This window comes from Steroidobacter cummioxidans (genome assembly GCF_003104955.1).
In genome coordinates, this window is the sequence record NZ_LSRW01000009.1 from 1 (window position 1) to 197,752 (window position 197,752).

Here is a 197,752-nt window from a genome sequence, read left to right on the forward strand (position 1 = left end):
GCAGCGTCAGATGTGTATAAGAGACAGGATCAGTTACTTACCAGATCCCACCGAACCCTTTGCCGAGCCATCCGCTGACATTCTCGGGCGCATTCGCCGCGAGGGCGCGCATCCTACCACAACAATCGGCAGATGCAGCTACTCTGTGCTGGAAGGCCGCAAAATTCTTTGCCCCGCCCGCCACCAGCCCGCGCGCGCCACGCACCCTCGCGAGTGCGTCGCCACGCCCGTGTCGACCCAGTGAGCGCAATCGCTCGCATCGNATNGATGATGGCGAACGCACCGACGGTGCGCACGCGCGCGAGTGTCGACGATCTGTACAAATGAATCGCCAGCAGCGACTGGCGAATTTTCCGACAGCATCACAGCACAGCGATTGATTGCGATGACTGTCGTTCTGCCTCATCATTCACCGGCTTTTTTGCACGAGTATCGCTGAGGGAAGTTTATGGCTGCGCGGGTGAGCGCCTCGAAGGCAAATAAGAAAACGGAAGTGCAGTCGCACAAGCATGAATTACGAACCGAGGTTCAGGAATTCAAGCGGCGGCGGATTCTGGAGCAATCACGTGAGTTGTTTTTTGCACAGGGCTATGAAGCGACCACTCTCGACACGATCGCTGCCGAGCTGAAAGTCACCAAGCCTTTCTTATATTCGTACTTTCGGAACAAGAGCGAGATCCTCAACGCCATTTGTGAGATTGGCATCCGCTCGCCGCTCGGCGCGCTCGACGAGGCTCTGGCAACCAAGCTGCCGCCTGGAGAAAAACTGCGATTGGCGATCGAGCGCGTGACTTCGGCGGTGCTGCTGAATCAGCAGTGCATCGTGGTATATCGGCGCGAGGAAATGAATCTCGAGCCCGAGGAATGGCAGGTGCTGACCGACCTGAAGCTGGAATTCGATCGCAAGCTGTCCGCGTTGCTGATGGAAGGCGCGAAGCGCGGCGAATTCACATTCGACGATCCCGATTTCACCTCGCTGTCGATCGGCGGCCTGCTCACCTGGGCGGCGCTGTGGTGGCGACCGATGGGCCGCTGGTCACAGACCGATGTGGTCATGCATATGATCCGGAACGTGGAGCGCATGGTCGGCCGCAAGACTCGCCCCGCCGGCGCGATGTGACTGTCATACCAGCAGACAACGCCGGGCACGCCGACTGAGTCACGTCCGCGGATTCAGTTTTGTTCGCTGATGTAACGCGTCGGCGCGGCGCCGAACGCCTTGCGAAACATTGCCGTGAAGGCGCTTGGACTGTTGTAGCCAACATCGAAGGCCACCGCCGTCACCGGCTCGCCGGTTGCCAGCCGTGACATCGCTTCCATCAACCGCACGTGCTGGCGCCAGGTAGCAAAGCTCATCAGCGTTTCGCGACGAAACATTCTTGTGAACGTGCGACGCCCCATGCCTGCGATGCGCGCCCAATCATCCAATGTATCTGCATGCGCCGGATCTTCGAGGATCGCGCGACACACCTTCAGCAAACGCGGATCCTGAGGCATCGAAATATCCAACGGAATGCTCGGCGCGCTCGCGATCTCATCCAGGATCAGTCTCATCACGCGACCATCGCGACCTGCTTCGTCGTATTCGACAGGCATGCGCACAGCGGCGATGATCAGTTCACGCAGCAGATCGGACACTTCGAAGACGCGGCACGCTGCGGGCAGATCGCCTCGCGCGCGCTCATCGATATAGAGGGTGCGCACCGACACGTGGCCACGACAGGTCATCTCATGCGCCACACCGCTGGGAATCCACAGCGCACGCTGTGGCGGCAAAATATAACTGGCGTGGTCGGTGGTCACCGAAGCCACGCCGGAAATCGAGTACATCACCTGCGCGCGTTTGTGCGAATGTCGCGGCTGCACCGTGCCCGCTTCGTATTCGTCAGCCACCGCGGCGACTGGGCGGGGCACATCCTGATAGTCAATGCTTTGCGTGCTGCGCGGGACCTCACCAGGCGTTCCGTTATTGGAGGCCGCCCCACGATCGAGTGGGCCTTCAGCAGCGCCGCGGCGCTGGCCCGGACGAGATGAATGCTGCTCCATCGGCGACGGCACACCAATAGCTGACTGGTACCTTGCGCTAGCAGTGATACCACAAAATCGACCGGGTAGACATTACGCAAGCACGGAGCTCGAGCATTGCCAGACCCAACCAACACTGTCATCTGCGCGCGCGGTGCCGTCCTCGATCCCGACATTCGCCAGTTCGTTGCCAGAATGAGTGCACCCTTCGCCAGTCACCCTGATTTCAACGGCTTATCTTTTCCAGAAATGCGACGCGCCTGCGAGCGAGTTCGAGCACCCTGGGCGGCGCGCGCCCGATCATGGCGCAGAGAATCGAGCACACGATCTCAACACCGCCGGGCGACGTGCGCGTGCGCATCCACAACCCGTCAGTGCGCGCAGAAAAGCGGGCACTCATCTATTTGCATGGCGGTGGTTGGACCACATTCAGCATCGATACCCATGATCGCTTGGTGCGCGAGTACGCAGATCGAGGCGACAGCGTCGTCATCGGCGTCGACTACGCGCTATCGCCGAAGTGAAATTTCCCGTGGCCCCAACAAATCGCTGCGGTAGTGCGGTGGACTCGTCAGCACAGTGCGGCACCGGGCATTCACCGCGATCGGATGGCTGTGGGTGGTGATTCGGCTGGCGGCAATCTCGCGATCACGCCTGCATTGAGCTTACGAGATGAAGGCGACGTGGCGGCAAACTGCCGCCAGCGTTCATAGTCATTCCCGAATGTGACATGCCCACCGAACAGAACTGGCGGCTCGCCAGACAACTCGAGCAAGCCGGCGTGAAAGTCACAAATGCCTACCGGCGGGCAGACTCCTCCAGCAGCTGCGCGACCGTCTTCAAGACGGCCATGGCGCGGAATGGCTTGCGAAGGAAGCTGTTGTAGTCGGTGCAGGTCTCGCGCACCGCCGCTTCTTCCAGGGAGCTCATCATGATGATGGGAATCTTGGCGAACGACGCGTTGTTACGAATCGCCGCCAGCGTCTGGGTGCCGTCCATGATGGGCATCATGTAGTCGAGCATGATGAGATCGGGCGTGAGCTCGCTCAGGCGCGCCAGGGCCTGCTTGCCGTTGATCGCGGTGGCGACGCGATACCCCTCGTCTTCGAGGATGGACTGCAGCACCTCGGCGACGCCGAACTCATCATCGACGACTAGCACGGTTTGCATGCCTATGCCTTACCGCGACGTCGAGCGGCGGCGCGTCGTCCTTTAGCTTGCTTCTTTGGGCGGCTCGGCGCGGCAACGGCGTCGGGACGCTCCGTGCCAAATCCAGACAGGACGCCTTCGGCAGTCTTGAAGCTATCGACGAACCGCAGGCCCTGGTCTCCGATCTCGAACTCGCGCAGCTTGGGATCGAAGCCGCCACCACGCACCTTCATGATCGAGATCAGGCGGCGCAGGCGGCCCTGATACTCCGAGTAGCGCAGCAGGATCATGTTCTCGGTGACGGCGGAAATGCCGGTGGCCGGCACCAGCAGCTCCGGTCCGATCAGATTCTGAGTTTCCATGGCGCAGACCGTGGTGACGCCCAGGCTGCGCAACTCATTGGCCACGGCGGCGAAGAACGGTGTGAGCCGCTCGTGCGTCTCCGCGGTGCCGGCGAACCCGCCCCAGCCGTCGATGAACAGGCGCTTGACCTTGCGACGGCGGACCGCGTCGATCAGCTCGTTGCCCAGCGCATCCAGGATGCGCTCGAACGGCGGCCGCCACAGAACCTCCAGATGACCTGCCGCGACTTTCGACTTCAAGTCGATGCCGATGAGCCGCGCGTTGGCAACCAGCCGTTCTGGCGACTCGTAGAAGCCAAAATGCAGGCCGGGCTCGGCCTTGCTCGAGCCCTGCAGGAATGCCGTGCCAAGCGTGGTCTTGCCCGAGCCCGAGGGCCCCAGCACCAGCGTCGATGAATCGGCGATCAGTCCCCCGCCGGTCATCTCATCCAGCTGCGCAATGCCGGTAGAGATCCTGTCGCCGTCGGCGATGCCGGTATTGCGCAGAAAACGCGACTCCGGCCGTGGGTGCACAACCAGTCCGTCGTCGGTGATCTGAAAAGGATGCCGGCCGCGCAAGCTGGCGGAGCCACGGAACTTGCGCACCTCCAGCTCGCGCTGGCGGCGTTTTCCGTAGGGCACGTCTTCGAGCGTAATCAGACCATCCACCATGGTGTGTTCCGGGTGGTACTCACCCCTGCGACCATTTGTCAGGAGCAGCGTGCAACACCCAGCGGTGGCGGCGTGTGCCTGCAACTCATGGATGAACTTCCGGAACTCCCGATCCGAGGTGCTGGTTTCCTCGACCGCGATCAAGCCATCGAGAATCAGAATGCTGGCCTCATGAGCGCGCATTTCCCGGCGCAACAGATCCATCATTCCCTTCAGCCCGTTCTCCTCCAGCACGCGGAATGCACTGATGTAGTACACGTACTTCGGGATCAGGTGCGCGTCGTAAAAACTCATCTGCTCCAGATGCTGGAGCATGCGCGCATGATTTTCGGCGAGCAGGGTGACGAACAGCGCGCGCTTGCCCTGGCGGGCGTTCTGAAAGCAGATCTGATTGGCGAGAATCGTTTTGCCGGCACCCGGAGTGCCGCGCACGATGTAAACGGCGCCTTCGAAAAAGCCGCCCTTGAGCACCTCATCCAGTCCGGGCACGCCGGTGGCGATGCGCTCCAAGCCGGGCTCATGACTGAGTTCTTTGTTGTTCACGTGACCGCGTTAGCCCTCGTAGTCCAAGCGTATCCTTACGCGATTTTAGCGTGAGCCATCACGTCGCGTGGCAGTCTTACAATGAATGTCGAGCCGCTGCCTGGCTCGCTTTGCAGCGCCATGCTGCCGCCTTGGGCCTGCACCAGCCTGCTCGACAGCCACAACCCGATGCCGAAGCCGCCGCTGCGCGGTGCGCCGGAAGCTCGCTGGAAGCGCTGAAAAATTCGCTCGCGATCGGCGGGCGCGATGCCGATGCCGTGATCGATTACGCGCAATTCCACCCACTCCGGATCGCTCTCCAGCTCGACTCGCACTGGCTTGCCGTCGCCGTAGCGAATCGCATTGGACACGAGGTTGTCCAGAATCTGCTCAGTGGCCAAGTGATCCCAAGTCCCATCGACGGGACCGGCCAGGTCGCAGCCCAAGGTCGAGCCCGCATGGCCGGCCAGTTGCTCGTACTTGCGAATGCAGGCTCGCACCAGCTCACATAAGTCGAACGCGGTCGGCTCGAGTCGCACGTCCTCGGCGTTCAGGCGAGTGATCTCCAGCAGCGTAGTTGCCCTACGCACATAGTGATCGACCGCGACTTCCAGTGTCTCCAGTCCCTGGAGCAGCGCCGGCGAGGCCCGCTCACGCCGCGCACGCGACAACAGTAGCTGCACCTGCCCGACGATGGGCGTCATCGGGTTGCGCAGTTCGTGAGCAGCGATGGCGATGAACTCATCCCGGGCTGCAATCGCCGCGCGCAACTCCTCGATGAGGCGCTCCTGATCAGCGGTGGGCGATGGAGTGGTCATCCCATCTGTTTGTCCTGGTAAAACGTGCGCGGGATTATAGGCAGGCAGTCTTGCAGCGCGCGCAGATTTATCGAGTCAGATAATTTCCGACACACACATAGGTTAAGCTCGCGAACCCACACGGCTGTATATGAGAATCCGGCCGTATCCCCGATAGAGAGTGAGTGACGATGTGTTTTCGGCGACTGTGGCTACACGCCAGTCGCACCGTCTGGTGCCTGCTTGTATTCATTGCTCCATTGAGCACGGTCGCAGCCGAAACTCACGCTGGCTGCGAGCAACAGTTCGCCCCTCGCAGCGGCGAACCCGGTAAGGACGTGATGTGGGTCGCGACCATCGACGAGGTGGTCACGGCCATGCTGCGCGTGGCCGGCGTCACGAACCGGGATCGAGTCATCGATCTGGGCTCGGGCGATGGCAAGATTCCGATCGCTGCCGCCAAGCAGTTCGGCGCCAGTGCGCTGGGCATCGAATACAACCCGCAGCTGGTTCAGCTCGCCGAATGTCACGCGCGCGTCGAGCAGGTCACCGATAAGGCGCAGTTCCAGCAAGGCGACATATTCCAGATCGATTTCAGCGACGCGACCGTGCTGACGCTGTATCTCGGCCCCACCATCAATCTCAAGCTGCGCCCGACCATATTGAACATGCGACCGGGCACGCGCGTCGTGTCCAACAACTTCGACATGGGCGAATGGCGTCCGGATGAAGTGCTCGAATCCGACGTCGGCAATACCCGCGCCTTGCTCTGGATCGTGCCGGCACAGATTGCGGGCGAATGGCGCTTCACGGAGGTCGGCGGCACGACCAGCTTCGATGTCGAGCTTCGGCAAAGCTTTCAATTCATCGAGGCCTTGGCCGCGCGCGGCGAGCGACTGGGCGTGCGTGAAGGCCGCCTGGAAGGCAATCGAGTGGAGCTCGTGGTGCTGGAGCACCAGCCCGTGAGGCTGATCGGCGAAGTGAGCGGCGAGCGGATTCTCGTCGCTGAAGTGAAAGACAGCAGCGTCGTCCGCCGCTACATCGGCACGCGTCGGTGAGCTACTGCTCCGGTAAGGTTGGCGATGTTTGTATCCCTACGAACCGCGGCGAGAGCAGTTGACCTCGCAACAGTTCCGCCCGACGCTTTTTTCGAAAAACGGACGCGTAAGCGCGACTGGGCATTGAGCTGCACGACCGAGCCGTCGGCAAGCGCCAGGATGAGGACGCGCGCGGCGAGAGGGCCTGCGCTGATCAGCGCTGCGCATGGCGCGCTCGACTTGTAACAGATTGTTACAGGTAAAGGGGATGGCGGAGAGTGAGGGATTCGAACCCTCGATGGGCTTTTGACCCATACACCCTTAGCAGGGGTGCGCCTTCGACCACTCGGCCAACTCTCCGGCGCCTGCCTGGGCAAGACGCCCAGGTCAGTGAAGGCCGGCAAGAATACTGGCCGAGGCCCGTCAGGTAAAGGGTCGGACGAAGAACGCGCCCACAGCGTTCAAAGCGACCCTCGCGGGAGTGGCGGGCCACCCCGCGATTGAGCTACTGCGCGAAGATCTCAGGAACCCGCGCCGGTGATCGGACGCTTCGCTGCGCCGCCGCCTGCCGCCTGTTCCTCGCGCTTGATGCGCTCGTAGATCTCTTCACGATGTACGGCAACCTCTTTTGGCGCGTTCACGCCCACACGCACCTGGTTACCTTTGACGCCTAAGACGGTCACTGTGATGTCGTTACCTATCATCACGGTCTCACCGACGCGCCTTGTCAGAATCAACATGGTTCGCTCCTTGCTGTCAGCCGAACGATCAAGTTGCGTTTGCCGGCGGTGGAATCACCGCCCTCCCACAGCGCGCGCACTTTTCATTCGAAATCGAGAGTAGGTCAGCTGCTCGGGTAATGGGGATCGGGATTTCCCTGAATATCGAAATTACCCTCACAAGAAAGACAATATATTTTTTAGTATGTTCGCACTATTCAATTATCGGCGCACCCGAATTTTCCCCAGTATCGAAAAAAACTACTTCGTGGGCATTCGGTTCGACCGACATAATGCGGGCAGCTAAGCAAAGAACTCAGTACACCAGCTTCCTTGCGGGCCTGCAGTTCGCGCAATCACTGTTGACAGTTTCAGGCTGACTTTGCCGTTATTTTGGACTCGATCCAGGAAACGACTGCAGCCAGGGCATCATCCAGCTTCGCCGGATCATTGCCGCCCGCTTGCGCCATGTCAGCGCGACCACCACCGCGACCGCCCACCTGTTGCGCTACGAAGTTGACCAAATCGCCGGCTTTCACCCGCGACGTCTGATCCGCCGTCACACCCGCGATCAGCACGACCTTGTTCGCGTCGTCCACCGACGCAAGCACAATGGCCGCTGAGCTCAACTTGTTCTTCAGCTGATCCACGGCATCGCGCAAGGCTGGCGCATCCGCGCCATCGACTCGCGTAGCGACGACCTTCAAACCGCCGACATCGACCGCGGAGCTCGTCAGGTCGTTGCCTTGTCCACTGGCGAGCTTGGACTTGAGCGCGGCCACTTCCTTTTCCAGCTTGCGGCTGCGATCCAGCAGCTGTCGGACTTTGTCCTCGACATCGTCGCGGCCCGCTTTCACCAGCGAGGCCACATCGCGTAGCACACGATCGGTCTGCGAAATCCATTCGTACGCGCCCTGTCCCGTGACAGCTTCTATGCGCCGAATGCCCGCAGCCACACCGCCTTCGCTGACGATCTTGAACAAGCCGATGTCGCCAGCACGGCTTACATGGGTGCCGCCGCACAGCTCGGTGGAAAATCCGCCAAAGCTCAGCACACGCACTTCATCCTCATACTTCTCGCCGAACAGAGCCATTGCCCCTGAGGCCACTGCCGCGTCGTAGGGCATCAACTTGGTCTCGGCGGGCGCATTCGCACGGATTTCCACGTTCACCAGCGCTTCGATCGTCTTCAACTCTTCCGGCGTGACTGCCGCGAAGTGCGCGAAGTCGAAGCGCAGACGGTCGGGCGCGACCAACGAGCCCTTCTGTGTCACATGCGCGCCCAGCACTTTGCGTAAGGCTGCGTGCAACAAATGCGTGGCCGAGTGATTGGCCATCGTCGCGCGACGACGCTCTCCGTCCACGCGAGCTTCGATACGAGCACCGACACGCAACTCGCCTTCTGTTACGCGGCCCACATGCGCAAATGCGCTGCCGATTTTTTGGGTATCGACAACTTCGAACGCAACATTAGGACCGGTCAAGACGCCTGTGTCACCCACCTGGCCGCCGCTTTCGGCGTAGAAAGGCGTGTGATCGAGAATCACCTGACCTTGCTCACCCGCACGCAGCACGTCGACGCGTTCTTTGCCTCGAAGCAACGTGACGACAGTGCCCGCATCGACCAGGTTGTCGTAGCCGCTGAAGTTGGTCTTGTCGTCCAGCGACACGCCGGCGCGCAAATCGACGCCGAATTTGCTGGCAGCCTTGCTGGTGTCGCGCTGGACCTGCATGGCCTGCTCGAAGCCGGCCTCGTCGATCGTGAGGCCACGCTCGCGCGCGATGTCCGCGGTGAGATCCGACGGGAAACCAAAGGTGTCGTACAGCCGGAACACCGTTTCGCCCGGAATTTCCTTTTTGCCGCCAAGTCCGGCGATTGCCTGATCCAGCAACACCATGCCCTGCGACAACGTCTCGGCGAAGCGCTCCTCTTCCTGCTTCAACACGCGCTCGATCTGCGCTCGTTGAGTGCGCAGCTCGGGATATGCATCGCCCATTTCCTTTTCGAGCGCGCCCATCAGGGTGTAGAAGAACGGCTGCGTCTGGCCGAGCTTATAACCGTGACGAATCGCACGGCGAATGATGCGACGGAGCACATAGCCGCGACCTTCGTTCGACGGGAACACGCCATCGGCCACGAGGAATGAACATGCGCGAATATGATCGGCGATGACGCGCAGCGAGCTCGCAGACAAATCCTTGGTGCGGGTCGCCTCTGCGGCCGCCTCGATCAGATTGACGAACAGATCGATCTCATAGTTCGAGTGCACGCCCTGCATGACGGCAGCGGTGCGCTCGAGGCCCATGCCGGTATCGACCGAAGGCTTCGGCAGCGGCGTGAGCTGACCGTCGGCCGAGCGATCGAACTGCATGAACACCAGATTCCAGATCTCGATCCAACGATCGCCATCGGCGTCCGGCGAGCCCGGCGGACCGCCCGGCACATCGGCGCCGTGATCGTAGAAAATCTCCGAGCACGGACCGCACGGGCCGGTTTCGCCCATCTGCCAGAAGTTGTCCGAGCCGCCACCCGGCTTGTCGCCGATGCGCACGATGCGCTCCGCGGCCACGCCGACTTCTTTGTTCCAGATGTCATAGGCTTCGTCATCGGTGTGATACACAGTGACCATCAGGCGCCGCGGATCGATGCCGAGATACTGCTTGCCCGTTACGAAATCCCACGCGAAGCGGATGGCGTCGCGCTTGAAGTAATCGCCGAAGCTGAAGTTACCGAGCATCTCGAAGAAGGTGTGATGCCGGGCCGTGTAGCCGACATTCTCGAGATCGTTGTGCTTGCCGCCGGCGCGCACGCAGCGCTGGGAGCTGACCGCGCGGCTGTAGTTGCGCTTGTCCTTGCCTAAAAATACATCCTTGAACTGCACCATACCGGCGTTGGTGAACAGCAGGGTCGGGTCGTTGCCCGGCACCAACGAGCTGGACGCCACGATCTGGTGGCCACGCTCACGGAAAAAGTTGAGGAACAGCGCGCGAAGGTCGGCGCTCGACAGGCGCTTGGCAGTCATGAGGAACCGTCAGGGGTGATCCGGATCGCATCCTCCGCCCGGATCACTGTCCTTTTCCGGCTCGATGTCCAACACATCATCGAGATGGGGATCGAACTTCAGGGCGGCGCGGATTTGATCGCTGTTAAAACCGCGATATTGAAGGAACCGCGCCTGCTTTGCACGCTCGCTCGGGGTTTTAGGCAGGGCTACACCGAACTTGCGGCGCCGGACCTCGGCCGCCAGTCCGTTCCAATCCTGCTCGCCGCCAGCAATTTCCTGCTGGATCTGCGAGTCCGTAATGCCCTGCTGACGCAGCTGCGCCCGGATTCGCACTGGCCCCTGGCCGCGCCGGGCATGGTGGTGGACATAATTCGTGGCGAAGCGCTCGTCCGAGAGCCACTTTTTCTTGCCCAGCTTGTCGAGCACGCTGGCGATGCTGCTTTCGGGATAGCCCTTCGCCGCCAGCTTGCGCTTCAACTCCTCGGTGGAATGCTCACGACGCGATAACAAGCGCACCGCGGCAATCTCGACTTCCTTGTCCTGCTTCTTGGCGCGCTCGGCCCGCTCTTCAGGAGTTAGCGCCTCATCGTCGACCGCGGGCAGCCCCGCGGCCTCGAATAGTTCGCGCGTGCGACTGGTCTTAGACCGCCTCACCCTTCACTGCCTTGGTATCCGGCAACAGCTTTTCGCGAATCTTGCCTTCGATCTCGCGAGCGATCTCGGGATGCGTCTGCAGGAAGGTGCGGGCGTTCTCCTTACCCTGACCGATGCGCTCGCCGTTGTAGCTGTACCAGGAGCCCGACTTCTCGACCAAGCCCTGCAACACGCCGATATCGATGATCTCGCCGTTACGCGAAATGCCCTGGCCGTACATGATTTCGAACTCAGCCTCGCGGAACGGCGGCGCGACCTTGTTCTTGACCACTTTGACGCGCGTCTGGTTGCCGACCACTTCCTCGCCACTCTTGATGGCGCCGATGCGGCGGATGTCGAGGCGCACCGACGAATAGAACTTGAGCGCATTGCCGCCGGTGGTGGTCTCGGGGTTACCGAACATCACGCCGATCTTCATACGGATCTGGTTGATGAAAATGACGATGGTGTTGGAGCGCTTGATATTACCGGTGAGCTTGCGCAGCGCCTGCGACATCAGGCGGGCCTGCAAGCCGACGTGCGTGTCCCCCATTTCGCCTTCGATTTCGGCCTTCGGCGTCAGCGCCGCGACCGAGTCGACCACGATCACGTCGACCGCGCTGGAGCGCACCAGCATATCCGTGATTTCCAGAGCCTGCTCGCCGGTGTCCGGCTGCGACACCAACAGTTCCTGCACGTTCACACCGAGCTTCTCGGCGTACACCGGATCGAGCGCGTGTTCCGCGTCGACGAAGGCCGCCGTGCCGCCGGCGCGCTGAGCTTCGGCGATGACCTGCAGAGTCAGCGTGGTTTTACCTGAGGATTCCGGACCGTAGATCTCGATGACTCGGCCGCGGGGCAGTCCGCCCACGCCGAGCGCGATATCCAGGCCCAGCGAGCCAGTGGACACCGCTTCCACATCGTAAGTGGCGCTGGCGTCGCCCAGACGCATCACCGAGCCCTTGCCGAACTGCTTCTCGATCTGGCCAAGCGCGGCGACTAGCGCCTTCTTACGATTTTCTTCCATCGGAGGACCTGTCGATAGATTGGATGTTGATTAGTGGCCTGCAGCTGCGGCGCCAGTATTCACCTACTGAACGCTCGAAACTGGGGAATATCTGTATATTTGCACAGTTATTCGCGCTCCGCCACTGTCGGCGCCGGTGTAGGCGTCATTGTAACGATCAGCGCAGCGGCCAGCGCTCCAGGATCGAGTACTGCGAGCCGCTGGCATCGGAAACCGATTCGACCAGCACGAACTCGTTCACCTGCTGGCGCAATGTTTTGATTTTCTGGGGTTGCAGGCTGCGGGGCAGGTCGCGGGCCAGCGTGATGTGCGGGATATAGGGGCGTTCATCCAGTTGCTTCAGCTGGCTGCTCAGACTGGCGCGCAGGCCTGCTGCCAAGGCAATCGCGCTGGCCGGCGGTCTCGACGTGGTGAGACACAGCACTCGGCGGCCCCACGATTCGATGCCATCGAAATCCAGCGCAAATGCCGCACTGCCGGCCCAGCCCTCGCCGGCTTGCTGAATGACCGCAAAACGCTGGTTCGGAATCTGGCCGAGAAATAACAGGGTGACGTGGAAATTCCGTGGCGATATCAGCCGTCCGCCACTCGCTCGGGCCGCAGGAAGGGTGGCTGCTTCGAGCTCTGCGCGAAACTCACCACCCGGCCACAGCGCGAAGAACAACCGCTGCTGGGCAGGACGGCCCACCGCCGACCTCAGGGCTTCCGCTGCAGCTGACTCAACTCGCGCAGAACTCGCGCCACGGACTGACGGCGAATTGCCTCACGGTCTCCGGTGAATGTCTCCAGCGCAACCCGGGTCTCTATTTCATGCCCCTCTTTCCAGGCCCAGCCAAACCACACCGTCCCGATCGGTTTGCCCGGCTGCGCGCCCGCAGGGCCGGCGATACCCGTCACCGCCAGCGCTATGTGACCGCCAAGCGTTTCCAGCGCGCCGATCGCCATTTCTCGAGCCGTCGCCTCGCTGACCGCTCCATGTGACGCGAGCGTCGAGGGCCGCACTCCGAGCAAGGATTGCTTCAGCGTGTTGCTATACGCCACCACGCCGCCGTCGTACCACGCCGAACTGCCCGCAATATCGGTCAACAGCTTGGCGACCCAGCCGCCGGTGCACGATTCCGCCGTCACCAGGCGCCGCTCGGCGTCCAGCAGGTCCGCGCCGGCCTGGGTGGCGAGGCGCTTCAAATCGTCATCGCTGTTCATGCCATGCATGCTTCAGGGTCCTGGGGATGAACGTCAAGCTGGGCATATCCGGATTCGCACAGGCACAATTCCGTCCTTTGTCGCCCGGGCTTGGGCCACTGTCGGCTCGAGACCTGATCTGCCTTCCATAGCGTCATAGAGAGTTAGTCACTTAAGCGATGTCCGCCGCCCTGGAATCCCACACCCCGTCCATGCAGCAATACCTGCGCCTCAAAGCGCAGTATCCGAACGAGCTGCTGTTCTATCGCATGGGCGACTTCTACGAGTTGTTCTTCGACGATGCCAAACGGGCCGCGCGCCTGTTGGACATCACCCTGACCGCGCGCGGGCAATCGGGCGGGCAGCCAATTCCCATGGCCGGCGTGCCGTATCACAGCGCCGAGTCCTATCTTGCGCGACTGGTGCGCAAAGGCGAGTCCGTCGCCATTTGCGAACAGATCGGCGATCCAGCGAAATCGAAGGGGCCGGTCGAGCGTGCAGTGGTGCGCGTCGTCACACCGGGCACGGTCACCGATGACGCCTTCCTCGATGCGCGCAAGGACAATCTGCTCGCGTCGCTGTATCGCGAAGGTCAGCGCTTCGGCCTCGCGTGGCTGGAGTTGTCGAGCGGTCGCTTCAGTGTGATGGAAGCGGCCGGCGACGAAGGCCTCGCCGCCGAGATCGAGCGTCTGCGACCGGCCGAGCTGCTCGTGCCCGAATCGGGGGCGCCCGCGGGCATCACGACACACGTGCGCGAGCGCCCGCTGTGGCACTTCGATTTGGAAACATGCACGCGGATGCTGTGCGAGCAATTTTCGACGCGTGATCTTTCCGGCTTCGGTTGCGCCGAATACTCGCTCGCGATTCGCGCGGCGGGAACATTGCTTCAATACGTTCGCGACACGCAAAAGGCTGCACTGCCGCACCTGCGCGGCCTGCGCACCGAAGAACGCAGCGAAGCCGTGCTGCTCGACGCTGCCACTCGTCGCAATCTCGAACTGGATGTGAGTTTGACGAACCGGCCTGAATGCACCGTGTCGGCTGTGCTCGATCAAACCGCGACGGCGATGGGCGGTCGCGAATTGCGCCGGTGGCTCAATCGGCCGCTGCGTGATCGCGGTGCTGTTGAATTGCGGCTGCAGGCGATTTCGACATTGATCGATCGCGCGCTGTACACGCAGTTGCACGATCTGCTCAATCACGTGGGCGACATCGAGCGCGGCCTTGCCCGTGTCGCGCTGAAAAGCGCGCGCCCTCGGGATCTGGCGCAGCTGCGTGATGCGCTCGGACGTTTGCCTGAATTGCAGCAGCTGCTGGCGAACATCGACTCTCCGCTCCTGCGTGAGTTCGCTTCGCAGGCGGGCACCTATCCCGACCTCCACGACGTGCTCACACGAGCCATCGTTGAATCGCCGCCGCCCATCCTGCGCGAAGGCGGCGTGATCGCTCAGGGCTACGACGCCGAGCTCGATGAGCTCAAGCTCATCAGCGAGCATAGCGATCAATATCTGGTGCAACTCGAAGCGCGCGAACGCGAGCGTAGCGGCATCGCGAACCTGCGACTCGGCTACAACCGGGTCTCGGGCTACTACATCGAGATCAACCGCAGCTTCGCCGACAAGGTGCCCACTGATTATCACCGTCGTCAGACGGTGAAGAACGCCGAGCGTTACATCACGCCAGAGCTGAAAGAGTTCGAAGACAAGGTGCTCGGCGCGCGCGACCGGGCGCTGGCTCGTGAGAAACAACTTTATGACGCGCTGCTCGATGTGCTGATCGCCAAGCTCGCCGAGCTGCAAGGCTCCGCCGCGGCGCTCGCAGCACTCGACGTGCTATCGAACCTGGCCGAGCGCGCAGTGAACTTGCGTTACGCGCAGCCGGAGCTTTCCGACGATCCGGTGATTCAGATCACCGAGGGCCGTCACCCCGTCGTCGAGCGCTTCATCGATCAACCGTTCGTGCCCAACGATCTGCGTTTGAACACCGATCGGCGCATGCAGGTAATCACCGGCCCGAACATGGGCGGTAAGTCGACCTTCATGCGCCAGACCGCGCTGATCGTCATCCTCGCTCGCATCGGCAGCTATGTCCCCGCCACCGCGGCGCGCATCGGACCGATCGATCGTGTGTTCACTCGCATCGGCGCCTCGGACGATCTCGCCGGCGGCCGCTCGACCTTCATGGTGGAGATGACGGAAGCGGCAAACATTCTGAATAACGCGACCAACAACAGCCTGGTGTTGATGGATGAGATCGGTCGCGGCACGAGTACGTACGACGGCCTGTCTCTCGCGTGGGCGTGCGCGAACCACATCGCTCGTAGCGTGCGTGCATTCACGCTGTTCGCGACGCACTACTTCGAGCTCACATCGCTCGCGCAGGACTTGGACAATGTCGCGAACGTGCACCTCGATGCGACCGAGCACGGCGAGAAGCTCATCTTCCTGCACACGGTGAAGGAGGGTCCGGCGAATCAAAGCTACGGTCTGCAGGTTGCAGCGCTGGCCGGCGTGCCGCCCAAAGTTATCGGCGCCGCGCGCAAATATCTGCACGAGCTGGAGCGCCGCTCGGCAGCCGCGCAAGGAGTGAAGCCGCAGGGCGAATTGTTGCTGGAGTTCCCCGACGACGAGGAAGAGGAGGAACACCAAGCCGTCGCTGCCCTACGCAGCGTCGATCCAGACTCGATGACACCTCGCGAAGCGCTCGACGCGCTGTACAGGCTGAAGAAGCTGGCCGCGGAAAAATGAGTCAGTAACACCGGGCGGCGATGCGCAACGCGCTCGCCGCCGTCAGCGGCGAAACACGCCGGTTCGCAAGAACCAACCCGCCTGTTCCGCCACTTCCGCCGAGAACAGCATTCCCGTGTGCGACGTCGACAAGGTGATGTGATCTTTCGCGCCTGGCAGCAGGGTCTCTTCCACGAGCACCGTGCCGTCATGATCCGCGTTCAGATCGGCAAACAATCGCCCCAGTCCCAACCCCATCGAGCCCGCGACTACACCAACGTCGCGATGCCCACGCCACTCGCGCGGCGCGACCTCGACACACTCCGCATTCACCGCCGCGCCGAGAATCGCTTTACCAAATGGAAGAATACGCGCGACCCCCTGCGCTGCCCTCGATCCTTGCAGCGGCGTGCCCAGCAACACTGCTCGTCCCGGCGGCAAATCGTCAGTAAGTTGTAACGCACGCAGGATCACGAGACCGCCGAGGCTGTGACCGACGAAATGCAGCTCCGGCACCTCCTGCGCTTGCGCAAAATCCACCAGGGCGCGCACGTGATCGTTCATCGTCCCGGTGAGCGACGGATAGGAAAACGCGACGGCGCGAAACTGCCCGTCCGCTTCGAGCCGGTGCTTCAGCACTCGCAGCTCGAAGCCCGACATCCACAATCCATGGACCAGCACGACGGTGGCCGGCTGAATCCGTTGCTGCGAATCGTTACTCAAGTCGCCATTGCCCTTGACAGCGGTGACAGCTATGGTCGCAGCGTGCGCCGATGGGACGCAATAGAAAACTCATGACTCGATCAGGACATTGGGGGACATGATGCGGACAGCGAAGATGCTGACGATGGGGTGCGTGCTGCTCGGCATGTCATCCGCGTTCGCGCAATCCCAGGCGCCGCCCGCACCTCCCACCGTCCCGGCTGGCGACTGGATCGAGTTGTTCAACGGTCGCGACCTCACCGGCTGGACCCCGAAAATCTCCAAACATGCACTCGGCGAGAATTTTGCCGATACGTTCCGGGTAGAGCGCGGCCTGCTGCAGGTTCGTTACGACAAATATCGGAGCTTCGACAGCCAGTTCGGCCATCTGTTCTACCAGACGCCGTACAGCTACTACCGCCTGGTGGTCGAGTACCGCTTCGTCGGCGAGCAGGCCAAGGGCAATCCCGGCGCCTGGGCATTTCGTAACAGCGGCATGATGATCCACTCGCAGGATCCGAAGACCATGACGCGAGATCAGGACTTCCCGATTTCCATCGAAGCGCAGCTGCTCGGTGGCAAGAGCGACGGTAGCGCGCGCCCGACCCTGAATGTCTGCACGCCGGGCACCGAGATCGTGGTCGATGGCAGCTTGTATCCCGAGCATTGCCTGAACTCGGGCTCGCGCACCTACGACGGCGATCAATGGGTACGCGTCGAGTTGCTGGTGCTCGGCGCCGGCCAGATCACTCACCTCATCGATGGTCAGAAGGCGCTCGAATATGCCCTGCCGCAATTCGGCGGCGGTGTCGTACACAACCATGATCCGGCCGCGCAGCCCACCGGCAAGCTGATCGAAGGCGGCTATATTTCCTTGCAGAGCGAGTCGCATCCCATCGACTTTCGCAAGATCTCACTGCTCAACCTGGCCGGTTGCATGGACCCCAAAGCCGGCAACTACCGTGCTTACTACGTGAAATCTGAGCCGGCGACGTGTCAATATGCGCGCCCGGCCGCCACTCCCTGAACCCCTTTTCGAGCGCTGACAGCCATGTCCAAACCCCTTCGTGCGGCAGTAATTGGAACCGGTTTCATCGGCAGAGTTCATGTACGTTCTGCACGGCTCGCCGGCGCGGAGGTCGTGGGTGTCGCCGCCTCTTCGCCACAGCGCTCGGCCGAGGCGGCGAAGTCGATGGATGTTCCCCGCGGCTTTGCGTCCGGGCTCGAAGCGGCACGAGACAAGGACGTGGATGTCATTCACATCTGCACGCCCAACTCGCTGCACATGGAAGTCGCGAAAGCGGCGCTTGAAGCCGGTAAGCACGTCGTCTGTGAGAAGCCGCTCGCCACGTCGTTGCAGGATGCTCGGGTATTGGCCGATCTCGCGAAAAGCAAAGGCCTCGTCGGCACGGTGCCGTTCATCAATCGCTATCACCCGATGGTGCGCGAAGCCCGCGCACGCGTGCAGCGCGATGAAACCGGCAAGCTGTATTTGATTCAAGGCTCGTATTTGCAGGACTGGCTCATGCAGGCCGGCGATTCAAACTGGCGCGTCGACGCGACTGCGGGCGGCAAGTCACGCGCGTTCGCGGATATCGGCTCGCATCTTTGTGACGTGCTCGAATGGATCACAGGCGAGCGCTTCACCTCACTGATCGCCACGCTCGGCACGCCGATTGCGCAACGCTCGGCGGCTGCGAGTCGCGTCGCGTTTCAAGCCAGCGGCGAAGTGAAGGAAACAAAGGCCGTCGACACCGAAGACGTCGCGTGCCTGATCCTGCGCACCGATCGCGGCACGCTCGCGACACTGACGGTCAGCCAGGTCTCGGCGGGCCGTAAGAATCGCTTGTGGTTCGAGCTCGACGGCGCACAGCAGAGCGTCATGTTCGATCTGGAGAGCCCCGAGCAACTGTGGATCGGCCGACGCGAAGGCACGACTTTGCTGATGCGCGATCCATCGCAGTATTCGCCCGAGCAGCAACGGCTCGCCTGGCTGCCCGCCGGCCACGCGCAGGGCTGGGGCGATTGTTTCGAAGCCTTCGTGCGCGATTCGTATGCCGCGATTCGCGGCCAGTCGCACACCGGACTGCCGACGTTCGCCGACGGCGCGCGCTCCATGAGCATCGTGGAAGCCGTCTTGCGCTCCTCCGCCAACAATCAATGGACCGCCATCAACGATTAGGAGAGAACCTTCATGATCACACGTCGCCGCTTTCTCGAGGGCAGCTCGCTTGCTGCATTGGCCGCCATGAGTGGAGTCAGAAGTTTCGCGGCCGGCGCCGGCACCGGTCCGCTGGGCCGCCCGATCGGATTGCAGCTCTACACAGTGCGCGACGTCGCGGCCAAAGATCTGGCCGGCACGCTCGCGAAGCTGCAGGCGATCGGCTATCGCGAAGTGGAGACCGCCGGTTTCTACGGCAAATCCGGTAAGGAAATGCGCAAGATCCTCGCCGACCACGGCATGACCGCGCCTTCCGCCCACTCCAGCATGGGCGATATCCAGAAGGACATGCAGAAGCTGGTCGACGGCGCGGCCGAAGTCGGCGCGCAATACTTCGTCTGCGCCTTCCCCTCGCTGCCCGGGAACAAGCCGGCGTCCGCGGCCATTGCCAAGGAAATCACGCTGGATGACTGGAAGTGGAATGCCGAGCAGCTGAACAAGCTGGGCGAGGTTGCGAAAAAAGCCGGGCTGCAGGCCGGTTATCACAATCACAACATGGAATTCCGCTCGTTCAACGGCGTGACCGCGTTCGATCACCTGCTGCAGTTGACCGATCCGAAGCTGGTTACCATCGAGCTGGATCTGGGCTGGGTGGTCACGGCCGGGCTCGATCCCGCCAGGTTTCTGAAACAGCACGCCGATCGTGTTTCGTTGCTGCACGTAAAGGACGTGCGCAAGGACGCGGTCACCGCAGTGGACGAGGTCAAGGCCCAGACCGTCGAGATCGGTCGCGGCAAGATCGACTGGAAGGGCGTATTCGCCGCCTGCGATCCGCAGCGCCTGAAACACTATTTCGTCGAGCAGGAGAACTTCACCGGCCCGACAGTCGATGCGGTGCGCACCAGCTTCGAGTACCTGAGCGCGCTCAAGTCGTAACGAGCAAAGGAGCCTTCTCATGTTCAATGAATTCAGTCGTGGCGCGCGCGCCGCGTCCTGGGGCGCGGTGCTTGCCGCCACGTGCGCCATGACAGCAAGCGCGGACACCGGTTCGAAGTCAGAGTGGAAGCCGTTGTTCAACGGCAAGAACCTCGACGGCTGGAAACATGTCGGCCCGGGCGAGTTCGTGGTGGAGAACGGCGCGCTCAAGACCGTCGGCGGCATGGGCCTGCTGTATTACACGGGCGAGAAGATCGGCAACGCAGTGATTCGCGTCGTGTACAAGGCACCGGATGACAACGGCGGCGGCAATTCCGGCGTGTTCATTCGCATTCCCGAACAGCCCACGGAACCATGGATGCCGGTGAACAAAGGCTATGAAGTGCAGATCGACGACAGCGACGACGATTGGCATCGCACCGGCGTGTTGTATTCCTTCACCAAGACGCTGGCACAGCCCAAGACCGGCGAATGGAACACGATGGAAATCACCATCGAGGACGAGCGTACCGTCGTTACCGTGAACGGCACCAAAGTCACCGACTTCAAGGAAGGCTCACCGGTCCCCGAGAAGAAAGCGAAACACGAGCCGGATCGCGGCAAGCGCGCGGCCAGCGGTTACATCGGGCTGCAGAACCACAACGATGTGGATGTCGTGTACTTCAAGGAAGTGAGCGTCAGGAAGCTCAAATAACAGCGGACCCGCAAGCGCCGCTGCCTGTGTTTGACAGGCAGCGCGAGTTTCTGCAACCTTCGCGATGTAACCCGTTACAAATTCGAACTCCTAACAGTGGGACCGCGACCTGACGCCGTGTCGGCAGCCACGGCGAACCGGTCACAAAGGGGGGCTCTTGAATCCGATCACTACCCGGCTCAGCGTCATGATGTTCCTCCAGTTCTTCATCTGGGGAGGCTGGTTCGTCACGTTGGGCACCTTCCTCGGTGCGGCCTTCTCTGCATCCGGCGGCCAGATCGGGCAGGCATTCTCGACTCAGAGCTGGGGCGCGATCATTGCGCCGTTCATCATCGGTTTGATCGCCGACCGCTTCTTCAATGCAGAGCGCATCCTGGGCGTACTCCACCTCATCGGCGCGCTGCTGATGTACCTGATGTACAGCTCCAGCAGCTTCGCAGCGTTCTATCCCTATGTGCTCGGCTACATGATCATCTACATGCCGACGCTGGCGCTGGTGAACTCTGTGTCGTTCCGTCAGCTGACCGATCCCGCTGCCCAATTCGGCAAGATCCGCGTATGGGGAACGATTGGCTGGATTGCTGCTGGCCTGTTCATCAGCACGATCGGCTGGGATGCGCAGCAAGCCGTCGCAGCCGACGCGCTACGCAATACGTTCCTCCTGTGCAGCATCGTCTCGCTCATCTTGGGCGTGTACAGCTTCACGCTGCCCGCCACGCCGCCGGTCCGCGTCGCGTCCCAAAGCGTGGTATCGCAGGCTCTGGGGCTGGACGCCCTGCGCTTGCTCAAGGACCGGAATTTCGCGGTGTTCTTTCTGTCATCGGTCCTGATCTGCATTCCTCTGGCGTTCTACTACCAGAACACCAACCTGTTCCTCGCTGAAATCGGCGTGACCAACCCGACCGGCAAAATGACCGTCGGTCAGATGTCCGAAGTGTTGTTCATGCTCCTGCTGCCGGTGTTTCTCAATCGCTATGGCATCAAGAAGACATTGCTCATCGGCATGGCCGCTTGGGTACTGCGCTATGTGCTATTCGCTTTCGGTGCGCAGGATTCGGCACTGGTGCTGCTGATCGGCGGCATTGCTTTGCATGGCGTCTGTTACGATTTCTTCTTCGTCTCCGGGCAGATCTACACCGACTCGAAAGCTGGCGAACAATACAAGAGCTCTGCACAGGGACTGATCACGCTGGCAACGTACGGCGTCGGCATGCTGGCCGGCTTCAAGGTGGCCGGCATGATCTACGATCAGTATGCCCTGACGGGCGGACATGACTGGAAGGCCATCTGGCTGATCCCGGCGGCGCTGGCTGCAGGCGTGTTTGCGTTGTTCGCGCTCGCCTTCAAATCCGAGTCGATTCAGCGCAGCGGCGCGGTCGACGAGATCATCGAAAACAACCCAGCGCACAAGCGCCCGCTGGCCGAGCCATAATGACGCTCAGCCAACAGTTCACCAGCGGAATATCCAGTGTCCTCCAGTCGCGCCACTTCGATCCGTCAGGTCGCCCGTCAGGCCGGCGTGTCGATTGCCACCGTCTCCCGCGCTTTGACGACGCCGGACAAGGTTTCTGACAAAACGCTCAAGAAAGTGCTCGCCCAGGTCGAGCGCAGCCGTTACAAGCCCAACCTGCTGGCGCGCAATTTCCGCAGTAAACGCGCCTTTTCGATCGTGGTGCTGGTGCCGAACATCGCCAACCCGTTCTTCGCGGAAATCATTCGCGGCATCGAGCAGGTCGCGCAACAGCACGGCTACGCGGTGTTGCTGGGGGACACTGAGGGTCGCGAAGATCGCGAGGCTTACTACGTCGGCCTGGTCGAAACGCGTCAGGCGGATGGCTTGATCCAACTGCACCCGCGCTTGCCCAAAGCAGCGCGCGGCGCGAATGGCACGCTCGATATCCCACTGGTCAATGCCTGCGAATACATCGAGGACGCACCCTGCCCGCGCGTCGGCATCGACAATGCCGCGGCGGCTCGTGAAATGACGTCGTATCTGCTGGGTCTGGGCCATCGCCGCATTGGTGTGGTTCTCGGCCCGGATTCGAGCCCGCTCACCAGCGATCGCTTGCGGGGTTACAAGCTCGCGCTGCGCTCGGCAAAAATTTCAGCGGACGACACGTTGATCGCGCAAGGCGACTTTACGATGAGCTCCGGCAAGGCCGCCGCGGAGCAGTTGTTCAATACCCAACGGCCACCGACGGCGATCTTTTGTTTCAACGATGAGATGGCGCTGGGTGCGATCCGCTTTCTCAAGAGCACCGGTCGCCGCGTGCCGCAGGACGTGTCTGTGGTCGGCTTCGACGACATCGAATTCGCCAGCTTCTGCGATCCGCCGCTCACCACGATCGAACAGCCGACGCGCGAGATCGGTAATAAAGCCATGTCGCTGCTGTTCGACATGCTGAACGGCAGCAAACCCGAACCGACAATGCACACGCTGCCGATCAAGCTGATCGTGCGGGACAGCGCGGCGCCGCCGCCGAAACGATAAACCAACTTCAGACCGACCCAGGGCTCACCAAGGGAGGTAGGCCATGCCGCTGATCGACACTGCAGGTTTACAGAAGGAGTACGACGTCATCGTGGTCGGCTCCGGAGCCGCTGGCGGACAGACGGCATACACGCTGACGCTGGACGGCGCGAAAGTGCTGATGCTCGAAGCGGGCCGCAACTACGTGCCCGAGATCGAGACGCCGATGTTTCATACGCCGGACCAGGCGCCGCTGCGCGGCACCTCGACGCTCGATAAGGAATTTGGCTTCTACGATGCGACCGTCGATGGTGGCTGGCAAATTCCCGGCGAGCCCTACTCGAGCGCATTGCCCGACGCAGATAGAGCTTTCTGGTGGTGGCGTGCGCGCATGCTCGGCGGCCGCACCAACCATTGGGGCCGCATTTCACTACGCAACGGCCCGTATGACTTCAAACCGAAGACTCGCGACGGACTCGGCTTCGATTGGCCGATTTCGTATGAAGATGTCGCGCCGTACTACGATAAGGTCGAAATGCTGGTCGGCATCTATGGCGACAATAACAATCTCGAGAATACGCCCGACTCACCCGCCGGTTGTTTGTTACCTCCGCCCAAGGCGCGCGCCGGCGAAGCGCTGATTCAGAAGCATGCGAAGAAAACCGGCGTGCCTGTCATTCCCGTGCATCGCGCGGTGCTGACTCAGCAACTGGACTTCAAGCGCATCCCCGCCCTGCTTCATCCCGGCAATCCTCGCGCGCAGCAAATCGTCGCGGACAGCATGCGCAGCCGCGCGCCGTGCTTCTGGGCGACGGGCTGCGGACGCGGCTGCTCGATCAAAGCCAACTATCAATCGACGACGGTGCACCTGCCACCTGCCATGGCGACGGGCAATCTGGACATTCTTCCCAACGCGATGGTGCGTGAAGTGGAGATGGGGAAGAACGGTCGCGCAACGGGCGTCGTCTTCATCGACAAGACCACGGGCAAGGAAGTGCGCGCCAAGGGCCGGATCATCGTGCTCGCGGCCAGCGCCTGTGAGTCTGTGCGCATCCTACTAAACTCGAAGTCCGCGCAGTTCCCGCAAGGTCTCGCGAACTCCAGCGGCAAGGTCGGCAAATATTTGATGGACACGGTCGGCGCCAGCGTAAGCGGCCAGATACCGTTGCTCGAGGACGTGCCGCCACACAACGAGGACGGCGCCGGCGGCATGCATGTGTATGCGCCGTGGTGGCTCTACAAAGAACAACACGCGGGCAAGCTCGACTTCGCCCGCGGATATCACATCGAAATCGGCGCGGGCCGCGATATGCCCAGCTTCGGCGGTGCATCGGGCCTCGCCAACTACGTCGGCGGCTACGGCAAGAAGTTCAAGCAGGATATGCGGCGCTACTACGGCTCGTTCGTCAGCCTGGTGTGTCGCGGCGAGATGATCCCCAACGAGGACTCGTACTGCGAGATCGATCCGAGCAAGAAGGACCAGTACGGCATTCCAACGCTGCGCTTCCACTGGAAGTGGTCCGAGCACGAGAAGCGCCAGGCCGTCCACTCGCACAAGGCGTTTACCGAGATCATCCAGAACATGGGCGGGCGCGTGACCAGCAAGCAGGATCTGCTCCCCGGCGGCTTCATCATTCACGAAGTCGGCGGCGCCATCATGGGCAGCGATCCGAAGTCCTCGGTCGTGAACCAATGGGGTCAGACTTGGGATGTGAAGAACCTGTTCCTCACCGACGGCGCCCCCTTCCCTTCCAACGCCGACAAGAACCCGACCTTGACCATCATGGCGCTCGCCTGGCGCAGCGCCGACTACATGCTGTCCGCCCTGAAGCGCAAGGAGCTGTGACATGGAAACGAGCAACGATTCGATTCGTGTCGATCGGCGTACCGCTCTGAAGTGGGTGCTCGCCGCGAGCGCCGCTCTGCAACTGCCTGCCGGCGCCGCTCTGGCGCAGGGAACGGCAAAGAGCGCTGCCGGTTACGGCAAGGACCCGAACCTGCTGAAGATCTATCAGGTCGGCGAACTGTGGCCGCTGACGCTCAACGAACATCAGCGGGCAACGGCGACGGTGCTGAGTGACCTCATTATTCCTGCCGACGACGAGTCACCGGCGGCCTCGAAACTTGGCGTCGTCGACTTCATCGACGAGTGGATCAGCGCGCCGTATCCGAACAATCAGAGCGACAAGCCGGTCGTCGTGCAGGGACTGGCGTGGCTCGATCAAGAGGCGCAACGCCGCTTCAAGAGCAATTTCTCCGCGCTGATGGAGAAGGAGCTCGTCGCCATCTGTGACGACATTAGCGCGTCGAAACCGGCGGCGCAGTACGAACAGGCTGCGAAGTTTTTCGCGCGCTATCGCGCCCTCACCGCCGGCGGGTATTACACGACGCCGGTGGGGATGAAGGACCTGAGATACGTTGGAAATGTGGCGATGACGACGTACGACGGGCCACCGCCAGAGGTGCTGAAGAAGCTCGGACTGGCATAGGCGCAAAACACCCGCCGATCCACTGTGCGTTCACTGTGCACGCGCCGGCTTCGCGTGCACATTAACGATACGTCGGCTGTGCATGAAATTGTCTCGCCCACACGTCCCCGCTCGGTTCTGCGCTCGGCACGACTGAAATCGATCGTGATCCGCTCGCCACGCGCATTGAAATTTTCAGCTCAGCCTTGGCATGCATTCTGCTTTCACCCGCGGGACAACGAATTCCACGGGAGATGCGACAGTGGCAATGAACGCCATCCTGCAACGGATCATGAAACCAGGCGCGGGCTCGGTGCTGGCTTTGCTCGCGCTGAACACACTCGCCGCGGAGCCTCGCTTTGATCATCTGGTGCGACTGACGCCAGAGAGCTCTGTCGTTGGCAATTTCCCCGCGCAAAAGCGACCGATCCTGACCATCAAATCGGGCGAGACCGTGAAGCTCGAAACCGGCGGCGGCAATCGCTGGGGCGAGCAGGAACCGCATCAGTGGCTGCCAGAGAACGGCATTCAGCTCGACGCGGAAAGTACCCGCGCCATCGGCGAGATCGATCGTGTCGTCAAGGAAACGAAACGTTACGCCGGCATCGAAAACGGCCACCTGCTGGTCGGTCCCGTGGCAATCGACGGCGCGATGCCCGGTGACGTGCTCGAAGTGCGCATTCTCTCGGTGGTACCCCGCATCCCCTACGGCACGGTCAGTCAGCGACCAGGCGCTGGAGGTATCCCTGACAGCGTGCCGGAACCGTTCACGAAGGTGGTACCGCTGGATCTGCGCAAGAACGTAGGCCGGTTCGACGACGGCATCGAAGTGCCGCTCGGGCCCTTCATGGGCGTGATGGCAACGTTGCCGCCGGCGCAAGACGGTTCGAATCGTCGCAGCGGACCGCCGGGAATGTTTGGCGGCAACCTGGATTGCAAGGAGCTGGTCACGGGCTCCACGTTGTTTCTGCCGATCTACCACCCGGGAGCCCTGTTCTACACGGGCGACTCGCATGCCGCGCAAGGCGATGGCGAAGTCACCGTCAACGCGATCGAAACCGCCAACACCGCGGTGCTCCAGTTCATCCTGCACAAGGACCGGACGTTGCTGGCGCCGCGGGCCGAGACGCCGACGCACTACATCGCTTTCGGACTCGACTCCGATCTGGACAACGCCATGACCATGGCGATCAAGGAAACTAACGCCTATCTGGCCGATCTGCGCGGCCTGGATTTCAAGAATGCGTTCGCGCTATCGAGCATCGCCGTCGACTTCCGCGTGACGCAGGTGGTCGATGGCACGAAGGGCATTCACGCAATGATTCCCAAGCGCCTCTTTACCCGCGGCGTGCCGGCTTACTGGTACCGGCCATGATCGTGAAAGCACCTTCGTTTGTTTACGCATTCGCGCTGTCGCTAACTCTAGTGGGCCCAGCTGAAGCAGCCACGCCCGGCAAGTTTCACGTGGAAGAGGCAACGATCGCGGATGTCCACGCCGCGATCCGGTCGGGAGCAGCGAGTTGTCAGAGCATCGTGCAGGCTTACATTGATCGTGCCCGCGCGTACAACGGCGTCTGTACCAAGCTGGTGACTGCTGATGGCGCCCGAGTGCGGCCCGCAAAAGGTTACGTGCGAAACGGCGCAGCGCTCGTATTCCCGACTACGACGGTCAAGGCATCGTCCCTCTTCCCCGGTCTCGATCAATATAAGGGACTGCCGCTCGACTACGGTCGCATGGAACCGACCGTGTCCGATCCCAGCGCGATGGCGCAGATGGGCATGCGCGTGGGCATACCAAACGCGGGACAGATCAACGCGCTCGAGACGCTCAACATTCGCGGCGAGCGTTCGGTCACGTGCAAAGGCGCATTCGATGCGCCCCCATCCACCGGCCCGCTCTCCGCCGCAGCCCCTGCCGTATGTGAGGAGTTTCGCAAACAGCCGGATGCGCTGGAGCGGGCAGCAGAGCTCGACGCGCGATACGGTGCGAATCCCGATCTCGCCGTGCTGCCGATGTACTGTGTCACCGCGACCTTCAAGGATCCGTACGACACCAAAGACATGCGCACCACGGCCAACAGCGATGTGAATTTCGCCATGGACGTGCCGCCGTTCGATGCCACGATCGTGGCGCAATTGCGCGCGAAAGGCGCCATCATCTTCGCCAAGTCCAACGCTCATGAGTTCAATGCCGGTCCTGGCAATCCGGGTGGGCCGTCGCAGACGAGAACCAACTGGGTAGCCGGCGGACAGCAAGTCAGCGCCTGGAGCGGTCAGGCGTGCAATCCCTATGACACTGAGCGCGTGCCACGCGGATCGAGCGGTGGATCCGGCGCCGCCGTCAGCGCGAACCTGGCGATGGTCGGCATCTGCGAGCAGTCGTCCGCTTCGTGCCAAGGCCCCGCCTCTCGCAATGGCATCGCGATGTTGCTGCCGACGAAGGGACTGATGCCGGACAATGGCGGTATCACCAATCAATGGTTCCACGACCGACCGGGCATCCATGCACGAACGCTGACGGACGCCGCACGCGTGCTCGATGCCATCAAAGACCCCAAGACCGGCTACTACGATTCGCGGGATCTGTTTACCGCGAGCGCTCCGGCAATCGCCGCCGATCAGCCCTTTGCGAGCTTCGCAGTTCCAGACACTACGCTGAAACAATCCGCCCGGCCGCTCGGGGCGATGCGCATTGCCATCCTGCGTGAACACATGGTCAAGAGCACGCGCAATCACGAGGCAATCTCCGATCGCATCGATGCGGAAATCAAGCGCGTGTTGCGCGACCAGCTCGGAGCGGATCTCGTAGAGACGGTCGCGCCCGGTTATCCCGACGATCCGGATATTCCCAATCTGAAGTACACGTTCGCCGATGCGCTCTCCGAGATCCTGCCGCGGCTGATGCCGGAAATCTTTGTCNNTCCCCGTCGCAACAGCGCTGGCGAGCTGGTCTTCGCGGTGCCTGGCTACGATGTGACGTCGTCCGATTATTTGCTCAAGCTGAGCCGGCGCGAGGCGCCGCTGACCGACAAGGTGAACATCACGAATTTCCAATCGTTCGGTGCATTACCTTGCAGCACCACGCTGTGCACGAACGTGGCTTTCGACATCGACCGATATCTCGCCGCCAGAGCAGATGCGCGCATCACAAATTGGGCGGCTTGGGTCGGGAACGCGAAGTTCCGCGAGGATGAATCGCGAGCCGGTGCTGAGAACTGGCGGGTCTGGAAAGGGCAGCAGGAAGGCAAAGGCGATGCGCTGGCGCGCAGCTACATCGGTCGGCTGGCGCTACAGAAGGTCATGCTCGAAAACGGCATAGATGCTTTCGTGCATCCAGAAAACACCGTGCCCACGCCGAAGATCCAGGGGCCTAACGTCGGCGCGATCAGCCTCGAGGGCATTACACCTTTCTTTCAGATTCCGCGCATCGTCGTGCCAGCCGGTACCAACGACGTGATCTATGAGCCGAAGTTCGCCTTGAACGAAGCCAAGACCGATTACGTCTCGGTGTTGCCCGAGGAGACGAAACCGACCCGGCTGCCGCATCCCATGCCGATTGCGATGACATTCTTCGCAGGCCAGGGTTCGGAGCCCACGCTGATTCGGATCGGGACTGCGTATGAGGCCGCCACTCACCATAGGTTCGCGCCGCCCGCTTTCGGCCCGGTAGCGAAGCGCTGAGCGATGAGTCTGTCACGCAGTCGGTGCGCAAGCCTGTGCGGGCGCGAGCGGACCAGAGGCAGGCACCTCTTGTTCAATCCAGTGAAGCGCGTCATCGAGGTCTCGCATCAGCTTGTCGCGAGCATCGCTGAACCCGTGGTCCTCCGATTCGATCGGGTAGAGGCGCAGCGTAGGCGTATCCGCGCCGAGCAGCTGGCGTGATTCGGCTGCGGGCACATAAGAGTCATTGGTCGACTGGATGACCGCGAGCGGCGCCGAGCCGAGGAACTTCAACGCCGGATAAAGTTGAATTCGATCCTGGTCATCGACCTTGACGCCCAGTTCGCGTTCGCTTTCGGACGCTTGCAGGTAATCGGCTTCGCGGGTCAGCGCGATTGCTACCGCGCCTTTGACGTCGTCGCGCAGCTCTGGGTGCACAGCCGTGAACGCAACCGCGGAAGCGCCTCGCGAGAATCCGACCATGACGATCGGCGTCGAATCGGGCAGGCCAAGATGTTGCTTGGCCTGCCCGTACAGCGCCTTGAGCCCTTGCGCGGCGCGCCCGGTACTAACTCTGTCCGAGTCATCGATTCCCCGAAGGGCTTCGGGCGCGCTGAAGCCCGCCAGCGTATAACCCTCGTCGGCAAGGTGTGTGAACACCGCGCGACTCGTACCAAACCAACCGTCATCGCCGGTGACGAAGATGACGAGGTACCCGGGATGCCGAGCCTGCGCGGGACAAACGTAGGTTGCGTGAAGATCGCGCAAGGCCGTGTGAACCGGCTGCACTGCCACTGTGTACTCGCCAGGCTTCGATGCAATCCGGGCGCCAGAGGCAGCACATCCAGCCAAAGCGACCAAGCATGCTGCAGCGAAGAGTGGTCTCGCACGCATTGCCCGGAGCGTACGCCTCGGCTTTGCAAGAGGGGATAGGCCTTCTCCCCTCATGCGGAGTGGCGTATGTCCCATCATGAATGCCGAGGCCTATCCTCGTACCGGTCTACTTGACCCGATAGATTGCACAGAGCTTGTTGCCGTCCGGGTCACGCACATAGGCCAGATGCATCGGACCCAACACGTTGTCGCGCAGGCCCGGCGGATCTTCGATCGAAGTCCCGCCATGTGCTACTGCTACGTCATGAAACTCTCGAACGTGCTCCGGCGAATTGCACTTGAAACCAATGGTGCCACCATTTGCAAATGTCGCTTTTTCTCCGTTGATCGGCTCGCTGATACAAAACGTGCTGCCGTTATGCCGGTAGAAGAGTCGCATGTGGCCAGTGGCCGCCTTGCTTTGCACTTTTTTGCAACTTTGGCTCGCCTGCACCGAGCGTCTTTGAGCAACAGCGTCGTAAGTAAAAGCGCTTTCGAGCGCTCGATGTCGTTCGAGCCGATCATGATGTGATTGAACATTCTGTTTACTCTCGATTCTGGGTTAAGACCTGAGCGGTCTTGCGCTCCACCATGATACGCAATTCTTCGAACGAAGAGATGCCCTGGCTCAGTACATCCGAGTTGCGCTGCCGCCATCCACTGGCAGAACGATACCGTTGACGTAGCTCGCCGCATCCGAACACAGCCACGTAATCGCGTTAGCGGTTTCCTCGGCTTGCCCCAATCGTTTCATGCTCGAGTGACGCTCCACCAGCGCCTGATACCTCTCCGCCGCGCCCGGCCGGTTGGGATCGACCATCTCGGATCGCGTGAAACCGGGCGCCACCGCGTTGATGCGAATCGACAACTGACCATAGTCGGCGGCGGCCGATCGGGTGAGACCGACCACGCCATGTTTGCTGGCCGAGTAAGGACCATGGCCGATGTCGCTTGGCTTGAGCCCATAGATCGACGCAATGTTGACGATTGCACCGCCGCCATTGGCGAGCAGCGCGGGAATCTGGTACTTCATGCACAACCAGACGCCCTTCAAGTTGCTACCCATGACCTCGTCCCATTGCGCCTCCGTGACATCGGCGATCGGTGTGAAGCGCGGGCCGGCGATGCCGGCATTGTTCACCGCATAGTCCAGGTGGCCGAACTTCTCAACGGCGGCTTGCACCATGCGCTCCACGTCAGCGGCGCTACTCACGTCGGTCGGCACGAACAGCGCTTCACTGCCTGAAGCGACGATTCGCTCCACCACCCGGGCGCTTTGCTCGGCGCGCCGAGCTGCAATCACGACCTTGGCTCCGCCTTGAGCGAACTTCAGCGCCGTGGCCTCGCCCAGTCCGGAACTGCCACCGGTCACCAGTGCGACCTTGCCTGCGAATATTCCCACCTGCATCTCCCTCGGCTCCGGTTAATGATCTGGCCCCATTTTAGGGCGCCTTGGATAGGACGATCGACCCCAAACACGGAAGACGAGATGAAACGGCGCTCGGAATCATGCGCTGGGCTCGGGCGCCGGCGGTCGCGAGGTGGCCTCCTGATAGCTCTGCGCAAACTTGGAGTAATGAAGGGCCCAGTAGACGAGAAGTCCTATGGCCGGGTCGAACAAGGCTAGCACCGCCCACCACGCGGGACGGATTCCGAGAAAGAGCCATTCGCGCTCTTTCGCATCCCGATAGACATAGCGGCCAATGAGCAAACCAAATGCGTAGTAGACGACCCACCAGCCAACCGGCCAGATCATGGAAAGCCAGGGAAAGCCCTCCGAAACCTTTCCCGTTTCGTGTCTGGTCGCCATCGACGCGCGCTCGATGCATTGCGCATGCTCTCCGGCATCCGTGACAGCGCCACAAATGAAGTTGGCAATGGATGACTCCGCTGCATGCGCCCCAACGCTGAACGACAGGCATGCAATCAGAAAAAAGATGCGCATCAATTCTCCCCGCCTCCACGCATGAACCTCAAGTGCAGCCCTCGGCCGGCTGCCTCGCTCTGCGCTGCAGATTGATTCCAAGTACAGTGCCCGCTGCAAGAGCGCAGCCGAGCACGAGCCACCCAAAAAAGACTTGAGCATCCAGCGGACTCACCAACCCATCCGGGAGCATCAGCACCAAGACCAGCCACAAAGCCAAACCCATCGCCTCTTCAAGCAGGAGAACTGCCAACGCGTGGGCAAACGGCCTGTACGACTGACCCGCGACAAGGTGAGTGAATATCGCCACTGAAACCAGGAACGCTATCGCATTAAAGCCAAGCATCACTGCGAACGACGACGGTGAACAACAAAAGCCCTCAATAAAGGCGATTGCAGAGCTCGCAAACAAAAGTGCGCCTGCGTACTTGCCTATCTTGCGCCAGTTCATTGTTCCTTCCTCTTGCGCCTGACGCCCGTGCTCATACGGGTGAGCCTTTGCCACTCATTCGGTGTTACCTACGAATACGGTGGAACTACGGACTTCAGGAGCTAACGCTGCGTCGACGATCGCCTCGGCAAACTCTTCGACCGTGGGAAGCGAACCCGCCTGGGCCCTGCGGGACTCGATCGTGCCCTTGTCGATTCTCTCCAATAGCTTCGGAGTAATCGTGCCTTCGATCATGTCGCCACTAACGACAACGAAGCCGATGCCGCGATCAGAAAATTCCGGAGCCCGAGCACGCAGCGCCTGCTCGCCTGCGAACTTGCTTGCTGCAACGGGCTCATACGGGCCGCCGATCGGCCTTTCGCCGTGAAAGTGGGCCATATGGCTCGTCACAAACACGATGCGACCGCCCCTTGGCATCAGGGGCAAGGCGGCATCGACGAGTTTGACCTGAGCCGTCAGGTTGAGCTGCATGGCGTAATCGGCGGGCTTCCCCTTCTCCAGACCGCCACTCGCATTCAGTACGAGAATATCCAGGCGCCCGTATTCCTGCCTCAAGGCTGCCATCATCGAAGCGATATCACCGCCGTCAGTCATGTCGGCTTGGATCAGCACCGCCCTCCGACCCAAGTTGCGGATGCTCGCAACAACGTCTTCTGCCCGAGAGCCCTTGCTACGGTAATTGATTGCGATGTTCGCTCCCCGGCTCGCGAGAATTCTGGCGACGCTTGCGCCGATGCCCCGCGACGCGCCCGTAACCAACGCGACCGGCTCATTGAGGTCATCCATCAGTACGTGGTCTCCTTATTAGGTTGTGCGGCCGAGCTCGATCGCCAAGCGGTTGCGTCAAGACTCGTTGCCGAGCACCCATCATCGTCTTCCTTCGTCACCTAACGCCATGCTTCCATCGCGGGCGCCGCCAAGGAGCGCACATTCCACTGGAAGCTCGGGCGCCGATGGACCACCAGGAACAATCTGAGCTAACGCTGCGCTTCACGCCCTTGTTGGGCGGCAGATTTTCGGGACGCACGATCCGAGTACTCATACGCGCGGTGCTCATCAATGCCGCGCGATTGCTCAGCAAACAGCGAATGCTCTACCGGATCAAGGAAGAACTCTGGCCGACTCGTCGTTCCAATCAACTGAATGGCGACCGTAAGCCCGACGGTGCTTTCATGAAACGGCAAAGCATTTGCCAGCGTACCGGGCAGCCGAGGCGCCTCGGACTGATCCGGATCGTCCCACAGATCGTAGATGCGACCAAACACATCCTCGGACACTTCCGCCCACACCCCCAGAGCGTAGTCCTGATTTCTCTTCGCGACCTTGAGAGGCACAAGGCCACGGATAAAGAATCGCTCATCGTCCAGGACCACGATATCTGAGCTGATTCTGCAACGTGACTGTCGGTCTTGCTCGGGAAGCGCGAAAACGTCGTCCGGCAATTTAAATGCAAGCTCAATCGCGGCGCCCGCATGCGGCTTGCCACAGGATTCACAAATTACTTCGTCAGCCATTCCTTCACCCCAACGGCCCGTTATGTTGCTCTTGCATTCGCCGCTTCGAACTGCAACAGAAAGGACGCAGGATCAAGCGCGAAGTGCGCTGCCTCGGACTCTGCAGCCGCACGCAATAGCGGCTGCACAGCCAATGGCAAGACGTTCCTGGTTCCTGGCACAAGGATGGCAAGTCCCAGCTCCCGAGCGATGTTAACGACCTCTCGAAAGAGAGTCATATTCGGTTTTCGGAGATCGAAGCGCACCCGAATGGACTCTACACATCCTTCACTGCGCCACAACTGAATGTCATCTGTCTCCACGTTGCCCCAAAGCGTGAGGCCCGAGTGCCACGACTTACTCTTGCCCAGGACTCTACCCAGCACTCGCTCAAGCTGCGCATCGTCATACTGCCGCCATGCCAGAGCTGGATCGAAGCCTTCCGCCTCTTCGAATAGAGAATCCACGTCCCCGCCGGAGTTGATCCAGCTCTGCGGTACGAACGCTACGTTGAACTGCCAGACCGCCACTACAACTTCCTATCCAACATGACATCGCCGCTATGTCGCGAGCAACAGCGCTTCACCTTGCGAGTGGGCACGCGCAGCGCGTGGACTCCATTCGCTTGTTAGTGGTGCTTGGCTGCACTGCTTGCTTCCGCCCTGAACCTGGCAAGCGCTTCACGGAACCATATCGCGCTTTGCACTTGAGCCTGATCTCCACATTTGACCAGATATGGCTTCCCGCTGGCACTGCTTTCCGAAGCTGCGCGTTCGATGAATGCTTCTGCAGTGGGGACGAGATTCTTTCGGAGCAAGTACTCGTACTTGCGATTCAGATGCTCCACGGCACGAGACGCGTCATACCACGAGCCATTGCGGTTGAACTGACACCCTGATGCCGCGAGATGGCTGATCAGATGAGAAATCTCTTCCCTAGCCATGGGATTCGACTCCTGAACCGTTGCCAGCAGCGGCGCGCTGAGCGTCAGAAACAAGATGAGAGACTTCAATCCCAACACCCCTAACGCTCGTGTTAAGGGCGCGCGTATCGCGCGCATCGGCCTCAACGCTTCCACAATCTCCTCCGACAAGAAAAGCATGAAACGACGACCACGCTGGCGACGGCTGAGAGAGCCACTCGCACCCATGGACACGGTCACACTGGTTAGAGTCGTCGATCGCTCATGGGGCTAACGCCCTGCATCTGGCTGAACGTAGTACGCACTGGCAATCGCCACGGTGTACCGGTCATAGGCCAACGGCAGAGAGGAGCTGCGGCATTCGGAACAAGAAACCTTAAAATTTCGCGTTTGACCGGGCTCGATTGAGCCATCAAGGTGGCTCGAACACTTGTCCACAAAGGTTCCGCCCTTGTCGAATAGCTCAACCAGGAGCTCCACGGACTGCCAGGTATCCTGCCCTATGTTCTCAATGCTACCGATGAAAGCTGCATTCGCCTCATGCCCCTGCGGTCGATGTTCTTTTACGAGAAGCCCGCATCGGCCGTGTACTTCTTAAACGCGGGTAGCGAGCCATTAATGTCTTCGCGGAACTCCGCAGATTGCTCTGCGAACTTCCTCGCTTCCCACGTTCCGTATGCGAAGAATAGCAAGCCCAGCGAAACCGCGAAGCCGAGGCCAACCAGAAATCCGTGGACGACCTTCAAGAGAGCTGCTTTAAGCATCGACATGGACTCCTTTCTCACTATTAGCCGAACGCCGCCGCTCAGGCGCGCAAGTTTTCTGCGTCGCCTGGAGCGGCTTGTTGGGCCCTAGACAGAACAGTGCCATACCCAACGATAGTCGCGCCTTCGCGCAGCGTGAAGGTTGCGCCAGGTACAACACCTTCATACAGAACATTGGGCTCGTGGTAGTACATCAGAGCCATTGTGACCTCCACCGTGTCGCCCGGCTCAATCTTCAGATACTCGTTCATGAGCACGACACCCTGGTATCTCTCCACGATGGCGTTCCCTTCCAATTTCGCCTTCCGTTGATCCGAAGGACCAATAACGATATGCGGCCTGTATCCGCGCCACAGCGTGTTTCGTCCACGATCGAGCTCCGGCAGCAGAGTTAGCAACGCTCGGACTGTGGGGACCTCCTTCATAAGGCCCAACGCCCCAGCTGAGCTGGGCGCGCACCGCGCGCGAACTCCAGTGATGGGATGGACTCCCCCCGATCTTTCGGCATCATTGTGCCAGCTGGCGTCATGTGGTGTGAGTGTCAGCGCAACCAGGAGGAGCCCGAGATGAATGCTACAACCGTAGCCATTGACCTGGCAAAGAACGTCTTCCAGTTGGCCTACGCCGACGCAAATTGGAAGATTGTCTCCACCGCGCGCCTCACCCGATCTCAGTTCCAGCGCTGTTTCCAAAACAGCAGCATCTCGCTGGTCATCATGGAAGCGTGCGGCTGCGCCCATTACTGGGCTCGGCAGATACAGGCACAGGGCATCGAAGTGCGCCTGCTGCCACCTCGCTATGTTCGCGCCTATGTCAAACGCAACAAGACCGATGCGGCCGATGCCGCCGCTCTGCTGGAGGCGGCGCGCTGCGCCGATATTCAACCCGTCCGGATCAAGTCCGTCGAGCAACAGGCACTGCAAAGCCTTCACCGTACTCGTTCGCTGTGGATGACCACACGGACGGCCAGGATCAATGCACTGAGGGGCTTCTGCCGCGAGTTCGGCATTGACATCGCGCAGGGTGCACGGCTCGGCCTGGAACAGATCGCTCGAGCACTCGCCGATCCGAACTCATTGCTACCTGAGCTCTTGCGCACCAGCATGCGTTCGATGATCGATGAGCTCCGTTTGCTCGAAGTGCGCATCAACCAATTGGAGAAGCAGCTCGGTGAACTCGCTCGTCAGTCCGCCACTTGCACGACCCTATTATCAATCCCCGGCGTTGGATTGCTCACGGCCACCGCCATGGTTGCAGCGACCAGCGGAGAGGTCAGTCACTTCAAAGATGCCCGTCATTTCGCCGCTTGGTTTGGGCTGACGCCGAAGGAACATTCCTCCGGCCAAACCCGCCGCATCGGCCGCATCTCTAAGCGCGGTGATCGCTACGTCCGCATGCTGCTCACTCATGGTGCCCGCGCCGTGCTCAACGCCGCCAATCTCGCCACCAGGATGCAGCGGCCCGTCGACCCGCTACGCCGCTGGGCTTTACAGATCCAACAACGCAGCAATCACAACAAGGCCGTGTGCGCGCTTGCCAACAAGCTTGCCCGCATCTGTTACGCAGTGCTGCGAGATCACGAGCCCTACGGCGTAGCTCGTCTCGACCACAAACTGCAGCAATCGACTTTTGCGATGCCGACCTGATCTACCCCCGCCTCATGCTTGCCCAAGAGACTCATCGCCCAACATGGCTCACAGGACCGCGTCCGCACCGCGCGATGCCGATAACATCTTCGGCAGCTTGCCTGCCGTTCGCAGCGATTGGCACCGCGGTGTTGCAGATTTCCATCTCGGCACGGGACATACAGTTCCCACTTCAGATGCCGGATATACGACTGCAAGCGAACTCCTGTCCGCCAATCATCGGTCAGTCTCTACTTGCGGGGGGAGTCCATATACGATTTGTTAGGTCGCATAGCCGTCAAACGAAGCGAAGCCGCGAGCCTGGTGGAATGTCGATCTTGTGAAGCCCGCACAACATATAGGCCTCCTTCTCGATGGGGGCGGCGACGCAGCGATTGCGAATTCGTTGCCATGGACTGCAATCTAACGATGACGATGAGCCGCGCGGCTAACTGACCCAGAACAAAGGCGCATACGCTTCACCGCGTCGGCTCCATTGTTTTGTTAGAACGCACACGCGCGAGATACGACCGAACGACTAACACTCCTGAGACCAGACCGCACAGCACTAGGCTCGTCAGATACGAGAAGACCTGCCAGCCGTTTGTCAAAGTAGCTCCGGTGCCGATGGCCAGCGCCAGAAGAAGACCAGCTGCTGTGCTACCTGCCACACCGACGACAACGAAAAGAGCCGCCGCGCGAAGCGCCACAGGGGCACTCAAGAACGACCGCGCGATCAGGTATGACACAAACATACCAAAGCCCAAACCCACCACGAGAATCGCGAGAGAAAACAGAGGCCCCATAGCGTTCTAACGCCGCCGCTGTGCCGCGATCAACGGCGCTTCGCTGCTGCGAGCCGGAACCAGCGGCTGTTATGTAATGCGCTCAATACGTCAGGTACTCCCGCGCCTGCCTGGCAATATCCTCTACCTCTCGCGCTTGGCGTGAACCAGAGTCCATATACGTCGAATATGCAATTCCGCACCGGATCTCGACCTGGGCGGCCGAGCGTGACGGAATCTTCTCGCGCGGAAGAACGCGCGGGGCGTGAAGCGCGCCTCAACGCGCGAGGCGCACACACAACGCCGGGCGCGCTTCGCGCGCACCAGCGCCAAAACTACGGGCCTTAGCCCTCCGCCTTCACCGGCAGCTTCACCCGAATATGCAGCTCCTTCAGCTGCTCTTCGGACACGCCAGTCGGCGCACTCGTCATCAAGTCCGCCGCCGTCTGCGTCTTCGGGAATGCAATGACGTCACGAATGGAATCCGTGCCCGCCATGAACATCACGATGCGGTCCAAGCCGAACGCGATACCACCATGCGGCGGCGTCCCGAACTTGAGCGCCTCGAGCAGGAAGCCGAACTTGATCTGCGCCTCTTCCGGCGAGATGCCGAGCAGGTCGAACACCGTCGACTGCATCTCCTGCCGGTGAATACGCACCGAGCCGCCGCCGATCTCCGAGCCGTTGAGCACCATGTCGTAACCCTTCGACAGAGCATTCTTCGGATCGGCACGCAGCGCCGCCGCGTCTTCGATACGAGGCGCAGTGAATGGGTGATGGAGAGCGACCCAGCGCTTCGCATCCGGATCCCATTCGAACATCGGGAAGTCGACCACCCACAGCGGGTGCCAGCCGGTCTTGGCGAGCTTCAGATCGTGGCCGACCTTGATACGCAGCGCGCCGATGGCGTCGTTCACGACCTTCGCCGTGTCCGCGCCGAAGAAAATCAGATCGCCGTCCTGCGCACCGGTGCGCGACAGGATGCCGCTCACTGCGTCGTCGCTCAGGAACTTCAGGATCGGCGACTGCAAGCCATCGCGGCCCTTCGCCTTCTCGTTCACCTTCACGTAGGCGAGACCCTTCGCGCCGTAGCGTCCGACGAACGTCGTGTAATCGTCGATCTCTTTGCGTGACAGCTTCGTGCCACCTTCCGGCACACGCAGCGCTGCCACACGGCCGTCGGGGTTCGACGCCGGGCCGGAGAACACTTTGAACTCGCAACCCTTCACCAGATCGGCAACGTCGACGAGCTCCAGCGGAATACGCAGGTCGGGCTTGTCGGACGCATAACGACGCATCGCTTCGGCGTACGTCATGCGCGGGAACGGGTTGGGCAGATCGTCGCCGAGCACGGTCTTGAAGATGGAGCGGATCAGTGCCTCCATCAGTTGCATGATCTGTTCTTCGCTCAGGAACGACGTCTCGATATCGAGCTGAGTGAATTCTGGCTGACGCTCGGCGCGCAGGTCCTCGTCGCGGAAGCAGCGGACGATCTGATAGTAACGATCGTAGCCCGCCATCATCAGCAGCTGCTTGAACAGCTGCGGCGACTGAGGCAGCGCGAAGAACTGACCGGGATGCGTGCGGCTCGGCACGAGATAGTCACGCGCGCCTTCCGGGGTCGCCTTCGTGAGCATCGGCGTTTCAATGTCGATGAAGCCGTTGCTGTCGAGGTAGTCGCGCATGGCGCGGGTCACCTGGTGACGCAGGCGGATGCGCTTCTGCATCACGTCGCGACGCAGGTCGAGATAGCGATACTTCAGACGAATCTCTTCGTTGACCGGCTCGTCGTGATGGAACGGCGGGGTCTCGGAGCGGCTCAGGATCTCCAGCTCTTGGGCCAGCAGTTCGACCTGACCGGAGGCGAGGTTGGCGTTGGCGGTGCCGCCCGGGCGGGCGCGGACCAGGCCCTTGATGCGGATGCAGAACTCGCTGCGCAGACGCTCGGCGTCGGCGAACACGCCCTTGGCATCGGGGTCGAACACGATCTGCAACAGACCTTCGCGGTCGCGCAGGTCGACGAAAATCACGCCGCCGTGGTCACGCCGGCGGTGCACCCAGCCAGCGACGCTGACTTCCTTGCCGATGAGGGACTCGTTGACCTGGCCGCAATAATGGGAGCGCATGGAAAAGGCTCGGGACGTAGGGAGCGCGGGATGTTACGGAGGCCCCCGGGGCGGCGCAAGGCGAGGCCTTGGCGAGGCTTCCTCGACCTGCCAGGGTGGCCAAAATCCTGCGAGACACCCGATTATAATTGATTTAGCATCCACCCCATTAAATCTAATCGATATAGAACCTGGATAATCGATTTGGCATGGTACGTACCGATTCTAATCAGGAGCCCGTCGCCATCGGCCAGGAGTGGCTCCGCCGGGAACTAAGCCTGGACGTGCCGGCTCCGGCCGTCGAGAGTTACATCATTCAGGGCGCCAGGCGCACGGCCGTGCACGGGGCACGCACGTGTGAGTTTTTCCCTCGGCACTATGCCGTGGACGCGACTCTCGCCTCGCATCTGCGCTTCGCACTGCGTCACGAGCCTATCGATCTTGGTGTCCTCGTGGCTGCGCTCAAGACGATGCAGCCGGCCGAGATCGAAACCTGGGTTCGAGCCGAGCCCACCGGCGCGTACAGTCGGCGCGCTTGGTTCTTCTATGAAACCTTCACCGGCAGAACACTGGATCTCGAAGATGCTCGCAACGGCAACTACGTCGACGCCTTGGACTCTGCACGCCACGTAGTGGCAGACGGTCGCAAAAGCCCACGTCACCGCGTTATCGACAACTTACTAGGAACTTCGGGTCTTTGTCCGATGGTGCGCCGGACTGCTCGACTGTCGGCTCAGATGGGTACTCGCATCGATGAAGAGGCACGCGCGCTCATCCAGAGTTACGACCCCGTGACGCTGTCGCGCGCGGTCAATTACCTTTACACGAAGGAGACTCGATCGTCGTTCGCCATAGAAGGCGAAACGCCGAGCAGCAGCCGAACGGAACGATTCGTTGCCGCACTCAAAGCCGCGCCTACGTTCACACTCAACAAAGAATCGCTGATTCAACTGCAAGGACAAATCGTCGACCCGCGTTATGCCGCGCACGATTGGCGCAGCTTCCAGAACTTTGTTGGCAACACGGTCAGCGGCTATCGAGAAGAGGTTCATTTCATCTGCCCTCGTCCGCAAGACGTGGCGGGACTCATGAATGCGTGGCTCGCCATGATGACGAGATTGGAGCAGGGCTCGGTCGATCCAGTCATCGCGGCTGCCATCAGCGCGTTTGCATTCGTCTTCGTACACCCATTTGCAGACGGCAACGGCCGAATCCACCGCTTCCTGATGCATCACGCGCTCGCCAAGCGAGCGTACAGCCCCGCCGGGGTGATCTTTCCCATTTCGGCGGCAATCTTGCGGGATCGCCGCAGCTACGATCAGGTACTGGAGACGTTTTCGAAGCCGCTCGGCGAATTCATCGACTGGCACTGGACGCCTGAGCAGGAGATCGCGATCGGCAACGAGACAGCCGATCTTTATCGCTACTTCGACGCCACGCTGTTTGCCGAGTATCTCTACGACAGGGTGGCCGATACGGTTCGACGCGATCTGAAGGAAGAATTGGGATTCGTTGCAGTCTTCGATCGTGCCTTTATCGCCGTGCGTGAGATCGTCGACATGCCCGACCGGCGTGCATCGCTGTTCGTGCGACTGTGCATGCAAAACGGTGGGCGACTGTCAGCTGCGAAACGTTCTCAGTTTCCAGAATTGAGCGATCCTGAAGTCACACAACTCGAAGCGCAGGTGCAAGGCGCTATTTCCGCAGAAGCGGCCGCACACTCCTGAGCAAAGCGTTCGTCACCGTCCAGTAAGGCGGTGAGGCAGCCGTGAATCCTGCGTATCGACATTGACCGCTTGCTCGACGCTCAACTCGATTGAGCGCCCAAGCGGCAACCCATCCACAAAGATGGGCTGCCGGGGCTCGACTACCGCCGCTTGGCCTTTTTCTTGGCCGGTGCAGCCTTCTTCGGCGCCGGGCGCTTGGCCGGAGCTTTGGCGGCCGACTTCTTGCCCTTGGCTGGTGCAGCCTTGGCCGCGGCTTTCTTGCCGCCGCCGGTGCTCACTTCGGCCTTGGCGGGCTTCTTTTCCGGCTTGTCGGCCTTGGCTTCAGCCTTGGTGTCGGAGGAGGACTTGTCCTCAGCCTTTTCGGCCGGCTCGTCGCGGTCGGCGAGATTGCGCTTGTCTTCACCCTCGGACTTGAAGTCGGTCTCGTACCAGCCGGCGCCCTTGAGGCGGAATACCGGTGCGGAGATCAGTTTCTTCAGCGTCGACTTTTTGCAGCTTGGGCATTTGCGCAGCGGCTCATCGGAAATCTTCTGCAAGGTCTCGACGTAGAACTTGCAGTTGCTGCATTCGTATTCGTAAAACGGCATGGTTATTCTCGGTCACAAACCGGGGCCAACTCGGCGTCGCCGCATCATAGTGGGCGACGCCGATTCTTCAAGTTGTTGGCAATAGAAAATCAGCCCCGCGAAAACGCCAGCTCGCCATCCTTGACCGTGACGCGCACCTTGGAGCCGGGGCCGAACTCGCCCTTGAGGATGCGCTGGGCCAGTGGGTTTTCCAGCTGCTGCTGAATGGCGCGTTTCAACGGGCGGGCACCGTACACCGGATCGAAGCCGGCTTCGGCCAGCCGGTCGGTAGCTGCCTCGTCGAGATGCAGTTCGATATCCCGCTCGGCCAGCCGGCGCCGCAGATAGGCCAGCTGGATATCCACGATGGACCGCAGCTGAGCTCGGCCCAGCGGATGAAACACCACGATGTCGTCGACGCGGTTGATGAACTCGGGGCGGAAATGCTGTTGCACGATCTCCAGCACGGCCTCCTTCATCTTGGGGTAGTTCGCCTCGCCGGCCAGCTCCTGAATGACATTCGAGCCCAAGTTCGAGGTCATTATGATGACGGTGTTACGGAAGTCGACCGTGCGCCCCTGGCCATCGGTGAGGCGGCCGTCGTCCAGCACTTGTAACAGCACGTTGAACACATCCGGATGGGCCTTTTCGACCTCGTCCAGCAACAGCACGGAGTACGGCCGGCGACGCACGGCCTCGGTCAAATAGCCGCCCTCTTCATAACCGACGTAGCCCGGAGGCGCGCCGATCAGGCGGGCCACGGAATGTTTCTCCATGAACTCCGACATGTCGATGCGGACCATCGCGTCTTCCGTGTCGAACAGGAACTCCGCGAGCGCCTTGCTCAGCTCGGTCTTACCGACACCGGTCGGACCGAGGAACAGGAAGGAACCATTGGGCCGGTTCGGATCGGACAAGCCGGCGCGTGAGCGACGAATCGCATCCGACACGGCGGTAACGGCCTCGCGCTGGCCGATGACACGCTTGCCCAACTGCTCTTCCATGCGCAGCAGCTTTTCCTTTTCGCCTTCGAGCATCTTGGAGATGGGGATGCCGGTCCACTTGGACACGACTTCGGCGATCTCCTCGTCGGTCACTTTGTTACGCAGCAGCTTCTTCTGATCGGCCTGCTGCTCAGCCGCCGTGGCCGCGGCGAGACGACGCTCCAATTCGGGAATGCGGCCGTACGCCAGCTCCGACATGCGCGCCAGATCCTGTGCGCGTCGCGCCGTTTCCAATTCGGTCTTGGTGCGCTCCAGCTCCTCCTTGATGCCGGCGGCGCTTTGCACCGAGGCTTTCTCGGCCTTCCACACCTCTTCCAGGTCGGAATATTCCTTTTCGAGCCCGCCCAGCTGCTCGTCCAACGCCTTGAGGCGCTTCTTGGAAGCGTCGTCGGTTTCTTTCTTCAGGGCCTCGCGCTCGATCTTCAGCTGGATGATGCGACGCTCGAGTCGATCCATGGCCTCGGGCTTGGAATCGATCTCCATGCGAATGCGCGCACCTGCCTCGTCGATCAGGTCGATGGCCTTGTCGGGCAGCTGACGATCCGTGATGTAACGGTGCGAGAGCGTGGCCGCCGCTACGATCGCCGGGTCGGTGATTTCCACGCCGTGGTGAACTTCGTAACGTTCCTTCAAGCCGCGCAGGATGGCGATGGTGTCTTCCACCGAAGGCTCGTTCACCAGCACTTTCTGGAAACGACGCTCGAGCGCGGCGTCCTTCTCGATGTACTTGCGATACTCATCGAGCGTCGTCGCGCCCACGCAATGCAGCTCGCCACGAGCGAGCGCGGGCTTGAGCATGTTGCCGGCGTCCATTGCGCCCTCGGCCTTGCCGGCGCCGACCATGGTGTGCAGCTCGTCGATGAACAGGATGACGCGGCCTTCCTGTTTCGCGAGATCGTTGAGCACGGCCTTGAGCCGCTCTTCGAACTCGCCACGGAATTTCGCGCCTGCGATCAGCGCGCCCATGTCGAGCGCGAGGATGCGCTTGTTACGCAGCCCTTCGGGCACTTCGCCATTGACGATGCGCTGCGCGAGACCTTCGACAATGGCGGTCTTACCGACGCCAGGCTCGCCGATCAGCACTGGGTTGTTCTTGGTACGACGCTGCAAGACCTGCACGGTGCGGCGGATCTCATCATCACGGCCGATGACCGGATCGAGCTTGCCCTGCTCGGCGCGCTCGGTCAGATCGACGGTGTATTTTTCGAGCGCCTGACGGCTCTCTTCGGCGTTGGCGTCGTTGACCTTCTCGCCGCCCCGCAGCTCGTCGATGGCCTGCTCGATCGAGCCTTTCACGGCGCCGGCGTTCCGCAGCACCGTGCTGATCTGGCCCTTGTCGTCGAGCGCCGCGAGCACGAAGAGCTCGCTGGAAATGAACTGGTCGCCGCGCTTCTGCGCCAGCTTATCCATCACATTGAGCAGGCGGCCGAGCTCGTTGGAGACGTGTACTTCGCCGGACGTGCCCTCGACCTTGGGCAGCTTGTCGAGAGTTTCGCCGAGCTGCGAGCGCAGCAGATTGACCTTGACGCCGGCCTTGTCGAGCAAGTGCCGGACGGTGCCGCCTTGCTGGTCGAGCAGCGCGACCAGTAAGTGCGCCGGCTCGATGTACTGGTTGTCGCGCCCCACGGCCAACGACTGGGCATCGGCCAGGGCCTGCTGGAATTTGCTGGTGAATTTATCCATTCGCATATGAGCTTTCCCCGGCGCACCGAAGCAATCGGCGCCATTTACCTTGGCAGCGATCTGGGACCAAGGTAGGAGAATTCAACTGAGTTCCCCGCCCGGGAACCCGGAATTGTCCTGGCTCAGCTACGGGTCAGTGCGCCAGACTGTGGCTTACGGAGATCACCGCCACACCGAGCACGATATATACCAGCTGCCAGACGCCCGAACCGGGGTCCACCTTGCGGTGAAGACCGGGGATTAGGTCCGCGACCGCAATGTAAAGAAAGCTCGATGCCGCCAGGGCGATGGCGTACGGGAGCGCCCCCTGAACCTGCGCCAGCGCGAAATAGGCCGCCACGCCGCCGATCACGGAGGTCACGCTGGTCAGCAGATTGAGTGTCAGAGCGCGCAAGGGCCGCATGCCGCCATTCAGCAGAATCGCCAGATCACCGACTTCCTGTGGGATCTCGTGGGCACACACAGCGATGGCGGTGACGATGCCTAGATGCACGTCGGTCATGAAGGCCGCGGCTATCAGCACGCCGTCGAGGACGTTGTGAAAACCGTCGCCGATCAGGATGAGCATGGCCGATGCCTGGTCGCGCCGCTGATCGTGATTGTGGGCGTGATTGTGATTGTGGCCGTGCCCATGAGCATGCGCGTGCGGTTCGGGGCTCACATGAACCTCGCACACGTCGGCATGGCAGTGCCGCCACAGCACCATCTTTTCCAGCACGAAGAACAGCAGCAGACCGCCGAGCAGGGCCAGACCGATTTCGTGCGTCTTGGTAACGCCCGCCGATTCGATGGCATGCGGTAGCAGGCCGAGCAGCGCGGCGGCGAGCAAGGCGCCGGTCGCAAAGCTCACCAGATGCGGCAGAACACGCGTGCGTACCCGGTCCGGCACGACCAGGAATACCGAGGCCGTCAGCGCGCTCAGAAAGCCGCCGAGGGTAGTAAACAAAATGATCCAGCCGAGCAGATGCATGATTACAGGATTCGCAGCCCGGCCGCTTGCCAGTCTCGGCGCAGCAGACTCGCGAGCTGAAGGGTGATGTTGGTTATGCCGGGCAGGTTAGCACGCGTGTCAAGCGGGCCCGGCCGCCGGCCCTTCGAGCCAGACCAGCGTAGCCATACGGCCAGTGCGGCTCTCCCGGCGGTAGGAAAAGAAACGTTTGTTATCGGCGAAGCATTCGAAGCCGCCGCCGTAGACGGCAGTGACACCGAGCCGCGCCAGCTCGTTGCGCGCCAATTGATACAAGTCAGCCTGCCATCGGCCGCGTTCGTTGCGCTGGAATGCCGTCGCGTTGTCGGCGCCCAGCTTTAGAAATGCCTCGCGCACTTCGTCGCCGACTTCGAACGCCGCTTGTTCGATGGCGGGACCGAGCCAGGCCATCAGCTGCGATGGAGGAACGCCGAGTGACTTGATCGTCGCGCCCAGCACGCCGCCGGCCAAACCACGCCAGCCAGCATGAGCGGCGCCGACTCGCGAGCCAGTGCGGTCGCAGAACAGGACAGGCAAACAATCGGCGGTCATGACGACGCAAACGGCGCCGGCGCCGCGAGCAACGGAGGCATCAGCGGTCAGGGGCGCGGGCGGCGTTGCGCGCTCGGCGCTCACATCGACGACGTCGATGCCATGAACCTGATTCAACCACATCGGCTCGGCGGGCACTCCAAGCGCCGCCTTGAGCCGCTGCCGATTCTCCGCAACCGCCGCCGGCTCATCCCCGACGTGCAAGCCTAGATTCAGGCTGGAAAACGCGCCCTCGCTGGCACCGCCCGAACGCAGCGTCGCCGCCGCTTTCACAGTCGGCGGTGCGGGCCAGTCGGGAGTAATCCAGTCGACCATGGGTTTAGCGCTTCTTGGTAGCGGCGGCGGCCGTATCGCGAGCGAGCACGCCCAGCAATTCTTGAATATCAGCCGGCAGCGCCGCCTCATTCACGATCGGCTTACCGCTGACCGGGTGCTCGAACGCGAGCCGGGCCGCGTGCAGCGCCTGGCGTTTGAAGCCACGCAGCGCCTCGATCAATTCCGGTGAGGCACCCTTCGGCAGCAGCATGCGACCGCCATACACCTTGTCGCCTACCAATGGATAGTGGACGTGCATCATGTGCACGCGGATCTGATGCGTGCGGCCCGATTCCAGCTTCAACCGCACATGGGTGTGACCGCGAAAGCGCGTCACGACACGATAGTGAGTCACCGCCTCGCGACCGTCCTGGCGCACGGCCATCTTCAAACGATCGACTGGATGACGGCCGATCGGCGCATCGACCACGCCACCGCCGGTCATCACGCCGACGCACACCGCCTCGTACTCACGCTCCACTTCGCGAGCCTCGATCGCTCGCACCAGCGCCGTATGCGCCTCGACCGTACGCGCCACGACCATGAGGCCGCTGGTGTCTTTGTCGAGTCGATGCACGATGCCGGCCCGCGGGACTAGCGATAGCTTGGAGTCGAAGTGCAGCAGGGCATTCTGCAAGGTGCCGGCCGCGTTGCCCGCGCCGGGATGGACGACCAGCCCGGCCGGCTTGTTGATCACCAGCACATGCTTGTCCTGGTGGACGATGTTCAGGTTGATCTGCTCAGGCTCGACGCTCACCTGATCCGGCAGCGTGGCATTGATTTCGACGCTCTCCCCGCCCAGCACCTTGTCCTTGGGCCGCAGCTGGACGCCGTTCACCCGGACCTGGCCGGCGTCGATCCACTCCTTGATTCGGGTGCGGGAATAGCCCTCGAGCAACTCGGTGAGCACCTGGTCCAGGCGCTGGCCGGCGTGCTCGAAGGGGATGGTCAATTGGTGGTGGACTGCTTCGGACATCTTGGGAGGAACTGTGGCTATACTCGCGCCCTCTAACGGGGACGCCTTTGGGGATGGTTCCCAGGCACGAGTACTAGAATCGCTTGCAAAGGGCCTGAATTCTCGCATGCGGATCATCTTCTTGACCACGGCGGCGCTGCTGGCGCTGAGCCTCACCGGGTGCGGCAACAAGCCCCGCGAGCAGATCGGCAATGCCGACAAGCTCTATGAACTGGCCAAAAAGGCCTCCGATAACGGCAATTATCGCGACGCCACGCGGTATTACGAGCAGCTGGAGGCCCGTTTCCCGTTCACCAACGCGGCTCGCCAGGGCCAGCTGGACCTGATGTACGCCTACTACAAGAATCGCGAGCCGGAGGCGGCCATCGACCAGGCGGACCAGTTCATCCGCGAGAACCCGGCCCACCCGCGGGTCGACTACGCCTACTACATCAAGGGCCTGGTGCAGTTCGAGCGCAATCCGAACTTCCTGGAGCGCTGGTTCAACGCCGACCTGTCGCAGCGCCCGCCGATCGACGCACGTAAGTCGTTCCAGTCGTTCCAGACGCTGGTGCAGCGGTTCCCGAACAGCGAATACGCCGAGGATGCCCGCAAGCGCATGATCTTCCTGCGCAACCGTCTCGCCTCGTACGAGGTTTATGTCGCCGGCCACTACCTGGAGCGCGGTGCCTATGTGGGCGCGATCAATCGCGCCAAGTACGCCATCGAGAACTACGACGGCTCACCGCAGATCCGCCAGGCGCTGCAGATCATGGCCGAGTCGTATCGCCGCCTGGGGATGGCCGATCTGGCGGCCGACACCGACAAGGTGATGGCCGAGAACTATGCGCAAGTGAACGAGCAGCAGGTCGAGCCGGAGCAGCAGAAGAAACATTGGTGGAAGTTCTGGTAGCTCGTCCCCGCTAGTCTCCGATCGAATGTCGCCGAGCGAATTCGGCGAACGCCTCCCGCCGATTTCCGCGTGCGCGCGCCGCTTATGGCGCGCCTCATCAGGTGTGACGAAGCCGTCGCATCGCTCCAGTCTCGCTTTCCACTCGCACGCGCCCAGGGTTTTTCCCTAATCCCCTGCAGCCACCCCTCGTAGACAAGTCAAAAGGAGCCAAAACCGTACTCAAGTCGCAGTGCACCTTAAGTGCGCGTACTACAAACGCGCCGTCAAAAAAAACACTGCGGACGATCGGTCAATGACGAACAAGACGCTGCGCCTGGCGCCTCACGCTTTCACGTTCCTGCTTTCCAGTCTGCCGTTGCTTGCACAAGCGCAGACACCGCCCAACGCCGGTCAGATCTTGAATGAACAACAGCGCCTGCAACAGCAGCGCTTGAATCGATTGCCCAGCGAAGACGTGCCTGCTGAGCGTCGGGCGCTACGCGATGTCGGCGGAACGCGCGTCACAGTCAAAGAAATTGTGTTCTCGGGCGAAGCGCGCATTGCCAGTCGTGACGAGCTTCACAAAGTCGTCGCCGATGCGGTCGGCCAATCGCTCGGCTTCGATGAGTTGCAGAGCCTGACCGATCGAGTCAGCACTTACCTGCGCGGCAAAGGTTATCCGCTGGTCGGCGCGTATCTGCCGGCGCAGGACGTGACCAACGGCCGCATCGAGATCGCCATCGTCGAAGGGCGCATTCAACAAGGGGCCAACGGCGTCGTGATCCGACCGGACTCCTCGGTGCGCATGAGTCAGTCGCGATTGCGCGCCATTGCCGAACGAGCGGTCGAGCCTGGTCAACCGGTGCGTCAACGCGATCTGGAACGTGCGGTGCTGCTGATCAACGACCTGCCGGGCATTGCAGCGCGCGGCGCGCTGGAGCGTGGTAATGAAGCGGGCACCAGCCGTCTCGCGCTCACCGTGGCCGAGCAGGGAATGCTCACTGGCGGCACCTCGATCGATACGTACGGCAATCGCTATAACGGCTCGGAACGAATCAATGCGCGCGTTGGCTTGAACGATCCGCTGCGCATCGGCGATCAGGCCGGCTTGAGTCTCACCAAGTCAGAAGGACTCGGCAGCGTGAGCGCCGATTACAGTTTGCCAGTGGGCTCGAGCGGCTTGCGCATGGGCGTGGCTTACACCGCGCTGGAATATGAAGTGAAAGAAGAGCTGCGTCAGCTCGACGCCGAAGGCGAGGCGCAGACCGCCTCGATCAACGCCAGCTATCCGTTCATTCGCAGCCGTTCGACCAACCTATGGGGCACGGCGGTCTACAACTACCGATCGCTGACCGACGAAATCATGGGCGTCACCATTCGCGACAAGCGCATCAACAGCGGCAGCGTGTCCTTGACGGGCTCGCATCAGGACCGCTTCGGCGGTGCTGGCATCACTCAGGCATCGCTGGCGCTCACCTCGGGCGATCTCGATCTGTCGCGTGTCGCCTTCGACAAGGAGGCCGATGCATTGACCGCGCGCAGCGATGGCAGCTTCTCAAAAGTCGGTTATGGCCTGGCACGCTTGCAGCGCGTGACCGATCGCGTCTCGCTGTTCGGCGCCATCAACGGCCAGATCACCAACCACAACCTCGACTCCTCGGAACGTTTCATTCTCGGCGGCCCCACGGGTGTGCGCGCGTATCCCGTCGGCGAAGGCAGCGGCGACAGCGGTTGGGTCAGCACGCTCGAGCTTCGTTACGACGTGCCTTTCTCCAGCAACTGGGGCGAGCTGCAACTGGTCGGCTTCGCCGATCACGGCGAAACCAAGTTGTATGAAAAACCGTGGACCGGCGCCGTCTACAACATGGATAGCAGGAACAGCTATGGCCTGTCGGGCGCTGGCGTCGGCTTCAACCTGACCGCGCAGGGGCGCTACAGCGTGCGCTTCTCCTACGCCGCGGCGATTGGCGACAACCCCGGCCGCAGCGTCACCGGCAAGAACGCCGATGGGCGCGCCCAGGACGGCCAGTTCTGGCTGCAGGGCTCGATGCAGCTGTAAGCATCGCCACGCCCTCCATTCCACGTTGCTAACTAACAAACGCGCGGCCTGAGCCGCGCAAAAGAAATCGAGAGACACGATCATGAAGCGTCCTTCCCTCAACCACGTGTATCGCCTGGTCTGGAACGAGCGTCTCAATGCCTGGGTGGCCGTCGCCGAACACGTCAAAGCTCGCGGCAAGCGAGCCAGCGGCGCGTTGTCGTTGGCCGTGCTGATGGCGTTGGGTCTCGCGCCTGCCACGCACGCCGCGGACAACACAGCCTTACCTACCAACGGTCAGATCGTCGCCGGCCAGGGCTCGATCCACCAGCAAGGCAACACGCTCACGCTCAATCAGAACAGCAATCGCCTGATCGCGCAGTGGGACACGTTCAACATCGGCAAGGATGCGAGCGTCGTCTTCAATCAGGCCAGCTCGAACAGCGTCGCGTTGAACCGCATCCTCGACTCGAACCCCAGCGAAATCTTCGGCTCGCTGAGCGCGAACGGCCAGGTGTATCTGGTCAACCCAAGTGGCATCGTGTTCGGCCGCGGCGCGCAAGTGAACGTCGGCGGACTGGTCGCTTCCAGCTTGAATATCAGCAACGAGGATTTCCTCGCCGGCAATCTGAAGTTCAGCGGCAGCGACACCAGCGGCGCTGTCATCAACCAGGGCTCGATATCGGCGGCACAGGGCGGCGTCGCGGCTTTGCTCGCGCCGCAAGTGACAAATGGAGGCAGCATCACCGCCAACGGTGGCAGCGCGTTGCTCGCGGCCGGCAGCGGCGTGAGCTTGGATTTCGTCGGCGACGGGTTGATCAGTTACAACATCGACGCCGGCACCACGCGCGCGCTCGTTCAGAACGGCGGCTTGGTTCAGGCGGACGGCGGTCTCGCCGTGCTGACGGCGAAGGCGGCGGACGCGGTCAATCAGGCCGTCGTGAACAACACCGGTACGGTGCGGGCGCAAACTCTTGCCTCGCGCGAGGGTCGCATCCTGCTGCTGTCCGATATGGAACATGGCACGACCATCAACAACGGTACGTTGGATGCGTCGGCCGCTGGCAGCGGTGATGGCGGCTTCATCGAAACATCCGCGGGTAACGTGAGCATCGGCGAGAACTCGTTGATCGACACGCGCGCCGCGCACGGCGAGGTCGGCGAATGGTTGCTCGATCCCAGCGACATCATCATCGCCGCGAGCGGCGGCACCATGACCGGTGCCACGTTGGCTGCACAGCTCAATTCCACGAACGTCACGCTCGACACCAGTGCCGGCAGCGGCGGCAACGGCGACATTTTCATCAATGACGCCGTGACCTCCACCGGCAGCTACGTCACTGGCGGCGTCGGCAGCGGCCGCACGCTGACTTTGCGGGCCACTCGCAACATCGAAATCAACAACACGATCAGCGGCAACCCGTATCCGTTGAGCGTGGTGCTGCGCGCCTCGGGCGATGTGAGTTTCGGCAGCAGCGGTGTCGTCAACACCAATGGCGGCAACTTCGTGGTCGGCATCGCGCCCACCGCGATCGGCAACATGGCCACGGCAAGCGGCACCAACTTCAGCATGAGCAACGGCAGCTATGTCAGCGTCGGCTCAGGCTCGCTCGACATCAACGTCACCGGCTCCATCCAGCTCGCGGCCAACAGCCTGCGCACCAGCGGCAGCACCTATCGCTATCTGAACAGCGGCTATACCGACTATATCCAGAGCAGTTACATGCGGCTGCTGGCTGGCACCGGCATCACCACGATCAACACCGATGCTGCCGTGGCCGACATCACCGGCATGACGTATGTCACGCTGCAGTCCGCTTCGATCGGCACTGCGCTCGCCCCGATCAAGATCGGCCGCACTTCGCTCGGCCATTCGCTGACCGTCAACAACAGCTCGGGCAATTCGTATGCGAACGTGTTGAACGCGAACGCCTCACACGGCTTCAGCACTGTCTCGGTCAATATCGGTAGCCAGCTCAATAGCACGCAGCAGCTCCTGCTGGGCGGCGACCTGGACGGTCACGGCCACATCCTGATGAACACTGACGGTAGCGGCGTACTCAGCCTGCTGGATGACGATATCGATACCGCGGGCACGCGCTCGAACATCTCCATCTCAGCCGGCAACATCACGTTCGACAACAACTCGGTGGACGTCGGCAGTCGCTCCTTCTCCGCAACCGCCACCACGATGGCCGGCAGCGGCAACGACGGCAACGCCGACGTGATCGGCGGCACGCTGTCCTTCTACGGCACCGAGCTTGGCAGCACCACCCACCGCCTCGAAGTCGCCGGCGGCGGCATCAGCGGCGGCGCCAACACGCTCAACTACAGCAACTCCGGCGGCAATACCTATGTGACCTCGGTGGATGACAGCTTCCAGAACGTCTACATGACGAACGTGAAGACCATCGGCACGCATTCGGTACTGTTCGATACTGACCACATCGACTACACCACCGACGGCACCGGCGTGTTGGTGCCGAGGATCAGCGTCAACAGCGGCGCCGACGTGAGCGGCGGCAATCGTTTCATCAGCTTCGCCACCAATAGCGGTGACATCCGCTTCGACACCGACTCGGTGAACACCGGCAGCGGCACGCTGCAGGCAGTGATCAACGCCGGCAATCCCGACGGTGCCAGCGGCGACGTGATTCATGCCGTCAACGCCAAGGACGGGCAGGCCGAGATCACTACCGGCAATGCAGAATTCATCATCTACCGCAGCGGTACTGGCCGCATCGCCGACATAGAGCTCGCGCAGGGCGCGGGCGCCAGCAACAACTCGCTGAGCGTCTCCACCTACGCCGGCAACGTCGATCTCACTGAGCTCGACTCGCATCACTTCAAGTCGTTGTCGGTGACGTTGAATGGCTCGCAGGCGAACGGCCAGAACGTCGCGATCGATCTGAACGGCGCCGACGATTTGAATTTCACCGACGGCGCCAGCCGCCTGGTGCTCGATGACACCAAAGTGGCGCTGAGCGATTTCGACCGCAACTGGCAGCTGAGCGCCGGCAACCGCAACGTACAGATCGACAGCACGGCACTCGGCAGCGGCAACTACAACATTTACGCCAACAACCTCTACTTGAATGGCGACGTGCTGACCGACGGCGGCAACATTACGTTGAACGCGGCGAGCAACAACATCTATTTGATGAACTCGGTGCGCATCGACAGCAATGCCGACGATGTCGCCAACAGCACCAGCACCGGTGCGGCGGGCAACATCTCGCTGACCGGTAACATTTCTTCGTCCAACGGCGCGGGTCGCATACTCACTGTCGACTCCAGCTCGACCAGCCAGGCCGGCGGCACGATCTACATGAACGGCAACCTCGGTAACACCGGCGGCAGCTATCTCAGCGGCGCTTCGTTCACCACCAAGGGCAGCCAGGACAATAACGACGGCTCGCTGACCTTTACCAGCAGTTCCTTCCTGCTTGACGGTAACTTCTCCGCCATCGGCAACACCAATTTCAGCGGCACGTTCCTCGACGTGGTCATCGACACCGAGCAAGGCAACGACGGCGATGCCGGCGACATCAGCTTCGGCGGCATGGGGCTGACCGGCTCGCAGTACAGCGGCTATACATTTAACGCGAGCACGACGGCTGCAGGTCGCAATGGCGGCAACGTCGATCTGGACACGCTCAACCACGGCACGTTCAGCGCCAAGACACTCGTGGTCAACACTACCGGAAGCAGCGGCGGCGCCACGGGCAATATCGATCTGCCTGCGGTCAGCACGGCCGGCACGTACTACAACGGCACGACCACCAACCAGTCCTACACCGGCAACGTCATCACTTTGCATGGCAACCTGAGCACCAACGGCGGCAACGTCACGTTAGCGGGCGATACGCAGCTGGCGGAAAGCGTGACGATCAGAACTTCGATCGCCAATCCGTCGACGGCAGCGGGCTCGGTGAGTTTCACCGGCACCGGCGTCTCGGCGACCGCGCCGGGCAAGGACCTGACGATCAACACCAGCACCTCGACGTCGAGTGCTTATAACGCCGGCGCAGTCACGCTACGCACCGGCAGCTCCGGCGGCGCCACGATCAACAATCTGTCCGTCGAGACGCGCGCGCTCGGCACTGGAGGCAGCAGCGCCGACATCACGTTGGCCACCGGGATCCAGACCGGCGGCAATCAGACCTTCGCGGCTCGCAATGTCAGCGCCAGCGGCGATCTTACGTCGCCCGGCGCCATCTCCATCACCAACGCCGGCAACCAGACGTTCAGCTTGGCAGGTACTGTCACAGCCGATTCGCTGCTGCTGCGGGGCGGGACATTCACGCTCGCCAATGCCGCCAATCAGATCAATACGCTCGCGGCACAAAGCGGCGCACTCACTTACGCCAACAGCGGCGCACTGACGATCGGCTCGATCGGCGGCATCTCTGGCATCACCAGCTCCGGCCAGGTGAATATTTCCACCGGCAGCGGCGACCTGAGGTTGGCCAATAGTGTCAGCAGCACCAACACCGGCGCTTCGGCCGTCGTGTTGAACGCGGGCTCGAGCGCCTCGGCGGGTACTGCCGCGGGAGGAAACATCCTCGTCAACAACGGCGTCACCGTCGTCACCGGCACGGGCGGCCGCGCCACGCTGTACAGCGGCGACATCGACGGCAGCACCGGTTTGACGAACCTGGTGGGATTCGGGTCCGGCAACTTCCGTTACAACAGCGACGAGTCGGCTTCGGGCTACACCAAGGCATTGGGCGCCGGCGTGTACGCCATCTATCGCGAGCAGCCGACGGTCTCCGTCGATGTGGACGATGCAACGGCGGTGTATGGCGGCGCGCCGACACTCACCACCACCATCGTCAGCGGTCGCAACGGCGATGCCAGCACCAACTTCACCTATGCGATCGGCGGCGCGCAGTCGACTTCGGGCAACTACATCGTCGGCACGCACTCGATCGCGGCGACCTCATCTTCCGGCGCCGCAGAGCTGGGCTATAACGTGAGCACCATGACTGGTGGCACGTTGACGATTACGCCGAAGGAGCTAACGGTGTCCGGTCTCACCGCAGACCGCGCCTACGACGGCACGACCAACGCATCGCTCAATTCGAGCGGCGCATCGGTCAGCGGCCTGCTCGGAGGTGACCTGGTTGGACAGGACTACAGCAGTGTCGCCGGTGCATTCGACGATAAGAACGTGGGCACCGGCAAGCACGTCACGATCAACGGCATCACACTCACTGGCGCAGATGCCGCGAACTACACCGTGACGAGCAGCGGCACCGGCAACATCAGCGCGCGAGTGCTGAATGTCGGCTTCACTGGCGTCAACCGGGTCTACGACGGCACGACGAGCGCAAGCGTCGTTTCGAACGATGACCGCGTTGGCACCGATGCACTGACGATCAACCAGACCGCGAGCTTCGGCGACAAGAACGTCGGCACCGGCAAGCTCATCGATGTTTCCAACGTCACGCTGAGCGGTGCCGACGCCGGCAACTACGTGCTGGGCTCGGCCAGCGGCACGGCGACGGGCGACATCGCCGCGCGCACGCTGAACGTCGGCTTCACCGGCGCCAATCGTGTCTATGACGGCACGACTGCCATGACGGTTACGTCGAGCGACGATCGCGTCGCCGGCGACGATCTGGCGATCGACCAGTCTGCCGTGCTTGCCGACAAGAACGTCGGCACCGGCAAGATCGTGAATATTTCCAATGTCACAGTCAGCGGTGCGGACGCCAGCAACTACGTGCTCGGCTCCACTTCGGGCACTGCGACAGCCGACATCGCTGCGCGTACGCTGATTCTCGGCTACACGGGCGACGGCAAGAAGTTCGATGGCACACCACGCGCTGGCGTCAGCGTCAGTGACAATCGCGTCGCTGGAGATTCGCTGGGCTTCGATGTGAACGCGCACTACACCGACTTCACCGTCGGCGACAATCGCGAAGTGCTGATCAATGGCGTCACGCTCAGTGGCGCGGATGCCGGCAACTATGTGATTGCCAACCCGACCGGCAGCACCACGGCGAACATCGAGCCGGGCTCGATCTCCAACGACATCCTGGCCAGCATCACCAGCCCGCAATCGACCTCAAACGGCACGAGCAGCAGCAGCGAGATCTACGCCAGGAATATCTCGATCGGCGCGGGGGCCGGCAGCGGCTCGCTGATCCAGAATGCCAGCCACATCATCACTGACAATCGGGTCATCACCATCGAGGGCGGCTTCACTCTGGATCTGGGCAAGAGCTTGCACAATGTGTCCCTCTCGAAGTTCCCAACCCACTCGACGCTGAGCATCGGCGATGTGCCTGCGAAGATCGAGGAGCGCAGCGGCGCCCTGCCGCTGTTCGAGGCGCGTAACTCGACCGTGCGGTTGAACGGTGCCGTGGAGATCATCGACAGCGGCAACTCCTTGTCCGTGAGCAACTCGTCAAGCGGTAGTGCGGCGAGCATCGATCTCAACCAGACCTTCGGACCCACCGCCTCCGGCAAGGTCAAGCTGCCTGGCGGCCAGGAGCTCACCCTGGAGACGGCCATCCACTCCAACCAGGTGCTGTCGATCCTCGTGCCCAAGGACGCACCGTTTGTCGATTACAACGACCTCGCGGTGATCGGCGTCGCGATGGCCGTGCAGCAACTGGATGTGAAGCCGAGGGATCTGAAAGCCATCGTAATCAAGAAGCGCTGACCTGGTGGGCAGTCCCGGCGCGTGCCATGCGCGCCGGGACTTGGGGCTTGCATGTAAAAATCCGCGCGAGCTGTGGCAGGATTCGGCGCCGTTTTGCGTAGCACCTGACATGGACCAGGAACTCCAGGAGAGGGCCCGATGACGAGAGCATATGGACGCTGTACTGCTGCAGCTATCGCATTGGTGGTTGCCGCCTGCTCGCAGGGCGGCAGCGATGCGGGCGAGATATCACACGCGCCAGACGGCGCAAGCGCGGCTACCGGCGGATTGTGCAAACTGCTGAGCCGCGATGAGATCGCCGCGGCGGTGGGCTCGCCGGTCGCTGACGGGAATGTCGCCGGCCCGCTGGGCAGCGGGTGCCAATGGGAACTCGCCAACGAGCGCAGCGTGATGATCCAGGTCGTGCCACGCGATTACTGGGAGGATGGCACCAATGCACCCGGTAGCGAAGCGCTCGCAGACATCGGCGAGAAAGCTTTCGTTGGCCCCTGGCTCGATGATCAGCGAGCCGGTGCGCTGACACTCAATGGCGCCGTTTACGTTATCAGCCCCAGTCGCGATGCTTCCGTGACCTTGCTACGGCAGGTCGCCACTCGAGTTCCGCCTCAATGATCTGCGCAGCCGAGCCAACGCGTCGAGCAGAAGATCAGACCTTGGTCTTGTAGCCCGACGTGATCGGATAGCGCCAGTCGCGACCGAACGCCCGGTCGCTGATTCTCACGCCCGGGGGCGCCTGGCGCCGTTTGTATTCGTTGCGCTTCACCATCTCGAGCACCCGCCCGACCGTGGCGCGGTCGAAGCCGCGCGCGGCGATCTCATCGACCGACAGATTGTCTTCGATGAACAGTTCGAGAATGACATCCAGCACGTCGTATTCGGGCAGCGAATCCGAATCTTTTTGATCGTGGCGCAACTCCGCTGACGGCGGCCGCTCGATCACCCGCTCCGGGATCACGCGGCCGATGGAGTTGCGGTACTTCGCCAATCGATACACCAGCATCTTGCTGCAATCTTTGATCGGCGCGAAGCCGCCGGCCATATCGCCGTACAACGTCGCATAACCCACGGCCATTTCGCTCTTGTTGCCGGTGGTGAGCACCATGCGGCCGGTTTTGTTCGAAATCGCCATCAGCAACAGGCCGCGGCTGCGCGCTTGAATGTTTTCTTCGGTGGTGTCCGGCTGGCGACCCGCGAACACATCTTTGAGCGCATCGAGTGCCGTGGCAAACATGCCTTCGATGGAGATTACGTCGTAGCGAACATTCAGGATCTTCGCTTCTTCTGCGGCGTCATCGAGACTCCACTGCGAGGTATAGCGCGACGGCATCATCACCGCGCTGACGCGCTCGGCACCGAGCGCATCGACGGCGATGGCCAAGGTCAGCGCTGAATCGATGCCGCCGGAAAGGCCCAGCACGATGCCTGGGAAACGATGTTTGCTGACGTAGTCGCGCACGCCGAGCACGAGGGCGTTGTACACGCTCGCCTCTTCTGACAACGGCGGTTCGACATGAGCCGGGCGCGGCTCCACTTTACCGTCGACCAGATCCACATCGACGGCAAACAATCCTTCGACGAACGGAGCGATGCGTTGCACGACCTCGCCCTGTGCATTCATCACGAACGAGCCGCCGTCGAAAACCAGCTCATCCTGGCCGCCGAGCAAATTCACATAGACGACTGGCAAGCCGGTGTCTTTCACGCGCGCCCGCACCACCTCTTCGCGACGCTCCTGATAGCGCAGCGAATACGGCGAGCCATTGACGACGACGATGAGTTGCGCCCCGTCCGCTTTAGCAGCGCGTGCGGGATTCGGTTCCCAGATGTCTTCGCAGATCAGCAACGCAACGCGAATGCCCTTGAGCTCGAAGATGCAGCTGTCGCGACCGGGTTTGAAGTAGCGCTTCTCGTCGAACACGCTGTAGTTCGGCAGCTCCTGCTTGCGATAGTTGGCGACCGTTGCGCCATCGCGAAGCACTACCGCCGCGTTATAGATGTCTTGCTCGGCGTACTCGGGATAGCCGGCAACGACGGTGATGCCGCTGGTCTCGTCGCGCACGCGTGCCAACGCAGAACTCACCTGCCGGCGCAGACCGTTGTGAAACAACAGGTCCTCGGGCGGATAGCCGCAGAGGCTCAGCTCAGGAAATAACACCAGATCGGCGTGCAACTCGTCGCGAGCCTGCGCAGAAGTATCGATCAGTCGCTGGGCATTGCCGGCGACATCACCAACGAACAGGTTGAGTTGGGCCAGCGCGATACGAAGGGAGGCGGACATGGCCTAATGATAGCGCTTGCGGGACGAACAATCGGCGAACGGGGGTCGACGACGAGGGGCTCACGGCGGCAGCGAGCCGCCGTGAGCCTGGTTGCTTACTTCTTGCGAGCCGGCTTGGCGGCCTTCTTGGCCAGCGCCTTGCCCTTGGCAGCAGCGACCTTCTTGGCCGGAGCCTTGCCCTTGGCGACAGGAGCCTTCTTCGCCGGTGCCTTCTTGGCGGCCGGACCCTTCTTGGCCGCGGCGGCAGCCTTCACCGGCTTCTTCGCGGCGACCTTGGACTTGGCTGCGGACTTCTTGGCGGCCGCGCCAGCCTTGGCAGCAGGCTTCTTCGCCGCGGGAGCAGCCTTCTTGGACGGCAGCGACACGACCTTGGCCTTCTTACCACCCTTGGCGAGCTGCTCGATGATGGCCTTGCCCAGATCGGCCGGGCTCTTCACGGTGCGCACGCCAGCGCGCTCGAGCGCGGCGAACTTGTCGGCCGCTGTGCCCTTGCCGCCGGAGACGATGGCGCCGGCGTGGCCCATGCGCTTGCCCGGAGGCGCCGTGACACCGGCGATGTACGACACGACCGGCTTGGAGACATTCTCGCGAATGAATTCAGCGGCCGCCTCTTCATCGGCACCGCCGATTTCGCCGACCATGATGATGCCTTCGGTCTTCGGGTCTTCTTCGAAGCGCGCCAGCACGTCGATGAAGTTCATGCCGCGCACCGGATCGCCGCCGATGCCGACGCAGGTGCTCTGGCCGAGCTTGGCATTGGTGGTCTGGAACACGGCTTCATAGGTCAGCGTGCCGGAGCGCGACACGATGCCGATCTTGCCCGGCTTGTGAATGAAGCCCGGCATGATGCCGATCTTGCACTCGCCCGGGGTGATGATGCCGGGGCAGTTCGGGCCGATCAGCAGGCTGCCGTAGGAAGCCAGCGAGGCCTTCACCTTCACCATGTCGTTCACCGGAATGCCTTCGGTGATGCACACGATGAGCTCGATGCCGGCGTCGGCCGCTTCGATGATCGCGTCGGCCGCGAACGGCGCCGGCACGTAGATCATGCTGACGGTCGCGCCGGTTTCTTTCACGGCTTCACGCGCGGTGTCGAACACCGGCAGGTTGAGGTGCTGTTCGCCACCGCGGCCCGGCGTCACGCCGCCGACCAGTTTGGTGCCGTAAGCAATACATTGCTCGGAATGGAACGTGCCTTGCTTGCCAGTGAAACCTTGGCAAATAACGCGCGTGTTCTTGTTTACGAGAATAGACATGGTAGTGCTGGTATCTGTTATCGGTTGAACGTAAGCGCGCGCCTTAGCCCTTGGCGGCGGCGACCACTTTCTTGGCCGCGTCGGTGAGATCGGCAGCCGGCGTGATCGCCAGGCCGCTGTCGGCCAGGATCTTGCGGCCCAGCTCGGCATTCGTGCCTTCGATGCGCACGACCACCGGCACCTGCACCCCCACGTCCTTCACAGCGTGGATGATGCCTTCGGCGATCATGTCGCAGCGGACGATGCCGCCGAAAATGTTCACCAGAATGGCTTCAACGTTCTTGTTCGAGAGAATCAGCTTGAACGCTTCGGTGACGCGCTCACGAGTCGCGCCGCCACCCACGTCGAGGAAGTTGGCCGGCGAGCCGCCATGCAGCTGCACCAGGTCCATCGTCGCCATGGCGAGGCCGGCGCCGTTCACCATGCACGCGATATTGCCGTCGAGCGACACGTAGTTCAGCTCGTGCTCGGCGGCGGCGCTCTCCATCGCATCTTCCTGGCTGGAATCGCGCCACTTGGCGAGATCCTTGTGACGGAACAGCGCGTTGTCCTCGATGTTGATCTTGGCGTCGAGCGCCACCAGCTTGCCTTCGCCGGTCACGATCAGCGGATTGACCTCGAGCAGGGCGCAGTCCTTTTCCAGGTACAGCTTGTACAGTGCCTGCGCGATCTTGCTGAACTCGGCGATCTGGTCGCCTTCCAGCTCCAGGCCATAGGCGATCGCACGACTGTGCGACGGCATCAGGCCGGTGGCGGGATTGATGTTCACGCGGGTGATCTTTTCCGGCGTGTGCTCGGCGACTTCTTCGATGTCCATGCCGCCAGCGGCGGAAGCGATGAACGCGATGTGGCCTTTATCGCGATTGAGCACCAGGCTGAGATACAGCTCGCGCGCGATCTTCGAGCCCTGCTCAACGTACACCTGACGGATCGGCAGGCCTTCCGGGCCGGTCTGATGCGTGACCAGGCGCTGGCCGATCATGGCCTCGGCGGCTTTGTCGGCGGCTTCAGGCGAATCGACCAGCTTGACGCCGCCGGCCTTGCCGCGGCCGCCAGCGTGAACCTGTGCCTTGACGACCCATTTCGATCCGCCAAGCTTGCGGGCGGCCTCGGCGGCTTCACTGCCGGTAGCGGCCACCAGGCCTTTGGGGACCGGAATGCCGTAACTGGCGAACAACTCTTTCGACTGGTATTCGTGCAGGTTCATGGGGCTCGTGGGTGCGGCGGGGTTAAAATTGCGACGGTCAAAATAACGACAGTCAAAGGTCGCGTATTCTGGAGGAATTCGGCCTGGATGCAAAGGCGCGATCAGCAAGAAATGTCCTCGGAGCCCTCATTGAAAATCGCCGAGCCGCCGCTGGAACAGCTTCCAGCGCAGCCCGCACCCGCATTACCCTGGGGCTCGTCGGCCGAACTGGCCTGGCGAGTGCTGGCGCTCGTCAACCTGTTTCGCCTGCTGATTCCGCTGCTGCTGATGGTGCTGTACTGGACGCTCGAGCCGCGCCTGGTCGGGCAAGCCAATTCGCAGCTGTTTTTCTTCACCAGCGTCGCGTACTTCCTGTTCGCCTCGCTGTCGATTCCGACGCTCAAGCGGCGCTGGCCCGACCGCCAGGTGCAGACCTCGTTCAATGTCGGCGTGGACGTGCTGGCGATTTCGTTGCTCACGTACTCCAGCGGCGGCATGAACAGCGGCCTCGGCGCATTGCTGGTGCTGCCTATTGGTGCGGCGAGCTTTGTCGTCGGACAGCGACTGGCGTTGATGTTCGCGGCGGTCGCGGCGCTCGCCCTTTTATTACAGCAGGCTTTCACGACGCTCGCAGCGCGCAGCGATCCAGCGGATTTCGCATCGGCGGGCATCGTCGGCGCGCTGATGTTCATCGTCACGCTGGGCGTCGGGCCGCTCGCGCGCAGCTTGCGGGAAAGCGAAGAGCGCGTGCGCCAGCGCGAGGTGGACGTCGCCAACCTCGCTGAGCTGAATCAGTTCATCGTGCAGCACCTGCGCGAGAGTATTCTGGTCGTGGACGACCACGATACAATTCGCCTCATCAACGAATCTGCGGCGTCCATGTTGCACGGGAACCCGGTAACAGCAGGCGCACCGCTCGGCGAAGTCTCGCCGCGATTGTTGTATTTGCTCGATACCTGGCGCCGCCACACCTACGACTGGCAGATGAGCTCGCTGTCCCTGTTGACTTCGGACGGCAGCAGCCTGGTGCAACCGCATTTCGTGTCACTGCGCAGCGGTGGCGGCGGCGGACCCACACTGATTTTCCTCGAGGATACGACGCTGATCGCCGAGCGAGTTCAGCAATCCAAGCTGGCCGCGCTCGGCCGGCTCAGCGCCAGCATCGCGCACGAAATCCGCAACCCCGTCGGTGCGATGAGTCACGCTGCGCAATTGCTCGCCGAAGCACCGCAACTGACAGCCCAAGAGCGCCGCTTGACGGACATCATCACCAAGAACGGCGAGCGGGTCAGCATGATCATCAACAACGTCCTGCAACTGTCACGCAGGGACTCGACCCGTCAGGAGCGCATCGAGCTGAACGGCTGGCTGGAAGACTTCGTCGGCGAATTCCGGCAAACCGCGCAAGTGGACGCCAGCAAGCTGTACATCACCACCTCGACGCCCGAGCTCGAAGTGCGCATCGATCCCTCGCATCTGCATCAACTTATGTGGAATCTGTGCGAGAACGCACTGAAGTACGGCCGCAAATTCGATTCCAATGACGCGATCGAGATCCGGACCGGCCGCATGGCGACCTCGGAGCGACCGATGCTGGAGGTGCTGGATCGCGGCCCCGGCATCTCGGCGACCGACGCAGAACGAATTTTCGAGCCGTTTTTCACGGCCGGTAAAGGGGGCACGGGTCTCGGACTGTTCATTGCCAGGGAGATGGCCCAATGCAACCGCGCCGTGCTGATTTATGAGGCTCGTGCCGGCGGTGGTAGTATTTTCCGTCTCGTGTTCGCCGATCCTCAACGTTGGGAAACACAGTGAAGAAGCCCCGCGCGCTCGTCGTGGACGACGAGCCGGATATCCGCGAGCTGCTGAGTATCACGCTCGAACGCATGAATCTCGACGTGACCGCGGCCGACACGATTGCCGCAGCCACGCGTGAGCTGCGCGCCAATCCTTTCGATCTTTGCCTGACCGACATGCGCCTGCCGGATGGCGACGGGCTGAGCCTGGTCGAATGGATCCAGACGCATAAGCCGCAAACGCCAGTGGCCGTCATCACCGCGCATGGCAATGTCGAAACCGCAGTGCGCGCGCTCAAGCTCGGCGCCTTCGATTTCATTTCCAAGCCCCTCGACGTCGCTGCGCTACGCAAGCTCATCACCGCCACGCTCAAACTGGGCGAGAACATCGAGAGCACGGTTCAGCTGCCACAGGTGAAGCTGCTCGGTCGCTCGCGTGCAATGGAGCAACTGCGCGAAATGATCGAGCGCGTCGCGCGCAGCCAGGCACCTGTGCACATCTACGGCGAATCGGGCACGGGTAAAGAACTGGTCGCACATCTGATTCACGAGGCGGGTCCGCGTCGCGAAGGGCCCTTTGTGCCCGTGAACTGCGGCGCCATCCCCACCGAACTGATGGAGAGCGAGCTGTTCGGCCATCGCAAAGGCAGCTTCACCGGCGCCGTTGCGGACAAGCAGGGCCTGATTCAGTCCGCCGAGGGCGGTACTTTGTTCCTCGACGAAATCGCGGATCTGCCGCTGCACATGCAGGTGAAGCTGCTACGCGTGATTCAGGAAAAAACCGTCCGGCCGGTCGGTGAGTCGCGCGAGCAGCCCATCGACGTGCGCATCTTGTCGGCAACTCACAAGAATCTTGCCGCGCAAGTCGCGGAAGCAAAATTCCGTGAAGACCTGTTCTATCGCGTGAACGTCATCGAGATCCGCGTGCCGCCGCTGCGTGAGCGCCTGGAAGACATCGACGAGCTGGTCGATTCCATCGTCACGCGGCTCGGGCGGCAGATTGGCAATCGCTCGTTACGCGCTACCGAAGCGGCGTCCAGGGCGCTGCGGGAATATCACTTTCCCGGCAATGTGCGTGAGCTGGAGAACGTACTGGAGCGCGCCGCGACGCTGTGCGTGAACGGCGTGATCGATGCTGGCGATCTGCAATTGCGGCCGAAGGTCACCAACAACGAAGTCCCGATCCCCAACAGCGTCGCACCCGGTGAACGACTCGGTGACGCGCTCGAAGACATCGAGCGTGATGCGATCGTCCGCGCGTTGGAGCAGACGCGCTACAACAAAACCAAGGCGGCACAGCTGCTCGGCATGACCTTTCGCTCGCTGCGGTATCGGATCAAGAAGCTCGGGATCGAGTGAGGGCGGCCGCACCCGCGGCCCCGACAAGGCGTCGCCAGTTTCCCGTGTCTCCCCTGAACGTCGGCATCTGACGCAATTGGTCACTTTGCGCCCCGGCGTGCCCGAGTCAGGCCGAAACGGCAATCTGACGTAACGCCCCAACACCCGCTTCATCCTTTGTAGTAACAGCAACTTACGAGACCGGCGCATCGCTGGCACAGCCTTTGCTTTGGTACTCTCGCTGGCGAAATTAGCCGCTGTTGTTTCGAACCCACTGTCTGGAGACTTTTACATGATTAAGCAGGTCCAAAAGGGCTTCACCCTGATCGAATTGATGATCGTGGTTGCGATCATCGGCATCCTGGCGGCTATCGCCATCCCGGCTTATCAGGACTACACGATTCGTTCGCAGGCCACTGAAGGCTTGAACCTCGCCAGCGCCGTGAAGGCGAGCGTTGCCGAGTACTACGCCGACAAGGGCGAATGGCCGACCGCACTGGTTGGTAACGCCGCCGGTCAGCTGGGCTACACCAACAACCCGAGCGGCAAATATGTCGCGAGCGTGACGATCAACAACCCCGGCACGATCCGTATCACTTACGGCCTCCAGGCGAACGCGAACCTGACAGCCACTCCCATCCTGGACCTGCGTCCGCGGCTGAGCGCCAACGGCGACGTGATTTGGGTTTGTGGCCGCGCCACGGCACCGGCTGGCGTGACAGACCCGACCGTTCCGTCGGCTGCCGACGGCACCTCGGTGCTGGCGAAGTACCTGCCCTCGAACTGCCGCACCTAATAGCGCTGTCTAGAGTGCATGAAAGCCCCTCCTCGGAGGGGCTTTCTTTATTTCGGACTGGGCAAAAAACTCACTGTGCGTGTGAGCCCGGTCACGCTGAAAAGCCGCTTCGATATGCGAGCATTGCCATGGATTTGACAATTTGCACGGCCCCCGGCTTAGGGTAAAACTACCCGTCATTTTTTCGCACTCCCACACCCATGGCTGACAACGTCGCACCCGCTTTGAATGCGCAGCGCCTGGCACTCCAGGGCCTGCCGCTGCGGTTGATTCAGGACGGTCTGATCGACGAACAGACCATGGCGCAGGCGCTGACAAGCGCCAAGGAAAGCGACAGCAATCTGGTCTCGCACCTGGTCAGCAAAGGCATTGCCGATGCGAAAGAGATTGCCATTGCCGCGGCCCAGGAATTCGGCGTGCCGCTGCTCGACCTGGACGCCGTTCAGCTCGACCTCGACGTAGTCAAGCTGGTCTCCGACAAGCTTCTTGCCAAACACCGCGTGCTGCCGCTGCTAAAGCGCGGCAAGCGACTGTTCGTCGCAGTCTCCGATCCCACCAATCTGCACGCACTGGACGAGATCAAATTCCAGACCGGCCTGTCCATCGAAGCAGTGGTGGTCGAAGAGGACAAGCTGCAGAAGATCGCCAACAAGACCATGGAACAGGTCGATACTCAGATGCCGGCGCTGTCTGATGACGACCTGGATCTCGAGAATCTCGAAGTCACCGGCGGCGACGAAGACGACAACGGCGCAGCCGCGAGTCGCGACGATGTGGAAGACGCCCCCATCGTGCGCTTCGTCAACAAGGTGCTGCTCGACGCGATCAAGCGCGGCGCCTCCGACATTCACTTCGAGCCGTACGAAAAGTCCTATCGCATTCGTTTGCGTCTCGACGGCTTCTTGAAAGAGATCGCCGCCCCGCCCGTGCAACTGGCGGTGAAGCTGGCAGCGCGTATCAAAGTCATGTCGCGTCTGGACATCGCGGAACGTCGCATCCCGCAGGACGGCCGCATCAAGATGCGCATCTCGAAGAATCGCGCCATCGACTTCCGCGTGAGCACCTGCCCCACGCTGTTCGGCGAAAAGATCGTCGCGCGTATTCTCGATCCTTCCAGCGCCATGCTCGGCATCGATGCGCTTGGCTACGAAGAGGCCCAGCGCGATCTGTATTTGAAGACGCTGGCGCAGCCGCACGGCATGATTCTGGTCACCGGGCCGACCGGTAGCGGCAAGACGGTATCGCTGTACACCGGCTTGAATATCCTCAACAAAGAGGACACGAACATTTCCACCGCCGAAGATCCGGCGGAAATCAACTTGCCTGGCGTCAACCAGGTCAACGTCAATCCCAAAGTCGGTTTGACATTTGCCTCGGCGCTGCGCGCCTTCCTGCGCCAGGACCCGGACGTGATCATGGTCGGCGAAATCCGAGACCTGGAGACCGCCGAAATAGCGATCAAGGCCGCACAGACCGGCCACTTGGTTCTGTCCACCTTGCACACCAACGACGCACCGAAGACGTTGACCCGTCTGATCGACATGGGCGTGAAGCCCTACGCGATCGCGACCTCAGTGTCGCTGATCATCGCGCAACGCCTCGCGCGCCGGTTGTGCAACAACTGCAAGGCGCCCATGGAAATGCCGCCCGAAGCCCTGCTCAAAGAAGGCTTTACGCAGGAAGAGATCGACGAAGGCATCAAGATCTTCAAGCCGGTTGGCTGCGGATCGTGCACCGACGGTTACAAAGGTCGTACCGGCTTGTATCAAGTTATGCCGGTGTCCGAAGAGATTCAGCGCATCATCCTGCAGGATGGCAATGCGGTGGACATTGCCGAGCAGTCGGCCAAGGAAGGTATCTGGGATCTGCGTAAGTCGGGCCTTGCGAAAGTGAAGGCCGGCATTACCAGCCTGGAAGAAGTCAATCAATGCACGGTCGAGTGACCGCGCTTACTTGAACAGTCATCGAGCAAGGACCTAGACAATGGCCCAAGCAGCATCCAGCCAGCAGTTCCCCTACGTCTGGGAAGGCACGGACAAGAAAGGCAAGCGCATCAAAGGAAAGATGCTCGCGGTGTCCGAAGCCGCGGTCAAAGCCGATCTGCGTCGTCAAGGCGTGCTCGCGAAGAGCGTGCGCAAGGAAATGCAGCTGTTCAAGAGCGGCAAGAAAGTCGATGCCGCCGACATTGCACTGTTCGCCCGCCAGCTCGCCACGATGCTGCAAGCGGGTATTCCGATGGTGCAGTGTTTCGACATCATCGGTAATGGCCACGATAAACCGTCGGTACAGAAACTGGTGCTGGCGATCAAGGCCGATATCGAGTCGGGCACCTCGCTGCACGAAGCCCTGAGCAAGCATCCGCTGTACTTCGACGACCTGTTTGTAAATCTGGTGGAGGCCGGCGAACAGGCCGGTGCGCTGGAAACACTGCTCGACAAGATCGCCACGTACAAAGAGAAGACCGAGGCGCTGAAGAAAAAGATCAAGAAGGCACTGTTCTATCCTGCGGCGGTGCTTGCGGTGGCCGTAATCGTCACCGTCATCCTGCTGATCTTCGTGATTCCACAGTTCGAGTCCCTGTTTAAAGGCTTCGGCGCCGATCTGCCCGCGTTCACGCAGATGGTCATCAACATGTCGAAGTTCGTGCAGGAGAGCGGTATCTACATAGCTCTGGTGGCCGGCGGCGTGGGTTATGCGTTCTTCTATTTCAAGAAGCGCTCTCGCCCGATGCGTCGCACCCTCGATCGCATGCTGCTCAAGGCTCCAGTCGTAGGACCGATCATGGAAAAGGCCGCAATCGCGCGCTACGCCCGCACGCTCGCGACCATGTTCGCTGCCGGCGTGCCGCTGGTCGAAGCGTTGACTTCCGTCGCCGGCGCGACCGGTAACATCGTCTTCGAGGAAGCCACGCTGAGGATTCGCGACGAGGTCTCGACGGGTCAGCGCCTGCAACGCTCGATGGAATCCACCGGCCTGTTCCCCAACATGGTGATTCAGATGATCGCGGTCGGTGAAGAATCCGGCTCGCTCGACGCCATGGCCGGCAAGGTCGCGGACTTCTATGAAGCCGACGTGGACGCGGCGGTGGATGCGATGAGCAGCTTGCTCGAGCCGCTCATCATGGCCATCCTCGGCGTACTGGTCGGCGGCCTGGTCATTGCGATGTATCTGCCGATCTTCAAACTCGGCGCGGTGGTGTAACCTCCGTCTGCGACCTCAATAACAAACAAGCGCCGCGCCCTCCGATGACGAGTGGCGCGGCGTTTTTTTAACGACCATGCAAGACCTGCTGGGCTCCCTGCTCTACCTCCTGACCTCCTCACCGACTGCGTGGACCGTGTCGATGCTGGTGCTCGGCCTGCTGATCGGCAGCTTCCTCAACGTTGTCATTCATCGCCTGCCCCTCATGAAGGAGCGGGAATGGCGGGAGCAGGCTCGGGATATTCTCGGCCCGGACATCTACGATCCGCCACGAACCGAAGCGGATAAGCCTCAGCCGTATAACCTCGTCGTTCCTCGCTCTGCCTGCCCGAAGTGCGGCGCGCAGATCACGGCGCTGCAGAACATTCCGATCATCAGTTACCTGTTCTTGCGCGGTGCCTGCGCCAACTGCAAGACCAGGATTCCGATTCGCTATCCGGTGGTCGAGTTCGTCACTGGCGTGCTATCGGCGGCGGTGGCGTGGAAGTTCGGCTTCACCTGGTACTGCGGGGCGGCGCTCGTGCTCACCTGGGCACTGGTCGCACTGACCGTGATCGACCTCGACCGCATGCTGCTGCTCGACGACATCACGCTCCCCTTGCTCTGGCTGGGCCTGCTGATGAGCGTCGTGCCGACGCTGCCTGAGTTCGGCCTGCCCGTCGATGCGCACTCCAGCATCCTTGGCGCGGCGGCCGGCTACATGAGCCTCTGGACCGTCAACAAGGCCTACAAGCTGATCGCCAAGCAGGACGGCATGGGCTACGGCGACTTCAAGCTGTTTGCCGCGTTCGGTGCTTGGTTCGGCTGGCAAAAGCTGCTGCTCATCATTCTGATGTCCGCGTTCACCGGCGCAGCGGTCGGCATCGCACTGATGATCTTCCAGGGCCGCGACAAACGGATCCCAATCCCCTTCGGCCCCTTCCTTGCTGCCGCCGGCTGGATCGCGCTGATGTGGGGCGACCGACTGATGAGCTTGTACTGGCACCGCGCCAGCTGAATTAGCTCACAACTCCTGAAGAGGCGCATTGCCCGGTGCTCGCTGGCCTCCTACACTGGCCGCGATGAATCCGAGTGCTGAAAAGACTTTTCGACCCCTGTTGATAGGGCTGACTGGCGGCATCGCCAGCGGCAAGAGCGCCGTCGCGGAGCTGTTCGTGCAGCTTGGCGCACCGGTGTTCGATACCGATCAGATCGCACGCGACGTGGTCGAGCCGGGCACTCCGACGCTGGCCAGGCTGGTCGCGGAATTTGGCAGTGAAATCCTGGATGCGAACGGCCGCCTCGATCGCGCCCGCATGCGCACGCGAGTGTTTGCCGATCCCGCGCAACGCAAGCAGCTCGAAGCGATTACGCATCCGGCGATTCGAGAAGAATTGGCTCAGCGCGCGCAGCGCGCCGAAGGCCCTTATCAAATTCACGTCATCCCGTTGCTCATCGAAAGCGGCCGCGCCGACTTATACGATCGCGTCTTGCTGGTCGACACCAGCGAGGAAGCGCAGCTGGAACGTTTGTTGGCCCGCGACGGATCCAGCCCGGAACAAGCTCGACAGATTCTCGCCGCGCAGGCGTCTCGGGAAGACCGACTGGATGCTGCCGATGACGTCATCGTCAACACCGGCACCTTGCAGGATCTGCAGCAGTTCGTGCAGACCCTGCATCGCAACTACACGATACTGTCCGAGCGCATCAACGCTCAGAACTTGTAAACGACCTGCGCGCTGACGATATCGACGGCCGACTTCTGGTTGCCGATCAAGAAGCCTCGCGCAGCCGCATTGCCGTCATCCTGGCGCAACGGCACATCGTTGGCGAACAAGTGCGCATAGCCCATGTCGACGACCCACGCGTCACTCAGATTCCATTGCGCACCGATGGCGATCCAGGTGCGCTCCGAATCAGGCAGGCGCGCAGTACGCGTGCTGTCCGGAACGTTCGTCCCGTCGTAGGCCACACCTCCGCGCAACTTCCACTGATCGTTGAGCTGATACGTCGCGCCCACTGCGTAACGCCACGTGTCTTTCCAACGCTCCGGTGTCACCGACAGGACTTCGCCGGTGTCGCGCACGATGCGCAACTCTTGAATGCTGCTCCAGCCCGTCCAGGCGACATCGGCCATCAATTCGATCTTGCCCATGCGGTGATAAAACGAAGCGGTCGCGATGTCGGGCAGCTTCAGCTCTACGCTGGCCGGACCGGTCGCCAGCGCCGCGCCCGGCGCAGATGCTGCCGCGATAATGCCAGCGCCGATCAGATTCGATGACGTCGGCGCAGTGAATCGCACCGAACCTTCAACCGTGTAATCGATCGTTGAGCGATACGACAATCCCACGCGCGTGTCGTCGGAGAATTCGAACAGCACGCCGGCGTTGAATCCCCAGGCGTCGTCATCACCGCGCACTGCAGTGTGACCTTCGAGACCGGCGTTAGCTCTAATCAGATCCGGCACGAGCAGGGCGGGCACCTGGCCGGCGGCTACCAGGTTTTGCAAACCCTGCGCAACGACCGCGGTGTAGTTCACCGAGTTGGTCAGCTCGGCCTGAATGCGCTGATAGTTCGCGCCAATACCGAAGCTCAACTGCTTGTTCACGCGCCAGGACAACGCCGGATTGAAGTTATAAGTCTTGATCTCGTTGTTCAGCGCCTGGAAGCGGCCCATCCAGCCGTTGCCGTACTCCAGCTGCAAACCGAACGGCGCATTGATGCCGAAACCGAAAGCGAACTGATCGTTTATCGGCAGCGCGAAATAAGCGGCAGGTACCGCGTTCCAACTACCGGCATCGCCGCCTTCATCCCCCAGCGGCTGCCCGAGTGCGGCTTGGGAGTTTTCGTTGTGGAATGTGGAGCTGATTCGCACGCCGCTCGCCACCACGAGCACTTGCATATCGGTGAGCTTCGACATGCCGGCAGGATTGTAGAAAATCGTAGTAGCGTCGTCGGCGGCCGCCGTCGTTCCAGAGAAGGCAGTACCGAGCCTGCTCGCACTTTGTTCGAGCAATGCGAAGCCTGACGCGAACGCACTGCCAGACGCACAACACAGAAGCATGCCCACCGGCAATACGTACCGGCGACCTGCCAACGCGCGATTCACCGCAGACCCGATTTGTTTGTTCATGATGACGACCAGCAAATTTCAATGACATCTGCAACAGAATTCAACGCACGCTTGAAAGGAGAGTTCCGCGTTGCGACCTACGGAGCAATATCTCGAACAGTGCGAATGTGATGACGGCACCTGAAATGGCCGAGAATCGTTGCAGGACATGGCCCGCATACGAATTGGTATTTCCGGATGGCGCTATACGCCGTGGCGCGGGGTGTTTTATCCGAAGGATCTCGCTCAGCGCCTGGAACTGCACTACGCCTCGCGCGTGCTGCCGACGATCGAGATCAACGGCTCCTTCTATTCGTTGCAGTATCCGGCGAGTTACCAAAGCTGGCACGACGAAACCCCGGCGGATTTCGTGTTCGCGGTCAAAGGACCACGCTTCATCACGCACATGAAAAAACTTCGCGATGTGGAGACACCGCTCGCGAATTTCTTCGCCTCGGGCGTATTCAACCTGCGCCGCAAGCTCGGGCCCATACTCTGGCAATTTCCGCCCAACTTCAGATTTGACCGGCAAAAGCTCACAACATTCTTCGAGTTGTTGCCGCGCGATACCGCAGCGGCATTGAAGCTGGCGCGCCGCCGTGATTTCCGAATGACCGGACGATCGAGACTGGCGATCGATGCGCAGCGACCGCTACGACACGCGATGGAGATTCGCCATGAGAGCTTCTGCGACGCCTCGTTCATCGATCTGCTTCGCGAGCACAATGTCGCACTGGTGATCGCGGAAACAGCGCAGCGGTTTCCAATGATGCACGACATCACCGCCGACTTCGTGTACATGCGCCTGCACGGCGACAAGACGCTCTATCAGAGCGGCTACAGCGATCGGGCCCTGGACAAGTGGGCCAAGCGAATCGAGGCCTGGCATCGCGGCGGCGAGCTGCCAAGCACCCAGAAGATCACCAAGCACAAGCCACCGACGTCGAAGCCACGGGACGTCTATTGTTATTTCGACAATACCGATGTGAAGTTGCGCGCCCCTGTGGATGCACAGACGCTGATCAGAAAGCTGCGATTGTGATTCCTATTTCGCAGTGACCCAGCGACGTTCGATCCAGCCGAACACCCATTGGACGAGCAACGCGAGCAGTGCCGCGGGCACCGCGCCTTCCAGAATCAACTTGGTGTCATCGAGCCGGATGCCCGTAAGAATGGGTTGACCATAGCCGCCCGCACCGATCAGCGCGCCGAGCGTCGCCGTGCCCACATTGATCACAGCAGCCGTTCTCACGCCAGCAAGCATCGAGCGCGCTGCGAGCGGCAACTCGACGTAGCGCAACCTCGCGATGCGCGGCAGGCCAAGCGCTTCAGCAGACTCGCGCAGATCGCGTGGAATATCGGCCAACCCAGTGTGCGTGTTTCTCAGAATCGGCAGCACGCTGTACAAGAACAGGGCGACAATGGCTGGCGCATAACCGATGCCGAGCCACGGGATCAGGAACACCAACAACGCCAGCGCTGGCAATGTTTGCAGGATATCGGCAATCGCAAACACCACCCGTCCGACACCACGACGATAGAACGCGATGATGCCCAATGGCACCGCGACGACCACCGCCAAGCCGAGCGAGATGCCCACCATGGCCAAGTGCTCGCGCGTTCGCTGCCAGATGCGAGCGAAGCGTGACTGCACTTTCGCTTCCGCACTCACATGCAATTGATCGCGCAGAAAGCTTGCCGCGATCTGCGCCTCGGGCTCGCGATCCAGTGCAGCGCGCGCATTCATCTTGGTCATGGTCATTTCATTGATTTGCCCGCCGAGACGATTCAACGAGCCTCGGATCGCGTCGGGCACGTCATTGCGACACAGGATGATGGCGTCATAGACGGGGAAGAACCTGGCATCGTCGATGAGCGTAATCAGATCATAGTGGACGATCTCCGCATCCGTGGAATACAGATCGGTGACGTCCAGCGAGCGCGACTCGATCCCGCGATAGGCAAGATCATGCGACAGGCCGCGAACATCCTGTTGAGGCAACCGGTAGCGAGCGCGAATGCCTGGCCAGCCATCCGCCCGCTCCATGAACTCGTTGCTGAAGCCAAACCGCAGCGTCGGATGATTGGCCAGCTGCGACATGCGCGTGAGGCCCAGCTCGGCCGCTCGATCGCGCCGCATGCCGAGCACGTAGGTGTTGTTGAAGCCCAGCGATTCCGACGTCCAGATCGACTGCCTAGCCAACACCTCGCGCAGTTCAGTATCGCTGCTGATGTTCTGGTTCGAGAAGATCTCGGTGCGAAGCGTCCCGGTATATTCGGGATAGCATTGGATATCGCCGCGGATCAGCGCGCTCCACAGCACCCGCGTGCCGCCGAGCTGACGTCGATGCTCGGCGTCGAAGCCGGCCTCCTCCGTCAGCTGAGTGGCGATCTCGCCGAGAATCACTGACTCGGTAAATGCCTTGGAGCCGATAACGGTCGTTGCCGCGAGCGTCGCTGAACTGAAGCTCAGCGCGACCATCGCCAACATTACACCAAGGCAGCGCAAGTCAGGCATCGAGCGCCTCTGCATGTAGACCCCGCTGCGCTTTCACGAAGTCACTGACGAACTGCTCGGCGGGCGCGTCGATGAGATCTCGATAGCTGCCCCGCTGCACGATCTTGCCGTCACGCATCAGCACGATGTTCTGCGAAAAGAACGCCGCTTCCGCCATGTCATGGGTCACCAGCAGCACCGATTTCTTCAGGCGCTGAAACAAACGGCGCAGATCCTCCTGCAAGCCATGCCGCACCATGGGATCGAGCGCGCCCAGCGGCTCATCGAGCAGCAGTACGGCGGGATCGAGCATCAATGCGCGCATCAGGCTGATGCGCTGACGCTGGCCGCCAGAGAGGTCGTTGGGGAAACGATCCAGTGCGTCGCGAGGCAACTGCACGAGCTCGGCCAGCTCGGCGACTCGCCCCGCAATCCATTGCCGGTCGCGCTTCAGGAAACGAGCGGCCAACGTCACGTTGTCCACCGCGCTCAAATGCGGGAACAGACCGCCGGACTGGATCACGTAACCAATGCGATGCCGAATCTCCAGCAGGTTGTCCGGAGCCAGCGCGCGATCGGTCACGAAAACCGTGCCCTGCTGCGGCCAGACCAGTCCGGCAGCGAGCTTGAGCAGCGTCGACTTGCCGCAGCCGCTGGGCCCGATCAGCGCGACGGTCTCGCCCGGCTCGACCCGCAGGCTGACATCGTTCACCGCGACCGCATGGTCATAGCGGTGAGTGACATGCTCGAAGGCGATGGCGCAGCTCATGAGCACGGAAGCTTAAAGCAAACCTCGCATCCCTCCCACCCAGCAGTCCAAATCACCACCGCCCAGCCAGTGCCGGCGCTGGCTGATTGCATCGGCGCTGTCCGAGGTGGACACTCATGACCATGGCCGATATTCCAAGCATTGCCGCGTCCGTCCCCTCGTTGAAGCAGCACCTGGAGGCGCACCGCTACATCTGCTCCGATCAGATCGCCACTGCGGTGTATCTCGCTTATCACCTGCGCAAGCCCGTGCTGATCGAAGGCCCACCCGGCGTTGGCAAGACCGAGCTTGCCAAGACCACGGCCGAGATGTTCGAGCTGCCGCTGATCCGCCTGCAGTGCTACGAAGGGCTGGACGAAGCCAAGGCGCTGTACGAGTGGAAGTACGGCAAGCAGCTGCTCTATACCCAAGTGCTCAAGCAGACGCTCGATGAAGTTCTGCAAGGCGCGAAAGGCTTTGCCGAGTCCGTGAAGCGGCTGCATGAGTTCGGCGATATCTTTTTCTCCGAGGAGTTCCTGGAAGCTCGGCCGCTGCTGAAGGCGCTGCGCGAAGAGCGCGGCTGCGTGCTGCTCATCGACGAGGTGGACAAGTCCGATCACGAGTTCGAGTCGCTGCTGCTGGAACTCCTGTCGGACTACCAGGTTTCGATTCCGGAGATCGGCACGGTAAAGGCGCGGCACACACCGCCGCTCGTGTTCCTGACCAGCAACAACACGCGCGAGATCTCCGACGCGCTCAAGCGCCGCTGCCTGCATTTGTACATTCCGTTTCCGGACATCGCGTTGGAACAGCGCATCGTCAACGCCCGAGTTCCGGAGATCGCTCCGCACCTGCGTGAGCAACTGGTTCGATTCATTCACGATCTGCGCGAGCTGGACCTGAAGAAAGTGCCCTCGATCAGTGAGACCATCGACTGGGCGCGCACGCTGCTGCTGCTGCACGCAGATCGGCTCGACTCAGAGCTGGTGCGTAACACCATGAACGTGATCCTGAAGTTCCAGGAAGACATCGAGAGCGTGCAGCCCGAATTGCGCAACCTGACCGACAAGGCGGCCCGTTCCTGACGAAAGCATCACGTCATGGACCAGTTGCTCACCAATTTCATTCGGGCGCTGCGCAACGCCGATGTCCGTATCTCCACGGCGGAAACGCTCGACGCGTTCAGCACCGTGCATTTGGTGGGCTATCGCGACCGCCAGCTGTTGAAAGACAGCCTCGCGCTCGTGCTGCCCAAGACGCCAGACGAGAAAGCGGCATTCGACACGTGCTTCGATCAGTTCTTCTCGTTCAGGGAGCGCTCGCCGCTGCCGACATCGGACGCGCTCACAGACGACGGCGCCAGCGAGACGACCGATGCTGACGGCGCTCAGCCGGGAAATGCCGATGCCGGCGGCAGCGGCGATTCGCAGGGCAAACGCACGGGGCGCGGCCAAGGCCCAAGCACTGCGACGCAATCCGTTCGCGAAAGTGCCGACAGCGCCGAATCGCTCGATAGCGGGGAGATGTCCGCTGCTCAATCCGCGCTCGGTCAGCTGCTCACGCGAGCGAACACAATCGAGATCAACATAGCCATCAGCGCGGCTGGCCAGCAAGTCAACGTGCATCAGATCGAGCTGTTCACGCAGAAAGGCGTGTACACCCGACGCATTCTCGAGGCGATGGGCCACGCCGAGCTACAGCAGGAAATATTCACGCTGACGACGAGCGACGCCATTCCCGATCGCCGGTTGGCGCAGGATCTCGGACGACGACGCGATTGGTTGCGTGAGCGAGTGCGTGACCATGTCGAACATCAGTTTCTGTTGCACGCCGATGTCACCGGCCGACGACTGCGTGAGAGCCTGCTTCGCAACCTGCGACTTTCGACGCTTGAACAGCGCCACCACCGCCTGCTTCAGGATCTCGTGCAGCGGATGGCGAGAAAGCTCGTTGCCGCCTACTCGCGCCGACGCAAGGTGTTTCGTCGCGGCCAACTGCACGTGCCACGCACCCTTCGACGGAATCTGAAATACGACGACGCGATCTTCGACCTGCAGTGGAAGTCAGTGAAGACGGACCAGCCCAAGGTCTTCGCGATCTGCGACGTCAGCGGCTCGGTCGCGAACTACGCGCGCTTCATGCTGATGTTTCTTTACAGCCTGGAGGAAGTGCTGCCGAAGGTACGCTCGTTCGCCTTCTCGTCCGATCTCGGCGAAGTCTCCGATCTGTTCGCCCGCAACAACATCGACGACGCGATCGCGCTGGCGCTGCGTCAGTACGGCAGCGGCTCGACCGATTACGGCCAGGCCCTGGCCGATTTCCGCAAGCTCTGCCTCGATGAAATCGACAAGCGCTCCACGGTCATCATGCTCGGTGACGCGCGCAATAACTACAGCGACACGCGCACCGACGTTCTCAAGGAAATTTACGACCGCGCACGGCGCGTGATCTGGCTCAATCCCGAGGCCCGATCGATGTGGAACACCGGCGACTCGGAGATGCGCCACTACTCGCCCTACTGTCATCAAGTGGACGAATGCGGCACGTTGACACAACTCGAGCGCGTCGTGAGCCGGCTGCTGCATTCACAGCGGTAAGAAGGGGACAGATAGATCCGTCCCCTCTTTGAGGATCAGCTGGTCTTGTTCTGCTGCTTCACGACGCTGGTGGCCATCGCGATCATCGAAGAGATGTCGCTCAGCGTCGCCGGCACGATCAGCGTGCTCGACGCCTCGTCCGCCAGCCGGCCGAACTGCTTCACGTACTCTTCGGCGACCCGCAGCTGCATGGCTTCCATACCGCCCTGACCCGCCAGCGCGATACCAACGCGCTTCAAACCTTCGGCAGTTGCAGTGGCAACGGCAAGAATGGCTTCAGCCTGACCCTGCGCCTCATTGATCTGCTGCTGCTTCTTCGCCTCGGATTCCTTGATGACGCGCTGTTTCTCGCCTTCCGCCTGGTTGATCTTGGCGTCGCGATCGCCTTCCGACGTAAGCACCACGGCGCGCTTCTCTCGCTCGGCGCGCATCTGCTTTTCCATCGCGTGCAGCACGTCCTTGGGCGGGTTGATGTTCTTGATCTCGTAGCGCAGGACCTTGACGCCCCACGCAGCCGACGCATGATCCAGCTCGCTGACCACATTGGCATTGATCGTGGCGCGCGCTTCGAACGTGCGATCGAGATCGATCTTGCCGATCTCACTGCGCAGCGTAGTCTGCGCCAGCTGGATGATGGCAAACCTGTAGTTGGTGATGCCATACGAGGCGCTGCGCGCATCGAGCACCTGCATGTACAACACGCCGTCGACGCCGACCTGCACGTTGTCCTTGGTGATACACACCTGCTCGGGAATATCGAGCGCCTCTTCCTTGAGCGTATGTTTGTAGGCGATACGCTCGACGAACGGCACCAGGATATGAAAGCCCGCCTGAATGGTCCGGCTATAACGACCGAGCGTTTCGACCACGAACGCGCTCTGCTGAGGCACGACGATGGCGGTCTTCATCAGGACGATGAACACCAGCACAAGGATGGCCAGCACCACATACATGGTTGCGCTCACGGGAACCTCCGGGTTTTGTGACTAAAGAAAGGCAGACGCGTCAGGCACTCGCGCGCACCAGCAGAACCAGGCCGTCGACGCGTGCGATCACCGCCTCGCGACCGGCTTCGATCGTCGTTTCATCGACGTTGCGCGCAGTCCAGGAAGAGCCGCGATAGTCGACGCGGCAGGTTTGTGACGGCTCCAGTCGCACCGGCACCGTGACGTGGTCACCGACGGTCAAGCGCTCTTCGACCTGGCCGGTGCGGTTGCGCACGATGTCATACGCACGCTTGCGGAAAGTGACCATCGAAACGACGGCGAGCACGGACAGCGACAGCCATTGCGCCCAATCCGGCAAATTTACGCCAGTGAGGCCGAGGAAGCCGATGATGGCGGCGGAGATGCCGAAGAACACCAGGTAGAACTGCGCGTCGAGCACGAACATCTCGAACGCGAGCGAGATCGCGGCGACGATCATCCAGGCCCACCAAGCCATGACGCTCCTCCTTTGCAGCTCGTGCAGATCTTACCAGGGACTGAGCGACGCGCCGGCATCCTCACCGGCAGTGAACCGCGATTGGCCGAGAGAATCCCGCCCTAGACCGGCGGGGAAAAGAAAAGCCCCGCCGAAGCGGGGCTTTTCGAGGATCGAATCGATCCGGTCGCGAGACCGGGTCGATTACATATCCATACCGCCCATGCCACCCATGCCGCCGGGCGCGCCGTGAGCGTGATCAGCCTCTTCCTTCGGGGCTTCGGCGATCATCACTTCGGTCGTCAGCAGCAGGCCGGCCACGGAAGCGGCGTTCTGCAGGGCCAGACGCGTCACCTTGGTCGGATCCAGGATGCCCAGGTCGAGCATGTCGCCGTAATCGCCGGAAGCGGCGTTGTAGCCGAACGTGCCCTTGCCTTCCTTCACCTTCGCCAGCACCACAGCGGCGTCTTCACCCGCGTTGGTGACGATCTGACGCAGCGGCTCTTCGATCGAGCGCGACAGGATGCGGATGCCGAAGGCCTGATCTTCGTTCTTGCCTTCCAGCTTCTCGACAGCCTTCTGCGCACGGATCAGCGCCACGCCACCGCCGGGAACCACGCCTTCTTCAACGGCGGCGCGGGTGGCATGCAGCGCGTCTTCGACGCGAGCCTTCTTTTCCTTCATTTCGATCTCGGTGGCAGCGCCGACCTTGATCACGGCAACGCCGCCAGACAGCTTGGCAACGCGCTCCTGCAGCTTCTCCTTGTCGTAGTCCGAAGTGGCTTCTTCGATCTGACGACGGATCTGCTCGACGCGAGCCTTGATGTCGCTGTTCTTGCCCTTGCCGTCGATGATGGTGCTGTTTTCCTTCTCCACCACGATCTTCTTGGCTTCGCCCATGTCGTTCAGGGTCGCCTTCTCCAGCGACAGACCGACTTCGTCGGAGATCACGGTGCCACCGGTCAGCACTGCGATATCCTGCAGCATGGCCTTGCGGCGATCGCCGAAGCCCGGGGCCTTCACAGCGGCAACCTTGACGATGCCACGGATGGTGTTCACGACCAGGGTCGCCAGCGCTTCGCCTTCGACATCTTCAGCGACGATCAGCAGCGGACGGCCAGCCTTCGCGATGCCTTCCAGCAGCGGCAGCATTTCGCGGACGTTGGAGATCTTCTTTTCGTACAGCAGGATGTACGGGTTGTCGAGCTCGGCAGTCTGGTTCTGCTGGTTGTTGATGAAGTACGGCGACAGGTAGCCGCGGTCGAACTGCATGCCTTCGACGACATCCAGCTCGTTCTGCAGGCCCGAGCCTTCTTCGACGGTGATCACGCCTTCCTTACCGACCTTCTCCATGGCGTCGGCAATGGTCTTGCCGATCGACTCGTCGGAGTTCGCGGAGATCGTGCCGACCTGCGCGATGGCCTTCTGATCCTTGCAGGGCTTGGAGAGCTTCTTCAGCTCTTCCACAGCAGCGGCGACGCCAGCGTCGATGCCGCGCTTGAGGTCCATCGGGTTGGCGCCGGCGGCAACGGCCTTCAGGCCTTCGCGCACGATCGCCTGGGCCAGCACGGTGGCGGTGGTGGTGCCGTCGCCAGCCTCGTCAGAGGTGTTGGAAGCGACTTCCTTCACCATCTGCGCGCCCATGTTCTCGAACTTGTCCTTGAGCTCGATTTCCTTCGCGACCGACACGCCGTCCTTGGTGACGGTGGGGGCGCCGAAGCTCTTCTCGAGCACCGCGTTGCGGCCCTTGGGGCCGAGCGTGGCTTTGACCGCGTTCGCCAGGATGTTCACACCCTTGAGCATGCGCGCGCGCGCGTCATCGCTGAAACGTACTTCTTTAGCTGCCATGTGAGTTCAACCTCTAATTCGGAAATTCTTGGGAGGGAGCGATCGATTACTTCTCGATCACGGCCATGACGTCTTCTTCACGCATGACCAGCAGCTCCTCGCCGTCGACCTTCACTTCGGTGCCGCTGTACTTGCCGAACAGAATGTTGTCGCCAACCTTCACGTCCAGGGCGCGCACTTCGCCGTTCTCCAGGATCTTGCCCTTGCCGACGGCAACGACCTTGCCCTTGATCGGCTTCTCGGTGGCCGAGTCCGGAATCACGATACCGCCGGGGGAGGTACGCTCCTCTTCCAGGCGCTTGATGATCACGCGATCGTGCAGGGGGCGAATCTTCAGTTTGTCAGCCATAGCTCAAACCTCGGCAAAGCTAGTTTGCGAATGGATTGATGTGGAAAAGTCGGTTGTTCGAAATCTTGGGGGCGGAACGCCACGGCTGAGCCGTTAGCACTCACCCCAGGCGGGTGCTAATAATAGGCAGCGAAAGGGATATTTCAAGTCGAATTTGGCGCTCGTGATGACCCCCATGTAACCCGCAGGGCACTGCCATCCGAGCCTGCAATTGGCTATGCTGCGCGCCGCGTCACGCGAGTGTAACCCCATGACCGAGCAAGTGATTGTGGCTCTTTCGACCTGCCCGGACGAGGCCACCGCCAGGCGTCTGGCCGAGGCTTTGGTGGGCGAGCGATTGGCAACCTGTGTGAATCGGGTGGCGGGCGTGGCCTCGACCTACTTCTGGGACGGCCGTCTCCAGGACGACGCCGAGATTCTGTTAATCATCAAAACCACGGCGGGGCGGCTGGCGCAGCTGGAGGCACGATTGCAGGCCCTGCACCCTTACGAATTGCCGGAGCTGCTGGTCCTGCCGGTGCTGGGCGGGAACGAACGCTATCTGCAGTGGGTCCGAACCGGCGTGGGCGAAAACACCGAAGGCGAATAACTTGAACATCGACAGGCATCGATCTGGATGGATGAGCTGGCTCGCAGCGGCGGCACTGGCCTGGCTCGCGCTCGCCCAACCTGCTCTGGCGAAGGATGACTTCCTGCCGCCCCAGCAGGCCTATCGGTACACGATCGACGCCGCCGGCGATCGCATCGTGGTCCGCTGGCAAGTCGCGCCGGGCTACTACCTCTATAAAAAGAAGATGGGCGTGGCCTCGACCATGGCGACCGTGCAGCTCGCCGAACCCGAGTGGCCCAAGGGTGAGGACCACACCGATGACTATTTCGGCACGCAGGAAATCTATCGTGGCAGCGTCGACGTGCCGGTCGCATTCACGGTCCACGGCGCCGAGCGGCCCAAGAAACTCGCCCTCGAATTGAAGCTGCAAGGCTGCGCCGATGCCGGCCTGTGCTATCCGCCGCAGCGCTGGAAAACCGAGATCGATCTGCCGGCGGCCGCAACCGTAGCCAAGAGCGCGGGCGGCGCTGGATTGAGCTCGCTGTTCAAATCGAAGTCGCCCGGCGGCAATAAACAAGATGACTTCCTGCCGCCCGACGAAGCGTTTCGTTTCGGCGCTGGCATGGAGCAGCCGGACTCGGTAGCACTGACGTGGATCATCGCCGAGAACTACTACCTTTACAGAGATCGCATCCAGGTCACGACCGACACGCCGAACGTGACGCTGGGCAAGCTGCAGCTGCCCAAGGGCGATCCGAAACACGACGAGTACTTCGGCGACACCGAGGTCTATCACGAAGTCCTCGAAGCCTCGCTGCCGATTGCGCGCCCAGCCGGCTCGGGCGGCACCTTGAATCTGAAAGTGACGTATCAGGGCTGCGCCGAGGATGGGATTTGTTACAACCCCATCACCAAGAATGTTTCTTTGGAGCTGCCGCCGTCGGATCGGGCGACGACACTGAATGCTGCGTCATCGCCGCAAGCACCAGTCGCTGAGCAGGATCGCCTCGCCTCGCTGATCCGCGACGGTAACTTGCTGGCTGTGCTCGCCACATTCTTCGGCCTCGGCGTGTTGTTGTCGTTTACCCCGTGTGTGCTGCCGATGATCCCGATTCTCTCCGGCATCATCGTGGGGCAAGGCGGCACTGTGACACCCACTCGCGGCTTCTCGCTTGCGTTCACCTATGTGCAGGGCATGGCGCTGACCTATGCCGCGGCCGGCGCAGCGTTCGTGCTCGCATTCAAGCAAGCACCGCAGGCGTTCTTCCAGCAGCCGTGGATCATCACGCTGATGACCTTGCTGTTCGTCGTGCTGGCGCTGGCGATGTTCGGCGCCTTCACGCTGCAGCTGCCGAGCGCGCTGCAGACCAAGCTGACCAATGTCAGCAATGAGCAGAGGTCGGGAACATACGTCGGCACGTTCATAATGGGCGCACTGTCGGCGCTGGTCGTCACTGCTTGTGTCGCACCGGCCATCATCGCGGCGCTCTCTGTCATCAGTCAGACGGGCCAGATCGCACGTGGCGCCGGCGCCTTGTACGCAACCGGCTTGGGCATGGGCGTGCCGCTGCTGATCGTCGGCGCATCCGCCGGCTCATTGCTGCCGAAAGTGGGACCCTGGATGGACACGGTGAAATCCCTGTTCGGCGTGCTGTTCCTCGGGGTCGCGGTTTATCTCGTTTCGCCGCTGCTGCCCGAAGCTGCCGTGATGCTGCTGTGGTCGCTACTCGCGGTAGTGTCCGGCTTCTGGGTGTTCTCCCTCAAAGCGCGCGATGGTGGTCCGGCCGCCGCGCCGCTGCGAGCACTGGGCCTGATTGCAGTGGTTTACGGCATCCTGTTACTGATCGGCGCGGCCTCGGGCAGCAAGGATCCGCTGAAACCGCTGGATCGACTGGCCGCGGGCGGTGGCGCAAGCACGCAAGAACACGAGCTTGCCTTCCAGCGCATCAAATCCGTTGCCGATCTGGAAAACGCCGTCGCCGCCGCAACCGCCGCGGGCCGGCCGGTAATGCTGGATTTCTATGCAGACTGGTGCGTGTCGTGCAAGGAGATGGAGAAGTACACCTTCCCCGATCCCGGCGTGCAATCGCTGCTGGCCAACGCTGTGCTGTTGCAGGCTGATGTGACCGCCAACGACGATGCGGACCGCGCCTTGATGAACCGCTTCGAGATCTTCGGCCCGCCGACCATCGCGTTCTACGGCGCCGATGGAGTCGAACGTAAGGACTTCCGGCTGGTAGGATTCGTGCCCGCCGAGCGCTTCCGCGAACACGTGAAAGCTGCATTCGGCAGCTGAGCGGCGAGAGCCGCGCCTAATCGAGACAGCTGATATGAAACCCATTGGATACGTTGTGGTCGCCCTCGTCGCGGCGGCCGCGGGCTTCGGCATCTATCAATTCGCGCTCGCGCCTCGCGCGAATGTCGAACAGCCAATGAGCGCCAACGAAGCGGCGCCCATCGACTCCGACGCGACTGAAGACGATGCGCTCCCCGAAATCCTCCCCGACTTCACGCTCGCCAATCTCGAAGGCCAGCCCCAGTCCATCCGCAGCTGGCAGGGCAAGTCGATGATCGTCAATTTCTGGGCGACCTGGTGCGCGCCCTGCCGCCGTGAGATTCCGCTGCTGAATAAGATTCAGGCGGAGCACGGCCCGGAAGGCTTCCAGATCGTCGGCGTCGCCGTGGATTTCCGCGACGACGTGCTGAAGTACGCCAAGGAGATCGGCATCGACTATCCGCTGCTGATCGGCGAGGAAGACGGGCTCGATGCGGTCACCAAGTTTGGCCGCGGCTCGCTGGGATTTCCCTTCACGGTATTTACCGACAACCAGCAGCGCCTGGTGCTGTTCCACCTCGGCGAGATCCATCCGGAGCAGGCCGAAATCATGCTGGCCACGGTCCGCAGGGTGAACAGCGGCGAATTGACGCCGGCTGCGGCCCGCGCCGTTGCAGCCAAGCAACTGCAAGAATTGCCGCCCGCCAAAGAGTAAAGCTAGCCGACACCACTGAATCGGCTATGATGCCTGCCCGGTTTTTCCGGCTCGCACGCAGTCAAGCGTGTTTTTCCGGCGTTTGAGCCGAACCAACGCGATCGTCACGCTGTTGCAGATTTGCCCACGAGACGGCCGGAACTGGCCGCGATCGTGGTGCAATCGTGGCGCAGATCATCGCCAAATTGCTCCCAATCTGGTTAAACTCGCCGCCATCTTCGGTAAAGTGAATCCGGCGCGCCCATTCCTGCATGGCTCATCTGCTACTCCTCAATGGTCCCAATCTCAACCTGCTCGGCACGCGCGAGCCGGGGACGTATGGGTCTGTGACGCTGGAGCAGATCGTCAACCGGGCGAGCCAGCTGGCTGCGGAATCCGGCCACCACCTGTCGGCGTTCCAGAGCAATGCCGAGGCCGAGCTGATCAGCCGCATTCATGAGGCGCCGGGCTCGCACGTCGCCTGCATCATCTTCAATCCCGCGGCCTTCACGCACACCAGCGTGGCGCTGCGCGATGCGTTGCTGGGCGTGAAGATTCCTTTCATCGAAGTGCATCTGAGCAACGTGCATGCGCGGGAGCCTTTCCGCCATCACTCTTATTTCTCCGATATCGCCATCGGCACGATTACGGGACTGGGTGCTTTCGGGTACGAGCTGGCGCTGCGCGCGGCGGCCAACTACCTGGCACTCCCTCGTAAGTAACATCTGGCATTTTTCGCACTCTTTCCGCGCTCCCGCAGGAAAAGAACAAGAGGATCCGTATGGATATTCGTAAGGTCAAAAAACTCATCGAGCTGCTCGAGGAATCCGGCATCGCCGAGATCGAGATCAGTGAGGGCGAGGAGTCGGTGCGCATCAGCCGCTATCCGCAAGGCGGCGCGCCCGCGCCGGTCGTGCACTATGCAGCTCCGCCGGTTGCCGCACCCGTTGCCGCTGCCCCCGTCATTGCCGCAGCTCCTGCTGCCGCGCCTGCTCCGAGCAAGGCCGATCACACCGTGACGGCGCCGATGGTCGGCACCTACTATTCCGCCGCCTCGCCGGGCGCGAAGCCCTTCGTCGACATCGGCACCGAGGTCAACGTCGGCGACACTCTCTGCATCATCGAAGCCATGAAGATGATGAATCAGATCGAGTCCGACAAGTCCGGCCGCGTCACGGCCGTGCTGGTGAAGAATGGCGATCCGGTCGAATTCGGCCAGCCCCTGTTCATTATCGAATAACCCCAACGCGTGCCGGGCGCGCTGCGCGCCCGCACAGCCGTAGCAAACATCAAACATGCTGGAAAAAGTAGTCATTGCCAATCGCGGCGAGATCGCGCTAAGGATTTTGCGCGCCTGCCGTGAGCTCGGCATCAAGACCGTCGCTGTGCATTCCACAGCCGACTTCAATCAAAAGCACGTGCTGCTCGCGGATGAGTCGGTGTGCATCGGCCCACCGGCATCCAAAGAGAGCTATCTGAACATGCCGGCGATCATCAGCGCCGCGGAAGTGACCGACTCGGTCGCGATCCATCCCGGCTACGGCTTCCTGTCCGAGAACGCGGACTTCGCCGAGCGCGTGGAAAAGAGCGGTTTCATTTTCGTCGGCCCCAAGCCCGAAGTGATTCGCATGATGGGCGACAAAGTGTCGGCCATCCGCGTGATGAAAGCGGCCGGCGTGCCTTGCGTGCCCGGCTCGGGCGGCCCGCTCGGCAGCGATGCCGATGAAAACTTCCGGATCGCCCGCGAGCTCGGTTATCCCGTCATCATCAAGGCTTCCGGCGGCGGCGGTGGCCGCGGCATGCGCGTCGTGCACAGCGATGCAACGTTGATCAACGCGATCAACGTGACCCAGGCCGAAGCGTTGGCCGCGTTCGGCAACGCCGAGGTCTACATGGAGAAGTTCCTCGAGAAGCCGCGTCACATCGAGATCCAGGTGCTCGCCGACAACTACGGCAACGTGGTGCATCTGGGCGAGCGCGACTGCTCGCTGCAACGTCGCCATCAGAAAGTGATCGAAGAGGCCCCCGCGCCCGGCATCACGCCGAAACAGCGCAAGGCCATCGGCGATCGCTGCGTCGCTGCCTGTCGCGAAGTCGGTTATCGCGGCGCCGGCACGTTGGAGTTCCTGTATCAGGATGGCGAGTTCTATTTCATCGAAATGAACACGCGCGTGCAGGTGGAGCATCCGGTGACCGAAATGATCACCGGCATCGACATCGTGAAAGCGCAGCTGCGCGTCGCCTCGGGCGAGCGCCTGCCCTGGACGCAGAACGACATCCAGTTCCGCGGCCACGCCATCGAGTGCCGCATCAACGCCGAAGATCCGAAGGGCTTCATTCCCTCGCCGGGTCCGGTGAAGTTGTTCCACGCGCCGGGCGGCCCGGGCATCCGCGTCGACAGCCATTTGTACAGTGGTTACACCGTGCCGCCGTACTACGATTCGATGATCGGCAAGGTCATCGCGTACGGCGAGGATCGCGACACCGCGATCGCCCGCATGAAGAACGCGCTGTCGGAAATGGTCATCGAAGGCATCAAGACCAACATCCCGCTGCACCAGGAAATCTTCAACCACGCGGCCTTCAAGGCCGGCGGTTTGGATATTCATTACCTGGAACGTCGTCTCGGAATCAAATAATCGGCCATGCCTTTTCTGCAGCTCATCCTTCCGATCGGCGCAGCCGACCCTGCGCCGTACGAGGATGCGCTGCTGGCGGCCGGCGCCTCCTCCATCACCCTCGAAGACGAGGGTGATGATCCCGTTCTCGAACCGCTGCCCGGAACGACGCCGCTGTGGCCACGCGTGCGCGTGAAGGCCTTGTTCGAAGGCGACGCGGATCGCGACGAGATCTTGCGAATTCTGGATAGCGAGCTGAGCGGCGCGCTGCGGGAGCCCTTGAGCCGCATCGCTTTCGAAACACTTGCGGATCGCGCGTGGGAGCGCGAATGGCTGAAAGATTTCAAGCCCATGCGTTTCGGCCAGCGGCTGTGGATCTGCCCGGGCGGCCAGCAACCCGATCCGGAACAACTGCGCTCCAGCCCATCGCCCGTACTGATCGAACTGGATCCCGGCCTCGCGTTCGGCACCGGCACGCACCCCACCACGGCGCTGTGTCTGGAATGGCTGGACACGGCCGAAGTCGCCGGCGCGCGAGTCATCGATTTCGGCTGCGGCTCGGGAATTCTCGCGATCGCTGCGGCCAAGCTCGGTGCGGCCGAGGTCCTTGCGATCGACATCGATCCGCAAGCGCTGCTGGCGACTCACGACAATGCTGAACGCAACGGTGTCGCGCCTCTCATTAGCGCCCGCCTGGTCGACAGCAAGGCTGAATCGCACGAGGCGCCCGCCGACATTTTGCTCGCCAATATCCTGGCCGGGCCTTTGGCAAGCCTTGCAGCCGTTTTCGCAGGCCGGGTCCGCGCCGGCGGCCGGCTGGTAATGTCAGGAATTCTGCGGAATCAGGCGGAAGCGGTGGCAAGCACGTATGCGCCGTGGTTTGATATCGCCCCTGTCGTCGTCCGAGACGACTGGGTGCGCCTCGACGGCGTGCGCCGCCCGACCCCACCGCCGCAGATTCCGTGATGATCCGAGCATGCTGACTCAGTGTCCCAGCTGCCAGACGACATTTCGCGTCACGAGCGAGATTCTCCGTGTCGCGCACGGTCAAGTGCGCTGTGGCCGCTGTCAGACGCAGTTCGACGCGCTCGAGCGCCTGATCGAAGAAACCGACGACGGCGCGATCGAAAGCGGTCAGTTCATGCGCCCGCCGCGCGCCATCCCGCAGCCACCGCCGCCGCCCGGGCAGATTGAAGTCGAGGAGCCGGTCGAGCACGAGGACATCACGCTCGAAGGCCGCCACATCGAAATCAGCGGCGTGTACGAGGCCATCGACGAGAGCGGCCAGGGCCAGCCGCAGATTCGCGAGGAAGTGATCGAGGAATGGGTGGAGCTCGAACAGGACGATGCCACCATCGACGGCGACGTCGATTCCGGCAAGGTCCCCGAGCCCGAAGTCCTCGATATGCGGGAAGAATATTCCAGCGTCGCCGATGAGGATGCCGCCCTCGAAGCCGCCGCGGCCGAGATCGAGGCCGAGCGTGCCGCTGCAAAATCTGGTCAATGGGCACGACGCGAGCCTCAGCCTCAGCCGCAGGCAAACTTCACGAACACTCGTGTACGTCCGCCCGCGGGCACGCGAACCCGGCGCAATCCGCGCGCAATCACAGTTGACGAATCGTCAGCACCGGTCGACTTCGATTTTCCCACGCAGCAGCAACGCGCCGAGACCCCGTCGCCGCTCTGGACCCTCGTCGCCGTGCCGCTGGTTCTGCTGTTGCTCGTGCAAGTTGTACATCACTACCGCGCCACTCTGGCACGTCATCCGCAAATCGGTGCGCCCTTGCAGAGCATGTATGGCGCGCTCGGCCTGACGTTGCGGCCTGATTGGAACTTGCATGCTTATGAGGTGCGTCAATGGGGCGTGATTGCCGACCCGTCCGCGCCAGGCACCCTGAAGGTGCGCGCCAGCGTGAAAAATCTCGCCGACTTTCCTCAGCCCTACCCGTTGCTGAAGCTGGTGCTCGAGGACCGCTGGGGCGATCAGGTGCGCGCGCGCGAGTTCGACCCCTCGGAATATCTGGATCCCACCACTGCGCCGAATCGCATGCTCGCGCCCGCTCAACAGAGCAACGCCAGTATCGCCATCGTCGATCCTGGCCCGGACGCTGAGGGCTTCCGTTTCGACGTCTGCCTGCGTGGCGCCAAAGGCCCGGTCTGCGCCACTGACGTGCCGGGCAAGCTGTAATGCGCATCGGCCGTTACGAACTGGTCAACAACCTCGCGCTCGCGCCCATGGCGGGTGTGACCGATCTGCCGTTCCGATTGTTGTGTCGACGCATGGGAGCGGGCATTGCCGCTGGAGAAATGCTGACTTGCGATGTGCGTTTATGGCACACCGAGAAGTCGCGCCGGCGCATGGATCACAGTGGCGAGCCCGAGCCGCGCGTCGTGCAGATCGCCGGCGGCGATCCGCAGATGATGGCCGAGGCCGCGCAACGTAACGTCGACGCCGGCGCGCAAATCATCGATATCAATATGGGCTGCCCGGCCAAGAAAGTTTGCAATAAGGCGGCAGGCTCGGCGCTGATGCGCGACGAGCCGCTCGTGCAGGCGATTCTCGAAGCGGTTGTCAAGGCAGTGAACGTGCCCGTGACATTGAAAATGCGCACCGGCTGGGATCCCGAGCATCGCAATGGCCTCACGATCGCGCGCATGGCTGAAGCCAGCGGCGTGCAGGCGCTGGCGATTCATGGCCGTACGCGAACCTGTATGTATCGGGGCGACGCTGAGTACGAAACCATCCGCGCCATTAAGCAGAATGTGTCTATTCCGATTTTCGCCAATGGTGACATCGACTCAGCAGCGAAAGCGAAGCACGTACTTGAACAGACGGGCGTAGATGGCTTGATGATCGGGCGCAGCGCACAAGGTCGCCCGTGGATCTTTAGTGAAATTCTCGCCGTGCTGAACGGAGAATTTTTCGTCGCGCCTTCCATCGCGGAAGTCCGTGATATCATGCTCGCTCACTTGCGCGATCTGCATGCTTTCTACGGGGAGGAGGCGGGAGTCCGGGTCGCGCGTAAGCACATCGATTGGTATGCGAAGAGTCGCGCGTCTGCGCCGGCTTTACGACAAGCCGTGATGCAGGCGACTGACGCGACGACACAAATCGATCGCGTCCAGGCGTATTTCAATGCGCTCGAAGAAGCGCCGGAAGAGAGTCTGTCAAGCGCGGCCTGAGTTGGTCGCGCGCCAGCGAGGCACGCGACGTGGACGAATTTTTGATTGCAGAGAATTTTGGCGGAGAGGCCATGGCCCCCAGAAAAAAAACCAGAGCTCGCCGAGAGCCGCTGGCACGACCCGCGACGCGGGCGATGCCGTTGAGAACGATGACGGCGGAGGCGCTCGATTCCTATTTCGCGACCTTGAACGGCCACAAGCCCGGTCAGCTGTACGATCTGGTGCTGCGTGAAGTGGAAGAGCCGCTGTTCAAAGCCGTGCTCGACTATGCGGAAGGCAATCAGAGCCGCGCCGCCGATATTCTCGGCATCAATCGCGGCACTTTGCGTAAGAAGTTGAAGACCTACGGTCTGGCAAATTGAGAGAGATCGACAGCCCATGTCCTCTGTTCCGTCTTCTGCTGGTGTGCGTCGCGCGCTGCTGAGTGTTTCGAATAAAGATGGCCTGGTTGAATTCGCGCAGGCTTTACAACGTCGCGGCGTAGCGATTCTCTCGACCGGCGGCACGGCCAGCCTGCTCGAGAAGCATGGTGTAGCGGTGACGCAAGTTTCGTCGCACACCGGCTTTCCCGAAATCATGGATGGGCGGGTCAAGACGCTGCATCCAAAAATTCATGGCGGCCTGCTCGGTCGCCGTGACATCGACGACGAAGTCATGCGCACGCATGGCATCGAGCCCATCGATCTGGTCGTGGTGAATTTGTATCCGTTCGCGGCGACCATCGCGAAGCCCGATTGCACTTATGAAGATGCGATCGAGAACATCGATATCGGCGGCCCGGCGATGGTGCGCGCCGCTGCCAAGAATCACGATCGTGTGACAGTGATCGTCGATCCGCTCGATTACGCCGCGGTCCTCGATGAACTGAACGCCGCCAATGGCGTGGTCTCCGAACAAACACGCAAGCGTCTCGCCGCCAAGGCGTATGCGCACACCGCGAGCTACGACGCTGCCGTCGCCAGTTATTTGACTCGTGTCACCCAGCCCGAGCAGGGTGCGAAGACCGAATATCCCGAATCCCTGTCACTGCAGTTCGGCAAGCGTATGGATCTTCGCTACGGCGAGAATCCGCATCAATCGGCGGCGTTCTACGCTGTCGCCGATGCGCCCGGCGCCAGCATCGGCACCGCCAAGCAACTGCAGGGCAAGCAACTCTCGTACAACAACATCGCTGATGGCGACACTGCATTCGAGTGCGTGCGTCAGTTCGATGAGCCGGCGTGTGTAATCGTGAAACACGCAAATCCGTGCGGCGTCGCTGTCGCCGGCGACACACTCGCTGCTTACGATCGTGCGTTTCGCACCGACCCCACGTCGGCATTCGGCGGCATCATCGCGTTCAATCGCCCGCTCAACGCGAACACCGCGCGCGCCATCGTTGAACGTCAATTCGTCGAGCTGATCATCGCTCCCGAAGTCGATGCGGAAGCGTTGGAAATTTGCGCACGCAAAGAAAATGTCCGCGTGCTTACGACCAGCGGCCTTGCGCCGACCGGCATCCGTCACGAATATCGCAGCGTGAACGGCGGCTTGCTCGTCCAGACGCGCGACGAAGGTCGCGTCAGCCGGAGCGATTTGCGCGTCGTCACCAAGCTGGTGCCGACGGATGAGCAGTTTGCCGATCTGCTGTTCGCCTGGCAGGTGTGCAAGTACGTCAAGTCCAACGCCATTGTTTATGTGAAGGACCGCATGACTCTCGGCGTCGGCGCGGGCCAGATGAGCCGGGTCGTGTCGAGCCGCATCGCGGCGATGAAGGCGAAGGACGAAGGCCTGGAAGTCAAAGGCGCGGTGATGGCGTCGGACGCGTTCTTCCCGTTCCGCGATGGCCTCGATGTCGCCGCCGAACTCGGCATCAAAGCCGTGATCCAGCCGGGCGGCTCGATGCGTGACAATGAAGTCATTGCCGCAGCCAACGAACATGGCATGGCCATGGTGCTGACCGGCATGCGACATTTCAGACACTGACGACATCGATGTCGTCCGCCGCAGTCGCGAACGATGCCGGCGCATCTTCGCGACGCGTGCGATCTCCCTTGTGCCGCGACTGAGTAAGTTATGCGCGTATTAATCCTTGGTTCCGGTGGTCGCGAACACGCATTCGCGTGGAAGGTCGCGAACACTCCGCGCATCAGCGCTGTATTCGTCGCACCGGGCAACGCCGGCACCGCGCTCGAACCGGGCGTGAAGAATGTCGATATCGCCGCCGACGATGTTCCCAAGCTGATCGAGTTCGCCAAACGCGAACAGATCGATCTCACCATCGTCGGCCCCGAAGCGCCGCTCGTCATCGGCGTCACTGACGCGTTCGAAGCGGCTGGGCTGCGCTGCTTCGGTCCTCGCCAGCTCGCCGCACGCCTGGAAGGCTCGAAGGCGTTCACCAAGGAATTCCTGCGTCGTCACCGGATTCCGACGGCAGCGTATGCCACTTTCACCAAGGCCAATTTCGACGCCGCCTGGGTGCGGGCGCAGCGTGCGCCGCTCGTGGTCAAAGCTGACGGCCTGGCTGCCGGCAAAGGCGTAATCATCTGCGCTACGCAGGAAGAAGCGGTCGCCAGCGCGCAAGCCATGTTCGACGGACAGTTCGGCGCGGCAGGCAACACTGTCGTCATCGAAGAATTTCTCGAAGGCGAGGAAGCCAGCTTCATCGCCATTGTCAGCGGCAAGCACATTCTGCCGCTGGCCACGTCGCAGGATCACAAGCGTCGCGACGATGGCGACCAAGGCCCGAACACTGGCGGCATGGGCGCGTACTCCCCTGCTCCGGTGGTGACCGATGAGCTGCACGCTCGCATCATGCGTGAAGTGATGCAGCCGACGGCTGATGGTTTGATCAGCGATGGCACGCCGTACATCGGCTTTCTTTACGCCGGCATCATGATTGCGCCGGATGACACACCGAACGTGCTCGAGTTCAACTGTCGCTTCGGCGATCCGGAGACACAGCCGATCATGTCGCGACTGACGTCCGATCTCACTGCGCTTTGTGAAGCTGCGCTCGATGGCCGGCTCGATCAAGTGCAAGCCGAGTGGGATCCGCGTGCGGCGCTTGGCGTGGTGCTGGCAGCCGGAGGTTATCCGGACTCCGTGCGCAAGGGCGATGAGATTCATGGCCTCGCAGAAGCCGCGGCGCTGCCGGGCAAAGTGTTTCATGCGGGCACGTCGCTGAGCGACGGCAAAGTTGTGACGAATGGCGGTCGCGTATTGTGCGCGGTCGGGCTCGGCAACACCGTGAGCGACGCGCAGCAGGCCGCCTATGCCTTGTGCGACAAGATCAGCTGGAACGGCGTGCAGTATCGCCGCGATATCGGCTATCGAGCCGTGCAGAGAGAGACGGTCAAGCGCTGATTATTCGGACGGTTCGTGCGGCGTGATCTCGATCACGCTGCGTTCCTCGGGCTGTGCTTCCGGCTCAGCCTCCAATATCACTTGTATCTTCTGACTCGACGACACCGGAAAGTCGCGCATCAATCTTTCAGCAAAAGTTTCTGTCTGACCGAGCTGCTGCAGCTCCGCGTGGGGAATGGTCAGCCACAGGCCGGTGGGGTCGCTCTCCAGTTGCCAGCCGCCGTGGTCCGCGCTCATGGCCGACGGCCGCACGCTGACTCGAAACGAACGATGACGCGGCAAAGAAACGATCAGATCGACCGAGCGACCGGAGCCGAGCGTCGCCAGCTCAGCGCGACTGATCTGACAATACAGCGCCTGTCCGGAGAATCGCACGTCCATGATCGTATCCTCGATCAGTCGTCGTCGATGATGATGACGGCCGCGCTGCTGCGCTCGCCCAGCGACACGCCCTCCTGGTCGACCTGCAGCTCGACCAGGAACAATTCGGTCGCTTCTTTGATCGAGTCCTGCACCAGCGGAATGATGATGCTCGCTTCGCGCGCGCCGGCCGGAATGCGCTCGACACCTGGGCCGACGGCCGCAAAATCGGAGCCCATTTCCGCGGAGTTACTGCGCAGATTCCAGGTGAAGGTCACGTCATGTCGCGTCGAGCCGGTGCGGCGGACGGTCAAGCGCACCGAGCCGTCACCTTCCGATGTGACATAGGTGTCCTTGTCGAATTGAACGACCACCGGACGCGCCGCGCCGGCTGATGCCGACGAGCCAGCCACCGGCGCGCTGGACCCCGCCGCACTGGGCGAAGGTTGTTCCGATTGAGTACGCGATGTTTGCTGTCTCGCACCTCGCTCAGGAGCCTGCTCTCCGCTCGTTGACCGATCCGGTGTTGCCGAGGGTCGCGGTAGCTCGGGAAGTGGCACCGGAACAGCCGCCGCTGTCTGCCGTTGCACCGGTGACAACGGCTCGACGCTGGGCGGCGTGACCGTCGCACTGGGCTGCGATCCGACGGTATCGCTCGCATCTTTGTCTTTTTCAACGAGACCACTACCGCCAACCGCTTCACTCTGCCGGTCGCGATCGGCGATGGGCGGCATTACGGGCAACACGTTGGCCAGATTCTTCGGCAGCAACCCGTACTGCCAAACTGCGTAAGCACCGCCTGCCATGAGCAGAGCGAGCGTGACTGCAAACGCCGCTCGACGCCAACGCACCAATGACGAATCGGGAACGGCCAATTCGGAGGGAGGCCCCAACCGGGTCGGTGCTTCGCCGCAGCCCAATCCCGCGAGCAACTCGACCACATCGATGCGCCGTTCGCCGCGAGTCCACAGCAGCGCACGTTGCAACGCCTGCTGCTGCTTGCCCGGTAGCCCCGGGATGCGTTGTGGCGCACGACCATGCGCCCGTGCCAGCGGTGCAGATCGGCCGCCAAAAGGATGTCGCCCGGAGAGCAGCTCATACGCAACGCAAGCGAGGCTGTACACATCGTCGCTCGGGTGCGGATCGCTGCCATTCACCCGTTCGACGCTCGCATAGGCCGGCGCGGCGCTCGGGCCATCATGCAGCCCGGAAGCCGTGTGCAATTCGAGCGGCCGTTCGCGCGCGAAGCCGAAGTCGAGCACGCGCACTTCGCCCGTCGTCGTAATCATGATGTTGCGAGGCTTGAGGTCCGCATGCACCACATTGCGGCGATGAGCGTGAGCCAGCGCCGCACCGACACTGCTGATGATGCCCAGCGCATAGTCTCGCGCCATGGGTTGACCATCCAGCCGCTTCAGAATGTCCGCAAGCAGCTCGCCTTCGAGCAGCTCCATGACGATGAAATAAACACTACCGTCGCGGTCCAGGTCGAACACGCTGACGACATTGGGATGCGACAGCGACTGCGCCTCGTGAAACTCGCGCTCCAGCTGCGCCAGCTCATCGGGACGGTCCTGATAGTTGAGCTTGAGCACTTTGACCGCCACGCAGCGCGACGACGGATCGAGATGCGTGCGATGCCGATCGACCGCCTTGTAAACGGTACCCGTGCTGCCGCGGCCGAGAATCGAGGTCAGCTCATATCGATCGCGCAGCACATCGCTGGTCAGTCCGGGCGGCGGCACCGGCGACGGTCGCATCGGGCGCTCGCGCTCGCTGGCTGGGCCGTGCACGTGCACGCCAGGGGCTGGCTCTTGCTTGCGCTCTCTCGCCAGCACCGTCTCATCGTCCGTCATCCTCAATGGCGGCGGCGGCCGGGTCAGCGGTTCTTCGAGCTCGCGGCGAAAGGCCGTCGCCTCTTCATCGCCCCGTCGCAGCAGCGAGGGGTCGACGAACGCCGGCTCGGAATTGATCGAGTCGGGATCGCGCTCAGCCATCAATTTGCGCCAGCGCGAGCCGGTGGTATCGATGGTGACGTCGGTGGTGTCGTGATTGTCCTGACCGCCGTCCGCCTTGCTCTCGGTCTGATTGGCGACGCCGAACACCAGCTGCGCAATGTCGGTCTTCAGCGAACGGGCCAGGGCCACATCGATCCGGCCGCGACGCTGGTATTGATCCAGCAGCGCCAGCGCATCCCAGGGCGCGTCGGGATTGCTGCGACACACCGACAAGAACTGGGCTTGCATGTCCGCACGGTCGCACCGGCCGGAGATGTAATCATCCAGCCAGCTGGCGAGCACCGCACGGGCGTTCTCGCCCTGCTCTCCAAGGTCCTTGTCGATGGACAGACTCATCACCGTTTGCAGTATTGCCCCAATTTCGTTCGAACGTCGCAAAGTGAGCGTCGCCTGTGGTTAGGCGATCCGTCGGCCATTTCGTTCGCACCGCCGGCCAGCGGCTCAATGTATCGGGGTTATTGGCTGAACGACACCTGTCGCCCCGCTCCGACCCTCGGTTGTGGCCCGCTTCAGCTGGAATGGCAGCCGCCGCTAGCGTTACAGCACATCGAGTGCCTTTTCCATTCGGTAATCGTCCATGACGAAGCCACCGCCAATGTCCATGACCAGATCCGCGGCAATGCGAAAGCCTAACTTTTGATAGGCCTGCACTGCCGGATTGCCCTTGTTGACGGTCAGCCACAACAAAGCGAGCCCGCGCCGCCGGGCGAGCTCCTCAATGAACTCCATGCAGCGGCGCCCGGTTCCCGAGCCACGGGCGGCATGGTGCAGGTAAAACTTACTGAGAAACATCCCTCTTCCGGGCTGCTCCTCCACGGCGCAATACCCGATGTCGAGCCACTGGCCAGTATCGTCCTGGCGTTGCACCAGGAAGTATTCGTAGCCCTGGTCGATCTGGGTTTGCATGGCCGGGACATTTTGGAACTTGGCGACCATGTAATCGACCTGCGGCCGGCCGATCAAGGGTACGTAATATTCGTACCAGATCTGGTGCGCCAGCGCGGCCACGGTCGCAACCTGCTCAGGGCGCGTAACCGGGACGAAATTCAGGCGGGGGACGGGCTGGGGCGTGGCAGCTGCGCTCATCGCCCCATACTAGCCCAACTCCTCCCGCAGCCGGCCCTCATCCAGCGCCCCACACCACTTGGCGACCACGATGGTGGCCACACCGTTGCCGATCAGGTTGGTCAGCGCCCGGGCCTCGGACATGAACCGGTCGATACCCAGGATCAGCGCCAGCGCGGTCACCGGCAGCGTGCCCAGCGCCGACAGGGTTGCGGCCAGCACGATGAAGCCGCTGCCGGTCACGCCGGCGGCGCCCTTGGAGGTCAGCAGCAGCACGCCGAGCAGCGTCAGCTGGTCCATCAGCGACAGCGGCACGTTGGTCGCCTGAGCGATGAACACCGCCGCCATGGTCAGGTAGATGGACGTGCCGTCGAGGTTGAATGAATAGCCGGTCGGGATGACCAGGCCGACCACCTGTTTTTCGACGCCCGCCTGCTGCATCTTGCCCATCATCCGTGGCAGCACCGACTCGCTCGAGGAGGTGCCCAGCACGATGAACAGCTCCTCGCGGATGTAGCGTATGAAACGCGCCACGCTGAAGCCGTGCAGCTTCGAGATCGCGCCGAGCACGAAAAAGATGAAGAGCAGACAGGTCGCGTAGAAGCAGGCCATCAGCTTGCCCAGCGACGCCAGCGACTCCAACCCGTATTGACCGATGGTGAATGCCATCGCGCCGAATGCACCGATCGGAGCCAGCCGCATGATCATGTTGACGATGCGGAACATCACCGCAGCGAACCGATCGATGAACTCGAACACGGAGCGCGCACGCTCGCCGACGGTATGCAAGGCAAAGCCGAACAGCACCGAGAACAACAACACCTGCAGGATGTCGCCCTTGGCAAACGCATCGACGATGGTGGTGGGAATCACGTTCAGCAGGAAGTCGGTGACGCTCTGCTGCTCGGCAGCCTTGGCGTACGTTTCCACCGACTTCGCATCCAGGTGCGAAACGTCGACGTTCATGCCGGCACCCGGCTGCACCACATTGACGATCACCAGCCCGACCACCAGCGCGATGGTGCTGACCACCTCGAAGTACAGCAGCGCCAGTGCACCGGTCCTGCCGACCGCCTTCATGTTCTCCATGCCGGCGATGCCGGTCACCACGGTGCAGAAGATGATGGGCGCAATCATCATCTTGATGAGCTTGATGAAGCCGTCGCCAAGCGGCTTGAACTTGGTGGCGGCCTCCGGAAAGTAGTGACCGAGAGTCACACCGATCGCGATGGCGATCAGAACCTGGACGTAGAGCGAGCTGTACCAGCGGGTCGGCGCCGCTGGCGAGGCATGAGCTTCAGTAACCATTCCGATCCGCGCTAGTTGTTGTAAGAAGAAGCGTGGACCAGTCTACATGAGCCTGCGATTACGCGGTCCCGGGACTACTGTTGACCCAAATTTGACCACCGTGCGGATCCAGACGCACCAGCAGGGCGAGCGAGCGATTGAACTCCTTGCACTCCACCGGCAGGCGCGCATCCGCGAAGTAGGCCTTGGCGAGGTCGATCACCGTCGCAGCCGGACCTTGCATCCCCGGCACCTCCGGCGTGTGCCCGAAGATGCTCACGCGCCAGCTCTGCTTGCGCGCACCGGCCGAGCGCAGCTCCTTGCAAAAACGATCCATCAGCAACAGGTCGGAGCTGAGCGTGTTATCGGTGAGATCGAGAGGCTGATCGTTGGCGACCGCCACGTAGCGCAGATGCAGAAGGCCGCCAGCCGGCTGCGTGTCGTCATAGACGCAAACAGCCAACGCGCCACGCAGCTCGCAAGCGAGCAACATGGATTCATTGGAAACGCGGAACGCATCGGGCTGGACCACGAGTTCTGGCGGCGGCTGGATCATGCGGGGAGCGATGATGCCGGGGCCGCGCTGCGTAAAGTTGTGCAGTCGATCACGGAATTACGTGAAGCGACGAGCACTGACACCTTTGCGCCAAATTTTGTCCCTGGCTGTCATTCTTTGGCGACGGGCGTCTTGGCCACCCCGCCGCTCTTGTCCACTTCCAGGTGCGTGGGCCGCGCGCCACCGAAACTCAGCGAATTGGTGGCGAGAATGACTTCACGCAGAAAATAGATCAGGCCCAGCGCGAGGCACGCCAGCGCGATGACGAAGGTGATCGCAATCGGTGCATCCAGATTGATGCTCAGCGACGAGCTGATGAACAGCGCCGCGACCACCAGCGACACCAGAAAGCCGCAGGTCACCGACAGGCCAATGGCACGATTGATCAACGTCGCCCGCTTGGACAGCACTCGCAGCAGCTTGTGGTATTCCTCCGCCTGCTCCGGGCTCGCATGCACCAGCCGATCTTCCATGGTGCGCGCCCGATCGATGATGCGACCGACGCGGGTCGCGAGCGCGTTCAACGTGGTGCCGACACCCGCCAGAAGAAACACGGGCGCCACGGCCAATTGAATGACCTGCGCCAGGTTGGCTATATGCGGAGCGGTGCTGAGCATGCGGACCTCGGTAACTTGTCCGAGAAGATACCAGCCGTTCGCCCGAGACTGCTAGGCGGTTGCAACGCCTATTGCAACCTTCCGCGCCACCGTCGCATCCAACCCTCACGAACGCGCAACGGAGGAAGTATGCAAAACAAATGGGTGGCCCTGGCAACCATGACCCTGCTGCTGGCGAGCCCACTGCTGTGGGCCGACGGCCAGAATATTTCGAAGATCAACGGCTCGATTCGCGTCGAGAGCGGCCGGCAGGTGGGCTCGGTCGAAACCGTCAATGGCTCGATCCGACTGGAGGATTCGGTGCAGGCCGGCGACATCGAGACCGTCAGCGGCTCGATCGATATCGGTCGCGATGCCACGGTCGGCGACATCGAGACTGTCAACGGCGGCGTCACCCTGGGACGCAACACCAAGGCCGACTCGATTCAAGTGGTCAACGGCCGGCTGCGCCTGGACGAGCAGGTCGAAGTCCGCGGCAATGTCACGAACGTAAACGGCGGCATCACGCTCGCCAAGGGCGCTCGAATCGGCGGCCATCTCGAGAACGTGAATGGCAACATCGAGGTGCAAGGGGCCACGATCGGCGCTGGCATCAGGACCACGACTGGCGACATCGAGATCGGCTCGGGCTCGCGCGTCGACGGCGGCATTCACGTCGCCAAGCCCAACAGCGTCGGCATCTTCTCGAACAAGCGCAAGCCCAGGATCACGATCGGCCCGGATGCAGTGGTCAATGGCACGCTGAAATTCGACCGCGAAGTCGAGCTGCGCATCAGCGATCGCGCCACCGTCGGCAAGATCGTCGGCGCGACTCCCATCAAAGAGTAATGTAGTAAACGCGTCCGTCGCGCAACTCGCGGCGGACGCGCCCCGCGTGCACCAGATATTCCAGATGCGCCAGCGCCTCGCCGATCGCCAGAAACAAATGCATGTCCTTCAGCTCACGCCGAAACATGAAAGGCAGCACGTCCATCGCCACCTTGGGCTCGACACACAGCGCCGCAAGTTTGTCGAGCTGCTCCAGATGATGGCCAGTGAGATCGTCAACCCGCTGCCGCAGTCCGCGAAAAGGCACGCCATGCGCTGGCAAGACCAGCGTGTCTTCTGACAGCGCCCGCAGCCGCTGTAGCGACGACAGATATGAGCCCAGTGGATTGGGATCGGCGGTGTGGAACATGAAGCTGATGTTCGAGGAAATCGTCGGCAGCACCTGATCGCCACTGATCAGCACGCGCGCCGCGGGATTGGACAGACACAAGTGACCTTCGGCATGGCCATCGGTCTGTAACGCGGTCCACTCACCCGCGCCCCAGCGAATCACTTCTTCGTCCGCGATGAACCGCTCGACATTCGGCATGCCGCTGGTCATGCGGGCGAACCGATCGGGACGAAACATCGCCCGGATCAGCACCGAATCCGTCACGCCATGCGACTGAAAAAATTGCTCGGCCGCACTGAACTGCGCCTGGCCCTCGCCGCCCCACATCGCGCGCGCCAGCTCGGACGTCCGCCGCGACATGAGCACGGGCACGCCCAATCGTTCCTGCAGCCACTTGGCCAGGCCGATATGATCCGGATGGATGTGAGTAATGAATACAGCGCGCAGCGGTCGCTGCGAGAAATACTCACGCTCGATCAACTCCCACGCATCCTTGCCGATTGCTGCTGCCATCCCCGTGTCGACCACGACGCAACCGTCGTCCGTCTCCACCAACCACACGTTGATGTGATTCAAATCCAGCGGCAATGGGATGCGCCCCCAGCGTACGCCGGGTGCGATGGTCACGCTTTGGCCGGCCGCTGGTGCAGGCGTGTCGACATACTGCAGACGGCGGGGCGCCGAGGGAAATGCCTCGCCTTCCGCGGTCACAGCCGGCGTGACGGAAGTATTGGCAGGATCGGAGACAGTCATCCCGCGTATCATGCGGCCTCTTGGCCGAAAGAGGAAATTCCACCATGCGACTTCGCCCGAGCGCCCTGGCTCGCACCGCCCTGCTCGTTGCCCTCGCCTCGCTGTCAATCTCACTGCCGGCTCACGCGGCGCCCCGGGACGCGAAGGAAAAAGCGCTGATCGGTCATGTGACTGCCAACGAGTCCGCCAACATCGAGCTGCTCGAGCAGATCGTCAACGTGAACAGCGGCACCATGAATTTCGCGGGTATCCGCCAGGTCGCCGACATGCTTCGGCCGCGTTTCGAGGCGCTCGGATTCAAAGTCACCTGGGTCGATGGCACGCCGTTTGGCCGCGCTGGCCATCTGATTGCAACTCGCCCGGGCCGCGGCAAGCACGTCCTGCTGATCGGTCACCTCGACACCGTGTTCGAGCCCAATCATCCGTTTCAGCGCTGGCAACGCGTCGATCAGAACATCGCCCGCGGTCCCGGCGCGGCGGATATGAAGGGCGGCATCATCGTCAGCCTCGCGGCATTGGAAGCGCTGCGCTCGCAGAAGCTGCTCGATTCATTGCAGTTCACGGTGGTCCTGCATGGCGATGAAGAGGATTCCGGGCGGCCGCTGAATCTTGCACGCCACGACATCATCGAAGCCGCCAAAGCAGCGGATATCGCGATCGGTTTGGAAAACGCCGCCGACAATCCGAAAACCGCGGTGACCGCACGCCGCAGCTCGACTGGCTGGGTTGTAAGAGTGAAAGCGAAGAGCTCGCACTCCTCGCAAATCTTCTCCGATGACGTAGGCGCAGGCGCGGCGTATGAGCTGGGCCGCATTCTCAATGGGTTCTATCAGGAGGTGCGCGGCGAAGAGTTCGTCACGTTCAATCCCGGCCTGATCGCCAGCAGCACGCAGGTCGACTTCAACAAACAACCGCTCGGCGCCACGCTGTCCGGCAAGAACAACATTGTCGCGCCGGTAGCCATCGCCTCCGGCGATTTGCGCACGCTCACTGTGCAGCAGCTCGAAGACACGCGCGCCAAGATGCGACGGGTCGTCGCCGCGAGCTTGCCGCACACCTCGGCTGAGATCGAGTTCACCGACAACTATCCCCCCATGGCCCCGACGGACGGCAATCGCAAGCTGCTCTCGATGTACGACGGCGTCAGCAAAGATCTCGGCTTCGGCCCCGTGACCGAAGTAAACCCACGCAACGCCGGTGCCGCCGATATTTCCTTCGCAGCCGATCACGTCGACATGGCCCTCGATGGCCTCGGCCTTCTCGGCGGCGGCTCCCACACCCCCGACGAGTTCGCCGACCTGCGCACGTATCAGATTCAGACGCAGCGACTGGCAGTGTTGTTGTATCGGCTGGGGAAGAAGTAAACCTGCCGAGAATATCCCTTCTAACAATGAACAAACGCGCGCTAACAAGGATAAGCGCGCGAAATCTGTAATAGCGACCATCTGCTTCTCGCCGATCCTTGCTCAGCAAGGCCTTGATCGAGAAGCACGCATGACGCAATTATCGGACGGTTACTCGGCGTTGCTCGCCGAGCTCAAGCAGCGCATTCGCAGTACGCGCCTGCGTGCAATGGTGTCGGTCAACAGGGAACTGAACCTCCTCTATTGGAGCATCGGGCGCGACATCCGCTCGCGACAGCGCGCGGCAAAATGGGGCGCGAAAGTGATCACGCGGCTCGCCGCGGATCTGCGCCGCGCATTCCCCGATATGACCGGTATTTCTGCACGTAACCTGAAATATATGCGGGCTTTTGCCGAAGCCTGGCCCAACCAGGAATTAGTGCAACAGGTTGCTGCCCAATTGCCGTGGGGTCATAACACCCTTTTGCTGCAGTCCGTCAAATCAGCACCCGAGCGCGAATGGTACGCGCGACAGGCTATCGAAAACGGCTGGAGTCGCAGCGTCCTTACTCACCAAATCGAAAGCAAATTATTCGCGCGGCAAGGGCATGCTCTAACCAACTTCACACGTACCTTGCCGGCTGCGCAGTCAGAGCTGGCTCAACAGCTCATCAAAGACCCTTACAGCTTCGATTTTCTCGCCTTGAAGCCGGACATGCTGGAGCGAGATCTGCAGCGCGGCCTGATCGACCATCTGCGAGCGTTGATATTGGAACTCGGCAAGGGATTCGCATTCGTGGGCAGTCAATACCCTCTAACGATCGGCGATCAGGACTACTTCATAGACCTCCTGTTCTACCACCTGCGGCTGCGCTGTTTCGTCGTCATCGAGCTGAAGGTCGAAGGATTCAAGCCCGAGTTCGCGGGCAAGATGAACTTCTACTTGTCCGCTGTCGACGACCTACTGCGCCATCCCGGCGATCAACCCTCCATTGGCATCATCCTCTGCAAGGGTCGGAATGAGATTGTCGTGGAGTACGCGTTGCGCGACTCGAGTAAACCGATGGGAGTCGCTCAGTATCGATTCTCCGCGGCGTTGCCTAAACGCCTGAAGCGAGACCTGCCAACCGCTGAAGATCTGGGGCAGGAGTTTCGATCGATGGTGGAGCATTCGCTGCGGGGCTGCGGGGGCCGCAGAATAGCGAGGACCAAGCAGGGAAATTGAATCTGCGCCGCCTGGTTTCCGCGACCACGCCTCAGGCGCTGTTCATCAGCTGTTCCATCGGCAGCATGTCCGGCGACGGGCGGCGGGAGGCGGCGAGCAGGTCGACGATGCGGTCGTCGCTACGGAGCACGAAGCTGTTGCCGGCCTGCTGTTTCGCATATTTCTTCACGTGCGCGAGCAGATGAGCGACGGCATCGGCACTGGTCGCTCCGATGGTCTCCGAGTCCAGCGCGGCGACTGACAAGGTCAACAAGGGATACTTGCGCGGGCGGCCGTCGCGATCGGTGGCGGTGATGGAACGGGCCGCAGCGTGCTCGGGCGAATAGAAATTCGCGACTGTCTCGCTGAAGCGATTCAGCACATTGACCACTCGCTCACGCCAGTCAGCCGACCGCATCACGACCAGGAAGTCGTCGCCGCCCACATGGCCGACGAAATCCAGCCGCGCCGAAAAATGAGACTTGAGCAGCCCGGCCAGGTGCAGAATCACCTGATCGCCGTGTGCATAGCCATACACATCGTTGTAGGGCTTGAACGAATCCAGATCGAAGTACGCGACGATGAATCGTTTGCGCACTTCGATGAGCTTGTCGATGCTGCTGCGTACGGCGGCGTTACCCGGCAACAGCGTCAGCGGATTGGAATGTTTCGCCGATTGCAGCTGCTGTTCGGTGATCAGGCGTAGCACGTCGATGGTCTGGCCCAGACCGTGGTAGCGCCCGTCCTTCGTGATGACGAATTCTTCGGTGAGCCGCGGCCGGCTCTTCTGGGTCACCAGACGGCTCACCTGCTCCAGGCGCAGCTGACTGTCGATCAGCAGCGTCGGCGACTCCATCACCGCCGTGACCGGCTTCTTGTTGAAGATCTCCGGATGCAACGGCTTGGCGAGCAGGTCGAACAGGCGCTCACGCCGCACCACGCCGAGCGGCCGGCCTTCCTGCACGACCGGGAACGTCAACTGCTCGGGATTGTCACGAAACAAATCGGCCACTTCGGTGACGCGCATGTCCGGCGGCACCGGCGGCACATACGTCGAGATGTGCTCAGCCAGCAGCGCCGTGTAGGTAACAATGGAGCGATCCAGCGAGTCCAGCTGCTGCAGCGCCGCCACCGGCGTGGTGCTGGGGCGGCCAAACAGATGACCTTGCAGGCGATCCAGGCCGAGATCCACCAGCTCACGGCATTCACGCTCGGTCTCGACCCCTTCGGCGATGACTCGACAGCCCATGGCCCGCCCCATGTCGAGCATGGAGCGCACGAACTCCAGCTTGGTGGCGTCGGCATCGATGCCGGTGACGAAATAACGATCGATCTTCACGTAGTCGGGCTTCAGCTCCGACCAGGTGCGCAGACCCGACGAGCCAGCGCCGAGATCGTCGATGGCAATGGCGCAGCCCACTTCGCGCAGCCGGTGCATGGCCGAGCGCAGGCGGTCGTAGTCTTCCAGCAGACTTTCCTCGGTCAGCTCGATGACACAACGATCCATCCGCATGCCGAGGTTGCTCGCCAGGTCGACGAAGCGTTGGGCAAAATTTGGATGCTCGTAGATGGTGTCGGGAGAGACATTGATGAACAGCTGGCCCGACACGCGTGCCGCAACGAAACGCTTGAAGGCGTTTTGCATGCACAGGAAGTCGAGCTCGACCTTGAGGCCGGCGCGACGGGCAGCCTCGAAAAGATTCTGGGGAGCGTGCAGCCAGCTGTCGGACGGGCCGCGGGTCAGCGCCTCATAGCCGCAAATGCCCCGCGAGCGCGGGTCGACGATGGGCTGAAACAGGGTCGTGACACGCCCCTCGCGCACGAGTTCCGCGAGTTCCAGCGCCGATGCATCCAATCGGCGCAATCGTAGCGTCGGCGAGTCGGGACGTGGATCGGACATGCGCGCTGTGCGCCGGATCGGCCGGCTTGCCCCTCGATTCCAGAGATCCTGGGAGTTGACGCAAGTTAAATAGGTCGCCGAGCCGCGAACAGAGAACGGTTTCGCATCGATGGCATGACGCCATCGCGGCCTACACGTAACGAAGTGAAATTTGTGACGGAGCGCACATCCGTCCACCGACCTCGGCCGTCCCTCCCGGACGGGAGGGCGGTACCGATGCTCGGTCAACGAGTCTTCAACGCTTCATCGCGTCAAAGAATTCGCCATTGGTCTTGGTGTCCTTCATCTTGTCGATGAGGAACTCGATTGCCGCCAGCTCGTCCATCGGGTGCAGCAGCTTGCGCAGGATCCAGATCTTCTGCAGCTCTTCGGCCGAGGTGATCAACTCCTCGCGGCGGGTGCCGGAGCGATTGATATTCACGGCAGGGAACACGCGTTTTTCCGACACGCGCCGATCCAGATGGATTTCGGAGTTACCGGTGCCCTTGAACTCTTCGTAGATCACGTCGTCCATGCGCGAGCCGGTATCGATCAGCGCGGTGGCGAGAATGGTCAGGGAGCCACCCTCTTCGATGTTGCGGGCGGCACCGAAGAAGCGCTTCGGTCGCTGCAAGGCGTTCGCATCGACACCACCGGTGAGCACCTTGCCGGAGCTCGGCACCACGGTGTTGTAGGCACGGGCCAGACGCGTAATGGAGTCCAGCAGGATCACCACGTCGCGCTTGTGCTCGACCAGACGCTTGGCCTTCTCGATCACCATTTCGGCGACCTGCACGTGACGCGTGGCCGGCTCGTCGAAGGTCGACGACACCACCTCGCCGCGCACCGTGCGCGCCATTTCGGTCACCTCTTCCGGACGCTCATCGATCAGCAACACGATCAGATAGACGTCGGGATGATTGGAGGTGATGGAGCTGGCGATGTTCTGCAGCAGCATCGTCTTACCCGCTTTGGGCGGGGAGATGATCAGGCCGCGCTGACCTTTGCCGATCGGCGCCACCAGATCGATGATGCGCGCGGTCAGGTCCTCGCTCGAGCCGTTGCCGCGCTCCAGCTTGAAGCGCTTGGTCGGATGCAGCGGCGTCAGGTTCTCGAACAGCACCTTGTGCTTGGCGCCTTCGGGCGAGTCGAAATTGATCTCGCCGACCTTGAGCAGCGCGAAGTAGCGCTCACCGTCCTTGGGCGGACGGATCAGGCCGGAGATGGAGTCGCCGGTGCGCAGGTTGAAGCGGCGGATCTGGCTGGGGCTGACGTAGATGTCGTCGGGCCCGGCGAGATAGGAGCTGTCGGCGGAGCGCAGGAAGCCGAAGCCGTCCTGCAGGATTTCCAGCACGCCGTCGCCGTAGATGTCCTCGCCGCTGCGGGCATGCGCCTTGAGGATGGAGAAGATGATGTCCTGCTTGCGCGACCGGGCCAGGTTCTCCAGCCCCATCTTCTGCGCAATCTCCACCAGCTCCGGCACCGGCTTCAGCTTCAGCTGAGTCAGGTTCATCGACTGGCGGGAGGCCGCCAGCTCGGCTGGGGAAATTACACCGACGTCATCGCCGTCGAACGCGTCGTCCGCCGGCAAGTCGTCGTGCTGCGGCCCTTCCCCGCGATGATCGCCGTTGTTGCCGCCGCGGTTGCCGCGATTGCCGCGGTTGCCGTCGTTGCCGCGATTGGAGCGGCCGCCGCCGCCGCCACCTTTATTGCCCGGGCGGTTCCGGGCCTGATTGCCGAGATAGCCTCTCACAGTTTGCTGTCCAGAAATGCGGCCAGGTCTGATTTACGGAGGGCTCCCACCTTCTGGCCTTCGACCTGACCGTTTTTGAAGAGAATCAGGGTGGGAATGCCGCGCACGTTGAACCGTTGCGGCGTCTTGGGGTTGTCGTCGATGTTGAGCTTGGCGATCGTGACCTTCTCTTTATATTCGGTCGCGATCTCGTTCAGCATGGGCGCGATCATCTTGCAGGGTCCGCACCACTCCGCCCAGAAGTCCAGCAGGACCGGGCCTTTGGCCTTGACGACGTCCTCTTCGAAGCTGGCGTCGGTGACATGCACAATCGTCTCGCTGCTCACCAGAAACTCTCCTGGAATGGCTGTGGTGATGGATGGAATGGACCGGATATTGTGGGATTTGAAGCGACTCAAACCTTCGGTTCGGTCATGCGTGTGAATGTGGGCGGCGCGCGCCGTATGGGTCGGCGGAAATGACCGGGTGACTTGGGCGTGTCCGGTCGGGCACAATGCAAGGGCCTACTGACTTGATTGCCTTGGGCCGATCTCCATACGAAGGCCGCGTGAATGCTTGCGAAAAACCTGTGTGAGCGGTGCTCGTGCTCGATGTAAGCCAGTCTGCTAAAGCTAAAGCCAGTTACTCGCGATATCCGGTCGAGTGTCCGCTTGAGTATCCCCCTGAGCACCCTCATGAGTATCGAATGAGATACTCCAACAAGGGTTACATCGTCGAGGGGCTTGGAGCCAGTGCTCCGTTCGGGGCAGGTGCGGATGAGTCCGCTTCGTTGAGGCTTATTAAAACCGGGCGCCTGCCAATTTGCAAGCGCCCTCCGCGTCAATTCAAACAGGTAATCCATATCGAATGGCTGATTCCCACTTAACCGAGCTGTCCTTCTCGAGTCTGCATCTGCCGGAAGCTCTGCAGAAAGGTCTGGCCGACGCCTCATTCGAGCGTTGCACGCCCATCCAGGCACAAACCCTGCCGCAGGCTCTCGCCGGGCTCGACGTGGCCGGCCAAGCGCAAACAGGAACGGGAAAAACCGCAGCTTTTCTAGTGGCGATGTACGCGCGCCTGATGCGCGAACCTGCACCGCCCTCGCGCAGCTTGAACGCACCGCGGGCTTTGATCATCGCCCCAACGCGCGAGCTTGCCGTCCAGATCCATCGCGACGCCGAGGTGCTCGGCTCGCACACGGGTCTGCAACTCGGACTCGCCTTCGGCGGCGTCGACTACGAAAAGCAGAGGCATCACCTGGAGCAGGGCGTCGACATCCTGATGGGCACGCCCGGCCGCATCATCGACTTCGTCAAGCAAAAAGTAATCGATCTGCGCTCGGTGCAGGTGCTGGTGCTGGACGAGGCCGATCGCATGTTCGATCTCGGCTTCATCAGCGATATCCGCTACATATTGAGGCGGCTGCCCGATCCTCAAGCCCGCCTCAACATGTTGTTCTCGGCGACGCTTTCACATCGCGTGCTCGAGCTTGCGTACGAGCACATGAACGAGCCGACGCTGGTGCGCATCGAGCCGGACAAAATGACGGTAGATCGCGTCCGTCAGGTGATCTATTACCCCTCGAACGATGAGAAGCCGCGCTTGCTGGTCGGCTTGCTCAAACACATGGATCCGCGACGCAGTATGGTGTTCGTCAACACGCGGCGCGCGGCCGAAGAAATCGAGGGGCTGCTGCGTAGCAATGACATCAACGCCGAAGCGATTTCCGGCGACGTGCCTCAACGCAAGCGCTTACGAATGCTTCGTGATTTTCATGAGGGCACGCTCGCGGTTCTCATCGGCACCGACGTCGCTTCGCGCGGCTTGCACATTCCCGATGTGAGTCACGTATTCAACTACGATCTGCCGCAGGATCCCGAAGACTACGTTCACCGCATCGGGCGCACCGCGCGCGCCGGCACCGAAGGCGATGCGATCAGCTTCGGCTGCGAGGAGTACGTGATTTCCCTTCCGGACATCGAGGCGTACATCGGCCGCAAGCTGCCAGTTGCGGCGGTTGCAACCGACATGCTTCCTGAGATCGTCGCGCCTGCCCGGCTCCCAAGACGTCATTTCGGCGGCGGCGGTGGCGGTCGCGGCAAGCCCGGTCGTGGTGGCAGCAGCGGCGGTAGTCGCGGCGGTCGTGGCGATCGTCGTCGTAGCGGTGGTGGTGGCGGTCATTCATCGCCTCGCCCGCCTGCGACAGAAGTGCCCGCGACTGCTGTATCCGCCGAAGCCGAAGTCAGCGCGAACGGAACCAACGGCGAAAGCGCGCACGAGGCGCCGCCGAGAAAGAAGCGGCGCCGCCGTCGTAGCAAACGTTCGAACAGCCCCAATCCGGGCAGCCCGCCGGCGCCAGAAGCGACCTGATCGTCGAGCGAGTAAGGGACGGCGAGCTGAGCCTGGTTATCTGGCAGGCTCGCCGAGCAGATGACTCACGGCTTCAACCGACATGAACTCGCTGACGTCTCTCTTATCCATCCCGGAGTCCGGCTTCGAGATCGCAAAAATGTGCGCAATGCCGTGCTTCTGCGCGGCGCGCAGCACCGAATGACTGTCATCGACGAATAGCGTGCGCCGCGGATCGAAATTCAGCGCCGCTTCGAGCTGCTGCCAGAACGCCGGGTGCTCCTTCGGCACGCCGAAGCTGTGCGAGCTGAACACCACATCGAAGTAGTTCAGCAGACCCGTCTGGGTCGCCTTCACTTTCAATGAATCCAGATGCGCGTTGGTTACCAACGCGACGCGCACGCTCTTGTCTCGTAAAGCGCGCAGGAATTCCTCCGCGCCCGGCAGAAATCTCACGTGCTCGCGCACTTCACGCTTCATCCCGGCGATATCCAACGACAGCGCGCGGGTCCAGAAATCCGTGCAGTACCAGTCCAGCGTACCCTGCCGATCCGCGAACATCGGGCGCAATGCCTCACGCGCCTCAGCCAGCGTCAGCCCGTGCTTGGCGGCGTAGCGCTCCGGAACCAGATCCAGCCAGAAATAATTGTCAAATCGCAGGTCCAGCAGCGTGCCGTCCATGTCCAGTAACACGGTATCGATAGCCTGCCACTGCGGCAGGGTAGCCACGGACCGGGCTGCGGAAATCATGGACGAGCTCAAGCGAAATTCTCGGTTCGTGGCGAGGGCGGGTGGCCGTATGATAGGCCAACCTGGGAAGCAAGCTTGAGTTGCGCAATGTCGGGGGTCGAAGGTTAATGGAATTGGGCTGGGGCACACTGGTGCTGATCGTGATGGCTGCTGCGGCCGTGTGGTTCCTGCAGGAGAGCCTGGCGGTCCGTGAGCGTGCCAACGCTGCGGCCATGGAGGCTTGCCAGCGCCTGAGCCTGAAACTCCTGGATGGCACTGTCGCATTCGCGCGACTGTCATTCGTGCGCGAGCAGGGTCAGCTGGCCATCCGCAGAACGTACGTGTTCGATTACACCGCCAACAGTATCGAGCGGCGTCAAGGATTCGTCATATTGCTCGGTCGGCGCGTCGAGTCAGTGGGTTACGCACCCGGCGAGGAACGGCGCAGCCAGCCGCCGGCGCCCACGGTATCGCTCTCCGCGACGTTCAATCCGCCGCCGCCCGCTGAACCTCCGGCGCCCAATCCCGCCGAAAGCGCGCAGGTTTTTGATCTCGCCGACTGGCGTGCCCGCCGGCGCGGGACCGAACAACAGCAAACGCCCTCACAGCGGCGCACGGGCGCGACCGACCATGGCAACGGTCAGGATCACCATCACTAGTGCGCACTTGCGCTAAAGTACGCGCCGATGAGCGAAGCGGAAAACAACGTCGAGACTGAAACTTTCCGTCGCCTGGAGCGGCTGCGGGAGTTACGCATCGAGCATCGCGACCTGGATGACGTCATCCACCGGTTGCAGATGGACCTTTACGTCAACGAAGTGCAACTGCGGCGGCTCAAGAAACGAAAGCTGATGCTGAAGGACCAGATCGCTCGCTTGGAAAGCGAGCTGATCCCCGACCTCAACGCCTGATCCCTTAACTCATGCAGGAATTGCTGCATAACGCAGGCCTGGCTCTGGAGGCCCTGCTCACTCCTACATCGCTTCTGCAACTGGCAGCGATCGCCATTGCCGTGCTGGTGGCCTGGTGGTTTGGCCGGCAGGTGCGCAATACCGAGCGCGGCAAGCTCGCGCTGGTGCAAACCGGCTTTCAGGCGCGCCTGACCGAAGCGCTGATGATCACCAGCCCGCACCTGGCGGCGCTGGTGTTGATCGCAGCGTTCGGCGGCGTCCTGCACGCGCTCAAGGCCGACAGCAAGCTGGTCGATCTGGCGATCACGCTGTCCGGTCTGCTGCTGCTGATTCGCTTTGCCGTCTATGTGGTGCGCGTGTCGCTCGGCAACCGCACCAAGGGTTGGGGCAACATCATCACCTTCGTGATCTGGGGCCTGCTGGCGCTGCACGTGCTGGGCTGGTTCGATCCGCTGGTGCAGGCGTTCGACAGCGTCGGCATCAACGCCGGCAACCGGCGCATCACGCTATGGTCGGTGATCAAGATCCTGTTCACCGTCGGCGCGTTCATCCTGATTGCAGTATGGATCGCGCGCTGGTTCGAGCGGCGTCTCATGTCCATGCAGGGCCTCGCGCTCAGCATGCGTATCGGCATCGCGAAATTCGCGCAGGCATTCCTGATCGGCCTGTCGATTCTGCTGGGCCTGAATGCCGCCGGCCTGGATCTGACCACGCTGAACATTTTCACCGGCGCGATCGGTATCGGCCTGGGCTTCGGCCTGCAAGCCATCACTGCGAACTTCGTCAGCGGCTTCGTGCTGCTGATGGACCGCTCCATCAAGCCCGGCGACGTCATCAGCTTCACCGGCACAACCGGCACCAGCACCGAGGGTTTCGGCTGGGTGCAGGAGCTGCGCGGCCGTTACGTCGTCGTGCGCGATCGAGACGGCGTCGAGACCCTGGTGCCGAACCAGAATTTGATCACCAATCCAGTGATCAACTGGAGCTACACGGATCCGCGCGTTCGCCTCAAGCTGCCGGTCCGTGTGAGCTACAAGTGCGATCCGGAGAAGGCACTGGAACTGCTGCTCAAGGCGGCCGAGGATCATGCTCGCATCCTGCGCGATCCCAAGCCGGTATCGCGCATGATGGGCTTCAACGATTACGGCTTCGACCTGGAGCTGCGCTTCTGGATCGCCGATCCGCAGGAAGGCGTGAACAACGTGCGCTCCGACGTAAACCGCGCAATCTGGCGCTTGTTCAAGGCGAACGACATCATCATCCCGGTCGCCCAGCGCGAAGTCATTCTCGAAATGCGCGAGCGCGGCCCCACCGCGCGCGATGTCTGATCATGGCGCTCGACAATGACCTGGGCATTCCGGAGGAAGCCATCGACCTGCGCTTCATCCGCTCCGGTGGCCCCGGCGGCCAAAACGTCAACAAGGTTGCCACCGCAGCCCAGCTGCGTTGTGATTTGAAGCTGTGGCCCGCGTTGCCCGAGCGCGTTCGCGCTCGCCTGCATACCCTCGCGGGCCGCCGTCTCACGGCCGACGAAGTCATCGTCATCAGTGCCCAACGCTTCCGCACGCAGGAACATAACAAGCGCGATGCGTTGGAACGATTGGGCGAAATGATCGCTCAAGCTCGCATCGAGCCGCGCGTTCGCAAGGCCACCAAACCGACGCGCGCGTCAAAGGAACGACGACTCGAAGGCAAGCAGAAGCGCAGCCAGGTGAAGAAGGGACGGAAGGTCTCGCACGACTGGTAAGGCGCGCGCCCGGAGAGACCCGGCCGGCTCTCACCACAGGCTCGCGCAGCTCGATCGTTACGTAGTCGCTACGCGTTTTTATCAAATTGATCTCGCCTCCCCCGGCCGTCTAATACCCTGCCATGAGCATGCGGGCCCCAAGGCTGCACCTTGCGTCGGGATTTTCGCTGTCCTGCATCGTGCCCGTGCTCAATGAAGCGGCCGGCATCGCCAGCTTTCTGCGGCGTTTGCATCGGGTGATGATCGGCATCACGCCGCGCGTAGAGATAGTGGTGGTCAACGATGGCAGCACCGATGGCTCCGCGGCCGAGATTCTGCGCTGCGCCGATGCTTGCAGGATTCACTACATCGAACTGTCCCGCAATTTCGGCAAGGAGTTCGCGCTGCAAGCCGGCCTCGATGCCGCCGCCGGCGATTGTGTTTGTTTGATCGATGGCGACGATCAGCACCCGATGGAATTGATTCCCGAAATGGTGCAACGCTGGCGCGCCGGTATCGACATGGTTTACGCATTGCGCCGCTTCGGCCAAAGCGAGTCGTGGCCGAAAAGCATGGCGCGCTCGTTCGTGCATCGACTTCTGACGTCGCGCTCGGGGCTGGAGATCCCGGTCGGAGCCGGCGATTTCCGCGTACTGGATCGGAAGATCGTTCAGCTGTTGCGGACCATGCCCGAGCGCACGCGCTTCATGAAAGGCCTGTACGCCTGGGGTGGCTTCAGCAGCGAAGCCATTCCTTACGAACAGCAGCCACGAACTACCGGCACCAGTAAGTACACCTTCCATACGCTGTCGGATCTCGCGGCGTGCGGTATCACAGCGTTTTCCACCACGCCCCTGCGGCTGGTCTCCCTGCTGGGTCTGCTGACCGCGCTCGCCGCTGTCGTGCTCGGCCTGTGGATCGTGTTCGAAAAGATTTTCCTGGGTCAGCCGATTCCTGGCTTCGCAACCCTCGCAGCATCCATCCTGCTGCTGTCGGGAATCCAGCTGCTCGGACTGGGTATCGTTGGTGAGTACGTCGGCAGAATCTTCGATGAGGTCAAGCAACGGCCGCTGTATGTCGTCGCTCGGGAGTTGAATCGCGGAGCCTTGCTGGAGTCGGTGCAGGAAGGCACTCGGGCATGAGCCTGCAGCGCTACGCTCGCTTTGTGGTCGTTGGTGCTACAGCTGCCGCGATTCATTTCACTACGGCAACGGCCTTTGCATCGCTCGCCAGATGGCCACCGCAATGGGCGAACGTAGCGGGGTATGTAATCGCCCTGCTAGCCAGCTACCTGGGGCAATCACAGTGGACGTTCTCGCGAAAGGAGCTGAGTCTGTTCAGTTTCGCGCGCTTCACGGCGACATCTCTTAGCGGCTTCGCGCTCAACGTGATCATGTACGGCGCCCTGCTGCGCTGGACGCAACTGGACTACCGGATTGCACTACTGCTGGTGATCGGAACGGTGGCAGTCGTGACTTTTCTCGGCATGAATCATTGGGTGTTCGCCATGAGGCGCTCGAATACATGAGCGAGCCGCGGCCCGTCGTCAGCAAGCGGGTCGTGGTCTGTGCCGACGACTTCGGGTTCACCGATGTCGCGTGTGAAGCGATCATCGAGCTTGCCGCGGCGGGAGCAGTCAGCGCGGTGAGTTGCGCGGTAGACGGCGCGGCCACGCCTCGACACGCACTCGCGCTACTCGCCGTTTCATCCGACACGTCATTGGGTTTGCATTTCAATCTGACCGAGCCCGCGACGGCACCGGCGCATGCGAGACTCGACTCATGGCTGTGGCGCGCACAGGTAGTGCGCTCGATAGATACGGACCAGGTGCGTGTGGAACTGCGCCGGCAGTTGAGTCTGTTCGAATCTTTGTTTGCTCGACCTCCGGATTTCGTGGACGGCCACGAGCACGTGCACCAGTTACATGCAATCGCCCCGCTGCTGGTCGATGAGTTATCTGCGCGTTACGGCATTCGAGTCGCGGTTCGCTCGACGCTGCCGCTGCATTTCAGAGGAATCAAAGCCAGCGTGATCGCACAGCTCGGCGGCAGACAATTGAGCCAGCTCCTGCATGCACACGGCTTGACGACCAATGCGGACTTCGCCGGCGTTTACGACTTCTCCGCGCATGTCCCCTACGCCCGCCGCATGCAACAGTGGCTGATATCGATCGCCGATCGAGGCTTGATCATGTGTCATCCCGAACGGCCGACGCCCAAGCGCACCGACGCGCGCGCGCTGGAATATATTTTTTTTTGCAGCGATGCCTGGCGCCGGCTGCGACAACACTACAGCATCCGGTTGGTCCAGTTCAGCGGCACGGAATGACTATGGCAAGCCTGCCGCAGTATCAAAGAGACCGCACGCTCGGCTCGCAATTGAGCTTTCCGGCCGCGGTCGCCGCTTGCCTGATCGCCCATCTCGCACTGTGGTTCAGCTTACCGGTGCTGCTCGGCGTCGTGCTGACATCGGACAACGGCGAGGAACTGGAGTGGGCCTCACAGCTCGCATGGGGGTACCACAAGCATCCGCCCATGCCCTCGTGGATCATCCATGCATTCACGCGGGTTTTTCCGCCGACGATCACACTGACTTTCGCTCTGGGCGCGCTGCAGGTGGGGATGATGTTCGCCTTCGCCTGGCTACTCGGACGGCAACTGCTCGGCACGCGACGCGCGGCTGTGAGCCTGCTGCTCATCGCGTGCATCACGTTCTATACCGTGCGCCTGTCTTACTTCAATCACAATACGGCACTGATGGTTGCGACCGCGGCCGCCGCGTTGTGCACGTGGAACGCGCACCGGACTCGCGAGCTGCGCTGGTGGGTGGCTCTCGGTCTGTGCTGGGGACTGGGGATGCTCAGCAAGTATGCTATGGTCGTGACGATCGCGTGCAATCTCATATTTCTTTGGACGCGGCATCCCGTGAAGCCGCCCCATCTCCTCGGTCGCTGCGCGCTCGCCTCCATCATCGCCGTTGCACTGTTCGCTCCGCACTGGCTATGGGTAACTCACCACGACATGGACACCGTCCACTACGCGATGAGGTTCGTGGAAGTCGAGCACACCCTGACCGACCGGCTGCTACGGATCGTCGGTTTCACGGCAGATCAGGCACTACGCCTGGCACCGATATTCATCTGGCTGCTGATGGTGCGAGGCTTGTCATACCGCAACCGCCCTGTCATGGCGACGAATGCGGGCGACGAGCAACCTTCTGGCGATGCCGCCGCGTTCCTCGCCATTCAGGCATTCGGTCCGCTGCTCATCATGATCGCTCTGGGCGCGCTCGTGGGACTGGAACTGGGAATGCCCTGGGGCACGGCGTACTTGTGGGCCCTGCCGCTCTGGTATGTCGGTACGGCCGCCGGAACTCGCTTCGCCAGCCAGTCGAACCGCGCGCTACTGCTGGGGTTCGTCGCGATTCAGGGGCTGTCGGCAGCACAATTCGTGCTCACGAGGCCGTGAAACGCTCAGAAGCGCTCGAACTTCCCGCTACGATAAACGAACAAGCGATCGGTGAGTGAATAGGGGCCGTCGGCCGCAGTCTTCTTGGCCAGCTCGCGCAGTTTCTTCACGCCTTCCTTGTTCGCCGAGCCGGTGAACAACAGCACGTCGCGCGTCGGGATGGCGATGACGATTTCGCCGTCGACACCGAGCTTGTCACTGTTCCAGATCTCATCGAGTAACAGCAGACTCGGAACATAGTCGCTACCCGCGGTCATCATGGAAATGAGCGGGCCGTTCACCGCCTCGGGGGGTGGCAGGATGCGGCGGAGGTTTGCGATTGCCAACGCCCGCAGCTGGTCTTTTTGTACGCCCGCTTGCTGCAGATCATCGGGGCCGAAGTAACGAATGTTCTGCGGCGTGTCCTCGGCGTAGACGATGACAAGGTCCTGGTTCAGCTCCTCGATCACCTGCTTTGCCGCGGCAGCGGCGCCGCGAGCCTTGGCGGCACGTTTGATGTCTTTGGACCAGCCGCGATCCTTGATCACCGGAACGATCTGCTGCGGATTCAGTGGACCGGAGGCTTGGGCGCTCTCGGCCATGGAATGGACGTAGCGGGCGACGATCTCGGCCTGCTGCCCGGGGCTGCGCGAATATTCATTGTAAGCGTTATCGAGAAACGCCGCTGCCTGCTCGCGTCCGGCGCCTTTGACTTCTAGATGCAACGGCGCCGCCACTGTGATGACATGAGCGGGCAGCTCCACCACCAACGCTTTCCTGAATTCTTCAGTGAACTGCTCCGGTGACAACAACTCCGCGGCGGCCTGCACGCCTTGCGCCAGCAGGCAAACGATCATTCCCAGGCTTCGTTTCACGTTCGTGCCCTCCTCGCACCGTCCATCCTGCCCGCTACAGCGCCACCGCGAATCCCAAGCGCCACTGCGCATCCAGCTTGCGATTGTAGTCGAGCAGACTTTCGCCGTAGCCGTTGAAATACTGCAGCATCAGCCAGCCAGTGAGATCGCCGCCGCTCAGCTTGGACAGCGGATAGGAAAGATTCAGCTCCATGCTGCCGTAGGTGCTGCGCGTACCCTTACGCAGTGTGGTCCAGAAGTCCAGGCCACCCTTGGCACCGAAGCCGAACATCCAGTCGACATAGCCCCGATAATCGGCGATATCCGGATTTTCGTCGGCCGCGATGTAATTGTGGATCAATGGCGCCGCGAAGAAACGCAGGCTGGCAGGATCGCCGAACGTGAGCGCGGGACGCACATAGACCATATTGAAGCTGCGCGAGTCCGCGCCTTCTTTACCGTTGGACTCGTGACCGAGACCGGTCTCGACGCCGAGCCGCAACTGACCGTCGAAGAAGCGCGCCAGATCGTAGTTCGCGAAGAACAGCCGTGGCCGATAGCTCGTGTCCGTGAATGGCTTGGACAGCTCGCTGAGATCCCACAACGAGGTTTGCGAATAGGAAAGAAACAAATCGTCGATCCAGGGCCAGCGCCTGGCCAACGGGCCCTGATTGTCGAACAACTGATAGCGCAGGCTGATCTGGAATTTGGCATTCAAGCCACCATCGCCGCCTACGATGAAATAAACGGGCTCATAAACCGACACCGCCAGCGGCGGCGGCTTGTCGACCAGCGCGGTCGTATAAGTCTGTTGTGGCGGCTCGGACGGACGGACCGACTCGCTGCCTGCAACCGTATTGGTATTGCTCGTGGGCGGCAAAATTTGCAAAGCGACCGAGTTCGACGCCACTCCGGTCGGCACCAGGGTCGCGACACCTTCGACGTTCGCCGGCAACGCGCCGTGCAACTTCATCCGCGCAAAACCGCCAGAAGCCACTTCGATGCGACCTGAGCGCTCCGGTGTCATCTCGATGATGGACAGCCCGGTAGGCGTCTCGAAGCGCACGTGCACCTTCTCGGGCAGTTCCACGATCAGCGGCTGCGGATCGCTGTTCGTCAGCGTCAGATCGAGCTCCAACGGCGTGCCTGAAACGACCTGAGCATGGGGAGTGGAAAGAATGATGTCGGCGCGCGCGCTCCAGGTAGTGAGCACTGCGAGCGCGATCAACAGCTTGGAAATATTCATGTCACGGGACAAGCGCGAGCAGGCGATTGGTCGAAGCGTACCGGGCCGACATGAATCCGGCCAGCGTTGCAAAGTCAGTGTCGCTCGGTGGCGGCGCCGAGTGCGTCGGAGTCCCCTCGACAGCCAAGCTGGGAACCGCCTACGTCAACGATGCGTAACCTGCAGCACGCTGTTGCGGATCTGCTCGTGCAACACCAGCTGCGCATCATCGGCCACCGCCGGCAGCATATCCGTGTAGGTCAAGCGTCCTTCCGCATTCACGCCGAGCACATTGCGTGAGCGCAGCAGATCGATGAAGTTCTTGAACAGCGCCTTGTCGAAGAACTCCGGCGAGTTGAGCTCGTAGAGCAGCGACATCCGCTGTGCCATGAGCTGGCACTGCGATTCCAGCGCGTCCTGGCTGATGCGGCCGCTGCCATGTTTCAACAGCACGGCGATCACCAGATAGTAACGTTCGACGATCTGCACCGTGACCTGCGCCAGATTCGACAGCTGCACGGCCTCGGCCGAGCCCGTCGGCGGACGCCGCCACTGCGCGCCGGCTTCCACCGATTCGAGCAGGCCATGGTTCGCCAGATCGTCCAGCGTCTCCAGCGTGACCGCGCTGATCTCCTCTTCGGTCCAGCGCAGAAACAACTCGTCGCGCACATACGGATAGATGCGCCACATCAGACGCTGGATATCCTCAGTGCGCATGGTGCGATTGTTCAGGAAGCAGCACGCGATCAACGACGGCAGCGCCATCAAGTGCAGCACGTTGTTACGAAAATAGGTCATCAGCACGGAGTTCTCCTCCGTCATCTGCATGACATCGCCGAGCTGATTGTTTTTTGNAGCCGCTGAATCACGCCCATGCGCTCGCCATGTCGCACGATGGACGCACCATCGCTCTCGGTGACCCAGACCAGGGACGAGTAAGGCGCCTGTCGCAGCAGCGACGCATATAACTCCAGTTGCCGCGCCAGGTCGCTTTCCAGCATCGACTGCTTCGGTGTTGCGAGCAACGCGGTAGCGATCAAGTTCATCGGCGCCACGCAAGCGGCGCTATTGATGTTGGTCATGACCCGCGACGCAAGCTCGTCGACGGCCAGCGGCAGCCATGCCGGCCGCTCGCGTTTCTCGACCAGATGCCGGCTCTCCGGATCGTGACGCTTCAAGATCTCGTTGAGATGAATCGCCTCGCCAAAGCTCACATGCACCTTGCCGAATCGCTTTCGCAGCGCCGGCAACGTGCGCAGCATGGTGAAGAGGGATTCCTTCTCCTTGGGCTTGCCGAGCATCTCGTTGACGTAGGTCTTGCCCTCGATCAAGCGCTCGTAGCCGAAATACACCGGCAGGAACACGATGGGCCGTCGCGGATCGCGCAAGTAGCTGCGCAAGGTCATCGACAGCATGCCGGTCTTGGGCTGTAACAGCCGACCGGTACGGCTGCGTCCGCCCTCGATGAAATATTCGATGGAATGGCCGCGCGCCATCATCAGGCCCAGGTATTTCATGAACACCATGGTGTACAGCGCATTGCCCTTGAAACTGCGGCGCATGAAGAACGCGCCGCCCTTGCGCAGGAAGCGCCCGACGCCAGCCATATTCAAATTGATGCCAGCGGCGATGTGCGGAATCGCGTAGCCCTTGTAATAGATGACGTAGGACAACAGCAGATAGTCGATGTGACTGCGGTGACACGGCACGTAAATCACTTCGTTGCCGTCGATCACCTTCTGCAGCTGTTCGACGTGATGCAGCTCGACCCCGTCGTACAGACGCGTCCAGAACCAGCTCAGTCCTTTGGCCATGAAGGCCACGAAGATGTGCGAATAGTTGGCGGCGATCTCCCAAACATAGTCCTGCGCCAGCTTCAACGCTTCGCGCCGGGAAATCTTCTTGGAGCGCATCTCGTCGGCCATCGCGCGACGCACGGCGGCCGCACGCAGCACTTGCGTTGCCATGGTACGTCGATGCGAGAGATCGGGCCCAATCGCGGCGGCACGCTGACGTGCCAGATTGAGCCGCAGCGTTCGGGTGAGACGTCGAACAGCTCGCGCCTTGTCGGTGCCTTCGTTCACAGCCGCGCGCAACGAGACTGGCTCGCCAAACTGAACGAACAGATTGCGACCGTTCACCATCGCCGACAGCAAACGACGGAAGCGGCCGACGCGTTCCCAATTTTCGGACAGCAGAATGCGCAGCCAGGAGTCTTTGCGATTCGGCGCGCGCCCCCACAGCACGGTGACCGGGACCAGATCGATATCGAGCGTGGGGTCGTCGAACGCCGCGGCGACCAGCGAGCGCATCGACTCGGAAATACGGTAGTCGGTGCGATCGCCCCAGAAACCCGCCCGCCGTTGCAGAAACAGCACCGATTCCGACGGCAGAGGTTTCTTCAAGGCCTGCGTCGGCGCCGGCAGGCCATGCGCGGCACACACCTTTTCGAGCACGACCAGATCGGCAATCGCAGATTCGTTCAGGACATAACAGATCGGGCGCTCCCGCTGTGCATAGCGGGCACGCAAATCCTCCGGCAATACATGCGGACGCGCCCACATGGAAACGGGTGCGCGCAACAAGCTCAGCCAGAGTCGGTCGAGTCCGGAAAAATCGGCCATCGTTGGAGCGCCGCGCTATTGAGCGGTCTGGTTCTCGTTGCGATCGAGGGCGTGGTCGATCGCGTCCTTGTGCTCCTGGACCTGGCCCTCGACGGCATGCGCCTTGTCGATGGCGCCCGCCATATCCCCGAATGCCGTGTCCGCCACCGGCGGTGGCTCGGAGGATTGCTGCTCAGAACCGCAGGCGGCGAGTAACGACGCCACGAGCGCCAGCGACAGTAGGCTGCTATTCCTGCTCTTCTTGGTCATCGGGAACTCCTGTCGTCATACCCGCCACGGTTCGGTCGCGAATATTAGCAGGAGCGCCGATTCACGCGCTGGCCGTCAGCCGCTCCAGGAAATTATCCAACAGTGCGCACACTTCGGTCAGGTTGGCCGTCAGCCGGTGATCCGAATCGAGGATATGCAGCGCGCTCTTGTACTGGCGTGCATAGCGGATGCTGTTCTCCACCGGCACGATGTCGTCGTTCCAGCCGTGCACGATATCCACGGGGCAAGCCGGCGGCGCGGGCGTGTATTTTTCATAGCCCGGCATGAAGAACGCGGGCGCCAGCAGGAACAAGCCGCGCGTCAGCACCTGCGTCGAGACCGTCGTGCACACGTGCGCGCCGAGGCTGGAGCCGACCAGCAGCAACTCGCCGGGTAACTTCTTGCACACTTCGAGCAGCTTGGTGACGCGCGCGGCCGGATCGGCCATGCCGCGGTAATCCACCGACTCCACCGTCAGGCCATGTTTCTTCGCAATCTCGGCCATGGCGACGATCTTCGTGCCCCAGGGATCGCCATCCTGGCCATGCGAGAACACGATGTACTGCTGACTCACGAGTTTTCCATTGGCCACGACCGACCCCACATATGAAACTTAATTGGAGCCACCCCAGGCACAGGGATGTGCCCGCCGCCGCAGGCGGCGAGCGCAGGGGGAAAAGTCACGCCTTTTCCCCTCTGCGCCTCAGCGCGAGTGGCAGGATGCCCGAGTCGCTGTTTAATCAGAACAGCTCTCCGGGATTGTTGACTACGTCGCCCTCGGGCGTCTGTCGTTTGTTGAAATCATAGCGGGTCGGATCGGCCAGGTGCGACAGCGTCACGTTGCGCACGCTGGAGAAGATCGACTCGGTGCGACCGGGATACTGACGCTCCCACTCGCGCAGCATCTTCTTGACCTCGACCCGTTGCATGTTTTCTTGCGAGCCGCACAACGAGCACGGAATCAAGGGGAATTCCCGGGCGCGCGCATAGCGCTCGATGTCCTGCTCGGCGACGTAGGCGAGCGGCCGGATGACGATGTGACGGCCGTCTTCGGAGTGCAGCTTCGGCGGCATGGCCTTGAGCTTGCCGCCGAAGAACATGTTCAGGAACAACGTCTCGATGATGTCATCACGATGATGGCCGAGCGCGATCTTGGTGATGCCGTGGTCCGCCGCGAACCGATACAAAGCGCCACGACGCAGCCGCGAGCACAGGCCGCACATGGTCTTGCCCTCGGGAATGACGCGCTTGACGACGCTGTAGGTGTCCTGCTCGATGATATGAAACGGAACACCCAGTCCTTTCAGATACTCGGGCAGCACAGCTTCAGGAAAGCCGGGCTGTTTCTGGTCCAGGTTCACGGCGATCAGCTCGAAGTGCACCGGCGCGCTGCGCTGGAGCGACATCAGGATGTCGAGCATGGTGTAGGAATCCTTGCCGCCCGACAGGCACACCATCACCCTGTCGCCCGCCTCGATCATGCGGAAATCTTCGATGGCCTTGCCGGCGAGGCTGCGCAGCCGCGCTTGCAGGCGTTTGAAGTTGTTCGAGTAGTCAGGGACGGCGGACATGCTCAGGCTTCCAGGTATTTGCCTTCGATATAGCGCAGCCAGGCTGCGGCGGACAGCGGCCTGTTGGTGGCGTTGCGGATCAGGTCGGGCGTGCTCACGCTTGCGGCGAGCGCATGCACATTCTGCCGCAACCAGTCGAATAATCCCCCGAATTGACCCGCGGCGATCTCCTCATCGAGCTGCGGGCGCTCGGAGCGCAGACTCTCGTACAACTGGCCGGCGATCACGGCGCCGATCGCGTAGGACGGAAAATACCCGAACGAGCCCACCGCCCAATGCACGTCCTGCAGACAGCCTTCGGCATCGTTCGCGGGCCGCACCCCCAGCCGATCGCCCATGCGGGTATTCCAGGCTTCGGGCAGGTCGCGAATCTTGAGCTCGCCTTTGAGGATCTCCTGCTCCAGCTCATAGCGCAGCAGGATGTGCACCGGATAAGTCACCTCGTCGGCATCGACGCGGATCAGGCTGCGGCGAACCCGAGTCAACAGCCGATACAGATTCTCCACTTCCCACTCCGGCCCGGAGACGCCGAAAGTTTTTTCCATCAGCGGCTTCAGGTAGCGCAGGAATGGGCGGTTCCGGCAGATCAGCATCTCCAGCAGCAGCGACTGACTTTCCTGCATGGCCATGCCGCGATCGCGCCCCACCGGCTGACCGCGCCAGGCTTCGGGCAAGCCGACGTCGTACATTGCATGACCGGTCTCGTGCAGCACGCCCATCAAACCGGTCAGCGGCTCGGTGGGATTGAAGCGGGTCGTGATGCGGATGTCGCCCGGAATGCCGCCGGTGAACGGATGCTCGCTCTCGTCCAGGCGGCCGCGATCGAACGGGAAGCCCATGACCTTCATCAGCTCGTGCGCCAGGTGCCGCTGCTTGCTGGCCGCAAATCGCCCGGTGATTTCCAGCGGTGCGCGCTTGGACTGGGTGTCGATGGCATCCTGGATGAGACTCGGCAAACGCCGACCCACGGTAGTGAAAATGGCGTCGATCTCGGCCCCACTCATGCCCGGGCTGAACTCATCCAGCAAGGCGTCGTACGGATCGAGCTTGAGCGCCTTGCCGAGCAGATCGGCCTTGTTGCGCACCAGCGCGGTCACTTCCTCCAGATGCGGCGCGAATAGCGAAAAGTCGCTCTTCTGGCGCGCCTCGATCCATTTGATCTCAGCGCGCGACGTCGCTTTAGCAAGCCGCGAGACCAGGTTTTGCGGCGTGGCAATGGCATGATCGCGCTCCCGGCGCATCTCCTTGAGATTGGCCTGCTGCCAATCCTCGAGCCCCTGCAGGTTGGCCTCGGCGCGGTCGAGCAGCCGCGACACGCGCGGGGAGGTCACCAGCGAGTGGGACTCGGTCTCCAAAGCGGCGAGCTGTTCGCCGCGCAGATCCGAGCTGCCCCGAGGCATCATCACGGCGGAATCCCAGCGCAACAGGCTGGCAGCGCTGCGAAAGGCGTGCAGACGCCGGAATTCCTGCTCGAGTTGTTGATAAGGCGTCAGAGCCATGGCGCATTCCGATGACGGGGCCGCCAACCCGGCAAGCCCTCGAATCGCCATTCTAGCAACGGCCGCCGCGTCACCCGCGCCTGCGGGCCACGATGCATCAGTTAATTTTCCTAATTAATGCGACAAGCAGGTGCCGCAGTGGTGCGGCTTCCATTCCAAAAATGTATTTCTGAATTACAAAATATTTAGGGAACGGGACGTATCTGCCGTGGTCTCATACACCGTCCTCCTGCGAGAGTGGTGCAAGCCACTCTGGGACACGAGCCGGTATGTGTTGCAGCCTACCGGCTCATTTTTTTTGGGGATCGGGGCATCCTGTCGCCCCGATAGCGAGCTGGCAAAAAGGCGTGACCTTTTGCCGCTCGCCGCCGCCAAAGGCGGCGGGTACGTCCATGTACCTGGGTTCTCTTGGTTTCCCTCAGCTTGGTTCGTCGGCTTGTGTCGGCGCGGCGAGCGGCTTTGCTCCGGCCGCGGCGCGCAGCTTGTCGATCATGTGACTGATGTACTCCGGCGACTGCGTATTGCGGGCGACGAAGGCATAGATCACGGGCACGACGTACAGCGTCAACAGCAACGAGAACGTGACGCCGTAGACGACCACCGAGCCGATGGTGCTGCGGCTTTCGGCGCCGGCACCCGAAGCGACCAACAACGGCACTGCGCCGAACACCGTACACAAGCTGGTCATCAGCACCGGCCGCAGACGGATCGCGGAAGACTCGACGATCGATTCGTAGAACTCGACGCCGCGGTCGCGCAGCTGGTTGGCGAACTCCACGATCAAAATACCGTTCTTGGCCGCCAGGCCGATCAGCATGATGCAGCCGATCTGACTGTAGACGTTGATGGATCGATCCGTCAGCCACAGCCCCAGCAACGCACCCGCCACCGCCAGCGGCACGGTCATCATGATGATCAGCGGATGGCGGAAGCTTTCGAACTGCGCCGCCAGCACCAGGAACACGATCAGCAGCGCCAGCATGAACGTTATATACAACGCATCGCCGGAGCGCTTGAACTCGCGAGACTCGCCGTCGTAGTTGATCACCGCATGCGCCGGCAGCTCGGTGCGGATCAGATTCTCCATGTAACCGAGCGCCTCGCCGAGCGAATAGCCGGGCGTGAGGTTGGCGGACAGGGTGATCGAGCGCAGGCGGTCGAAGCGCTTCAGCTCGGTCGGACCGGCCGTCTCCTCGATCTGGACCAGATTCGACAGCGGCACGAGCTGGCGGGTGGTCGACGAGCGCACATAGATGTTCGTCAGATCGCTGGTGGTGGCGCGATCCGTGTCCTTGGCCTGCAGGATGACGTTGTATTGCTCGCCACGATCCAGATACGTCGTGACAATGCGCGAGCCCATCATTGTTTCCAGCGTGCGGCCCACTGCGGTCAGCGACACGCCCAGGTCACCGGCGCGGTTGCGGTCAACCATCACGCGGATCTGCGGCTTGCGCGCGTAGAAATCCGAATCGAGGTTGGTGAGCCCGGGATTCTCGGCCGCCTTGGAGAGAATGATATCGCGCCACCTGGCCAGCTCCTCATAGTCGCTGCCGCCGAGCACCACCTGCACGGGAATGCCCGAGCCGCGAATACCCAGGCCGCCGGGCATGCCGACGTTGATGCGCACGCCGACCAGATTGGCGAGCCGCTTGCGCAACCGGGCGGCGATCTCCTGCGCCGATTCCTTGCGCTCGCTCCAGTCGCTCAAATTCAAAGAGACGAAGCCCGAGCTCATGTCGGAGCCACCGAAAGACGGCGCCCGGGAATTGAAGCGACGCACGTTGCCGCGCTCCACTTCTTCCATCACCACCTCTTCCACCTGCCGCAGGTAACGATCGAGATATTGCAGGCTGGAGCCCTCCGGCGCGGTGACTCGGATGAACACGCGCTGACGATCTTCGGTGGGCGTGTATTCGGACGGCAGATCCTTGAACAAAACGAACGCAAGGCCGATCGCGAGCACACCCGAGATGACGACGATCAGCGGCGCCGCCAGTGCGCGCCGCAGGCTGAGCTCGTACATCCTCGACAACCACTGGAAGAACCGATCGACGGCATGCGCCACACGGCCGCGCACGATGCCCTTTGCGAAAATCTTCGAGCACATCATCGGCACCAGCGTCAGCGCCACCAGCGCCGAGATGCCGATGGCCGCGGCGATCGTGATACCGAACTCGCCGAACAACCGGCCGACGTTGCCGGGAATGAACGAAATGGGCAGGAACACCGCCATCAACACCAGCGTGGTGGCGATGACCGCGAAGCCGATCTCGCGACTGCCGTCCACGCAGGCCAGCAGCGGCGCATCGCCCAGCTCCATGCGTCGTACGATGTTTTCGAGCACGACGATCGCATCGTCGACCACCAGGCCGATCGCGAGCACCGCGCCGAGCAGGGTCAGCACGTTGACCGAGAATCCGGCGATCGCCATGACGATACAAGCGGAAATGATGGATACCGGAATCGTCACCGCCGGAATGATGGTGGCGCGCACCGTGCCCAGGAACAGATAAATGACCACCAGCACCAGCAACAGCGCGACGACCAGCGCGTGCTCCACCTCGTAGATCGATTTGCTGACGAAGATCGAATCGTCGATGCTGATGTCCAGCTTCAAGTCGCTCGGCAACGTCTTTTGCACCTCGGCCATTTCCACATACACGCCCTCGGAAACATCGAGCACGTTGGCGGTGGACTGAGGAACGATGCCGAGACTCACGCCCGCCTTGCCGTCGGTGCGCGCGATCGAGCGCAGATCTTCGGCCGCAACCTCGACGCTCGCGACTTCGCCGAGTCGCACCAGATAACCGTCGGCACCGCGGCCAACGACGAGTTGGCGGAAATCCTCGGGCGTGCGGAAGCCGGTATCGGTGCGCAGCGTGAACTCGCGTTCCAGCGATTCGATGCGGCCGGCGGGCAATTCGACGTTTTCCAGACGCAGCGAGTCTTCGATGTCCTGCACGGTCAGCTGGCGTGCCGCCAGGGCCTTGCGATCCAGCCACACGCGCATCGCATAGCGCCGTTCGCCGCCGATGCGAATGCTTGCAACGCCCGGCACCACCGACAGGCGATCGACCAGATAACGATCCGCATAGTCGGTCAGCTCCAGCTGGGTGCGGTTGACGCTGGTCAGCGCCAACCACATCACCGGCTCGGACGACGTATCGACTTTCGCGATCTGCGGCTGCTCGGCTTCCTCCGGCAGCTGCCGCACGACGCGCGCGACGCGATCGCGAACGTCATTGGCGGCCGACTCGATGTCGCGATCCAGCGCGAACTCGATGGTGACGCGCGAACGCTCGTCGAAACTGGACGAGCGCAACGTCTCGACACCTTCCAGGCCGGCAATCTGATTTTCGATCAGCTGAGTGATCTTCGATTCGATGACCGCAGCCGAGGCGCCTCGATACACAGTGTCGATGCTGACGATGGGCGGCTGTACGTTGGGCGTCTCGCGTACCGTGAGCCGGCTGAACGCCATCAAGCCGATGATGGTCAGCAACAAGCTCACCACCATCGCGAAGACGGGGCGGCGAACGGAGATTTCCGAAAGAATCATGTTGCGGCCTGGGAAGCAGTTGCCGAATTCGCGATCACCGGCGTGCCGTTGTGTACGTTCATCGTGCCATCGATCACGACCTCGTCCTGCTCGGTCACACCTTTGAGAATCTCGACCTCGCCCGGCCGACGACGGCCGACGGTTACTTCACGCTTCTGCGCGCGGCCCTCCTCGACGACGAACACGAAGTGCCGGCTGTCCTCCGGCACGATGGCCGTCTCGGGCAGCATCAGTGCTTTGCCCTCGGAGCGCACCAGGCGCAGGGTCATGAACATGCCCGGTCGCAGCCGGCCATCCTGGTTGTCGACGAACGCGCGCACGACGATGGCGCGCGTGGTGGGATCGACGCGCGTGTCGACGCTGTCGACGCGACCTTTGAAAGCGGCGTTCGGATAAGCGGGGGTCTGAGCCGCAACCGTCAAGCCGGGCCTCAGGCTGGAAAGAAACAGTTCCGGCACGGCGAAGTCGATCTTCACGACGCTCAGATCATCGAGCGTGGTGATGACACCTCCCGGACTCACCAGGCTGCCCAAGCTCACATTGCGCAGACCGACCCGTCCGTCGAACGGCGCGGTGATGATCCGATCCCGGAGCCGCGAGCGCGCAGCGGCGACGCGCGCCTGATTGGCCAGCATGGTCGCTTCGAGCTGATCGAGCTGCGCCGCGGACAGCGCCTGAGTCTGGAACAACTCCTGACTGCGCTTGTACTGGCTGCGGCTGTCCCGCTCGGCCGCTTCAGCAGCGGCGACATCGGCCAGCGCTTCCATATTGTCGAGCTCGACCAGCACATCGCCCTTGCGGACCTGCTTGCCTTCCTCGAAACGGATGGCGATGACCCGATCGGCGATCTTGGCGGTGATGTCGACCGATTCCTTGGCGCGCACGGTGCCGAGCGCTTCGACCTCGAGCGCGAAATCCTTGAGTTTGGGGGGAGCCGTCACGACCGGCACTTCGCGCGCGCCAGGAGCGCGTGCGCCAGCCGGACCCTGGCCCGCGCCAGAGCCAGAGCGCCCGACGTAGTACCAGGCGCCAGCGCCGAGCACGACAGCCAATGCAACCGCTACGATGCTATTGCGATTCACGAATCCGCCACGAATGTTTGCCGGGAGAGCGAACCATTCTCCCAGTTGCGGTGCGGATTGTCTCCGCAACGATCATGCGAAAATTCGTACGACTATTTGCAAACGTTGCAAAGAATCGCAAATCGGCGCGCAGGCGCCCACGAATCAGAAATCTGAACCGCGGGGCGCGCGCTGGCTGACAGAAACGTAATGTTTTAAATGGTCGGTTCAGCGTCCGACGCGTCCGGGATTCCCTCAAACAGCGGCGTCGACAGATAGCGTTCTGCGGTATCCGGCAGCATCGCCAGAATGACCGAGCCTTGCGGTGCCTTGTGCGCGACTTTCAACGCAGCCGCGACCGTGCCGCCGGCGGAAATACCACAGAAGATGCCTTCCTTCGACGCGAGCTGACGTGACGTCTGAATGGCCTCGTCATCGGTCACCGTCAGAATCTCATCGGCCACCGAGCGATTGAGCACGCCTGGCACGAAATCCGGGGTCCAGCCCTGAATCTTGTGCGGCTTGAACTCGGCACCCGCGAGCAGCGACGCCGAAGCCGGCTCGGCTGCGATGACGCGCACATCGGGGCGCGCCTTCTTGATCATTTCGCCGGCGCCGGTGAGCGTGCCGCCCGTGCCCCAGCCCGTGACCCAGAAATCGAGCCTGCGACCGGCGAAGTCGCTGAGGATTTCGGGGCCGGTGGTGTTGCGGTGATATTCCGGATTGGCCTGATTCTCGAACTGGCGCGCCAGGAACCAGCCATGCTTTTCCGACAGCTCTTTGGCTTTGCGCACCATGCCCGAGCCACGCTCGGCGGCCGGCGTGAGAATGACCTTCGCACCGAGCAGACGCATGATCTTGCGACGCTCCACCGAGAACGTTTCGGCCATGACCGCAACGAATGGATAACCCTTGGCCGCGCACACCATCGCCAGTGCAATCCCGGTGTTGCCCGAAGTGGCTTCAACGACGGTTTGGCCCGGCTTGAGCGTGCCGCGCCGCTCCGCATCCTCGATGATGGCGATGGCCAGACGATCCTTGACCGACGCCATCGGATTGAAGAACTCGCACTTGGCGTACAGCGTGACGTGCGCTGGCGCGAGCCGGTTGATTTTGACGATGGGGGTGCGGCCGATGGTGCCGAGAATGTTGTCGTAGATCATGGTGAGGAACTACTTGGTTTTGGGGAGGATCGGCAGATTGCGCGCGGTGTGAAACGGCGTCAACAACTGCTGTTTGATTGACGCCGGATCGGGGCTCCTGCCCCGCCCGGCGTGCGTCCGACAAAAGGCGCGACTTTTGTCAGTCGCTCGCCACCTGCAGTGGCGGGTACATCCATGTACCTGGGGCGGCACTATCTTTCGTCATCTCGTTCGCGTAACCAGCCGGCAATTCTGTCCGGAATCTGTCGCTGTGCCGTGCCGCTCACATAGATACCGATGTGGCCGCCCTGAAACTCGTGCGTGCTGTAGTCGCTGCTGCCGGTGAGCTCGCCCAGCGGCTTGCTGCTCGACGGCGGCACCAGATGATCCTGCATGGCATAGATGTTCAGCAGCGGCATGGTGATCTGTTTCAGATCCACCGGGCGGCCGCCCACCTGCAGCGTGCCGTTCTTCAGCCGATTCTGTTGCACGAACAGTGTCAGAAACTGGCGGAACATCTCGCCGGCCTGATCGGGGCTGTCGAAGATCCACTTTTCCATGCGCAAAAAGTTCTCCAGCGCCGCACCGCTGGTGTTGGGATCGTTGAGCTGATGCAACAGATCGACGTACTTTTGACTGTTCAGACGGAACGGCATCAGGCTCACGAACAACGCATTGAGCGCATCGCCCGAAACGTTGCCGCTGGCCGCGACCAGCGCATCCACATCCACATGTTTTGCCCACTTGGTCAGCAGGTTCTCCGGCGTGTGAAAATCCACCGGCGTCACCATCGTAATGAGATTGCGCAGCCGCTGCGGATGCAGCGCCGCGTAACACAGACTCATCGAGCCGCCCTGACAAACGCCGAGCAGATTGATCCGATCCTGCCCACTCGCCCGGCGCACGAAGTCCACACAGTGCGGCAGGTAACGCAACACATAGTCTTCCAGCGCGAGATACCGATCGGCGCCGTCGGGATAACCCCAGTCGATCAGATAAACATCGACGCCCCGCTGCAACAGACCGCGAATCAAGGAACGATCGGCCTGCAAATCCATCATGTACGGGCGATTGACCAGCGCGTAGCTGATCAGCAGCGGCGCGCGCACTCGATTCTCGGGCGCCACAACTTCCGACGGCCGATAGCGATACAACGTAACTTTGTCTTCAGTGAAGACCGCGTCTTTGGCGGAGCTGCCAATGGTGACATCGCCGGCATTCGCGAGCGCCGCGAGGCCCTGCGACATGCGGCGCATGAAATCGTTGGTGACAGCCGCAAGCGCGGCCGACCCCGGAGTGAATTCGCTCATGATCGTTCCTCGCCACGCGCGGCGGCCAACTGCGCTTCCAGCGTGGCGATACGCTCCCGCAACTCGCGCATCTGCTTATGCACCGTGTTCAATTCGGAGCGCGTCGGCAGATCGAATTGTTTCAGCGCGCGCTCCAACACGGCCTGTTGGCGCACCTTCAAGCGGATGGCGGCATTGCCGAGTTGCGCTTGCAGCTTGCAGTACGACTCGCTGTGCGCCAGCTGGGCGAACACTTTTTCTCCGCACTCCACCCACAGGTTATACAGCTCTCGATAATCCTCGATGCCCGGCGCGGCGCCCCCTTGATTCTGGCGACGCTCGCGAATTGCCACTTCCAGCATGGCCAGCGCATCGGTCTGAACCTTGGCCCACACCGTGCGCAGCTCTTGTTCCAGGTGTTGATATTCGGACTGCGCGGCCAGCAGCTCGCGCCACGCTTCGGTCTGCTCGCGGGCCAGCCCCACGGCCGGCAATCGCGAGATCAGGTCGGCAAATTGACGAGTCGCGCCCTCACCCGCCGAAGCGGCGCCCGCCCAGGTGCCTTGCCAGGCATTGAGCATCTCTTCGCCGAACTTCAGCGGGGTCTCGCCAGCGGCGGCGCCGCCTGCGCTTCGTTGCGCGAACTGCTGCCAACCCTGCATGTAAGCCTGCCCTGCTTCCAGCCAACGCATGCCGAGATCACGGTACTGATCCGAGACGCCAGCGCCGCCCGCCGCGCTTGCTGCGTCCGCGCCTGGCATGCCGGCACGACGCAATTGCTCGCGCTGCTGCTGGATCCAGGCCTGGATCCAGTCGGATCCGTCGTTTTTCGACTCGGTCATTGCCGCTTCCCGTCGCTCATCGCCAGGCATTATCAATGGTCTACCGGTCCCGCGCATCTGGCGTGGTGCAAGCGTGTTGCACCGCCAAATGGGCATCGCTACAGTAGCCCGCCCCCAGCGCCGTGGCGCGGGTCGCATTGTGTCCAACATGCCGGAGCGCGCCAAAAGCCTGTCGAGCTGAGCATGAGCGAAGAACGACTGATCAAAAAATATGCGAACCGTCGCTTGTACGACGCTGCGCAGAGTCGCCATATCACGATCGACGACATCCGCAACATGGTGATCGCCGGCACGCGCGTGAAGGTGATCGAGGACAAGACCAACGAGGACATCACGCGCCTCGTGCTGCTGCAGGTGATTGCCGATCAGGAACAATTCGGCCGCCCCATCCTTTCGACCTCATTGCTCGAATCGATGATCCGCTTCTATGGCAACTCCATGCAGGGCTACTTCAGCAGCTACCTCGAAAAGAGCGTCGAGACCTTCATCCGCCAGCAGGAAGTCATGCAGGCGCAGCTGAATCGGACCATGAGCCCGAACAATGGCGCGCCCAATCCGCTCGCCGAGCTGGCTCGACAGAACCTCGAGCTGTGGGCCAAGATGCAGGAGACGCTGCTGGCGACGTTCGCGCCGCCCCGCGACCCAGGCCGCGACACTCCAACCAACAACACCAAGAGCAAGAAGGGCGACCAGGCTCCCGAGAGCGACGCCGACGAGTCCTGACGCTCCGCCCGCGCACGCATGCCGCTGAAGATCTGTTTCGTCGCTTCGGAAATCACCCCGCTGGCCAAGACCGGTGGGCTTGCCGATGTGGCCGGCGTCTTGCCGCGTCATCTGCATGCGCTGGGTCACGATGTACGGGTGTTCATGCCGTTGTACTCGAGCATGAGCCACGGCGCCTTGCGAGACGCGCCACCGATGGCCGCAGCGCGCGACGTGTCGTTGGCGCTGGGCGCGCATCGTTATTCGTTCACGATTCTCGAATCGCGGCTGCCGAACTCCTCGGTGTCTTTGTATTTAGTGCACTGTCCGGAAGTTTACGATCGGCCCTCGATCTACACGTCGGACGTCGATGAGCATCTGCGCTTCCTGGTGCTGCAACGAGCCACGCTCGATGCCTGCCAGCGCATGCAGTTCGCGCCGGACATCCTGCACTGTAATGACTGGCACACGGCGCTCATGCCGATGATGCTCAAAAGTCTGTACGCCTGGGACAGCCTGTTCGCGGCCACGCGCTCGGTGCTGTCGATTCATAACATCGGCTATCAGGGCGTGTTCCCGGCGAGCACGACTTACGACCTCGGCGGTGACGTGAGTTATCTGTTGTCGCCCGAGACGTTGGCGGGAGGCGCATTCAATTGGCTGCGCGAAGGCGTGCGCCACGCGCATCGGGTCACGACGGTCAGCCCGACTTACGCCAAGGAAATTTGCACGCCGATCGGCGGCCACGGCCTCGATGGAGTGCTGCGCTCACGCGCCGATGGCGTCGTCGGTATTTTGAATGGCGTCGACTACAGCGACTGGAATCCCGCCACCGACCGCTATCTGAAACACCACTATTCGCCGGAGAATCTGTCGGGCAAGCGCTTCACCAAGCGCTCGCTGCTGGACTGGCTGAATCTGTCGGTGAGCGACAGCGCGCCGCTGATCGGCGTGGTCTCGCGCATGACGGTGCAGAAGGGCTTCGACTTGTTGTTCGACTCGCTGCCCCAGATTCTCGAGACGCGCGATATGAGCCTGGTCGCGCTCGGCAGCGGCGAGGCGCATTACGAGAACTTCTTCGTCCACCTGCAACAGCGCTTCCCGGACCGCGTCGTGTTCCATCGCGGCTACAACGAAGAGCTGTCACATCTGATCGAAGCGGCCAGCGACATGTTTCTGATGCCGTCGCAGTACGAGCCGTGCGGGCTGAATCAGATGTATAGCCTGAAGTACGGCACGGCCCCCATCGTCCGGCGTACCGGCGGCCTGGCGGACTCGGTACAGATGTGGGATCCGGCGACGCGCCAGGGCACCGGCATCGTGTTCAACGATTTCGATGTGCCGGCGGTGCAGTGGGCCATCCACACCGCGCTCGACTTCTTCAAGGATCAGGACGGCTGGACCCAGCTCATGCGCAACGGCATGGCCCAGGATTTCTCCTGGGATCGGCAGACCGGCGAGTACGTGCAGCTGTATCGCGACCTCACCGGGAAGTGGGACTAGTTACCTGACGACCGCGAGATTGACGCTGCCGGATTCCGAGAACGGAATCTTCTTCAGGAACCGAATGTCGGTGAGCAGCTTGCCCTCGATCGTGTAGTTCACCTGAGTGCGGCCATTGAGCCGCGACAGCAATCGGCCGACGCCACTGACGAAGTTGGTCCGCACCGTCACGTCGAAATCGGTCTCGCCATTGGCCGGCACCACGAACGGCCTGTTCAACATGCCTTCAGCAAAGCCGTCGCCTTCCAGGAACAGCTTGTAGTCCAGGCCCGTGATCGGCAGCTCGCGATTGTTGGGGTTTTCGACGTTCATGCGCACCAGGAACTGCTGATTGAAAACGTCCGCGGACGTCATCGCGACACTGACCAGCGCCAGCCGCGGCGCCTGCATCTCGGGGCGCAGGGCACTGCAGCCATTGATGCCGATGACCAGCGAGAGAATCAGCAGGCAACGGGCGAGAAGCTTGTTCATCTGTTCCCCCAAGAGCGACTTGGGGGCGGAGGATAGCAGAGGGCCGCGCCCGGATTATGTGACGCAGACCCTCGCCGCAATCCCTGCCTACGGCTGCTGCAGCCGAGCCAGCATGTCCCGCGTCACCAGCGCGACGCCTTGTTCGCTCATATAAAAGCGGCGCGCATCCTCTTCGCGATTGACGCCGATTTGAGTGCCGGGGGGCACGACGCCACCGGTATCGACGATGGCACGCTTGATGGTGCTGCCGGCGCCGACGGCCACGTCCGGGAAGATCACCGACCGCTCGATATAACTGCGCTCATTCACGCGCACATTCGAGAACAGCAGCGATTGATTCACCGTCGCGCCGGAGATGATGCAGCCGCCGGACACCATGGAGTTGATCGCCATGCCGCGCCGTCCGTCCTCATCGAGCACGAACTTCGCAGGTGGGTACTGGCGCTGGTAGGTCCAGATCGGCCATTGCTCGTCGTAGATGTTCAGCTCCGGATTGACGTGCACCAGCTCCATGTTGGCGTCATAGAACGCATCCACCGTGCCGACATCGCGCCAGTAGTGCTGCACGCGCGTTTCATTGTCCGTGAACGGATAGGCGAACACCTTCAGCGAATTCAGCGCGCCGGGAATGATGTTCTTGCCGAAGTCGTGCGAGGTGCCCGGTCGCTTGGCCTGCTCCTCGAGCAATCGATACAGCAGGCTGGCCTTGAATACATAGATGCCCATCGACCCGAGCGCCACGTGCTCGCGCCCCGGGATGCCTTCGGGCTCCTTGGGCTTCTCGGAGAACTTGGTGATCCGATAGTCCGGATCGACGCTCATGACGCCGAACGCCGTGGCCTGCTCTCGCGGCACCTCGACCACGCCAACCGTGATATCCGCGCGCTTTGCCACGTGCGACGCAAGCATCACGCCGTAGTCCATCTTGTAGATGTGATCGCCCGCCAGCACCAGGATGTGCTTGGGATTGTGCAGCTTGATGATCTGCAGGTTCTGGTACAGCGAATCGGCCGTACCGCGGTACCAGAAATCGCCCATCTGCTGTTGCGCCGGGATGATCTCGACGAACTCGCCGAACTCACCGCGCAGATAGCCCCAGCCGCGCTGGATGTGCTGAATCAGCGAATGCGACTTGTATTGGGTCATCACCTGAATGCGGCGGATGCCCGAGTTCACGCAGTTCGACAGCACGAAATCGATGATGCGGAACTTGCCGCCAAACGGCGTGGCCGGCTTGCAGCGAAAATCGGTGAGATGCTTCAGGCGCTCGCCGCGGCCGCCGGCCATGATCACCGCCAGCGTATTGCGGGTGATCCGGCTGACGTAGCGACGCGTCCTGGCCTGCGTCTCGGCGCGTCGTTGACCCAGGCCTTCCTTCGATCGAGCGGGCTCTGCTCTATCGTCCATATCACGAAATCTCGCTTCGCGTCGGGCAGTCCCGTTGGCACGGAGACCAGCCGTTGGGTTGGCCGACTTCAGTGTCGGCGACGACCGCAGCCGCTTGCCTCGCGGGCGCGGCTTCGGCATTGTGGGTTGCTCGCCATCCTCTTCCTCGAAGGACCCAGGACGGTGCGGCTCCGGCGCCACAGTTTGCCGGAACCCCGCATCCACAGTAAGCATACTGGCATGCTGCAACGGTTCTATAACGACGTCGTCCTCGCGCTCGGACATTACTGCGGCTCCTCGCACCTTGCGGGCTGGCGTCGCTGCCTGCCCGCAGTAACGATCATCTCAGGATTAACGTTGGGACTATCCTGCAAGGTCCATGCACAGTCGCCGGCGGAAGTCACTGACAACGCTAACAATGGGCCGGTGGCAGCCACCTGCCTGCCGGACGGGCGTGGCTATCTCAAGGCCAGGCTGTCGGGCGCGGTACAGGCAGAACTCGTTTGGGGCAACGAAGGCACCGAGTGCACCGGCGCCGTGCGACCCGACGGTGGTATCCGAGTACGGTTTAGTCACAAAGACGGCGCCGACGGCGGCCGTCTGGTGTTGTTGTTCGGCGTTGCCGGATTGCGCGAAGGCCAGTCGGCCCGGACGCTGCCAGTCAACGTGACTGTCATACGAGAGGGCCTGGGCGAGTTTTACAGTACCCAGGGTGATAACAAATGCACGCTCGATGAGGTACGGCAGGAGCCGCTGGTCGGTATTCCCCATCGGTCCCGTTCGTACCGCATCACCGCACGCGGCTTTTGTACACACCCCGCCCGGGCGGTGCGGGGCGAGGGTGTCATCCTGCTGTCACGCTTCGACTATGTAGGCCGGGTCGACTTCGACAGCGAGGATCAGGACGACGATGAAACACTTGCAGGCGCAGCGATGACGGCACAAAGCCGGACGGTACAGCAATGACCACAACGTTCACCCTGTCTGCCTGGCGGCGGCTCGCCCCGGCGTTTGCGATCTGCATGCTCCTGGGCGGCGAGGCCCATGGCACCGAGGCGCCCGGCGGCCAGTCGGCACCCCAAGTCACGGTCGGCGACCTGGATCGAGTCTTCGAACGCTCGACCATTCAGATCGCAACCCCGGACGCGCGCCTGCATCGCTTCAACAGCTGGCTCGCGGACGACGATCAGCGCCGGGCGCGTGGCCTCATGTTCATCCGGCAGCTGCGGCCCGACGACTCCATGCTGTTCATTTATCCGCAGCCCCAGTCGGTGGCCATGTGGATGAAGAACACCTACGTCCCGCTGGATATGCTGTTCGTCGCCGCCGACGGCAAGGTCATCAAGGTCGTCCAGAACACCGAGCCGCTGTCGCTGAAGACCATCGAATCCGGCGGTATCGTGCTGGGCGTGGTCGAGTTGCCCGCCGGCACGGCGGCGCGCCTGAAAATCACGCCCGGCGCCCAGGTCATTCACGCCGCGCTCACAGCGGCCCAGCCTTAACGAACGATGCTCGACCTTCCCGGCCATCCCATCATCGACAAGACCGCGCTGGTGGGCGGCTGTCTGCGTCTGCCTGTGCGGCTCGATGCGCAGCGGCTCGCAGCTGAGGTCGCGGCCTTACCGACGACGTTGTGGGGCTCGACCGGCGGACGCGTCGGCGTCCATCGCAACGCCGAGGCTTTGTTTCTTCGGGGGTATGCACCAGCGCAAGGAGCACTGCCGATCGAGGATCGTGAGCCGCTCGCCTTGCTGCCGTATGCGCGCGAGATCATCGAACAACTGATCCCGGCCCCACCGCAACGATGTTTGCTAGCTCGCATGCCAGGCGGGGTATCCATCGATCCGCACATCGATCGTGCGCCGTATTTCGCCAAGACGCTGCGGCTGCATTTCCCGATCGAATCGCATGAGCTCGTCTATATGATCGCGGGCGAGTTCACCTACCGCATGCAGCCCGGTGAGATCTGGGTGTTGAACAACAGCTCACCGCACGCAGTATGGAATGCGGACCCGAATCGATCGCGCACCCACATGATTTGTGACTTCCTGCCGACGCCCGCGCTGTTGGCACTCATGGCGTCGGGTGAGCGCAATCTCGGCCGGCACAACGACGCGGTCGATCAACATTTCGCCACGCACGCCGCGGGATGATCGTCACCCCTCGCTGCGTCTTCCTGCACCTGCATAAGTCCGGCGGTACATTTGTAAACGCCGGTCTCCTGCAGCACGTCGCTGGCGCCAGGCATATCGGTTATCACCTGCCCCGCTGCATGCTTCCCGCGCAGTTCACGGCATTGCCGTTGCTGGGACTGGTGAGAAATCCCTGGAGCTACTACGTCTCGTGGTACAGCTTTCAGCGCTCGCGGCCACGGCCGAATGCGTTGTTTCAAACACTGAGCGAGGGTGGCACGCTGGATTTCGCCGGGACCATTCGGAACATGCTGAATCTGGACCGCGACCCGACACTGTTGGATCGGGCGCTCGCCGCCCTGCCCGCGGCCTACATCAATCAAGGACTGAATCTGCCGAGCTTTGCGCTGGCGCCGATTCGCGGCAGCGGCCTCGGGTTCTATTCGTTTCTGTATCGATACTTGTACGGGCCGGACGTCGCAGCCGTAAAGCTGGCGCGCATGGAGCACTTGCGCGATGAAGTGCCGCCACTATTGGAATCGGCAGGTGAGCCTGTGACAGCCGCGCTGCGCGACTACATGAACACCGCGCCGGCGCTGAATACTTCGGAGCATGCGCCGCATCGCCAGCTTTACGATGCCGAACTGGCGCAACTGGTGGCCGAGCGCGATCGCTTCGTCATCGAGCGTCACGGCTACTCGTTCGAGTAGCCGCGACTCATTCCATCATTGTTTGGCCATCATTGTTTGGCCATCATTGTTTGGTCATGCGCGGCCGACGTTCCAGCGCCTTGAGCTGCAGCTCGTTGTCTGCCCGCAGCTGCTCCCATTCGCGCGCGGTCATGCATGAAGTCTTGTGACGCAGACGGGAGCCGGTTTGCGGGTCCCGGCGACACAGCAGAATCTGACCGTTCTCGTTCTTGATCTGATAGCCGGCCTTCTGCATGGCCATGATCTTGTCGGCGTCGATCTCGCCTTCCAGCGGATTTGCTTTGGCGTCGGTCGCCGCGGCGACCGGTGTCTCACTCACCGGCTTGGCGCCCGCAGGCGGCGGCGCCGGGGTTGCGGATTGCGGCGCCGCGGGCTGGGCCGGGGCGACCTGCTGTGCAAACACCTGACCCGTCGTGGCAACCGCGACGGCCAGCAACCAGACCTGACGAAGCATCATGACCGACTCTCCTTGAGCCTACTCCGAACGCAATGCTCGCAACCTATCCCACGTGGCCTGAACGGCCGGTAACACCGGCGCAATCTGCGCTTCGTTCGCGCGCCACTTGTCCGCCGAAGGCGCGGTCAATGTGTAACGGGACGGCGGCAGAGGCACAGATAAACGTTGCGCCAGCGCTGAATCTACCGGCAAACGCAGAAACTCGCATAGCTTACCGATAGTGCCGGCCGGATCGCGAAGCAAGTCATCATATTGCACGACCGCCCAGCGTTCATGGCCCAATAGTTGTAGATCGTCGAGGATCCGGGCATTGGTCTGTTGCCATTGCCACGCAGCTATCTCGGCGAGTGGGCGGCCGTTCATGCTGCGCCAGCCCGGGGGTAACAGCATCGACCAGGGGCCGTCGAAGCCTTCCAGCTTCGGATACGTACGCCACTGGCCGGAACGCCAGGCTTCCATGATGCTGCTGATGTTTTCTCGCGGATCGCGCCAGAGGAACACGAAACGCGCATCGGGAAAAATGCGATTGAAGAATGGAATCCGCAATGCATTCTTCGGCGTTTTCTCCAGGAAGCGGCGCTCACCGGGCTGCTGCAAAACCTGGCCGGCATGATCCTGTAGCCGCGACAGAATCTCCTCACGGATGTCCTCAGCAATGGCGTCCGTAGCATGTTCCGCGGTCAGACGATTCGAGTCGATGCCCGGCGTCCCCGGCCGTAGCCCCTCGATGCCCTCCACCAACCAGTGCGCCTCGCCGCCGACCGTGCATAGTTGTGAGCTCGCAGCCAATGTTTCAAACAACAGCGTGCTACCGGAACGCGGTGCCGCCATGATGAAAATGGGCGCTTCGATCTTCGGCTTGCGCACACGCAACGGCTGAATCGGCGCCGACGCGCTCACTGACTCCTGGGGCAACGAAAGCATTGCGCGTAGCACTCGCCCCTCGAGCACTTGGTGAGCCGCCACGCGATTCGTGCGCATCATCAACCCTTCCGCCAACTCGCGCGACGTGTTCCGCATGCCGTCGCGAAGACGAGTGAACTCCGGCCAACCTTCCGGCTCGTCGCCATACAACGCGTACAGCTGCCGCCAGTCTTTGCAGAATGCTTCCAACATGCCGTGGTATCGGACCAGACGTGCGCGACCGTCCGGACCATTGTCCTGAGCCACCAGCTCGGCGCGCAGATCGAGAATCAAGAAGTCCACTTCGCCCGGCGTCATTACCGCCGCAAGCTTCGCGCGCTCCAGGAGCGGCGCCATCTGACGATCCGGAATGTAGGGGACCTGCTGTATCTGCGCGGCGGGATTGTCACTTTGCGCCACCAGTTGCCAGAAGTTGGCGCTGCCCGAAGTATCGGCGACCAGATGGATGCGCTCATCGGGCGTGAAGTTCTCGACTCGATGCGAGCGCCAGTTATCGAACACCCACGCCTCGCCCGCCGCCATGTGCACGACTTGGTCGGCGCAATAGAAGCGCACTTCAGGGCGCGTCACGATGGGAATGTGCAGACGTACGCGCGTGAACCAGTGATAGTTGATGTCGGCGTGCTCGGGCACGATTGCACCGGGCGCGAGTCGCAACAAGCGTGAGCGACTCCACACGACACCCAAGCTCGCCAGAATCTGGCGAATGTATGGCGACTGCTGAAGGTGCGCCGTCGCCTGCATGCGGCCGTTGACCTCGTCGTTCTCACCGCCGTCGACGCTGATCAAGCGGGCCGCGCTATTGCCCTTGAGATCGTTGGGATGGCGCACCCATGCCTCAGCAGGCAGCGCCGCCGCTTCAGCACGCAACCGTTCCACATCGAAACGCAACGGCAAACGAAAAAACGGTCTGGGCAGACGCACGATTACGCCGCCTCCGCCGCGGTCCGGAAATCGCCCATCGCCGGCACGAGCTGCTCGATGGCAGCGCGCTCTGCTGCAGTGAGATGCGGATTCCAGATATCGAAGATCAACACGACGCGCGTGCGGTCACTGCGATTCCAGGCTTCGTGCTCATAAGTATCGTCAAAAATCACGGCACGACCTTCGCGCCATTCATGCACTTCGCCGCCGACATTCAAAGCACAGTCGGACGGCACGAGCAGCGGCAGATGCCCGACCAAGCGCGTGTTCGTCACGCCTCGATGCGGCAACAAATGCGTGCCCGCCGTGAACACCGAGAACAACACCTCCGGCCCGTGAGCGCGCACATGAGACAACGGCAGGATTTCGAGCATGCTTGCAGTCACCGGGCACGCCGCACAGTTGTCGGCGCGACGCTCGCCATGCCGGTAAAAGTAATAACCGTTCCAGCTCGGCGGGGTCTGCAACCCTCGCAGGTTCTGTTGCTCGATGGCTTCGGTCGTGAACACCCGCTCTCGCCCGGCAGCGCTCGGCAGCAGCCGCAACAACTCCTGACGAATCGCGTCGGTCTGCGCTTCGAGCTGTTCGATCCAGGGAAACAGTGCTCGATCCAGATAGGCGGCGGGCGGCAGGCCTGGGACATAGAAGAACGTCGGTTGCTGACGCGGGTCCGGGAACACCGGGGCTTCTTCCCTGAAATAGATGCGCAGGGCCTGCTCGATGCGTTCGAGCGAATCCGCGCCGAATCTTTGCCGCAACGGCTCGAGCAGCTTTGCGAAAGTCTCTTTGCGAGTCGCTCTCACCATGCGCACGGCGTGCTCCACCATCGGTCGCAACGCCGGCGCCGTGGTATCGGGACTGGTCCAGCGGCCTTGCGCCTGCGCGTCGTTGCTGGCGCGAAAATACTGGATGGCCGCCTGCTCGTTCTGGCCGGCGCGTTCCAGCGCAATCGCATAGTGCAAGCGGACGATGAACATGCCCGGCGCCAGCTTGATCGCGGCACCGTGAGCGGCAATCGCTCCCTCCACATTGTCGGACGCGTCGTGCACCCGCCCGAGGTAATGCCAGCTCAAAGCATGGTTGGGATGAGACTCGATGGCCGATTCCAGCAACTGCTGCGCGCGTGGCAGTTGCCCCCGGCGCAGAGCGATCAAGCCCAGGACATTGAGCGACTCCACATCGCCCGGCCGCAGCTGCAATGACTGGCGCGCCAGCCGCTCCGCTTCATCGAGCCGACCTTGCTGTAACAGGGTTTGGACGTCTGGTGAATTCATTCCGCGCTACTATAGCTGTCTATGAGCCACGCAGACCTGCGCCGCTACATCCGCACGTACGACCACGACCTGGAGCCGCAGCTGTGCCAGCAAATGATCGGTTCGTTCGCCGGGCTGGAGCGCTTCCAGCTGCGCAACGGCCGCGGCGTGCGTAGAGGATTGGAGGACTCGGCCTGGACCGAGCTGAATGTCAGCCGGCTGGCGGACGCCGCCTTTCAGGGCATGTTCCGCAAGCTCATCGATCGAGCGCTGGAGCGCTACAACCGCGACGTCGAGCTGGCCATTCCCATCCCCAACTCGCCGCTGTTCTCCAACCTGACCTTGAAGCGCTACCGCGCCGGGCAACAGGAGCAGTTTCAGCTGCATTTCGATTCCATCAACCATGTGGCGAATCGTTATCTGGTGCTGCTGTGGTATCTGAACGATGTCGAGCAAGGCGGTGAAACGCGTTTTCCGCAGCTGGACGTAGCCATCCCGGCGCGCGCCGGCCGCCTGCTGATGTTTCCTCCGTACTGGATGTACCAGCACGAAGGCATGCCGCCGACCTCGGGCGACAAGTACATCATTTCCACGTACCTGCTGTTCATCGATCCGAGTAATCCCACCGCTGTAGATAAGTCCGTAGCTGAGGGATGACGGGAGCGAGGTGGCGCTCGTAGGCACGCCAGCGCCCCACCGCCTTCTGATTCACCGGCTGCACGACCTGCGAGTAGCTCGGCGTGCTGATGTAGCCCTTGGCGCGCGCATGTTCGGCCGGCGCCAGCATGCCGTCGTGCCAGGGCAGCCGCAGAAACTCTGCGATCTCGCGCACGCCACGCTCGAAGTCGGCCACGAAATTCTCGTAGCGGACCTCGAGCACGTTCGGCGACAGCAAGGCCGATTGCTGATACCAGAAATCGAACGAGCGCCGATAGCCGTCGGCCAGCGTCTGCAGATCGGAGCACAGCAGGACAAAATGCGGCGCGCGGAAATGCTGCATGAAACAACTCAGCACCACGTCGCACGGGTGGCGAATGGCCAGCAGGATGGGCGCATTCGGAAACAGGCGCTTAATCACCGGCAGGCGCAACATGTTGAGCGGGTTCTTGTCGACGACACGCTGGCCGGCAGCGAATTCGATCCTGGTCGCCGCACGCTCGAAATATCGGGCGCGGATTGCCTGCAGCTGTCCGCTGCTGAGCTTGCCGAGCTGCTCGGGATAACTCACGCCCTCGGCGAGCATGTCGTCCAGCGCCGCCTGGACGATGGGCTGCTCGTCCATGGATTTCAGGAGCGGGTGCGCGTCGAGCGTTTGTTCCAGCAGTGTCGTGCCCGAGCGCGGGAAAGCCACGACGAACACGGGACTTTCTTCCAGCGACGGCGCATCCGTCGTATCCCACTGCGCTATATCCGCCGGATCGCAACTCCATTTGGTGATTTCCCAGGTCGGCGTACCCCGCGCGACCGCCGTTGGCGCGGTCAGGTCCAGATGCGCGACCTGCGACGCATGCGCTTCGGTCAACGCCGTGAATGCTTCGTCATACCGTTTCACTGCATCCAGCGACCTGGCGAGCGAAAACAAAGCGAAGTGCCGGTCGTGAAACTGCGTGACACCTTCGAGTGCGCGCCGAAACAACTGGATTGCCTGTTCGTGATCGCCCGCGCGCTGCGCGATCCGGCCTTGGGTCATCAGCAATTCCATGCCCAGCGAGGCGGCACCCGGATGACTCGCGAGCCGCTCCATCAGTCGCTGGGCTTCCGCCAAACGATTGGTGCGCTCCATGATCTGCGCGAGCGTCAGCGTCGCGTGCACGTCGAGCTCGCTGACCGCGAGTTGGCCGATCACGCGCTCGGCCCGTGCCGTATCGCCCAGATTCGTCAGGCGTTGCCCGAGATCGGCAAGCTGATGAGGCGAGAGCTGCGAGAAATCGGTCCAGCCCTGGACAGCCGCCAGCGCCTCCTCGGTCTGCATGGACTCGTAACAAGCCTTGATGTACTCGGACCGGATCAGCGCATCGCCGGGCGCGAGATCCAGGGCCTTTTTGAGCACCACGCGCGCGGATTCATAGTCGCGCCGGTCGAGGTGTGTGAGACCGACGTTGAAATAGAAATCGGCGTCCGTGCAGCCCAGCTCGGCGGCGCGCATGTAGGCATGCAGCGCCTCTTCGTACTTCCCTGCGCCTCGGCGAGCCGTTCCAAGATTCATCCAGTGTGCGCCTTCACGAGGCATTCTGCGGGTGAGATCGGCGAATACCGCCTCCGCCTCGGGATAGCGCTCCTGCGCGTGCAGGATCGCGCCCAGCAGGCCCAGCGCGTGGAGATGGCCTGGCTGCAGCCTCAGCAGCTGCCGGCACTGCGCTTCGGCCGCCGCCAGCTGATTCGCTTCGAACGACAGCGCAGCCCGCTGCAGTAATGCTTCAGTCATGGGGGACACACTACATAGAAAAAAGGCCGCGTGGCAAAGCCGCGCGGCCTTCAATCGCCGCCGCCCGCTCACGCAGGCGGCAAGCTCGATCGCTTATCAGAACTTCTGCGTCACGCCGACATACCAGCGACGACCCAGCAGGTCGTAGGTGGACACGTCGGTATTCGCGTTGGTCACGTTGTTCTGGAACATGATCGGCGGCTGCTTGTCGCCCAGGTTGATGCCACCGACCTGGATCTTCGTGTCGGTCGGGAACGTGTAACCCACGGTCGCATCGATGTAGGTCATCGAACCGATGCTCATCGGCGGCTCATCCGTCAAACCGCCATCCGGGCCGACGATCTTCAGGCTGTGGATATAACGCAGCGACAGCAGGCCGTCGAAGCCGCCCATCGCCCAACCCACACCCATCAGACCACGCCACTTGGCGTAGTTGCCGAACTGCCGATCGAACGTGCCGGCGATCTCCACCGGCGTGGCGCCCGGCGAAGGCGTGTTCTGGTAGCTGTTGATCCTGGTCATGTCCAACGAGATGTTGAACGAGCCCACCGGCGTATCGCGCAGCGCGTACTTCACGCCGAAATCGATACCGTCGGTCTTCAGCTTACCGAGATTGGTGATCGGCTCGACGAAGACCTGGTGCAGGCCCGCGTTGTTGCTGGTCAGCGGGTAACGATACTGCAGGCCGCAGAACGCCGGGTTGCCGGTCTGCACGCACTGATCGCTGGCAAAGTTCGGATCCAGGGCCGTGATCAGATCCTCGATCTTGTACTGCCAGTAGTCCACCGACAGCGACAGGCCCGGGGCGAAGCTCGGGTCGAAGACCGCGCCGAACGTGACGACGTCGCCAGTCTCCGGCTTCAGGTCGCGGCTGCCGACGATCAAGCCGGTGATCTGGCTGTTCGGCTGTTCGAACGGTTCCACATAGTTCGGATCGGTGTCGGGCAGATCCGGCGTATGCAGCGGCACGCCCTGGCAGGCCAGCGCCAGATTCGGATTGGCATTGATAGCCGCCTGAGTCAGGCCCGTGCAAGGATCATTGAACGTTGGCGAGTCCTGCGTCGGCGCCTTCGACAAGTCCAGGAGGGTGGGGGCGCGGAACACCTGCGCGTACGAGCCACGGATCATCAGGTCGGAGGTCGGACGATATTCGACCTTGAACTGCGCGTTGGTGGTGTCACCGATGGAGTCCATCGAGTAATCCGAGTAGCGCACGCCGGCGGTCAGGTTCAGCGACTGCACGCCCGGCAGATCCTTCAGCAGCGGGACGAAGAACTCGGTGTACACCTCGCGCACGTTGTAACTGGCGTGCGAATCGCCGGTACAGGTTTCCTGCGCCAGCAAGCACGACAGATACAACGGCGGCTTACCGCGCGTCAGCACGTCGGTCTCGAAGTCGGCGCGCTGAGTGCGGTATTCCGCACCTACCGCCATCAACACCGAGCCGGCGCCCAGGTCGAACAACTCGCCGTTGGCGTTGAGCGAGAAGCCCTGGCTCTCGTAGACGTAGTCGGTGCGATAGTTGGTGGAGATGTCACGCAGCGCTGCGATCTGCGCCGGATCTTCGACGTTGAAGATATTGATCGGGGTACAGCCGGCAATGATGTTGCCCGGCGTACCGCAGACGATGTTGCCGCCACCCGCGTCGAACGATGGGCCGAGCGCCTGCGCCAGCTGCGGTCCCAGCAGATAGCCGGAAATGTTGACGGTCTGACCCATACGGCCGACCTGCGCACCCGCGTCCCACTGCCAGCTGCTGCCGGCGATGTCGCCGCGCAGACCGATGTTCGCGATCGTGCTGTCGGTCTGGGCTTCGCTGCGGCGATTGCCGAGCGCTTCCAGACGCGACTGCATGTTCGGGTTCAAGCCCTCGACGCCGCCGAAGTCGAAGCCGAACGGGTTGTAGTAATTCTGCGAGGAAATGATGATGTCATCGGCGTTGGCGTCGAACGGCAGCGAAGCCAGCTCGAAACCGGCGGTGGTGCGGTTGTAGACCACCTCACCGTACGCCTCCACGTTGTCGCTGATCTTGTAGTTCAGCATCGTGAAGAAGCTGCTGCGCTCCGACGGAGTGATCAGCAGGTTGTACGGCTGATAGTTGTAGAAGTCGGAACCGCCGAAGCAGTGATAGTTCGCCAGGTCGGCCGCATTGCCCGCGGCGCCGGGGTTACGGGCCACGCTGGTGCAAGGGCCATCCGGGGTCGCGAACGTGTTACGCAGCGCCGAGCCGGACGGCAGGCGGATACGACCCACATTGGTGCGGCTCGATCCAGCCGCGATCACTTCGCCACCGTACAGGTACAACGCAGCCGAGGAGAAGTCGCGATCGGCCGCGGACACGGACTTCTGCTTGTTGTAGTTGGCACCCAGGACCACGCTCAACTTCTCGCCGCTCGAGCCGAGCGTCAGGCTGGCGGACTCGCGCTCGCCGTCGCTCTTGCCGGTCTGGCCGTATTCGACGTTGACTTTCGGCGCCAAATTCGAAAGTTCTTCTTGGTGATGAAGTTCACCACGCCGGCAATGGCGTCGGAGCCGTACACGGCGCCCGCGCCTTCCTTCAGCACTTCGACACGCTCGATCATGTTGATCGGGATCATGTTGATGTCGACGGCCGAGGTCGTGCCGTTCGCGCCGAGCACGTTGATACGACGGCCGTTCAACAGCACCAGCGTGCGCTGGGCACCGAGGCCGCGCAGCTCGACGTTCGATTCGCCGGTGCCGCCGCCGTTGTTGACCTGCGGGTTGGTGGCCGCGCCGGAGATGGCCGGCACGCGCATCATCAGATCGCCCATCGTCTGCACGCCGCTGTTGGCGATCGTGCTCTGATCCATCACGAATACGGGGCTCGCGGTTTCTTCATCAACGCGACGAATGCGCGAACCGGTGATCACCACCTCTTCCATGCCTCGGGCAGCCGGGTCGCTTTCCTGTGCCAACGCCGGCAAGGCGGGCAGCGCCGTTGCCGCGCTGGCCAGCAGCACGCAATGAACTGCGTACCGCAGGGAATTACTGGTCGATTTCATTTCCGCTCCTCCTGCAAGAGGTAAGATTTTGTAGAGCCTTTCAGCTGCGTGAATGAGGCTGATCGTGATCGATGCGCAACAGCCGGCGGACTGACGAGCCGACAGCGGTGGACCGAAGTGTGCGGAGCATACAACTGATGGTTTCGCGGCAACAAGCGGATTTCGCGGAAGTTCCGCGGCACTGTCAGTTGTAAATCACTTACTTAAGTAAGGGATGGCGAGCACAAAGTGATGCGTCGGGCGCGCGCGTTGTACACAGGCAACGTCAGTCTCGCAATTGGCACAGCCTTTCGAAAACCCCGATCTGTAAGATTTACGCGTACAACGACCAGACCCTGACCCATGCAGATCAAATTGCGCCCCGAACTGGACCGGCGATTGATCGCCCAAGTCTTCAAGACGCAAGGCCGAGTCCACATTCCCGACACGCTCGCGCCAGCGAGCGCCGAAGCGTTGTTTACGCAGCTCAGCGCTCACACGCCCTGGCAGCTATCGCTCAACGTAGGCCAGCGGCACCTGGACCTCGCGCATCAACAGCTGATGCTCCTGTCGCCAGAGCAAAGAGAGACAATGTCGCGGCAAATGCTGGAGCAGTCCCAGCGCGGCTTTCAGTACGTCTTCGAGAATTTTCCAATTTACGACCTTTATCAGGCCGGCGAGCGCGCGCATCCGCTGCTGGCCATGCACGAGTTCTTAAATTCTCAGGAATTCCTGCAATTCGCACGCGATGCCACTGGCCTGCAGGACATCGCCTTTGCCGACAGCCAGGCCACCCGATATCTGCCCGGCCACTTTCTCACCGAGCACGACGATGCGATCGCGGGCAAGCGCCGCCTGGCGGCTTATGTTTTTGGCTTCACCCCGCAGTGGCGCGCCGACTGGGGCGGCACTCTGCAATTCATCGACCGCGACGGTCACGTCGCGGAGGGCTATGTGCCCAAATTCAATGTGCTGAATTTATTCCGCGTGCCGCAGAAACATAGCGTGAGCTACGTTACGCCCGCGGCGGCGGGACAGGCTCGCTACAGCATTACCGGCTGGTTGCGAGCGCCTGACGGCTAACTTTGGTTAGTGCTCAACGAAAGATAATTTCATCTACGCACGCCAGGCTCGCAAAGCAAGAGGGCGGTCTTGCGACCGCCCTCGAGCATCGTCGGGAGCCTCGATCGAATCAGAACTTGAAGTTCAGCTGACCGAAGATGCGCCGGCCGACCACGTCGTACAACGACGGGTCGGTGCCCGACTGCACGCTCGGGGCGTACAGCGGCGGCTCCTTGTCCGTCAGGTTGTTGACACCGATGCGCGCCAGGCCACCGTCCATGAATTCCCACGACAGCGAGGCATCGAGGTAGGTGACGGAAGGCACGCCGCTGAAGCTCGGCTCGCCCGCGAACTGCACAGAGGCACGGTTCTGCATGGAGTCGATCCAACGCGCACGCACGTTGAGGCCCACCGGGCCCACCATGTAGTTCGCCGTCAGGTTGACCTTGAACTCGGGGAAGCTCGAGCCCAGGCCCTGACCGAAGTACGACACCGTGCCCTTGTAGTCGAGCGTCGGCAGATTGGAACGATCCTGCCGCTCGAAGCTCAGCAGGTAGTTCACGAACATGTTGAGGTTCAGCCGGCTCGACTGACCGAACAGCGACGGCATGTCCATGCCATAGTCGACCTGCACATCGATACCGTCGGTGTTGAACTTGGTGCCGTTCTCGCCCGGGAACACGATGCCATTGGGCCCGTTGACGCGAGCGATCGTGCCGGCCGAGTTACGAACGATCTGCTGACAGGTCGAGTAGTTGAAGTCGTAGGTCGGGTTGTTGCCGAAGTAGTTGTAGCAATCCGCGATGAAGATGTTCGGATCCGGCGCCAGGATCACATCCGCGATCTTGATGTTGTAATAGTCGATCGAGCCGCGCAGCGACGACAACGCACCTTCCCAAGGCGAGCTGAACACCAGGCCGAAAGTCATCGTATCGGCGGTCTCAGGCTTCAGCGCAGTGTTGCCACCTTGGGTCGTGGTGATCTGACCGCCGGGGAGCGGCGCGAAGTTGTCATACGCGGCCACAGGCACGCGGCCGTTAGCCGGCGTAGTCGCCTGTCCGTTGGCAGTACACAGCCCTCGCACCGCCGCTGCGTTCGCGCTGTTACGAATGCCGCTGGCGAAGGTACACGGATCGAAGTACTGCGGCGCCGAGGTGCTGCCGTCGAACAGTTCACTGAAGTTCGGCGCACGCACCGCGCGCTGGTACGACGCGCGGCCTCGCAGCGAATCGAACGGCTGCCAGCTCAACTCGAGCTTGTAGGCATCGTTGGAGCCATCGCCCCGCTGCGCGGGATTGATCATGTTCTCGAACGAGCTCTCCGAATAGCGGTAACCGAGGCTGAGCTCCAGCCTGCGCGCGAACGGCGCATCGCTGACGAGCGGGATCAACACCTCGGCGAACGCGTCCTTGAACGTGCTGCTGCCGCCGGCCCGGGACTGCGAGTTGAAGCCGTAGATCGCACCACCGGCAGCGCCCGGATCGAGCTCATAGTCGAAGTCGCGATACTCCGCGCCGACCACCAGGCCGACCGGTCCTGCGGGCAATTCGAACGTATCGCCGCCGACGAACGCCTGAATCACGCGCTGCTGGAATTCCTGCTTCAACGCGGTGATGGCCTCGAGGTAAGTCTGACACTGGGGCGAAATGGCCTGACGACCGAACGGGTTGTAACCGCCGGCGCAGATGCTGTTTCCGCCATCGGGCGCCTCGAGCAACGTCTGCAGGCGCTGTGCATTGACGTTACCGCTCTGCAGCTGATCGATCTCGGTGCGGCCTTCGGAGGCATAAGCCTCCCAACGCCAGTTCTTGAGGAACGGCAGATCGCCGCGGAAACCCAGCAAGTACTGCACGACTTCGTTCTCATAGTCGTTGGTACGCAGACCCAGCGGCAGCGTGCGCTGACTCATGAGAAATGGCTCGTTGGCCCCCGAGCCAACCAGCGACGCATCGTCGCCCGTCCGGCTGTCCAGCAGCCTGCGCAGATCGGCGGGAATGAAGGGATTGGTCACGGGCACCACCAGGCTGCCGCTGACCAGTCGGCCGGGCGTCACGAGTGCGCTGGTCGGACTGAACGGATCCGTGCCAGTCAGCGACTGCGTGCCGTTGCCGGTCGGCATTGGGGTGGGTGCAATGCCGGTGGTCGAGTTGTAACTGGTGTACCCGACCTGTGCGAACGCTTCCACGCCGCCGCCGATCTCGTAGTCGAACTTACCGAAGAACGAACGGCGCTTGAGCGGCAGAGTCAGGATGTTCACAGCGTCGAAGTTGTAGCTGTAAACGTCCGGGTAGAAGCGCGTGTTGACCGAGAGGTCGATCGGATACTTGAAATTCACCACGTCCTGCGGGCGATTGAACACGCCCAAGCCGAACAGCGTGCCGTCCATGTTGAAGCCGACCGGCGAGGTCGCGATCGGCACCGAGCCGGGCGCGGCGCCGTAGCCGGCGAACACCTGATCGACGACCGCCTGGTCGTACGAATTGGCGCCGTTGTTGCGAACTACGCCTTCGGGAATGGCGCCGGTGGTCGAAGTGGCGATCGCCGAGAACGGCCGCTGGCTCTTGATCAAGCCGTCGCGCTGGCTGAAGTCGAAGCCGATCACCGCGTTACCGCGATCGTCGGCGAAGTCGCTGCCCAGCAATGCGGACAGGTTGTACTCACGCGAGTCCCAGTTCGCCAGGTGGTTGGAGAACCCGGTACGGACGTCGAGGCCGTTGAAGTTGGTCTTGGTCTTGATGTTCACCACGCCGGCAACCGCGTCCGCGCCGTACACGGCGCCCGCGCCACCGGTGATCACTTCGATCGATTCGACCAACGCCTGCGGAATGGTGTTGAGGTCAACCGTCAGATCGCTGGCCGACACCATCGGGCGCCGCCCGTCGATCAGCACCAGATTGCGGTTCGCTCCCAAACCGCGCAGGTTGACGTTCGACTGACCGCCGTTGCTCGGATTGTTCGATGTCGTCGTGCCCGCGGGATTGACCTGCGGCAACGTGTTCATGAACGTATCGAGAGTCACGTCCGTGTTGGCGGTGATCGCATCGGACGACACCGTCGTGATCGGGCTGTTGGCGATGTAATCCAGGCGTTGAATGCGCGAGCCGGTGACGATGACCTCGGCAACCATGTCCTGGTTTTCCGCGGCCACCACCGGCAACGAGGTTGCGGCCGCTGCCGCAAAGCCCGTCAGCAGCGCGTACTTCACCGCGCGCCGAATCGAAATATTCGTCGACATTAGAATGATCCTCCTGCGAGAGGGTTTTAATTTGTTCCCAAGCAAACACCCGTCAGTTGCAGTTTCGGGGTGTTCGCGACGCTCCCTTCCTGGGTCGCAGCGATGGACAAATTCACAACTATCGACCCAAGCGTGGCTCGGAGCATACAACCGTAAAAACGGCAAAGGAAGTAAAAATATGCACGGCGACCCACGCCCGCATAGATAAAGAATCGCTATGAAATCGATGGTTTTACGGGTGCGACTGGATTGTTACCGAAATCGCTGCACCGCTTCGGTGAATGTATACACGTTGCCTGTTCACAACAGCGCATCGGCTGGCAACGCATTACTCGCCGGTATATAAAAAATATTGTCAGGCGATGTTTGTTTGCTGTTGTTCAGGGTCGCCATCGGCAGGGGATGTCGGCGCCACTGGTCACTTGCGACGGGTCCATGCTCCGCGAGCGTCGCAATCGTGAGCGATGCACGCAGGCAAGTAAAGCGACTGAGCACAATCGGCGGCTGGTACCGGCACGAGCGCCTGCTCGTATACCGGCATCCGCCGCCGCCTGCCTCTAACAAGCCGTACGCCGCCGCTCCATCTCCGGCTTGGCACCGGTCGCTTGCGCACGATCGCGCAAGAACTCCTTCAGGATGCGCGCGGTATGTGACTCGCGGGCCGCTCGCAATATGTCATCCGGAGAACCCTGCACGACCACTTTGCCACCGTCGGCGCCACCTTCCGGGCCCAGATCGATGATCCAGTCGGCTTCCGCAATCACGTCCAGATCGTGCTCGATGACGACTACCGTGTTGCCGGCATCGACCAATCGATGCAGCACGCGGATGAGCTTCTCGACGTCGGCCATGTGCAAGCCGACCGTGGGCTCGTCGAGCACATACAGCGTTCCCGGCAGCTTCTCGACCACCTCGCCCGGCTCCGGAGTGCGCAACGCTCTGGACTCCCGAACCTTCGACAGCTCGGTCACCAGCTTGATGCGCTGGGCCTCGCCGCCGGAGAGCGTCGGGCTCTGTTGTCCCAATGTGAGATAGCCGAGACCCACATCCTGGAGCAGCCGCAGACAGTGATGAATGCGCGGATGCGCGCTGAAGAACTCCACCGCCTCATCGATACTCATCATCAATACATCGCCGATGCTGCGACCTTTGTACTGCACTGTGAGCGTGTCACGATTGAAACGACGACCGCCGCAGCTGTCGCAGACGACGCGCACGTCGGGCAGGAAGCTCATCTCGATCTTGCGCATGCCCTGCCCTTCGCACACGTCGCAGCGGCCGCCAGCAGTGTTGAACGAGAATCGCGATGGCGTGTACCCGCGCATGCGCGCTTCCGGCGTCTCGGCGAACACCTTGCGAATGGCATCCCAGAAACCGATGTACGTCGCCGGACACGAGCGCGGCGTCTTGCCGATCGGCGTTTGATCCACTTCCAGCACGCGCTCGATCTGCTCCCACCCGGAGATCTCTTTGCAACCCCGCCACTCGAGCTTCGCGCCCTTGCGCCGGCCCAACGCCGCACGCATGTTGTCGTGGAGCACGTCGCGCGCCATGGTCGACTTGCCCGACCCGGACACGCCCGTGACGACGACCAGTCGATCCAGCGGCACCTTGCAGGTTTGCTTGCGCAAGTTGTGCAGCGAGGCTTCTTTCACGACCAACGCCGGCGACTTGGCGGCCACCGTGCGACGTTCGCCGATGGGATGCTGTAACGGCTGCGCCAGCAATCGACCGGTGACCGATTCAGGCGAGCGCTCCAGCTCACGGGCCGTACCCGCCGCCACGACACGACCGCCTCGCGTGCCCGCACCCGGGCCCAGATCGAGCACGTAGTCGGCACGACGAATCGTTTCCTCATCATGCTCGACCACGAGCAACGAATTGCCCTTGGCCGCGAGCTTGTCGAGCGTATCCAGCAGAATGCGGTTATCACGCGGATGCAAGCCGATCGTCGGCTCGTCCAGGATGTAACACACACCCTGCAGGTTCGAGCCCAGCTGTGCAGCCAGCCGAATGCGCTGCGCTTCGCCGCCAGACAGTGTCGGCGCCGAGCGATCCAGCGCCAGATAACCCAGGCCGACATCTTCGAGGAATGCCAGACGCGAGTTGATCTCGGTCAGTACGTCACGCGCAATCTCGCTGTCGCGGCCTTTCAACTTCAGGGTATTGAACTGCTTGCGCATGTCGGAAACCGACTGCCCCGTGACCGACGCGATGGATTGATCGCGGAAACGCACGTTGCGGGCAATCGGATTGAGCCGTTCGCCCTCGCAGCTGCCGCAGACGTCAGCTTCCTGCTCGAACCACTCGTTCCACCAGATCTCCTCGCCGCTCTGCTCCTCATCGAAGCCACGAATCTCCAAGCCGGTGCCGTAACAATCTTCGCACCAGCCGTGCTTGGAATTGAACGAGAACAGCCGCGGATCGAGCTCCGCGAAGCTCTTCGCGCACGACGGACAGGCGCGACGCGTCGAGAAGATCGAGAGGCCGGCGTTCGCAGCCACTGCGCTACCGCCCTTGGCAGCCTTTTTCGCTACCGGCGCCTTCTTTAATTTGACGCTCTCGTCCAGCAGGTGCACGACGCCCTTGCCGAAGTCGAGCGCCGTCGTCAGCGCTTCACGCAACGCTCGCTCGTTACGTGCCGACACCTGCACGGTCGCGACGGGCAATTCGATCGTGTGCTCCTGGAAACGCGACAGGCGCGGCCAGCTTTGCGTCGGCAGCAACTCGCCGTCGACACGCAGCTGCTCGTAACCTTTCTTCGCCGCCCAAGCAGCGAGATCGGTGTAGAAACCTTTGCGTGCCACGACCAGCGGCGCCAGCAAGGTCACGCTCTTGCCGCGATAGTCCCGGCTGATGCGAGCGAAGATGGACTCGAAGCTCTGCGGCTCGATCGGCACGTCGCAATCCGGGCAATACTGAGTGCCCAGCTTCACGTACAGCAGACGCAGGAAGTGATAGATCTCGGTCAGCGTCGCCACGGTGCTCTTGCGGCCGCCGCGACTGGTGCGCTGCTCGATGGCGACAGTCGGCGGAATGCCGAAGATGGCATCGACATCCGGGCGCGACGACGGCTGCACGAACTGACGCGCATAGGCGTTGAGCGATTCCAGATAACGGCGCTGCCCTTCGCCAAACACGATGTCGAAGGCCAGCGTCGACTTACCGGAACCGGACACACCGGTGACGACAGTGAACTTGTCGCGCGGCAATTCGACGTCGACGTTCTTGAGGTTGTGCTCGCGAGCGCCATGAATGCTGATGGCATTCGCACGCGGACGATGCGCGGACGCGGCGAGCGGCACGACACTGTGCTGATCGGCAATCTTCCAGCCGCTCTCCACCTCGCGCAGCGCCTTGCCGGTGTGAGATCCCGGCACCTTCATCACTTCTGCGGGCGTACCGACGGCGACGATCTCGCCGCCGGCTTCACCGCCTTCGGGCCCCAGATCGATCAGCCAGTCGGACGCGGCGATCACATCGAGATTGTGCTCGATGACCAGCAACGAATGGCCGGCCGCGATCAAGCGACGGAACGCCCGCAACAGCTTCGCGATGTCGTCGAAGTGCAGGCCCGTGGTGGGCTCGTCGAATAGAAACAATTTGCCCGGAGTGGTGTCGTCGGGCCTCGCGGTCGCGCTTTCCGCCAAATGGCCCGCCAGCTTCAAGCGCTGCGCCTCGCCACCGGACAGCGTCGGCACGGGCTGGCCGAGCCGCAGATAATCCAAGCCCACTTCCGCGAGCGGACGCAATGTCGCCAACACTTCGCGTTCGCCAGCAAAGAACTCAACCGCTTCCGACACCGTCATGTCGAGCACGTCGGCGATGCTGCGACCCGGACCGGGCCCGCGATTCAATGTGACTTCGAGGATCTCGCCGCGATACCGCCGCCCGTTGCAATCGGCACAGCGCAGATACACGTCGGAAAGGAATTGCATCTCGACGTGCTCGAACCCGTTGCCGCCGCAGGTCGGGCAGCGACCGTTGCCGGAGTTGAAGCTGAAGGTCCCGATGGTATAGCCGCGCTCCTTGGCGAGCGGCTCGTGCGCGAACAGCTTGCGAATGGCGTCGAACGCGCCGACATAACTGGCAGGATTGGAACGCGTCGTACGGCCGATCGAGGTCTGATCGACCATCACGACCGCGCTGATGCTCTCCGCACCCTTGATGCTGTCATGCTCACCCGGCGCTTCAGTCGGCTTGCCGAAGTGTTTGAGCAGCGCCGGATACAGGACATCTTGAATCAAGGTCGATTTGCCCGAGCCGGAGACACCCGTGACGCAAATCAGGCGTTGCAACGGAATGGAGACGTCGATGCCCTTCAGATTGTGCTGTCGTGCGCCTTTCACGGTGAGCACGGCACTGGGCGAGGACTGAGCGGCAGCCGGCGACACCTCGCTGACCTGCTTGCGCCCGAGCAAATAATCCGCGGTGAGCGAGCGTTCCGCCTTCTTCAATTCGGAGGGCTCGCCGAAGAACACGATCTCGCCGCCCTTCTCGCCCGGACCAGGACCGACATCGATGAGCCGATCGGCAGCCTGCATGACCTGCGGGTCGTGCTCGACGACGACCAGAGAGTTGCCAGCGGCCTTCAGCCGACGCATCACATCGATCACGCGACCCATGTCGCGCGGATGCAAGCCGATCGACGGCTCATCCAGCACGAACAAGGTATTGACCAGCGATGTGCCCAGCGCCGTCGTCAGGTTGATCCGCTGCACCTCGCCACCGGACAGCGTGCGCGACTGGCGATCGAGCGTGAGATAGCCAAGCCCCACATCGAGCAGATATCCAAAGCGCCCGCGAATCTCGCGCAGAACCAGATCGCTCGCTTCGTCCAACGGTGCGGGCAGCGCCAGGCGGTCGAAGAATTGTTTGCAGCGATCGATGGGCAGCAACATCAGCTCGTGAATGCCGATGCCCGGCAGTTCCGCCAACTGCGCGTCGTTCCATTGCACACCGGTGGGCTTGAACCGCAGCTTCTCAGACATCACCGCCTTGGCGTCCGCCTTCGTGCCGAGACGCCACAGCAAGGCGTCGGTTTTCAGTCGCGCACCTTCGCACGCGGTGCATGGCGTGTATGCGCGATACTTCGACAACAAGACGCGAATGTGCATCTTGTAGGACTTGGTTTCGAGCCAGGCAAAAAAGCGGCGCACGCCGTACCACAGCTTGTCTTCCCAGCTGCCCTCGCCTTCGAGCACCCATTGACGCTGCTCCTCGGTCAGCTCGCGCCAGGGCACGTCGATGGGAATGTTTCTCTTGCGCGCGTACTTGATGAGGTCATCCTGGCACTCGCGATAGGCCTCGGTCTGCCAGGGACGGATCGCGCCGCCTTTCAGCGTCTTGCTTTCATCGGGAACGATCAGACCGAAGTCGATGCCGATGATGCGACCGAAGCCCCGGCACGACTCGCACGCACCCAGCGGCGAGTTGAACGAGAACAGGCTGGGCGTGGGCTCGCGATAGTGGATGTCACAATCGGCGCAGTGCAGATCCGACGAGAATCGCCATGTCGCAGCCGTGGCCGGCGGCGCAGTCTCGTTGTCGCTCTTGCGAGCACTGCCATTCGACGCCTCCAACACATGCACCGCGACGCGGCCACGCCCGACGCGCAATGCGGATTCGAGCGCTTCGATCACGCGCTCGCGATCGGTGTTGTCGAAACGGAAGCGGTCCTGAGTCATCTCCAGAACGACGCTCGTCTGCTCTTCCTCAGGGCTCTCGCTCGCCTGCTTCTTTGCAGCCTTCTTTTTGGCGCCCTTGCCCTTGGCGGGCGAGGTCTCGGTGACTCGAGGCGCAATGCGCTGAAACAGGCGCGTGTAACCCTGCTTCTCCAGCAGGCTCAGCACTTCGCCCTCTGCGAAGTTCGCTGGTACCGGCACCGGGAAAGTGACAATGACCCGCGCATCGGCGCGACCGAGCGTTTGCAGACGCTCGCTGAGCTCTTCATAGATGCTCTGCGCGGAGTCGCGCTTCACCGGCGCCGCACACTGACGGCAATACACCTGCGCGGCGCGCGAGAACAGCAGCTTCAAGTGATCGTTGAGCTCGGTCATCGTGCCGACGGTGGAGCGCGAGGTACGCACCGGGTTGGTCTGATCGATGGCGATGGCCGGCGGAATGCCATCGATGCGCTCGACTTGCGGACGGTCCATGCGATCGAGGAACTGGCGCGCGTACGGCGAGAAGGTCTCGACATAACGGCGCTGCCCTTCGGCGTACAAGGTATCGAATACCAGCGAGGACTTGCCGGAACCGGACACGCCGGTCACCACGATCAGCTCCCCGGTGGGCAACTCGAGGTGCAAGTTCTTGAGATTGTTCTGGCGCGCGCCACGGATGACGATGGACTGGGACATGCTCACCAATGGCCAAAGGCCATGAACATTGTAGGAAAAACCGAACCGGGGACCCGGGAGGAGTAGATGCGGATTGTAAGCGCAGCTTCAACCACGCGCTTACTCAGGGGGCGCATTGAATCGCCGAAATCTGTCAGGCACTGTCTGGTTAAAACACCAGCGGCGAGCGATTGGATCAGGCGTCTGGCCCGGAGGTCACCAGCGGCGGCAACGGACAGTGGACCGTCGCGCAGACGGCCCGCAGCAGCTCGGCCTCGCCCAGGGTCAGCTTCTGGTCGTGCGTCACCGTCTTGACCAGTCCCTCCACCAGTTGCTCTTTCATGATGGGCGCCAGCTGATCGAGCCGGCTCAGCGCCAGATCCAGTGGCTGGGCCCACTGCGCCAGAGTGACGAACGACGGCCGCTCCCGGGGCAGCAGGTGATGCACGCCTACTTCGTAGGCCCGACGGGCCGCCGTCGCATCGGCGTGCCCATGCTGCGCAATAACGGAGAACAACACCTGAATATCCTTTTGCACGGCGCGCAACGGCAGCTGCCGAGTGCGGACGACGGGATTCAGATCATCGTTCAGGTGGACTTGCGCCAGCTTGCGAAGCACATAGCTCTGCAACGACACGCGTCCCTCTCGTTGCAGCATGCCGTTGAGCGTGGACATCAGCTGCATGCGCTCATCGCGAGTCAGCTGACGAAGCGCGGGAATTGCCCCCAACAGTGCAGGCATGCGCTGTTCCGGCTCGAGCGAATCCACGGCACTCAACAACTCAGCAATGCTGTCCGCCGCCTGATGGCCCAGCTGCTGACCGATGAATTGCCGCTGCCGCTCTCTCGCCTCGGCATTCGAATCCAGCGCCAGGGCGAGTAACAACGCGCGCGCCGGATACGCATGGTGACTCGCGGCCACGACGGCGGCAGGCAGCGATTTGCGAATGTCCCGCGCCACTTGCATGTGAATCGTGCCGGGATTGCCGACCAATCCAGCAACCGTGGCCGACGCCATTACACCGGGCACATTGATCAGCGAATCCAACCGCTCCGCCGATGTTTGTTTCGTAGTTGCGTCAGCTTTCCTCTGCTCGGCGACGCGCGCCATCTCCGCTCGGGCACGCTCGAACTCCTTCGGATCGAAGCGCGGATCGATGGCCTTGAGCCGCGCTTCCAACGGCGGATGCGTAGCGAAGAACCGGCTCATGCCGGGCGCAAACAACATATGCGCGACTTCCTCGACTTCCGGATTGCCGATTTTCGAACCGCCCGACACCGCGCCGATTTTCACCAGCGCGCCACGCAAGCCAGTGGGATCGCGCGTGAACTGCACAGCCGACGCGTCCGCCAACGCTTCGCGACGACGCGAAACGGCGGCCTGAATCAAGCGCCCGAAGAACAGCCCGATGTAGCCGATGGTCAACACCGCAAAGGCCACGACAACCACCGGCGCCGCTTTCTTCGAATCGCGACCGCCGCCGCTGAAGCGCAACACGGTGCGCCCGATCAGCGCGATCACCAGCAAGCCGAACAGCAGTCCCATCAGGCGAATGTTCAGCCGCATGTCGCCATTCAGGATGTGACTGAACTCGTGCGCGATCACGCCCTGCAGCTCGGCGCGACTCAACGTCTCGAGCGTGCCGCGGGTGACACCGATCGCCGCGTTTGCAGGATTGTGACCGGCGGCGAACGCGTTGATGCCGCGCTCCTGCTCCAGCAGATAAACCTCCGGCATGGGAAGGCCGGAGGCAATGGCCATTTCCTCGACCACGTTGAGCAGTCGTCGCTGCTGTGGATCAGTGGTGTCAGGCGAGACTCGCACGCCACCCAGCGAACGAGCGACCACGCCACCGCCGCCACCGAGCAGCGCCGACTTGTACATGCTCGCAAAACCGATGATGGCTGCGACCACCGCGGTGGTCACCACCACCGTACGAGGATGGGCGCCGATCCACTCCATCAGTGTCGGCGCGTGCCCGTACAGGTTCTCTTCGGCCTGCACGAACACGACGACCACCACCAGGTTCACGGCCACGACCACGCTGATGACCGCAAGCGCGAACAGCACGACGAGCAAGCGCGACGTGCGTCGCGACTGTTCCTGTCGCTCGAAAAAATTCATGCGCGTGACCTGCGCCGACCGGTCGTTGTTAGAACTTCACCACCGGCACCGCGCGCTTCTCGGGCGATTCGATCTCCAGCAACTGCGCCGGCAGGAACGCGAACATGTTCGCGACGATGCTGTTCGGGAACATTTCGCGGGTGTTGTTGTACGTCATGACGGCATCGTTGAACGCCTGCCGTGCGAACGCGACTTTGTTTTCGGTCGAGGTGAGCTCTTCCGACAGCTGCATCATGTTCTGATTGGCCTTGAGATCCGGATACGCCTCCGCCAGCGCGAACAGTCGGCCGAGCGCGCCGCTCAGCGCGTTCTCGGCGCCGGACAGCTGCTGGACGGCATTGGGATCGGTCGGATTCGCGGCAGCGTTCTTCAAGCCCGTGACCGCGGCGTTACGAGCCGTGATGACTGCTTCGAGCGTCTCGCGCTCGTGCTTCATGTAGCCCTTCGCCGTTTCCACCAGGTTGGGAATCAGGTCGTGCCGACGCGTGAGCTGCACGTCGATCTGCGCGAACGCGTTCTTGTACGCGTTCCGGCCGCCAACCAGTCGGTTGTAGATGGAAACGAAGAAAATCGCGATCACGACGATGACGACGAAAACGATCCAGCCCATCTGACGACCTCCACGGCAAATGCCGCATCAAAGCATACCGAATGCGCGCGGCTCACAGCAGCATCGCCGGCCAATGGCCGCCGGCGACCGGCAAACGGCGCTCGCCGGCACCGGCGAGTGACTCAGTTCACAGCTTGCAGGCGAGCCTCGGCCGCCAGCGCGCTTTCCAACCAGGCCTGCACCGCGCCGCTGGCGATCTGACCTTGCAACCATCGATCGACCCGGCCGCGCAGCGCCTCGTCTTGCGGCAGCAAGATCGCTTTATCACCGCGCGTGAACGTAGCCGAAGTTGCGCGACACAGGCGCTTATCACGCCGCGTCTGCAAGTCGACTTCGACGTCATCCGTCACCATGACATCGGCGCGACCGCCCGCAATCTCGGCAAAGATCGTGCGATTGTCCGGGTGCACAGTGACGTGTGCGTGACTCAGCCGCTCGCGCACGAACTGTTGATTGGTCCCGCCCGGATTGACGACGACACGCACGTCGGGCCGGTCAATCTCTTCGACACTGTCGAAGCGCGACTCGGTGCCACAGCGGACGATGGGAGTCTTGCCGCCCTGATGATAGGGAACGGAGAACGCCGCCACCTTGGTACGTTCGGGCGTGATGCTGACTCCGCCAAGCGCCACATCGAAACGCCCGGCCTGATAGTCCCGCATCAGCGTGCTCCAAGTCGTGCTCACGAACTGAGGCTGCGCGCCCAGCGACTTTGCCAATGCCTCGCCCATCTGCACATCCGCGCCGGACAGCTCGCCACCGCGCTCTAACGTAAACGGCGCGTAATCGCCGGTCATGCCTATGCGAAGAACTTTGCTCGCCTTGATTCGCTCGCGCGCCGGCATCGCAGCCGGACGCAACTTACTCACCGCTGTCAGCAACGCTCGTTGATCGTCCTGTCGCAGACCAGGCATGGCAATCTTCGCGGCCTGCGATTGATAGCGCGCGGCAAAGTCATCGCTCATCAGCTCGGGCAGGGCGAGATAGATGGCGTGCAGCAGTTCGTTACCTAAGCGGTCCAGCTGCGGACGCAGCTCCTGCTGCAAATCCCTCACGGCCTCATCGGTCGACTTCCGAGCCTGCCACGTCGCAATGAAATGCTCCTGCACCTCGCTGGCCATGCGGATCTGTAGTGCGAACAACTCACGAGCCGACGCGGCATCGATACCGAGGCGCTGGGCTTGGGCGACAGTCGCGTCCAGGACTTGCTGCTCGCGAGCCGCATCGGTGACGGGAGCGTTGTTGGCGTACTTCCACGCGGCGACCGCACGCATCAGCTCGAGGCGCTGCTGCATGAGATCGAACACTCGCGCCACTTCATTCGGCCCGGTAAAGCTCGCCGCGGCGGCAACGCTCGCCGTGAACAACATCGCCAGCGCCACGCAAATACGCTTGTGCAGAGACATGCCCCCTCCTCGAGACGAGGAAATGTAGCACTTCACGCCAACAAAAAACCCGCCGGACGGCCGGCGGGTTCGTTCGAATCGAATCTTGGATTGCTTAGCGGCGCGGGCCGAACAGATCGAACAGTCGGCTCAACAGCGTCGGCTCGAATACATCGACGTCCATGGTCGTGTGCATGACCGGCACATCGGCCAGATTGACGCGAATCTCGTCCTCTCCGCGCGGCTTGGAGAAGTCATACACCCGAGTGGTCGCCGCAGCAGGGCGACGGACCTGGGGCTGGGCGGGACTGGCGGCGCTCATCGATTCCTCCAAAGAGATCCATGGGGAGAGTCGCGCGCAGCCTAGAGGAACCCATCGAGTCGCCGTGTGAGGCAAATCACGTTCGCACGTCACGCGCGATGCTCGAATGCGGCATCCTGAAGCCGTGCAGTTTTATGTCGTGCGCTTGTCGCCGACGACAGACGACGCACCCTCTTGCGCTCGGCCCTGAAATACAGAACGTTGCACCAATGTTGCCCACCTCGAGAATTCCGCTGTTCATCGCAACGCTGCTGCTCGCAGCCAGCTGTTCGAAAGAACCCTCGCCAGCGACAGCACCAAGCCAACCGCTAGTCGAACGCAGCGCTGCCGATCCCGTGCCAGCACCGAACGAAGAGTTTCGTGGCTCGTCTGCGCCCGGCGGCATCGCCGCGACTTATCGCGCCAGATTCAAGGAAGGGAAGATTCAGAGCCTGGAGGAAACACGCCCGGCCACGTCTCAAACCGGCACCTATGAATTTCTCGGCGCGCGTCTGATGTCGTATCGGGGCGCCGCGCTCAACTCGAACGACAGCATCGAGCTGCAGTTCGATGAGCAAGGCAAAGTGCTGCAGGCACGAGCCGGTGATAAAGCCGTGAGCGCTGAAGAAATCACGGCTATTCGTGATCGCGCCCAATCGTTACGCAGTCACGCAGTCTCTCAATACAGCGTGAAGGGACACGAGCAGATTTCAATCCCGCCGCAGCGGTAGACGAATCTCTACCTGCAAACCGCCAGTAGCTACGTTCTGAGCCCGCACCTGGCCCTGATACAAACCGACCACCCGTGCAGTAATCGCCAGCCCGATGCCGGTGCCGCCCGAATCTCGATCGCGCGACTCAGCGACTCGATAGAAGGGCTCGAAGATGCGCGCCAGTTCCGTCTCAGGCACGCCCGGGCCATGATCCTGGATCGTGATCAAAGCATCGCGATGCTCACGGACCAGCGACACGGCGACTGCCGAGCCCGGCTTGGTAAAGCGCACGGCGTTGCGCAGGACATTCTCGATGGCGCTGCGCATGAGATCGTGATGACCGTTGAGCCAGAGGCTTTCGCCCGGCGTCCAGTCCACGTTCTTATCGGCGGCGCTTGCTTCCAGGCGCGCGTCATCCACGACCTCGTTCACCAACGTAGTGACGTCGATGGGCTCGAGCGGCAGCGTCGGCTTGTACGAGCGCAGCTGCGACAGCTGCAAGATCTGACCAATCAAAATATCCAGACGCTCGGCTTCCAGCTCGATGCGGTCCAGCTGTTTGACGATGTCCGCTTGCGGCCGGCGTGCCAGACCCGACGCCACTCGGAGCCGAGCCAACGGTGAGCGCAACTCATGTGACATCGCGCGCAGCAAATCTTCTCGCGACGCGATCAGCGTGCGAATGTGATCTGCCATGGCATCGAAGTCCCGCGCCAGCACGCCAAGCTCGTCGCGCCGACTCGAGAAGTCCTCGCCTACTCTGGAATCCAGATTCCCCGCCGCCAGCGAGCGTGCGCTCGATTGCAATCGCTCCAGTGGCTTGCTGATGTAATGCGCCAGCCACCAGCACACCAGGCCGCTGATCACCAAGGCGAACGCGAACACGACCAGTCGCACGTCCGACGCCTGCAACGGACTGATTGGCGAGCGCTGCCCGATCATTACTGTATAAACCGTACCGTCGCGATCGGTGAACAGCGGCGTCAGCAACAGCGGATCGTCGCGACCGTTGGGCGGCGGCTCGCGACCGAAGAAGCCCGCGTCCTTCAGGCGGTTCGCGTAGCTGCGATAAGTGGGCGGTAACGGCCGTTGCAGAATGTCCTGACCGTCCGGACGCACGACGTAAATGCGCCGACCCGGATAACGGTCCTCGGCACTGTCGATCCAGCGATGGAGATCCTGCATGCCGCCGACCAGCAGCCGATTCGATGCTTCCGAAGCGAGTTGTCGAATGTTCGGCGAAGCCGTTTGATCGCGCTGAAAACGATACCAGGCGACCGCTGCGGTGGTGGCGAGCACCAGCAGGGTCGCCACCCAGAAAGACAGAAAGATGCGTAGGAACAGCGAGCGCACTGCGTTCTCAAACGCTCAAACACGTTGCTCGGCACGCGCTTCGCCGATGGCGATCAGCACGTAGCCCGCGCCTCGAATGCTACGAATCTCCGGCAGACCGTTCTCGCCCAGGCCGAGCTTGCGACGCAGGTTGCTCACATGAGTATCGATGCTTCGGTCGTAAGGCGTAAGGCGCCGACCGAGCACGCGCTCGGTCAGCGACTCGCGCGATTGCACTTGTCCGACCGCTCGCATCAACACTTCGAGCAACCGCAGCTCGGTGCCGGTCAGGCGCACCGACTGGCCCGACAACGTGACTTCGAACGTCGCGGGATCGAGGCGCAGCGGCCCAACGCTCACGGGATGCGCCGGCGTATCGGCGTCACGCGGCGAAAAGCGCCGGAGCACGGCACGCACCCGAGCCACCAGCTCGCGCGGATTGAAGGGTTTCGACAGGTAATCGTCGGCACCCAGCTCCAGACCCACGATGCGATCCACGTCCGCACCGTGTGCCGTCAGCATGATGACGGGAACCGACAGGCTGTGACGCAGACGGCGCAGCACTTCGAAGCCGCTGAGCGACGGCAACATCACATCCAGAATGACCAGATCGAACGGATGCGACTCGCCGGTCAGGCGCTCCAGGGCCTCAGCGCCATCGCGCACGATGGACACCTGAAAACCCTCGCCGGTCAGATACTCGGTGAGCATCTGACCCAGCTCGCGGTCGTCATCAACGATCAGTACAGAAGCAGGCAAGGTCATGGTTCGATCCATAGGCGCGCGGCTGAAGTCCGGAGCCCGCCCGGGATGCGGGCGCCGCTGGACCATGGCATATCGAAAAAGCGTCGGTTGCGAAGTTTCGTCAAGTTCTGTCTACAACCCCGCCGGACGATACTTGGTTTTACGCAACTGCGTCGATGCAAGCCGTTGCCCTACAGCGTCCGAGCAACATTTTCCGTCCGTGGCCGCCGGCGGAACCCCGTTTTACGGCGCCGCGTTCACTTGCGGGCCCGCGACAGACAATAGCGACGAGACAGGCTTATTCGGATCAAAAAGGAGACGATCATGACCAAATCGATTGCATTCCTGGCGGCCGCCTTGCTGACCGTGACGGCGTACGCCGGCGACAACAAGGACAAGAAGGACCACTCGATGAAATCCTCCGCGATGACCTTCGATTCGCTCGACAAGAATGGCGATGGCCAGTTGAGCAAGACCGAAGCCGCGGCTGACAAGTCCCTGGCGGACAGCTTCGCCTCGGCCGATACCAATGGCGATGGCTATCTGAGCAAGACGGAATACACAGCTCGCACCAAGAGCTGATCGGCCGCTGCGCTCAATGAACTCCCCCTACCGCACCCGTGAGTGCGGTAGGGTCGGGTCGTCTCTGCTACCCTTGATCCATGGCCGTACCCTGGATACAGATCGTGCAGCTCGTGCCGTCCATCCTCGATGTGTCGCGCGAGTTCTTGAAACGCACCAAACAAATGCCGCCGCCCGAGGCAGTGCCGCTATCGCAAGACAGCGGCGAGCTGGTCGAGCGCATCCTGCGGCTGGAAGAAAACGAGCGGCGTCAGGCCGAGCTGGTCAGCGAGATGGCTCAGCAACTGGCGAATTTGACGCGTGCCCTGACTGCCCTGCACCGGCAGTCGCTGTGGCTGGGTGGCACCGCAGTGGTGGCCATCGTCGTCGCCGTGATTGCGATCGGGATGGCCGCCGGCCGCTGAATCGATCCGTAGCTGCTACTTCGCGCCCGCCTGATACAACGGCAGCACGAGCGGCACATTCTTTTCGAGATCCCGAATGCGCGACTCGCCCGAGGGGTGCGTGCTCAGGAATTCCGGTCCACCGCCGCCACCCGCCTTGCTCATCTTCTGCCACAGCGTGACGGCCGCGTTCGGGTCGTAACCCGCGCGCGCCATCAGCTCGAGGCCAATGCGATCCGCTTCGGCTTCCTGTTCACGACTGTGCGGCAGCGTGAACGTCACAGCCGAAACCTGACTGGCGATCTGCATGGTCGTCGCCTCTCCGCCGGTCGCGACGGCCACGCCGGCCAGCACAGCCTGTTCGGCATACGCACGAGACAAGCGTTCGCGCGAGTGCTCACGCAGGGCGTGAGCGATTTCGTGACCGATGACTGCGGCCAGCTCCGCATCGGTCGGTTTGATCGTATCGATCAGCCCGGTGTAGACCATGATCTTGCCGCCGGGCATGCAGTACGCGTTCACGTCCTTGGACGTCTCCACGTTGACTTCCCAATGCCAGCTGGGCGCGTCCGGACGGAAGATCGCGGTTTGCGGAATCAACCGCTGCGAAATCTTCTGCACGCGGTCGTAGGCCTGTTTGTCCGTGTTCAACGAGCCGGCCTGGCGCGCCTTGTTCAGTTCCTGGTCGTAAGCAACCTTGGCGCCCTCGTCCACCTTCTCGGACGACACTGCCATCAGCTGCTTGCGCGTGACACCGATCGCGCCCGGCTGAGTGGTCTGGACGCTTTGGCAGGCCGTGACCAGGATGGCGGCGGCGACAACGAGCAGGGAACGTATGCGCATGGGAATCCTCCGGTGGGGACGGATTTTAAATCTGTCCCCGAGATCTGTCCCCTCTAATGTCACTATTGCTTGGGGGGTTCCTGCTTCGGCGCTTCCTGCTTGGGCGCCTCGGGATTGCCGTTGGTCGCGTAGCGCGCCAGGCGCTGCAGCTGCCCACCCAGCACTTCATCGACGATGGGCGCCCAATCCGCCAGCGGCCGATCGGCAAAGCCACCCACGTTATATGTGAACGTGATGCGCGAGCCGCCCGCCGCCGACTCGATCTGCCACGTCATCACGCCGTTGACGCCGAACTCCTGCAAAGGCCCGAGCGCGCCATGGACTCGCAACGTCTTCGCCGGCTGCGCATACACGACCGTGCCGTGCTCGATGCCGGCATACAAACTCAGCTTCTCGCAGAAACAACCGCGCACGAAGGGATCGAGCGACAGATTGCGCGCATCGCCTGAATACGTGTGCTCGGGATCCCACCATTTCGCGATGTCCGACAGCGCGGCCCAGATGACCGGCGGCGCGACATTCGGCGCCTCGGCGATGTGGCGCAGATTGAAGCCATTCGGCCCGGCACTGACGATCTCCGCTCGCGCTGCGCCGGCCACCGACCAGGCACCCAGGACAGCCACTGCGATCAGGCATGCTCGCATTATTGTTTCCTCTCCAGGGCAACCGCTTCAGGGCGCGCATGGTAATCCCTGCCAGTCAAGGATGGTACGCTAGCGCCCATGAGCAAGAAAAAAAGCCACACACCCAAGAAGTCAGGCAATGCCGCCTTGCCCGAGGCGCACGTGCAGACTCCGACGGTGAGCGAGCAGGACGCGCGCCAGGCCGTCGAGACCCTGTTGCGCTGGGCCGGCGAAGATCCGTTGCGCGAAGGCTTGCGCGACACGCCCAAGCGCGTCGTCAGCGCCTATCGTGACTGGTTTTCCGGCTACCTGAGCGACCCGGCCGACTATCTGCGCCGCACCTTCGAGGAAGTCGAAGGTTACGACGAGATGATCGTGCTGCGGGACATCGAGTTCGAAAGCCACTGCGAGCATCACATGGCCCCCATCATCGGGCGCGCGCACGTGGGCTACCTGCCCACCAACAAGGTCGTGGGCATCAGCAAGCTGGCTCGCGTCGTCGACGGTTACGCGCGGCGCTTCCAGGTCCAGGAAAAGCTCACGGCGCAAATCGCCCGCTGCATCAACGACGTGCTCAAGCCGCGGGGCGTGGGTATCGTGATCGAAGCCATCCATCAATGCATGACCACTCGCGGCGTGCACAAGCGCGGCGTGTCGATGATCACCAGCAAAATGCTCGGCGACTTCCGCGAAGACGCCCGCACCCGCAACGAGTTCCTGCGCTTCATCGACATCTCCAACACCTAGTGTCGGCGGCGCACATTTAACACTCGGCCTCAGGGAGTCCCGCAATTCCTGGCGAGCACGTCGCGAGTGTGACGGCGTTCTCGTTTGCAACTCCGTCACAGTCCTAGCATCCCGAACCGTTGGCTTCGTAGAACAACGACGATCGGATGCAGAGGTCAGATGTGAACGCGGCGGCCGAGACGACGATGCTGGACCCTCAACCCCACCCCGTCCGAGTACGCGCCGAGCACATCTCCCTCGACACGGGCCATGACGACGACGGTCTCGTTGCATCGAAGAAACGTCCGCATCGCTCGACCCGCATGAGCTACACGCTCACCAGCAAGCTGCGTGGCTGCGCTACGCACCTGGGCTTGCTCGACGAGCATTTCCTGTCCGTGCAGCTGACGCGGCCCGACATCGAGCCGCGCAAATACGATTTCGATCTGCGTTTCGCCAATGCCAAGCCGGTGATCGTGCGTCACATCGCCTGGTTCTGGCTGGCGCTCGCCATCAGCCTGGCGGCACTCGCTACGTGCGCCCTGTGGCTGTTGTGGCCCAAGAGCGCCGCCGAATGGATCCATCCCGTGCCACTGACCGCAGTGATCGCGTTGCTCGCATCCGCCGCAGCGGTGCTGATGTTTCTACGGCGCACCACCGAATCGCTCGAGTTCATCAGCGTGCACGGCGGTGTGACGTTGGTGAGTGTGACCGGCGCGATCGGCAGCGCGCGCGAGGGCAAGAAATTTTTCATCGAGCTCATCAAGAGCATCAATGCCGCGAAGGTTGCGCGGCCGCAGCCGCCTCATCAATTCCTTCGCGATGAAATGCGCGAGCACCATCGATTGCGCGAGCTGGGGGTGCTGACACAAGCGCAGTATGAGATGAGCAAGTCGCGCATCCTGGCTTCACACTAAGGCGCAGCGCGCAGAGCGAAGCGCTCCACGTCGATCTCCGCACGCAGCGGCAAATGATCCGACGCTCGTTTGGCGAGCGCCGTGCTGTGCACCTTCACTGAAACGATGGCCTGCACCGGCCGCACCCAGATCCTGGTCAGCGCCAGAAACGGCCAGAACGACGGGAATTCCGGCGGCGCCAGCGCTTCGCCCAGAATCTTATGTGCATCTCGCAACGTGCCCGCGTGCGGAAACCATTCATTCATGTCGCCGAGCACGACGGTTGGATGCTCGGGCGGTGACGATGCGATCGCCGCGAGTAACTGCCGCCATTGAAAGCGACGCTCAGAGCGGCTCAGCCCGAGATGCGTGGCGATGATGCGCAGTGCGCGCCCACCGACATCCAGCTCGACATCGATCGCACCGCGCGGCTCCAGCCATTTGCCGAAGCTCAAATCATGTCGATGCACACTGACGACGGGGAACCGGGTCAGCAATGCATTCCCGTATTCGCCGCTATGTCGCACGATGCGCAGGCCGGGAATCGCGGCCATGTCCATGGCCTCGGATAAGTATTCCAGCTGCTTCGAGTCCTCTTCGTCGCCAGGCTCGTTGTCGACTTCCTGCAGCGCATAGATGTCGCAGTCGAGTTCCTTGAGCACCTCCGCGATGCGCGCGGGCGAGCAACGCCGGTCGAGCCCGACGCAGCTGTGAATGTTGTACGAACCGATGGAAATGCGGCGCACGCCGGGCGCTGGCGCCTCGGCCGCTTCGTTCGGCACTTCGGCCTCAGACAATGCGCGCGTCGCTGACGCCATGTCGCGTGGACGTTGATGCTGCTGAGAGCAGCCAGCGGCGCACCAGCCATGAGGCGCCGACGAGCAACAACAGCACGAAGGCGATCGCCCAATAGTTGATGCGTCGAGGATCATCCAGCCAGGTCGACAGCTGATCGCCGAATACCGTCGACGTGAGCGTGCCCGGCAGGATCCCGATCGCCGTCCCTAGCAAGAACTCCCACATACGCATGCGAATCGCGCCCGCGACCACGCCTTCCACCGCGAAGGGCGCCAACGGCACCAATCTCAGCGCCGTCATCGCGAGCAGACCGCGACGACGCAGTACCTGCAGAATCTTGTCCAGCTTCGCACCGGCCATGCGCCGTACCGTGCTTGGGTTGAGCCGCTTGCCCGCGACGTAGCTGGTCCAGGCGGCCACTTGAATGCCCGTCATCGCGATGACGAAACCCCAGATCGGACCGTACGCAATGACAGCAAACAAGGTGATGAGCGGTCTTGGAAACATCACATACGACGCCGGCGTGAACGCGAGCACTGTCACAATCGGCACCCACCAGGTCTGACCGACTTCGCGCGCCCACCCCATGATGCGGTTGCCTTCGAGATAGACCGACAGCGGCGTGAACTTCCACAGCGCGGTCAGTGCAATCACCAGGGCCGCGATTCCTGCCAGCTTGCCCCACGACGGGCCGGTGGGCCCCGCCGACGACTCGGCATCCTCGGACCGGCTGGTCACGAACGCGTCCGCGTGCTGATCCGCCATGGTCGTCTCGGGGTCTGGCGCGCTGAAGATCTGCGCGAGATCCGCAAGCCCGACCGGCTTCTCGGGATCGGCGACGCTGATCACACTAAGCAGCGTGTCCGACACCTGCGGCAAATCGGTCAGCGGCTTCAATGTGCGGTCGTCGCGATGCAGCCGATCGATCGCATCACGCAAATTGCCGGCATTCGCAATCGCTTCGCTCACCACCTCCACCTCGAAGCCCAGGTGCTCCGCGAGCAGCAGCGAGCGCAGACTGCAAATCTGCTCCTGTATGTCTTCTCGCCCGCGCGCCTCGACAGTGAGGTCGCACTCGGTGTCGAGCCCCATCGAACGGTTCGCCAGATTCGCCGACCCGATGCGCACCATGTCATCGTCGATCACGATCATCTTGGAATGAACGTCGATGCAGGTGCCGGCCTTCAGGCCATCGATGAACGGATAGTAGACGCGGAAACGCTTGTATCGATCGGCATCGAGCAGCTTCTGTATCAGGCGCTTGCGCAGCGTCTGCATGGTGAGCTCTTCCAGCCAGCCATGACTCAGCTCGCGCAATACGACGATGACCTCAGGCCCCTCGGGCTCGGCGAGCCGCGCAGCCAATGCATCGCCCACCTTATCGGCGGTGAAATACTGGTTCTCGATGTAGATGCTGTTTCTGGCGGCGGCGATCATGTCGAGATACAGCGCCTCGACTTCTCTGACACCGGCATCGCCATTGACCTCGGGCGCGGTGCGCGAGATGCCAATCTGCACATCGTTGAGATGCGCAGTCAACGACTGCGGCCAGCGGGACGCTTTCATCTCCTCCGCCGCGGCCTTGCGCCGAAACACTCGTCGCTGTGCTGCCGGCGGCCGGAGCGTCTCGCCGGTAGCCTTGCGCCAGCGTTCACGCACCAGATCGCCCAATGCCATCGCAGCGTCGCCTTCGACGGCCATCATCAAATCGTGGAACGGCGGGTACGCCGCGCCTTTCATGTTCCGATGCTGATTGTCCGGCGAGTGCTCGTTGGTGTCCCAGCGGCGACAAGTCAGATCGATGCCGCCATTGAACGCGACTGCATCGTCGATCACCACGATCTTCTGGTGATGCGAGCCGCCGGTGGGATGCGTGTTGTCATAGCGGAAATGCACGCGGCGATGCGGCTTCCAACCCAGACCGTAAAACGGCGCCCACTCACGATCCAGTCCGAAGATCATCGGGTAGTCCCAGATCAGGATGTGGATGTGCAGATGCCGGTTACGGCGCGCCAGGCCGTTCAGGAAATCGCCCAGTTCCAGCTCGCAATCGCTCGGGTCCCGGCACAGCAGGCGCGTGCGGCTGTGGAAGTCCCAGCCGGAGATCAGGATGGAGCGCTTGGCATGGCGCGCAGCTTCGACGAATGCGCGGAAGTAGTTATCGCCATCGACCACAAACGCGGCGCGCCGCGCCTGCTCCACACGCCAGCAATTGCGGCCGGGCTGAAGCAATGTCGATGGTGCAGCGGGCACGGTCATGATCGCTGGCGGTTTGCAAAAATGGCAAAGGGTGTCGGCGAAACGCTTGCACCGCCGGGCCGGTTCCAACAATCAACGCGAGCCGCCGTTTTGGCCGATCAGTAGCCGCGGGTTACGTCCACCACTGACAGCATTTTGTCGCCGGTCGAATAGCGCTTCACGTTCTCGCTCACGACCTGCAGCGGGGCTTCGGCACCCAGGTCCGAGGCCGCCGACACGTGCGGCGTAATGATGAGGTTCGGCGCTTTCCACAAGGGATGATCGGACGGCAGCGGCTCGGGATCGGTGACATCGAGCGCGGCACCCGCAATGGTGTTGTTGTTGAGCGCAGCGACCAGATCCGACGTCACCACGCTGGCGCCACGCGCGACGTTGATAAAATACGCCGTCGACTGCATCTTTGCGAACAGCTCGGCGTTGAATATTCCTCGCGTCTCCGGCGTCAGCGGCGCGGTGTTCACCACGAAATCGGCTTCGGCGGCCAGTTTCGGCAATTCATCGGCCAGCCCGACATAGCTCACGAAGTCAGGACCGCTGCGACCGCTGTGGCGAGTCGCTGTGACCTTCATGCCCAGCGCATGCGCACGCTTCGCGACTTCAGTGCCGATACCACCGAGACCGACGACCAGCATGGTTTTGCCATCAACCACCGCAGCACGACCCGCCGGCAGCCGCGGCAGCCATCTGCCTTGCGCCTGCGCGGGAATATAAACGTCGAATCCGCGAGTGAGCGCCAAGGTCATTGCAATCACATGCTCGGCAATGACCGGGCCAGAGATGCGCTGCATGTTGGTGACCAGGATGTTTCGTTCCCTGACGCCCGGCACGGACACACAATTCTCGACACCGGCGCTCACCAGCTGGATCCATTGAATGGACTTGCCGGCCTCGAGCACTTCGGCGTCGCACACACCGATGGTCGCATCGATGCTGGCAATCTTTGCCTTGGCTTCGGGCGTGCCCGCCACGATGAATTCAACATCGGGCGCAGCGGTCTGCAGCGCCGGACCGAGCCGCGCCGCCTGTCCGCCGATCAGAATGCGCTTGGGCTTGCGCCAGCCCTTGCGATCCTTCACCGGCGCGTCGGCCTCCTGCAAGCCGTAGCGCTGGATCACGTTGGAAGCGGAATTTTCCGCGGCGTCGACCGACGCCATGAGCAAAACAGTGAGGCAGGCGCCAGCCACGAGCGAGCGACAGTTCATCCGCATCCTCCGCTTCAATCCCTGGTTAATTGGTCAGGCGACGCCGTTCTTCTTGAACCAGGCCAACGCTCGTTGCCAGGCGTCCTTGGCGTCGGCTTCGACGTACGACGGCCGATAGTCGGCGAAGAACGCATGCGGCGCGTCCGGATACACGATGATCTCGGAGCCCACCTTTGCCTTCTTGAGCGCGTCACGCATCTGCTCGACGCTCTGCAGCGGAATGCCTTGATCCTTGCCGCCATACAGGCCGAGCACCGGCGCCTGCAAATCAGCGGCAATGTTTACCGGATGTTTCGGCTGATTGTCGGTGGGATCGCCGACCAGGCGCCCATACCAGGCCACACCCGCTTTGAGCTGTTTGCTGTGTGCGGCGTACAGCCACACGATACGGCCGCCCCAGCAGAACCCGGTGATGCCGAGCTTGGCGACATCGCCCTTGCCGGACTTCTGCGCGAAATCGACGGTCGCATCCAGATCGCCCATGACCTGCTCATCGGGCACCTGGGCGACGATGGGACGGATCTCGTCGATCGACTTGAGCTTGGAAACATCGCCCTGGCGGTAATACAGCTCCGGCGCGATCGCGAAATAACCCAGCTTGGCAAAGCGACGGCAAATATCCCTGATGTGCTCGTGCACGCCGAAAATTTCCTGCACCACCAGGATGACGGGGAACGGGCCGCCCTTGGCGGGCATGGCTCGATAGCCGGGAATGGTTTGATCGCCGACCGGGATTTTCACGTCGCCGGCGTCGAGACCTTTGCTGTCGGTGCTGATGGTCGCGGCGCCGATCGGCTGCACGGCAAGTGCGAAGCCGGCGGCGGCCAGGCTGCCGGCCATCATGTGGCGGCGGTTCAGCTCCAGGCGCGAGAACACGTTGACGATATCGGTCTGCACATCCCGGCTCATGGCATTCCCCTGCTTCGATGATTGCAACCGCACGAGTGTAACGACGTGCCCGCGGCCTGCAAAGAATCGGCGACATCTGTCGCCGTGCGCGAAATTCAACAAACCCGCGCCGTCGAGACTGTAGTCCGCGCAATTTCTGACCAGACACAATTGACTCCGCAATGACTCGACGAAGCGGCAAATAAGTCCACTGATTTGCCTTGAAAAGCCCACCTCGGCGCGCGGCCATGCATGTCTCGCGTTGGCTCGAATGGCAAGGATTTCCATGTTGACAGCGTTGGCCAATTGCCCCATGTTCGCGCCCGCTCGAACAAGGATTGTCACGCGCCACTGGTGCAGCGGCGCTCTATCAGGGGGTCGTAACATGGAAGGACGACAAAGGTCCGAAGGATCTGCCGCGCGCTGGTTGTTTGCCCTACTGCTGATTTGCAGCCTGGGCATGACACAGCAAGTCTTCGCTCAAGCGGCTGGCTGTCAGATTACTTACACCAAGACGTGGGAAGGCGGTAACGGCTTCGGTGCCGACATCGCCATCCTGAACACCGGTCCGGCCATCACCAACGGCTGGACATTGCAATTCACATTCCCCAATGGCCAGCGCATCCAGAACGGTTGGCCGGTCACGTTCTCGCAGGCCGCCGGCAGCGCGCAGGTCACCGTCTCGAGTAACGCGGCGTGGAATCAAAGCATCGGCAGCGGCGCGACCTTTACTGCCGGTTTCAACGGCACCTTCACGACGACGAATTCGACGCCGACCAATTTCACATTGAACGGCACGGCCTGCACAGGCGGCGGCACCGGCGGTAACACGGCGCCCATCGTGAGTTTGACCAGCCCGACCAGCAGTCAAACATTTCCTGCCGGCTCGACCGTGACGCTCGCGGCCAATGCAAGCGATCCAGGTGGCGCGGTGACTCGCGTCGAGTTTCGCGTGGATGGCAATTTGGTGAATACCGACACCACTTCGCCCTACAGCTTCAACGTGACCGGCCTCGCTGCCGGCAATCACACTGCGCAAGCCACCGCATTCGACAATGGCTCGCCCGCGCTGAGCACGGCGACTGCGGCTGTGCCATTTACGATTCAAGGAACAGTGCAGCCCACGATCGTTGCGAGCCCGACGTCGCTGACGGTCGCAGGCGGCGCGAGCGGCACGGCGACATTACGACTGAACGCCGCGCCTGCGAGCAGCGTGACCGTCACGCTCACCCGTTCCGGAAGCACAGCGATCACCGCCAGCCCGACGTCGATCACATTCAACAGCGGTAACTGGCAGAGCGGCGTGAATGTGACGTTCAGCGCTGCGAGTGGCACGGCCGCCGCAACCTCGACGTTCACGGCCGCCGCGAGCGGCTACACCTCGGCCACGGTCTCGGTGACACGCAGTGGCGTCGTTACCGGCCGAGTCGACAATCCATATGTCGGCTCCGGTGTTTATAACAATCCGCAGTGGCGGGCGAATGCGGCCGCGTCCGGCGGTAGCGCGATCTCGATGCAGCCCACCGGCGTGTGGCTGGATCGCATCAGCGCAATCGCCGGCAACAGCAGCCCCACGACGGGCAGCATGGGACTGGTCGATCACTTGAATGAAGCACTGACGCAAGATCAGGCGAACGGCGCCACGCCGATGACCATTCAGATCGTGATCTACAACCTGCCCGGCCGCGACTGCTCCGCGCTTGCGTCCAATGGCGAACTCGGACCCAACGATCTGCCCCGCTACAAGACGGAGTACATCGACGTGATCGCCGGCATTCTGCGCCGGCCAGCGTACGCGAACCTGCGCATCGTGCTGATCATCGAGATCGACTCGCTGCCGAATCTGGTGACCAATGTCACGAGCCGCCCGACCGGCACGGCGATGTGTGACACGATGCTCCAGAATCGCGGCTACGTCGATGGCGTCGGTTACGCGCTCGCGACATTCGGTGCCATCCCGAATGTTTATAACTATGTCGATGCAGGCCATCACGGCTGGCTGGGGTGGGACACCAACTTCGGCCCGACCGTGGACATGATGCGGACTGCGGCAACTGCTTCGGGCAGCACGCTGGCCAACGTGCACGGCTTCATCACCAACACTGCAAATACTTCAGCGCTGCAGGAGCCGTACATCGTCGTCGACAACACCACGCGTCCGTCGCGCTGGATCGATTGGAATCAATTCAACGATGAACTGACGTACGCGCAAGCGTTCCGCCAGCGCGCCGTCCAGGCCGGCTTCGATGCGAACATCGGTATGCTGATCGATACCTCACGCAACGGCTGGGGCGGCCCGAACCGACCGACCGGTCCGAGCACCGCTGCCGATCTCAACACTCGCATCGACGCGTCGCGCATCGATCGTCGCATTCACAAGGGCAACTGGTGCAATCCCAGCGGTGCGGGCTTGGGTGAGCGTCCGCGTGCAGCGCCTGCCGCCGGCATCGACGCCTATGTCTGGATCAAGCCGCCCGGCGAGTCCGACGGCGCGAGCCAGGAAATTCCCAATGACGAAGGCAAAGGCTTCGACCGTATGTGCGATCCGACATACGGCGGCAATCCACGCAATAACAACAACATGACCGGCGCGAAGCCGAATGCGCCGCTGTCGGGACATTGGTTCCCGGCGCAATTCCAGGAACTGTTACAGAACGCGTATCCACCGCTGTAAGCAACACACATGAGACCCGGCGTCACCTCGTGCGCCGGGTCTCGCGGACAAGCGAGGGACGGGACTTCACATGTTCAACGGAGGATGTATGAAGCTCGATGCATTACGGACGATGCTGCTCGGCGCGCTGCTGCTCATGATGGGCGGCGCCTACGGGCACGGACTCATCCAGGACCCGCCATCGCGCAACTGGATCTGCGGCGCCCTCACCAAGCCTGATCAAGTCAACAACGGCACTGCGCAGTATCCAGTCTGCGGCCAGGCCTTCAGCGCAACCGGCGTCGACCCGAATGCCGGTTACAGTTTCATGAGCGTGCTCACGCACACGACTGGCCGCTCCGGCGTCGGCGTGCGCCAGAACGTTTGCAGTTTCAACTCGGAGACGTGGAATGGCGCCGCAACGCCATGGGATCAGCCAATCAACTGGCCGACCACGCCAATGGCTGCCGGGTCGAAAGTGTTCACCTGGAACATCTCATGGGGCCCGCACTTCTCGGACACGCAGGAGTTCCGTTACTGGATCACCAAGTCCGGCTTCCAGTACCAGACGGGCAAGGCGCTGTCGTTCAGCGATTTCGAGGACACGCCCTTCTGCGTCCTCAACTACAACGACGCCACGCCGAACGCCAATCCGGATGTGATTCCCAACCCGGGCGCTGCCACGTTTCAAACTCGCTGTAACGTCCCAGCGCGCACCGGCCGGCACGTGATTTACGCCGAGTGGGGCCGCAACCAGTGGACATACGAGCGCTTCCACGGCTGCATCGACGCAATGTTCCAAGGCGGCACCGGACCGACCCTCGATGCGCAGATCGTGCTGTCACCCAACGTCGCCGAGTTCGAAGGCGCTGGCTCGATCACCCTCGATGGGCGCACCTCGACCGGCTCGAACCTGAGCTACCAGTGGACCGTCAGCTCTCAAAACCCGTCGCTCTACACGCTCACTAATGCCAATCAATCAGTCGCGACACTGACCCTCGCCAATCCGCAGGCATCCTCGAACGTCACGGTCTCGTTGGTTGTGTCGAGCAGCGGCTCGTCCGACAGCGCCACACGCACGTTCGTGCATCGACCGGCGACGGCGTCGCAGTGGTTCGATCTCGGTCCGCTGACTTCGGAATCACGCACGCTCACGGTCGGCGATCGTGTTTCCGTGCGCACGGTGTCGAGCACTGGTCAGGATGCCTATTGGCCGACGAGCCCGCTCGTCATCACCTCATCGAATGCAGCTGCTACTGCGTGGCCTCTGGCGCTGGGACAGGCTGTGAATGCAGCGAACGGTGCGGTGCGCGTTGGCGTGCTCAATACATCAAGTCAGGTCGTGCCTCAGCAAAGCGCGACGGCCAATCGCGTGTATGCGCAGAACTCCGCCGGCATCACGAGTGCGTTCCTGCAGGTCACACCGGCGACCACCGGCAATGGCGGACTGACAGCGACGCCAGTCATCGCTTCCGCCAGCCCGTATTACAACGAGCATCAGCTGCGGATCTCAAATACTGCCGCAGTCACCGCGCTGTCTGTCACGATCGTTGTGCAGAGAACGACGGGTGTGAGCTACAGCGGCCAATACAACACGCTCGGCAGCCAGGTCCAGCAGACCAACTCGAGCACGAGCTCTGCGATCACTTATCAATACACGCTTGGTTCCGGCCAGACGCTCAGTGCTGGAACGAATCGCACTTTCGCCGCGCAGTTCGGTGGCACGGGCACCGCCCATCCCACCGCGGGTGACACCTACACGGTGAACTACACCAGCGGCGGAGTTCAGTACACGCAAACCGGCACGTTCTGAGGCATCAACAGGGGGAAAGTCACATGCTTCATTCATATGCTCATGAGGCGGCAGCAATCCCGCTGCCGCCGAGCGACAGACGAGTCTCTTGGCGGCGACATTCCGACATGAGTCCGTTGCGCTGGATCCTTTGGCTCATGGCGTTGGCCCTTTGTTATCTGGTTACCGGATCAGGCGCGTTTGCGCAGAGCGCCGGCTGCCAGATTACTTACACAAAAAGCTGGGAAGGCGGTAACGGCTACGGCGCCGACATCGCGATCTTGAACACCGGTCCGGCGATCACCAACGGCTGGACACTCCAATTCACGTTCGCCAACGGCGAGCGCATCCAGAACGGCTGGCCCGTGACATTCTCACAGCCGGCCGGCAGCGCACAGGCCACGGTGTCCAGCAACGCGGCGTGGAACCAAAGCATCGGCAGCGGTGCGACGTTCACCATCGGTTTCAACGGCACGTTCACGACGACGAACTCGACACCGACCAACTTCAGGCTGAATGGCACTGCATGCACGGGCGGCGGCACCAGCAATACGCCGCCGACGATCAGCCTGACGAGCCCGACGAGCGGACAAACGTTTCCGGCCGGCTCGACAGTGACTCTCGCTGCGACTGCCAGCGATCCGGGCGGTGCCGTGACACGCGTTGAATTTCGCGTGGACGGCAACCTGGTGAACACCGACACGACCGCGCCCTACAGCTTCAATGTGACGGGCCTCGCTGCCGGCAGCCACACGGCGCAAGCCACTGCGTTCGACAACGGTTCGCCCTCGTTGAGCACGGCGACCGCCGCTGTGCCATTCACGATTGGCGGATCGCAGACGCTGTCGATCACCGCGACTCCCAGCACGTTGTCGCTGGCTGGCGGTTCGACTGGTACTTCCTCCATTCGCTTGAGCGCGGCACCAACAAGCTCGGTGACGGTGGCACTCACTCGATCAGGCAGCACCGCGATCACGCACTCGCCCACGAGCGTCACCCTCAACAGCTCGAACTGGAGCACTGGCGTCAATGTGACCTTCACCGCTGCTGCGGGCACAGGCACAGCAACGTCGACCTTCACGGCGGCGGCTTCGGGATACACCTCTGCGACTATCACTGCCACGCGGACGACGAGTTCCGGAGGCGCAGTGTTCCGTGTCGATCCTACCGGCCGGATCACCAAGAACGGCACAGTGTTTCCAGTCCGCTGCGGATCCTGGTTTGGTCTGGAAGGCCGGCATGAGCCTTCCGACGATCCAACCAATCCCAGTGGCGCACCGATGGAGCAATACATCGGCAACACTTTCTGGGCGAATAACAACGCGGGCACGGGGCGTACCATTCAACAGACGATGACTGAGATCAGCGGCATGGGCATCAATGTCATCCGCCTGCCGGTGGTACCGCAGACGCTCAATGCCAACGACCCGCAAGGTCGCGACCCGTACCTGAAGAATCATCAATCGGTGCGCGTAGCGAATTCCCGGCTGGCGCTGGAACAGTTCATCGTGGCAGCCGATCAGAACAACATCGAGGTCATGCTCGACGTGCACTCGTGCTCCAACTACGTCGGCTGGAGAAAGGGCCGATTGGATGCACGCCCACCTTGGGTCGATGCCACGCGCGAGAACTATGACTACAAGCGCGAGAACTATTCGTGCGCGGCTTCCGGCAATCCGAGCACAGTGACTACCACGCATCCGTACAATCAGACGCTGTGGCTGGACAACCTGCGCACGCTCGCGGGACTCGGCACGCAGCTCGGCGTCGATAACATCATCGGCATCGATATCTACAATGAGCCGCACGACTACACGTGGGCTGAGTGGAAGTCGCTGGTCGAGGCCGCTTATACGGCGATCAACGCAGTGAACCCGAACACCCTGCTGTTCGTGCAGGGCATCGGCACGGTCGCAGGCACGCAGGACGGCACGCCGAATACGACGACTCAGGTGCCGCATGGAAGCGCAGCGTCGAATCCGAACTGGGGTGAGAACCTGTACGAAGCGAACAGCAATCCGATCAACATTCCCAAAGAACGACTGGTGTTCTCACCGCACACGTATGGTCCGTCGGTGTTCGTGCAACGGATGTTCATGGATCCGGCACAACCGCAGTGTGCTGGATTGGAAGGCGATGCGGCTGGCGATGCCAACTGCAACATCGTGATCAATTCGACGCAGCTGGCGGCTGGATGGGAAGAACACTTCGGTTATCTGAAGCAACTCGGCTACGGAATCGTGGTGGGCGAATTCGGCGGCAACCTGGATTGGCCGCTGGGCCAGGCCAGCATTCGCGATCGAGATCGCTGGAGTCACATCACCCCGGGCGTCGATGGGCAGTGGCAGAACGCATTCGTCGACTATCTCGTGAGCAAGAATATCGAGGGGTGTTATTGGTCGATCAACCCGGAGTCGGGCGATACGGCTGGCTGGTATGGCCATGCATATGACCCGGTGTCGAATGAGGCTGGGTGGGGAGAGTGGCGAACCTTCGATCAGCGGAAGACGAATCTGCTGAATCGGCTTTGGGGTCGCTAAGAGGTTAGAGGGGCAAGAGTCGGCGCCAAGAGGTGTCGGCTCTTGCTTCCTTCCTTTAGGCGGAGAGGCGCCAGTGCGGCACGACGCCGAGGCGGGGTACCTCCTTCCGGCACCGTGCTCCCCTACTGCCTCGCTATCGCGAGGCCCGTTGGTCCCATCCCTGGGCGCACTGCCCCGACAAGGTCCCTCTTGTTCGAGGCTGCCGGAAGGAGGTACCCCGCCTCGACGTCGTGCTGAAAGGTTCGGTGCAGGCTTGGCGTATTCAACGTTTGCGGTAATTTGAAAGTGGAGACTGGCTTTGGCCAGTCTCCATTGGGCGGATGAATGCAGCACTCGCATCGGCGTGCTGCCCCTCAACGGTTACATCACACCTGTCGGCGCGTCGCCGGGGTGGGGTACCTTCTCCCGGCAGCTTTTCGGCACATGGATGGGGCCGAAACAGCAGGGCTCATCATGGACGTGCGGTGTAGGAGCGCTGGCGCTCCGGCCGTGCCCGGTGCCGGGAAGAGGTACCCCACCTCGGCGGCGCGCGGGAACCGACGCCTCTTCTCTTAAGCCTTAAGAGCCTCAAGCAGCGAGGGACGGGCGACAGCCCAGTCCCGGCCGCAACCAACCATCAAACGAGAACGCGTTCGATACCGCCGGCATTCGCCTTCTGCACATACTCCGGCAACCAGTTCTCACCGAGCACATGCTTCGCGATCTCGACGACGATGTAATCGGCATCGATATCCGCGTCATCGTTGTAACGCTTCAGACCCTGCATACACGACGGGCATGACGTCAATATCTTCACGTCACCTTTGAACCCATCCGCGCGCAGTTTCTCCGCGCCCTTCTTCATCTCGATTTCCTTGCGGAATCGAACCTGCGTCGCCACGTCCGGGCGCGTCACAGCGAACGTGCCGGACTCGCCGCAGCAGCGGTCGTTCTTCTCGACCTTGCCGTTCACCTGATCGTTGATCAGCGTGTTCACGACCTTCAGCGGGTCGTAGCTCTTCATCGGCGTATGACACGGATCGTGATACATGTAACGCACGCCCGTCACGCCCTCGAGCTTCACGTTGCGCTCCATCAGGAACTCGTGAATGTCGATGATGCGGCAGCCCGGGAAGATCTCGTCGAATTTGTAGCCCTGCAGCTGATCGAAACAGGTGCCGCAGCTGACCACCACCGTCTTGATGTCGAGGTAGTTCAGCGTGTTCGCGACGCGATGGAACAGCACCCGATTGTCCGTGATGATCTGCTCGGCCTTGTCGAACTGACCCGAGCCCCGCTGCGGATAGCCGCAGCACAGATAACCCGGCGGCAGCACCGTTTGCACGCCGACCTTCCACAGCATCGCCTGCGTCGCCAGGCCCACCTGCGAGAACAAACGTTCCGAGCCGCAGCCTGGGAAGTAGAACACCGCCTCCGAGTCGCTCGTCGTGTTGGCCGGATCGCGAATGATGGGCACGTAGTTCCGATCTTCGATATCCAACAACGCGCGCGCCGTTTTCTTCGGCAGCCCGCCCGGCATCTTCTTGTTGACGAAGTGGATGACCTGCTCGCGCAACGGCGGCTTGCCAGTCGTCGCGGGCGGATGCGCCGTTTGCGCATTGGCCACGACTTTCAGCGCGCGATTCGCCATGCGCTGTGCTTTGAAGCCCCACTCCAGCATCGCCGTGCGCGCGACCTTGATGGTCTGCGGGTTGGTCGCGTTCAAGAAGAACATCGACGCGGCAGTGCCAGGATTGAAGCGCTTCTTGCCCATCCGGCGCAGCAGATCGCGCATCGCCATCGACACATCGCCGAAGTCGATGTTCACCGGGCACGGCTTCTCACACTTGTGACAGACCGTGCAGTGATCGGCAACGTCGGAGAATTCGTCCCAGTGACGCAGCGACACGCCACGACGCGTCTGCTCCTCGTAAAGGAACGCTTCGATGAGCAGCGACGTCGCGAGAATCTTGTTACGTGGCGAATACAGCAGGTTCGCACGCGGCACATGGGTCGCGCACACCGGCTTGCACTTGCCACAACGCAAGCAGTCCTTGATCGCGTCCGAGATCGAGTTGATGTCGGACTGCTGCATGATCAGGGACTCGTGTCCCATCAGGTTGAAGCTGGGCGTGTACGCGTTGCGCAGATCGCCGCCCGGCATCAGCTTGCCCTTGTTGAAGCGGCCGTCCGGATCGACTCGATCTTTGTAGCGGCGGAACTCCTCGGTCTCCGCGTCGGTCAGGAACTCGAGCTTGGTGATGCCGATGCCGTGCTCGCCCGAGATCACGCCATTCAGCCCGCGAGCGATCTGCATGATGCGTTCGACGGCGCGATTCGCCGTTTGGAGCATCTCGTAGTCGTCCGAGTTCACCGGGATGTTCGTGTGCACGTTGCCGTCGCCGGCATGCATATGCAGCGCGACCCACACGCGACCACGCAGTACGCGCTTATGAATGACCTCGACCGCTTCGAGGATGGGCAGACACGCGCCACCCACGAACAAGCGACGCAGATGCGCGCGCACTTCCGTTTTCCACGACGTGCGCAGCGAGCGATCCTGCACGAGGTCGAACACGCGAACGTTTGGCTCGCGCTCGACGCGTCGCTCGAAGTCGCCACGCAGCGGCGCGAAGCCGAGCGTCGCCAGCTGGGACAGCGCTTCGCTGACCGGGGTATCCAGGTTTTCGGCGAGATAGGTCCACCGCGCGAGCGTATCGGCAATCACCTGCTGCGCCTGAATCTGCCGATCGCCGAGCAACTCGGCACGCGACACGCCAGCGAGATCGGGATCGTCGACCTTGCCCAACGGCAGCTCGGTTTCGAAGAAGTCCCGCAGCTCGCGGAGCATCTTGATCTTGTTGGCGAACGACAGCTCGATGTTGATGCGCTCGATGGCATCGGTGTAGTCGCCCATGCGATCCAGCGGAATCACCACGTCTTCGTTGATCTTGAAGGCGTTGGTGTGTTTCGCGATGGCGGCCGTGCGCGAGCGGTCCAGCCAGAACTTCTTGCGCGCATCGGGATTGACGGCGACGAAGCCTTCGCCCGCGCGGCTGTTGGAGATACGCACGACTTCGGAAGTCGCACGTGCCACCGCATCTTCGTTGTCACCGACGATGTCACCGAGCAGCACCATCTTCGGCAGAGCGCCGCGCTTGGACTTGGTCGCATAGCCGACCGCGCGCAGATAGCGCTCGTCCAGATGTTCCAAGCCCGCGAGCTGCACGCCGGTAGTGCGCGCCTCGTTGTCGAGGAAGGTTTTGATCTCGACGATGGACGGAATCGCGTGACGCGCGTGACCGAAAAACTCCAGACACACGGTGCGCGTGTGCTTCGGCATGCGATGCAGGATCCAGCGAGCCGACGTGATCACGCCGTCGCACCCTTCCTTCTGCACGCCCGGCAAGCCACCCAGGAATTTGTCGGTGACGTCCTTGCCCAGACCTTCCTTGCGGAACTTGCGACCTTCGATATCGACGCGCGCCGAACGCAGCACTCGCGCACGCTCGGGATTGTCGCGGCCGTCCTTCCAGGTCAATTCGAACTTGGCGACTTCGACGTCGTGAATCTTGCCGCAGTTGTGCTCGAGGCGGGTGACTTCGAGCCAGTTGCCATCGGGATCGACCATCCGCCACCAGATGAGATTGTCGACCGCCGTGCCCCACAGCACCGCTTTCTTGCCGCCGGCATTCATCGCGACGTTGCCGCCGATGCACGAGGCATCCGCGGACGTCGGATCGACCGCAAACACCAGGCCCGCACGCTCGGCCGCATCGGAGACGCGACGAGTGACGACGCCGGCGCCGCTGAAAATCGTCGCCACTTTCGCATCCGGCGTGCTCGCACCGGGAATGTCGATGGTTTCGATGGAATCCAGCTGCTCCAGCTTCTCGGTGTTGATCACCGCCGACAGCGGCGTGAGCGGGATCGCGCCACCGGTGTAGCCAGTGCCGCCGCCGCGCGGAATGATCGTGAGGCCAAGCTCGATACAATCGCGTACCAGCGCGGGGATCTCCGCCTCGGTGTCCGGCGCCAGCACGAGGAATGGATATTCGATGCGCCAGTCGGTCGCGTCCGTCACATGCGAGACCCGAGCGAACGCATCGAAACGAATGTTGTCGTCGCGCGTGTGACGCTCGAGCAAACGACGTGCGCGCTTGCGAAGTTGCACCAGCCGTTCGAAATCGTTGGCGAACGACTCAACGGCGCGACGGGCCGCTCGCAGCAGCTCGCCGACTTTACGATCGCGCTCCGGATCGGAGATATCGCGACGCCGCTCGACCTCGCTGAGCCGGTGATGCAAGGCGTCGATCAGCAGGCTGCGACGCTTGGGGTTGTCGACCAGGTCGTCCTGCAGATAGGGATTACGTTGCACGACCCAGATGTCGCCGAGCACTTCGTACAGCATGCGCGCCGAACGCCCGGTACGACGCTCGCCGCGCAGTTCGTCCAAAGTGGTCCACAACGGCTCGCCCAACAGCCGGATCACGATTTCGCGATCCGAGAACGAGGTGTAGTTGTAAGGGATTTCGCGCAGACGCGCAGCCGGGCCCGCAACGGCGGTGTCCGGCTCCGTAGAAGCAAGCGGCAGGGACAGGTTGCGCAAGATAGTAAGGCTAGGAGCCAATGCGAGGTATGGACGGTAATTGTACGCGGTTACCGTCCGGTCTAAGAAGGCAGCACGTCCGACAATGGCGCCGGAGCGGCCCTCGATCCTGGCAATCCTTTATATTCCCCAAACCAAACTGCATAAGCGCACGCTCCGAGCATCGTCATGAATACCCATCTGACCGCCCTGGAAGCCCGACTGATCGGCAGCCTGATCGAGAAGGCCCTGACCACACCGGACCAATATCCGCTGTCGCTGAATGCTTTGACCAACGCCTGCAATCAGAAAAGCAATCGCGATCCGGTGCTGAGCCTGGACGAGCGCACCGTGCAGGAGAGTGTCGACGGGCTGGTGAAGAAGCACCTGGTGCTGGAAAAATCGGGCTTTGGCAGCCGCGTGCCCAAGTATCAGCACCGCTTCTGCAACACCGGTTTCGGCTCGCTCGAATTCACGCCCGTGCAGACAGCGATCATTTGTGAGCTGCTCCTGCGCGGGCCACAGACTCCTGGCGAGCTACGCACCCGCGTGCCGCGCATGGCAGAAGTGCCCGATGGCGCCGGGATCGAGTCGGCGCTCGAGGACCTTGCCACGCGCCCCGATGGTCCCTTTGTCAAGCAGCTGCCGCGCGAGCCGGGGCGCCGCGATTCGCGCTATGCGCATTTATTCAGTGGTGAGGAGACCATCCCGCTCACCCCGACCGAAGCCAGGCTCGACGCGGAGGGCGGAGCTGAACCCCACCCAAACGCCGCCGCCGACTCCCGCAGCTCCCTGCAAGCGCGCGTCGCCACGCTGGAAGAGCAGGTCGCTGCCCTACGCCAGGACTTGGAAGAACTACGCGGTAGCATTAAGTCCTCGTAATAGAGCGACTTCCACGCAAACTTTGCGTGCGATAGGGCGTCTTACTGGCATTGCATTGGAAACCCATAGTGGGAGGAGCCATCCATGCTTGTCAGACAGAATCAAGCGCCCTTCAATCGAGCTCGCGCGACCGTGGTCTCGGCAGCCACGGTGCTGGGTATCGCGCTGGCAGGCTGCTCCGGCAGCTTTGCCGATAACAACCCAGCCACCCAGGTCGCTGCCGCCAACGCGCCCGCCGTTGCCACGGCGTCGCCGCGCACTACCGCCGCCGCCCTGCCCGATTTCGCTTCCTTGGTCGAACAGTATGGTGGCGCCGTGGTGAACGTCGCCGTGGTCGGCAAGTCGCAGCCCACGTCCGATATCCCGGGCATGTCGCCCAACGATCCGTTCTCCGATTTCTTCCGTCGCTTCGGTCAACCCATGCCCCGCAATCAGCAGCCGGCGCGCGGTGAGGGCTCGGGCTTCATCGTCAGCTCGGATGGCGTCATTCTGACCAACGCACACGTGGTCGCCGATGCCGACGAAGTCACGGTGAAGACCACGGACCGGCGCGAATACACAGCGAAGGTCGTCGGTGTCGATGAAGCCACCGACGTTGCCGTGTTGAAGATCAACGCCAAGAATCTGCCGACCGTGAAGATCGGCGATCCTGCCAAGCTGCGGCCCGGTGAGTGGGTGATCGCCATCGGCTCGCCGTTCGGCTTCGAGAACAGCGTCACGGCCGGCATCGTCAGCGCCACCTCGCGCCCCATGCCTGGCAGCAACTATGCGCCGTTCATTCAGACCGACGTGCCCGTGAACCCGGGCAATTCCGGCGGCCCGCTGTTCAACATGAATGGCGAAGTGGTCGGCATCAACTCGCAGATCTACAGCCGCAACGGCGGTTACATGGGTCTGTCGTTCGCGATTCCGATCGATGTCGCCAGCAACGTGCAGCAGCAGCTGGTGTCGACCGGTAAGGTCACACGCAGCCGCATCGGCGTGTCGATCCAGGACGTGAATGCGCAGCTGGCCGAGTCGTTCGGCCTGGACCGCCCGAAGGGTGCGCTGGTCGGCATGGTCGAAGACGACGGTCCGGGCGCGAAGGCCGGCATCAAGGCCGGCGACGTGATCCTCAAGGTCGACGGCACCGAGATCGAGCAGTCCTCGCAATTGCCGGGCCTGATCGCCGGCAAGAAGCCTGGCAGCACCGTCAACCTCGACGTCTGGCGCGATGGCAGCATCAAGCGCCTGAGCGCGAAGCCGGTCGAGATCGCCGAGAAAGGCACCAAGGTCGCCAATCGCGACAGCGCGCAATCCGACGAGACTGCCAAGCTCGGCCTGGTGGTACGCCCGCTGCAGAAGCAGGAAAAGCAGCAGGTCGAGACCAACGGCGATCTGGTGGTCGAAAACTCGGATGGCCCGGCGGCTGCCGCCGGCGTGCAGCGGGGCGACATCATCCTCGGCGTCAACGGCAAGCCGGTGAAGTCGGTGGAAGAGCTGAAGACCGCCGCACGCAATACCAAGGGCAAGGTCGTGGCGTTGCTGATCGAACGAGACAGCGCGCAGATCTTCGTGCCGGTGCGGATCGGCTAACGTTTGAATGCTGACCGGCGATGGCGGACACTTCCCCTCGTGTTCCTCGGCAATCCCCCTTGCCGTCGCCGGTCAGCTCAACGTTCACGCACCGCATGAAACTACTGCTCATCGAAGACGATCTGCAGGCCGCCGAATACCTGATCAAAAGCCTGCGCGACATTGGCTACAGCGTCGATCACAGCCCGGACGGGCGTGACGGCCTGGAGAAGGCGACGCAACGTCATTACGACGTGATCATCGCCGACCGCCAGCTGCCACACGTCGACGGACTGACCATCATCACCACCCTGCGCGAGCGCAACGATCGCACCCCGGTGCTGATCCTGTCCGCGCTTGGCACGGTCGACGACCGCGTGCATGGCCTGAAAGCCGGCGGCGACGACTACCTCACCAAACCGTTCGCATTCGCCGAGCTGCTCGCGCGCATTGAGGCATTGAGCCGCCGCGGGACCGCCTTGGCAGAATCGAGCCGCCTCAAAGTCGCCGACCTGGAGCTGGACCTGCTGGCCCGCAAAGTGACGCGCGCCGGCCAGAACATCGACCTCACCACCAAGGAATTCCAGCTGCTGGAGTTCCTGATGCGCCGGCCCAGCCAGGTGGTCACGCGCACCATGCTGCTCGAGGGCGTATGGAACCTGCACTTCGATCCGCAGACCAATATCACTGACGTGCACATGAGCCGCCTGCGCAATGCCGTCGACAAAGGCTTCGCCCGGCCGTTGATCCATACGGTGCGCGGCGCGGGCTATGTTCTGAAGGAGTAGCCGGTTTCGACAGTGCTGGCGGGCGGCGACGGGAGACGTCGTACAATGGCCGCCACTTCAACGGTTCTTCGGAAGCAGCTAACGCATGACCGACGCCGGCCATCCGGATGCCGCCGGGCCGACCTCGCGCCCGCGACCGCGCATGCGACTGTCCACGTCGCGGCTCGCCACGCTGTTCATCGTGATCTTCGCCGTCGGCGTCACGCTGGTGCTGACCGCCGTGTACTTCCTGACCGCGCGCGTGCTCGACAACGAAGTCGATGTCGTCATCAACTCCGAGGTCAACAATCTCGTCGATGACTATTCGCGCGGCGGCCTGCTGCAACTCGTGGCGACGCTGCATCGTCGCTCCGATGGCTGGGGTCGTTCCGGCGCGGTGTATCTATTGGTCGAGAACAACGGCTTCCCCATCGCCGGCAATCTTGCGCGCTGGCCGCAGGTCGTCAGTCGCTACAACGATTGGGTGGAGTTCGAGATCGATGCCAGCGACGCAGGCGGCGCAGTCGCCCATCCGGTGCGCGCACAAATCATTCGTTTGCCCGGCAATCGCTGGCTGCTCGTCGGCACGGACATTCTCGATCGCAGTCGCCTCGCCTCTCGCTTGCGGACCGCAATGTTCTGGGGCGTCGGCGCGAGTGTGCTGCTCGCCACGTTGTTTGGCTTGAGTTACAGCCGCCGCATCCGCCGGCGCGTCAAAGCGGTCGCGGCAACCTGCGAATCCATCATGGCCGGCAACTTGTCACAACGCCTGCCGGTCGAGCCCGCGCACGATGAGTTCGATGCGCTCGCGACCGCCGTGAATCGCATGCTCGAAACCATCGAGCAACAGACCGAGACTCTACGCACGACTTTCGACAGCGCCGCTCACGATTTGCGCGCGCCCTTGTATCGAGCGCGCGTTCGTATCGAAGAGTCGCTGCAACATGAAGGTCTCACCGAAGGCGTTCGCGAGACCATGGACGCAACACTCGCTGAGCTCGATCGCGTGCAGCGAACTTTGGGCACGCTGCTGCAAATCGCCCAAACCGACGGCCGCGGCCGCGACGTACCCACCGAGGACGTCGACGTCGCCGCACTCGCTCAGGAACTGGTCGAGTTGTATCAACCCGAAGCCGGCAATAGAAACATCAACCTGGATTATCAGGGCGACGCGTCTGCCTCCGTGCACGGCAATCGCCAGCTGCTCGCGCAGGCGATGGTCAATCTGCTGGAGAACGCCATCAAATACGTGCCGGAAGGCGGCAAGGTCCAGGCCAGCGTCCGTGCCTTCGGCGACTCACTGACCCTGTCCGTCGCCGACAACGGCCCTGGCATCCCCGAAGCCGACCGCGCCCGCATCCTGCAACCCTTCGTACGCTTGGAGCGCGACCGCGATCAAGTAGGCAGCGGCCTCGGCCTGAGCCTCGTCGCCGCGGTAATGCGCCTGCATCGAGCGACGATCGAGTTGCTCGACAATCATCCAGGGTTGTTGGTGCGGTGTGTGCTGCCGGTACGCAAACAGCTCTCGGCCGACTATGCCAGCGATGCGGATGCCGGCTCTCGTGCATAAAGCTGCAATTACAGCTTTTCCATTGCCTCGACATAGAACAGTTCGCACGCGCCATTGCCGGTGTCGGTGCGACTGAGCGAGCTGCGCCAGGTGAAGTTGTTCGGGCCGAGCACGCTGACCAACTGACCGCGCAGCCGCACGATGCTGCCCGGCTTCACCCGCTTCAGACGGTCCTTGAGAGTGCCGTCGGCGGGAATCAAATGCATGTTGGAAGCATTGCGCATGGCCGTCTGCAGATCGATGGCCTGCTCGTCGGGATAAATCGTAAAGAAACGCGCGCCCTGACTGATGCGAAAGTGAGATAGCACAGCGCTGTCGGACATAGGCCCCCAGCCGAGCGCAAAATCGATGGGCGAGACGCGCGCGCCGCCATCCATGCTGTACTTCTCGACCGACAACACGCGCGCTTCGAGTTCGAAGTCCGCCAGCGGCGTCAGCTCATATTCGCCGTGAGCAAACGGCGCCCGCTGCACCAAACGCTGTGTTGGCTCATCCGGTGCCAACACCCCAGGCGGATGATCGATGGCACGGCCTTCCACCAGCGCGGCCACACCCGCACCGAGGGCACCCAATGCCACCAGGATTCGCCAATGAGAAAACATGGTGCACAGAGTACTGAGCGGCCGCCGGCCGCAGCAGTGCGCGGATCACATCAAGGCTGGCAATGAAGCAACATTCGACGATGCTATGTGATCCATACACGGGTCACTGCCCCTCAGCAAAGGGACGGCGTCAAGCAGACATCCCCACTTCCATCGGACTCTGCTCCCGAAGCAAACGCTTCAGGTCAGTCTCCGGGACGGTCAGCGAGTCCTTGACCTTGTTGCGAAGTGCTCTGTAGCCGACAAAGAGCAATGCCGGTAACACCAGCCAGATCAGCACCGGCCCACTGTTCACGACAAGAGCCTTGGTAGCTATCCGAAATTGTTCGCCCCTTATCGCAAGAATTTCTGGCAAAGCACAGTCGTCGAGAATTCGCGATCGCTCCACGACGCGCCGTTTGAGTTCGGCATCCCGCTCTATTTCCGCCGAGATCGCGCTGACTGTCGCCAGATCAAACCTGAACAGAAGACTGATGAGCGAGTTGATCGAGTCTTGCAGCTCATAAAAATGCAGCTCCGCGAACTCCACCCCATTGCCCGCACCTGAGCTGTCGATCTTCAGGAGCCTGACCTCGTCTCTTAGTTTGAAAAGCTCGAAGCGCAATTCGAGCCGCAGCGACGGCGCAATGATCGACTCATATACAAATTGAAGGATGGCAACAGCGACCAGGATGACGATGCAGTAGTACATCACTACCTCCTACTCGACTTCACTCTCTGCGCACCAAGGCTCTTCGTCTGCAGACTATTTTTCTCAGCAGCAACCCGATCCAACTCCGCTGAAATCACGCGCCTTTGGTACTTGGCGTGAAAGGCGTTCGCCCACGCACTTGATGTCGACTGATTTGCAGATTGTGGACGCCTGTTGTCCATAGCGAGGTGCCATCAGACCCGGATGACGATGACCTGGCGTTGGACTGTACGTCTTCGCAGCTGTAACCCCACCCTGAATTTTAAATTTAGCGCCGATTTGCCGCTTGGCAGCAAACATTAGAGCGATTTGCGGCGCAGAGGTGAGCCTGACGGAGCCGCGCTGTGCTTCGACGCGGAGATGTCGCAGCGGCGTTCGCCACGCGCCCCGCGGTGTTTATAGGACCTTACTGCCCCACCATCGCCGCAATCGGGGCAGCAACAGCAGCCGTGACAGGCACAGCACCGCCGCCAGCGGTGGGAGAGCTGGCGCCAGACCCACCATTGCCAGTCTCGGCAACCGGAGCCGAACCCGCTTCGGTCGCGCCCGGAGGCTGCACGCTGAGCAACGTGCCGTTCTCATGCATGATGGCTTCTTCCGTGCGACGGTTCATCACGATGATGCTGATACGTCGATTCACCGGACTATCGGGCACCGCAGTGTCGAGCAGCACGCTCGAAGCGAGGCCCACGACGCGGCCCACTTTCTCCGGCGGCAAGCCACCCGTGAGTAACGCGCGACGAGCCGCGTTGGCGCGGTCCGCTGACAACTCCCAGTTGCTGTAGTTGATAGCGACGTAAGGTTTGATATCGGTGTGACCGCTGATGCTGATGCGGTTCGGCACGTTGTTGATGATGTTCGCCAGCTCGTAAAGGATCTTGCTGCTGTAGTCCTCCAGCTTGGCGCTGCCGAGCGGGAACATCGAGCGCCGATCGTGATCGACGATCTGAATGCGCACGCCTTCGGGCGTGATGTCCAGCAGGATCTGATCCTTGAACTTCGCCAGCGCCTCGCGGGCGTCGATGGCTTCCTTCAATTCTTTCATCAGCGCGTTCAAGCGTTCCTGATCGATCTGTTCGGCGCGCTTCTCCGCCTCGTCGTCGTTGACGACCTGCGCCGGCGGTGCATCCTCATTGTTGCTGGTGGTGTGCAGCTCCATGCCGCCGCCCAGCTGAATCATGCTGGTGCTGGCGCCGCCCGGGCCTTGAGTGGCAGTCGGCGAGGGCAGCGGGCTCGTGCCCGGCACCGCCGAAGGATTGTTGAAATATTCCGAGATCGCGCCCTTCTGCTGCTGAGTGGTGGAGCCCATCAGCCACATGAGCAGGAAGAACGCCATCATCGCGGTGGCGAAGTCGGCGAAGGCCACTTTCCAGGAGCCGCCATGATGACCATGGCCGCGCTTCTTGACCTTCTTGATGATGATCGGCGCGAGTGCCTCGCCGTCCTTACTCTTGGCCATGACGCGGGTCCGCTGTGGCCTCAGGCTTTCTTGCCGCGCAGCTGGGCTTCGAGATCCTTGAAGCTCGGACGCAGCTCCGCCGGCGTCGATTTGCGACCGAACTCGATCGCGACCTGCGGCGGATGACCCTGCAGGAATCCCATGATGCAGGTCTTGATGGTGGTGTAGAACGCCGTCTCGTCGCGGGCACGCCGCTCCATGGCCGAGCTCATCGGGCCGAGCAGACCGTAGGCGAGCAGGATGCCGAGGAAGGTACCGACCAGCGCGGCCGCGACCTTGATGCCGATTTCTTCCGGCGGACCGCCCAGTGAGCCCATCGTATTTACGATACCGAGCACCGCGGCCACGATGCCGAAGCCGGGCAGCGAGTCGGACACTTTGTTGAGCGCCTGTGCCGGCTCTTCGCCGCCGTGATGATGCGTTTCGATTTCCAGATCCATCAGCGCCTCGAGCTGATGCTGGTCCATGTCGCCGCTGATGATAAGGCGCAGATAATCCTGAATGAATTCGACGGCGTGCTGATCGGCGAGGATCAGCGGACGTTTCTTGAACAGGTCGCTCTTTGGCCGGATCTTTCGAATTGACGCGCTCCAGGCCCAATCATGCCTTTCTCTTGCGCGCGATCGACAGCAGCTCATACATCACCGAGAACAGCGCGAGGTAATGATCCCTCTTGTATCGCGCGCCTTTCATCATTCAGGCCGCCGATGCCGGCCGCCACCCGCTTTGGTGACGCTTGAAATTGGATTTTGGCGATGATCAGTGCGCCGATTGCGGCACCGCCGATGATCAACAGCTCGGAGGGCTGCCACAGCGCGGCCAATTGACCGCCATGGACGGCAAAGCCGCCCAGCACGCAGCCAAACACCACCACGATGCCAAGGATCAGGTTCATTTATTGTTCCGGGAGACGATCAGCACGCGGTTCAAGGACCGCACAGCTACTGATTCGGCATAATCGGCGCAGGCTTGAGTAACCCGGCCTGCAACAATCCCGCGGGTTGCCCGTAGGAGATTGCCTGAACCGGTTGCCAAGTCATCGCAATACAGGGACTTAGTGCGTTCCACGAGGCTTCATGAATATTCAGTTTCGCCGCTTGCTGAGAGGGTTCTGGTTGGGCGTCGGCGCCTGTCTGCTGACGGCGGTGGCCTGGGCGCAGTCGCTGACTGTCATCGATTTGCAGTACCGCCGCGCCGAGGACCTGATCCCGGTGCTGCAACCCCTGCTCGAACAGGGCGGCGCGCTGACCGGGCAGGATTACAAGCTGTTTGTCCGTACCAGCAGCAGTAATCTCGCGCAGCTGCGCTCGGCAGTGGCGCAGTTGGACAAACAACAGCGACAGATGTTGGTTTCTGTGCGCCGGAGCACAGCGTTGGACATTCAACAGGAGCAGGCATCCGCGTCGGGCACGCTGAGCACTCGCGATGGCGTGTCGGGTACGGTGCGCGCCGGCGAGCGCAACGTGCAGACAAAGGACTCGAGCGTCTCCAGTGTCCAGGTGCTGGAAGGCAACGCTGCATTCATTGCTACAGGCACGAGCGTGCCCATTGTGACGGCCGTCGCAGTCGGCGGCGGCAAGCGACCGTTCGTCGCAGGTGCGGTCGAGCATCGCAATCTGCAACGCGGCTTCATGGTCACGCCGCGGGTGAATGGCGATCAGGTCATATTGGAGATTGCCCAGCAGGATGAGCGCGTCACCGGCGGCGGCATTCAATCGCAGTCATTGAATACCCAGGTGATTGGCCGACTGGGATCGTGGATCCAGCTCGGCGGCGTAAGTGAGTCCTCCAGCAGCACCAGCAGCGGCATTCTCAGCCGCAGCTACAGCACCGGCGGCAATGAGCTGTCGGTATGGGTGAAAGTCGACCCGCAATGATTGTCGAGATCAGCTGCGACGCACCCACTCCGGATCCGGAATTTCGTGAAATGCATGGCGCAGGCTTTCGCTCCAGCGCGTGCGGATCATTCGGAAGTACGCATGGTCTTCGTCGATGTTGACGTGACTGTGGATCTTCAGCTCATCCCGCTTGATCGACAGCAGGTCCAGCGGCACGCCCACCGACAGATTGGAGCGGATGGTCGAGTCCATCGAAATGAGTGCGCATTTCGCGCCCTGCGCCAGACTGGTGCTGCGTGAGATGACTCGATCCAGGATCGGCTTGCCGTATTTCGATTCGCCGATCTGGAAGTATGGCGTCTCCGCCGTCGCCTCGATGAAATTGCCGGCCGCGTAGATACAAAACAGCCGCGGCTCTTCGGTTCCGATCTGGCCGCCAAAGATCAGCGACGCATTGAACTCGATGTGATGATCCTTGAGCGCTTCGGCGTCGCGCTTGTGGATCTCACGCAGCGCCTCGCCGACCGCGAGCGCGGCCTCGAA

The 197,752-nt window shown here is 62.0% G+C and carries 165 protein-coding genes, 1 tRNA gene and 4 pseudogenes; 77 read left to right on the top strand and 93 right to left on the bottom strand.

Translation table 11 applies throughout. The features are described from left to right. Together D0550_RS35430 and D0550_RS06015 are read left to right on the top strand one after the other, a co-directional pair. On the top strand, positions 1-244 hold a 244-nt coding region (locus D0550_RS35430; protein ID WP_206606117.1), incomplete at its 5' end, for a hypothetical protein. A gap of 216 nt (positions 245-460) precedes the next feature. Next, a complete protein-coding gene (locus D0550_RS06015) occupies positions 461-1,120 on the top strand; it encodes a TetR/AcrR family transcriptional regulator (RefSeq protein ID WP_161965660.1) in 660 nt (219 codons plus the stop codon). Between the two features lie 53 nt (positions 1,121-1,173). Here the strand turns inward: D0550_RS06015 and D0550_RS06020 are convergent, their stop codons facing one another. Further along, positions 1,174-1,914 carry an AraC family transcriptional regulator gene (locus D0550_RS06020; protein WP_206606118.1) on the bottom strand — a complete coding sequence of 247 codons (741 nt, stop codon included), beginning with the start codon at positions 1,912-1,914 and terminating at the stop codon, positions 1,174-1,176. A gap of 413 nt (positions 1,915-2,327) precedes the next feature. Here D0550_RS06020 and D0550_RS35845 point away from each other — a divergent pair. Then, positions 2,328-2,738: pseudogene (locus tag D0550_RS35845) on the top strand (alpha/beta hydrolase fold domain-containing protein). Positions 2,739-2,823: 85 nt separating this feature from the next. Here the strand turns inward: D0550_RS35845 and D0550_RS06035 are convergent. From D0550_RS06035 to D0550_RS06045, 3 genes are read right to left on the bottom strand one after another with little or no spacing between them, the layout of a single operon-like run. Next, positions 2,824-3,195 carry a response regulator gene (locus tag D0550_RS06035; RefSeq protein WP_116808219.1) on the bottom strand — a complete coding sequence of 124 codons (372 nt, stop codon included), beginning with the start codon at positions 3,193-3,195 and terminating at the stop codon, positions 2,824-2,826. Positions 3,196-3,197: 2 nt separating this feature from the next. Beyond that, the gene (locus tag D0550_RS06040; RefSeq protein WP_174842473.1) at positions 3,198-4,730 is read right to left on the bottom strand and encodes a DUF7125 family protein; all 1,533 of its coding nucleotides are present in this window, start codon (positions 4,728-4,730) and stop codon (positions 3,198-3,200) included. A gap of 35 nt (positions 4,731-4,765) precedes the next feature. Further along, positions 4,766-5,527, bottom strand: coding sequence for a sensor histidine kinase (locus D0550_RS06045; RefSeq protein ID WP_206606119.1), 762 nt, complete (start codon positions 5,525-5,527; stop codon positions 4,766-4,768). A gap of 170 nt (positions 5,528-5,697) precedes the next feature. Between D0550_RS06045 and D0550_RS06050 the strand changes: the two genes are divergently transcribed. Beyond that, positions 5,698-6,564, top strand: a complete 867-nt coding sequence (locus tag D0550_RS06050) for a class I SAM-dependent methyltransferase (protein WP_116808220.1) — start codon at positions 5,698-5,700, stop codon at positions 6,562-6,564. 248 nt (positions 6,565-6,812) lie between these two features. Here D0550_RS06050 and D0550_RS06055 read toward each other — a convergent pair. The 7 genes from D0550_RS06055 to D0550_RS06085 all read right to left on the bottom strand — a co-directional run bounded on the left by D0550_RS06055 (position 6,813) and on the right by D0550_RS06085 (position 13,130). After that, positions 6,813-6,903: transfer RNA gene (locus D0550_RS06055), tRNA-Ser, on the bottom strand. A 161-nt stretch (positions 6,904-7,064) separates the two neighbouring features. After that, positions 7,065-7,283 (bottom strand): carbon storage regulator CsrA, encoded by a 219-nt coding sequence (gene csrA / locus D0550_RS06060; RefSeq protein ID WP_116808221.1) that lies wholly within the window; start codon positions 7,281-7,283, stop codon positions 7,065-7,067. 350 nt (positions 7,284-7,633) lie between these two features. Further along, positions 7,634-10,270: an alanine--tRNA ligase gene (gene alaS / locus D0550_RS06065; protein WP_116808363.1), complete on the bottom strand. Its 2,637-nt coding sequence runs from the start codon at positions 10,268-10,270 to the stop codon at positions 7,634-7,636. 24 nt (positions 10,271-10,294) lie between these two features. Then, a complete protein-coding gene (locus tag D0550_RS06070; protein WP_206606121.1) occupies positions 10,295-10,921 on the bottom strand; it encodes a regulatory protein RecX in 627 nt (208 codons plus the stop codon). Further along, positions 10,908-11,927, bottom strand: coding sequence for a recombinase RecA (gene recA / locus D0550_RS06075; RefSeq protein ID WP_116808222.1), 1,020 nt, complete (start codon positions 11,925-11,927; stop codon positions 10,908-10,910). The genes D0550_RS06070 and recA overlap by 14 nt, the downstream gene beginning before the upstream one ends. Before the next feature lie 157 nt (positions 11,928-12,084). After that, on the bottom strand, positions 12,085-12,615 hold the full coding sequence (thpR, locus tag D0550_RS06080) for an RNA 2',3'-cyclic phosphodiesterase (protein WP_161965662.1): 531 nt from the start codon (positions 12,613-12,615) through the stop codon (positions 12,085-12,087). Between the two features lie 8 nt (positions 12,616-12,623). Beyond that, positions 12,624-13,130 carry a CinA family protein gene (locus D0550_RS06085; protein WP_116808365.1) on the bottom strand — a complete coding sequence of 169 codons (507 nt, stop codon included), beginning with the start codon at positions 13,128-13,130 and terminating at the stop codon, positions 12,624-12,626. Positions 13,131-13,288: 158 nt separating this feature from the next. Between D0550_RS06085 and mutS the strand changes: the two genes are divergently transcribed. Next, on the top strand, positions 13,289-15,856 hold the full coding sequence (gene mutS / locus D0550_RS06090; protein WP_116808224.1) for a DNA mismatch repair protein MutS: 2,568 nt from the start codon (positions 13,289-13,291) through the stop codon (positions 15,854-15,856). Between the two features lie 42 nt (positions 15,857-15,898). Here mutS and D0550_RS06095 read toward each other — a convergent pair whose 3' ends face one another. Then, complete coding sequence (locus tag D0550_RS06095) at positions 15,899-16,558, bottom strand: esterase/lipase family protein (protein WP_153067064.1); 660 nt, start codon at positions 16,556-16,558, stop codon at positions 15,899-15,901. Between the two features lie 97 nt (positions 16,559-16,655). On the opposite strand from D0550_RS06095, the gene D0550_RS06100 reads away from it, so the two are divergent. The 10 genes from D0550_RS06100 (at position 16,656) to D0550_RS06145 (ending at position 28,947) form a co-directional block, all read left to right on the top strand. Continuing rightward, positions 16,656-17,564, top strand: coding sequence for a 3-keto-disaccharide hydrolase (locus D0550_RS06100; protein ID WP_206606122.1), 909 nt, complete (start codon positions 16,656-16,658; stop codon positions 17,562-17,564). Between the two features lie 24 nt (positions 17,565-17,588). After that, on the top strand, positions 17,589-18,719 hold the full coding sequence (locus D0550_RS06105; protein WP_116808226.1) for a Gfo/Idh/MocA family protein: 1,131 nt from the start codon (positions 17,589-17,591) through the stop codon (positions 18,717-18,719). Between the two features lie 12 nt (positions 18,720-18,731). Beyond that, positions 18,732-19,634, top strand: coding sequence for a sugar phosphate isomerase/epimerase family protein (locus tag D0550_RS06110; RefSeq protein ID WP_116808227.1), 903 nt, complete (start codon positions 18,732-18,734; stop codon positions 19,632-19,634). Between the two features lie 88 nt (positions 19,635-19,722). Further along, the gene (locus D0550_RS06115) at positions 19,723-20,328 is read left to right on the top strand and encodes a 3-keto-disaccharide hydrolase (protein ID WP_116808367.1); all 606 of its coding nucleotides are present in this window, start codon (positions 19,723-19,725) and stop codon (positions 20,326-20,328) included. A gap of 157 nt (positions 20,329-20,485) precedes the next feature. Beyond that, positions 20,486-21,760 carry a nucleoside permease gene (locus tag D0550_RS06120; protein ID WP_116808228.1) on the top strand — a complete coding sequence of 425 codons (1,275 nt, stop codon included), beginning with the start codon at positions 20,486-20,488 and terminating at the stop codon, positions 21,758-21,760. 36 nt (positions 21,761-21,796) lie between these two features. Next, positions 21,797-22,819 (top strand): LacI family DNA-binding transcriptional regulator, encoded by a 1,023-nt coding sequence (locus D0550_RS06125; RefSeq protein WP_116808229.1) that lies wholly within the window; start codon positions 21,797-21,799, stop codon positions 22,817-22,819. A 43-nt stretch (positions 22,820-22,862) separates the two neighbouring features. Beyond that, positions 22,863-24,644 (top strand): GMC family oxidoreductase, encoded by a 1,782-nt coding sequence (locus tag D0550_RS06130; RefSeq protein WP_116808230.1) that lies wholly within the window; start codon positions 22,863-22,865, stop codon positions 24,642-24,644. A gap of 1 nt (position 24,645) precedes the next feature. After that, positions 24,646-25,287, top strand: coding sequence for a gluconate 2-dehydrogenase subunit 3 family protein (locus tag D0550_RS06135; protein ID WP_116808231.1), 642 nt, complete (start codon positions 24,646-24,648; stop codon positions 25,285-25,287). A gap of 247 nt (positions 25,288-25,534) precedes the next feature. After that, positions 25,535-26,641, top strand: coding sequence for an acetamidase/formamidase family protein (locus tag D0550_RS06140; RefSeq protein ID WP_116808232.1), 1,107 nt, complete (start codon positions 25,535-25,537; stop codon positions 26,639-26,641). Positions 26,642-27,045: 404 nt separating this feature from the next. Then, positions 27,046-28,947 carry an amidase family protein gene (locus D0550_RS06145; RefSeq protein ID WP_422664256.1) on the top strand — a complete coding sequence of 634 codons (1,902 nt, stop codon included), beginning with the start codon at positions 27,046-27,048 and terminating at the stop codon, positions 28,945-28,947. 12 nt (positions 28,948-28,959) lie between these two features. On the opposite strand, the gene D0550_RS06150 is transcribed toward D0550_RS06145, so the two are convergent. The 12 genes and pseudogenes from D0550_RS06150 to D0550_RS34595 form a co-directional block, all read right to left on the bottom strand. Then, positions 28,960-29,721 carry an alpha/beta hydrolase family protein gene (locus tag D0550_RS06150; protein WP_161965663.1) on the bottom strand — a complete coding sequence of 254 codons (762 nt, stop codon included), beginning with the start codon at positions 29,719-29,721 and terminating at the stop codon, positions 28,960-28,962. Between the two features lie 205 nt (positions 29,722-29,926). Continuing rightward, positions 29,927-30,339 (bottom strand): annotated as a pseudogene (locus tag D0550_RS06155) (VOC family protein). Between the two features lie 88 nt (positions 30,340-30,427). Further along, complete coding sequence (locus tag D0550_RS06160) at positions 30,428-31,207, bottom strand: SDR family NAD(P)-dependent oxidoreductase (protein ID WP_116808235.1); 780 nt, start codon at positions 31,205-31,207, stop codon at positions 30,428-30,430. A 99-nt stretch (positions 31,208-31,306) separates the two neighbouring features. Next, positions 31,307-31,744, bottom strand: coding sequence for a hypothetical protein (locus D0550_RS06165; RefSeq protein WP_116808236.1), 438 nt, complete (start codon positions 31,742-31,744; stop codon positions 31,307-31,309). Positions 31,745-31,772: 28 nt separating this feature from the next. Next, the gene (locus D0550_RS06170) at positions 31,773-32,174 is read right to left on the bottom strand and encodes a hypothetical protein (RefSeq protein WP_153067065.1); all 402 of its coding nucleotides are present in this window, start codon (positions 32,172-32,174) and stop codon (positions 31,773-31,775) included. 54 nt (positions 32,175-32,228) lie between these two features. Beyond that, positions 32,229-32,960 (bottom strand): SDR family oxidoreductase, encoded by a 732-nt coding sequence (locus D0550_RS06175; RefSeq protein ID WP_116808238.1) that lies wholly within the window; start codon positions 32,958-32,960, stop codon positions 32,229-32,231. Between the two features lie 191 nt (positions 32,961-33,151). Beyond that, positions 33,152-33,688, bottom strand: coding sequence for a DUF2199 domain-containing protein (locus tag D0550_RS06180; RefSeq protein WP_116808239.1), 537 nt, complete (start codon positions 33,686-33,688; stop codon positions 33,152-33,154). 20 nt (positions 33,689-33,708) lie between these two features. Beyond that, entirely contained in the window at positions 33,709-34,197 is a 489-nt protein-coding gene (locus D0550_RS06185) for a hypothetical protein (protein ID WP_116808240.1), read from the bottom strand. 98 nt (positions 34,198-34,295) lie between these two features. After that, a complete protein-coding gene (locus D0550_RS06190; RefSeq protein ID WP_241520740.1) occupies positions 34,296-34,817 on the bottom strand; it encodes a YfeK family protein in 522 nt (173 codons plus the stop codon). Between the two features lie 42 nt (positions 34,818-34,859). Beyond that, complete coding sequence (locus D0550_RS37095) at positions 34,860-35,111, bottom strand: FxLYD domain-containing protein (RefSeq protein WP_414717266.1); 252 nt, start codon at positions 35,109-35,111, stop codon at positions 34,860-34,862. A gap of 41 nt (positions 35,112-35,152) precedes the next feature. Continuing rightward, the gene (locus tag D0550_RS06195) at positions 35,153-35,353 is read right to left on the bottom strand and encodes a hypothetical protein (protein ID WP_153067066.1); all 201 of its coding nucleotides are present in this window, start codon (positions 35,351-35,353) and stop codon (positions 35,153-35,155) included. A 41-nt stretch (positions 35,354-35,394) separates the two neighbouring features. Continuing rightward, complete coding sequence (locus D0550_RS34595) at positions 35,395-35,604, bottom strand: hypothetical protein (protein WP_153067067.1); 210 nt, start codon at positions 35,602-35,604, stop codon at positions 35,395-35,397. A gap of 315 nt (positions 35,605-35,919) precedes the next feature. On the opposite strand from D0550_RS34595, the gene D0550_RS06205 reads away from it, so the two are divergent. After that, positions 35,920-36,999, top strand: a complete 1,080-nt coding sequence (locus D0550_RS06205) for an IS110 family RNA-guided transposase (protein WP_116808369.1) — start codon at positions 35,920-35,922, stop codon at positions 36,997-36,999. A gap of 1,108 nt (positions 37,000-38,107) precedes the next feature. Here D0550_RS06205 and aspS read toward each other — a convergent pair. Beyond that, positions 38,108-39,889 (bottom strand): aspartate--tRNA ligase, encoded by a 1,782-nt coding sequence (gene aspS / locus D0550_RS06215; RefSeq protein ID WP_116808244.1) that lies wholly within the window; start codon positions 39,887-39,889, stop codon positions 38,108-38,110. Between the two features lie 188 nt (positions 39,890-40,077). On the opposite strand from aspS, the gene D0550_RS06220 reads away from it, so the two are divergent. Then, complete coding sequence (locus tag D0550_RS06220; protein WP_116808245.1) at positions 40,078-41,595, top strand: Fic family protein; 1,518 nt, start codon at positions 40,078-40,080, stop codon at positions 41,593-41,595. A gap of 140 nt (positions 41,596-41,735) precedes the next feature. Here D0550_RS06220 and D0550_RS06225 read toward each other — a convergent pair whose 3' ends face one another. The 5 genes from D0550_RS06225 to rluD form a co-directional block, all read right to left on the bottom strand. Further along, positions 41,736-42,182: an FmdB family zinc ribbon protein gene (locus D0550_RS06225; protein ID WP_116808246.1), complete on the bottom strand. Its 447-nt coding sequence runs from the start codon at positions 42,180-42,182 to the stop codon at positions 41,736-41,738. An 89-nt stretch (positions 42,183-42,271) separates the two neighbouring features. Beyond that, positions 42,272-44,848 (bottom strand): ATP-dependent chaperone ClpB, encoded by a 2,577-nt coding sequence (gene clpB / locus D0550_RS06230; RefSeq protein WP_116808247.1) that lies wholly within the window; start codon positions 44,846-44,848, stop codon positions 42,272-42,274. Positions 44,849-44,981: 133 nt separating this feature from the next. Continuing rightward, positions 44,982-45,818 carry a ZIP family metal transporter gene (locus D0550_RS06235; protein WP_116808248.1) on the bottom strand — a complete coding sequence of 279 codons (837 nt, stop codon included), beginning with the start codon at positions 45,816-45,818 and terminating at the stop codon, positions 44,982-44,984. Between the two features lie 99 nt (positions 45,819-45,917). After that, entirely contained in the window at positions 45,918-46,682 is a 765-nt protein-coding gene (gene pgeF / locus D0550_RS06240; RefSeq protein ID WP_116808249.1) for a peptidoglycan editing factor PgeF, read from the bottom strand. A gap of 4 nt (positions 46,683-46,686) precedes the next feature. Next, on the bottom strand, positions 46,687-47,658 hold the full coding sequence (gene rluD, locus D0550_RS06245; protein ID WP_116808250.1) for a 23S rRNA pseudouridine(1911/1915/1917) synthase RluD: 972 nt from the start codon (positions 47,656-47,658) through the stop codon (positions 46,687-46,689). A gap of 106 nt (positions 47,659-47,764) precedes the next feature. On the opposite strand from rluD, the gene D0550_RS06250 reads away from it, so the two are divergent. The 4 genes from D0550_RS06250 to D0550_RS06265 all read left to right on the top strand — a co-directional run bounded on the left by D0550_RS06250 (position 47,765) and on the right by D0550_RS06265 (position 57,852). Beyond that, a complete protein-coding gene (locus D0550_RS06250; protein WP_161965664.1) occupies positions 47,765-48,550 on the top strand; it encodes an outer membrane protein assembly factor BamD in 786 nt (261 codons plus the stop codon). A 292-nt stretch (positions 48,551-48,842) separates the two neighbouring features. Beyond that, positions 48,843-50,588: a ShlB/FhaC/HecB family hemolysin secretion/activation protein gene (locus D0550_RS06255; protein WP_116808252.1), complete on the top strand. Its 1,746-nt coding sequence runs from the start codon at positions 48,843-48,845 to the stop codon at positions 50,586-50,588. A gap of 82 nt (positions 50,589-50,670) precedes the next feature. Next, a complete protein-coding gene (locus D0550_RS06260; protein ID WP_116808253.1) occupies positions 50,671-57,240 on the top strand; it encodes a YDG domain-containing protein in 6,570 nt (2,189 codons plus the stop codon). A 138-nt stretch (positions 57,241-57,378) separates the two neighbouring features. Continuing rightward, the gene (locus D0550_RS06265; RefSeq protein WP_153067069.1) at positions 57,379-57,852 is read left to right on the top strand and encodes a hypothetical protein; all 474 of its coding nucleotides are present in this window, start codon (positions 57,379-57,381) and stop codon (positions 57,850-57,852) included. Positions 57,853-57,886: 34 nt separating this feature from the next. Here D0550_RS06265 and D0550_RS06270 read toward each other — a convergent pair whose 3' ends face one another. The 3 genes and pseudogenes from D0550_RS06270 to sucC form a co-directional block, all read right to left on the bottom strand. Continuing rightward, positions 57,887-59,518: an NAD+ synthase gene (locus D0550_RS06270; RefSeq protein WP_116808255.1), complete on the bottom strand. Its 1,632-nt coding sequence runs from the start codon at positions 59,516-59,518 to the stop codon at positions 57,887-57,889. A gap of 392 nt (positions 59,519-59,910) precedes the next feature. After that, positions 59,911-60,774: pseudogene (gene sucD / locus D0550_RS06275) on the bottom strand (succinate--CoA ligase subunit alpha); the annotation flags it as partial. A 43-nt stretch (positions 60,775-60,817) separates the two neighbouring features. Next, positions 60,818-61,981 (bottom strand): ADP-forming succinate--CoA ligase subunit beta, encoded by a 1,164-nt coding sequence (sucC, locus tag D0550_RS06280; protein WP_116808256.1) that lies wholly within the window; start codon positions 61,979-61,981, stop codon positions 60,818-60,820. A 111-nt stretch (positions 61,982-62,092) separates the two neighbouring features. Between sucC and D0550_RS06285 the strand changes: the two genes are divergently transcribed. The 7 genes from D0550_RS06285 to coaE all read left to right on the top strand — a co-directional run bounded on the left by D0550_RS06285 (position 62,093) and on the right by coaE (position 70,797). Beyond that, complete coding sequence (locus D0550_RS06285; protein ID WP_161965665.1) at positions 62,093-63,775, top strand: sensor histidine kinase; 1,683 nt, start codon at positions 62,093-62,095, stop codon at positions 63,773-63,775. Next, entirely contained in the window at positions 63,772-65,115 is a 1,344-nt protein-coding gene (locus tag D0550_RS06290) for a sigma-54-dependent transcriptional regulator (protein ID WP_116808258.1), read from the top strand. The genes D0550_RS06285 and D0550_RS06290 overlap by 4 nt, the downstream gene beginning before the upstream one ends. A 271-nt stretch (positions 65,116-65,386) precedes the next feature. After that, complete coding sequence (locus D0550_RS06295; RefSeq protein ID WP_174842474.1) at positions 65,387-65,890, top strand: pilin; 504 nt, start codon at positions 65,387-65,389, stop codon at positions 65,888-65,890. A 200-nt stretch (positions 65,891-66,090) separates the two neighbouring features. Further along, positions 66,091-67,833, top strand: a complete 1,743-nt coding sequence (gene pilB, locus D0550_RS06300; RefSeq protein ID WP_116808259.1) for a type IV-A pilus assembly ATPase PilB — start codon at positions 66,091-66,093, stop codon at positions 67,831-67,833. Positions 67,834-67,873: 40 nt separating this feature from the next. Beyond that, positions 67,874-69,091: a type II secretion system F family protein gene (locus tag D0550_RS06305; protein ID WP_116808260.1), complete on the top strand. Its 1,218-nt coding sequence runs from the start codon at positions 67,874-67,876 to the stop codon at positions 69,089-69,091. A 76-nt stretch (positions 69,092-69,167) separates the two neighbouring features. After that, the gene (locus D0550_RS06310) at positions 69,168-70,088 is read left to right on the top strand and encodes a prepilin peptidase (RefSeq protein ID WP_116808261.1); all 921 of its coding nucleotides are present in this window, start codon (positions 69,168-69,170) and stop codon (positions 70,086-70,088) included. A gap of 64 nt (positions 70,089-70,152) precedes the next feature. Continuing rightward, positions 70,153-70,797, top strand: a complete 645-nt coding sequence (gene coaE, locus D0550_RS06315) for a dephospho-CoA kinase (protein ID WP_116808262.1) — start codon at positions 70,153-70,155, stop codon at positions 70,795-70,797. Here the strand turns inward: coaE and D0550_RS06320 are convergent. Then, the gene (locus D0550_RS06320) at positions 70,785-72,203 is read right to left on the bottom strand and encodes an OmpP1/FadL family transporter (protein WP_153067070.1); all 1,419 of its coding nucleotides are present in this window, start codon (positions 72,201-72,203) and stop codon (positions 70,785-70,787) included. The two genes, coaE and D0550_RS06320, sit on opposite strands and share 13 nt — an antisense overlap. A gap of 148 nt (positions 72,204-72,351) precedes the next feature. On the opposite strand from D0550_RS06320, the gene D0550_RS06325 reads away from it, so the two are divergent. Then, positions 72,352-73,224 (top strand): DUF72 domain-containing protein, encoded by an 873-nt coding sequence (locus D0550_RS06325; protein WP_116808264.1) that lies wholly within the window; start codon positions 72,352-72,354, stop codon positions 73,222-73,224. 3 nt (positions 73,225-73,227) lie between these two features. Here D0550_RS06325 and D0550_RS06330 read toward each other — a convergent pair whose 3' ends face one another. Further along, the gene (locus tag D0550_RS06330) at positions 73,228-74,700 is read right to left on the bottom strand and encodes an ABC transporter permease/substrate-binding protein (protein WP_206606128.1); all 1,473 of its coding nucleotides are present in this window, start codon (positions 74,698-74,700) and stop codon (positions 73,228-73,230) included. Next, complete coding sequence (locus tag D0550_RS06335) at positions 74,693-75,448, bottom strand: ATP-binding cassette domain-containing protein (RefSeq protein ID WP_116808266.1); 756 nt, start codon at positions 75,446-75,448, stop codon at positions 74,693-74,695. Before D0550_RS06335 ends, D0550_RS06330 begins: the two co-directional genes overlap by 8 nt. Before the next feature lie 116 nt (positions 75,449-75,564). On the opposite strand from D0550_RS06335, the gene D0550_RS06340 reads away from it, so the two are divergent. Both D0550_RS06340 and D0550_RS06345 read left to right on the top strand, forming a co-directional pair. Further along, a complete protein-coding gene (locus D0550_RS06340; protein WP_116808267.1) occupies positions 75,565-76,512 on the top strand; it encodes an AAA family ATPase in 948 nt (315 codons plus the stop codon). A 15-nt stretch (positions 76,513-76,527) separates the two neighbouring features. Continuing rightward, positions 76,528-78,024, top strand: a complete 1,497-nt coding sequence (locus D0550_RS06345; RefSeq protein ID WP_116808268.1) for a VWA domain-containing protein — start codon at positions 76,528-76,530, stop codon at positions 78,022-78,024. 35 nt (positions 78,025-78,059) lie between these two features. Here the strand turns inward: D0550_RS06345 and D0550_RS06350 are convergent, their stop codons facing one another. From D0550_RS06350 to groES, 4 genes are all read right to left on the bottom strand, one after another. After that, the gene (locus tag D0550_RS06350; protein WP_116808269.1) at positions 78,060-78,977 is read right to left on the bottom strand and encodes an SPFH domain-containing protein; all 918 of its coding nucleotides are present in this window, start codon (positions 78,975-78,977) and stop codon (positions 78,060-78,062) included. A 52-nt stretch (positions 78,978-79,029) separates the two neighbouring features. Next, positions 79,030-79,467: an NfeD family protein gene (locus D0550_RS06355; protein WP_116808270.1), complete on the bottom strand. Its 438-nt coding sequence runs from the start codon at positions 79,465-79,467 to the stop codon at positions 79,030-79,032. Positions 79,468-79,650: 183 nt separating this feature from the next. Next, the gene (gene groL, locus D0550_RS06360) at positions 79,651-81,294 is read right to left on the bottom strand and encodes a chaperonin GroEL (RefSeq protein ID WP_116808271.1); all 1,644 of its coding nucleotides are present in this window, start codon (positions 81,292-81,294) and stop codon (positions 79,651-79,653) included. Positions 81,295-81,340: 46 nt separating this feature from the next. Then, positions 81,341-81,631 carry a co-chaperone GroES gene (gene groES, locus D0550_RS06365; RefSeq protein ID WP_116808371.1) on the bottom strand — a complete coding sequence of 97 codons (291 nt, stop codon included), beginning with the start codon at positions 81,629-81,631 and terminating at the stop codon, positions 81,341-81,343. A gap of 262 nt (positions 81,632-81,893) precedes the next feature. On the opposite strand from groES, the gene cutA reads away from it, so the two are divergent. From cutA to purD, 12 genes are all read left to right on the top strand, one after another. Next, complete coding sequence (gene cutA / locus D0550_RS06370) at positions 81,894-82,232, top strand: divalent-cation tolerance protein CutA (RefSeq protein ID WP_116808272.1); 339 nt, start codon at positions 81,894-81,896, stop codon at positions 82,230-82,232. Between the two features lie 31 nt (positions 82,233-82,263). Beyond that, on the top strand, positions 82,264-84,489 hold the full coding sequence (locus D0550_RS06375) for a protein-disulfide reductase DsbD (RefSeq protein ID WP_116808273.1): 2,226 nt from the start codon (positions 82,264-82,266) through the stop codon (positions 84,487-84,489). 136 nt (positions 84,490-84,625) lie between these two features. Beyond that, positions 84,626-85,183, top strand: a complete 558-nt coding sequence (locus tag D0550_RS06380; RefSeq protein WP_161965666.1) for a TlpA family protein disulfide reductase — start codon at positions 84,626-84,628, stop codon at positions 85,181-85,183. 251 nt (positions 85,184-85,434) lie between these two features. Beyond that, the gene (aroQ, locus tag D0550_RS06390) at positions 85,435-85,884 is read left to right on the top strand and encodes a type II 3-dehydroquinate dehydratase (RefSeq protein WP_116808276.1); all 450 of its coding nucleotides are present in this window, start codon (positions 85,435-85,437) and stop codon (positions 85,882-85,884) included. Between the two features lie 59 nt (positions 85,885-85,943). After that, positions 85,944-86,402: an acetyl-CoA carboxylase biotin carboxyl carrier protein gene (gene accB / locus D0550_RS06395; RefSeq protein WP_116808277.1), complete on the top strand. Its 459-nt coding sequence runs from the start codon at positions 85,944-85,946 to the stop codon at positions 86,400-86,402. A 55-nt stretch (positions 86,403-86,457) separates the two neighbouring features. Further along, positions 86,458-87,801: an acetyl-CoA carboxylase biotin carboxylase subunit gene (accC, locus tag D0550_RS06400; RefSeq protein WP_116808278.1), complete on the top strand. Its 1,344-nt coding sequence runs from the start codon at positions 86,458-86,460 to the stop codon at positions 87,799-87,801. A 6-nt stretch (positions 87,802-87,807) separates the two neighbouring features. Beyond that, positions 87,808-88,746 (top strand): 50S ribosomal protein L11 methyltransferase, encoded by a 939-nt coding sequence (prmA, locus tag D0550_RS06405; protein ID WP_116808279.1) that lies wholly within the window; start codon positions 87,808-87,810, stop codon positions 88,744-88,746. Positions 88,747-88,756: 10 nt separating this feature from the next. After that, positions 88,757-89,968, top strand: coding sequence for a DUF3426 domain-containing protein (locus D0550_RS06410; RefSeq protein WP_161965678.1), 1,212 nt, complete (start codon positions 88,757-88,759; stop codon positions 89,966-89,968). Then, a complete protein-coding gene (gene dusB / locus D0550_RS06415; RefSeq protein WP_116808281.1) occupies positions 89,968-90,963 on the top strand; it encodes a tRNA dihydrouridine synthase DusB in 996 nt (331 codons plus the stop codon). Before D0550_RS06410 ends, dusB begins: the two co-directional genes overlap by 1 nt. Before the next feature lie 134 nt (positions 90,964-91,097). Next, positions 91,098-91,325, top strand: a complete 228-nt coding sequence (gene fis / locus D0550_RS06420) for a DNA-binding transcriptional regulator Fis (protein ID WP_116808282.1) — start codon at positions 91,098-91,100, stop codon at positions 91,323-91,325. Positions 91,326-91,341: 16 nt separating this feature from the next. Continuing rightward, positions 91,342-92,928, top strand: a complete 1,587-nt coding sequence (gene purH / locus D0550_RS06425; RefSeq protein WP_116808283.1) for a bifunctional phosphoribosylaminoimidazolecarboxamide formyltransferase/IMP cyclohydrolase — start codon at positions 91,342-91,344, stop codon at positions 92,926-92,928. A gap of 90 nt (positions 92,929-93,018) precedes the next feature. Then, the gene (gene purD, locus D0550_RS06430; RefSeq protein ID WP_116808284.1) at positions 93,019-94,308 is read left to right on the top strand and encodes a phosphoribosylamine--glycine ligase; all 1,290 of its coding nucleotides are present in this window, start codon (positions 93,019-93,021) and stop codon (positions 94,306-94,308) included. On the opposite strand, the gene D0550_RS06435 is transcribed toward purD, so the two are convergent. From D0550_RS06435 to D0550_RS06460, 6 genes are all read right to left on the bottom strand, one after another. Then, on the bottom strand, positions 94,309-94,689 hold the full coding sequence (locus D0550_RS06435) for a hypothetical protein (protein WP_116808285.1): 381 nt from the start codon (positions 94,687-94,689) through the stop codon (positions 94,309-94,311). Between the two features lie 14 nt (positions 94,690-94,703). After that, entirely contained in the window at positions 94,704-97,022 is a 2,319-nt protein-coding gene (locus D0550_RS06440) for a protein kinase domain-containing protein (RefSeq protein WP_116808286.1), read from the bottom strand. A 201-nt stretch (positions 97,023-97,223) separates the two neighbouring features. Continuing rightward, positions 97,224-97,772, bottom strand: coding sequence for a GNAT family N-acetyltransferase (locus tag D0550_RS06445; protein WP_116808287.1), 549 nt, complete (start codon positions 97,770-97,772; stop codon positions 97,224-97,226). Positions 97,773-97,781: 9 nt separating this feature from the next. Beyond that, positions 97,782-99,059 carry a dicarboxylate/amino acid:cation symporter gene (locus D0550_RS06450; protein ID WP_116808288.1) on the bottom strand — a complete coding sequence of 426 codons (1,278 nt, stop codon included), beginning with the start codon at positions 99,057-99,059 and terminating at the stop codon, positions 97,782-97,784. Positions 99,060-99,117: 58 nt separating this feature from the next. Beyond that, a complete protein-coding gene (locus D0550_RS06455) occupies positions 99,118-99,594 on the bottom strand; it encodes a hypothetical protein (RefSeq protein ID WP_116808289.1) in 477 nt (158 codons plus the stop codon). A gap of 110 nt (positions 99,595-99,704) precedes the next feature. Then, positions 99,705-100,211: a DUF2721 domain-containing protein gene (locus tag D0550_RS06460; protein WP_116808290.1), complete on the bottom strand. Its 507-nt coding sequence runs from the start codon at positions 100,209-100,211 to the stop codon at positions 99,705-99,707. 129 nt (positions 100,212-100,340) lie between these two features. Here D0550_RS06460 and D0550_RS06465 point away from each other — a divergent pair, with 129 nt between their 5' ends. Continuing rightward, positions 100,341-101,039, top strand: a complete 699-nt coding sequence (locus D0550_RS06465) for a DUF4097 family beta strand repeat-containing protein (RefSeq protein ID WP_206606130.1) — start codon at positions 100,341-100,343, stop codon at positions 101,037-101,039. On the opposite strand, the gene D0550_RS06470 is transcribed toward D0550_RS06465, so the two are convergent. After that, on the bottom strand, positions 101,029-102,123 hold the full coding sequence (locus D0550_RS06470; RefSeq protein ID WP_161965667.1) for an MBL fold metallo-hydrolase: 1,095 nt from the start codon (positions 102,121-102,123) through the stop codon (positions 101,029-101,031). The two genes, D0550_RS06465 and D0550_RS06470, sit on opposite strands and share 11 nt — an antisense overlap. A 44-nt stretch (positions 102,124-102,167) precedes the next feature. On the opposite strand from D0550_RS06470, the gene D0550_RS06475 reads away from it, so the two are divergent. Beyond that, positions 102,168-103,487 (top strand): M20/M25/M40 family metallo-hydrolase, encoded by a 1,320-nt coding sequence (locus tag D0550_RS06475; RefSeq protein ID WP_116808292.1) that lies wholly within the window; start codon positions 102,168-102,170, stop codon positions 103,485-103,487. A 130-nt stretch (positions 103,488-103,617) separates the two neighbouring features. Continuing rightward, positions 103,618-104,691, top strand: coding sequence for a PDDEXK nuclease domain-containing protein (locus D0550_RS06480; RefSeq protein ID WP_116808293.1), 1,074 nt, complete (start codon positions 103,618-103,620; stop codon positions 104,689-104,691). 31 nt (positions 104,692-104,722) lie between these two features. On the opposite strand, the gene D0550_RS06485 is transcribed toward D0550_RS06480, so the two are convergent. The 3 genes from D0550_RS06485 to trxA form a co-directional block, all read right to left on the bottom strand. Beyond that, complete coding sequence (locus tag D0550_RS06485; RefSeq protein WP_116808294.1) at positions 104,723-106,570, bottom strand: bifunctional diguanylate cyclase/phosphodiesterase; 1,848 nt, start codon at positions 106,568-106,570, stop codon at positions 104,723-104,725. Positions 106,571-106,805: 235 nt separating this feature from the next. Then, positions 106,806-108,062: a transcription termination factor Rho gene (gene rho, locus D0550_RS06490; RefSeq protein WP_116808373.1), complete on the bottom strand. Its 1,257-nt coding sequence runs from the start codon at positions 108,060-108,062 to the stop codon at positions 106,806-106,808. A 236-nt stretch (positions 108,063-108,298) separates the two neighbouring features. Beyond that, positions 108,299-108,628, bottom strand: a complete 330-nt coding sequence (gene trxA, locus D0550_RS06495; protein WP_116808295.1) for a thioredoxin TrxA — start codon at positions 108,626-108,628, stop codon at positions 108,299-108,301. Between the two features lie 520 nt (positions 108,629-109,148). Between trxA and D0550_RS06500 the strand changes: the two genes are divergently transcribed. Further along, positions 109,149-110,651 carry a DEAD/DEAH box helicase gene (locus tag D0550_RS06500; RefSeq protein ID WP_116808296.1) on the top strand — a complete coding sequence of 501 codons (1,503 nt, stop codon included), beginning with the start codon at positions 109,149-109,151 and terminating at the stop codon, positions 110,649-110,651. A 36-nt stretch (positions 110,652-110,687) separates the two neighbouring features. Here the strand turns inward: D0550_RS06500 and yrfG are convergent, their stop codons facing one another. Then, positions 110,688-111,359 (bottom strand): GMP/IMP nucleotidase, encoded by a 672-nt coding sequence (yrfG, locus tag D0550_RS06505; protein WP_414717267.1) that lies wholly within the window; start codon positions 111,357-111,359, stop codon positions 110,688-110,690. 128 nt (positions 111,360-111,487) lie between these two features. Here yrfG and D0550_RS06510 point away from each other — a divergent pair, with 128 nt between their 5' ends. From D0550_RS06510 to D0550_RS06545, 8 genes are all read left to right on the top strand, one after another. After that, on the top strand, positions 111,488-112,018 hold the full coding sequence (locus D0550_RS06510) for a DUF3301 domain-containing protein (protein ID WP_116808298.1): 531 nt from the start codon (positions 111,488-111,490) through the stop codon (positions 112,016-112,018). Positions 112,019-112,045: 27 nt separating this feature from the next. Beyond that, positions 112,046-112,270: a YdcH family protein gene (locus D0550_RS06515; protein WP_116808299.1), complete on the top strand. Its 225-nt coding sequence runs from the start codon at positions 112,046-112,048 to the stop codon at positions 112,268-112,270. A gap of 11 nt (positions 112,271-112,281) precedes the next feature. After that, positions 112,282-113,598 (top strand): mechanosensitive ion channel family protein, encoded by a 1,317-nt coding sequence (locus tag D0550_RS06520; RefSeq protein WP_116808300.1) that lies wholly within the window; start codon positions 112,282-112,284, stop codon positions 113,596-113,598. Beyond that, the gene (arfB, locus tag D0550_RS06525; RefSeq protein ID WP_174842475.1) at positions 113,598-114,017 is read left to right on the top strand and encodes an alternative ribosome rescue aminoacyl-tRNA hydrolase ArfB; all 420 of its coding nucleotides are present in this window, start codon (positions 113,598-113,600) and stop codon (positions 114,015-114,017) included. Before D0550_RS06520 ends, arfB begins: the two co-directional genes overlap by 1 nt. A 122-nt stretch (positions 114,018-114,139) precedes the next feature. Then, positions 114,140-115,138, top strand: a complete 999-nt coding sequence (locus D0550_RS06530; RefSeq protein WP_116808302.1) for a glycosyltransferase family 2 protein — start codon at positions 114,140-114,142, stop codon at positions 115,136-115,138. Beyond that, positions 115,135-115,524, top strand: coding sequence for a GtrA family protein (locus tag D0550_RS06535; protein ID WP_116808303.1), 390 nt, complete (start codon positions 115,135-115,137; stop codon positions 115,522-115,524). The genes D0550_RS06530 and D0550_RS06535 overlap by 4 nt, the downstream gene beginning before the upstream one ends. Beyond that, the gene (locus D0550_RS06540; protein ID WP_116808304.1) at positions 115,521-116,324 is read left to right on the top strand and encodes a ChbG/HpnK family deacetylase; all 804 of its coding nucleotides are present in this window, start codon (positions 115,521-115,523) and stop codon (positions 116,322-116,324) included. Before D0550_RS06535 ends, D0550_RS06540 begins: the two co-directional genes overlap by 4 nt. Positions 116,325-116,326: 2 nt before the next feature. Further along, positions 116,327-117,463 carry a glycosyltransferase family 39 protein gene (locus D0550_RS06545; protein ID WP_161965668.1) on the top strand — a complete coding sequence of 379 codons (1,137 nt, stop codon included), beginning with the start codon at positions 116,327-116,329 and terminating at the stop codon, positions 117,461-117,463. Positions 117,464-117,468: 5 nt separating this feature from the next. Here D0550_RS06545 and D0550_RS06550 read toward each other — a convergent pair whose 3' ends face one another. From D0550_RS06550 to D0550_RS34600, 13 genes are all read right to left on the bottom strand, one after another. Next, the gene (locus tag D0550_RS06550) at positions 117,469-118,317 is read right to left on the bottom strand and encodes a DUF1444 family protein (RefSeq protein WP_161965669.1); all 849 of its coding nucleotides are present in this window, start codon (positions 118,315-118,317) and stop codon (positions 117,469-117,471) included. Positions 118,318-118,351: 34 nt separating this feature from the next. Further along, positions 118,352-119,542 (bottom strand): phospholipase A, encoded by a 1,191-nt coding sequence (locus tag D0550_RS06555; RefSeq protein ID WP_116808307.1) that lies wholly within the window; start codon positions 119,540-119,542, stop codon positions 118,352-118,354. Between the two features lie 144 nt (positions 119,543-119,686). After that, a complete protein-coding gene (locus D0550_RS36315) occupies positions 119,687-120,349 on the bottom strand; it encodes a lysophospholipid acyltransferase family protein (RefSeq protein ID WP_116808308.1) in 663 nt (220 codons plus the stop codon). Continuing rightward, on the bottom strand, positions 120,340-122,145 hold the full coding sequence (gene plsB, locus D0550_RS06565; RefSeq protein ID WP_116808309.1) for a glycerol-3-phosphate 1-O-acyltransferase PlsB: 1,806 nt from the start codon (positions 122,143-122,145) through the stop codon (positions 120,340-120,342). Before plsB ends, D0550_RS36315 begins: the two co-directional genes overlap by 10 nt. Before the next feature lie 15 nt (positions 122,146-122,160). Further along, on the bottom strand, positions 122,161-122,394 hold the full coding sequence (locus D0550_RS06570) for a hypothetical protein (protein ID WP_116808310.1): 234 nt from the start codon (positions 122,392-122,394) through the stop codon (positions 122,161-122,163). Positions 122,395-122,455: 61 nt separating this feature from the next. After that, complete coding sequence (locus D0550_RS06575) at positions 122,456-122,986, bottom strand: alpha/beta hydrolase (protein ID WP_161965670.1); 531 nt, start codon at positions 122,984-122,986, stop codon at positions 122,456-122,458. A 148-nt stretch (positions 122,987-123,134) separates the two neighbouring features. Next, positions 123,135-123,965, bottom strand: a complete 831-nt coding sequence (gene ttcA / locus D0550_RS06580) for a tRNA 2-thiocytidine(32) synthetase TtcA (protein ID WP_116808312.1) — start codon at positions 123,963-123,965, stop codon at positions 123,135-123,137. A 2-nt stretch (positions 123,966-123,967) separates the two neighbouring features. Continuing rightward, positions 123,968-125,464, bottom strand: a complete 1,497-nt coding sequence (locus D0550_RS06585; protein WP_206606131.1) for a carboxypeptidase M32 — start codon at positions 125,462-125,464, stop codon at positions 123,968-123,970. A gap of 418 nt (positions 125,465-125,882) precedes the next feature. Further along, complete coding sequence (locus D0550_RS06590) at positions 125,883-129,023, bottom strand: efflux RND transporter permease subunit (protein ID WP_116808313.1); 3,141 nt, start codon at positions 129,021-129,023, stop codon at positions 125,883-125,885. Further along, positions 129,020-130,105: an efflux RND transporter periplasmic adaptor subunit gene (locus D0550_RS06595; protein WP_161965671.1), complete on the bottom strand. Its 1,086-nt coding sequence runs from the start codon at positions 130,103-130,105 to the stop codon at positions 129,020-129,022. The genes D0550_RS06590 and D0550_RS06595 overlap by 4 nt, the downstream gene beginning before the upstream one ends. 194 nt (positions 130,106-130,299) lie before the next feature. Beyond that, positions 130,300-131,247 carry a cysteine synthase A gene (gene cysK, locus D0550_RS06600; RefSeq protein ID WP_116808315.1) on the bottom strand — a complete coding sequence of 316 codons (948 nt, stop codon included), beginning with the start codon at positions 131,245-131,247 and terminating at the stop codon, positions 130,300-130,302. Between the two features lie 191 nt (positions 131,248-131,438). Further along, positions 131,439-132,536: a class III poly(R)-hydroxyalkanoic acid synthase subunit PhaC gene (gene phaC / locus D0550_RS06605; protein WP_116808316.1), complete on the bottom strand. Its 1,098-nt coding sequence runs from the start codon at positions 132,534-132,536 to the stop codon at positions 131,439-131,441. After that, a complete protein-coding gene (locus tag D0550_RS34600) occupies positions 132,533-133,357 on the bottom strand; it encodes a poly(R)-hydroxyalkanoic acid synthase subunit PhaE (RefSeq protein WP_161965672.1) in 825 nt (274 codons plus the stop codon). The genes phaC and D0550_RS34600 overlap by 4 nt, the downstream gene beginning before the upstream one ends. Positions 133,358-133,540: 183 nt before the next feature. On the opposite strand from D0550_RS34600, the gene phaR reads away from it, so the two are divergent. Together phaR and D0550_RS06615 are read left to right on the top strand one after the other, a co-directional pair. Further along, positions 133,541-134,080, top strand: a complete 540-nt coding sequence (gene phaR / locus D0550_RS34605) for a polyhydroxyalkanoate synthesis repressor PhaR (protein ID WP_153067072.1) — start codon at positions 133,541-133,543, stop codon at positions 134,078-134,080. A gap of 18 nt (positions 134,081-134,098) precedes the next feature. Next, the gene (locus D0550_RS06615) at positions 134,099-135,562 is read left to right on the top strand and encodes a glycogen synthase (protein WP_116808318.1); all 1,464 of its coding nucleotides are present in this window, start codon (positions 134,099-134,101) and stop codon (positions 135,560-135,562) included. Here D0550_RS06615 and D0550_RS06620 read toward each other — a convergent pair whose 3' ends face one another. Together D0550_RS06620 and glgC are read right to left on the bottom strand one after the other, a co-directional pair. After that, the gene (locus D0550_RS06620; RefSeq protein ID WP_116808319.1) at positions 135,563-136,033 is read right to left on the bottom strand and encodes an LEA/WHy family protein; all 471 of its coding nucleotides are present in this window, start codon (positions 136,031-136,033) and stop codon (positions 135,563-135,565) included. It lies immediately after the preceding gene. Positions 136,034-136,120: 87 nt separating this feature from the next. Continuing rightward, positions 136,121-137,440 (bottom strand): glucose-1-phosphate adenylyltransferase, encoded by a 1,320-nt coding sequence (gene glgC, locus D0550_RS06625; protein ID WP_116808375.1) that lies wholly within the window; start codon positions 137,438-137,440, stop codon positions 136,121-136,123. Between the two features lie 126 nt (positions 137,441-137,566). On the opposite strand from glgC, the gene D0550_RS06630 reads away from it, so the two are divergent. From D0550_RS06630 to D0550_RS06645, 4 genes are read left to right on the top strand one after another with little or no spacing between them, the layout of a single operon-like run. Then, the gene (locus D0550_RS06630; protein ID WP_206606132.1) at positions 137,567-138,385 is read left to right on the top strand and encodes a hypothetical protein; all 819 of its coding nucleotides are present in this window, start codon (positions 137,567-137,569) and stop codon (positions 138,383-138,385) included. Further along, on the top strand, positions 138,382-138,921 hold the full coding sequence (locus D0550_RS06635) for a DUF192 domain-containing protein (protein WP_116808321.1): 540 nt from the start codon (positions 138,382-138,384) through the stop codon (positions 138,919-138,921). Before D0550_RS06630 ends, D0550_RS06635 begins: the two co-directional genes overlap by 4 nt. Positions 138,922-138,927: 6 nt before the next feature. After that, on the top strand, positions 138,928-139,572 hold the full coding sequence (locus D0550_RS06640; protein ID WP_116808322.1) for an aspartyl/asparaginyl beta-hydroxylase domain-containing protein: 645 nt from the start codon (positions 138,928-138,930) through the stop codon (positions 139,570-139,572). Beyond that, complete coding sequence (locus D0550_RS06645; RefSeq protein ID WP_116808323.1) at positions 139,569-140,261, top strand: hypothetical protein; 693 nt, start codon at positions 139,569-139,571, stop codon at positions 140,259-140,261. The genes D0550_RS06640 and D0550_RS06645 overlap by 4 nt, the downstream gene beginning before the upstream one ends. Positions 140,262-140,304: 43 nt before the next feature. Here the strand turns inward: D0550_RS06645 and D0550_RS35170 are convergent, their stop codons facing one another. From D0550_RS35170 to D0550_RS06660, 3 genes are read right to left on the bottom strand one after another with little or no spacing between them, the layout of a single operon-like run. Beyond that, positions 140,305-140,718 carry a hypothetical protein gene (locus tag D0550_RS35170; RefSeq protein WP_116808324.1) on the bottom strand — a complete coding sequence of 138 codons (414 nt, stop codon included), beginning with the start codon at positions 140,716-140,718 and terminating at the stop codon, positions 140,305-140,307. Positions 140,719-140,736: 18 nt separating this feature from the next. After that, the gene (locus D0550_RS06655; RefSeq protein ID WP_116808325.1) at positions 140,737-142,566 is read right to left on the bottom strand and encodes a sulfotransferase; all 1,830 of its coding nucleotides are present in this window, start codon (positions 142,564-142,566) and stop codon (positions 140,737-140,739) included. 2 nt (positions 142,567-142,568) lie between these two features. Then, on the bottom strand, positions 142,569-143,840 hold the full coding sequence (locus D0550_RS06660; protein WP_116808326.1) for an aspartyl/asparaginyl beta-hydroxylase domain-containing protein: 1,272 nt from the start codon (positions 143,838-143,840) through the stop codon (positions 142,569-142,571). A gap of 21 nt (positions 143,841-143,861) precedes the next feature. Between D0550_RS06660 and D0550_RS06665 the strand changes: the two genes are divergently transcribed. Continuing rightward, positions 143,862-144,476, top strand: a complete 615-nt coding sequence (locus D0550_RS06665) for a 2OG-Fe(II) oxygenase (RefSeq protein ID WP_116808327.1) — start codon at positions 143,862-143,864, stop codon at positions 144,474-144,476. On the opposite strand, the gene D0550_RS06670 is transcribed toward D0550_RS06665, so the two are convergent. The 3 genes from D0550_RS06670 to D0550_RS06680 all read right to left on the bottom strand — a co-directional run bounded on the left by D0550_RS06670 (position 144,424) and on the right by D0550_RS06680 (position 149,267). Then, positions 144,424-146,244 (bottom strand): tetratricopeptide repeat-containing sulfotransferase family protein, encoded by a 1,821-nt coding sequence (locus D0550_RS06670; protein WP_116808328.1) that lies wholly within the window; start codon positions 146,242-146,244, stop codon positions 144,424-144,426. The two genes, D0550_RS06665 and D0550_RS06670, sit on opposite strands and share 53 nt — an antisense overlap. 96 nt (positions 146,245-146,340) lie before the next feature. After that, positions 146,341-148,722 carry a TonB-dependent receptor gene (locus tag D0550_RS06675; RefSeq protein ID WP_116808329.1) on the bottom strand — a complete coding sequence of 794 codons (2,382 nt, stop codon included), beginning with the start codon at positions 148,720-148,722 and terminating at the stop codon, positions 146,341-146,343. Continuing rightward, positions 148,650-149,267 (bottom strand): TonB-dependent receptor plug domain-containing protein, encoded by a 618-nt coding sequence (locus D0550_RS06680; protein ID WP_116808330.1) that lies wholly within the window; start codon positions 149,265-149,267, stop codon positions 148,650-148,652. The genes D0550_RS06675 and D0550_RS06680 overlap by 73 nt, the downstream gene beginning before the upstream one ends. A 342-nt stretch (positions 149,268-149,609) precedes the next feature. Between D0550_RS06680 and D0550_RS06685 the strand changes: the two genes are divergently transcribed. Beyond that, positions 149,610-150,329 carry a 2OG-Fe(II) oxygenase gene (locus D0550_RS06685; protein WP_116808331.1) on the top strand — a complete coding sequence of 240 codons (720 nt, stop codon included), beginning with the start codon at positions 149,610-149,612 and terminating at the stop codon, positions 150,327-150,329. Between the two features lie 109 nt (positions 150,330-150,438). Here the strand turns inward: D0550_RS06685 and D0550_RS06690 are convergent, their stop codons facing one another. The 6 genes from D0550_RS06690 to D0550_RS06715 all read right to left on the bottom strand — a co-directional run bounded on the left by D0550_RS06690 (position 150,439) and on the right by D0550_RS06715 (position 164,326). Further along, the gene (locus D0550_RS06690) at positions 150,439-153,543 is read right to left on the bottom strand and encodes a TonB-dependent receptor domain-containing protein (RefSeq protein ID WP_116808332.1); all 3,105 of its coding nucleotides are present in this window, start codon (positions 153,541-153,543) and stop codon (positions 150,439-150,441) included. A gap of 557 nt (positions 153,544-154,100) precedes the next feature. After that, the gene (gene uvrA, locus D0550_RS06695; RefSeq protein ID WP_116808333.1) at positions 154,101-159,905 is read right to left on the bottom strand and encodes an excinuclease ABC subunit UvrA; all 5,805 of its coding nucleotides are present in this window, start codon (positions 159,903-159,905) and stop codon (positions 154,101-154,103) included. Positions 159,906-160,080: 175 nt separating this feature from the next. Further along, positions 160,081-162,009, bottom strand: a complete 1,929-nt coding sequence (locus D0550_RS06700; protein WP_116808334.1) for a M48 family metallopeptidase — start codon at positions 162,007-162,009, stop codon at positions 160,081-160,083. Between the two features lie 28 nt (positions 162,010-162,037). Continuing rightward, a complete protein-coding gene (locus D0550_RS06705; RefSeq protein WP_116808335.1) occupies positions 162,038-162,619 on the bottom strand; it encodes a LemA family protein in 582 nt (193 codons plus the stop codon). Positions 162,620-162,741: 122 nt separating this feature from the next. Continuing rightward, positions 162,742-164,025, bottom strand: a complete 1,284-nt coding sequence (aroQ, locus tag D0550_RS06710) for a gamma subclass chorismate mutase AroQ (protein ID WP_116808336.1) — start codon at positions 164,023-164,025, stop codon at positions 162,742-162,744. A gap of 94 nt (positions 164,026-164,119) precedes the next feature. Beyond that, positions 164,120-164,326 carry a hypothetical protein gene (locus D0550_RS06715; RefSeq protein ID WP_116808337.1) on the bottom strand — a complete coding sequence of 69 codons (207 nt, stop codon included), beginning with the start codon at positions 164,324-164,326 and terminating at the stop codon, positions 164,120-164,122. A 335-nt stretch (positions 164,327-164,661) separates the two neighbouring features. Here D0550_RS06715 and D0550_RS06720 point away from each other — a divergent pair, with 335 nt between their 5' ends. Then, the gene (locus D0550_RS06720; RefSeq protein WP_161965673.1) at positions 164,662-165,036 is read left to right on the top strand and encodes a hypothetical protein; all 375 of its coding nucleotides are present in this window, start codon (positions 164,662-164,664) and stop codon (positions 165,034-165,036) included. On the opposite strand, the gene D0550_RS06725 is transcribed toward D0550_RS06720, so the two are convergent. Together D0550_RS06725 and D0550_RS06730 are read right to left on the bottom strand one after the other, a co-directional pair. After that, the gene (locus D0550_RS06725; protein ID WP_116808339.1) at positions 165,016-166,371 is read right to left on the bottom strand and encodes an ATP-binding protein; all 1,356 of its coding nucleotides are present in this window, start codon (positions 166,369-166,371) and stop codon (positions 165,016-165,018) included. The genes D0550_RS06720 and D0550_RS06725 overlap by 21 nt on opposite strands. Positions 166,372-166,386: 15 nt before the next feature. Continuing rightward, positions 166,387-167,115 (bottom strand): response regulator transcription factor, encoded by a 729-nt coding sequence (locus D0550_RS06730; protein WP_116808340.1) that lies wholly within the window; start codon positions 167,113-167,115, stop codon positions 166,387-166,389. 303 nt (positions 167,116-167,418) lie between these two features. Here D0550_RS06730 and D0550_RS06735 point away from each other — a divergent pair, with 303 nt between their 5' ends. Next, on the top strand, positions 167,419-167,676 hold the full coding sequence (locus tag D0550_RS06735) for an EF-hand domain-containing protein (RefSeq protein WP_116808341.1): 258 nt from the start codon (positions 167,419-167,421) through the stop codon (positions 167,674-167,676). A gap of 80 nt (positions 167,677-167,756) precedes the next feature. Further along, positions 167,757-168,080, top strand: a complete 324-nt coding sequence (locus D0550_RS06740; RefSeq protein ID WP_116808342.1) for a hypothetical protein — start codon at positions 167,757-167,759, stop codon at positions 168,078-168,080. 15 nt (positions 168,081-168,095) lie between these two features. Here the strand turns inward: D0550_RS06740 and D0550_RS06745 are convergent, their stop codons facing one another. Then, positions 168,096-168,902: a M48 family metallopeptidase gene (locus D0550_RS06745; protein WP_116808343.1), complete on the bottom strand. Its 807-nt coding sequence runs from the start codon at positions 168,900-168,902 to the stop codon at positions 168,096-168,098. Between the two features lie 62 nt (positions 168,903-168,964). Beyond that, the gene (locus tag D0550_RS06750; protein ID WP_116808344.1) at positions 168,965-169,546 is read right to left on the bottom strand and encodes an SRPBCC family protein; all 582 of its coding nucleotides are present in this window, start codon (positions 169,544-169,546) and stop codon (positions 168,965-168,967) included. Positions 169,547-169,624: 78 nt separating this feature from the next. On the opposite strand from D0550_RS06750, the gene folE reads away from it, so the two are divergent. Beyond that, positions 169,625-170,272 (top strand): GTP cyclohydrolase I FolE, encoded by a 648-nt coding sequence (gene folE, locus D0550_RS06755; protein WP_116808345.1) that lies wholly within the window; start codon positions 169,625-169,627, stop codon positions 170,270-170,272. A gap of 146 nt (positions 170,273-170,418) precedes the next feature. Next, positions 170,419-171,168 (top strand): hypothetical protein, encoded by a 750-nt coding sequence (locus tag D0550_RS06760; RefSeq protein WP_116808346.1) that lies wholly within the window; start codon positions 170,419-170,421, stop codon positions 171,166-171,168. Here the strand turns inward: D0550_RS06760 and D0550_RS06765 are convergent. The 4 genes from D0550_RS06765 to D0550_RS06780 form a co-directional block, all read right to left on the bottom strand. Further along, positions 171,165-171,944: an endonuclease/exonuclease/phosphatase family protein gene (locus D0550_RS06765; RefSeq protein WP_161965674.1), complete on the bottom strand. Its 780-nt coding sequence runs from the start codon at positions 171,942-171,944 to the stop codon at positions 171,165-171,167. The two genes, D0550_RS06760 and D0550_RS06765, sit on opposite strands and share 4 nt — an antisense overlap. Further along, positions 171,937-174,204, bottom strand: coding sequence for a VTT domain-containing protein (locus tag D0550_RS06770; protein WP_116808348.1), 2,268 nt, complete (start codon positions 174,202-174,204; stop codon positions 171,937-171,939). Before D0550_RS06770 ends, D0550_RS06765 begins: the two co-directional genes overlap by 8 nt. Positions 174,205-174,302: 98 nt before the next feature. Further along, the gene (locus D0550_RS06775; protein WP_161965675.1) at positions 174,303-175,406 is read right to left on the bottom strand and encodes a D-2-hydroxyacid dehydrogenase; all 1,104 of its coding nucleotides are present in this window, start codon (positions 175,404-175,406) and stop codon (positions 174,303-174,305) included. Positions 175,407-175,439: 33 nt separating this feature from the next. Continuing rightward, on the bottom strand, positions 175,440-176,315 hold the full coding sequence (locus D0550_RS06780) for a dienelactone hydrolase family protein (protein ID WP_116808376.1): 876 nt from the start codon (positions 176,313-176,315) through the stop codon (positions 175,440-175,442). A 439-nt stretch (positions 176,316-176,754) separates the two neighbouring features. On the opposite strand from D0550_RS06780, the pseudogene D0550_RS37100 reads away from it, so the two are divergent. The 4 genes and pseudogenes from D0550_RS37100 to D0550_RS06795 all read left to right on the top strand — a co-directional run. Continuing rightward, positions 176,755-177,087 (top strand): annotated as a pseudogene (locus tag D0550_RS37100) (cellulose binding domain-containing protein); the annotation flags it as partial. Between the two features lie 48 nt (positions 177,088-177,135). After that, on the top strand, positions 177,136-178,968 hold the full coding sequence (locus D0550_RS06785; RefSeq protein ID WP_414717268.1) for a glycoside hydrolase family 6 protein: 1,833 nt from the start codon (positions 177,136-177,138) through the stop codon (positions 178,966-178,968). An 88-nt stretch (positions 178,969-179,056) separates the two neighbouring features. After that, positions 179,057-180,760, top strand: coding sequence for a lytic polysaccharide monooxygenase (locus D0550_RS06790; RefSeq protein WP_161965676.1), 1,704 nt, complete (start codon positions 179,057-179,059; stop codon positions 180,758-180,760). A gap of 137 nt (positions 180,761-180,897) precedes the next feature. After that, entirely contained in the window at positions 180,898-183,279 is a 2,382-nt protein-coding gene (locus D0550_RS06795) for a cellulase family glycosylhydrolase (protein ID WP_206606134.1), read from the top strand. 616 nt (positions 183,280-183,895) lie between these two features. Here D0550_RS06795 and D0550_RS06800 read toward each other — a convergent pair. Beyond that, positions 183,896-187,858: a DUF3683 domain-containing protein gene (locus D0550_RS06800; RefSeq protein WP_414717269.1), complete on the bottom strand. Its 3,963-nt coding sequence runs from the start codon at positions 187,856-187,858 to the stop codon at positions 183,896-183,898. A 177-nt stretch (positions 187,859-188,035) separates the two neighbouring features. On the opposite strand from D0550_RS06800, the gene D0550_RS06805 reads away from it, so the two are divergent. The 4 genes from D0550_RS06805 (at position 188,036) to D0550_RS06820 (ending at position 192,619) form a co-directional block, all read left to right on the top strand. Next, positions 188,036-188,728, top strand: a complete 693-nt coding sequence (locus D0550_RS06805; protein WP_116808353.1) for a YceH family protein — start codon at positions 188,036-188,038, stop codon at positions 188,726-188,728. 84 nt (positions 188,729-188,812) lie between these two features. Further along, complete coding sequence (locus D0550_RS06810; protein WP_116808354.1) at positions 188,813-190,303, top strand: Do family serine endopeptidase; 1,491 nt, start codon at positions 188,813-188,815, stop codon at positions 190,301-190,303. Positions 190,304-190,398: 95 nt separating this feature from the next. Beyond that, positions 190,399-191,070 (top strand): response regulator, encoded by a 672-nt coding sequence (locus tag D0550_RS06815; protein WP_116808355.1) that lies wholly within the window; start codon positions 190,399-190,401, stop codon positions 191,068-191,070. An 85-nt stretch (positions 191,071-191,155) separates the two neighbouring features. After that, complete coding sequence (locus tag D0550_RS06820) at positions 191,156-192,619, top strand: sensor histidine kinase (protein WP_116808356.1); 1,464 nt, start codon at positions 191,156-191,158, stop codon at positions 192,617-192,619. An 8-nt stretch (positions 192,620-192,627) separates the two neighbouring features. Here the strand turns inward: D0550_RS06820 and D0550_RS06825 are convergent, their stop codons facing one another. From D0550_RS06825 to D0550_RS37110, 5 genes are all read right to left on the bottom strand, one after another. After that, the gene (locus D0550_RS06825) at positions 192,628-193,197 is read right to left on the bottom strand and encodes a hypothetical protein (protein WP_153067073.1); all 570 of its coding nucleotides are present in this window, start codon (positions 193,195-193,197) and stop codon (positions 192,628-192,630) included. 154 nt (positions 193,198-193,351) lie between these two features. After that, complete coding sequence (locus tag D0550_RS06830; protein WP_116808358.1) at positions 193,352-193,912, bottom strand: hypothetical protein; 561 nt, start codon at positions 193,910-193,912, stop codon at positions 193,352-193,354. 406 nt (positions 193,913-194,318) lie between these two features. Next, positions 194,319-195,371 carry a flagellar motor protein MotB gene (gene motB, locus D0550_RS06835; RefSeq protein WP_206606136.1) on the bottom strand — a complete coding sequence of 351 codons (1,053 nt, stop codon included), beginning with the start codon at positions 195,369-195,371 and terminating at the stop codon, positions 194,319-194,321. A 20-nt stretch (positions 195,372-195,391) separates the two neighbouring features. Further along, the gene (locus D0550_RS37105) at positions 195,392-195,838 is read right to left on the bottom strand and encodes a MotA/TolQ/ExbB proton channel family protein (protein ID WP_414717265.1); all 447 of its coding nucleotides are present in this window, start codon (positions 195,836-195,838) and stop codon (positions 195,392-195,394) included. Positions 195,839-196,005: 167 nt separating this feature from the next. Further along, positions 196,006-196,266, bottom strand: coding sequence for a motility-associated protein (locus D0550_RS37110; RefSeq protein ID WP_206606138.1), 261 nt, complete (start codon positions 196,264-196,266; stop codon positions 196,006-196,008). Between the two features lie 181 nt (positions 196,267-196,447). On the opposite strand from D0550_RS37110, the gene D0550_RS06845 reads away from it, so the two are divergent. Next, positions 196,448-197,248, top strand: coding sequence for a secretin N-terminal domain-containing protein (locus D0550_RS06845; RefSeq protein WP_116808359.1), 801 nt, complete (start codon positions 196,448-196,450; stop codon positions 197,246-197,248). A 9-nt stretch (positions 197,249-197,257) separates the two neighbouring features. On the opposite strand, the gene D0550_RS06850 is transcribed toward D0550_RS06845, so the two are convergent. Further along, positions 197,258-197,752 (bottom strand): proteasome-type protease (locus D0550_RS06850; RefSeq protein ID WP_116808360.1); only part of this gene is annotated, 495 nt, incomplete at its 5' end.

Coding starts and splice junctions, on each gene's coding strand:
- D0550_RS06035 (WP_116808219.1), bottom strand. CDS start 3,195: ATGCAAACCGTGCTAGTCGTCGATGATGAGTTCGGCGTCGCCGAGGTG.
- D0550_RS06045 (WP_206606119.1), bottom strand. CDS start 5,527: ATGACCACTCCATCGCCCACCGCTGATCAGGAGCGCCTCATCGAGGAG.
- D0550_RS06050 (WP_116808220.1), top strand. CDS start 5,698: ATGTGTTTTCGGCGACTGTGGCTACACGCCAGTCGCACCGTCTGGTGC.
- csrA (WP_116808221.1), bottom strand. CDS start 7,283: ATGTTGATTCTGACAAGGCGCGTCGGTGAGACCGTGATGATAGGTAAC.
- recA (WP_116808222.1), bottom strand. CDS start 11,927: ATGGAAGAAAATCGTAAGAAGGCGCTAGTCGCCGCGCTTGGCCAGATC.
- D0550_RS06085 (WP_116808365.1), bottom strand. CDS start 13,130: ATGAACAGCGATGACGATTTGAAGCGCCTCGCCACCCAGGCCGGCGCG.
- mutS (WP_116808224.1), top strand. CDS start 13,289: ATGTCCGCCGCCCTGGAATCCCACACCCCGTCCATGCAGCAATACCTG.
- D0550_RS06100 (WP_206606122.1), top strand. CDS start 16,656: ATGATGCGGACAGCGAAGATGCTGACGATGGGGTGCGTGCTGCTCGGC.
- D0550_RS06105 (WP_116808226.1), top strand. CDS start 17,589: ATGTCCAAACCCCTTCGTGCGGCAGTAATTGGAACCGGTTTCATCGGC.
- D0550_RS06110 (WP_116808227.1), top strand. CDS start 18,732: ATGATCACACGTCGCCGCTTTCTCGAGGGCAGCTCGCTTGCTGCATTG.
- D0550_RS06115 (WP_116808367.1), top strand. CDS start 19,723: ATGACAGCAAGCGCGGACACCGGTTCGAAGTCAGAGTGGAAGCCGTTG.
- D0550_RS06130 (WP_116808230.1), top strand. CDS start 22,863: ATGCCGCTGATCGACACTGCAGGTTTACAGAAGGAGTACGACGTCATC.
- D0550_RS06135 (WP_116808231.1), top strand. CDS start 24,646: ATGGAAACGAGCAACGATTCGATTCGTGTCGATCGGCGTACCGCTCTG.
- D0550_RS06140 (WP_116808232.1), top strand. CDS start 25,535: ATGAACGCCATCCTGCAACGGATCATGAAACCAGGCGCGGGCTCGGTG.
- D0550_RS06160 (WP_116808235.1), bottom strand. CDS start 31,207: ATGCAGGTGGGAATATTCGCAGGCAAGGTCGCACTGGTGACCGGTGGC.
- D0550_RS06165 (WP_116808236.1), bottom strand. CDS start 31,744: ATGCGCATCTTTTTTCTGATTGCATGCCTGTCGTTCAGCGTTGGGGCG.
- D0550_RS06170 (WP_153067065.1), bottom strand. CDS start 32,174: ATGAACTGGCGCAAGATAGGCAAGTACGCAGGCGCACTTTTGTTTGCG.
- D0550_RS06175 (WP_116808238.1), bottom strand. CDS start 32,960: ATGGATGACCTCAATGAGCCGGTCGCGTTGGTTACGGGCGCGTCGCGG.
- D0550_RS06180 (WP_116808239.1), bottom strand. CDS start 33,688: ATGGCTGACGAAGTAATTTGTGAATCCTGTGGCAAGCCGCATGCGGGC.
- D0550_RS06190 (WP_241520740.1), bottom strand. CDS start 34,817: ATGGGTGCGAGTGGCTCTCTCAGCCGTCGCCAGCGTGGTCGTCGTTTC.
- D0550_RS06195 (WP_153067066.1), bottom strand. CDS start 35,353: ATGCTTAAAGCAGCTCTCTTGAAGGTCGTCCACGGATTTCTGGTTGGC.
- D0550_RS34595 (WP_153067067.1), bottom strand. CDS start 35,604: ATGAACGAGTATCTGAAGATTGAGCCGGGCGACACGGTGGAGGTCACA.
- D0550_RS06205 (WP_116808369.1), top strand. CDS start 35,920: ATGAATGCTACAACCGTAGCCATTGACCTGGCAAAGAACGTCTTCCAG.
- aspS (WP_116808244.1), bottom strand. CDS start 39,889: ATGCGCTCCCATTATTGCGGCCAGGTCAACGAGTCCCTCATCGGCAAG.
- D0550_RS06220 (WP_116808245.1), top strand. CDS start 40,078: ATGGTACGTACCGATTCTAATCAGGAGCCCGTCGCCATCGGCCAGGAG.
- D0550_RS06225 (WP_116808246.1), bottom strand. CDS start 42,182: ATGCCGTTTTACGAATACGAATGCAGCAACTGCAAGTTCTACGTCGAG.
- clpB (WP_116808247.1), bottom strand. CDS start 44,848: ATGGATAAATTCACCAGCAAATTCCAGCAGGCCCTGGCCGATGCCCAG.
- D0550_RS06235 (WP_116808248.1), bottom strand. CDS start 45,818: ATGCATCTGCTCGGCTGGATCATTTTGTTTACTACCCTCGGCGGCTTT.
- pgeF (WP_116808249.1), bottom strand. CDS start 46,682: ATGGTCGACTGGATTACTCCCGACTGGCCCGCACCGCCGACTGTGAAA.
- rluD (WP_116808250.1), bottom strand. CDS start 47,658: ATGTCCGAAGCAGTCCACCACCAATTGACCATCCCCTTCGAGCACGCC.
- D0550_RS06250 (WP_161965664.1), top strand. CDS start 47,765: ATGCGGATCATCTTCTTGACCACGGCGGCGCTGCTGGCGCTGAGCCTC.
- D0550_RS06255 (WP_116808252.1), top strand. CDS start 48,843: ATGACGAACAAGACGCTGCGCCTGGCGCCTCACGCTTTCACGTTCCTG.
- D0550_RS06260 (WP_116808253.1), top strand. CDS start 50,671: ATGAAGCGTCCTTCCCTCAACCACGTGTATCGCCTGGTCTGGAACGAG.
- D0550_RS06265 (WP_153067069.1), top strand. CDS start 57,379: ATGACGAGAGCATATGGACGCTGTACTGCTGCAGCTATCGCATTGGTG.
- D0550_RS06270 (WP_116808255.1), bottom strand. CDS start 59,518: ATGTCCGCCTCCCTTCGTATCGCGCTGGCCCAACTCAACCTGTTCGTT.
- sucC (WP_116808256.1), bottom strand. CDS start 61,981: ATGAACCTGCACGAATACCAGTCGAAAGAGTTGTTCGCCAGTTACGGC.
- D0550_RS06285 (WP_161965665.1), top strand. CDS start 62,093: ATGTCCTCGGAGCCCTCATTGAAAATCGCCGAGCCGCCGCTGGAACAG.
- D0550_RS06295 (WP_174842474.1), top strand. CDS start 65,387: ATGATTAAGCAGGTCCAAAAGGGCTTCACCCTGATCGAATTGATGATC.
- pilB (WP_116808259.1), top strand. CDS start 66,091: ATGGCTGACAACGTCGCACCCGCTTTGAATGCGCAGCGCCTGGCACTC.
- D0550_RS06305 (WP_116808260.1), top strand. CDS start 67,874: ATGGCCCAAGCAGCATCCAGCCAGCAGTTCCCCTACGTCTGGGAAGGC.
- D0550_RS06310 (WP_116808261.1), top strand. CDS start 69,168: ATGCAAGACCTGCTGGGCTCCCTGCTCTACCTCCTGACCTCCTCACCG.
- coaE (WP_116808262.1), top strand. CDS start 70,153: ATGAATCCGAGTGCTGAAAAGACTTTTCGACCCCTGTTGATAGGGCTG.
- D0550_RS06320 (WP_153067070.1), bottom strand. CDS start 72,203: ATGAACAAACAAATCGGGTCTGCGGTGAATCGCGCGTTGGCAGGTCGC.
- D0550_RS06325 (WP_116808264.1), top strand. CDS start 72,352: ATGGCCCGCATACGAATTGGTATTTCCGGATGGCGCTATACGCCGTGG.
- D0550_RS06330 (WP_206606128.1), bottom strand. CDS start 74,700: ATGCCTGACTTGCGCTGCCTTGGTGTAATGTTGGCGATGGTCGCGCTG.
- D0550_RS06335 (WP_116808266.1), bottom strand. CDS start 75,448: ATGAGCTGCGCCATCGCCTTCGAGCATGTCACTCACCGCTATGACCAT.
- D0550_RS06340 (WP_116808267.1), top strand. CDS start 75,565: ATGACCATGGCCGATATTCCAAGCATTGCCGCGTCCGTCCCCTCGTTG.
- D0550_RS06345 (WP_116808268.1), top strand. CDS start 76,528: ATGGACCAGTTGCTCACCAATTTCATTCGGGCGCTGCGCAACGCCGAT.
- D0550_RS06350 (WP_116808269.1), bottom strand. CDS start 78,977: ATGTATGTGGTGCTGGCCATCCTTGTGCTGGTGTTCATCGTCCTGATG.
- D0550_RS06355 (WP_116808270.1), bottom strand. CDS start 79,467: ATGGCTTGGTGGGCCTGGATGATCGTCGCCGCGATCTCGCTCGCGTTC.
- groL (WP_116808271.1), bottom strand. CDS start 81,294: ATGGCAGCTAAAGAAGTACGTTTCAGCGATGACGCGCGCGCGCGCATG.
- cutA (WP_116808272.1), top strand. CDS start 81,894: ATGACCGAGCAAGTGATTGTGGCTCTTTCGACCTGCCCGGACGAGGCC.
- D0550_RS06375 (WP_116808273.1), top strand. CDS start 82,264: ATGAGCTGGCTCGCAGCGGCGGCACTGGCCTGGCTCGCGCTCGCCCAA.
- D0550_RS06380 (WP_161965666.1), top strand. CDS start 84,626: ATGAGCGCCAACGAAGCGGCGCCCATCGACTCCGACGCGACTGAAGAC.
- aroQ (WP_116808276.1), top strand. CDS start 85,435: ATGGCTCATCTGCTACTCCTCAATGGTCCCAATCTCAACCTGCTCGGC.
- accB (WP_116808277.1), top strand. CDS start 85,944: ATGGATATTCGTAAGGTCAAAAAACTCATCGAGCTGCTCGAGGAATCC.
- accC (WP_116808278.1), top strand. CDS start 86,458: ATGCTGGAAAAAGTAGTCATTGCCAATCGCGGCGAGATCGCGCTAAGG.
- prmA (WP_116808279.1), top strand. CDS start 87,808: ATGCCTTTTCTGCAGCTCATCCTTCCGATCGGCGCAGCCGACCCTGCG.
- D0550_RS06410 (WP_161965678.1), top strand. CDS start 88,757: ATGCTGACTCAGTGTCCCAGCTGCCAGACGACATTTCGCGTCACGAGC.
- dusB (WP_116808281.1), top strand. CDS start 89,968: ATGCGCATCGGCCGTTACGAACTGGTCAACAACCTCGCGCTCGCGCCC.
- fis (WP_116808282.1), top strand. CDS start 91,098: ATGCCGTTGAGAACGATGACGGCGGAGGCGCTCGATTCCTATTTCGCG.
- purH (WP_116808283.1), top strand. CDS start 91,342: ATGTCCTCTGTTCCGTCTTCTGCTGGTGTGCGTCGCGCGCTGCTGAGT.
- purD (WP_116808284.1), top strand. CDS start 93,019: ATGCGCGTATTAATCCTTGGTTCCGGTGGTCGCGAACACGCATTCGCG.
- D0550_RS06435 (WP_116808285.1), bottom strand. CDS start 94,689: ATGGACGTGCGATTCTCCGGACAGGCGCTGTATTGTCAGATCAGTCGC.
- D0550_RS06440 (WP_116808286.1), bottom strand. CDS start 97,022: ATGAGTCTGTCCATCGACAAGGACCTTGGAGAGCAGGGCGAGAACGCC.
- D0550_RS06445 (WP_116808287.1), bottom strand. CDS start 97,772: ATGAGCGCAGCTGCCACGCCCCAGCCCGTCCCCCGCCTGAATTTCGTC.
- D0550_RS06450 (WP_116808288.1), bottom strand. CDS start 99,059: ATGGTTACTGAAGCTCATGCCTCGCCAGCGGCGCCGACCCGCTGGTAC.
- D0550_RS06455 (WP_116808289.1), bottom strand. CDS start 99,594: ATGATCCAGCCGCCGCCAGAACTCGTGGTCCAGCCCGATGCGTTCCGC.
- D0550_RS06460 (WP_116808290.1), bottom strand. CDS start 100,211: ATGCTCAGCACCGCTCCGCATATAGCCAACCTGGCGCAGGTCATTCAA.
- D0550_RS06465 (WP_206606130.1), top strand. CDS start 100,341: ATGCAAAACAAATGGGTGGCCCTGGCAACCATGACCCTGCTGCTGGCG.
- D0550_RS06470 (WP_161965667.1), bottom strand. CDS start 102,123: ATGACTGTCTCCGATCCTGCCAATACTTCCGTCACGCCGGCTGTGACC.
- D0550_RS06475 (WP_116808292.1), top strand. CDS start 102,168: ATGCGACTTCGCCCGAGCGCCCTGGCTCGCACCGCCCTGCTCGTTGCC.
- D0550_RS06480 (WP_116808293.1), top strand. CDS start 103,618: ATGACGCAATTATCGGACGGTTACTCGGCGTTGCTCGCCGAGCTCAAG.
- D0550_RS06485 (WP_116808294.1), bottom strand. CDS start 106,570: ATGTCCGATCCACGTCCCGACTCGCCGACGCTACGATTGCGCCGATTG.
- rho (WP_116808373.1), bottom strand. CDS start 108,062: ATGAACCTGACTCAGCTGAAGCTGAAGCCGGTGCCGGAGCTGGTGGAG.
- D0550_RS06500 (WP_116808296.1), top strand. CDS start 109,149: ATGGCTGATTCCCACTTAACCGAGCTGTCCTTCTCGAGTCTGCATCTG.
- D0550_RS06510 (WP_116808298.1), top strand. CDS start 111,488: ATGGAATTGGGCTGGGGCACACTGGTGCTGATCGTGATGGCTGCTGCG.
- D0550_RS06515 (WP_116808299.1), top strand. CDS start 112,046: ATGAGCGAAGCGGAAAACAACGTCGAGACTGAAACTTTCCGTCGCCTG.
- D0550_RS06520 (WP_116808300.1), top strand. CDS start 112,282: ATGCAGGAATTGCTGCATAACGCAGGCCTGGCTCTGGAGGCCCTGCTC.
- D0550_RS06530 (WP_116808302.1), top strand. CDS start 114,140: ATGAGCATGCGGGCCCCAAGGCTGCACCTTGCGTCGGGATTTTCGCTG.
- D0550_RS06535 (WP_116808303.1), top strand. CDS start 115,135: ATGAGCCTGCAGCGCTACGCTCGCTTTGTGGTCGTTGGTGCTACAGCT.
- D0550_RS06540 (WP_116808304.1), top strand. CDS start 115,521: ATGAGCGAGCCGCGGCCCGTCGTCAGCAAGCGGGTCGTGGTCTGTGCC.
- D0550_RS06545 (WP_161965668.1), top strand. CDS start 116,327: ATGGCAAGCCTGCCGCAGTATCAAAGAGACCGCACGCTCGGCTCGCAA.
- D0550_RS06555 (WP_116808307.1), bottom strand. CDS start 119,542: ATGAATATTTCCAAGCTGTTGATCGCGCTCGCAGTGCTCACTACCTGG.
- D0550_RS36315 (WP_116808308.1), bottom strand. CDS start 120,349: ATGCAGATGACGGAGGAGAACTCCGTGCTGATGACCTATTTTCGTAAC.
- D0550_RS06570 (WP_116808310.1), bottom strand. CDS start 122,394: ATGACCAAGAAGAGCAGGAATAGCAGCCTACTGTCGCTGGCGCTCGTG.
- ttcA (WP_116808312.1), bottom strand. CDS start 123,965: ATGTCCGCCGTCCCTGACTACTCGAACAACTTCAAACGCCTGCAAGCG.
- D0550_RS06585 (WP_206606131.1), bottom strand. CDS start 125,464: ATGGCTCTGACGCCTTATCAACAACTCGAGCAGGAATTCCGGCGTCTG.
- D0550_RS06590 (WP_116808313.1), bottom strand. CDS start 129,023: ATGATTCTTTCGGAAATCTCCGTTCGCCGCCCCGTCTTCGCGATGGTG.
- cysK (WP_116808315.1), bottom strand. CDS start 131,247: ATGATCTACGACAACATTCTCGGCACCATCGGCCGCACCCCCATCGTC.
- phaC (WP_116808316.1), bottom strand. CDS start 132,536: ATGAGCGAATTCACTCCGGGGTCGGCCGCGCTTGCGGCTGTCACCAAC.
- D0550_RS34600 (WP_161965672.1), bottom strand. CDS start 133,357: ATGACCGAGTCGAAAAACGACGGATCCGACTGGATCCAGGCCTGGATC.
- phaR (WP_153067072.1), top strand. CDS start 133,541: ATGAGCGAAGAACGACTGATCAAAAAATATGCGAACCGTCGCTTGTAC.
- D0550_RS06615 (WP_116808318.1), top strand. CDS start 134,099: ATGCCGCTGAAGATCTGTTTCGTCGCTTCGGAAATCACCCCGCTGGCC.
- D0550_RS06620 (WP_116808319.1), bottom strand. CDS start 136,033: ATGAACAAGCTTCTCGCCCGTTGCCTGCTGATTCTCTCGCTGGTCATC.
- glgC (WP_116808375.1), bottom strand. CDS start 137,440: ATGGACGATAGAGCAGAGCCCGCTCGATCGAAGGAAGGCCTGGGTCAA.
- D0550_RS06635 (WP_116808321.1), top strand. CDS start 138,382: ATGACCACAACGTTCACCCTGTCTGCCTGGCGGCGGCTCGCCCCGGCG.
- D0550_RS06640 (WP_116808322.1), top strand. CDS start 138,928: ATGCTCGACCTTCCCGGCCATCCCATCATCGACAAGACCGCGCTGGTG.
- D0550_RS06645 (WP_116808323.1), top strand. CDS start 139,569: ATGATCGTCACCCCTCGCTGCGTCTTCCTGCACCTGCATAAGTCCGGC.
- D0550_RS35170 (WP_116808324.1), bottom strand. CDS start 140,718: ATGATGCTTCGTCAGGTCTGGTTGCTGGCCGTCGCGGTTGCCACGACG.
- D0550_RS06660 (WP_116808326.1), bottom strand. CDS start 143,840: ATGAATTCACCAGACGTCCAAACCCTGTTACAGCAAGGTCGGCTCGAT.
- D0550_RS06665 (WP_116808327.1), top strand. CDS start 143,862: ATGAGCCACGCAGACCTGCGCCGCTACATCCGCACGTACGACCACGAC.
- D0550_RS06670 (WP_116808328.1), bottom strand. CDS start 146,244: ATGACTGAAGCATTACTGCAGCGGGCTGCGCTGTCGTTCGAAGCGAAT.
- D0550_RS06680 (WP_116808330.1), bottom strand. CDS start 149,267: ATGAAATCGACCAGTAATTCCCTGCGGTACGCAGTTCATTGCGTGCTG.
- D0550_RS06685 (WP_116808331.1), top strand. CDS start 149,610: ATGCAGATCAAATTGCGCCCCGAACTGGACCGGCGATTGATCGCCCAA.
- D0550_RS06690 (WP_116808332.1), bottom strand. CDS start 153,543: ATGTCGACGAATATTTCGATTCGGCGCGCGGTGAAGTACGCGCTGCTG.
- uvrA (WP_116808333.1), bottom strand. CDS start 159,905: ATGTCCCAGTCCATCGTCATCCGTGGCGCGCGCCAGAACAATCTCAAG.
- D0550_RS06700 (WP_116808334.1), bottom strand. CDS start 162,009: ATGAATTTTTTCGAGCGACAGGAACAGTCGCGACGCACGTCGCGCTTG.
- D0550_RS06705 (WP_116808335.1), bottom strand. CDS start 162,619: ATGGGCTGGATCGTTTTCGTCGTCATCGTCGTGATCGCGATTTTCTTC.
- aroQ (WP_116808336.1), bottom strand. CDS start 164,025: ATGTCTCTGCACAAGCGTATTTGCGTGGCGCTGGCGATGTTGTTCACG.
- D0550_RS06715 (WP_116808337.1), bottom strand. CDS start 164,326: ATGAGCGCCGCCAGTCCCGCCCAGCCCCAGGTCCGTCGCCCTGCTGCG.
- D0550_RS06730 (WP_116808340.1), bottom strand. CDS start 167,115: ATGACCTTGCCTGCTTCTGTACTGATCGTTGATGACGACCGCGAGCTG.
- D0550_RS06735 (WP_116808341.1), top strand. CDS start 167,419: ATGACCAAATCGATTGCATTCCTGGCGGCCGCCTTGCTGACCGTGACG.
- D0550_RS06740 (WP_116808342.1), top strand. CDS start 167,757: ATGGCCGTACCCTGGATACAGATCGTGCAGCTCGTGCCGTCCATCCTC.
- D0550_RS06745 (WP_116808343.1), bottom strand. CDS start 168,902: ATGCGCATACGTTCCCTGCTCGTTGTCGCCGCCGCCATCCTGGTCACG.
- D0550_RS06750 (WP_116808344.1), bottom strand. CDS start 169,546: ATGCGAGCATGCCTGATCGCAGTGGCTGTCCTGGGTGCCTGGTCGGTG.
- folE (WP_116808345.1), top strand. CDS start 169,625: ATGAGCAAGAAAAAAAGCCACACACCCAAGAAGTCAGGCAATGCCGCC.
- D0550_RS06760 (WP_116808346.1), top strand. CDS start 170,419: ATGCAGAGGTCAGATGTGAACGCGGCGGCCGAGACGACGATGCTGGAC.
- D0550_RS06770 (WP_116808348.1), bottom strand. CDS start 174,204: ATGACCGTGCCCGCTGCACCATCGACATTGCTTCAGCCCGGCCGCAAT.
- D0550_RS06775 (WP_161965675.1), bottom strand. CDS start 175,406: ATGAACTGTCGCTCGCTCGTGGCTGGCGCCTGCCTCACTGTTTTGCTC.
- D0550_RS06780 (WP_116808376.1), bottom strand. CDS start 176,315: ATGAGCCGGGATGTGCAGACCGATATCGTCAACGTGTTCTCGCGCCTG.
- D0550_RS06790 (WP_161965676.1), top strand. CDS start 179,057: ATGAAGCTCGATGCATTACGGACGATGCTGCTCGGCGCGCTGCTGCTC.
- D0550_RS06795 (WP_206606134.1), top strand. CDS start 180,898: ATGGCGTTGGCCCTTTGTTATCTGGTTACCGGATCAGGCGCGTTTGCG.
- D0550_RS06805 (WP_116808353.1), top strand. CDS start 188,036: ATGAATACCCATCTGACCGCCCTGGAAGCCCGACTGATCGGCAGCCTG.
- D0550_RS06810 (WP_116808354.1), top strand. CDS start 188,813: ATGCTTGTCAGACAGAATCAAGCGCCCTTCAATCGAGCTCGCGCGACC.
- D0550_RS06815 (WP_116808355.1), top strand. CDS start 190,399: ATGAAACTACTGCTCATCGAAGACGATCTGCAGGCCGCCGAATACCTG.
- D0550_RS06820 (WP_116808356.1), top strand. CDS start 191,156: ATGACCGACGCCGGCCATCCGGATGCCGCCGGGCCGACCTCGCGCCCG.
- D0550_RS06830 (WP_116808358.1), bottom strand. CDS start 193,912: ATGTACTACTGCATCGTCATCCTGGTCGCTGTTGCCATCCTTCAATTT.
- motB (WP_206606136.1), bottom strand. CDS start 195,371: ATGGCCAAGAGTAAGGACGGCGAGGCACTCGCGCCGATCATCATCAAG.
- D0550_RS37105 (WP_414717265.1), bottom strand. CDS start 195,838: ATGGACCAGCATCAGCTCGAGGCGCTGATGGATCTGGAAATCGAAACG.
- D0550_RS37110 (WP_206606138.1), bottom strand. CDS start 196,266: ATGAACCTGATCCTTGGCATCGTGGTGGTGTTTGGCTGCGTGCTGGGC.
- D0550_RS06845 (WP_116808359.1), top strand. CDS start 196,448: ATGAATATTCAGTTTCGCCGCTTGCTGAGAGGGTTCTGGTTGGGCGTC.